Source organism: Nannocystis pusilla, assembly GCF_026626665.1.
GTDB lineage: Bacteria > Myxococcota_A > Polyangia > Nannocystales > Nannocystaceae > Nannocystis > Nannocystis pusilla.
In genome coordinates this window covers 8,905,766-9,136,451 of record NZ_JAPNKE010000002.1, presented here as the reverse complement: position 1 = coordinate 9,136,451, position 230,686 = coordinate 8,905,766, and the positions used below count along the sequence as shown (strand labels likewise).

The following is a 230,686-nucleotide window of genomic DNA, read 5'->3' as shown; positions in this document are numbered from 1 at the left end:
GCCGAGCGGCCGCTCATCGGCCCGCTGATGACGCAGGAGTGGGTCGTCTACTTCTTCAGCTACGGCGGCCTGCTGTTCGACCTGCTGATCATCCCGGCCATGCTGTGGCGGCGCACCCGGCCGTACGCGTTCGTCGCGGCGCTCGGCTTCCACTTCATCAACGGCAACATCTTCACCATCGGCATCTTCCCGTGGGTGATGGCGGCGGCGACCTTGATGTACTTCCCGCCCGACTGGCCGCGGCGCTTCCGCGACTTCCTCGGCCGGCTGCTGCGCCTCCCGCCCGCCGAGCCCACGCCCGTTGCACCGCCGCCGCCGCTGCCGACTCGCCTCGGCCGCGCACAGAAGTGCCTGCTGACGTTCCTCGGCGTCTACACCGCGTGGCAGCTGCTGTTCCCGCTGCGTCACTGGCTCTACCCCGGCGACGTCGCGTGGACCGAGGAGGGCCACAAGTTCTCGTGGCGCATGAAGCTGCGCGACAAGGGCGGCAGCGTCAGCTTCCACGCGACCGACCCGTCGACCGGCGAGTCGTGGAAGATCGACCTGCGCGGCCGGGTCAAAAGTGGCAGCTGTCCGAAATGACAGGCCGGCCAGAGATGATCCTGCAGCTCGCGCATCACCTCGGTGAGCAGCTGCGCGCCGAGGGCATCCCCGATGTCGAGATCCGTGCGCTCGCCCCTGTCTCGCTCAACGGGCGCGAACCCCAGTTCCTGATCGACCCCGACGTCGACCTCATGAAGGTCGAACGAAGCCTGCTTCCGGCAACGTGGATCCGCCCCGAAGCGCCGCTCGAGTCCGCGGCCCAGGCGCGCCTGTCAGAGATGTAATCCGCGGTTAATCGACCGAGAAACACCGTTGCGGCTAATCGCTGGGGTACGCGGACGATCACCCTCGTCCGCGCCTCGCCCAGATGCTCGGTTGGCTCATCCATCAATCGATCCAGCTCCGTCTCCTGATGCTGGGTCTCCTCCTCGCCCTCCTCGTGGGAGGCGGCCTCGCGGCGCGCAGCCTGCCGATCGACGCGCTGCCCGACATCTCGACGATCCAGGTCAGCGTGCTGACCGAGGCCCCCGGCCTGTCGGCGCCCGAGGTCGAGCGCAACGTGACCTTCCCGATGGAGAACGCGCTCAACGGCGTGCCCGGGCTCGAGGAGCTGCGCTCGGTGTCCCGCGCCGACCTCAGCGCGATCACGGTGGTGTTCCGCGACGGCACCGATCCCTGGTTCGCGCGCCAGCTGGTGTTCGAGCGCATGCTGCAGGCGCGGGGTGACCTGCCGGACGGCCTACCGACGCCGCAGCTCGCCCCGCTCAGCACCGGCCTCGGGGAGATCTATCAGTTCGTGGTGCGCTCGCCGGTGCACTCGCGCAAGCAGCTGCGGACGCTGCTCGACTGGGAGATCGTGCCGCGCCTGCGCGGCGTGCCCGGCGTCATCGAGGTCAACACCCAGGGCGGCGAGCTCAAGCAGTACCAGGTCATCGTCCAGCCCGACCGCCTCGCCGCCTACGGCCTCACCCTGCGCCACCTCAGCGAGACGCTGTCGTCGGCCAGCGCGATCATCTCCGGCGGCTACATCGACCGCACCGCCGAGTCCTTCACCCTGCGCGCCGTCGGCACCTACACCGGCGTCGAGGACCTCGAGAGCGTCGTCCTCAAGGTCGCGCCCGACGGCACGCCGATCCTCGTCAAGCACGTCGCCACCGTGCGCGACGGCGCCGCCCTGCGCCACGGCATCGTCACGTACATGGGCGAGGACGAGGCGGTCGCCGGCGTCATCATGATGCTGCTCGGCTCGAACAGCCGCGACGTCATCTACGCCGTCAAGGACCGCGTCGCCGAGGTCCAGGCCGAGCTCCCGGCCGGCGTCGTCATCGAGGCGGTGTACGACCGCGCCGAGTTCGTCGAGCGCACCCTGTCGACGGTGGTGAAGAACATCCTCGAGGGCGCCGCGGTGGTGTTCCTCGTGCTGATCGTCCTGCTCGGCAGCGTCCGCGGCGCGCTCGTGTGCGTGCTCGGCATCCCGGCCTCGATGTCGGTGGCGCTGTTCGGCATGCACTGGGCCGGCGTCGCCGGCGACCTCATGTCGCTGGGCGCGATCGACTTCGGCTTCCTCGTCGACGGCCCGATCGTCCTGCTCGAGGCGCTGATCGCCGCCTTCGCCGGCCAGCAGCTGACCTCGCGCGAGCGCGCCGACGCCTACGCCAGCTCGCTGTCCCGCGTGGTCCGCCCGGTCGCCTTCGCGGTGGCGATCATCATGCTGGTGTACATCCCGCTGCTCAGCCTCGAGGGCGTCGAGGGCCGGCTGTTCAAGCCGATGGCCACCACCATGGCGTTCGCGCTGTTCGGCGCGCTCGTCTACTCGGTCGCGTTCCTGCCGGCCCTGCTGGCGCTGTTCGTCCCGCCGGCCAAGCACGGCACCAGCGGCTGGCTGCGCGTCCTCACCCGCGGCTACGAGCGCGCCCTGCCGTGGGCGCTGAAGCTGCGCTGGCCGCTGCTCGCCGGCGCCGCCGCCATCCTCGTCATCACCGGCGGGATCTTCGCCGGCAAGGGCGCCGACTTCGTCCCGCGCATCGACGAGGGCGACATGGTGGTCAGCCTGCGCCGGCCGCCGTCGATCAACCTCACCGAGGCCAAGCGCCTCGACCTCGAGGTGCAGAAGATCCTGCTCGACTTCCCCGAGGTCGACGGCACGCTCGCGTTCACCGGCCGCGCCGAGGTCGCGATCGACCCCGCCGGCAAGGACAAGACCGACATCGTCGTGCCGCTCAAGCCCAAGGAGGAGTGGGTCACCGCCCACGACCTCGACGCGCTCAGCGTCGTGTTCAAGGACGCGATCGAGTCGCGGGTGCCGAGCACCTTCGTGTCGATCTCGCAGCCGATCGAGGACCGCAACAACGAGATCATCTCGGGCTCGCGCGCCGACATCCAGATCATGGTCCTGGGCCCCGACCTGCTCGAGCTCAAGCGGATCGCCGACTCGATCGCCACCGCCATCCGCCCGATCGACGGCACCGGCGACCTCCGCGTCGAGCAGGTGCTCGGCATGCCCGAGCTGACCGTCAAGCCCGACCGCGCCCGCCTGGCCCGCTACGGCGTCGCCCTCGAGGACGCCCTGCTCGCGGTCGAGGCCGCCCGCGTCGGCCTGCCGATCGGCCTCGTCTACGAGGGTCAGCGCCGCTTCGACGCGCGTCTGCTGGTGCCGCCGCGCGAGCCCCGGCCCGAGGCGCTCGGCGACCTGTTCGTCGAGACCGTCGACGGCCACCGCGTGCCGCTGTCCGAGGTGGCGACGATCGAGGAGACCGAGGGTCCGGCGCAGATCCGCCGTCAGGACCGCGTCCGTGTCGTCCGCGTCGAGGTCAACCTGCGCGGCCGCGACCTCGTCTCGTGGGTCGGCGACGCCATGGCCGCCGTCAAGGAGAGCGTGCCGCTGACCCCGCCGTACAAGGTCACCTGGAGCGGCCAGTTCGAGAACTTCCAGCGCGCCAGCCAGCGCCTCGCGGTGGTCGTGCCGATCTGCCTGATCCTCATCTTCGGCATGCTGCTCTGGAACTTCCGCGACGTGCGCTACGCCGCCGCCGTGTTCGCCCTGGTCCCGTTCGCCCTCATCGGCGGCCTCGCCGGCCTCATCCTCCGCGACATGTCGTTCAGCATCCCCGCGGCCGTCGGCTTCATCGCCCTCGCCGGCGTCGCCGTGCTCAACGGCGTCGTCCTCGCCTCCGAGGTCCGGGGCGCGCTCGACGAGGGCCACCCCTTCGACGAGGCGCTGCTCAAGGGCTCCTCGCACACCATGCGGGCCGTCCTCACCACCGGCGCGGTCGCGGCGCTGGGCTTCCTGCCGATGGCTCTGGCCACCGGCGCCGGCTCCGAAGTGCAGCGGCCGCTTGCGACGACTGTCGTGTTCGGTATCGGCGCCTCGACGATCCTCACCCTCTTCCTGCTGCCCGCGCTGCTGCGGCTGGTGCTACGCCGCGAGCGCCGGGCCAGCGAGAACATGACGCACCTGTAATGTCAGAACAAAAAGCCGCCGTGTATGCTTCCAGGCCCATGAAGGCGCTGATCGTCGAGGATGACGTCAAGGTCGCGCTGTTCATCGCCCGCGTCCTCTCGGAGGAGGGCTGGGTCACCGACCAGTGCACCCACGGCGCCGACGCCGTGCGCCAGGCTCGCTCGGTCGAGTACGACGTCGTCCTGCTCGACTGGATGCTGCCCGACATCGACGGCCTGGCCGTGTGCCGCGAGCTGCGGCGGGCCGGCTCGGTCGCGCCGATCATCATGTTGACCGCGCGCGGCGAGGTCTCGGAGCGCGTGCTCGGGCTCGAGGCCGGCGCCGACGACTACGTGGTCAAGCCGTTCGAGATCGACGAGCTGCTGGCGCGCATCAACGCGCTGCTGCGGCGCACCCAGGGCTTCGGCCGCCTGCAGGTCGGCGTCCTCGAGATCGATCGCCTGCGCCGCGTCGTCTCCCTCGAGGGCAAGCCCGTCGATCTGACCGGCCGCGAGTACGCGCTGCTGCTGTGCCTGGCGAGCCAGGAGGGCCGCGTGGTCGCCCGCTCGGAGCTGCTGACCCAGGTGTGGGCCACGCACTTCGACCCCGGCTCGAACCTCATCGACGTCCAGATCAGTCGCCTGCGCGACAAGCTCGGCGACCACGCGTGGATGATCGACACCGTGCGCGGCAAGGGCTACCGTCTGCGGCGCGATCCTCCATGAGCCTCCGCGTCCGCTACGTCGTCGCGACCTCGGCCATCACCCTGGTCACGCTCGGCGCCGCGTCGATCGCCGTCACCCTCGCCGTCAACGCCAGCCAGGAGCACCAGCTCGACCTCGCCCTCGTCCGTGAGGCCCGCGAGGAGGCGGCCGAGGCCGACAAGCTCGGCGGCGACGAGCTCGCCATCTCCAACCGCCCCGGCCCGTTCGCCAACGACGTCGGCCCCCTCACCAAGTACGCCGTCATCTACGGCCCCGGCGACCGCGTCATCGCCCAGACCCTGTCGTGGCAGCGCGACCCGCCGCCGCTGTCCGAGCTGCCGCCGCCCGACGGCAACTGCTTCGACCTGTGGTCGGCCCACGAGCACCTGCGCGCCGTCCACGTCGACCTGCCCTCGCACGAGGGCTCCTCGCTGCTGCTCGCCGCCCCGCGCGCCGACCTCGACGGCGACGCCCGCTTCCTCGAGCGCGCCATGGGCACCGGCTTCGCGGTCGCGCTGGTGTGGACCGTCCTCGTCGCCCTCGCCGTCGTCCACCGCCTCACCCGCGACCACCGCACGATCGCCGAGGTCGCCCGCCGCGTCGCCGCCGGCGACCTCGCCGCCCGCATCGACCTCCGGCACGGCGACCGCGAGATCGTCCAGCTCGCCCGCGACATCGACGCGATGATCGAGCGCCTCGGCCTGCTGCTCGGCCTGCAGCAGCGCTTCGTCGCCAACGCCGCCCACGAGCTGCGCTCGCCGCTCACCACCCTGTACGGCGAGCTGTCGCACGCGCTCCGCCGCTCGCGCGACGCCAGCGAGTACGAGCGAGCCATCCGCGAGGCGCTCGAGAGCACCTCGCGCCTGCGTCGCCTCACCGAGGACCTGCTGGCCGTCGCGCGCATGGGCGCCGCCGGCGACGAGGTCGGCGAGCCGGTCGACATCGCCGAGCTCGGCCAGGAGGCGATCGCGCTGGTCCGCCACGAGAGCGACGCGAAGGGCGTGAGCATCGAGTGGGACGGCCCCGGCGCGCGCGTCATCGGCCGCGCGCACGACCTGGTGCGGCTGATCCGCAACCTGCTCGAGAACGCGGTCCGCCACACCCCGCCGGGCGGCAAGGTCAGCGTCCGCTGCCGCCCCGGGCCCACCCGCGTCGAGCTGCGCGTGCGCGACGAGGGCCCCGGCGTGCCCGCTGCCGAGCGCGAGCAGATCTTCGAGGCCTTTTACCGGGGCACCCGCGAGCGCGGCGCCAACGACGGCGGCACCGGCCTCGGCCTCACCATCGCCCGCGAGATCGCCCACGCCTACGGCGGCCAGGTCGTCGTCGCCGCCGAGGAAGGCCCCGGCGCGGTGTTTGCGATCACCCTCCAGCGCGCCCCCTGAGACATGTCTTGAAGAACATGCCCCTTCCGGCATGCCCTTAAAACCTGCCCCTTCGAGCATGTCCCGAGTCACCGGCGGCGCGCGGCGAGCAGGCCGCCCCACCAGGTCGTCGGGAACGCGGTGAGCACCACCGCCAGCGGGTACCACTTGGGCCCGAACTCCGGCCCGGCGTCCCAGGTGGCGATCGCCCCCAGCGCGCTGAGCACCACGCCGATGCTCGCCAGCACCGCCACGTGGCGCATCGGTCGGCGCCGCGCCAGCCGGCCGGTCACGAACCCGCCGAGCACCCCGAAGGCCGAGCGATAGACCAGCGCCAGCAGGAACAGCGCCGCGGGCATCGGCTGCCCCAGCGGCGGGAAGACCCCGCTGGCGTGCATGAACGCGTCGGTCGCCACCGACAGCACCACCGTGGTCAAAAGCCCCGCCAGCACCGGACCGACCCGCCGCAGCACCGCCGCGACCGGGCCCGACTCCGTGATTCGTGACATTCCGTGGTCTTCCATGGCCGTTCTCCTGTCCGTCACCTCCACGTCGAAGCCGGACCGGCCAAATCGACATCGGTCCGCAAATTTTTCATGAAGAGGTCCGCACCCTCCGCGCCCTTCCGGACCGGACCGGCGCCGAGCGCGTGACCGGCGGACCGGGGCGCCGCGGGCGAAGGCCAAAACTCCGGATGATGTCTGAACGGACATGCTTTAAAGCATGTCTCATGAGACTCATGGCCGAGCTCCACGCGGCCGCCCGGCGAGCGCGTGGCCGGTGGCCGCCCGGCTCATGCGCGGGTCTCTGGCACGCGGGTCGTCGCGCCGCTCCGCGGCGGCTTCTGCACCCATCGTCGCCGGGCGACCGACGGACATGTCCTTTCAGACATGCCCCATGAGCCTCCTCGGCCCTCACGCACCGCGCGGCCGCAGCACGCGGAGGACCCCGTGGGCCAGCACGATCGCCGTGAACTTCAGATTGCGCAGCAGCAGGGCCGGCCAGGAGATCGGCAGCGGCCCTTCGTCGCTGCGAGCCGGGCGCTGGCCGAAGCAGCGGGCAAGGCGGTCGCCCAGCCGGGTGATCCACGCGACCGAGCGCGGCGCCTCGTGCAGCCCCGTCAGCCACGGCGCCGGGATCGACCGCGGACCCCCGGCCGCGCCCGCCAGCCCACCGACGATCGCCGCCACCGTGTCGGTGTCCCCGCCGAGTCGCACCGCCAGCTCGACCGCCGCGCCCACGTCGCGCGGCGCGCTCGCCCAGCAGTACAGCGCCACCGGCACCGTGTGGTGGATGTAGCCCGACACGCCGTGCACCTGTCCCAAAGCACAGGCGAACGCCTCCGCCGTCTCGCCGCGCTGCAGGTGCGCCGCCGCCAGCGCCAGCGCGGTCGCCAGCTCGCGATCGTCGGTCGCCTCCGCCAGCGCCGTCAGCAGCCCCGCGGGGTCGTCGGCCGCGTCGTCGTACACGATCGCCGCCGCCGCGCGCGCGACCGCCAGCGCTCCGGCGAGCGCCCGCGGGTCGGTGTGGGTCATCCGCGTCGAGCGGGCCACGAACAGCTCGAGCCGCACCGGATCGTCGCCCACACACACGCCGAGGATCGCGGCTCGCATCGCCGGTCCGTTGCCCGCCGAGTCGACCCCGCTGCGCTCCGGCGACCACCCGAGCCACAGCCGCACCAGCGCGCGCAGGGTGCCCCAGCCGACGCTGGCGGGCAGGCCGAGCAACCACCCGCGCAGCCGCCACGCCAGCGAGCGGGCGAACGCGCGGGAGTCGTCGGGCGCGGCCAGCAGCGCCTGCCCGGTCATGCACGCGTGCTCGGTGTCGTCGCTGATCATCCCGCGCGCGCCGATCAGCGCGTGTCGCAGCGGCCCCGCGCCGATCGCCGCGCCGACCCGCGCCCGCGACAATCCCTCCCACGGCAGGCCGATCGCGTCCCCCACCGCGCCCCCGAGCAGGCAGCCGACGATCGCGTCTCTCAAGTCCATGCGCACCTCCGGCTCGCCCCACAGCAATCGCGAGCCACGTCCTCGCGCCACCACTCGCGGACAGGACGTCACGAGCCGACACGCAGCGCCGCGGCCGCGTGCCATCGTGACGCGGACCCGCTCTGCGACCATCGAGGCCTCCGCCGCACTCCCATCACCGCGGCGCACACCTTCCTCGCCGTTGACAGGCTCGCGGCCGCTGACAATTCGTCGCGCGGAGCGCCTGACAATTCGTCGGCATCGACAGCTCCGGCGCGCGCAACTTGTCGCGCGGCCTCACCGCGACAGACCTGCTCACCCGCACCGCCGACATCACGCCGACATCCACTTGCTCGCGCACGCCGACGACCCGCACGGCATCACCTCGCCATCCTCTGCGCGCCAGCCTCTCCCGTGACTCCGGCCCACCGCCCCATGGGGCCGTCGCGCGCATGCGCGCGGTCGTCTCGCCCGGCGAGAGAATTCGCCGACCCGCAATTCGCGGCCCCGCGGCGGCGACTTCAGCGCCGAGCGCCCCATGTCTCCGCGAGCCGAACTCCAGCCTCCCGCAATCGCTCCCTCGTGGTCACGCCGCCTCGTCGGGTGCGCGCTCGCGGCGTCGATCCTGTCGCCCGCCACCGCGGCCGCGAGCGACCCCGCGAGCGAGCTCGAGCTCGAGGGCCCCGCGCTCGCCCCCGCGATCCCCTCGCCGTACGCCATGCAGCTGCCCGCGGACGACTTCGTCGCCGCCCACGACGCCTGGGCCAGAAGCGACGCCGCCTGCAGATCCAGACCGGCATCTCGGGCAGCCTCGTGGCCGCCTTCCTCGTCGGCATCCCGACGGCGCTGTTCCTGCCCTCGACCTGCCGCGACCCCGATCCGGACTTCGGCTGCGGCGAGGGCTACGGGCGCGTCTACGGCTCGATCATGCTCGCGGCCGCCGCCGTCGTCACCGTGATCCCCACGATCGTCTATGGCGTCCGCCTCGATCGCCACTGGCTCGATCGCCCGGTCCCCAGGCGGGTCGCGCTCGCGCCCGGCGGCCTCACGTTGCGCTTCTGAGCCCGCGCCGGCATCATCCTCGGCCGCGAAGAGCGAGGCCCGATGATCGACGTGGTTTGGGACATGGAGACCGGAGACCCGGACGACTTCCTCACGCTGCTGCTGCTGCTCGGCCACCCGCAGGTCAACCTCAAGGCCGTCGCGGTCACGCCCGGCACGCCCGACCAGGTCGGCGTCGTGCGCCGCGCGCTCGAGTGGTTCGGCCGCGACATCCCGGTCGGCGCGCACAACCTCGATCATCAGCCGCGCTCGGTCCGCGAGCAGGGCGACCCCGGCGAGGGCCGACACGGCCCGCGCGGCGTGTGCGTGTCCTCGTGGCACTACAAGGCCTACGGCGACATCCCGTCGTCGCGCGACGCGGCGCCTGGCGGCGAGGTCCTCCACGCGCACTGCGACGAGTCGACCACCCTCGTCACCGGCGCGCCGCTCAAGAACCTCGGCGCCGCCATGCGCCTGCCGAACTTCCGCGTCGGCCGCCTCGTCGTCCAGGGCGGCTTCGCCGGCGAGGGCGTGGTCCCGCCCGAGCGCCAGCTGGACAAGTTCCGCGGCCTCGTCACCTGCCCGACCTACAACCTCAACGGCGACCCGCGCTCGGCCGAGGCCGCGCTGGTCCACCCCGGCATCGGCGTGCGCCGCTTCGTCTCCAAGAACGTGTGCCACGGCGTCTACTACGACGCCGCCATGCACACCGCCGTGGCCGCGGTGAAGCACCGCAGCCCGTCGCTGCAGCGCATCTGGCAGGGCATGGAGGTCTACCTCGACAAGTCGCCCGAGGGTAAGAAGTTCCACGACCCGCTCGCGGCCTGCTGCGCGATCGACGAGGCGATCGGCGAGTGGGCCGAGGTCGAGCTGTTCCGGGCCCGCGGCGGCTGGGGCTCGCGCCCGAGCCCGGGCTCGAACACGTGGATCATCACCGGCTACGACCACGACCGCTTCGTGCGCACGCTGCTGGCCGCGGGCGCCGAGCCATCTGTTTGAAAGGACAGGTGAAGGCGGCGCGCTGCTGTGCTACAAGCTCAGCAGCGTGGAGGTCGCGCGCACCACACACGGGCCCTTCGAGCGGCTGTCGTTCGCCTTCGACACGCCGACCGGTCGCAGCCAGCACTCCGTCTACCGCCTCGGCGACACCTTGATCGACGCCGGAGGCATGGTCGCCACGGCCGAGCTGCTCGCCCTCCTGCGCGAGCGCCCGCCGCGGCGGATCGTCTGCACCCACCAGCACGAGGACCACGTCGGCAACATCGCCGCGATCCGCCGCGTCTTCGGCGACCTGCCGGTGTTCGTCCCGCGCCACCACGTCCCGATCGTCACCACGACCGCGCGGATCCCCGAGTACCGCGCCATCTTCTGGGGTCACCCCGAGCCCAGCGGCCCCGTCGAGCCGTACGACCCCGGGGCTGTCTTCGAGGACAGCTCCGTCGCCCTCGAGGCCGTCCTCACCCCCGGCCACACCCCCCATCACATCACCTTCGTCGCCCGCGACGGCGCCGCCACCTACGCCCTCACCGCCGACCTCTACACCTCGCGTCCGCTCGAGGGCTGGTTCGAGTCGGCCGCCGACGACATGGTCGCCTCCCTGCGCCGCGTCGCCGCTCGCGCCCCCGACCTCGTCGTGCTGCCGACGCACGGCCGGATCAAGCCCGACGGCGCACGTGTCCTTTCGGACATGGCCGAGTGGATCGATCGCGAGGCCGAGCGCGTCCGCGAGGCCGCCGACCGCCTGAGCACCCGCGACCCGCGGGCCCTCGCCGCCGCCCTCTATGCCGACCTCGGACCCGACATCGCCGACCTCGGCTCCGGCGGCGAGATCTCCCGCGCCGGCTTCGTCCGATCGATCCTCGATCCGAACCGCGGCCTGCCCGTCACTCCGCCCTGAGCCTCGCTCACTGCCGCGGGTCGCGGATCGACAGGATCTTGATCCGGTCGTCCTCCTGCATCAGCTCGAGCTTCATCAGCCGCACCGACCGCTCGCAGTTGAGGTGGATGAACGTCCCGCGCACGCTGACGAGGTCGGGCTCGCCGAGCGAACAGTCGCCGTGCTTCGAGCGCACGTCGAGCAGGAACCGGCGGATTTTTTCTTCATCAATTTCTCGCTGAAGCTGCGGCGAAACAGCGCCGGGTCCCACTGGTCGTAGAGCCGCATCACCGTCTCGGCGGCCTCGCGCACCGGCTCGGCGAGCTCGATGCCCCGCGCGGCCATCATGAGGCCCGGGATCTTGCCGGTCTCCGGCGACAGGGAGAACTGCGCCTCGAGCTGCCCGTGCTCGCACGTGTAGCGGTAGCGCACGGAGTCGTCCTTCACCATCATCGGCTCGCCGGCCCCGCACTCGCCCACGCGGGCCCGCAACCACTGCACCCACTCCTCCAGCCCCGCCGACGGTTTTTCAAAGAGACCCGCGGCCGCGTCGAGGTCGAACTCGTTGAACATCGCGATCACCTGCGCCGCCGCCTGCGCCTGGTCGTGGCTCGGCGGTTGCGGCACCTGCGACAGCAGCTCGACGAGCCCCTCGGTGAAGTTCTCCAGACGCCGATTCAATAATGGCGAGACCTCCCCGGCCTCCGTCACCGTGCCGTACGCGGGGTGTGACTCGCTCTCGGCTCGTGGTCCTGCGCCCTCGGTCGTCGAGCCGTCGGCCGTCGACGGCGATCCGCCGGCGAAGAAGATCACCAGCCCGAGGCCGACCAGCGACATCACAATCAAAGTCAGTCGTAAGCGCATATTCTTTAAAATATCCGATGTCGTTGCCGGCCACGAGCCCGGCCCAGCCGAGCTCAGACAGGTCGGGCCATGAACGTCCGCCGACTCTCGTCGAGCCCGCGGGCCACGTGCTCGCGCCGGATCTCCGCGAGACCCTCGGTCAGCGCGTCGTCGGCGATGTCCACGAAGCCCAGGCGCCGGTAGTACGGCGCGTTCCATGGCACCTCGCGGAACGTCGACAGCGTCAGGCGGACCAGGCCCGCCGCTCGCGCCCGTTCCGCGGCCGCATCCAGCAGCGCTGCGCCGATCCGCCGGCGCTCGAACGCCGGCAGGACATCGATCTGCTCGATGTAGAGGCCGTCCTCGACGGGGCGGAACATCACGAACGCCACCGGAGCGCCCTCGCACTCCCCCGCCAGCAGCCCGCCGCTGGCGATCCGCGCCGCCAGCACCGCCGCGGGCGAGGGCTCGTCGTCCACGATCTCGTCGATGATGCCGACGAAGCGCCGGGCCGACGCGCGTTCGATGCCGCGGATCGCCTCGATCTCGGCGAGGCGGGCGGGGCGGATCGCGTAGGTCATATTCACGTCTCTCGTATCAAGGATCGCGGTGCGGGATCCACCGAGTCACGGCCCTGCGAGCGCGGCCAGCTCGGGTCGGGCGCGGACGATGTCTTCGACCAGCAATGGCATGTCCGACGCCGCGCGGGCCGCCGCCACGTGCTCCGCCGCGCGCGTGCGATCGCCCTCCTCAGCCGCCAGCGACGCCAGGTCGAGCAGCAGCATGCTCGCGCGCAGCGACACTGCCAGGTCGGCGCGGCGGTACAGCTCGAGCGCCCGGGTAAAATCCTCGCGCGCCGCCGCCGGTCGGCCCGCGCGGCGCTGCAGGCGGGCCCGCCAGCTCAGCAGGTCGCCCGCGCGGGTCATCGCCGCCGCTCCGCTGCCGACCGGCGCCAGGCGCTCGGACGCCAGGCCCGACAACATGTCCAAAAAGCCAGGTGCCACCCGCGGGTCGCCCTCGTGATTGACCGCCGTGTTGCGCCACGCCTCGGCCAGCAGGTCGAGGTAGCGCGGCTCCGAGATGGCCCGAAGGACAGGTCCGACCTCCGCATGGTACCTGCGCAGCAACGTGTGCAGCGCCGCGCGAGCCGTCGCGTCCTCGCTGTCGAGCAGCGCCTGCCACAGCGGCGCCGCCTCGCCCGCGCGGCCGGTGCGGCCCAGCAGCAACGCCTGCAGCGCCTGCTCGCGCGGCCCCGCCGGCCCGGCCGCGGCCAGCGCCGCCAGCGTCGCCACCGCGTCGCCCTCGATCGCCGCCGCCAGCAACGCCGCGCGCTGCGGATCGCCCGCGGCCGGCTCCACGATCCGCGCCCCGCGGATCGCCACGTGATGCACCTGCGCCACCAACCACGCCGGCACATCGGCCCCCGCGCGCAGGCGCAGCCGATAGCGCCCCGGCGGCCCCAGCCGCGTCGGCAGCGGCTCGCGCAGCGTCCGCGACTCGTCGCGCTCGAGGTCCGTCAGCGCGCAGCCGAACTCGCCCAGCGGCGCCACCGCGAACGCCCGCAGCCGCGCCCGCGAGCGCACCGCCGGGTCCGGACTCAGCAGCGACGGCGTGTGATTGACGTAGTGGACCTGCCCGCCCGCCTGGCACTGGTACTCGCGCAGCGTCGGCTGACCGCCGCGGCTGGTCCCGTGCGTCCTCATCGCCAGCCGCAGCACCGGCCGGTCCGGCTCGGCCTCGGGCGCCAGCTCGAGCACCAGATTCGAGCTCCACTCGCTGTGCTCGACCGTGACATCCATGCTCACGTCGATCGTCTCGCCGTCCCACTCGAGCGGCAGCTCCGCCAGCACCCCCGCGCTGGCCGTGCGGATCTCGAGCGCCTGCTCGAGCGGCCTTCTGCGCAGCGCCAGCGGATCGCCGATCGTCCACGCCGGCGCGAGCGGCCGGTCGAAGTCGATGTCGATCGGCGGGTGCTCGTAGGTCGCCCCCACCAGCCGCTCGCGCTGCCTCAGCAGCTCGGCCGCCTCGCTCGCGGCCAGCCCCGGCCGCGTGCGCAGCGACTCGAGCGCCCGCAGGGCCCGGTCGTACTCGCCGAGCCGCAGGTGCGAGCGGAACGCCCCCTGCAGCGCCGCGGTCGCCTCCGTCCCCTCGCCCGCCTCGCCGTACAGCGACAGCGCGGCCCCGTCGTCGCCCAGGCGCTCGCGCAGGCGCGCCGCGTCGAGCAGCGCCTGCTCGCGCAGCTCGCCCGGCGGGCTGCGCCGCGCCAGCGCCTCGTAGGCCTCGGCCGCCTCGGCCCACAGGCCCAGCCGGCGCAGGTCGTCGGCTCCCACGAACGCCCGCCGTAGCGCCGCGTCGCTCACGGATGACCGATCGGCCATGTCTTCGAAGACAGGCCCACGCACCGCCAGCCGCTCCTCGCCGGCCCCCAGCAGCCACAGCTCGGCCGCCCCGGTCGGCGCCTGCACCCGCGCCAGCAGCTCCTCCGCGGGATCGTCGTCGAGCTGCGCCAGCCGCAGCACCTCGATCCCGTCGAGCACCGCCGGCACGAACCCGCCGCGCTCGTCCTGCAGCTGGATCACCGAGTGGAACGACCCCCGCTCGTAGTACTGATTGACGAAGTCGCCGCGGCCGTCGCCGTCGACGTCGCCGACCAGCGGCTGCTGGTGGACCCCGTCGGCCCGCGCGCCCTCGTGCGCGCGGGCGAACGGCACGTGGGCGCGGCGGACCAGCCCGTCGCCGGCCAGCGCCAGCAGGTACGTCCCCGCCGGCGCGCCGTGCGGCTCGTCGGCAGGGAACACCAGCGGGTTGGGCTCGCGGTGGAACACCTCGGCGACCACCCGCGCCTCGCCCTGGCCCGCGCGCAGCGCCCCCAGCCCGAACACCTGGCCGATCTTGTCGCGCGCCACCGTCACCAGTTCGCCGGTCCCCGGCGCCAGCCGGAGCACGCGCACGTCGTAGGCCCGCCAGCCGCCGAACGCCGCCACCAGCTCGTCGCGCCCGTCGCCGTCGAGGTCGGCGACGAGCATCGAGTTGACGACCGACTCGACGCTGTCGCCGACGTCGTAGACGACGCGATGGGTGAAGCCGCCGCTCCCATCAGGAACGAGGGCGGAGATCTGGCACGAAGTACCTGTCCCGACGTACAGCTCGCGAGCGCCGTCGCCGTCGAGGTCGGCCGCGGCCGCGGCGAACATCTGGTCTTCGGGCCAGGTGAAGACCCGCTCGAGCCCGCCGCCGGCCTTCGCGGCGTACAGCGCCAGCCCGTCCTCCCACGCGATCGCCTGGCCGGCCAGCGGGTCGACCACCTCGACGCGGACGGTCCCGTCCGGGAACGCGTGCTGCCACTTCGGCGCCAGCGCGGCGTCGGCGGTCGCCGCGTGCAACACCGGCGCGCCGGCCCCCTGCGCGAGCAGCCACACCTCGTCGCCGACGCGCCCGAACACCTGCCGCACGTCGGTGAACGGCGCGCGCCGGGCCGTCGCCAGCGCCTCCGCCAGCGCGCGCTTGGGCCCGGTCAGCCGGCTCGCGGCCGCCGCGAAGTCGCGCCGGGCGAGCGCGACGTCGCCGCGCACCGACGCCAGGGTCAGGTCGCCCGCCGCCTCCGGGTGGCGCTCGTCGAGCAGCGCCAGCACCTGCGCCAGCCCGTCCCACGCCAGCTCCGCGCGGAACAGCCCGACCAGCCCGAGCAGCGCCTCGCGGCTGTCCTTTGGGTCATGTGCCAGCGTGAACGCGCGCGCGTGGGCCGAGATCGCCCCGCGCCGATCGCCGTCCTCGCCGCGCCGGCCCGCCTCGGCCAGCCACGCGCGGGCGATCGCTCGTGTGTCCTTGTGGACAGGTTCCTCGAGGAAGCCGGCGAACAGCCGCTCGGCCGCCGCCCGGTCGTGGTCCGCCCGCGCCTCGGCGATGCGCGCCTCGAGCTCGGCCAGCGCCGCGGCCGCGTCCTCCTCACGCTGCTCGCGACGCCAGCGCTGCTGCAGCCCTGCCACAGCAGCGCCCCCGCGATCACCACCGCCGCGGTCACCGCCACGACCCCCGCGACCCGCAGCCGACGTCGCCGCGTCGCCCCCGGGTCGTGGTCGAGCGCGGCCAGCAGCGCCGCCATGTCGGGGAACCGCGCTTCTGGCCGAAAGGACAGGCCGCGCCGCAGCGCCGCCGAGATCGGGGCGGGCACCGCCAGCGTCCGCGGGCCCGACTCGAGCGTCGCGTGCGAGATGGCCGCCAGCACCTCGGTCGCGTGGCCGCCGGAGAACGGCCGCACCCCGTGCAGCGCCTCGTACACCGCCGCGCAAGCTGTACTGATCGGAGCGCGCGTCGGCCTGGCGACCGAGCCACTGCTCGGGCGACATGTACGCCGGCGTGCCGAGGATCGCCCCCGTGCGCGTCAGCAGCTGCTCCGTGCTGCTGAGCGGCGCCCCCGACCGCGGCTGCGGCGACTCGCCGCGCGCCGCCACCAGGCCGAAGTCCAGCACGCGCGCGCGGCCGTCGGCGCCGACCAGCACGTTGTCGGGCTTGAAGTCGCGGTGGACGAGGCCGGCCGAGTGCGCCGCCTGCAGCCCGCGACCGGCGTCGATCAGCGCCGGCAGCAGCTCGTGCCAGCGCGCCCCCGCCTCGCGCCGCGCACAGGTCCACGCGCGCAGCGTCGGCCCGTCGACGTACTCCATGGCGATGAAGACCTGGCCGTCGCTCTCGCCGACGTCGTGGATCTGCACCACGTTCGGGTGCGACAGCTTGGCCAGCGCCTTGGCCTCGCGCAGCACTCGCGCCAGCAGGTGGCTGTCGTCGCGGTCGCTGCGGACCATCTTGATGGCGACGATGCGGTCGAGCAGCTCGTCGTAGGCGGTGTAGACCACGCCCATCCCGCCGCGGCCGAGCACGCGCAGCAGGGTGAAGCGACCGAGGCGGATGTCGGCGGGCAGCTCGTCGTGCGTCGCGTCGCCCGGCTTCGGCGAGCCCTCGCTCGTCAGCGTATCGGCCTGGCTGATACGCGACGGCTCTGCCGAGGCCGGCCGGACCTCGGCGGTGTCACTCACCCGCTCGCTCACCCCGCGAGTATGCCCGTCACCCGCGACGCGCCGAAAGTCGGGGTCGTCGGGCGGGCGCCGGGCGGGCGCCCTCAACATGTCTTTCTCGACATGTCTTTCGGGTCACATGTCCGACGACCGTCCGCACGGCCTCGCCGGGCCGTTCCCCGCGGAGCGCGCGCGGGCAGGCGACCCGTGTTACACTGCCGCGCACAATGCGGGTCTGCATCCTCGGCGCCACCGGCCTCGTCGGCCGCGAGCTGCTCCACCTCATCCCGCGCGCCTGGCCGGGCGCGCAGCTCGCCCTCCATGCCAGCCGCGACCAGGAGCTCGAGGTCGACGGCCGCCGCTTCGAGGTCAAGGCTGCGACTCAGCTCGACGCGGTCGACGCGACCGGCGGCGAGCTGGCGTTCGTCGCGCTCGACGACGAGCACAGCGCCCGCTACGTGCCGCGGCTCTTGGCCCTCGGTTATCGGGTGATCGACAAGTCCAACGCCTACCGCGGCGACCCGGCCGTCCCGCTGGTGGCCGCCGGCGTCAACGACGGCCTCGTCGCCGACGAGGTCCGCCTGGTCGCCAACCCCAACTGCACCACCATCCCGCTGACGCTCGCGCTCGCCCCGCTGCGCCGTCACTTCGGCATCCGCGGGCTCGCGGTCTCCACCTACCAGGCCATCAGCGGGGCCGGCATCGCCGCCCTCGACCAGTTCCTGCTCGACGCCCAGGTCGGCTACGCCGCGCACAACCGCCTCGGCGCAGCCTTTTCGCCCTCGGGGTACGCAGGCAACACGGTCCCGCACAACGGCAAGACCGACGACAGCGGCTTCTCGGCCGAGGAGCGCAAGCTCATGATCGAGAGCAGCAAGATCCTCGCCTTCCCCGACCTGCCGATCTCCGCCCAGGCCTGCCGCGTCCCCGTCGCCGTCGGCCACTACGAGCAGGTCTGGCTGACCTGCGAGCGCCCCGTCAGCCTCGACGCAGTCGCCTCCGCGTGGGCCGGCGGCGCCTTCCTCCGCGTCGTCCCCACCGCCGACGGCGCCGGCCTGTCCGCGCTCGCCACCGTGCACGAGCGCGACCTCGCTCTGGTCGGCCGCGTCCGCGTCGTCCCGCACGACCCGACCACCGTCTGCTTCACCGTCGCCGCCGACAACCTGCGCCTCGGCGCCGCCACCAACGCGGTGCGGATCGCCGCCCGCTGGTTCCCCGCCGTCGACCCCACCCTGCAGGCCCCGGGCAACCTGCCCTGAAGGACAGATGCCGACCCCTCCGCGCAAGCTTGCGATCGCGACCGGCGGCGGCGACTGCCCCGGCCTCAACGCGGTGATCCGCGCCGTCGTCCTGCGGGCCCACGCCGCCGGCCTCGAGGTGCTCGGCGTCGAGGACGGCCTCAACGGCCTGCTCGAAGGGACAGGTGCCACCGTGCGCGCGCTGACCCCCGTCGAGGTCGCGCCGATCCTCGGCCGCGGCGGCACCATCCTCGGCACCACCAACCGCTGCAGCCCGTTCGCCTGGCGCGACCCCGACGGCGCCACGCGCGACCGCGGCGACGAGCTGCTGGCGCGGGCCCGGGCGCTCGGCATCGACGTCCTCATCAACGTCGGCGGCGACGGCTCGCAGGCGATCTCGCTCGAGCTGGCGCGCCGCGGCCTGACGGTCATCGGCGTGCCGAAGACGATCGACAACGACCTCGACGCGACCGTCGAGACGTTCGGCTTCGGCACCGCCGTCCAGGTCGTGACCGACGCGCTCGACCGCCTGCGCACCACCGCCGAGTCGCACGACCGCACCATGATCCTCGAGGTCATGGGCCGCCACGCCGGGTGGATCGCCCTGCACAGCGGGATCGCCGGCGGCGCCGACGTCATCCTCATCCCCGAGCTCCCCTACGCCCCGGCCCACGTCGCCCGCGACCTCCAGCGCACCTTCGCCAGCGGCCGCCACTTCGCCCTCGTCGTCGTCGCCGAGGGCTGCGCCTGCGTCGGCGGCGAGGTCACGCATCGGCCGGTCGCCTCCGGTCGCCTCGGCCCGTCGTCGATCCTCGGCGGCGCCGGCCAGCGCGTGGCCGAGGAGATCGCCGCCATCGTCCCCGAGCTCGAGCTCCGCGTCACCGCGCTGGGTCACATCCAGCGCGGCGGCACGCCCACCGCCTACGATCGCCTGCTCGCCAGCCGCCTCGGCGTCGAGGCCGTCGAGGCCGCCTTGCGCGGCGAGCGGAGCGTGCTCGTCTCGTCACAGCCGCCCGACATCCGCACCGTGCCGCTCGAGCTCGCCGTCAAGAAGATGCGGGCCGTCGACCCACAAGGTCAGCTCGTCGCCCACGCTCGCGGCCTTGGCATCAGTTTCGGCGACGCCTGATCGCCGGTCGGCCGATGCGCGATCTTGGTTGCGGGCCGACGCAAGCCGCGCCATCCTCCCGCCTCCCATGGACGGAATCAGTCAGGCGATCCTCGAGCACGCGGACGGTGCCGGCACCCGCGGCGTGGCGATGGGTCAGCTGGTCGACGCGCTGGTCGGCCGCGGTTACACGCCCGAGGCGGTCGAGCAGGCGATCTGGGCCCTGCTCGGCGCCCGTCGCCTGACGCCGAGCGGCTTCCTCTGCCGGCAGCTGCGCCGCCGCGACCCCTTCGGCGAGATGGTACAGACCCGCTGCTACGAGCTGCTGCTGGCCCCGTGGTCGAGCGAGCTCGACCACCAGCTCGACCTCGACCTCGCCACCGACGGGGCCGAGGTCGACGACGAAGACGACCCCGAGCGATGACCATCGGGGCCTGCGAGCGCTTCGCCGCCGACCCCGGCCGGCGCGTCGCCGAAGCTGTCCTCGAGGACATGCGACGCGACAGCGCCGCCCGCTGGTCCGCGACCTGGGGCGAGCGCCACCGCGTCGCCGCGCGCCCCGGCGAGCCCGGCCTCTACCTCGCCCTCGCGCCGATGGACGGCATCACCGACGCCGTCTACCGCCGCCTGCTCACCGACCAGTTCGGCGGCGCGAGCGGCATCAGCCTGTGCGTGTCCGAGTTCGTGCGGGTCACCCGCGACCCCGTGCCCGCGGCCGTGCTGCTGCGCGACGTCCCCGAGCTCGCCCGCGGCGGTCACACCCGCGCCGGCGTCCCGGTGTACGTGCAACTACTGGGCGGCGACCCCGAGCCGCTGGCCGAGACGGCCCGCCGCGCCGCCGAGCTTGGCGCCCCCGGCATCGACCTCAACTTCGGCTGCCCGGCCAAGACCGTCAACAACCACGACGGCGGCGCCAGCCTGCTGCGCGCGCCGCAGCGGATCCGTGCGATCGTCGGCCGCGTCCGCGACCGCGTCCCCGAGCACATCCCGGTCACCGCCAAGGTCCGCGTCGGCTGGGACTCGAGCGACGGCCTCGAGGAGATCGCCGTCGCCGCGGCCAGCGGCGGCGCCGCCTGGCTCACCGTCCACGCCCGCACCCGCACCCAGCTCTACCAGCCGCCGGTGCGCTGGCCCGACCTCGCCCGCGCGCGCGCCTCGATCCCGATCCCCGTGGTCGCCAACGGCGACCTGCGTGTCCCCGAGGACCTGTCCCATTGCGCAGCCCAGAGCTGCTGCCACGCCTTCATGATCGGCCGGGCGGCGATGGCCCGTCCCGACCTGTTCGCGGTCATCCGCGGCGCGCGCCAGGACCGACCGCTGCCGCTCGCCGAGCTGGCCGAAATCTGCGCGACTACCACGCCGCGATGCGCGACGACGGGCTGGAGCCGGGCCGCGCGGTGGCCCGCGTCAAGCAATGGCTGCGCCTGGCCGCCCAGCTCGACCCGCGCTTCGAGCCGCACTTCCACGCGACCAAGACCGCCGCCGCCTGGCCGCCCATCGCCGCCCACCTGGACGGCATGGCCGACGCGACACCGTAGCCCATACGGGCCGCGCGACGTAAAAAACCCCGCGCAGGCCGTGTGTCGAGTCCTGCCTGCGCGGGGGTGCTGCGTCTGCTTGTACGAACGAATGGAAGTTTACGGTGCGGCGCCGCGAGGGCCGCGACGTCGCGCAGGAGTCAGCGCTGTCACCAGCCCCGGACGAACCCCAGGCCCAGCGTGACGAGGGCGGCGAACAGGAACACCAGGAACAGCATGCGCGCCATCCCGGCGGCCGTGGTCGCCGTGACCTTCGGGGCGGTACTCGTGTATCCCGAGAACCCCAGCGCCCCTGCGAGGAGCGCGAGCGTCAAGAAGCTGACCGTCCAGATGAGCATCCTTCGCCTCGCGTCTTCGCACTTTTCATGAAACGGTCCGCCGGACCTGTCAAGCGCGCTACCGAACTCGAGTCACTCCGTCGCAGCCGGCGCACCACGCGAAGCCCCCTGACGCATTCTTGATGTTCGATGCGTCATGCCCGTTCAGACCTGGCCCTGCGATCCACTCGCGCCCGCCGGCCGCCCGACGCGTCGAACCGCTCGATCATCGCCGCGCTGGTTCGCATCGTCCCACCTGTTCCCCGCGAGAATCGTCGCGTCCTCGCTCGCGCTGCGAAGCTCCTCCCACCTTCAATGCGAGGCGGCGCGGAGAACTTCGCACCCGCGATGTATCACAGCGAAGATCGACGGGTTGCGAGGCCTTCGCGCCACCGATCCTCGTGCTGCGAAGAGCGTCGCGTATTCGATGTGCGCCGCGGAGATCGTCGCGTCGTCACCCGACTTCACCGGGACGATGCGTCAATCCCGAGTTCGCTTCCGGCAGGCTCCGACTCCGCCGCTCCGCACCACGCCGCGCGACGATCGCCATGAGAAGGGCCCCGACACCCGCCGTCGCGCCAAGGACGACGAAGCTGGCCTCCAGCAGCAACAACAAGGCCAGCGCACCGGCGACACCGGCCATCGAGAGCATGAGCGTGGCGCCGGACGGCCCTGGCACGACGGCGCTTCGCGGCGAGTCGGCGCCGGTCGTGGCAGCACGCATTCGCGCTTGCCTTCGCACATATCGCTCGACCAGACCCATCATCAAAAAAGACATCAGGACCCCGGCTGCAAGGAGACCCAGGCCGGAAGGCCCCAATACACCTGCAACAGGCTGACCATCAGCGAGACGGGGAGCAAGAACAAAGTGAACGGTAGAAGCAGGCGCTGAGCGTCCCAGGAGTTCCAGAACCAGAGCGTCGGTAAGACGCCCAGGAGCTGGGGTCGACCCAGCAGCGATCTCCGCGCCGGGACGTTCCGTTCAGCGTCTCGGTCCGCGCTCAAGTACCGTCACCGCCGCAATCGGACAATGTGGGGCAGCGGGACCTTTTGCTCGCCACATTCATCGAGCAGTGGGCCCTCCTGCAAGTCTCGCCGCACCGCCGTGACACCGGCAGCCTTCTCACCCGCTCGCCGCGCAGTCGCCCCGCAGCACCAGGTCTTCGCCGCTCGCCTCGAGCTTCGTCCCCTGCGCCTCGCTGAGCGACAGCATGCGCGCGCGGACCGTCTTGCCCATCCCCTTCGTCGCCGGCACCGGGTGTTTGCTCGGCGTCCTCTTGATATAGGCAGGGTGGAACGTCAGCGTCTCGAGGCACGATTTGCCGGAGAAGCGCGCCCGCAGCACCCCGGTGAGTCTGGGGATCTCGTGGGTGTTTTCAAACAGGAAGTTGCCCAGCGAGTACGCGATCGCTTTTTTCCCGTATTGCTCGATCCCCTGAAGCACGTGCGGATGGTGCCCCACCACCAGATCGGCCCCGCGGTCGAGCAGCGCTCGCGCCTGCCGCTGCTGATGGGCCCCGGGCGCGTCGGCGTACTCCTCGCCCCAGTGGACGAACACGATGAGGAGATCATGGGTCGCTCTGGCCCCGTCGATCAGCGGCCCGAGCGTCATTTCAAAATCGTTGGTGGACAGGAACGGCAGCTCGGGCGTGTTCGGGAACTGCGGCGCGTTGCGACGCGACGTCACCGCGATCAGCCCGATCTTCCACCCGCGGCGCTCGAAGGTCTCGACGCGGAACACCGGCGGCTCGCTGCGCGACGCTCCGAGCGGCACGATCCCCAGCTCATCGAGGATCTTGGGCGACTGCAGCAGCCCCTCGGCCCGCTGATCGAACGAGTGATTGTTGGCCAGGCTGAGCGCCGCGAACCCGCCGTCGACCAGGTGCTGCGCCATCTCCTTCGACGCCCCGAACGCGAACTTCGCCCCGATCGGGCTCTTCACCGGCAGCTCGTACACCAGCGGCGTCTCGAGGTTGCCGATCAGCAGGTCGCTGCGCATCGTATTTAAAATATCGTCGAACGGCCGCTCGCCTTCGCCGACGATCGGGTCGAAGCCCGCCGTCCGGTAGCGGCCGAAGATGATGTCGCCGACGAAGGTGATCTCTAGCGGCTCGCGCGCTGCCGGGGCCGCCGCCACGGGCTCGGGCCGCGCCTCTTCCTGGCTGTCCTCCGGGACAGGTTCTTCCGTGCGCCGCGGCCCTGCCGGGCGACTGTCCTCCGGGACAGGTGCAGGCGCCACCGCCGGCGACGTCGGCTGGGCCACCGTCGCGCTGTCGCGCCCCGCCCCCGAGCACCCCGACAGACCCGGGACGGAGGCGAGAGCGACGAGAGCAGCGACGACGCGAACCAGTCCGGGCACGGCGGGCGGAGTTACGCCCAAACTCCTGGCCGAAGCAAGAGATCGGCGCTTGCGCCGTCCTCGCCGCGAGCCGCCTGCAGGCCGTCTCCAGCCGCTTCGGTCCGTGCGCGATCGCTCCCCCTCGCCTCCCCCCTTCGCTACACTGCGCCCCGTGCCTCTCGACGCCGACCGACGCCGTGCCGCGATCTTGCTCGGCCTCGTCGGCCTCGTCGCCGCCGTCGAGTGGATCGCTGCCGCCCGCGCCTATCGCTCGGTCCTCGATCCCGCCGACTGGGACACCGCCGCCACGGCCCTCGCCGCGCTCCCGTCCGACGAGCCCGTCGTGCTCGCCGACGACTGGCTCGGCCCCGTCGCGCGTCGGCACCTCCTCCCGCTGCAGCGCTCGCTCGGCCGCCCCGACCTCCACGGCGCCCCGCGCTTCCACGTCCTCGCGCTCGGCGAGCCGCTCACCCCCGACCTCCGCGCCGACCTCGGCGACCTCACGCCCGAGTCGCTCGGCGCCGACGACCTCGGCCCTCTCGCCCTCCACCACTTCGCCGCGCCTTCGGGACATGTCCTGTGGGACATCCTCGATCAGCCCGCCCTGCTCGCCGCCGATCGGGCCGGCGCCTGCCGCAAGGCCCCGCGGACCTGGGCCTGCAAGCACGGCCGCGCCACCGTCCGCTACGCCGAGATCGGCTACCGCCCGCGCCGCTGCCTGGCGATCGACATGAGCGACGGCGCCGCCTTCGAGCTGCGCGGCCGCGTCGAGCTCGGCGCGCGCCTGCGCGGTCACCTCGGCTTCTCCGACTTCAACGGCCGCCTGCGCGACGACGCCCCCGCGGTCGTCGAGCTCGAGCTCGACGGCGTCCCGCGGGCGCGCTGGCTCGTCAGCGACAACCAGGGCTGGGCCGCCTTCGAGCTCGCCACCACGCCCGGCCCCGCCGAGCTCACCGTACGCGTCACCAACCTGCTCGCCGGCACCTTCACCCCCGCCGGCTACGACCCCGACACGCGCCGCGTCCCCTGCCTCGACCTGCGCGCCCTCACGGAGCCCGCGTGACCCGTCGCCTCCTCGCCGCACGGGCGCGACGAGCCCGCGCAAACGCTCGCCTTCACCCCGCCCCTGGCGTACGGGCGCGACGAGCCCGCGCAAACGCTCGCCTTCACCCCGCCACGCCCACGGAGCTCGCGTGACCCGTCGCCTCCCCGCGCTCCTCGCCGTCGCGCTCGGCCTCGCCGTCGTCCTCCTGCTCGCCCGCGGCCACCGCGACGTCGGCTACGTGCGCGACGAGGGCATCTACTTCCACGCCAGCCGCGCCTACGCCGACTGGGCCGTGCGCGGCCTGCAGTCGCCCTCCGTCCTGTTCGACCGCGCCGCCCGCGACCGCGCCTTCGCCGTCAACCACGAGCACCCCGCCCTGATGAAGCTCGCCGGCGGCCTGTCCGCGCGCCTGTTCTCCGCGCCAGGTCCCGAAGGACAGCCGCCCGAGGCCCGCGCCCCCGCCGGACTCCTGCCGCTCATGCCCGAGGGCGCCGCCATGCGCCTGCCCGCCCAGCTCCTCGCCGGCCTCGGCGTCGCCCTCCTGTTCTTCGCGGGCGCCGGCCTCGCCCGCTCCAAAGACATGTCCTCGGAGACAGCCACGACCCTGCCGCTCCGAACCCGCCCCCTCCGGCCTCCGCGTCCTCACCCGCTTCCGACCTGTCCTCCGGGCCAGCATCGTCCTCTCCGGCGTCCGACCTGTCCTCCGAGACATTCGCCCTCTCCCCGCTGATCCCCGCCGCCCTGGCCGCCCTGTGGTTCATCGGCCTGCCGCACGTGTGGGTCCACGCCGGCCTGCACTGCTTCGACGTCCCGGTCGCGGTCCTGACCCTCGCCGTCGTCCTGTGCTACCGGCGGGCGCTCGCCTCGTGGCGCTGGTCGTTGTTGCTCGGCCCGCTCCTGGGCGTGGCGATTTCACTAAACACAACGCCCTCTTCATCCCCGTCCTGCTCGGCCTCCACTACCTCGCCTGCCTCGCCCTCGCCGGTCGTCGCCCCAGCCGCGGCCAGCTCCTGCCGCTGCCGTTCCTCAGCATGGCAGTGCTGGCGCCGCCGACCGTCCTCGCCCTGTGGCCGTGGCTGTGGAGCGACCCGCTCGTGCGCCTCGGCGAGTACGTCGAGTTCCACCGCCTCCACGCCTACTACAACACCGAGTACTTCCACATCAATTACAACCAGCCGCCGCTGCCGTGGAGCTACCCGTTCGTCCTCACCTGGGCCACCGTCCCGACCGCCCTGCTCCTGCTCGCCGCGCTCGGCCTCGTCCTGGCTGTCCGCAAGGACCTGTCCGCAAGGCCATCTGACGACATCCCTCCCGCGCGCTTCACCGCCCCCTGCGCGGCCACCCGGCGCGCGACGGCCTGCTGTGGGCGCTGTTCGGCCTGTTCCCGCTGATCCTCATCAGCCTGCCGACGATCCCCATCTTCGGCGGCACCAAGCACTGGCTGACCGCCTATCCCTTCCTCGCCCTCGCCGCGGCCTTCGCCTACGTCACCCTGTGGCGCGCCCTGGCGCCCACCGGCCGCGCCCGCCACCTGCCCGCCGCCCTGCTGCCGTTGCTGCTGGTGCCCGCGCTGTGGAGCACGATCCACGGCCACCCCCACAACCTGTCGCAGTACGCCCCGCTCGCCGGCGGCGCCCGCGGAGCCGCCGACCTCGGCCTGCTCCGCGGCTTCTGGGGCAGCTCGGTCCTCCCGCTGTTCGAAGACATGTCCCAGCGGCCAGGTCCGCTCTACGTCCACGACCTCCACGAGCTCGCCCGCCTGCAGTACGAACGCGAGGGCCGCTGGCCCCCCGGCGTCACCGCGGCCCCGCTGTCGCGCGCCCGCACCGGCCTGCTGTTCCACGAGCGCCACATGCTCTCCAACGAGGTCGACCTCTGGAACCATTTCAATAACAGCGCGCCCCTCGACGTCGTGACCCTCGACGACGTCCCGCTGACCAGCCTCTACGCCGGCAGCAAGTGAGACGCGCCTTCGGACATGTCTTGAAAGACATGTCCATTAAGACATGTCTCGATGGCCTGCCCGCGCGGCGTGCCCCCGGAGCAGACCGTCGCACGGCGCGCTCGCCCGCGCGCCCGCGACCCCGGAGGCGCCCCCTCTCGCGGCCGCCCGCGGGCTTGCCCGCGCCCCGTCGTCGCGCGCACACTGGGGCCGATGGCCCACTTCCACACCGTCGAACCCGGCGAGTGTCTGCTCAGCGTCGCCGACCGATTCGGCTTCTTCCCCGACACCCTGTGGAACGCCCCCGAGAACGCCGAGCTGCGGCGCACGCGAGCCCGCGCGAACCCCTCGTCCCGGGCGACGCGGTCTTCATCCCCGCCCCGCGCGAGAAGCGTGCCGACGCCCCCACCGACGCCCGCAGCGTATTCAAGCGGCGCGGCGTGCCGGCGCAGATCCACGTGCGGCTGCTGCGAGACGGTCAGCCCTGCGCCGGCGTCGCCTACACGCTGGCGATCGGCGGGCTGGAGCTGCACGGGCAGACGTCGCCGTCCGGGCAGATCGAGCACTGGCTCGCCACGACCGTCCGCACCGCCCGCCTGACCCTCGCCACCGGTGAGGTCTACGAGCTCGCGGTCGGCCGCCTCGAGCCCGTCAGCGAGGAGCGAGGCGTGCGCGGCCGCCTGTGCGGCCTCGGCTTCCTCGCGGCCCTCGACGCCCCGACCGCCGACCTCGAGACCGCCCTGCGCCAGTTCCAGGCGGCCGCGCAGCTCCCCGTCACCGGCGCGATCGACGACGCCACGCGCGAGCGCCTCGTCGCCCGCAACGGCTCCTGACCCGCTTCACCGCCGACTCACAGGTCTTCGGTGAAGCGGTCGTCGTAGACGTCGGTCTCGTCGATGAAGTCGAAGTCGGCGACCACGTAGCCGGAGATCCGTTCGCAGCGATGAGCCGCGCGCGCGGCCGCGTAGACCATCGTGACGAGGTTGTCCTGCTCCCGCGACCAGCGAGGCGTGTCCTTGGCGAACGCGTGGACCTGAATGAACTCGCGGAGCGCCTGGTTGTTGACGACCTCCTCCCCGACGTCGCCGGGGATCGGCCGACTCACGGCGGTCAGGTCGACATCGACGAGCCGCAACATGCAGGTCAGGTACACGCAGACCCGCCGCGACAGCAGATACGTGTAGTCCAGCGTCGGGTACGCCTCGAGCTTTACGAGCAACCCCTCGAGGACTTGCAGCGCCTCGAACTTGACGCGCGCGCGGATCTTCTCCAGCTCCATCTTCGAGTCGTCGAGCTCCTCGCAGTACGTCTGCTTGAACTCGAGCTCGTACGCCGTCAGCTTCGGCGAGTAATTCTGGTTGCAGAAGATCGCCCCGATCGGCGCGTGGTCGCTGACCGTGCACCACCAGTTGAGCGCGTTGTGGTTCGGGTCGACGTGGAGGATCCCGCTCACCGGCGACACCAGCCCGCAGAAGCGCTTCACCAGCCCCACCGTGCAGATGAAGAAGTCGGCCCGCTTGTTGAGCACCACCTTGATGCGCTTGCCGCCCTCGCTCGAGAACAGCACGACGCGGTCGGCCAGGAAGTTGTCGGACGCGCCCTTGCTCTTCGGCTTGCGCTTCTGCTGCTGCAGGAACCGCTCGAGCGCCGGCACCGGGGTCGAGCTCTCGAACACCTTGTTCTCCGCCGCCTCCTGCAGCTTGGCGAACAGCAGCTTCTTCTCCACCTTGGCGTCGCCGTCCTGCTCGCTCTCCTCGTCGTCCGGATCGAGCTCGATCCCGTACTCCTCGCGGATCGACGACAGCCCGGTCTGGTTGGTCGCCGACAGCGGGATCACCAGCTCGAGCCCGCGGCCCGTCACCGCCCGCTCGAACCGGCCCGCGCGCCCTTGCTCGTGCCCGCGGTCGATCACCGAGGCCTCCGGGTCGAGGTAATAGTCGCCGACCACGATCCAGTGCTCGCCCACCGCCTGCCGCGCCCGCGCCACGTCGAGGATGAAGCGGATCTGGTCGAACTCGTGCTTGCGACTGAGGCCGCTGCCCTTGGGCGTGGTGTGGACGTTGGCCACGTAGAAGTAGCCGCCGTTGCTGTTGAACAGCCGATAGACGACGATCGGCCGGTACGAGGCGTACTTCCGCAGCTGCTTGTTCTTCCGCTTGTGCTCCGGCTTCGTCCAGAAGATCGTGGTGCCTGTCTCGCAGGCCACCCAGCGCCCGCGGTGCAGCGCCCAGCAGCGGTCGCACGCCAGGCGATCGCCGCGGTAGACGATCGGGTAGTACTCGTGCTGGCCCTTCCCGCCCCTGGGCCCGATCGAGACCATATGCGGGCCGAGCATCAGCTGGAGGTCGTGGCCCGCGATGTCGTCCGGCAGCGACTTCAGCGAGACCTGGTTGATCTCCTGCAACACCAGCACGTCGAGCCAGTCGTTCTTGTTGAACAGCCGCCCGATGCTGCACTTCTTCGAGAAGTACTTGGGCTTGGTCTGGTTCATGTGGTTGATGTTCCACGTGGCGATACCCAGGTCGACGGTGCGCGACAGATCGATGGTGAGCACCGACCGGGTCCACTGCGGGTCGTGGACGCTCCGCCCGCTGTCGAGCCGGGAGACCTCGACCTGCGGCAGCGGCACGAGCCACGGCGCGCCCTCGTCCGAGGGCGTCTCGAACGGGTCGACGAACTCGTCCTCCTCCTCCTGCTTGCCCGAGCCGGGGTCGTCGACGACGACGACATCGTCCTCGAGGTACTCGCCGTCGTCGTCCTCGTAGATGCCGTCGTCCGGAAGCTCGTCGTCGACGATGAATTCGCTGTCGCTTATCTCCATGCCCCTCCCTCCGTCCACCGCCGGTCGTAGCGGTCCACCAGCTCGAGGCGACCGCGCCGCCGCCCCACCGCCGTCCGCACGAACGCGTTGCGCTCGAGCACCAGGCGCGAGGCGACGTTGGACCGCGCGACGTAGCTGTGCACGTACGCGAGCGCCAGGGCGTCGCGGGCGAACGCCAGGGTCGAGCCGGCGGCCGCCGTCGCGTGGCCGCGCCCCCGCGCGAACGGAGCCGTCCAGTAGCTGACCTGCGCCGCCCGTCGATCGGGCGTGAAGCAGCCCAGCCGTGTGGTGCCCACCGGCACGCCCGCCGCGACGACCACGAACACGAACGCCTCGCCCGCCTCACGCCGCCGCAGCTGCTCGCGCACCCATCCCTCGGCCTCCGCGCCCGGCAGCGGGATCGCGTCGCCGAACTCCGGCTCTCCCGCGCCCGCACGAGCCAGCCAGCCCGCGTCGTCGAGCTCGAGCGGTCGCAGCGTCCGCACCCGCCGAGCTTATCACCGCCCGCCGGCGCGGTCGCTCGCCCCGCGCCGCGCGTTTGCGATCGCGCCGCCCGCGACGCTCCCGCGAGCCGAGCACGGACCCGACGCGCTCACTCGCTCCGCCGCACGTACTCGTGCTGCACGCCCGTCCACGGCGTCACCATCCCGGCCGCGGACATGTAGCCCGTCATCGGCAGCACGCGCTCCTCGCCGGCCAGCTGGCGCCCGGCCGCGTAGCGCCGCCGCAGCGGCCCGCGCAGCCACGCCGGCGCGTCGCCTTCGATCCAGATCGCCGCAAAATCCCCGCGACTCACCGCCGCGGCCAGGCTCGCCTCGATCTCCTTCTGCCTGTCCTTCGGGACATCATGGATCCCCATCGACCCCACGTGCCCCGGTCCTCCGGCCAGCACGCTCCACCACGGCCGGTGCAGCGCCAGGATCGCCCGCGGCTCGCCCGCGAGCTCGGCCCGCAGCGCCGCCGCCCGCTCGCGCAGCGCCGCCGGCGGGATCGTCCGCGACAGGTCTTGCTTCACATAGCTGTCCCGAAGACCCGCCAGCCCGCGGTCCTGGATCGGCTGATAGGTCGGCTCGGTCACCAGCGCGAACACCAGCTGCGCCGCCACCAGCCCCAACGCCGCCGCCTCGCCGCGCCCGACCGGCAGCACCACCGCCAGCCACGCCGCCGCGAAGCACACCCCCGGCATGAACGCGTTCGGCTCGGCCCACTGCGTCGAATAGCCCAGCGCCGACACCAGCAGCCCCGCCGCCGCCATCACCCCCCAGTACGCCGGCCCCCGCCACCTGTCTTCACGGACATGCCCTTTACGCCATGCCCGAGCGGCCAGCCAACGCCCGCCGATCAGCCCCACCAGCACCGCCAGGAACGGCGCCGCGTGTAAAAACATCCCCCAGGTCTTGCGCCAGAACCGCACCGCGTTGAACGCGTGCGATTGATGCAACTTAAAAACATACGTCCACAGCCGCCCCTCGGTCAGCCACTGCCCGAGCAGCACGCCGCCGCCGTCGATCGCCGCGATCGTGGCCGCGTAGATCCACACCAGTCGCGGTGCCACGATGAGCCCGGCGACCCCGCTCGCCAGCACGAACACCGCGGCGGTCTGCTTGGCCCAGAACGCCGACGCGACCAGCACGCCCGCCGCCACCACCCGGCGCAGGCTCCCCGCGCTCTCGCGCAGCAAGATCAACCCCCACAGCAACAGCGCCAGGAACAAGCTGTCCGCGCGGGCCACGTCGTACCAGCGGAACGTGAACACGTAGCCCGACAGGAACAGCCCGACCGCCGCCGCCGCGTGCGCGCGCGGCTTGCCCTCGAATCGCACCAGCCGCCACAGCCCCGCGGCCACCGCCCCGATCGCCGCGACGCTCACCGCCCGCCCGAGCACGTAGCCGAGCGGCAGCACCCAGCCGAGCACCGCCAGCACCGCCGGATACAGCGGCGTGTACAAGAACGGCACGAACTCGGCCGAAGGCTCGGGATAGATGCTCTGCCCCTGCTGCAGCCGCAGCGCCGTGTGCAGGCTGCCGCCCTCCATCCATTCGAGCTCGAGCGGGAAGCCGATCCGGCACGCGAACACGACCGCCATCGCGACCGCCCACGCGATCGTCAGCGCGACCACCAGCGCCCGCAGGCGCGCCACCCACACGCTCACTGCGCCACCCCGTCGACGAAGGGCCCGACCGCGTGCCCGCGCCGGCGCAAGCAACAGTAATAGCCGACCTCGAGCACACCATCGGCCTCATGCGGGTCGGCCACCGAGCCCGGCTCGGCGCACGCCCACACCATGTCGCGCCCGAAGCCCCGGTTCTGCGCCGCGGACGGCGGCGGCCGCTTCGGCCCGACGTACCCGACGTGACACAGCAGATCGGGGTCGCGCGCGACGATCACCGCCTGCGGCGCCATCAGCTGATGCCCGGGTCGCGCCTTCGCCTGCGGCCGCACCTCGACCTCGCGCGGCCAGCGGTCGACCAGCCCGTACACGTCGACCGCCCGCAACTTCGACGCGTACGGCAACGCCCCCGCCGCCCCGACCGAGATCGTGATGTCCCCCGGGACATTATTTTTAAACCATGTCCCTGCGGCCACCCGCTCGCGCGCGAACCGATCCATCGCGGTCACGCCCTCCCAGCGCCCGTCGATCCACCCCGTCGGCGTCGCCCGATCCCCAATCAAACGATCGCGCGACATGACCCCGAGGACAGCCGCCAGCGCCAGGCCCACGCCGGTCGCCGCCGCCGGTCCGCGCGGCCCGAGCACGCGCTCGCCTGCTTCGACCAGCAGCCAGCCGACCAGCCCGGCAGTCAGCGCGGTGGCCACTAGAAAGCGCCCGTAGGCCATGAAGTCGCCGCCGACCGACCACGCGTAACCGAGCACCGCCGCGATGGGGAGCACCAGCGGCGCGTGCCGGGCCCGCAGCAGCAGCCCCAGCGGTGCCAGCCACACCAGCCGCAGCGCGCTCGCCCACGTCGTCACGTAGGCGACCCCGAACGTGTCGCGCAGCAGCCGGCCGTGCTGCTTGATCGCCCACGTGTTCGGCAGCCACTCCCCGTAGTACGTCCACCGCCACAGCAGGTGCGCGAGCAACGGCCCGCCCGCCAGCGCCGCCGCGACCGCGGCCTCGCGCACCGACGGTAACCTCTCTCGCCTGCCCCCGAGGACATGCCCCATCGACCATGTCGCAAAAAACACCCCGATCGGCAGCACCGCGTCGGGCCGGGTCAGCCCCGCCAGCGCCGTCGCCACCCCGGCCGCGCGCCAGCGCCCGCTCGCGGTCGCAGCCATCGCCGCGATCGTCAGCGCGGCCGCCCACGACGTCTCGAGCCCGCCGTGGGCCCACACCACGTACTCTGGCGCCGCCGCCAGCAAGAACGCCGGGATGAGGTCGGCCGCCGACCACGCGCTCGCCCCTCGCAGCGCCCGCACCAGCACCACGGTCGCGGCCGCCCCGGCCAGCGCCCCGAGCTGCGTAAGCCACGGCGCCAGCACCTCGGGCAGCGCTCCGAGACATGTCCCGAAGGCCAGCACGACCACCCACGAGAAATTCGTATAGCCCTCGACCCGCTCGCCGAGGTTGTACTCGAGCGCCCCGTGCTCGGCGAGGTTCCAGGCGTAGCGGAACGAGATGTACGCGTCGTCGCAGACGAACTGCCACGCGCGCGCGTGCAGCAGCAGCGCGACCGCGGTGGCGACCGCCAGCGCGACGACGGCGATCTTCTGCCCGCGCCTGGCCGGCATCACAGCGACCGACGCAGCGCCTCTGGGTCTTGCGCCGCGCCCATCGCCGCCTCGAGCGACACCTTGCGCGCGCGGACCAGCGCCGCCAGCGACTGCTCGAGCGACACCATCCCGTCGGCCCGCCCGGTCTGGATGGCCGTGGCGATCTGGTGCCCGCGGCCCTCGCGGATCTGGGCCGCCACCGCCGCCGTCACCAGCATCTTCTCAAACGCCACCGCGCGCTCGTTCCGCGACACCGGCACCAGCACCTGCGTCACGATCGCCTTCAGCGTGCCCGCCAGCTGGAGGCGCACCTGCGCCTGCTGGTGGCCGGAGAAGCCGTCGATGATGCGGTCGACCGCCATCGCCGCGCCGGCCGCGTGCAGCGTCGAAAGCACCAGGTGGCCCGTCTCCGCGGCCGTCAGCGCCGCCGAGATCGTCTCCGGGTCGCGCATCTCGCCGAGCAGGATGATGTCGGGCGCCTCGCGCAGCGACGCGCGCAGCCCCTCGGCGAAGCTGGCCACGTCGCGCCCCACCTCGCGCTGGTGGATCAGCGCCTTCTTGCTCGTGAACACGTGCTCGATCGGGTCCTCGAGCGTCACCACGTGCTTCGCCGCCGAGCGGTTGACGTGCTCCACCAGCGCCGCCAGCGTCGTCGACTTGCCCGAGCCCGTCGGCCCCGTGAACAGCACCAGCCCCGCCGGGTAGCCGACCAGCGCGGTGAAGTCGTCGGGCAGACCGAGCTCGGACAGCGTCGGCGCCTTGTCGCGCACCGGCCGGAGCGCGGCCGACAGCCCGCGCTGCTGGCGGAACACGTTGGCGCGGAAGCGCAGCCCGCCGAGGTCGAGCGCCGTGTCGACGCTGCCCGCCGAGCGCAGTCGGGCCCGCTGCTCCGGCCCCAGCACTTTTGAAAACAGCGCCGCGATCGCCGCCTCCGAGGCCGGCGTCCCGATCTCGCGCAGATCGCCGGCGGTGCGCACCCGCGGCGCCAGCCCGGCCGAGAAGATCACGTCGGCCGCCCCCTCCCAGTGAGCCCGCTGCAGCACCCCGCGCAGCTCGTCGGCCGCCCGCTGCGCCTCCTCGTCGGGCTCTTCGGACATGTCCTCGACGACAGGTTCCGGCGCCACCGGCTGCGGCGCGGCCACCGGGGCGGCCGCGCTGCGCACCGGCGCCGGTCGCACGGGAGGCGGCGGCGCGGGGGCGCGGACCGGCGGCAGGTCGGGCACCGGGTGGCTGTCCTGAGGGACAGGTCTTCCGGCACCCGCCCCGGCGGCCACCCGCGCCTTGGCCAGGCTCAGGTGGTAGCGCCCGCCGTCGATCTTGATCTCGCCGGAGAAGCGCTGGCCTTCGAAGGTGTGCTCGACCTTGACCGACTTGCGGGCGTCGAGCTCCTGGCGCTGCTCCGGGGTGACGAGGTCCTCGAAGAACATCGCCACCATCTCGTGGCTGACCTTCGGCATCGACAGCGGCACGTCGGCGCCGGCGCGTTTGAGCGAGGGGACGCGTTCGGAGGCGAGGACCAGGCCGTCGGCCTTCTGGGCGTCGAGGATCTTGAGCAGCGAGTCGATCGCGGCCATGGCGCCGGTATAGCGCGAGGTCTGGTCTCCTCGCCAGTGCTCCCCGTCCGATGCGCGCGCAGCCGGGGCGTGGCATCGTCAGGGCGCATGCACGTGTTTTATTCCGACCAGTTCGTGCTGCCGCTGCCGCCCGGCCACCGCTTCCCGATGGCCAAATACGCCGCCCTGCGCGCGCGTGGCCGCCAGCGGCCTGGTCGACCCCTCCGAGATGCACGTGCCCGAGCGCGCCACCCGGGAGCAGCTCGCGCTGGCGCACGACCCGGGCTACGTCGACCGCGTCTGCCGCGGCGAGCTCAGCGCCCGCGAGCAGCGCGAGATCGGCTTCCCCTGGTCGGAGGCCATGGTCGAGCGCTCCCTGCGGTCGACCGGCGCCACCATCGGCGCCTGCCGGGCCGCGCTGATCCACCAGAGCTTCGCCGTCAACCTGGCCGGCGGCACCCACCACGCCTCCCGCGACCACGGCGACGGCTACTGCGTGTTCAACGACAGCGCCGTGGCGGCCCGCGTCATGCAGGCCGAGCGCCGCGCCGACCGCGTCCTCGTGGTCGACTGCGACGTCCACCAGGGCGACGGCACCGCCAGCATCCTCGCCGGCGACGACACCATCTTCACCTTCTCGATCCACGGCGCCAAGAACTACCCCTTCAAAAAACAGACGAGCGACCTCGACATCGACCTGCCCGATCGCACCGGCGACGCCGACTACCTCGCCGCCCTGGGCCGCGGCCTCACCGAAGCGCTCGCCCGCGCCCGCCCCGACCTCGCCATCTACCTCGCCGGCGCCGACCCCTACGAGGGCGACCGCCTCGGCCGTCTGGCCCTCACGAAGGAGGGCCTGGCGCAGCGCGACTGCCTGGTTTTACGGACATTGCGTGAAGCACATGTCCCCACGGCCATCTCGATGGCCGGCGGCTACGCCAAGGAGCTCGAGGACGTGGTCGAGATTCATCTCAAAACGGTGAGCATCGCGGCGGAGCTCTGCGACGCCTGGACGTGAGCCGTCGTCACGGCGGCGAGCAGGCCGGGCCGTCGCGCGAATCGACGGCCTGGCCGGAAGCGCCGCGACGGCTCACCAGTCTTCGCACGGCACGCACGTCGAGATGTGCGGTTCCCACCCGGTGCATTCTTTCGGGCACCAAGCGCCGGTCCCGAAGCAGGTCCGCTTCATGATGTTGTTGACCCGGCCGTTCGAGCAGGTGCCACAGGCATGAAACGCGTGGCTGTATTCCATGTACTGGTCGCTGCACGGATCCTCGGCCGGTCTGACCGGCGCCGCCAGATCCCGGGGCCCGTCGTCGACGGAGTTCTGCCGCTCTTCCGCCTCGTCTTCCGCGACGGCCAGCTCCTCGGCGTCGATCCGCGCCTCTTCCTCGGCGACGAAGCTCGCCTCGTCGCAGCCGCCGATCGCCAGCGAAAACACCATCACGCCCAGTCCGGCCAACATCTTCTTCGTCATGGATCGTTCTCCTTACGGTTCAGTTCGGTTCGGTCGGTGAGCCCCATTCCCGGGCCTTCCTGGGGGATGACAGGTGCGACGATTCGTTGTCGCATCGCCCCGCGCAAAAAAGGCGCCGCGCATTTATGCGGACCGTGCATTCCGAATCACGAACTGAGCTGCAAGAAGATAGCGGGCTCGACCATTCGACTACATGCACTGCTACGTCACCGTCGGCCCGGAGTGGCTGGCGATCCTCGCCGCCCTGCAGGGCGACAGCGAGTCCGAGGCCGTGGCGCAGGAGCTACAGGACCGCTACGTCACGATCTACCGCAACGCCCTCGCCCCGTTCTCCTCCTTGCCGCCCCGCGAGCTGCAGCGCCGCTGCGTCGCCATCATCGGCGCGGCCGAGGCCCTCGGCCGCGAGCTGTTCCGCGGCCGCCTCGACGAGCCCGCCGCCGCCACCACCCTCGCCTCGCTGATCGTCGCCTGGCTGTCGTGAGCGCTACGCGCGAGCATCGGCCGCGTCCATCGAAGCGTGCGCAACGTTACGCAGAAAATCGAAAAACGGGGTGACCGGAAACGGCGTAACGATACACGCATCCACTCGATATACTGTGGACATTGACGACTCCACGAGCAGCGGTGCAGCCTGGGGCGTATGGCTGAAGAAGTATTGTTCGAGCTCGGCGCCGTCAAAATCACTCCGGCCCGCGTGGTGAGCGGCGGCACCACCTATGCGGTCGCCAACATCACCTCCGTAAAGGCGGCGACGGACACAGCTTGCCGCATTCATGGCACGGTCATCGCCCTCGTCGGCCTGACATTGGCGCTGACCCGTTCGACCGAGGCCATCGTCATCGGCGCCGTCGTGATCGTCGCCGGCGTCCTCTACGCCATCTTCGGCAAATACACCGAGGTCGTCCTCACTACGGGCGCCGCCGAGCAGAAGGCGTTCCGCGCCCGCGACGAGAAGGTCGCGCTCGAAGTGGCCTCGGCGATCAACCTCGCGATCATGAAGCGCAGCGCCCTGCTCGGCCGCTGACCGGCTCACCGCAGGCGATCGAGCTCGCCGGTGCAGTCGAGCTTCGCGCCGCCCTTGAGCGGCACCGACGTCACCCCGACCGCCTCGCGCTCGACCCCCATCGCCCGGGCGATCGACACCAGCAGGCGGTTGTGCGGCGGGCCTTGCGGCTCGTCGCCGAGCAGGCCGGGCACCACGTTCGTCTGCCGCCAGTAGATGTAGCGCCCCGGCTTGTCGAAGTAGCCGGTGCCCCCGGCCAGCACCACGGGCAGGTGGTGCAGCTGGTGCTCCGGCGTCCCGAGCTCGCTCGACCACACCACCAGCGTGTCGTCGAGCAGCGTCCCCCGGCGCTCGGGATGTCCTCGAGGACATCCAGCAACTTCGCCACGTCCTCCGCGTGGTAGCGGCCGAAGTTCGTCATCACCTGGGCGGCCACCGGGTCCGACGACACCGCGTGGGCGAAGTCGTTGTGGATGTCTCCCGGCGGCGCACCGACCTGCTCGTTGCGGAGTCCCCACAGCGCCAGCACCCCGACGCGGGTGAGATCGCACGACAGCGCCAGCGCGATCAGCGTCGTGAACAGCTCAGTCCGCTGATCGTACCACTCGGGTTCTTCCCAGGGCGCCACCTCTCCGGGCGGGGCCGGCACGTCACATGTCTTTTGGGACAGCGCCTCCAGCTGCAGCTCGAGCGCGCGCAGCAGGTCGCGGTGCTGCTCGACCTTGACGCGGTCGGCCGCGCCGAGGCGGGGCGCGACCGCCGAGAATTGCGCGCGCGCCAGCTCGACCACCTGGCGCTGGCGGACGCGGATCGCCGCCACGTCGGTCGGCAGCGGCGCGCCGCCGGGCCCGTCGGGGAACAGCCGCGTGTACAGCTCGGCCGGCTCGTAGATGTAGGGCAGCGTCTTGCCGCTCGCGTCGTAGGAGTACGGCCAGCTGCCGTGCGACACCTGCAGCGACGCGATCTGGCCCGCCTCGGCTATCGCCGACGCCACGATCTGATCGATCGACGGCCCCTGCGCGTGCGCCGGGCCGTCCTCGAGCTCCACCGCCTGCGTCCCCGTCAGCGCCGTCGCGTGCCCTTCCTTGTGCTCGTTGAGCGCGGTCGTCAGGCCCACCGCGTTGCCGAGCCCGTCGAGGATCGACAGGCGCGCGCGGTGGCGGTGGAGCGGTTGCAAGACCTCGCTGAACTCGGGCGCAGCGAGCGGCGACAGCGGCACCTCCCAGTCCTCGTCTTCGGGCATCTCGCCGGGGCGCATGCGCCAGCGCGGGTACACCGCGCCGTGCTCCGTCATCACCACCAGCAGGCGTCGCACCGGCGCTTCCGCTTGTGCTCGCGCGCCGCGCGGCAGCAGCGACGGCAGACACAGCGCCCCGAGCCCGAGCCCGAGCCCGCCGCGCAGCCACGTGCGACGCGACGTCGACGTCACCTCGCCTCCGTCGCGCCGAGCAAGTCCGCGCGTGCCCGCGCGCGCACGATCGCGCTCGCGTGTGGGCCCGCGGCGGGTCGCGTGTCGGTCCTGCGGACATGCACATGCATCACTCGCGCGACCATCGCTCGTCACCGTACGAGCACCGCCGCGGTGGGTCAAGGCGCGCGGCGCTCACCGCGAGAGAGCGTTGACACGTTCGCGCGGGCTTCTCAATTGCCTGGCAGTGTCGGTCACGATCGAGGGCGAGCGCGTCGATCAACTCCTTCGCATCATCGTGGCGGCGGCGACGGGCGACTACGAGTTGCGGGTCCCGCTCGTCGAGGAGGACGACGACGAGTTCCTCGAGGTCGAGCTCGGGGTCAACTACTTGTTGGAGGAGCTCGCGCTCGGCAAGGCCAAGAGCGACAGCCAGCGCCAGCAGCTCGAGGCCCGCGCCGAGGAGCTGGCGCACCAGCAGAGCGAGCTCGTGGAGGCGCTGTCGACCCCGGTCATCGCGGTGTGGCCGGGCGTCCTCGCGCTGCCGCTGGTCGGCCGCATCGACGACGAGCGCGCCGCGCGGATCACCGCCGTCTTGCTCGAGCGCGTCGCCGCCGAGCGGGCCACCCACGTCATCCTCGATCTGACCGGCGTCGGCACGATCGCCGGCAACACCATGCCGGGGCTGCTCCGCATGGTCCGCGCGATCGGCCTGCTCGGCGCGAGCTGCCTGCTCACCGGCATCAGCCCCGCCGTCGCCCAGCAGATCGTCGCGCTCGGCGAGGTCGAGGGCCGCGCCCCGGTGCGCGCGCTGGCCCAGCTGAGCGACGCGCTCGCGCACGTCCTGGCCCAGAAAGGCGCCCTGCGGGGCTGAGCATGCCGTTCCGCTACGAGGAGCTCGTGACCCCGGGGTCGGCCGTACGTGCGGGTCCACGTGTCGGGCGACATCAGCCTCGGCGACGCCGAGGAGTACGTGGCCAAGTTCCTCGGGCAGTACCGCGGCCGGCACGTCCTGTCGGTGGTGGCCAGCGGCACCGAGTACTCGGCCAAGGCGCGCAAGCACCTGCTGGCGATGGAGGAGGCCGGCCCGCACGCGACGGTGACGACCAGCGCGCTGGTGCGGTCGGCGATCAACCTGATGACGCGGTCCACCGACCCGAGCAGGTACCGCGTGTTCGGCAACGAGTTCGAGGCGATGGCCTGGCTCGAAGACCAGGAGGGGTGACGTGTCGCTGACGATCTCGCAGGCGCGGCTCCACGGGCTCCTCGACGTGCTCGTCAACGCCGGCAGCGGCGACTACGACGTGCGGGTCCGGCTCGAGGAGAACGAGGACGCTCTGCTCGACGTCGAGCTCGGCATCAACTACTTGCTCGACGACCTGATCGACCGCCGCGACCAGAACGAGGCCCAGGAGGAGGAGCTGCTGACGCGCACGCGGCTGCTCGCGCGCCAGCAGGACGAGCTCGTGCAGGCGCTGTCGACCCCGGTGATCGTCGCCTGGCCGGGCGTGCTGGCGCTGCCGCTGGTCGGCCGCATCGACGACGCGCGGGCCGCCACCATCACCAGCGTGCTGCTGGGCCGCGTCGCCGCCGAGCGGGCCACCCACGTCATCCTCGACCTCACCGGCGTCGCCGCGATCGCCGGGCCCACCATGCCGGCGCTGCTCCGCATGGTCCGCGCGATCGGCCTGCTCGGCGCGCAGTGCCTGCTCACCGGCATCCGCCCCGACGTCGCCCCGCAGATCGTCGCGTGCGGCGGCGCCGACGGCCACGTCCGCGCGCTCGCGCAGCTGTCCGACGCGCTGGCCCTCGTGCTCGCCGAGAAGGGCGCGCTCGCCCAGCCGCACAAGTAGGAGTCACCGCGCATGCCGTTCTTTTACGAAGAGGCCACGACCCCGCAGGGCAAGCCGCTGCTGCGGCTCACCGCCCAGGGCGAGGTCACGCTCGCCGACGCCGAGTCGCTCGGCGCCCGCATCGAAGAGGGCGCGCCGAATCATCGCTGGCGGATCCTCTCGATCGTCGAGAAGGGCACCGAGTACTCCGCGGGGGCCCGCAAGTACTTCCCGAGCCTGCAGCCCAAGTACGGCGCGATCGCCGTCGTCGTCACCAGCCCGATCGTCCGCGCCGCGATCAACATGATGATGCGGCTGACGGGCCAGGCGCCGAACCTGCACCTCTTCACGACCGAGGCCGAGGGGCTGGCCTGGCTGGACGGCCTCGAGATCTGAGGCGATCTCGGCCCTGGCGGGGGTCTGCGGGGCGAACGCGCGGATCCGTCGCGCCGTGGTATAAGGTGCGCCGCCCGGCCCTGTGAAGCTCATCATCCAGATCCCCTGCCTCAACGAGCGGGAGCACTTGCCGGCGACCTTCGCCGACCTCCCGCGCGCGCTGCCGGGGATCGACAGCATCGAGGTGCTCGTCATCGACGACGGCAGCACCGACGACACCGCGGCCGTGGCCGAGCAGATCGGCGTGCACCACGTGCTGCGCTTCCCGGGCCACCGCGGGCTCGCGGTCGCGTTCCAGGCCGGCGTCGACGCCTGCCTCGCGCTCGGCGCCGACATCATCGTCAACACCGACGCCGACAATCAGTACCCCGGCGCCGACATCGCTCGCCTGTGCGCGCCGATCCTCGCCGGCCGCGCCGACCTCGTCGTGGGCGACCGCCAGACCGACACCATCCCGCACTTCGGCCCGCTCAAGCGGCTGCTGCAGCGCTGGGGCTCGCGCGTGGTGCGGCGCGCCTCGGGCACCGCCGTGCGCGACTCGACGAGCGGCTTTCGGGCCATGAACCGGCGGGCCGCCGCCGCGCTGTTCGTCCACAACCGCTTCACCTACACCCTCGAGTCGATCATCCAGGCCGGCGCGGCCGGTCTGACGATCGTCGACGTGGCGATCACCACCAACCCGGAGCTCCGGCGCTCGCGCCTGTTCCGCTCGATGGGCAGCTACGTCCGCCGCAACGGCGCGGTCATCGTCCGCTCGTACGGCATGTACTGGCCGGTCCAGACCTTCGGCGTGATCGCCCTGCTGCTGCTCGCGTTCGGCCTCGCCCTCGGCGGCCGCTTCACCTACTTCTACCTGTCCCGTTGGCCAGAAGAGAGCGGCCACACCGAGTCGCTGCTGGTCGGCGTCGGCGCGGTCGTGCTGGCCTTCCTGGTCGCGCTGATGGCGTTCCTCGGCGACCTCAGCGCCGCCAACCGCCGCCTGACCGAGCAGGTGCTGACGCAGGTGCGCGGCCTGTCGGCGGCGCTCGCGGCCCAGCAGATCGCCCCGGCCATCGCCGGCCACCGCCGCACCGCCGCCGCGCCCTGGCGGTCGGAGGAGCGGACGTGAAGGTCGACGTCGGCAACGTCGTCGGCAACGCCGAGGCGAAGTACGACCACCCGAACCCGATCGCCCGCCGCCTGGTCGCCGGCTTCAAGCGGGCCGTCGGCGACCTGTACCTTCGGACATGTCCCGAGAGCGTGCTCGAGGTCGGCTGCGGCGAGGGCCTGCTGGCCGACAGCCTGATCCGCCTGCGCCGCCCGGCCAGCTTCGAGGCCTGCGACGTCGACCTGTCGCGCCTTTCGCCCGGCCTCGACCCGGGCCTGTCCTTTCAGACAGCCTCGATCTACCAGCTCCCGCACGCCGACCGCAGCGTCGACCTCGTGCTCGCCTGCGAGGTGCTGGAGCACCTCGAGGACCCGGCCGCCGGCCTGCGCGAGCTGGCCCGCGTCGCCCGCCGCGCCGTGCTGATCAGCACCCCGTGGGAGCCCGTGTGGCGCGCCCTCAACCTCGCCCGCGGCCGCTACGTGCGCGCGCTCGGCAACACCCCCGGGCACATCCAGCACTTCTCGCGCCGCGCCCTGCTGCGCCTGGCCGAGACGCGCCTGCGCGTGGTCGAGGTGCGCCGGCCCTTGCCCTGGACGGTGATCCTCGGTGAGCCGCGCTGAGCCCGAGCCGCGCGAGGGTCTCGACCTCCCAGCTTCGAGGTGGTCGTGAGCCGTCCGCCCCCGCGCGGCCGGCTGCTCCGCCTGGCTGTTCGGACATGGCCCTTCGCGCTGGTCACCGCGCTCGGCCTGTGGTTGCTGTGGCCGGTGCCCGCCGGCGTCATGCCGCTGTCGGCCGACCACACCGTCCACCTCACGCGCGCCTGGCTGTACGGCCAGCAGCTGGCCGGCGGCCACCTGGTCGGCTGGAGCCCGTTCTGGTTCTTCGGCTTCCCGCTCGGCGAGCTCTATCCGCCCCTCGGCGATTTGCTGGTGATCGCGGTCCGGCTCGTCACTCTCGGCCTGCTCGACTGGGCCCAGGCCTACGCGCTCGCGTTCACCCTCGTGTTCCTGCTGCAGGGCTGGGCCCTGCTGCGCTGCGGCCGGGCTTTGGGCCTCGGCCCGCTGGCCGGCGTCGTCGCGGCCGCGCTGGCCCTGCTCGACGCCGGGGCCTACCGCGAGGGCGGGTGGATCTACACCGTCACCTACGGCGTGTGGCCGCAGGCGCTGGCCACCAGCCTGGCCTACTGGGCCCTGGCCGAGCTGGCCCTGGCCGCACGTGTCCGCGAGGGCATGTCCCCGGGGACACATCACCGCCACCTCGCGCTCGCCGCCCTGGCCGCCGCCGCCGCGCTGCTGGCCCACCCGATGAGCCTGCCGATGCTGGCGATGGCCGCGCCGCTGTGGCTGATCACCGTGGGCCTGCGTGGCGCCGGGCCGGTCGCCGGACCGGTCACGAGCCCGCTCGAGCCGGCGCCCGACGCCGCGGTCCAGCGCAACGCCGAGCCGCCGCCTCCCCCCGAAAACCCGACGGCCGCGGCTCCTCTCCGACATGTCCCTGAGGACATCACGGGCGCGACCACCCCGGTCGGCCTGCCCGTCGCCGCGGCCGCCGCGGCGTTCGCCTCCGCTGCCGCCGGCGCGTCGCAACCTGTCCCTGCGGACATCTACCCGCCGACCCTCGGCCCCGTCGAGCTCACCGCGCCCGCCGCCTCGTCTGTCCCTACGGACACCTCGTCCGCGCAGGGCCCGGCCCCGGGCCCCCGGCCCTCCGTCCCTCTCACCCGCCGCGAGCGGCTCGCCGGCGCCGCCCTCGACCTCGCCCTCGCCCTCGGCCTCGCCCTCGCTCTCGCCGCCTGGTGGCTGTGGCCGATGGCCGCCCATCGCGGCTACATGGCCAGCTACGGCTGGCTGTACGCGCCGCTCGACGCCATGCTGCGCATGCTGCAGGCGGGCCAGTGGACCCAGCTCATGGCGCCCGCGGCCGGCTTCACCGCCCTGCTCGGGCTCCTCGTCGCCGCGGTCCGCGGCGCGGGCTTCCTCCGCTTCCTCGCCCTGCTCGCGCTGGTCCACTGGCTGCTGGCCAGCACCGACGTGTTCTGGACCCTCCGCCTCGACCGCCTCAGCGGCGGCTTCTCGCACATCCAGTACCAGCGGTTCCTGACGGCCGCCAAGCCGGGCCTGTTCCTGCTGACCGGCGCAGTCGTCGGCGGTCTCTCCGTCCTGTCCGTTCGGACATGGTCGAAGAGCAATGTCAAAAAGGCCATGTCGTTCGGGACAGCCGCGGCGGCCGCAGCCCTGGTCGCCTGGCTCGCGCGCGACGCGAGCAACCTGGCCCGGCGTCACGGGGTCGGCGTGGTCCAGGTCGAGCGCATGCCGGGCGACCCGGCCTTCGAGGCCGCCTACGAGCAGTTCCTGCAGTGGGCCGCGAGCGCCCGCCACGGCCAGCCCGCGGACGGGCGGATCGCGGTCCGCACCGACCGCAACGCCCACTGGTTCATGGACAGCCCGGTCTACACCGGCACCCCCGTCTACAAGATCGGCTTCACCCCCGGCGACAACTTCGTCCACAAGCCCGAGTCTGGGTCGGCCCGCGTCCTCGACCTCGCCCAGGCCCGCTACCTGCTCGCCCAGGGCGGCAGCGGCGGCTCGCAGGTGGCCAGCTTCGGCCCGCTCCGCGTGTTCGAGCGGCCGAACGCCGCCGGCATCGCCCGCATCGACGGCCCGGGCGAGCTCCTCGTCGAGGCCGCCGATCTGCAGGCCGGCCGCGTCCGCGTGCGCCTCGCCGGCACCGCCCCCGACTCGCGCCTGGTGTTCCACGTCGCCGGCTACCCGCGCTGGGACCTGTCCTTCCGGGCAGGTGACGGCGCGCCCGCCGAGCTGGTGCCGTGGATCGAGGTCCCGGTGGTCGGCGACGGTCCGACCGCCACGCCGGAGCAGCGCCTGCGCGGCGAGCTGCGCGGCGGCAAGGCCCTCGGCGACGACGGCAGCGAGCCGACCCTGATCGCCGCGCCCGCGCGCGACGGCGTGTTCGAGCTCCGCTACGCCCGCTGGCGCTGGTTCGACGCCGCCGGCCTGCTGGCCAGCCTCGCCGCCCTGCTCGCCTGCGCCTCGCTGCTCCGCTCGCCGCGCCTGGTCGACCGCCTGCGCCCGCTCGCCCGCCGCCTGGCCCACCCGGCCGTGCTCGCCGTCGTCGCCGCCGCCGCGATCGTCGGCGCCGGCCTGCGCTGGCGCACCGCCGCCGAGCGCGAGCGCCCGCTCGCCAGCGCCCGCGTCGCCGACGGCCGCGCCGCCGCCACGCACGCGCGCAGCGGCCCGCTCAAGACCGACATGCTGATCTTCCCGGCCGTCGTCGCCGACCCCCGCCGCCCCTCCGAGGTCGTGTTCTCCGGGGTCGCCCCCGGCCCCGCGCTCGACGCCTGGTTCGCGCTCGACGACGACGACGCCAAACAGCGCCGCCGCGGCTCCTACCGCGTCCAGATCGACGCCCGCTCGCCCGGCAGCGCCACCTGGACGCCGCTCGCCGACTTCACCGCCGCCCACCGCCCCGACCGCCAGCGCCCGCGCATTCCTGTCCCCGAGGACATGCAGCGCGCGGCCGACCTCGCCGTCCGCATCACCCCGACCGGCGAAGCCCCTCCCAGATTCGGCTTCGATGTCGCGCTCGCCGATCGGTGATCATGTCCTTGAGGACATGGGCGATCGAACAGCGTTGAGCACGGCATTCGTCAGTGGCGTGGGTCGGCTCCGCGATCCGCCGCGGTCGCAGAGTGAGCCGCGGTCGCGAGCGACCCAGCAGTGACTTTGGCGCAGCCGAGCGGCTGCGCCGATGCGGCGGAGGCCGCAGCGACCAGGCATTTCCAGCAACGAAGTAGACCGAAGCGACGACGCCGCGACGCGACTTCTCCGGGTTGTGAGATCTACAGAGGACCAATCCAGCAAGGGCGTAGGAGCCGGCCAGCGACCCCGCCGATGCCAAGAGACCTGCTGACGAAGGCCGTGGTCGCCGCGCCTGATCTCGGAACTCGCTCGGATAGGCGCGAGCCGCAGATCGTGGTCGCCGACCCGCGGGCCGAGAACGAGCAAGCAGGTAGACTCCCGCGGCAACAGAGGCCTCTGCAGCCGCCGTCCTGCTCGGCCTCGCGCACCCTGCCGACTTCCGCTAAGCTGCGATCATGCAGCCCGCTGCCCACGGCGCCACGCTCGCCGACCTGCTGACCGTCGCCGACGAGAAGCCCTACTACGAGCTCCTCGACGGCGAGCTGAGCCAAAAGTCCGCGCCGCTCTTCAGCCACGGCCGGGTGCAACCTCGCCTCGCCGGCCGGATCATCGCCCACTTCGGCGACGACGCCGCCGATGACGAGCCCGGCGGCTGGTGGATCGGCACCGAGGTCCACGTCGAGCTCGCGCCCGACATCGTCGTCCCCGACGTGGTCGGCTGGCGCATCGATCGCGTCCCGGAGCCGCCCACGGGCTTCCCGGTAAAAATCCGCCCCGACTGGATCTGCGAGGTCGTCTCGCCGTCGAGCCCGTCGCGCGACACGGTCCGCAAGCTCCGGATCTACCACCGCGCCGGCGTCCCGCACTACTGGATCGCCGACCCCGACCAGCAGACCCTCACCGTGTTCCGCTGGCAGCCCGAGGGCTACCTCGTGGTGCTCTCCGCCGAGCCGCCCGAACAAGTCCGCCCCGAGCCGTTCGACGCCGTCGAGTACAGCGTCGGCGCGCTGCTCGGCGTCGGCAAGTGACCCATCCAGTCCGCACCGCCGATTCAGCCCTCAGCCCGGCGGCGACGGACGTATTCGTTGGGCATGCGCTTCAACAATGTTGCATGGGACATGTTCTAAAGGACATGCTATGACCTGGCCTGACCGGTCCGCCATCGATCGGCGCCTTCGTCAGTAAGACGAGCCGGCGTCATCGTCGTTGCACTCGTTTCGCGCGGTGCGCCGATCACCGCTCCGCCGCAGCCACCGACCCACGCGGTGGAGGGCCCATGCCGTCCGGCGCTTCGAGTCCCCCGCGCGACGCCTCAGCGCGCGAGCCTCTCGGGCAGGTCCGTGAACGACCCCGCCCGCGGGTCGAAGCGCGGATGGAGGCGCAGCCAGAGCGCGACATCTTCAACATGCCTCAAAGGACATGTCACCAGCATCCGGTTCCGCGAGCCCCACAACCTCGGTCGTCGCCGCCGGGCATCGCCGCGGCCTGCCCGACCCCTCGGTGCGCGAGCCCCGGGTGCTCGCCTGGCCGCCCTCTCCCCCCACCGCGAGCGATCCGTCCGCGGGCCTCGCGTGAGGCGGGCGAGCGCGATCTTGCCGGGCTCGGCCGCGGGCCGGCGGCCGCGTGTGCGCCAGCGGGCTGGCTTCGCGTGTCGCGGGTGATAGCCTTCTCGGACCGCGATGTCGGCCTTTGCGCCGCGCCGCGCTTTGCGCGACCATCTCCAAGCGTCCTCGCCGGAGGTTCCGTGCGCCGAACCGTCGTCCTCACTGCTCTCGTCGCTCTCGCCCTGCCGGTCCGGGCCGCCCAGGCCGACGACGACTATCGCCCCTTCCGCCGCGGCACCATCTTGCCCAGCTTCTCGCTCGGCGGCTCCTTCTCGCGCAACTACGGCGGCTCCTTGCTCGTCGGCGCCGGCGCCAGCTACTTCGTCGCCGGTGGTTTCGCCGTCGGCTTGCACCTGCGCAACGTCACCACCTTTTACTCGCAGTACTTCAAAGAGCAGGTCGGCCCCGACATCTTCGCCAAGATCCCCACCAACGAGTTCAGCCTCACGCCCAGCCTCTTGTGGGTCATCTATCGCGGCGAGCGGGTCGCCCCGTACCTCTCCTTCGGCGTCGGCCCCGTGTTCCTCAACAAGCAGCGCGGCGTGATGGGCCAGTGGACCATCGGCCCCGGCGTCATGTTCCGCGCCGGCGGCTCCTTGTGGCTCGACCTCGGCATCGGCCTCGGCATGCGGTTCACGAAAGATCGCTGCCAGGAGGCCTACAATTACCTCGACCCGATCACCGACTACGCCTGCGGCTTCACCTGGGGCTTCCGCGCCGGCCTCGTGTTCGGCCTCGGCGGTCGCCGCCAGGCCTCGCCGCCCTCGCAGCCCTCGCCCCCGGCCCAATACACCCCGCCGCCCGCCTCGTCCTACCCGGCGCCGGCCCAACCTGTCCCGAACGCCAGCCCGCCGCCGACCCCCGCTGCCCCGGTCGAAGCTCCGCCCGAGGGTCCGCCGCAGCCCACGCCCCCGCCGACGCCGGTCGAGACGCCCTCGCCCGCAAATCCGCCCGCGGCCACGCCCCCGCCCGCGGCCACGCCGACCGAGACCTCCCCCGTCCCGCCGCCCGGCGAGAACCTGCCGGTCCCGCCGCCCGCCTGAGCCGGCCGCTCGCGACTCACGAGCCCGCCTTCACCGGGACTGCAGCCGCGCCGCGCGCCTGCGCTCCCCCATGGCGAGAACCTGCGGGCCTCGCCGCCCGTCGCCCGCTCGCGCCCCGCCTGTGCTTCCCCCGGGCTTGCGAGCCTCGCCGCCCATCGCCCTCTCGCGTGCTACCTCGGGGCCTGCGAGCCTCGCCACCCATCGCCCTCTCGCGTGCTCCCCTGGGCCTGCGAGCCTCGCCACCCATCGCCCTCTCGCGTGCTCTCCCGGGCCTGCGAGCTTCCGCGCCCATTGCCCTCTCGCGCTCCGCCTGTGCTTCGCCCGGGCCCGCGAGCTTCGCCGCTCGCGCCGCCTCCGTGACGCTCCGCGCCCTCTCGCGCCGCGCCCGTGATTCGCCGATCCTGGCGGCCTTGATCCGCCCCCTCGCGCCCCGCGTAACCTCGCCCGTGCCCGCCCGCCTCGCCGTCGCGCTCGCAGCCTCGCTCCTGTCCTTCGGGACATCTTGTCAAAAGAAGCAGCCCGCCGCCCCGCCGACCGCTCCGGCCGCGCACGCCGAGACCGCCTGGCGCGGCTGGGAGCCGGCCGTGTTCGCCGCCGCGAAGTCGGAGCGCAAGATCATCCTCGTCGACGTCATCGCCAGCTGGTGTCACTGGTGTCACGTCATGGACGAGGAGACCTACGCCGACCCCGAGGTCGCCGCCCTGCTCGCCGAGCACTTCGTCGCCATCCGCGTCGACAGCGACGCTCGACCCGACGTCGCCGAGCGCTACGCCGACTGGGGCTGGCCTGCGACCGCCATCCTCACCAGCGACGCCCGCCCCGTGCTCGAGCTGCGCGGCTACCAGGACCCGCGCGAGTTCGCCGCCCTGCTGCGCCGGCTCGTCGCCGATCAGAAGGCCGGCAAGCTCACCGGTCGCGTCGCCCTGCCTGCCCCCCGCCGCGCGGCGGCGACCTCCTCGACCTGCGGAAGATCGCCAGCGACCAGCTCGACCGCACCTGGGACGACGACCAAGCCGGCTGGGGTCGCAAACAGAAGTACCCGCTGGCCGCCAACAACGAGTACAGCCTGCTGCGCGCCTACCTGTACCAAGAGACAGCCTGGCAGGAGCGCGGCCTCCTCGTCCTCGATCGCCAGCGCAACCTCATCGACCCCGTGTGGGGCGGCATGTACCAGTACAGCGTCCACGGCGTGTGGACCGACCCGCACTTCGAGAAGATCGCCCCCATCCAAGCCGGCGCGCTCGAGAGCTACGCCCTCGCCTACCGGCGCACCCGCGACCCCAAGTGGCGCGCCGCCGCCGGCGACATCGCCCGCTACCTCCTGCAGTTCTGGCGCGACCCCGACGGCGGCTTCTACACCAGCCAGGACGCCGACCTGCGTCTTCCGACAGGTCGCAAAGAACCTGTCCTCGGGGACGAGTACTACGCCAAGGACGACGCCGCCCGCCGCGCCCTCGGCATCCCCGTCATCGACACCCACGTCTACGCCGACCGCAACGGCGCCATCCTGCGCGGCCTCCTCCTGCTCGACGCGGTCGCCCCCGACGAGGCTGCGCGGACCGCCGCGCTGCAGGCCGGCGAGCGATTGGTCCGGACCTGTCGCGACGACCGCGGCGGCTTCCGCCACGCCGAAGGCGACCGCGGCCTGCTCCACCTCAGCGACCAGGTCGAGGTCGGCCGCGGCCTGCTCGCGCTGTGGCGCAACACCGGCGACGCCAAGTGGCAGCAGCTCGCGCGCGACGTCGCCGACTTCTCGCTGCGCGAGCTCGCCGACCCTGCCGGAGGTTTCTACGCCCACACCGTCGACCCCGAGGCGACCGGCGCCTTCGCCGAGCGGCGCAAGCCGTTCGACGACAACGCGCGGATGGCCCGCTTCCTCCTCGAGCTCCACCGCGGCCTCGACCACGACGCCGACGACCTCCCCTACGCCAAGGCGGCCGAGCTGGCGATCCGATCGATCTCCCAGCCCGAGGCCGTGAAGGCCCAGATGCGCCAGGTCGGCGACTACCTGCTCGCCCTCGCCGAGCTCACCGCCACCCCGATCGACATCACCGTGGTCGGCCGCCCCGACGACCCGACCGCCCAGGCGCTCCTGCGAGCCGCCCTCGCCTACGACGAGCCGCGCGGCAACATCAGCCTCAGCGCCCCCGGCACCCGCTACCCCGATTTAAAAAAGGCGGCCGCCTACCTCTGCACCGACTCCGCCTGCTCGACCCCCATCACCGATCCCGGCCGCTTCGACAAGTCCGCCGAGGCCTTCCTGCGCGGCATCGCCCGCCCCTGAGCCGCGCCGACTTGCCGATCGCGGCAACTCGGGAGCATCGGCCTCGTCGACGGTGCTGCTCCTCGGCCCCCGCTGGCCTCGTCGACAGCGCTGTATCGCCGCGATCTGCGCCCGCCTGCCGAGCGCGGCAACACGGAACACCGGCCTCGCGGCTCGGCCCCCACCTGCGCCGCTTGCCGCTTTCGGCAACACGCAACACCGTCCCTGCCGAGGTGCGGCCTCTGCCCCGACCCCGTTCGCCTGCCGAGTGCGGCAGCGCGGAGACGACAGCCGCGGCGGTTGCCTGCTGCTGAAGTCCCCGTCACTGGGGTGCCCGTCCAGCACTTGAGCATGTTCAGAGCGGCGATGAGCCGCGGCCATGCGCTGCTGTTTCCGGCGAGGCCGAGGTCCGACCTTTGCCGATTGCGGCAACCCACCTGTCCGCTCCTCCTCCGCGCCCTGATGCGGACGCCCGCAGATCTAGGTCACGAGCCCCGGCATCCCTCACTAACTGTGGCTCCAGTTACAGTCGTGGGCGATGTTGCGCACTCGACCGCCCTTGATCGTCATCCTTCTGCTGAGCTCGGCCTGCGGAGATCCCGGGATTCCGTCGCCTCCGCGAGCGAAGCCAGCAGCACCGCCGACACCGGCACGGGCACCACCCCCGAAGCGCCTCCGACCGGCAGCACTGGGTCCACTTCCACCACCACCGACTCGGCCACCGGCGACGCGACCTCCGGCCTTCCCGACACCTCGACCTCCGGTCTTCCCGACTCCACGGGCGCAGACACCACGGACGGCACCACCGGCGACGAGCCCTCGCCGTGGGACGGCGAGCCCTTGCCGTCAGGGCCGCCCGGCAGTTGGTCGTGGGTCCCCTTCCCCGACTCCATGTGCCGCGATGGTTCGACCACCGGCATCGGCGTGCGCTACGGCGCCGGCGACGACCTCGTCATCTACTTCGAGGGCGGCGGCGCCTGCTTCAACTCGGACACCTGCGCCCTCAACGAGCTCTGGAAAAACTTCGGCGAGTTCAAGTTCGACGCCTGGGCTCTCGGCATCGGCCAGGGCGGCATCTTCGACGACGACCCGCAGAACCCGGTGCGCGACTGGAGCTTCATCTACGTCCCGTACTGCACCGGTGACGTCCACGCCGGCGACCGCGAGAACGTCGGCATCGACGGCGTCCTCGGGGCCCAGCAGTTCGTCGGCTACCGCAACGTCGCCGCCTACCTCGAGCGGCTCGTCCCGACCTTCCAAGATGCGGGCCACGTCCTCGTCACCGGCAGCAGCGCCGGCGGCTTCGGGGCCGCGCTCAACTACGACCGGATCGCCGAGGCCTTCCCGGGCAGCGCCGTCACCCTGCTCGACGACTCCGGCCCGCCGATGTCCGACCAGTACATGCCCGTGTGCATGCAGCTGTGGCGCGACCTCTTCAACTTCGACGCCACCCTGCCGGCCGACTGCGCCGACTGCTTCGGCGAAGACGGCGGGGGATCTCCAACCTCGCCACCTACCTCGGCGAGAAGTGGAGCGACCAGCGCCTGGCCCTGTTCTCGAGCGAACGGGACGGCGTGATCCGGACCTTCTTCGGCTACGGCCTCGAGGACTGCAGCGGCGGCAGCTACACCGGCGAGGCCTTCGAGGCCGGCCTGTACGAGCTGCGCGACGAGATCCTCGGCGAGGGCCCCGTGGGGCAGTTACTTCGTCCCCGGCACCGGCCACACGATCCTCTCCAGCCCCGACTTTTATTCGACCGAGGTCGGCGGCGTGCCGCTGACCGCGTGGATCGAGGCGCTCCTGGCCGGCGAAGCCAGCCACGTCAGCCCCTGACAATTATCAATCGGGGGCGCGGATCTCTCCGCGCCCTCGCGAATGCACACACTGGCGATCGCGCGATCGCAATGTGCATTCTTTCGCACGAAGGCGAATGCCCAGAGTTGGACTCGAACCAACCCCTCTCCGGCTTCAGCGGAGTGCTTCCACCCGGTTAGCTTTCTGGGCGCTGATACGCACCGCTGCGACGGCCTGCTCGCGCGGACTCGCAATCACGCGTAATCGCGTGGACGAGCCGGGGACAGGCCGGAGCGCACGCCAGGGCGGCTCCGGGGCTCGGAGCCGACCTGGCTACATAAACAGCGCCAGCGGCAGGGACTGCGCAATCGCGACCTGGCGCGCGGCGCGGAGCCGCGGGCGAGGGTCGAGCTGTCGGGTCGCCTGCATGGTGAAGAGAGGTATAGAACGACCAGCCGCGAATGTCAACAGTACGCCCGGCACAATCGTGCTTTCGCCACCCGCCTCGCGCGGGAGCGCCCGCCCGTCACGGCTCCTCGGCCGCGTCCTCCATCGCATGGCGGTACAGCCCGAGGCGCTTGAGCGCCTTGACGAACCCGCTGCGGTCCATCCCGGCGAGCTCGGCGGCGCGACCGATCCACCCGCGCCGGGCCCCGACCCGCTGCATCAGCGCCTTGAAGTACTCGCGCTGGAACCCGACCTGCGCCTCGTCCCAGCGCAGCGACAGCAGCGGGCTGGCGTCGAGCTGGTCGCGGCGCGTGATCCCGCCGGGGCCGAGGTGGAGGTCGCGCGCGTCGATCGTCGGCCCGCGCGTCAGCTGGGCCGCGCACTCGATCACCTGCTTGAGCTGACGGACGTTGCCCGGCCACGGCGCCGCGCGCAGGGCCTGGTGCGCCGCCGCGGTGAGCTGCTTCGGCGGCGTCCCGAGCGACTCGCCCATCGCCCGCAAGAACCGCTCGGCCAGCAGGATCACGTCGTCGCCGCGCTCGCTCAGGCTCGGCAGCTCGACGTGCTTGCCGTAGATGCGGAAGTACAGGTCGCTGCGGAACCGGCCCTCGCTGACCATCTTCTGCAGGTCGCGGTTGGTCGCGCAGATCACCCGCACGTCGACCTTGCGCAGCTTGTTGCGCTCGTTGAAGCGCGCCACCTCGCCGCGCTCGAGCACCCGCAAGAGCTTCGGCTGGAGGTCGAGCGGCAGCTCGCCGAGCTCGTCGAGGAACAGCGTGCCGCGGTGCGCCTGCTCGAACACCCCCGGCTGCTCCGGCGCCGCGTGGGTGAACGCCCCGCGGCCGTAGCCGAGCACGATCGCCTCCGCCAGCTCGCGCGGCAGCGTGCTGCAGTCGAGCACCACGAACGGGTGCTGCGCCCGCTCCGACAGGTCGTGCAGCCCGCGCGCCACCAGCTCCTTGCCGGTGCCCGTCTCGCCGGTGATGAGCACCCGCAGCGCGCTCGACGGCATCGCCGCCACGCGCTCCAGCTCGTCGAACAGCTCGCGCATCTCGGGGCACCAGCCGTACAGCTCGCCGAAGTGGTCCTTGGCCGACAGCGGCACCACCACGCGCTCGGCGGCGGTCAGCTGCAGCGCCGTCGCGCCGACGCGGAACACCGTGTCGAGCTCGATGATCGCCTCGCGCACCCGCACCTCGTGGACGTACACCCCGTTGGTGCTGTCGAGGTCGCGCAGCACCGCCCCGACCGGTTCGAAATGCAGCGAGAAGTGGACCCCGCTGACCTGGTCGTCGTCGCGGAGGACGACGTGGCAGGTCTCGCTGCGGCCGCCGCGGATCTGCTGCCCCCGGCCGATCGGGACCTGCACCACCCGGCCGGCGTCGGGCCCGCTCAGCACCTTGAGGCTGACGCGGCCCAGGCGTTCGTAGCCGACGGTGCCGCGGGCGACCGCGCGCGTCGGGGTGTCGTCCTCCGGCTCCATCTTCGATCGATCGCACGGCCCGCCGCGGACTGTCAAACACCGCAATGCGCCCCCAGTCCGCAAAGCGGCCTGAAGTCCGCGGAACCGCGGTCACACGTCGCCGGCAACCCGTTGATTTTCATCGGCGCGAGGCCGCGGCGCATCGATTGCTCCCTGGGATGGGAGCGAGGACCCGATGCTGCACTTCTACGCCGACGACGCCGCCGACGACGTCTCTCCGACCCTCTTCTTCTCCCCCGTCTCCGCCCCGGTGGCCGACCCCGATTCGCGGGTCGACGCGCGCGACGCCGACGCCCTCGCGCTCGCCGAGCGCCTGGGCCAGGTCGCCCTGAGCAACCGCGACCTCGTCGCCGCCGAGCAGCACTTCCGCGGCGCCCTGCAGCTGCGCCAGCGCTGCGGCGGCGTGGCCCGGCTCGGCCTGCCGCAGGCGTTTGGGCGGCTCGGCGTGGTCGCCGTCCACCGCGGCGACCTCTCGCAGGCCGAGGCGCTGTTCGAGCTCGGCCTCGAGCTCGCGCGGGCGCTGCGGCCCACCCTCGGCCTCGAGGACGCGGTCCTCCTGCACAACCTCGGCTTCGTCGCCCGCCGCCGCGGCCAGCTGCAGGAGGCCGAGACCCACTTCCTCGGCGCCCTGGCGATCAAGGTGCGCGTCCTCGGCTGGGCCCACGCCACGGTCGCCACCACCCTGACCAGCCTCGGCTCCGTCCTGCTGCGGCTGCGGCGGGCCGCCGAGGCGCTGACCCACCTCGAGCGGGCGCTGCAGATCTTCGACGGCTGCAGCGGCGAGGCCGGGCCCGCGCTCGCGCTGGTGCGGATGACCCGCGGCCAGGCCCAGCTCCAGCTCGGCCAGCGCGACGCCGCCGAGCGCAGCTTCGTCGACGCCCTCGCGGTCGTCGCCTCGACCCCCGCCCCGGCCGCCCTGCTCGCCCGCGGCCACTTCCTCCTCGCCCGCGCCCTCTGGCCGCGCGATCCCGCGGCCGCCCGCGCCAGCGCCCTCGCGGCCCGCCGGTGCGTCCTCGGCGACCGCCGCAGCCGCCCGGACCGCGTCCACGTCATCGACGAGTGGCTGGCCGCCCACCCCGAGCCGACAGCCTGACCTGTCCTTTCATTCATGTCCCCAAATATGCGGCCCCCGACCGGCGCCACCGCGTGACCTGTCCTTTCGTTCCTATCCCCCGGCACCTCGACCGCCGGCCCGACCGGCGCCACCGCACGACCTGTCCCTTCGATCATGTCTCAAAAGTAACCTCGGCCACCGGCGACTCACTCCCCCTGGCCCGAGACCTGTCCTTTCTTACCTGTCTCGAAGATTTTCCGGCCGATGCTCGCCCGACCGCCGGCCTGTCCCTTCATTCCTGTCCCGAAGGAGTTCCCATGATCCGCCCGCTCGCCCGCGTCTCGTCCTTGCTGCTCCTCGCCGCCGCCTGCAACCTGCCGACGCCGCCCGCCGGCGAGGGCGGCGACACCTCCGGCGCCGCCGACGACCCCGGCCTCGTCACCCCCGAGTGCATCGAGACCCGCGCCGCCACCGAGGGCATCTTGCGGGCCCGCTGCGGCGCCTGCCACGACGGCGGCCAGACCCAGGGCAAGTTCGGCGGCGTCAGCGACCTCGACGGCCTCATCGCCGACGGCTACGTCGTGCGGGGCGCCGCCGCCGACTCCCTGCTGTTCCAGCGGATCGCCCGCGGCGAGATGCCCGTCGGCGCCGACGACCTGCCGGCCGACGAGCAGGCCACGATCGAGCGCTGGATCGACGTGTGCACCCCCGCCGAGGAGGCGGCCGAGGACGTCGAGCTCACGCAGAAGCCCGGCTGCCTCGACAACGAGTTCGTCGTCCACGACGACGTGCTCGCCGAGATCCTCGCCGACCTCACCCTGCTCGACTCGGCGCGCCAGCGGACCACCCGCTACGTCACCTTCGCCCACCTCCACAGCGCCGGCTTCTGCGAGGAGCAGCTCGAGGGCTACCGCCACGCCTTCGCCAAGCTGATAAACCACCTCTCGCTCGCGCCGACCATCCGCGTGCCCGAGGCGATCGACGAGGCCCGCACGATCTACCGCATCGACCTCGTCGACTACGGCTGGACCGCCGACACCTGGGCCCAGATCACCGCCGCCGACCCGTACGCGATCGCCTTCCGCTCCGACGACGCGCGGAAGATCCAGCAAGCCGCCGAGGTCGAGCTGTTCTCGGTCAAGGGCGACTGGTTCATCGAGGCCGCCTCGCAGCCGCCGCTCTACCACACCGTCCTCGGCATCCCGGGCACCCGCGCCGAGCTCGAGGGCGAGCTCGGCGTCGACGTCGACGCCAACATCCTCGCGGAGCTCGAGCTCGACCACGACGAGGTGCTGCGCGCCGGCTTCCGCGACTCGAAGGTCTCGCGGTCCAACCGGGTGATCGAGCGTCACCAGGTCCCGAGCGCCGATTACCGCGCCTACTGGCTCAGCTACGACTTCGCCGACAACGAGGACGAGAAGGACATCATCGTCCGACCGCTCGACTTCGTCGAGGACGGCGGCGAGATCATCTTCACCCTGCCCAACGGTCTCCAGGGCTACATGATCGTCGACGGCGCCGGCGCTCGCATCGATCGCGCCCCGATCGCCATCGTCCACGACGGCGAGGTCTCCGAGGAGCCCGAGGTCATCAACGGCCTCAGCTGCATGAGCTGTCACAGCGAGGGCATGCGACGCGCCACCGACGAGATCCGCGCCTACGCCGAGAGCAACACCGTCTTCGACGCCGCCCAGCAGGAGCAGATCGCCAAGCTCTACGCGCCGCAGGACGTGTTCGACCGGGCACAGCAGCGCGACATCGAGACCTTCGCCGCCAGCCTGGCGAAGACCGGCTCGGCCGGGCGAGTCGGCGGCTACGAACCCGTCATGGCCGCCCACATCGCCTTCGAGCTCGACGTCGACCTGCGCCGCGCCGCCGCCGAGTTCGGCATCTCCCGCGACGAGCTGCTCAAGAACCTGAGCCGCCTCGAGGGCCTGGTCGGCCTCGACCGCAGCACCCTCCGCCGCGACGCCTTCGAGAACGGCTTCGCCGCCGCCGCCTGCGTCCTCAAGCTCGGCAGCACCCGCGAGTGCCCCGAAGGCATCGATCCCGGGTGATGCGTCGCACCGATCTTTCCTCCCGCTCCGGAGAACCAATCATGTCCATCCTGCTCTCGCTGCTCCTCTGCCTCGCCCCCGCCGACGACTGGCCGCGTCCCCCGGCGAAGACGGCCCCACCGGCCGCCGCCCCGGCCGATGCCGCGACCCCGGACCCGGCGCCCCGGCCCCGCGCCAGGCGCTCGTGTGCAAAAAGAAGGGCCGCTGCGGCCCGCGTCACTCGCAAGACCCGCGCGCGCCGCAGATCGACCCGCGCCTCGTCGAGGCCGCGGCCCGGCGTGATCGACTGCTCACCGTCAGCGCCGAGATGGTCGCGGCCGGGCGCACCGTCGACGCCGCCGAGCTGGTGCGCGGCGCCGCCGAAGCGCTCGGCGATCCCGTCCTCTTCCTCGCCGCCGCCGACCTCCAGCTCGTCGACGACCGCGCCGGAGCGCGCCAGCTCGACACCGCCGGGGCCCTCGCGGACAGGGCGCGAAAGGCCGCCCAGGCCCCCGAGCAGGCCCTGGTGCCCGCCGCGGTCGTGCCCCGCGTCCTCGACCTCGCCGGCCAGCTCGATCGCCGCGTGGAACAGCGTCGCGAACGGTTGCAGCTGCAACGTCGCGGCCGCGCCGAGCTCGCGGCCGGCGGCGTGTTCCTCGGCCTGGGCGTCGCCGGGGCCGCGCTGCTCGTCTCGGGGGCCACGCTCGCCGCGCGGGTCGACGCCGCGCAGACCGCCGATCCCGCCACCGACCCCGCCTATACCGCCGCCCTCGCGGAACGGCGTGACGGCGCCGAATCGATGCTCGCGGTCGGCCTCGTCGGCGGTCTCGCCGGCCTGGCGATCGGCGTCCCGCTGACCGTCGTCGGCGCCCGCGATCACAGGCGGTCGCGCAGCGGCGCCCGCCCGGAGCAGCCGCACCTGCGCATCGCCCCGGGCTTCGCCGGCCTCACCGTGTCCGGCCGCTTCTGACGCCGCGGGCGGCCCATGGACGGCCGTTGTGCCGCGACGCGATTTGACACCGTTGCGAACGGTGCAAAGGTTTCTCGAAGGGGCCATAAGCCGCGTATCGTGCGATCATGGCGGATGCATACCCAGCGCAGTATTTCGGCCGCTACCAGCTTTCGGGCCTGCTCGGCCAGGGCGGCATGGGCTCGGTCTATCTCGCCCAGCAGACCGGCCCGGGCGGGTTCCGCCGCGAGGTCGCGCTCAAGGTGATCCGCGTCGAGGAGCCGATGGGCGAGGACCTCCGGCTCATGCTGCTCGACGAGGCGCAGCTGACGGCGCTCGTCAATCACCCCAATGTCGTCACCGTCTACGAGGTCGGCGAACACGACGGGCGCCTGTTCGTCGCGCTCGAGCGGATCCACGGCATCAACCTCGTCAACCTGCTCCGGCGCGCCGGCACGCGGAAGTTGCCGCTGGCGGTCGCCGCCGCCCTGGTGGCCCAGGCCTGCGACGGCCTGCACGCGGCCCACGAGCTGCAGCAGGGCGGCCGCCCGCTCCACCTGATCCACCGCGACGTCTCGCTGTCCAACTTGATGCTCGACGAGCGCGGCCGGGTCCGCGTCATCGACTTCGGGATCGCCCGCGCCAACGTGCGCCGCGTCGCCACCGACCCCGCGATCGTCCGCGGCAACATCGCGTACATGGCCCCCGAGCAGCTCGCGGGCCAGGAGCTCGACCGCACCGTCGACGTCTACGCCGCCGCGCTGATCCTGTTCGAGCTGGCGACCGGCGTTCACCCGTTCAAGCGCGAGCAGTGGCGCGCCGCGGTGCCGCCGCTGCGCGGCCTGTGCCCCGAGGCTCCGCCCGCCCTCGGCGACCTCGTCGGCGCCTGCCTGGCGCTCGACCCCAAGCTGCGTCCGCGCTCGATCGACGCCCTCGGCGAGGCGCTGTGGACCTACGCGCGCAGCCGCGGCTGCGGCGGCCCCGAGGCCGTCGCCCGCCACTTCCACGAGCGCGGCGTCTCGCTCGCTCCGCCGCCGGTGCGCACGAGCGACGACCTGGGCCCGCGGGTCGGTCCCCGCCTCCGGCCGCCGGCGCCGAGCCCACGCGCATCGACCTCGCGCACACCCTCGAGCTCGAGCAGGAGCTGGCGACGGGGGAGCGGCTGACCCTGCGCACCACCAGCATGCCCATCACCGGCCGCGGCCCGCGTCGACTCGCGCTCTCCACCATCGAGGGCCTGTTGCCGGCGCCGCTGCTGGCGACTTGCGCAGGCGGCGCTCTATGCATTCATTGTGAGGGGGCCGTCGATCCGTCGACGCGGGCCTCGCTCTACGGCGACGCGCGTCAACCGAGCTCGCGCCGCGAGCGATTGCTGATCGGCGACGGGTCGGTGCCGCACGCCTTCGACGTCGGCCACCGGCGCCATCAGGTCCAGCGCATCGAGCCCCTCGTCGGCCTGCGCCAGGACGATCGATGGGTCGTCCGGATCGCACATCCTGCGCTCACCGTGATCGCCCCGCGCGACGCGCACCTGCTCGTCGTCCTGGTCGCGCATCACGAGCTGACGCGCTCGTACCACCTCGAATGCATCTGCATCGAACGCGGTCCCCGCTAGCGATTGCCCGTTCGGCACCTCGATCCATCCTCCGTCTCCCGCCTCGGAGCGCCGAGGTCCTCATGAACCAGCCAGCCCTCAGCCCCGTCGTCACGCTCCAGCGGTCTCGCCTCACCCTGCCGTCGCAGGTCGCGTACGATCTGGTGCGCGTCCCCCCGGGCAGCGGCGCGGGGCATCGGCCCAGCCTGCTCGGCTCCGGCCGGTTCGCCAAGGTCTTCGCCGCCCAGCAGACGATCGTCGGTCGCGAGTCGCGCAGCGTCGCCATCAAGGTGCTTCACGACCACGCCGACCGCCGGGCCGAATTGCTGTTCAGCCAGGAGGTCGCGCTCAACCGCGAGTTCGCCAGCGGCCCGCTGCAGGGCGTCGCGCCGATCCTCGACGTCATTCATCTAGGTCCGCTGGTGATGTGCGGCTGCGGCACGCTCTACCACCCGCGCTGCCCGCGGGGCTGCAACCTGCCGCTGCAGCGCTTCGACCCGCCCACGCGCGAGTTCCCGGCGCTCCGCTGCAGCAAGTGCGAGTACGAGCTCAGCGCCGAGTTCGTCCACCAGCGCGGGCACGAGCTCCACGGCCCGCGGGCCAAGCCGTGCTGCACCAACGACGACGACACCTTCGCCGGCGTCGGCACGATCGTCAACTTCGTCCTGCGCGAGGCGATGGTGATGGAGTCGCTCGACATGAGCCTCGGCGACTACGCGGCCTACCGCGAGAAGCAGCACGGGATCCCGCTGGGCGCCGGCGAGCGGGCGCTGCACTACTTCGGCATGCTGCCCCCGCGGTCGCGCCAGCGGATGATCGAGCAGAAGGTGCGGCTGCTCGAGAAGATCCACCTGATGGTGCAGATCGCCGAGGCCGTCGCCTGGCTGCACGGCGAGAAGAAGGTCGTGCACAAGGACCTCGCGCCCGACAACATCATGATCCGCCACGCCCCGGGCGACCTGCGCGGCGCCGCCTTCGCCGACGAGCCGCTGACGCGTCAGCTCGACCAGGCCGCCAACCTCTGCACCGAGATCTGCGTCATCGACTTCGGCCTGTCCGACAAGGAGACCCTGACGCGCTCGTGGTACGAGGACGCCGACACCAGCATGGCGACCACCAAGCTGCCGTATCTGTCGCCCGAGGCGCGGCATCGCCGGCAGGCGATCGGCTGCCAGCTCGACTTCGACGCCCCGCAGAGCCGCTTCCGCGTGCCCGACAGCCTCGAGCAGTCGGCCGCCTCGATCTACGAGCACGACCTGATCGCCGACCCGCACGATTACCTGCACGAGCGCGACATCGTCATCCAGAAGATCGACGGCCAGCCGGGCCACCGCCACGCCTATTTCAGCGGCACCCAGCCGAACACCAACGGCCGCCACCTCGAGATCGTGCGCCCCCTCGGCGAGGCCCACGACGTCTACGCCCTCGGCGCGATTTTTTATTACATCCTCACCGGCCGCCACGACCAGGTCGACGCGCTCAGCCACCTGGTCGGTTCGTTGCAGGATCAACCATGCCGCCTCGATCGCGTCAGCCTGTCGCGGCGCGACAACTACGGCAACCGCTGCAAGAGCATCCGCGAGCCGTTCTGGCGCGACGAGCTGATGCTGGTCATCCTCCGCGCGATGGTCCGCGGCCGCCCCGAGAGCTTCGTCCGCGACCGCACGGTCCGCGGCCCGCGGCCGGCCCAGCGCTTCCTCACCGAGCTGAAGCGGATCCAGCACGGCCTCATCGCCGAGGTGTTCGCCGAGCGCGGCCACGTCCGCGCGGCGTACGTCCGCTGCGCCGTCGCGGCGACGGTGATCGGCGCGCTGCTCGGCGGCGCGTGCAAGCTCAGTCGCTCGCAAGACCCGCCGCAGCCGCAGCCCAGCGTCAACGCCCCCGCCGAGACGGTCAAGGTCAACCCGGGCCGCTGAACGACAACGGCACCGCGGCGCTCTCTGGCGTCACCATGGAGCGACGCGGGTCTTTCCCATCGTCGACCTCGGCACGTGAGAGTCCTGTGGCGTCACGGCCGACTCAGTCGCCACGGCCGCGAAGTTAGCTCGACCACGCCGATCTGCCTGCGACCGACGAACCTCGCAGCCGACGCCCGCGGCCGACGTGCGTCCCCGCCGACTCAGTCGCGTGGCCTCGAGGTGGCTCGACCACGCCGATCTGCCTGCGACCGACGGACCTCACGACCGACGCCCGCGGCATCCGTCGCGCCTCTCACGAGCGCCCGCCCCGCGCCCCTGGCGGCGCCGCGGCTTGCTATGCTCCGCGCGCCCGTGACCCGGCTCCGCGCCATCGCCGTCTTCGCCGTCGCCTTCGCGGTGCTCGCGGTGCTCGCCGGCAAGGACCTGCTGCAGCCGAGCGCCAACAATCACTTCGCGCACATGGCCCAGGGCTGGCTCGAGGGCCGGCTCGCGCTGCCGGGCGAGCCGCCGGGCTACCCGAAGGCCTACGACGACTGGGGCCGCGTTCACAGCCTCACCCTCAAGGACGGCACCGTCCTGCGCGGCTTCCCGTGCCGCACCCAGGCCTGCGTCGCCAAGCGCCGGCGCGAGCGCGTCGAGACCTTCCGCGCCACCGACGGCAGCGTCCACGACGTCCCGCTGGCGCAGGTGGCCGCGCGCGGCGGCACCTGGTACGTGACCTTTCCGCCAGGTCCAGCGCTCGTCATGCTCCCGGGCGTCGCGCTGTGGGGCCTCGGCTTCCCCGACATCCTGCTCACGGTGATCGTCGGCGCGCTGATCCCCGCCCTGCTGCTGCGCCTGTTCGAGCGCGTCCGCCCCGGCCGCCCGCGCGAGCACCTGCTCGCCTGCGTCGCCTGGGCCTTCGCCAGCCCGGCCTGCTTCGTCGCCGCCCACGGCAGCGTGTGGTTCACCGCGCAGATCCTCGCCGACCTGTTCCTCGTGCTGCACCTCGGCGCCGCCTGGAACGCCGCCCGACCCGCGGGCGCCGGTCTGTGGCTCGGCCTGGCCGCCGCCTGTCGCCCGCAGGTCGCGTTCGCGGCCCCGTTCTATCTGCTCGAGTGGTGGCGGGTCGATCGCCGCCCGGCCGCGCTGCTGCGATTCTTCGTTCCGCTGATGCTGATCGGCGGCGCGCTGGCATGGTTCAACTGGGCCCGCTTCGACGACATCTTCGAGTTCGGCCATCGCTACCTCGAGATCCGCTGGCAAGAGCGGATCCAGACCCACGGCATGTTCGGCCTGCACTACTTGTGGCGCAACCTCGAGTGCATGCTGTGGTTGTGGCCGCAGGTCCAGCTGTCGCCGCTGCACGTGCGCTGGTCGATCCACGGCATGGGCCTGCTGCTGGCCTCGCCGTGGCTGCTGTGCCTGCTGAACGCCCGCGACCCGCTGCCGCAGCGCCGCGGCCTCGTGCTCGCGGCGCTCGCGGTCGCAGTGCCGGCGCTCCTCTATCAAAACAGCGGCCAGGTCCAGTTCTCCTACCGCTTCGCCCTCGACTTCCTACCGTTCGTGCTGGTCCTGCTGGTCGCCGGCGGCGGCGCGCAGCCGGTGGTTCTTGCCCCTCGTGCTCGTCTCCGCCGCCCTCCAGCTGTACGGCGCCTGGCTGTTCCAGCGCGCCCCGGGCAAGCTGTTCGTCGCCGACCCGTGGTGGCCCTTCCCAGCCGAGTAACTCCTATCATCATAGGAGGAGCGGCCTCGCTCGGTATACATCGCTGAATGCATTGCCCTCGCACGAGCCAGGTCGCCGCGAACGAAGGCTGCGAACATCCGAATCACATGGGAGACCGTTCTTCGCTCACACGAGGCTTCGCCGGAGTCCTGCCTCGCCTCGGCCATGACGGGCCTGCAGAAGTCGCCCTCGCACCGACCTCGCGGCACGCATCTCGACAGCCCCGGTGAGCCGACGCTCGGCTTCGCGGCAACCTCGTCGTTCTCCTTCCTTCTCTCTTTTAAAAGTCTCGACGCTCGCGGCGGCGGCCACGCGCGCGTGAGTCCTCGCGCCTGCGCTGGCGGATCGCCGCCGCGTGCCGCAGACTGGCGCGAGAGCGCTCCACGATGGACCCGCGAACGCGACTGACCGTGCTGCACCGGCGCCTGGAGGCCTGCAAGGCGTGCCCCGCGATGATCGGCCCCGTCGTCCACGGCCCGCCGATCGTCACGCCCGTGCTGCTCGTCGGTCAGGCGCCCGGACCGCGCGAGGGCGGGTTCGGCAGGCCGTTCGCGTGGACGGCCGGCAAGACCCTGTTCCGCTGGTTCGAGGCCGCGGCCGGCGTCAGCGAGCAGGAGTTCCGCGACAGCGTGTACATGTCGGCGGTGGCCCGCTGCTTCCCGGGCAAGGCCAACGGGGGCGGCGACCGCAAGCCCGACCGCGACGAGATGGCGCGCTGTCAGCAGTTCCTGGCCGGCGAGGTCGACATTTTGCAGCCGCGCCTGGTGATCCCGGTCGGCGGCGTGGCGATCGAGCAAGTCCTCGGGCACAAGGGCCCGCTCGTGGAGGTGATCGGCGCGGCCCGGCGGGTCCACTGGCACGGCGTCGAGGCCGACGCGATCTGCCTGCCGCACCCGAGCGGCGCGTCGACCTGGCACCGCGTCGAACCCGGCCGCACCCTCCTCACCCGCGCGCTCGACCTCATCGCCCGTCACCCCGCCTTCGTCACCGCGTTCGCCCCCAACCGCCGCCAGCGCGCCGGCGCCGCGTGAAACCACATGTCCCACGGGACATGTTTGTTCAATTCGACGACCCGCCGCTCCTGACGCGCCGCCAGCCCGCCCGTGCGCCCCGTCATCGGCGGACGTCGATTCATGTCCCGAAGGACATGTCGCTACCCATCCCCCCGCGCCTGCCCCAGCACGTCCGACAGCTCCGGCCCGCGCCATTGCGGCTGCAATTCACCCCTGAGCGAGCGCCGCCTCGATCGCCGACAGGCCCGCGAGCGCCCCGCTCTCGAGACAAATCTGGCCGGTCGGCACCCACGTGTCGCGCGGGTTGATGCGGATCAGCGCCCCGCCGAGGCGACGCGCGGTGCGCTCGGCGTGGAAGCGCACCGACGGGATCGCAGTGCCTGCGCCGAGGCACAGCACCACCACCCGAGCGCGGCGCTGGCCCAGCTCTTCCAGCCATTCTGCCAGGCGCTCGCGCTGCTCGTTCGCGCGGCTGGAGTCCCAGCCGAGGTCGCCGAACATCAGGATGTTCGGGCGGGCCAGGCCGCCGCAGCGCGGGCACGCGGGCAGCGGCTCCGCGGCGCGGAGCGTCTCGACATCGACCGACACCGCCGTCTGCGCGGCCGACCACGGCGGCAGGTCGCAGCCTTTCAGACATTGCAGGTGCAAGATCGATCCGTGGCACTCCTCCACGCGCTCCTCGTGGAAGCCCGCGCGCTGGAACTGAGCGTCCACGTTCGACGTGAACACGAACGCCCCCGCGGGCGCGCGCGGCCCAGCGCTGGAGCAGCGCGAATCCGGCGTGCGGCGTGGTCGCGCGATAGAGGTTGAGGCGGTGCCCGTAGAAGCCCCACGCGAGCGCCGGGTCGCCGTGAAACCACCGCGGGTCGGCGAGGTCGTGGAACTGGAGCCCGAGCCGGCGGGCCGCCGGATACGCGCGCCAGAAGCCTTCGGGCCCGCGGAAGTCGGGCAGTCCGGAATCGACGCCCATGCCGGCGCCCGCGCAGATCATGAGGGCGTCCGCCGAGCGCACGGCGGCGGCGGCGCGAGTCGCAGCTTCGACGAGGTCGTGCATGTATACGGAGGGTAAACGCTGCGAAAAAATTATCGAGCGACACAATCGTCGGAGCTGATGATTGCTATGCCTCGTTCGAGGGATCGATGAGCTTGTTCAGCGCCTGGAATCGCCACACGAGCCGCGTCATGGAGCTGGGCTTCGGGGCGTGGCCGCCGTTCTCCGCCGCCGTCCGCCTCGGCGACGTCGGCAGCTTCGACCACGAGCGCTTCGTGGCCCACCATTCGCTCGACCGCTGGGGCGCGGATCTGCGCGAATGGCCGACCATCGTCACCCCCGTGGGTCCTTCCGACTTCTCGGCCGGCGCCGAGCTGCGGCGCGAATCGCCGCGCGGCGACGACTTCGTGGTCGGCCCCGACGGCGTGCGTGTCCCCGTCGAGGACGAGGCCGAAGTGCTGTTCGCCGGCGACGACACCTTCGTGTGCCGCGTGGCCGCCTACACGGTCGTCCGCTACGACCGGCTCGACGAGCTCGCGGCGCTCCTGGGGTCGCGCGCCCGCCGGCGCGGCGACGCCCCGTCGCACCTGGTCCACACCGTCCTCCAGGCCCAGGAGGGCTACTTCGCCGGCGTCAGCCGCGGCGACGCGCGCCTGCGGCTCCACGGCGCCGCCACCGAGGCGCTGACGATCGGCAGGGTCTCGCTCGGCTTCGGCTGGGGTCCGTCGCGGCACGTCGACGTGCGCGCCGTCCAGCCCGACGGCGACCGCGCCGGCAACGGCGTGTTCGCCTATCGCACGCTCCGCTGGGAGCCGGACGGCCGGGTGCAGCACGATCGCTGAGCCGGCGACGGCCCCGCTCCCTCAGGCTGTCCCTAAAGACATGTCTCGCCTCGACCCCGCCCGGTCCGCGCCAACCCGGCGATGCGCCACGACATGTCCCAAAAGCCATATCTCCCCGGCTCGCCCGGCACCAGCCCGGCGGTGCACCACGACATGTCCCAAAGGCCATGTATAACATGGCCCGCCCGGCACCAGCCCGGCGGTGCGCCATGACCTGTCCCCAAGCCAGGCCTCGCGCGGCCTCGGCGGTCGGCGCGTCAGCGCCCGGCTTCGGGCCGCGACTCGTGGACCCGCGCCAGCACCATGATGCACACCAGCACCACCAGGGTGGCCGACGAGCCCATCGGCGCGCGCGGACCTATCACCTCGAACAGCACCCCGGCGATCATCGGGCCGGCGATGCGCCCGAGCGCGCCGGCCGACTGGGCGAAGCCGGCGTTGATGCCCTGATTCTCGCTGGTGCTGTTGCGCGACACCAGCGCCGACATGCTCGGCATGATGAGGCCGTTGCCGCCGGCGATGAAGAACCCGCCGAGCACCACGAACAGCCACGACGGCGACGCGCACAGCACCAGGAAGCCGGTGAAGCTCAGCGTCAGGCCGAGGGCCAGCGAGCGGCGCTCGCCGATCGTCGACACCGCGCGGCCGACGATGAAGCCCTGGAACAGGACGATGACCGTGCCGATGAACGCGAAGTAGCGGCCGTTCTCCTGCTCGCCCCAGCCGAAGCAGGCCTCGGCGAACAGGGCGAAGGTCGCCTCCATCGCCGCGAACGCGCAGAAGAAGCTGAAGTACACCGCGACCATCACGCCGATCTGGCTGCGCCAGAACGCCGGGTCGCGCGCCACCGCCAGCAGCGACGGGCGCGGCGGCGGCGGCCCGGCGACGGCCGCGCGCGGGCGGTGGCTCTCGGGCAGCCACATCACCGCCATGAGGAAGTTGAGCAGGCTCAGCGCCGCGCCGACGAAGAACGGGAACTGCGGCCAGTCGGCGCGCGCCAGCAGGCCGCCGAGCGACGGGCCGACGATGAAGCCGAGGCCGACCGCGGTGCCCATCATGCCCATGTAGCGGGCGCGCTGGTGCGGCGGCACGCGGTCGGCCACGTACGCGTGCGCCGTCGACACGTTGGCGTTGCACACCCCGCTGATCGTGCGCGACAGGAACAGCATCCACAGCGCCTGCGCGAACCCGAGGGTCAGCATCGCCATCGTGCTGCCGAAGATCGAGATCAGCATCACCGGGCGGCGGCCGTGGCGGTCGCTGAGGCGGCCGAGCACCGGCGACATCACGAACTGCGCCGCCGAGTAGGCCGTCGCCAACAGCGCGATCAGGCCCTCCGACGCGCCGGTGCTCTTGGCGTAGAAGGGCAGCACCGGGATGACGATCCCGAACGACACCAGGTCGAGGAAGAGCGTGAACCACACCGTCGCCAGCGCCCGCGTGTGGCCCGACGGCGGCGGCTCTGCGGGCGGTGACGCGAGTTCGGCGGCGGTCGTCATCGAGGGCCGCGAGAGCCTACCGCGTCGGCGCGCGCTTGTCCCTCACGCACGCGGCTGCGACGCGATCGATCGCAGCCCGCGGAGCGCGCCCGGGCTGCCGAGCGCGGCGAAGAATTCGTCGGCGTCTTCACGCGGCCCGCCCCAGCGCGTGTGCGCGTGTAGGTCGAGCGCGCCGAGCGGGACCGCGTCGTGCAGCCGCACCAGCGCGCGCGCGAGGAAGGCCGCCTCGCGCCCGGCCTCGAGCTTGGCCGCGAGCCCCTTGGCCCCGCGCAGCGGCAGCGCGGCGACCCGCTCGAGCGAATCGTAGAGCGCGTCGAGGTCGCCGAACGCGGCGATGAGGGCCTGCGCCGCCTTCGGCCCGACCCCTGGGACCCCGGGCACGTTGTCGCTGGTGTCGCCCACCAGCGCCAGGTAGTCGACCACCTGCGACGGCCGCACGCCCATCCGCTGCAGCACCCCGGCCGCGTCGCACGTCGCCTGCGTGCGCGGGTCCTCGAGCACCACCCCCGGCGCCTCGTCGCGCACCAGCTGGCACAGGTCCTTGTCGACGCTGAACAGCCGCGTGCGCAGACCGGCGGCCGCCGCGCTGCGGGCGAGCGTGGCCATCAGGTCGTCGGCCTCGAAGTCGGGCACGCTCAGCGCCACGAACCCGGCCGCCGCGCCGAACTGCCGCGCGAGCTCGAACTGCGGCGCCAGGTCGGGCGGCGGCTCGCCGCGGTTGGCCTTGTAGCGCGGGTCGATGCGGTTGCGGAACGTGAACCGCCCCGCGTCGTACACCAGCACCACCCGCTCCGGCGCCCGCCGCAAGAGCCCGCGCAGCAGGTGCCCGAGCCCCAGCACCGCCCCCACGTGCTCGCCCGCCGGCGACAGCCGGGCCGGCATCCCGTAGTAGGCGCGGAACAGCAGCGCCGTCGCGTCGATCACCCACACCTCGGGACATGCCCCCGGGGACATGCCCCCGAGAACATGTCTCTCAGGAAATGTATCGACCAGCGCGCTCACTCGCCGACGATCTCCCGCGCCGCGGCCGCGGCCGCGCGGGCGGTCGCGGCCCGTCCGGCGTTGAGCTGCTGGACCATCGCCTCGACCTCGCGCTCGAACCGGTCCTTGGCCTCGCGCTCCTCGGCCTCGCGGTGGAAGCTGACGTAGTCGGCGATCTCCCGCCGCACCCCGGCGATGTCGACGCGGCGCGACAGCTCGTGGATCAGCTGCTTGCGGCGCTCGTAGTCGGCGCGGAAGTACTCGTCGGGGTACTCGAAGTCCTGCACGTAGGCGCGGATGTTGTTGGCCACGCTCTCGACCGAGCGGCCGCTGAGGTCGGCCTTGACCAGGTCGGCGCCGACCTCGGCCCAGCCGGCCTCCTCGCCGTGGGCGACGAACGGGCGCAGGTCGCCGAGCAGCACGTCGCGCAGCAGGTGCACGTAGTCGTCGGCCGTGGTCGGCCCGCGCACCGTGAACGGGTTCTGGGCGATCCGCGAGCGCGTCGCCTCGTCCATCTGCATGTAGTTGGCGTCGCAGATCATGAACCACTTGCCGTCCTTCGGGATAAGCGTTCCGTCGAAGATCCCGAACACCGCGCCGAGGTTGTTCTTCTCCTCCGAGCGCAGGTCGCCCGACCCGCGCGAGGCGAACGCGGTGTCGATGTCGGGCCAGTAGACCCCGCACGCCCTCGAACCCGTACACCTCCTCCTTGAAGATCTTCACCAGCGTCGCCGCGCTGGCGTTCTGGTACGACGAGGCCCAGTCGGTGCGGCGGATGACCTTGAAGCGGGCCGGGACGTCGCGCTGCTTGCAGAAGTCGAGGAAGTAGTTGCCGATCGCGTGGGCGGTGATCGTCTTGCCGCAGCCGGGCCGGCCGAGGCCGAACAGCACCGGATTGAGCTGCTTCGGCCCGCGCCTGGCCTTGAGGTCATACGCGGCGACGTCGCGGGCCAGCTTGAGGCCGGCCTGCAGGTACTCCTGGTTGCCGACGATGTCCTGCAGCTTGACCGGCTTGAGGTCGCTGGCCGGGCCCTCGGCGCCGCGGGCCACGAAGCCCTCGTAGCGCAGCTCGCCGACCACCACCTTGCGCTGGGCCAGGGCCACGCCGAACGGCCGCAGGCGCCCGGCGTGGGTCAGGCGCCGCAGCGCGCCTGCCGCTGCAGCACGAACGCGTGCAGGGTCGTCACCGCCCACACCTCGCGCTCGTCGAGCCGCGGCGCGCTGGCCCCCGGCTGCCGCTGGGCCTGGAGCTCGAGGTACTTGCCGGCCATCGCCAGCGCGCTCTTGACCGCCTCCGGGCTGGCCGAACGAGCAGGTCCTCGAGGCCATCCGACTCGAGCTCGCCGTGGACCTCCGGCGTCGGCGCGACCAGGGCCAGCCGCGGCGCCGCCGCGTCGCCCAGGACCGTCAGCGTGAACGCGCCGACGAACATCCGCTGGTCGCGGGTCGGCTCCGGCAGCGCCAGCGAGCCGGCGCGGGCGATGTCCTCGAGCAGCGCGGCGTGCAGCGCCTCGCCGGCCTGCAGCGCCAGGTCGGCCGCCTCGATCGCCGCGTCGAGGGCCCGCAGGCTCAGCACGGTGTGCCCGAACGGCGCGCGCACCAGCTTGTGCAGGGCGGCCGCCAGACCTGACTCTTTGACCAGGTCACGCGCGGCGGCGCGATCGAAGCCGCCGGCCGGCGGCGTGACGAGCAGCGGAGGGAAGGTCGAGGCGCTCGCGGTCATGCGCCGGGAGCCTACCAGGCCCGCGCGGCCGGGGCGCGCGCGCGACTGCGCCGCCGCAGGGGCGCTCGCGGTCGGGCGCCCACGCGCGTCCGCGCACGGCCCAGCGAACCTTCCTCGCCGGCGCCCTGGCGCAGGCCGAGCTCGTCGCCCTCGGCCGCCCTCGTGTCGCAGGCCGCGTGAACCGCCGCGAGCGGGCTCATTCCCCCTCGAGGTGTGTCCCCGCCTCGCCGCCGACCCGTCGAGAGCCTCGCCGCGCGATCGTTCCGCGAGGCCCTCCGAGTCCGACGGCGGCGCCTCGTCACATGTCCCCCAGGACATGTCCTCCGGTGCATCCCACGAGCGGTCCCTCGCGCGGGTGCTCCGCCGGTCACCGGCGCCTGCGAGATCGCGTCGCCGCGGCGCGCGTGCGCTTCACCGCATCACGCCGTCCGCGGCGACCTCGGGCGTGGAGGCGCGTGCGTCGGCTCCGTGAGCTCGGCCGACACCTACGCGAGCGTAGCGCCTTGGAATTTTCTGCGGCGGCGCGCGGTCCCTCAGGACGCGGCTGCGGCGCCGGCCTCGGCATCGACGACGTTGCCTTCGGGCACGTCGATGCGCCAGCGGGCCCGCACGCGCGCGACGACCTCGCCGATGCTGTTGCGGAGCTCGCCGGTGACCGCGAATTCGTGCGTCCCGGGCCCGCGGGGACCTGCACCTGGGCGTCGCCGGTGATCGTCCCGCGCGCCTTCTTCACGTACTCCATCGCCAGCTCGCGGACGATCCCCCGCGCCCCGGGCGGCAGCAGGCTCATCACGGCCAAACCGGTCACAGCCTCGCCGAGGTTCATCAGCGCCACGGCGTGGACGCAGCGAAGATGGTTGCGCACGCCCCAGCGGTCGCGCATCTGCACCTTCGCGCGGCCGGCCTCGAGCTCGAGCACCAGCGGCGAGATGCTGCCGGTGTACGGCACCGCCAGCGAGATGGCGCGCGCGAACAGCTGCTTGCCGAATGTCTTTGCAGACAGGCTCTTCCACATGTCGAGGACGCGGGTCGGGTCGCGCAGCGTGTCGAGGCCGAGCTTCATGGGCGCGCAGTGTGTTGCCGAAGCCCCGGGCGAGTCAACGCGCGCCCTCGCGCCCTCGCCGCTCGGCGCGCATGGGAGTCCGGTCACCGTGCGCAAAGGCGGGCCCGGACGATCGGCGGTTGCCGGGCACCACGGCATTGTGGATTATGCCCCCCAACCGAGACAGAACGATGAACATGGCCGTAATCCTCCGGTCTCTCACGACCAGCACCTCGCGCTACGAGGAGCGCGCCGACGGCGTCATCGTCCAGCGGCTGCTGACCACGCGCACGCAGACCCTCACCGACGCACGGGAGAACACCTCCGCGCTCGTGCGGATCGCCGGGGTCACCCGCGTCGGGTCCTGATGGACATCCGCATCATCCGCGCGCTGCAGCCCGGCGTCCGCGAGCACTACACCGACCCCGAGCTCGCCCGGCATTGCGCCGCCCTCGCCCTCCTGGTCGCCACGCCCGGCGGCCACCAGCTCGGCCGCTACTACATCGCGCAGAACCCCGGCTCGCTGCCGATGCTGATGTTCACCGACGAGGCCCAGGCGATCGAATGGCTGCACCGCGAGACCAGCGACCAGCCGACCTTCGCCGGCAGCGCCGCCCTGTGATCCATCGTCCGGGCTCTCGGGACATGTCCTGAGAGACATCCATCCTCCGCTTCGCTCGTACGACTGCGACACCCTGACCGGCGCGGCCTGCCTCGCGCAATGCGCCGACGAGCTCGAGGACCGGGCGGCGACCTGCAGCAGCCAGTGTGAGGACGGCGGGGCGCTGTTCCTGCGCCCAGCGACCTCGCTCCTCGAGCTCGCGGCGCGGGCGAGCGAGCGAGGCCGTCCCACGCCAGGCGCTCGGGACATGTCTTGAGAGACATCACGCGCCGCACTCACCGGCGCGGGGCTCGAGCTCGAGCTGACGGCCGGCGTCGCCGACCTCGACGGGCTCTGTCGGCCGGCCGTCGACCGCGACATCGCCCTCGTCGAAGTCGAGCGAGAGCAGGCGTTCGGGCCGTCATCGCAGGGGCCGTCCGCGAGGCGACTCGGCCGCGCGGGCCGGTTCGCGGGGCTCTCGACCGCTCTGCCAGCGGGCTCGACCGCAATGCGGCGCCGCACCCCGCCGAATCCCCGCGGCCCGCGGCGATCCATCCATGTGTCCCGAAGGCCATGTGGCCCGCCGAGAACAGCCCCAGCGCGGCCGTGGAGGCGGCCCCGCGCCCTCGCGCCAATCGGCCGCGCGCGTCGCACGAGCCGTGATTGCGCGGCGACGAATCGAACATGGGCCATTCGCGCCATACCGGTCCGCGAACGAAAAACAGAGAAATGCGTCATAGGACTCTGTCGACTCGAATGCATTGGCGTGCTCGAAAATTCCGGCTAAGAATGTCTGCAACGCGTAGCAGCGGCTCAATGCACGTTTTAGCCGCCTTTAGACTTTCTACCGACCGCGGTGATCGAGGCGGACGCATGACGTTACTCGGACCGCGGGTGGTGCCGCTCGTGAGGCGGCCTGCTCGCTCGGGGCGCCACGGAGGGCGCGACGTTCCCCGGCGCGAGGCCACCCGTCCATTTCCCTCACGAACGCATTCGACCATGTCCCAGCGTACGTACTCCATCATCCCGCTCGCCGCCGCCGCGCTCACCCTCTTCACCGCTGGCGCCTGTAAGACGGTCGTCCTGCCCGGCAACGACAGCGGCGACGAGACCGAGGGCACCGAAGGCACCGACTCCGCCACCGGCCCCGGCGCCGGGACCACGGACGGCGGCACCGACGGCATGGCCGGCTCCGCCAACTGCGGCGAGCTGTCGGCCAAGACGCTCGACATCCTCGACGTCAACTGCGCCAAGTGTCACGGCCCCGACAGCGCCGCGCTCGGCAGCATCAACTACATCACCAACCTCGACGCGCTGATCAAGAACGGCAAGGTCGAGCCCGGCGATCCCAACAACTCGGCGCTGTACCGCCGCATGGCCGCGACCATGGCCCCGATGCCGCCGGCGAGCGAGACGCAGCGGCCCACCGAGGACGACGTCCGCGTCGTCGAGCAGTGGATCGGCGAGTGCGCCGGCGTCACCGGCTGCGGCGACAACCCGTGGATCACCCGCTCGGCGGTGATCGACATGATCCGCGCCGACCTGCTCAATACGCAGGAGATCTCGGCCGACGCGCGCCCCTTCATCCGCTACTTCAGCCTGGTCCACCTCTACAACTACGGCTGGTGCTCGGAGCAGATCGACATCTACCGCCACGCGCTGTCGAAGCTGGTCAACAGCCTGTCGAACGAGATCAAGGTCGTCGCGCCGACGCCGATCGACCAGGACAACCTGATCTTCCGCATCGACATCCGCGACTACGACTGGGACGCCCCGGGCAACGTGCTCGACCCGACCGTCGGCGGCGTCACCGAGACGTTCAAGGACACCTGGGAGCTCATCGCCGCCAAGGACCCCTACGCGATCGAGTTCATCGGCGACAGCGCCGAGGACGTGAAGGAGGCCACCGGCACCAAGTTCTTCCTGCTGCAGGCCGACGCGTTCGTCGAGGTAGCGGCCCAGCCGCCGCTCTACCACGATGTCCTGCGGATCCCGCTGACCCGCCAGGAGCTGGAGGCGAGCTTCGGCATCAACGTCGACGCCAACATCCAGGAGGAGGTCGAGACCAACCCGAACCGGGTCGCGCGCTCGGCCTTCCACGACTCGGGCGTGTCCGAGAACCACCGCGTGATCGAGCGCCACGACTTCCCCAACGCCAGCAACCGCTCGTACTGGATCAGCTACGACTTCGGCAGCAACGCCGGCGACGCCAACGTGTTCGTCGACCCGTTCGACTTCAAGGAGGACGGCAGCGAGATCATCTACAACCTGCCGAACGGCCTGCAGGGCTACATGATCGTCGACGAGTTCGGCGGCCGCATCGACGACGCGCCGATCCAGATCGTCCAGGACAAGAACGCCCCCGACGGCGTGGTCCGCAACGGCAAGTCGTGCATGGGCTGCCACAACGTCGGCATGATCAACAAGGACGACGACCTGCGCTGGGAGGTCGACCAGAACCTCGGCGAGGGCGACTTCGACGACAACGAGCTCGACGCCATCCGCGCCCTCTACCCCTCGCGCGACGACTTCAACGTCCTGTTCTCGCTCGACGCCGACCGCTTCAACCTCGCCGTCAAGGCCGCCGGCGTGCCCCTCGGCGGCGACAAGGAGCCGATCGTCACGGTGTTCAACGCGTTCGACGAGGACGTGGAGATCCGCCGCGCCGCGGCCGAGCTGTGGACCACCGAGTCGACCCTCCGCGAGAAGCTCGGCCAGCTCAGCCCCGACCTCGACAACCTCGGCAAGAACACCGGCGTCCGCCGCGACGTGTTCTCCGCCGCCTTCTCCGACGCGATCTGCCAGCTCAAGGTCGGCCGCACCAAGGCCTGCCCGTAAGCACCGACATCCAGCGACCCGACACCGAGCCGACCTCCGCGCCCCCCAGAGCGCAGGAGGTCGGCTCTCCTCGTCGGGCTGGCGACTAACTACCGCTCGGCACGTCGACCGGCGGCAGCGGCGGGTGAGCGCAATCGTGGGGGGCGAGGTCGAAGGACTTGCCGGCCCCGAACCCGAGCGCGTCGAAGTCGACGAAGTCGGCGTCGCCGTTGTTGCGGATGCACAGGTTCAGGTGCCCGTCGCCGTTGTCCTTGGCTCCGTCGACGACGCCGTCCCACGCCAGCTGGGTCATCGGATCGAGCATGAACACGTCCCGGAACAGCTCGGCAGGCGCGAGGCCGTTGTTCATGAACAGATTGTCGTGAATGTCGACCGTCTCGGAGTAGCCGTCGAATTCGAGCCCGTGATCGCCCCCCAGCAAGCCCAACGCGACCAGCGCCTCGACGCTGACGACCGCGACCCCCGTGGTCGGATTGTCTTCGATCGTGTTGCCGTGGATCTCGACCGCATCGCTGGCGAGCACCATCACCCCGACGTGCGGAGGCACCGCCGCCGCGAGCGTGCCGGCGGGGGCGGAGTCGTCGCCATCGTTGCCGATCACGTCGCTGTCGAACAGCGCGACGTCGGCGGAGCCGACCACGAGGATCCCGAGCGCGTTGTACCGGGCATAATGATTGTCGATCTCGACCCGCTCGCTGCCGCGGACCTGCAGGCCCACGCCGCTCGCCGCCGGTTGGTTGCCCCGCAGCGCGACGTCGTGCGAGTCGCTCACCAGGATCCCCGTGTCCGCGGCATAGGCGACCTGGCACCCCGTGATCGCCACCCGCCCGGACCGCTCCACGTGCAGGCCGACCGGACCGTGGTCCGGCGAGGGACTGGTGCCCTGCAGCAGCGTCAGGCGAAACAGCGTCACGTCCTCGCTCTCGGCCACCTTCAGGGCGGTGCCCTGGACGTTGCGGATCTCCAGCAACGAGAGCGTCAGCCCCGGCGTGCGCTCGAAGCCGAGCCCGACGGCCGCGGTCGCGCCCTCGAAGTCGAGGATCGCAGACGGATGACCGACGTCTGCGCCGCTGCGAGCGACCGCGTAGGCGTCGATCAACGTCAGCCCGGCCTTGTCGGCCACGTGGATCGGGCCGAGCTTGAAAATCCCTCGAAGCAGACCGTGGCGCCGTCGCTCGCGCCGTCGAGGGCGGCCTGCACGGCAGCGGTGTCGTCGACGTCGCCGCGCAGCAAGACATCACAGCCGACGAAGGTCTCGCCGCCCGTCGTCGTGGGCGCGCTCGCGGCCTCGCCGATCTCGCCGAAGCTGGTGACGGCGCTCGTGCTGCCCGCGGACTCGTCGGAGGGCTCGGGCCCGCAGGCCAGGGCCATCAGGAAGGGGCCGGCGACTCGGCGCATGTCGAACAACATACGCCGGATCGCCGCGGCTCACGAGCGGCTCACCAGCCGCACTTTTTGCCCGCGTTCTGCTCGTCGAGCCACTTCTCGAGCGGCGCGAAGTACTCGATGAGCGCTCCGCCGTCCATCTGCTTGGTGCCGGTGATGGCGGCCATCGCCTCGGGCCACGGCTTGCTCGAGCCGAGCGCGAGCATCGCCTTGAGCTTGTCGCCCGCGGCGGTCTTGCCGTAGATCGAGCACTCGTGCAGCGGCCCGGTGTGGCCGGCCGCCTCGCACAGCGCCTTGTGGAACTGGAACTGGAGGATCCGCGCCAGGAAGTAGCGGGTGTACGGCACGTTGGCCGGGATGTGGTACTTCGCGCCGGCGTCGAAGAAGTCCGGGTCGGGCCGGCCCTCGGGCGGCGCCAGGCCCTGGTACTTGGCGCGCAGGGCCCACCACGCCTCGTTGTACTTCTCGGGCGCGGTCTTGCCGGAGAACACGTCCCAGCGCCATTGGTCGATCAGCTTGCCGAACGGCAGGAACGCGATCTTCTCGAGCGCGTCCTGCATCTGCAGGTTGATGAGGCCCTTCTCGTCGGCCGGCACGTCGCCGATGAGTCCGATCTGCTTGAGGTAGGCCGGCGTGATCGACAGCGCGATCGCGTCGCCGATCGCCTCGTGGAAGCCGTCGTGGGCGCCGTTCTGGAACAGCACCGGGAGCTTGTAATAGTAGTGATAATAATAGTTGTGCCCGAGCTCGTGGTGGACGGTGACCATGTCCTCCTGGTTGATCTTGATGCACATCTTGATCCGCAGGTCGTCGTTGAGGTCGACGTCCCAGGCGCTCGCGTGGCACACGACCTCGCGGTCCTTCGGCTTCTGCAGCATCGAGCGCTCCCAGAAGGTCGCCGGCAGCGGGTCGAGGCCCAGCGAGGTGAAGAACGACTCGCCCAGCTTGACCAGCTTGACCTCGTCGTACTTGGCCTTCTTCAGCGCGCCGGTGACGTCGAGGCTGGCAGCCCCGGGGAACGGCTCGACCAGCGGGTAGATGTTGGCCCACTCCTGCGCCCACATGTTGCCGAGCAGGTGCGCCGGGATGAGCCCGTCCTCCGGCACCTTGTCCTTGCCGTACTTGTCGGCCAGCTTGCCGCGCACGTAGCAGTGCAGCTTGTCGTAGAGCGGCCGCACCTGCGTCCACAGCCGCTCGGTCTCCTGCTCGAACTCGGCCGGGCTCATGTCGTAGCCGGCGCGCCACAGCTCGCCGAGGTCGGCGTAGCCGATCTCCTTGGCGCCCTCGTTGGCCAGGCCGACGAACTCCTGGTAGAGCGGCCGCAGCTCCACGGCGACCTTGTGCCAGCCGGTCCACGCCTTGAGCAGCTCGTCGTACTTGCGGCTCGACGCCATGATGTCCTCGAGCGCGCCGAGGTCCTTGCACTTCGCCCCCTCGCACGCCTTGCCCTTGCCGTAGATGCCCTCCATCTTGGCGCCGAGCTCGGCCAGCCGCTTGCGCTTCTCCGCGTCGCCGGGGGCCGGCGGCGGGCTGGCCGCGACCTTGAGCAGGTGCAGCTTGCGCTGCGTCTCGGGGTCGATGTCGCTGCCGGTGAAGGTCGTGGCCTCCTTGATGGTCTTGGCCATGAACTCCATCAGCTTCTCGTTGGCCTCGGCCGCGGCCTTCTCGGTGGCGTCGGTGATGTTGGTGTTCTTGTCCCACTCGGCCTTGCCGGCCGCGACGGCGAGCGTGCGCAGCTCGCCGTCGACGCGGTCGACGAACGCCTTGGCCTCGGCCGCCTGGCTCGGCCCGGCCTTCTCGACCTCCTTGCTGTCGAGCTTCGTCTCGGCCTTGGCCTCGGTCTTGGCCCGCGCCGGCTTGCCCTTCTGCGCCGCCGGCGGCTGTTGTTCGCCGCTGCCTTGACAGGCGAGCACGGGGAGCGACGAGAGGACGAGGACTGCGGCGACGCGTGTGCGGAGCATGGCGGGCACCATACTTCGCGTCGCCGCGCTTGTCAGCGGAAATCCCGCGACGCCGAGGTCGCTGGATCCGCAGGCGAACCCGCGTGCAGGCGGCGGCGAAACCACCGCGGGCGCGCGCGGGTCCATGCGAGCACGAGGCCTCGCCGCAGCGCCGGGCCTGAAGACCCCAGCCGTTCAGCGCACGATGTCCGGATCGACCGTGACGCTGACGGGGCAATGATCCGAGCCGAGCACGCTCGGGTGAATCGCCGCGGCCTTGACGAACGGCAGCGCCTCGGCGCACGCCAGCACGTAGTCGATGCGCCAGCCGACGTTACGCTGGCGGCAGCCGCCGCGCTGGCACCACCACGAATAGTGGCCCGGCCCGGCCTCGAACTTGCGGAAGGTGTCGTGATAGCCGCGCTTCATCCACCGGTCGAGCTCGGCCCGCTCCTCCGGCAGGAAGCCGCTGGTGCCGAGGTTGTCGCGCGGGCGGGCCAGATCGATCTCCTGGTGGGCCGTGTTGAAGTCGCCCATCACCAGCACGCGCAGGCCCTCGGCCCGCAGCGCGTCGAGCCGCTTGCGCAGCGCGCGGTAGAACGACAGCTTGTACGGCACGCGGTCGTTGCTGCGGTCCTGCCCGTTGCCGTTGGGGAAGTACACGTTGGCGACCACCAGCTTGCCGAAGCGCGCCAGCTGCAGCCGGCCCTCGACGTCGAACTTGGGCCCGAGCGTGGTGTCGACGCTGTCGGGCGCGAGCTTGCTGAACAGCGCGACCCCGCTGTAGCCCAGCCTCCTGGCTGATGAGACATGTGCGAAGGGCCAGCCTTCGGGCCGGGCCAGCTCGCCGAGCTGCTCGGCGCTGGCGCGGACCTCTTGCAGGCCGACGATGGTGGGCCCGCTGGCGAGCCAGGGCGTGAGGGCTTGCTTGCGCGCCAGGGCGCGCAGGCCGTTGACGTTCCAGGAGGCGATCGTCAGCAAGGCGGTTCTCAGTGAGCGGGGCCGTCGCTGCGGGTGGTGACCAGCGGGGCGACGAGGAACACCAGGCCCATCAGGAAGTAGCCCTGTACGAAAGGCCAGGCGGGCGACAAGGATAGTACGGTGTCGGCCGGCGTCCACACGTACGAGTGCATGAACCCGAGCGCCGACAGCGCGGCGCCGGCGAAGCACCACGCCGCGGCGTGACGCAGCTTGCGTTCGATGACCGCGACCGTGGCCGCCGCGAGGAACATCGACGTGAAGATGAAGCCCTGCTCGAGCGCGAAGGCCCCGTCGATCCACACGTCGGCGCGCTGGAAGACGGGCACCAGCGCGGGTGACATAGCGCTCGTCATGCCGTCGACCCCGCCGGCGCGCAGGCCCGCCTTCGCCATCATCGCGCCCCAGGCGCCGACCCCGGGCAGGATGCCGATCACCACCGCCGGCGCGTGCTCTCGCGGCGTGGCCTCGAACGCCTGCGCGGTGATGACGATGCCGATCCACAGGATGATCGCCATGCCGGCCTCGATCGGCACCGCCCAGGCGATGTACGCCAGCGTGCCGGTGAGGCACACGAGCGTGGCGAACACGCCGTTGAGGATCGAGTAGCCGGCGCGCGCCCCCATGGCCTTCCAGCCGGGGTGGCCGATGTAGATCGTGGTCGGGAAGCACGAGCCGAACAGCGCCGCGGCGAGCGTGCCCAAACCATTCATCGCCAGCGACGGGGTGGTCGGGAACGGGTCGCCGGCGGCCTCGGCGGCCTCGATGTTCTGCAGCGAGCCGACCACGTTGAACACGCCCATCGGCACGATGACCGCGAGGTAGGCCCACAGCATGTCGCCGGTCAGCGCGTCGATCAGCGGCCCGAGCACCGGCAGCGGCACCTGCAAGCCGTGGCCGTGCGCCGGCGCCTCGCCCACCGGAGCGATGCCCGTCAGCCACGCGATCAGCGTCCCCAGCGCGACGGCGACGAGCCCGCCCGGGATACCGCCCTTGAACTTGAGACGCCCGAAGTACACCAGCAGCAGCACCCCGAGCGTGACGAGCCCGACCACCGGGCGCGCGAAGCTGCGGTACAAGAACCCGAGGCTGATAAACCCGAGCGCCACGCCCGACAGCGTCGACAGCAGCGCCGCCCGCGGCGTGGCCTTGCGCAGCCGCTCGGCGACGAAGGCGCCGCTCAGCTCGATCAGCCCCGAGCCGAAGCACGCCACCAGCCCCGCCTGCCACGCGATCGTCGTCGGGTCGGCCGCGCCCGCGGCGGTCGCCGCCAGCTTCGCCGGCAACATGACCAAAAAGACATGTGCGAACGCCGACACCGTATTGATGCCGTAGGGCAGCGCGCAGATGTCGTTGCGGCCGAGCGCCTGGCCGAGGCGGCGCGCCTGCCACGCGTAGTAGAGGTTGCCGACCAGCAGCGACACGGCCGCGCCGGGCAGCACCTGCCCGTAGAGCAACGCGTCGGAGAAGCCGAGCACGTGGCGACACAGCGCGTCGATGAGCAGGAGCTGCACGAGGTTGTCGACCGCGAGGCCGAAGAACCCGTCGATGTCGCCGCGTTGAAACCAGCGCATGAGGCCCGATGTACCAAACCGCGCGCCGCTGGACCAGGACCCGGGGCCCGTGCTACGAGGACGGGGACATGCTGATCCGCGAGCGCCTGGCCCACAAACGGCCTGTGTTCAGCTTCGAGTTCTTCCCGCCGAAGACCGAAAAAGGCGAGGCCGTGCTGTGGCGCAGCCTCGAACAGCTCGCCCCGCTGTCCCCCGACTTCGTGTCCGTCACCTACGGCGCCGGCGGCAGCACCCGCACCCGCACCCTCGACATCGTCGCCCGCATCAAGCGCGAGCTCGGCATCGAGCCGATGGCCCACCTGACCTGCGTCGGCGCCACCCGCGACGAGCTGGCCCGCACCATCGACCAGCTCGGCGACCGCGAGATCTGCAACATCCTCGCCCTGCGCGGCGACCCGCCCAAGGGCGAGGATCAGTTCGTCGCCCCCGAGGGCGGCCTCCGCCACGCCAGCGAGCTCGTCGCCTTCATCCGCGAGCGCGGCCCGTTCTGCATCGGCGCCGCCTGCTACCCCGAGGTCCACCCCGAGGCCGAGAGCGGCGCCTCCGACCTCCAGTGGCTCAAGCACAAGGTCGACGCCGGCGTCGACTTCCTCATCAGCCAGCTGTTCTTCGACAACGCGACCTATCACGACTTCGTCCGCCGCGCGACCGAGGCCGGCATCACCGTGCCGATCCTCGCCGGCGTGATGCCGGTGACCAACTACGAGCAGATCCAGCGCTTCACCCAGATGTGCGGCGCGACCATCCCCGCGCCGCTGCGCCAGCGCCTGCAGAGCACCGAGGGCGACCCGCAGGAGGTGTTCTGGACCGGCGTCTCGTACGCCGCCCACCAGTGCCGCGCGCTGCTCACCCCGCCGGTCGGCGATCCGTTCTCGACCCCGCGCCCCGGCGTGCCAGGCATTCACTTCTACACGCTGAACAAGTCGCCGGCGACCCGCGCGATCTTCGAGATCTTGCGGCTCGCCCACGTGGCGGTGTGACGACGATGATGCTGCTCGCAGCCACGTTCGCGGCGTCTCTGGCGGCCTCGCCGACGAGCCCCGATCTGGCCGCCTACGTGCAGCAGACGCCGCGCTGCAGCGCCGAGGTCAAGCGCTGCTTCGGCGTCCACCTCCACCTCGTCGTCACCGACGGCGCGGCGAGCCAGACGGTCGAGTGGGTCTCCTCTCAAATTGCCGAGGCCAACACCCGCTTTTCCACCATCGACGTCAGTTCGAAGTCGTCGCCGCCGACCCGCTGCCGGCCACCGACGCGGAGATCGATGACCGCAGCGAGCGCGACGCCCTCGGCGACCCGCACTTCAGCCGCGGCGTCGCCCACGTGTTCGTGGTCGGCCGCCTCGCCGACGTCGACGTCGCGGGCAGCGAGATCCGCGGCGTCCACTGGCGCTTCCGCGACGACCGCTCGCGCCGCTGGGTGATCTTGTCGAAGATCGCCGGCGCGCTGACCCTCGCCCACGAGCTCGGCCACTTCTTCGGCCTGCCTCACTCGACCTACGACGAGAGCCTGATGAACAAGGCCCCGCGCGTCGCCTGGCTCACCGGCGAGCTCAGCTTCGCCGAGCCGGAGTTCGCCCGCATGCGCCGCCATCGCGACCGCATGCTGCGCGAGGGCATGCTGGTCGATCGGGCAGGTCCCAAGGGACAGGCCAAAAAGCCCGGCTGACGCGAGGCGCCGCCTGCCGTGCCTCCCGACTTCCACGGGCCCACGGAAGCCTGCCGGCGTCGCACTCGGATCGCCGCAACCCAGGCGTTGCTCCGCGTCGGCCGCGGCCCGGCAGCTCGAACCAGCGGCCCTCGTGAGCGGCTTGCGGTCGAGGCGAGATCGCTGAACACCATATTGTGAATGTCGTCACTATTGGACGTGACCTGGGACGATCTGCTCCCGCCCCGTTCGTCGACGTGATCACCGACCCGTCGACATCGCCGGAGTGCATCGTGTCACAGGAGTGGAAGCCCGGCGTCGCCCCGCGAGGCTCCGCCACCGAGCTCTACCGGCGCCGCGGGCGAATCGAGCTGGAACCCCGGAGAACGCCCTGAAACATCGCCATCCTGATCGAGGGGCGTCGGCGCCCCCTGCGCTATCTGCTCGCAATAGCCCGCTTGCCCCGATCAGGTGCGACTGTAGACAAAATCTCAGGCATGTCTGTCGCGCATGTTCGCACTGCCGATATTCTCGAGCCGCAATCCCGGCTGTCGCCATCGGCACACCTCCGATTCCGCCGCACGGAACAGGCGCTCCATCGGAGACCAATCCTATAGACCGGTTGTTCGCGACGTCGGGAGGCATCCCCAACAAGAAGGAAACCGCGATGTCTCACATTCCCCTCATTTTGGTAGTGCCTCTCCTCTCCGCCGTCCTCTCGCTCGACGGGAACGCCAAGAGCGCCGCGACAGGCGTGGTCCGCGGGCACGGTGAGGTGCCGTCCACCGAAGAAGGAGCTTTGTTACCCAGCCAGATCAGCATCAACGCGTGGCTGGACAGCGAGGGCGCCCACGGGAGGATCATCTGGATCGGCGACTTCGCGTTTGTGCCTGGCGATCCACAGGACAAGGGCGGCCCTGCCGACCCTTGGTTCATCGATGTGACGAGTCTTACTTTTCTCTCCGACAACAGCGCGGAGGTCTGCGGCGTGGTCGTTCACGCGCCGCGCGAGCAGGCAATCGGAGAAGAAGGCTGCCTGGTCTTCACGGATAACCGAGAGACCGGCGAGGCCGACACGATCGATGGCGTGGCCATCATCGCCGGCAACATCCTCGTGAAGTAAGTCTGAGCGCGCGATGGGCACTCCGGGCCCAACCGGGGGCTCCCGACTCGGTCCGCCCCACGATGACCCGGCCGCCCGCTTATTTTTTCGGCGAGCGTAAGAAACTTCGCCAGCGCCGCTACTAACCACGCGGGCCAGGCGGCGCGCGAGCGCGGCTTCGGCAACACGCTGCAGGAGGAGGTCCGCCGCAACCTTTCGCTGGTCGACTACCAGCTCGCGCAGACCAGGCGGTGGAGCATCCTGATGCTGTGGTCGGCGCCGATATGGGTGGGTGCATCCGTGGTCCTCTGGCTCATCGCGGAGATCAACGACAACACGACCGTCTGGTTCGACGCCGGGATGATCGTCTTCACCGTGGTTTCCATCGACTGGACCAACCATGAGACGAGCCGCAGAAAGCAGCAGGAGCTGCTGCCCCGCAGACAACAATTGACCGATCTGCTGGAGATGCTGAGCACGCCGTGGCGCCGACCCGCGGCCCTCCCCGCGAGGAGCCGGGATTACCACGCGACTCGCTGCAACGCAGTGAACAATCGCGAACCCCAGGTCCCTATCGCCCCCGCGCCGCCGAGACACCCCGGTAAGGACGCGAGAAGCGTCTGTTCGGCGGCCAGCCCTGGCCGTCGAACAGGCGCCCCACCACCTGACCCGAAGGACAGCCCACATCGAAGCCCGCGACGGGGTGTCGGCCTCTCACGGCTGCAGCCGTGCCAGGGGTCCGGGGAAGGGCCGGCCGCGATTAGAGGCAGGATGGACGCGAGGAACGAGCGCCCATCCGGCCGGTTAACTCGCGGCCGGTCCTTCCCCGGACCCCCGCGAGGCGCAGTCGGCAATCGCGAACCCCAGGTCCCGATCGCCGCGCCCCGACTTCAGATCGACAATCGCATCTCCTGCGCCCGGGTCAGCGGCATCGTCTCGACCGTGCAGAAGCCGACGTCCTCGAGGCATTGCGCCGGCTCGAGCCCGAAGCCGCCGAAGTACTCGAGGCACTTCGAGTCCTCCGGGCACTGCGGATTCTCGAGGTCGCACAACGGCGTGCAGCAGGCGATCGCCCCTTCGGGGCAGCCGCCGGGCACGTACTCCGGCGCCTCGCACGAGTAGCCCGGATCGCAGCCGTTGGCCGCCTCGCACGCTTCGCCGAGCTTCCCGGTCGCGCCCGACACGTCCATCTTGCAGAAGAAGTCGTTGACCCACGAGCCCTTGATGCACACCTCGCCTTCCTTGCAGGTCGAGGTATCGAGCGGGTCGCAAAGGCGCTCGCACATCGGCAGCGCCCCGCCGTTGTAGATCACGCAGCGCTCGTTCTCGCTGCACGTCGGGCTCGTCGCGCTGCAGCCGCACAGCGGCTGGCAGATCTGGCTGCTGACCAGCGGGTCCCAGCGGCACAGCAGCCCGGTGTCGCAGGTGTCGCCGTCGCCTTCCTGGCCGCAGTACTCGCCGAGCTGGCGCGGGAACTGCGTCAGCGGCACGCACGCGACCTCGTCCCACTGCTGGCCGATGACCGTGCACTTCTGGCCTTCGGGGCAGTCCTGGGCGTAGATGTCGCACGCCTCCAGCGCCGTCGGCTCGTCCGCCGCCTTGAGCTCGCTCGCGTGCGGATGGAGGTGCTCCGGCGAGAACGCGACCTCCGCGCTGCGATCGACCAGCGGGTTGCACTCGACGTCGTCGTCGGCCAGGTGGCACGCCTCGCCCGGCGGCTCCGTCGTCGTCTCCGTCGTCGGCCCCACCGTCGGATCGCCCTCCGTCGGGTCGCCCTCGGTCGGATCGCCCTCGGTCGGATCGCCCTCCGTGATCACCTCACCCGGCGCCGTCGTGTCGGTGCCGCCCGGATCGCTGGAGCTGTCCGTCGACGGTTTCGACGTGTCGCTCGTGTCACTCGACGAGCCCGGCTCGTCGCCCGTGCTCGGCGCGGCCTCGGTCCCGCCGCCGCCGCCGCCGGAACAACCCAGGAGCGCCAGGCTCACGGCCACCGCCGCGGCGCCGCCACAATGCACATAGCCGCTCTTGCGATTACCCTTATGATTAAACAGTCCGAACATCGTCCGCTCGCCTCGCTGGAGATACGTCGACATCCCCTCGCGCCGCGCGCCGGTCGCGGGCGTCCCATACCCGCGCCTGCGCGCCCGCCGAGGACGCCTCTCATCGGGTCAGTGGTCCCCGGCGGCCGATCAATTGGCGACCGCGCGGATTTCTCGCGCCGCGCCTGCTCTGGTGGCCTCACCGAGCTCGCGCGCCGGGCGCCCGTTGCGAATCGTTCAACCGACCAGGGCGACCGACTCGGGGTGTGGCTCCGGGTGGCCGTCGACGAAGCGGTCGCGGATCGCCAGGACCTCGTCGATGTGGCTCAAGAACACCTCGATGAGGTTCGGGTCGAAGTGCGAGCCCGCGTTCTTGCGCATCAGGTCGAGCGCGGCCTCGAGCGGCCAGGCCGGCTTGTACGGGCGGGCGCTGGTCAGCGCGTCGAACACGTCGGCGATCGCCGCGATCCGGCCCGGCAGCGGGATTTCCTCGCCGCGCAGCCCGCGGGGGTAGCCGTTGCCGTCCCACTTCTCGTGGTGCGTGTGGGCGATCGTCGCCGCCACCTCCAGCGGCTCCGCCGTCGAGCCGTGGAGGATCCGGTACCCGATCTCCGCGTGCGTCTTCATGATCGTGAATTCCTCCGGCGTCAGCCGCCCGGGCTTGAGGAGGATCCGATCGGGGATGCCCAGCTTGCCGACGTCGTGCATCGGGCTGGCGATCCGCAGCAGCTCGCAGGTGCTCGGGGACAGGCCGATCTTGCTGCCGATCAAATGGCAGTACCAGCTCATGCGCTGCAGGTGCTGCCCGGTCTCGTCGTCGCGGAACTCGGCCGCGCGCGACAGGCGATAGATCGTCTCCTCGTGCGAGGCCCGCAGCTCGCTCTGCATGCGCGTCAGCTCGGCCACCGCCGCCGCCAGCTCGGTGGTGCGGTCGTCGATCGCCCGGGCCAGCGCGCCCTTCTGCAGCTCGAGGTTGTCGTAGTAGCGCTTGACCCGCACGCTGTTGCGGATCCGTGCCAGCAGCTCGACCTCGTCGAACGGCTTGCTGAGGAAGTCGTCGGCGCCGGCCTCCATGCCCTTGCGGCGCAGCTCGCGGTCGTTCACCGCGGTGATGAACACGATCGGCGTGTGAACCCCCGCGCGTGCGAGCGGATGTTTCGACATACATCGAGGCCGCTCATGCCGGGCAGTCGCATGTCGAGCAGCACGGTGTCGGCGCCGCGGGCGAACACCTCTTGCAGCGCTTGCTCCCCGGAGCTTGCGAGGGCGACGTCGTAGCCTTCCAGGCGCAGCAACTTCTCGAGCAGGCGGCGCATCGTCGCCTCGTCGTCGACGACGAGGATCCGGCCGCCGTTGAGCTGCGGAGCGCCGCTGTCCATCACTCGGACGTTACCGCGGATCGCCGCGCCCGCGGGGCCCGCGGATCCGCGCGCCGTGTTACGCTCCCGGTCCATGCGTGAGGACCCGCGGCGAGCGACGCGTACTGCCCTGTGCGGGGCGATCCTGGCACTCGGAACATGTTCCTTCGCGGCCTGTGACTCGGCGCGGCGGCCTCCGAGCGCGCAGCAGGTCGCACGCCCGGCGGCGGTCGCGGAGCAAAACCCGGCCTCGCCGTCGGCTGCGACTGCGGCGCCGGCGGCCGCGCCCACCACCACGCGTCTGCCAGCGCCGGCGCGCCTGGTCGCTCTCGGCGACCTCCACGGCGACTTCGAGGCCACGCGCGCGGCCCTGCGGCTCGCCGGGGCGATCGACCCCCAGGACAAGTGGATCGGCAAGGAGCTGGTGGTCGTGCAGACCGGCGACCAGCTCGACCGGGGCGACGGCGAGCGCAAGATCCTCGAGCTGCTCGAGCGCCTGCAGACCGAGGCCCGGGCCGCGGGCGGGGCTTTGCACGTGCTGAACGGCAATCACGAGCTGATGAACGCCGCCGGCGACTTGCGCTACGTGACCGCCGGCGGCTTCCTCGACTTCGAGCAAGAGCCCGGCGTCGACCTCGCCGACCCGCGCGCCGCCCGCGTGCCCGAGCCGATGCGCGGTCGCTGGCTCGCGTTCGCGCCGGGTGGCCCGTGGGCGCGCAAGCTCGCGACCCGCCCGGTCGTCCTCGTCGTCGGCGAAACCGTGTTCACGCACGGCGGCTTGCTGCCGCAACACGTGCGTCGCGGCCTCGACACGATCAACGACGAGGTCCAGCGCTGGCTCCGCGGCGACGGAGAGATCTCCCCCGAGCTGCTGCAGGACGACGAGAGCCCGGTCTGGGTGCGCCGCTACTGCCTCGAGCCCAAGCCGGCCGAATGCGAGGTGCTGCGCGAGACGCTCGCCGCGGTGCCGGCCAAGCGACTGGTCGTCGGTCACACCGTCCACAAGGAGGGCGTGTTCTCGGCCTGCGACGGCGCGGTGTGGTGCATCGACGTCGGCATGGCCGCTTATTATGGCGGTCACCCCGAGGCGCTCGAGATCGTCGGCGACAAGATCACGGTGCTGCGCGAACCGTGATGTGAGTGCCGGACGCAGTGAGGGCTCGCACTGCGAGCGCCCGCATGCGTGCCTCGGTGCCACACTCTGGGGCGAAAGCTTCGATCCGGGGCGCCACGACGCGCTCCATCGAGCCCCTGGAAGGTGTCCCGATGTTCCTGTTCCGCGAGGCAGCAATGAGCGACGAAGATGCGATCTTCGAGCTCGCGCGCCACCTCAACAGCCTCAACCTGCCGCCCGAGCGGCCCTACATCCACGAGCTGCTGCAGCGCTCGTTGGCCTCGTTCCGCGGCAGCCCCGACTTCGACCCGACGCGCCGCTTCCTGTTCGTGCTCGAGGGCGACGACGGCCAGGTCGTCGGCACGTCGATGATCCACGCCCAGCACGGCGACACCGACGAGCCGCACGTGTTCTTCCGCGTCATGCAGGAGGAGCGCTACGCCGACCTCCGCGTCACCCCGAACTCCGAGGTGCACGACGTCCACATGACGCACACGATGCTGTACCTCGGCCAGACCTACGACGGTCCGACCGAGCTCGGCGGCCTCGTGCTGCGCCCCGAGCTGCGGCATCACCCCGACAAGCTCGGCCGCCTCTTGTCGCTCGCGCGCTTCGTCTTCATCTCGAGCCACCGCGGGTGGTTCCGCGACCGCCTGCTCGCCGAGCTGTTGCCGCCGCTGGTCCAGGGGCCCGGCGGGACCACGCGCTCGCCGCTGTGGGACGCGCTCGGCCACAAGTTCACCGGCCTCACCTACCACGAGGCCGACCGCCTCAGCCGCTTCAACAAGGAGTTCATCTGGCGGCTGTTCCCGACCATGCCGATCCACGCGTGCCTGCTGCCCGAGGGCGTGCAGGACATCATCGGTCAGGTCGGGCCCAACACCGTCGGCGCCAAGCGGCTGCTCGAGAGCATCGGCTTCCAGTACAGCGGCCGCGTCGACCCGTTCGACGGCGGCCCGCACTACGAGGCCGACACCGACCAGGTCACCATCGTCCGCGACACTCAGGGCTACGCGCCCGTCGTCGGCGAGCCCGACCCCACGGCTCAGCCCGGCATCGTCGCGGTCGTGCAGGACCGCGCGCCCCACTTCCGCGCGGTCTGGACCCCCGCGCAGGCCCTGTTCGGCGCCGACACGCCGCCCGGCGCCTCGCCCACGCAGGTGCTGGTCCGCCGCGAGGCGCTGCAGCAGCTCGGCGTGCTCGCGCCCGGGCAAGACACGCCCTCACCCGAGGCCCGCGTCCTGGTCGCCTTGCGCCCGCAACGACGCTACTCCGACCGCGTCGCCAGCGTGCCCCCGGGCGCGCGCTCGCCGACCGGCTCGCTCCGCCTCAGCTGACCTTAGAGCCAGGTGAGCCGCGAGCTCACCGGCGCTTCTGGACACCGCTTCCTGGGTCCATGCAGGGAGCGGCGACTCGAGCGAAGTCGGCGAAGTCACTCGCCCGGGTCGCCATCACGGAGATACCCTCACCGCGATCTCACTCCATCGGGAGATTGCGCGGACGACAGATGGATCGCTTCAAAGCAGGCTAAGGTGACGTGACGATCTCGCCGGCCGCTCATGACGAGCGGCCTCCACGCGAGACGGCAGCGACACCGACATGCGTCAACCACGAACCCTTACCTTCTCTGCTTGCTTGACCCTCACTCTGACCGCCTGTGGTGATGACGGCGGCCCATCGATCTCCGACACCGCGAACATCACCACGCTCAACCCGACCCTCCCCGGGACGTCGACGTCCGGCGTGGAAGACCCGACCACCGGCACCACCGACCCTTCGGGGACGATGAGCGACTCGGAGTCGGCGACCGAGCCGACCGGCACCACCGCGGACGCGACCGCGACCGGCACCACGACCGAGGCCGCGACGACGACCGACGACACCTCGACGACGACCGACGACGCGACGACGACCGACGGCACCTCGTCGACGACCGACGACACGACCACCGGCAACGGGACCACCGGCGACATCGACGAGTGTCAGGCGCCGGCGACGCAGCCGCCGTGCGACGAGGCCGGCGACGACATCTTCAAGGCGATCGGCCTCAACTGCTCGGACAACAAGGCGATGGCGATCCCGATCAAGAACCCGGTGATCATGGCGCCGGACACCAGCAGCTACCGCGTCGCCACCCACTTCGGCACCGCGAAAGATCCGATGGACCCGAACCAGTGGGCCTGGGCGCCGAAGGAGGGCTCGCGGTTCCTCGTGATCGGCTCGGGCACCTTCCCGAACCTCGAGGGCGACGGCGGCCTCGTCGAGCAGAACGGCCAGGACACCCAGCCGAACGGCAACCCTGGCGAATTGATGCAGTTGCCGGGCGTCATGCACCACGAGGTGGGCAGCAACAACGGCGCCGGCGGCACGCCCTTCATGAACTGCGACGGCGTCCACGACTGCTCCGACACGATCGCAAACCAGTGGAACGGCATCGGCGCCGGCGTCGCCTACGACGTGTTCTACATGTCGTTCGACCTCGAGGTCCCGCAGGGCACCCACGGCTACCTGCTCGACTTCGCGTACTTCACCGAGGAGTGGCCGAACTACGTCAACGCGACGGTCAACGACATGTTGATCGTGTGGTCGACCAGCGAGACCTTCACCGGCAACGTCACCTTCATCGACGAGCAGCCGCTGACGGTCACCGCGCTCGACCCGTACATGACGATCCTCCCCGGCGACCCGCTGCTCGCGGGCACCGGCTTCCCCGGCGACGGCGAGGGCGCCGCGACCGGCTGGTACACCGCCAAGGGCTCCGCCGCGCCCGGCGAGACCTTCACGATCGCCATCTCCGTGTTCGACCTCGGCGACAACGTGTGGGACACGGTCGGCATCATCGACAAGTTCCGCTGGGACTGCATGGGCTGCGTCCCGAACGAGGTCGACAGCTGCGGCATCATCCCGCAGTGAGCCGGCCCGCGAAGGGGCCGCCGGATTGACCGACCACGGCGCAGACGAACGACGGCATCGCTCGTCGTCGTCTCAACAGCCGTGGTCGTGCTTTCCGCCGCCATGATCGTCGTCGTCGTCGTCGTCCCAGCCGCCGCCACCGTCGTCATCGTCGTCGTCGTCGTCCCAGCCGCCGCCGTCTTCGTCATTCGGATCGCCGTCGTCGCCATTGCCGCCGTCGTCATCCGGATCGCCGTCGTCGCCATTGCCGCCGTCGTCATTCGGATCGCCGTCGCCGCTATCGTCATTCGGATCGCCGTCGCCGCTATCGTCATTCGGATCGCCGTCGTCGCCATTGCCGCCGTCGTCGTCATCCGGACCGCCGCCGTCGTCGCCACCGCCGTCGTCTTCGCCCACGCCGTCCTCGCCCCCGTCGCCACCGCCGTCGTCTTCGCCCACGCCATCGTCTTCGCCGCCGCCGTCATCCGGACCGCCGCCGTCGCCTCCGCCGTCCTCGCCTCCGCCGTCGTCATTCGGACCGCCCTCGTCGCCTTCCTCGTCCCTGCCGCCTGGGTCGCCCTCGTCGCTCCCTCCGTCCGGCCCCTCGCCGCTCGGGTCGAAGTCGCTCGGATCGCCGGGCAGGCCGCTGGTCGCAGCGTCGTCGCCGGCCGTCGTGGTCGGCATCGACGTCGACGCCGATTCGCTGACCGACTCTCCGCTGTCACTGTCGGTGACGCCGGCGCTGTCGCTCGCGGTGCCGCCATTGTCGCCGGAGCTCGTCGTCTCGCCTCCCGACGCCGTCTCCGTGAATCCTTCGGAGGGATCGGGGTTGCCGCAAGAGATCGTCGACGCGAGCGCGAATACGAGGATGTGTCGCATGGTGCTTTCAAAGATCGGTGCAGCCGATCTGCGGACAAGGATGCTCGACATGTGCTGCGCGTCACCCTCAATTTTCATTGATGGCGATCGAACGAAGTTCGACCGCGTCGCCGCGCCGCGCTCCGATTCGGGCCTCGCGTCCGGACGTCCGCGCGACGAACTCGGCCGCTCGGACGGGCGAAGTGACCGTCGGATCGTCGACGCGATCGCTAGCGCTCGCTCGTCGGCGCGCCCGTCAGCTCCCTGTCCCGAAGGACAGCCCGCTGGCTCGCCTCGACATCGCCGGTGGCCGTCCACACCTCCGCCGCCCGCGCGTAGAACGACGCCGCGCGGGCGCCCTCGCCGTGCTGCGCCGCCAGCTCGCCCAGGCCCTCGAGCGCCTGCGCCAGCAGCGGGTGGCTGAGCTTCAGGGCCTCGGCGATGGCCACCGCGCGCGCGAACGCCTGCTCGGCCTCCGCGGCCCGCCCGAGCCGCGCGTGGACCCGCCCGAGCCCCGTCAGCGGCTGCAGCAGATAGAGGTGCCGGGGCCCGTAGGCCGCCTCCATGCGCGTCAGCGATCGCTCGTAGTTGGCCTGCGCCCGCTCCAGCGCCCCATCGCCCGCGTCGGCGTCGGCGAGCCCGGCCAGCGCGTGCGCCACGAACGGATGGCCGTCGCCGAGGATCGCCGTGAACAATTGCATCGACAACTCATAGTGGCCCCGCGCGCGCACGAAGTCGCCGCGCTCGTGGTACATGCTGCCGAGGTTGTTGTGGGTGATCGCAATCAGCGGATCGGGCGGCCCCGGTCGCCGCCCCAGCCCGGCGATCGAGCGCTCATAGTAGTCGCGCGCGGTGTCGATGTCGCCCTGCAGGTCGTGCACCGCGCCGAGGTTGTTGCTCAGCAGCGCCTGCAGCCGCCCGTCGTCGTGGGCCCGCTCGACCAGCGCCTCCGCGAACACCTCCGCCGCCAGCGCCTCCGCCCGCCGGTTCAGCCCCTCGCCGAGCACGAAGATCCGCAGCGCCGCCGCCTCGGCCGCCACCGCGTGCATGTCGTGGGCGATCCCGAGGCGAATCGCCCGCACCAGCGCCGCCTCGGCCGCTGCCGGATCGGCCGCGCCCACCTGCAGCCGACCCTCGACCAGCGCCGCCTCGGCGATCGCCGGCCCGTAGCCGACCGCGTCGGCCTCGCTCCGCACCCCGGCCACCAGCGCCAGCCCGGGCTCGAATTGCCCGGTCGCCTCGAGCACGGCCGCCCGCGCAGTCTTGGTGCGCAGCTCCTCGACGCGGGCCGCCGCGCGCGGATCGTCGGGCGGCGCGGTGCCGCCGAGCAGCCCCTCCGCGTCGGAGCACGCGCCGATGCTCGGCAACGCCGCGGCCGCCTGGACCGCGTGCTCCACCACGTCGCGGTCGGCGGCGGCGAGCACGTCGACGAGGGCGGCGAGGTGCGCCTTGCGCCGGCCGAGGCAGGCGCTCCGCAGGTCGATCATCCTCCCGGTCTGGCTGCCGACAGCGTGCGCCTCGCACACTTCGCGGCTGGCGTCGGTCCACGACCGCGCGTAGTCGTCGAGCCGGCCCGTCACCCGCTCCAGCGCCTCGCCGGCGAATTGCGCCTGCGTGGCCGCGAACGCGGCCGCCACCGCGTCGGCGCGCCCGCGGTCCCACACGCCCGCCAGCTCGTGCAAGGCCGCCTGACAGCGCGGCGCCTCCTGGCTACGGCTCGCGGCCGTGTAGCTGATCGCCGACGCCAACCCGAGCAGCCCGACCACCGCGGTCACCGCCAGCGGCCGGCGCCACGGGTCGTGCTCCAACGCCGCGATCATCGCCGCCAGGCTCGGCCAGCGGTCCTCCGGCCGGTACGCCAGCCCGCGCTGGATCACCTTGAACAGCCGCCACGGCACCGGCGAGCCCGGCGACGGCGGCGGCACCGTGCCGACGCGGATCTGCTTGCGGATGCCCTCCCACGAATCGGCGCAGAACGGGTGCTCGCCGTACAGCGCCTCGTACAGCGTCAACGCGAAGCTGTATTGATCGGACCACGGCCCGACCGGCTGGCCGAAGTGCTGCTCCGGCGACATGTACAGCGGGGTGCCGAGCGCGTTGCCGCGGCGGGTCAGCCGCGCCGACCAGCGCACCCCGCCCGAGCGCTCGCCGCTCACCTGTCCCATGGGCAAGGTCGACTGCTCGACCGGCTCCTCGGTCTGCTCGTCCTCGAGCTCGCGCTCCTCGCCCGCGCCGGCCTGCACCAGCCCGAAGTCGACCACGCGCGCCCGCCCGTCGGCGTCGACCAGCACGTTGTCGGGCTTGAAGTCGCGGTGGACCAGCCCCGCCGCGTGCGCCGCCGCCAGCCCGCGCCCCGCGTCGCAGACGGTGCGCAGCGCCGCCGGCCACGTCCGCGGGTGCGCCCGCTGCCAGCTGCCGAGCGTCTCGCCCTCGATGTACTCCATCGCCATGTAGAGGCTGCGCTCGTGCGGCCCCACTTGATAGACCTGGACCACGTGCGGGTGCGACAGGCGGGCCATCGCCTGGGCCTCGCGGATCATCCGCTCACGCACCGACTCGTTGTCGAGCAAGGACGGGCGCACCAGCTTGAGCGCCACCTTGCGGTCGAGCGCCAGGTCGTAGCCGGCGTACACCACCCCCATCGCCCCCTCGCCCAGCTTGCGCAGGACGACGAAGGGCCCGATCGCCGTGGGCTGTGCCTGTGACTCCGACATCTCCGCGAATCAGGGCACCGTGACGCCCGACTGGATCAGCCCGCCCGAGGCGAACGACTCGCCGCAGGCGGCCGGCTCGCAGGCCAAAGTCGAGGCGGCGAGCCGGGTGTGCGCGAGGTCGAGGCAGGTCGCCCCGTCGGGGCCCCACTCTGCCTCCACGGCGTAGCTCGTGCCGGGCTCGGGGTTCTCGACCCCGATCTCGTCGAGCACGTGGATCACCATGCCGTCGATCGTGTGCGACTCGCCGTCGCCGCAGTAATCGGCGCGGACCATCCGCGTGCACGCCTGATGGTGGTCCGGCCACACCCACGGGTGATAGCCCCAATCCGCGCACTTGCCGATCGCCGCGTCGCGACAGGCGAGCGTCACCAGGCCGCTGTCCATCGGCACCCGGTCGCCCGTCACCGGGTCCCAGACCTCGCCGACCAGGATCGCCTGCGTCGCGCCGCCGAAAGCGTTCATGCACAGCGGCTCCCAGGCGCCGACGTCGTCCTTGATCTGCAGGTCGTACAGCCATAGCCCGGAGGGCTGCGCCGTCGCCCCGGCGATCTTCACCTTGCGCTTCTTCGGCGCCCCGTCGACCAGGCCGAAATGCAAGATCGCGCCGACGAGCTGGGTCCCGACGAGCGTCGCCCCGCTCGAGGTCTGGACCCGCAGCTCGCTGCCCTCGAGCCACGCGTTCGTCACGGTCCAGCCCTGGTGGAGCTGGAACATCTCGAGGTCGATGTAATCGCCGGTGCCGCTATCGCCGTTGAGGCGAAATCCGTTGAGCCGAAATCCGTTGAGCCGAAACCCGTTGAGGCGGAATCCGTTGAGCCGAAACCCGTTGATCTCGAGCTCGCGGACGCTCACCTCGTCGGACAGATCCGCCCGGGGGATGTCGTCCACATCACACGCCATGGTCGCCATGATCAACCCCGACACAGTCGCTCGTCGCACGCGCATCTATTCAGCCCCCGCCCGTATCAAGATGCGACCGGGCCGAGGCCCTCAAACACCTCCGCAGCAGGACGATGTCGCGACGAAGCATGGCCACGCGCCTGCAGGCCAGCACGTCACGTCCGCCCCGAGTGCGCCACCCTCGCAGTCCGACCTGCAGGCCGGTGTGGGTTCTCTCCGGCAAAAACTCGCCGCAGCGCCTGCCCCGACCGCTCGAATTCAAGCCCCGGCGCGCGGCCCATGCCGCATCGGGCACCCGGTACGGCTTCACGCTGGGATACGCGGCAGAACCGCGGGGCCGTCACTCGGGCGGCAAGCAGGCGCCGATGTAATTACTGAAGCCGACGCTCTGGCACACGCGACCTTTCGGGCAGGTGTCGGGCTCCTGAACGTTGCACACGAGCGTGCAACAGCCCTCGCCGGGGCACCCCACGATAGGGACGCAGTAGAGGCCCTCCCCGCACAAAAAACTGCCTTCGAAGTCGCACACCTGACCATCGCCCGGGCCCGACGCCGGCTCCGGGGAGCAGGTCGTGAAGACGCCCGGGATACAGAAGTCTCCTGGCGCGCACCCGGCGTTGCTGAACGGGTTGCACTCCTGATCGTACGAGTAGCAATTGTCGCAGTTGGGATCCGACGGATCGTCGCAGATCTCGTCGTCCTCGACCAATCCGTCGCCGCAGTAGCTCGTGTAGCACCCGCCGAGCACGCAGCGCTCGCCCGCCACGCAGTCGGCATTGTCGGTGCACTGCATGCATTTCGGCTCGTCGGGGAACGCCTCGTGCGAGTCGCCGAGCGCCGTGTAACAGGCGGTGATGCATTGCTCGACCTGGTCCGGCGGACCGTCCCAGCACGTCCCGTCGGCGCCGAAGCCCGTCTGCGCGGCCGGCAACGCCTCGGGCTGGGTCACTGCCAGACACGCGAGGTACAGCTCGCACAGCTCGCGCGACGGCACGAGCCCGCCGGTCGTGTCGGCGCCGGTCGTCGGTCCTTCGGTCGTACCGCCCGTGGTGCCGGTCGACTCGCCGCTGGTCCCCGGTGGCTCGCCGCTGGTCCCCGGCGGCTCGCTCGAGGGGCCCGGCCCGCCGCTCGAGGGATTAACCGCTCCGGTGTGCGTCGCCAGCGGGTCGCTGTCCGAACCACACGCGACCGAGAGCATCACGACCAGCGCCATCTTCTTCATCAGCGCTCTTTATCAGGGAGCGGACCCCGTCGCAATACGCCGGGCATCGGACGCGCCGCTTCAGGCGGGCCTCGAGCCACGTACACGCCCAGGCCGATCCGAGCCGGACCGGAAGTTGTCCGCCCCTGCGGGCGCGGTGAGGCGTGACATCGCGCCCGGTGCGAGCTACCATGATGCGCGAGCCGCCGCCTTGGGCTTGCTGCCCCAAGTGGGTCGAAGCTGGATTCGAAGCTCTCGAATGTCCGCTCGTGCTCGCAGTCGGCGCGGCGGATCCGGAGCGAGAGCTGCCTGGTCTCGCGGCGCTCGGTCTCGTCGTGGAAGATCCAGAACAGGAATTCGGCGCAGTCGAGGTTGTCGTCGCTGGCCTGCTGCAGACGCAGCTCGCGGTGTCGAGGATGCCTGGCCCCGGGCGCTCGAATTCAAGCCCCGACGCGTCCGGCACGACGTGCCCTTTCAGTCGCTTTCATCGCGACATGTTCTTTCAGACACTTTCATTCGCTCGCATCCTCGATCGCTCGCGAGCGTCGGACCTCGCCTCGTCGCCGTGAGCACGATCGCTACGCGATTCGCTTCGGTCCTGCTTCAGACCTGACCTGCGCGTCGCGGTGACCGGGTCCGCCCGACCCCGAAGCGCGCCGCGAGCGTCGCCGAAAAAATCCGATTGGATGTGTCAGGAATCGTCGCGGCCGAGCAACCCCCTCGTGAAGCCGGACGCTCCGCCGGGCCGGCACGAACGAGCCCCGACGACTGTGGGCATTCCCACGTCGATCCTCGCTCGACCATGGCGGTCGGACGTCGGGACTCCTTTTTGGAACATCAGCGATCGCCCCGAAGGTCACCATGCACAAGCACATCCGTAACGTCTTCGCCCTCTCGTTCCTCTGCGCCGCCGCCTCGGCGCTCACTCTGTCCGCCTGTGACGCCCCCGAAGGCGGCGCCACCCCCGAGTCGCAATCGACGCTGCGCACGCCCGCGGAGCTCGGCCTCGGCGACGGCTGGGTCGAGCAAGATCAGGGCCTGTGGAGCCGCATCGGCGCCGACGGGGTGGAGGAGTTCGTCGGCGTCGGCGCGCCGGGCAAGCTGCACGGCCTCGCCAGCCTGTACGCGGCCGAGGAGCACCTGGCGATCGCGGCGGAGGCCGAGGGCAGCGAGACGTCGCAGGCCCAGCTGGCGGAGATCCGCGCCATCATCGTGGACATGGAGAACGCGGAGATCGTGGCCCCGAGCGACGAGACGTCGTTCCGCTGCCAGGCCCAGCTGACGCACACCGCCTTGGCCGGCCCGAGCTCGTGCAACGCGGTCCAGGCCAACGCGGGGGTCACCTACAACAACGCCTGCAACGCGACCACCGAGACGATCCAGACCTATACCTACGCGACCTGCGGCGTGATCACCACGACGCACAGCTGCGGCCCGAAGACCGGCCTCTCGGTCGGCTGCGGCTCGTACTCGACCCTGTCCAGCGCGACGTCCTCCTGCCAGTCGTACGCGTACGCGGCCAGCAACTACTACTCGACCTGGAAGATCAACGACATCAAGGGCTACTGCGAGCCGGAGCCGACCTGCGGCCCGTGCCCGGGCAACTACGACTGCCACTGCGGCGAATGGGAGGGCTGCGTGCCGCGCACTCAGCAGTGCAAGTAAAGGGTCCACGGCGGAGGGCGCCCTCGCAGCGCCCTCCGTTCGGTCTCGTCACGATCGTCACACCCACCATTCGCCGGGCCTGCTCGGGGACGCCGACAGGCCCGGGGCTCTCCGCGCTCACCAGGCCCAGATGCGCAGGCCGATGATGCCGTGGAACATCAACCACAGCGTCATGCCGAAGCTGGCGATCGCCGCGGTGCTGGGGACCAGGCGCAGCACCAGCGGCACGGTCCCCGCCACGCCGGCGCGCACGACCTCGGCCACCGCGGCCGCCGAGCAGGCGGCGAACACCAGGCTGCCCACGCACACGCCGACGCTCAGCAGATTGGCGGTGCCGTACGCCTCGGCGCGCGCCATGTGTTCGAACACCAGGAGCAGCACGAGCCACGCCAGCCCGGCGGCGGCCGGCCAGGCGTGCAGGGCGAATTCACCGCTGGCGATCGCGCGGCCCCGCAGGCGGCGGATCGGCGCCAGCACGGCCCACCCGAGCGCCCACAGCGGGGCGGCCTGCAGCAACAGCATCGCCGCGCCGAGCAGCAGCAGGCGCGCGCGGGCCCACGTGTACGAGCCCTCCTCGAAGTAGGCCAAGCCGCCGACGAGGATCCGCCGACCTTCGTCGCCGCGGGTGAGGCGAATGGGGGTACCACCCTCGCGCCAGTGGCGGAAGCCGCCGTCCCCGGTCGCGACCAGCTGCGCGCGGCCACCGGTGAGCGTCTCGACCTCGATGCCGGCGGGGTCGGGGCGGACGGAGATCCCCAGGGTCGCCTGCTCGGCGAACCCGAACAATTGCACGCGCGGGCTGGCGTACCCGTAATAGCCGGTGAGCGCCGCGATCGCCTCGGGGTCCGGCTCGACGGGGGGCGGCGGCACCACCGTGCGCCCGCCGGTGAGGTAGCCGAACAGGAGCGCGCGGATCTCGAGGTACGCCTGCAGCGAATGCGTGCTGTTCAGCAGCATCACGTACCCGACCCCGAGCTCCGGGAAATAGCGGTAGCACGACAGGAAGCCCGGCAGCCCGCCGTCGTGGCCGCGACCGCGGGCCGGGTGGATCACGTCGCCGTAATTGCCGAGGCCGTAGTTGGTGTCGGTGGTGCGGTACGCCACCGTCTCGGTCCGCTCGATGCGGGCCAGCGACTCGGGCCCGACGATCGCCGGGCCGCCGGTCTCGCCGCGCCGCAGCCAGAAGTGGACCAGCTGGCCGAGCTCGCGCGGCGAGGCCAGCAAGGCGCCGGCCGGGGCGTGGTAGATCGGGCGGAACACCGCCGGACGGCCGGGCTCGTGATAGCCGGTGGCCAGGCGGTCCGCGTATTCGGCGGTGCGACGAAAGCGGGCCGTCGGCATGCCGAGCGGGCGCAGCACCTCGCGCTCGAGGTAGGCCTCGTACGATTCGCCGGTGGCGAGCTCGATCGCGTGGCCGGCCACCGTGTAGCCGGGTTCGCGTACGACGGCCGGCTGCCGGGCCGCCAGCGAGCCACCCGCGAGCGCGGGTTGATCGCCAGAGCGTCGCGCGGCGCCGTCGCGTCGTCCGCGGCGAAGTACTCGTTGAAGCGCATCTCGTCGAAGCCGGCGGTGTGCTCGAGCGCGTGCGCGAGGGTGATCGGCGAGCTCGCCTCCCAGTCGTTGGCGAGCGCGATGTCCGGCATGAACTCGCGCAGCGGGCGGCCCAGGTCGAGGCGGCCCTGCTCGACGAGGCGCATGACCCCGAGGCCGACGAAGCTCTTGGTGATCGAGGCGACGCGGAACTGAGTGTCGGGGCCGACGGGCGCGCCGGTGGCGAGGTCGGCGACGCCGACGCCGCCGGCCCAGCGGACGCCGTTGCGATCGACGACGGCCAGGCCGACGCCGGGGACGCCCTCTCGCGCGAGCACGGCGGCCACCCGAGCCTGCAATTGCTCGAGCGTCGGCGGGGCCTCGACCTCGATCGGCGGCGCCTCGGCGGTCGCCTGGAGCAGCGCCGACTCGGCGAGCACGCCGCCAGCGGGCTCGACCGGACGGCCCAGCGCGGCGCTGAAGGCGAGGAGGACGAACAGGAGGACGGCGAGCGAACGCCGCCTCACCCGGCGCGCGCGGAGGTCCGCCGACAGCAGCGAAGCATGGGTCACGGCGCCAGTGTAACAGGGCTCCGGCGGGTCGCCGCGCGGCGTAGACGACGTCGACGTCCGTCCTCGCCTCGCGGACAAACCCTCGTCGCCGCGTCACCCCGGGCGCAGCAACCGACGCACACGCGCTCGGAGACCTTGTCGCGCCTGCGGGCCGCGGCGACACTGTCGAGGCTTTGCTCGCGCCGTCGCGGATCGGCCGCTTCGTCGTCCTGCGGGAGCTCGGCGCAGGCGCGATGGGGGTCGTCTACGCCGCGTACGACGCCAAGCTCGACCGCCGCCTGGCGATCAAGGTCCTCAGCGACAAGTACCCCGGCGAGCACGAGCTCGGCACCTCCCGCCTCGAGCGCGAGGCCCAGGCGCTCGCCCGGCTGTCGCACCCGAACGTGGTTCAGATCTACGAGGTCGGTCCGGTCGAGGGCGGGATCTACATCGCCATGGAGCTGGTCCACGGCCGCACCCTGCGCGAGTGGCTGGCCGACGCGCCGCGCGACTGGCGGGCGGTGCTGGCGGTGTTCATGCAAGTCGGCGCGGGCCTGCAGGCGGCCCACGCGAGCGGCGTGGTCCACCGCGACATCAAGCCCGACAACATCGTCGTCGGCGAGGACGGCCGCGCGCGCGTGCTCGACTTCAGCCTGGCGGCGCCGATCGATCGCCAGGCCGAGCTCGACGCGCTCGGCGACATGCGCGTGTCCAGCCTGCTGCTCACCCAGGACGGCGGCTTCGTCGGCACGCCCGCGTACATGTCGCCCGAGCAATTCCTCGGCACGCCGACCGACGCGCGCAGCGATCAGTTCAGCTACTGCGTGACCCTGTGGGAGGCGCTCTACGGCGAGCGGCCGTTCCCCGGCGCCACGGTCGAGCAGATCCGCGGCGCGCTGCTGCGCGGTCGCCCGGCCGCGCCGGCGCACGACCGCGTGCCGACGACGATCCGCCGCGCCGTCGAGAAGGGCCTTCACATCGATCCGGGCGCGCGTCACCCCGACTTCACCGCCTTGCTCGCCGCCCTCGCGCGCGACCCGTACCGCACGCACAAGGCAGTCGCCGGGCTGGCGGCGCTGCTGGTGGCCGTGGCGGCCGGCACTGCGCTGGTCCAGCCGGCGCAGATCGACTGTCGCGCCGCGGCGGCCGGGGTCGGCGAGGTCTATGGCCCGGGCCGACGCGACGCGCTGCTGACGAGCTTCGCCCGCAGTCCGCTGCCCTACGCCCGCGCGTCGGCCCCGGCGCTGGTCGCCGAGCTCGACGCCTACGCCGCTCGCTGGGCCCGCACCGCCGAACAGGCCTGCGTGGCCACGCACATCCGTCACGAGGCCTCGAGCGAGCTGCTCGACCGCCGCGGCGCGTGCCTGCGCGATCGCCTGCGCGAGCTCGAGGCGCTGCTCACGGTGCTGGCAGATCCTGCCGCGGCCGAGCGGGCCCTGCCGGCCGTGCGCGAGCTGCCGCGGCCCGACCGCTGCCTGCAGCCGCGCGCCGCCGAGGTGCGCGTCGCCGGTCGCGAGACCGCGGCGCTGCAGGCCCGTCTGGCCGACGTCAGCGCCCATGGCGGCCGGCGACGACGCGCGGGCGCTCGCGTCGGCACAATCGGTCATGTCCGAAGGGTCAGGTCTTTCGGAACCTGTCCTGAAGGACGAGGCCCGCTACTGGCGCGGGCGCGCGGCGCTGGCCGGCCTGCAGCTCGACCTCGCGGCCGACGATCTGCACCCCGCGTTCCACGGCGCGATCCGCCGCGGCGACGACGAGCTGGGCTTCCGCGCCGCGATCGCCCTGGCCGAGGTGGCGTCGCGGCGGGCCCAGTTCGCGTCCGCCGAGGAGTGGCTCGACCACGCCGAGGACGCGCTGCAGCGCGGCCAGCTCGGCGAGGTCCCGCTGGCCCAGCTCGAGCTGCGCCGCGGCGAGGCGCTGAGCGACGCCGGCCGCCCGGCGGAGGCGCTGATCGCCCTCGAGCGGGCCCTGACGACGCTGCAGCGAGCGCTCGGCCCCGACGCGTTCGAGCTGGCGCGGGTCCACCTGCTCCGCGGGATCGCCCTGCGCGACCTCGGCCGCGTCGACGAGGCGATGCAGGCGTTCGCGCGCGACGAGGAGATCTTGCGCGCGGCGTTCGGCGAGTCGCACCCGAGCGTGGTGGTGCCGCTGAACAACCGCGGGGCGGCGCTGCTCGACCTCGGGCGCGCCGACGAGGCGCTGGCGCTGTTCCAGCGCGGGCTTGCGATCCGCCTGCGCGCGTACGGCCGCGACCACCCGCGCACCGCGTTCTCGCTGTCGCAGATCGGCGAGGCGCTGGCCGACCTGCGGCGCCACGCCGAGGCCGAGGCGGCGCTGCGCGAGGCGCTGGCGATCCGCCTGCGGATCCTCGGGCCCGATCACCCCGACGTCGCCGAGACGCTGACGGGCCTCGGCAATCTGGCGCTCGAACAGCGCCACCACGAGGAGGCCCGCCGCCTGCTGATCGAGGCGCTGCGGATCCGCCAGGCCGCCTACGGCGCCGACCACGAAATCGTCGCCAGCGCCCACCGCAACCTCGCCGACGCCGCGCGCGAGGCCGGCGACCTCGACACGGCGGAGCTCGAGCTGGGCCGCGCGGAGGCGATCTGGAACGCGCACCTGCCCGCAGGCCACCCGAAGTTCGAAACGCTGCAGTTCGATCGCGGCCGCCTGGCCGAGGCCCGGGAGCAGCTCGAGCTCGCGGCGGATCACTACACCCACGCGCTCGAGCTGACCGAGCAACGCCTCGGCGCCGAAGATCCGAAGCTGGCGGCGATCTTGCGCGCCCTCGGCCACGTGCAGCTGCTCCGCGGCGAACGAACCGCGGCCGTCGCAGCGCTGGGTCGCGCCGCGACGCTGCCGCCGGCCCCGCGCCCGCTGACGCCGGAGCGGATCGCCAGCGCCCACTTCGACATGGCCCGCGCGCTGTGGCCGGAGAGCCCGATCCGCGCCCGCGGCGAGGCCGCCGTGGCCGCGGAGGCTTTGAAGAATTCGAGTTCACCGGCCGACACTGCGCTGCTGCGCGAGATCGAGGCCTGGCGCGCTGCTCACTGAGCGAGTCGCCTGTCCTTCGACAATACATGTCTTTTCCTACATTGTTCAAAGGACATGCTTATAAAGACATGTCCTGTTCGGCACCTCACGCGAGATCACCGCTGCGCCGGGCGTGGACACCTCCGTGTCTCCACGCCCGGTGCGCCGGCGGGTCCTCGTCCCGCCGGGCCGCGCCCCTTCCTTGGGCACGGTGAAGCAGAACGGGACCGACGATCCGGGCCCGCGGTGATCAGCCCGCGGCGAGGTGGCGTGCGAGCTCGGCGAAGCTGCTGGAGTAGCCGCCGTCCATCGACTCGTGGCCGGCGAGGAAGGTCGCGCGCTGGGCCGGGGTGGCGTTGTGGGGCACGCCGCGCAGCATCACGGTGGTCTTGCCGTCCTGCTCGGTGAGCGTGATGGTGTGCAAGATCTCGTGCGGCCAGTCGTCCTCGAACGGCGGGCGCACGGTGTTGCCCTCGGCGTCGGCGAACGCATTGGTAAAGACCAGGCGGGTCGGCGGATCGATCTCCACGTAGGTGAACTTGCCGAACAGCTCGCCGCCGTCGGGCGCGCGCATGCAATAGTGGTAGTGGCCGCCGGGGCGCAGGTCGAGCCGCCGCGACTGCATCTCGAAATGCTTCGGCCCCCACCACTGCGCCAGCCGCTCGGCCTCGGTGAGGGCGCGGTAGACCAGCTCGCGCGGGGCGGCGAACGTCCGCGTGAGCACGAACTCGACCTCGAGGTCGCCCAGCAGCTCGCCCAGGCGGTCGAAGGTCGAGCTCGCGCCGTCGCCCGCGTACTTGACCGCCTCGTCGCGCGCCGCGACCGAGGCGAACCGCATGCGCATGACGACCTCGGTCTGCTCGCCGCGGGCGCGGAACTCGGTGACCACGTGGAACCCCCGCGGGTCGTCGTCGATGTCGCTGTCGTGGTCGTAGACGAGGCGCTCGTTCGCGGCGACCTCGCGGTAGCGGATCCGGTTGTCGTAGTCGACGCCATTCGGCCCGTGCATGACGTAGCGCCACACGCCGCCGGGGCGCACGTCCATCTCGCGGATGGTGGTGGTAAAGCCGCGCGGGCCCCACCAGCGCACCACGTGCTGCGGCTCGGTCCACATCTTGAACACCAGCTCGCGCGGAGCGGCGAAGACGCGGGTGATCACCAGCTCGCGGTCGCTGGCAGGTTCGGGGGTCGGGACATATTCGCGGGCATGCGTTCTCCTTGTCGTCGGTGCAATCCGTGCAGTCGGACAAATACTCGGGGGCCCGGGCGAGCGCCCGGGGTGACTCATGATGGGTAGGGCGCGCCGTCAGTGCTTGCGCCGCGGCTTCTTGTCGTCGGCCTGCAGCTCGTGCAGGTACTCGCCCAGGCGGTCGAAGCTCTCTTCCCAGAACTTGCGGTAATGTGCGGTGAACTCGGCGACCTCGCGCAGCGGCGCCGCCTCGAGCCGACACGGCCGCTGCTGGGCGTTGCGCCCGCGGCTGATGAGACCGGCGCGCTGCAGCACCCGCAGGTGCTTGGAGATCGCCGGCAAGCTCATGGCGAACGGCGCCGCCAGCTCGGAGACGGACGCCTCCCCCTGCGCGAGGCGGGCGAGGATCGCCCGCCGCGTGGGGTCGGCGAGGGCGGCGAAGGTGGCGTCGAGGTCGCTGGCCGGCATCTTCTTCATTAAACCGTTCGGTTATGAAACCTGTTGGTTAACTACGACCCGGAGAAGCACCTGTCAAGGGCTCGGCGAGGGGCTCGACGGAAATTGTCCGAGGGTTCGGTGCTGCGGGTCCTCGGCCGAGGTTGACGCGGCCCTCGGCGAGCTGCGACCTTCGCGGGCGAACCGATGCGCCCGAAGGAGCTCGCGCGGCTGATCGAGGCCACCCCACGCGATCGCGACGGCGTCGTCCGGGTCGAGGGGGTCGTGCTCGACCCGCGCTCGGCCTGGCCGTTGCGCGACAATCATCGGCTGCGGTTCGAGCGGGTCGACTTCGGCGCCCCGCTGTTCGGGTCGTTCTGGACCCGGCCCACGTTCCGCGGCTGCGTGTTCGTGGATTGCGACCTCGACGGCGTCAACGCCACGCGCACGAGCTTCGTCGATTGCGCCTTCGAGCGGCTCTCCGTCGGCCGGCGGCTGTTCAGCGCGTTCTCTCGCTGCGCGTTCCGGGCCTGCACCTTCGTCGATTGCACCCTCGCCAGCGCCGAGCTCTCGGAGTGTTCGTTCCACGACGTGGCGTTCACCCGCTGCGAGATCGCCAGGACCAACTTCAGCCGGTGCGCCCTGGTCGACACCACCTTCACCGGCGCGCTCCGGACGGTGAACCTCACCGCCTCCGCGGCGACCCGCGTCGACCTGCGCGGCTGCGCGATCGTCGATTCGTCGCTGCTCGACGGGCCCGAGCTCGACCTCCGCTTGCCCGACGGCCCGAACAACTTCGTCGCCTATCCGCGCGCGTTCGTGGCGGCCGTCGAGGCGCTCGAGCCGGTCCTGTCGCCCGGCAACCACGACGAGCTGCGGGCAGTGGCCGCCTTCGTGGCCGGCTCGACGTACGGCGAGATCGTCGATGAGAGCCTCTTCGCGCGGATCTCCGCGGACCAGCGCGGGCTGGTGCTGGAGCGGCTGTTCGCGCTCCGCGACCTCCGCGCCTGAGCGCCGCGGCCCGGTGGAAGAATCGGCGCGATCCGACGAGTCCCATCGGACATGTTTTATAGGACATGTCTACCGCGGGGCCGCGATCGCCCCGTGCAGCTCGAGGTAGCGCCGCAGCAGGCCCACGCGGGCGTCGCAGCCGGCGGGGTCGGTGTCGCACACGTTGAACGCCTCGCGCGGGTCGGCCTTCAGGTCGTAGACCTCGAGGGTCCGCTTGCGCCGGTTGTCGAGAATTTGATCCCCTCGGGCAGGAGCAGCGCGAACACGTCCCAGGTGGTGCTGAGGACGGGGCGGCCGCACGCGGGTGATTCGCCGCGGAGCGCGGGCACGAGCGACCGGCCGACGAACCAGCCGGGGCCCTCGAGGCCGAACAGGTCGAGGAAGGTCGGCGAGAGGTCGAGCAGCGGCAGGTCGCACGGGCTCGTGCGCGCGGGCACGGCGGGGCCGATGACGATCAGCGGGACACGACACTGCTCCTCGTAGGGCGGGCCGCCGTGGTGCTGCACGCCGTGCTGGCCGAACGCCTGGCCGTGGTCGGCGCTGACCACGATCAGCGTGCGCGGCCACAGCCCGGCCTCGTCGAGCCAGGCGTCGAGGCGCGCCAGCTCGCGGTCGATGTTGGCCAGCTCGGACACGTGGCGCTCGTAGGCGCGGCCCTTGCGGTCGCCCGAGTCGAACGGGTGGTGGGCGTCCATGAAGTGGCTGAACAGGAACAGCGGCCCGTCGCCGTGCTGCCGCAATCGCGTGAGGATCGCGTCCATCACCGCCGGTGCGTAGGCCAGGCGATCGCCGCGCGCGATCGGGACCTCGATCTCCTCGGAGAAGCCGCGGCCGATCTTGTTGACGTGATTGACCAGCTCGAACTGACTGATGACGTGCACGGTGGTGACGCCGCGCGCGGTCAGCAGGTCAGCGACCCGCGGCCGCTCCTCCTTGACGAGCGAGCCCTGGGTCGCGCTGTCGCGGGCCCACTTCAGCTGCGGGACCTCGAGGCCGGTGAACAGACTGGCGAGGGTGAAGCGGGTGACCGTCGAGGGGCTGATCGCCCGCGGGACGTAAAAGCCGGCGTCGCGCCAGCGGTGCAGCGTCGGCAGCAGCGCGCGGTTGGCCGGGTTCTGCAGCACTTCGGCGCGCATCGAGTCGAGGGTGAAGAACAGGACGATCGCGTCGGGCGGCAAGAGCGGCGGCTCGCTGGCGGCGATCGGCGGGGCGTCGGCGCTCCACTCGAACCACGGGGCCAGCTCGGGCGGGATCGGGATGTGACCGTATTGCAGATTGTCGACCTCGGCGCGCCAGGGCGGGACGTGAGCGGCGAGGAGGGCCGAGTCGAGGCGGGTGAGCTCGACGCGGACGGTGTTGCCCGGATCGATCACGACCGCGCCGACCGCGAAGATCACGGCGACGCCCACGACGACGCGCTCCGCCGCCGACGAGAGCCGCCGGCGCCACTGCATGCCGGCGAGCGCGGCGGCGGCGGCGGTGGCCGCGGTCCAGGCGAGGAACGCGTGCACCCCCGGGTAGTCGAGCGGCAAGATCCGGGTGTTGACGATCGCGGCGAACGTGGCGACCGCGACGGCGAGCCAGCGCACGCGCGGTCGGGCCATGCGCCGGCCGAGGAGGTACGCCAGCGGGACGGCCTGGGCGAGCGCGACGGTCAAGAGGACGTCGACGAGCCCGGCGCGCTCGCGGCCGGCAAGGCGGAGGGCGAAGTTGTCGAGGTCGGGCGCGACGATCGCCAGAGCGAGGATCACGGCGACGAGGCTCAGCGCCAGCGGTGCCAGCCACGCGCGCCGCGGGGCCAGCCGCAGCCACAGAGCCACCGCGAGGCCGCAGACGAGGCCGAGGAACAGCAGCTGGCCGGCGTCGAACAAGTGATTGAGCGCGCGCACCCGCAGGCCCGCATTGGGCAGCGCGCGGGCGGCGATGCAGCCGGCGTTGACGAGCGCGAGCCCGGCCCAGGCGAGGACGATCGCCGCGGCAGGGGTCAAGGGGCGGTCGCCGGCCACGAGGCGGGCGACTATACACGCGGCGACGGCGGGCGGTCGGAGCGAGCAGCGCACGGGCTCGCGGGGCCGGGAGCGTCGCGATGCCGCGCGACCCCAGGCGAAACAATTCGTCCCGGCGCGCGTGGATGAGGATGCGCCGCGTGACGCGAGATCTCGAAACCACACGCGCGAGGCCGCCTCATCCGCGAGGTCGCCTCGTCTTCGAGGAGAGCTCGCGCGCGAGGTGCCGCGTGTTCGCGCCGATCAATCGGCGAGGGCGCGGACGTTGAACAGGGCGATGTACATCGGGCCGAGCGCGTCGGGGTAGAGCACGTCGGCGCCGGCGCGTTCGGCCAGCTTTTCGGCGACTGCGAGGCCGTCCTTCAGGTTGCCGGGTTGGTCGACCGGGTCGTCGCCTTCGAGCTGGCCCAGCACCTGGTCGGGGATGTAGCGGTCGAACACGTGGGCGCGGCGGAGCACCCCGCCGGGCATGGCGACGAGGACGATCTTGTACTCGGCGGAGATCACGATCTTGCGCTCCGCGTCGAGCAGTGAGAAGCGCGAGCCCTGGTAGTCCATGTCCATGCCGGCGACCCCGAGGCGCTGGCACAGGGCGACGAACGCGTCGCTGTCGATCTGTCCGGTGGCCGCCAGCGGGCCGGCGGGCTCGGGCGGCGGCAGGTCGTCGTCGTCCTCGTCGTTCTCGCCGTCGCCGAGCTCGCCGTGCTCGATGGCGAGGAGCCGCCAGTAGTTGTCGCCCTCGACCCGCTCGACCACCAGCGGCCACGCCTCGTCGTCGATCACCGTCACCTCGACGCCGTCGCCCGCGGCCACCAGCGCCGTGAACTCCTGCGGCTCGTCGTCGACCTCGACCTCCACCACGATCCGCTCCTTCAACGTCACCGTCTCCGGCTCGCTGCCCGGCGGCGACCACTCCGGCCGCAGGCGCGTCGCCCCGGCCCGCAGCTCCATCAGCTGGGTCCGGCTGAGCAAGAACGGCGGCAGGTCGGCGTCGAGGCGCTCGCACTCGTCGTCGCGGGTCGGCTGCTCGAGCGCGTGCGACAGCCACGCCCCCTGCGACAGCACCGCGATCGTGCGGCTGTCGGCCAGGCTGTCGTTCGAGAAGGCGATCACCGCCTCCGGCTCGCCGTCCTCGAACGCGCTCGACAGCACGAGCTGATCGTCGGTCTCGAGGATCTGGAATTCATAATTGTCGGCGGCGTCGAAGTCGGCCATCTCGTAGCGGAGCACGGCGCCCGGGGTCAGCAGGGACATTGGGGGGACCTTCCTGTCGGGGAGCGCGAGGCATAGCCGAGGCCCGTCGCGCGTCGCAAGCGCGCGCTCCGCACAACAGCGCCGGCGGGCCGCGCGGCGCGAATCAGATGACCGAAAGGACAGGTGATCCCAACCCCGGCCCACCCACGTGCGCGTGCGGACCTCGCGGTCGAGCCCGGCGTGGCAGTGATTCGCAGCGACTGCTGCGCTCCCGTGCCGCGACCCGCAGACGTCGGCTAGCGACGTGAGACGGAGGGATCGGCGCTCCCTGGTCACCGCTAACGACGAGCCCGCATCGTCGATGAGGGCCGTTCGCGCAGCTGCGATCGGCGCGTCAGGGCCGTCGCCGCCGCGATGGCCTCCGGCACGGCGAGATCGCCGACCTGGCTTGCGACCCCAGCGCCGTGTGAGTCAGGCCTCGGCGACGGGGCGAGGGCGACGTCCTCCGCGTTTGTCGGGGCCGCGGAGGCCGGTGCGAGCGCGACGGGGTCGCAGCGCTAAGCTCGCCCCGCGTGACGACGACCGCGATCGACTGGCGCTGGGACGACCTCGCCGACGCGCTGGCGGCGGGCCTGCGGGCCGCCGCCGCCGCCGTCGAGCTCGAGCAGGCGGTCCGCGGCCTCGACGGGCGCAGCGAGCTCGAGCTGCACCCGGTGCTGCGCGGGGGCCTGCAGGCCGCGGGCTACGGCGTCGCGGCCGAGGTCCGATTCCCGCGCGACCGGGTCTTGCGGCGGCGCAGCGAGGGTGTCCGTTGCGACATGGTCGTCACGCCAGGTGGGCGGCCGCTGGCGGACGCCGCCGAGCAGATCGGTCTATTCGCCCCGGAGGACGCGGTCGCGCTGGTCGACGCCGCCTGGCTCGAGGTCAAGGTCGTGGCCCAGCACAACGAGCGCGGGCCCAACCGCGCCTACGCCAGCGCGCTGCAGCGACCTGTCTGGAAGGACATCGACAAGCTGGCCGCCGACCCGCACATCTTGCACGGGGCCGCGGTGCTGGTGCTGTTCACCACCGACGCCGAAGTCGCCGACCACGACCTCGGCGTGTGGTCGTCCGGCGCCAGCCTGCGCGGGCTGCGGCTCATGCCCCGCGAGCAGCGGTCGCTCGCGATCGGCGACCGTCTCGGCAACCGACTGTGCACCGTCGCCGTGTTCCCGCTGGCGCGCGGCCCCGCGTGAAGCGCCCGCGTGGCGGCGTCCGGGGCGTGTGCGCAAGCGAACGCTGGCGGCGCAAACGCCCGTCACCGGGGCGAGACGGGCGTGCTCGGGCGGACCGGCGCCGGCAGCGGCGAGATGGGGGGCGCCGCGGCGGTTTTTGCCGTAAGCTGAACGGACCTGGCGATCCGTTCGCCGCCAACCTTCGAGACGCATGAAAAAATATCACACTTCCCGCTGTCACGCGCTCGACCTTCACCAGGGAGACCAGACGTGAGCAACTACTACTCTTCCGGGAAGCGATCCCGCGAGGCCAACAAGGCCAAGAAGCAGCAAGAGAAGGCGCAGGCCCGCGAGGCCCGCCGGGAGCGCGGTCCGCGGGAGATCCCGATCGCCACCGCCGAGGACGTCACGGGCAACCTCCCCTCGATCGAGGACGCGATGCGGGCGATCGAGAATCCGGGTCAGGAGCGCTCCGCCGCGACGATCCCGGTCCGCCTGTTCGTCGGCAGTCTGAGCAGCAGCACCACGGCCAGCGACCTCCGCAACGCCTTCAGCGCGTACGGCCCGGTCGCCGACGCGGTCGTCATGACCGAACGCGAGACCGGCGCTTCGCGCGGGTTCGGCTTCGTCACGATGTCCAATCGCAAGGACGCCCCCCGGGTGATCGAGGCGCTCAACGGCGCCGACCTCAAGGGCTCCTCGATCGTCGTCAACGTCGCCACCGAGCGCCGCTGAGCCGCGACGCGGCCGTCCGTGCCGCGTCGTTGCGTCGGCCGCCGAGGCGTGGTACCCGTCCGCGCGTCCTTCGTCCGCGGAGCGAGGTCGCCTTGTGCCTCGGTTTCGGCCGACCCCCACGTGTCCGGCGAGCCGACCGAATCGGCCTCCGGGCCCGGACTCGTGGGCCGCATCGCGCCGCCCGGGCGAAGACCTGGCCCTCGAGGGCCCCTGAGAACGTTTCCGTGCAAGACAACCTTCCTGTCGTTACCCCTGCCCACGCGTCGGACTTCGCCGCGCTGGGCCTGTCCGAGACCCTGCTCCGCGCGCTGCGCCAGGAGGGTCACACCACGCCGACGCCGATCCAGGCGGCGGCCATCCCCCTGCCCTCCTCGGCCGCGACCTGTTCGGCTGCGCCCAGACGGGCACCGGCAAGACGGCGGCGTTCGTGCTGCCGATCGTCCACCAGATGCTGCAGCGCCCGGCGCCGCGTGACGCGGGTGTCCGCGCGCTGATCCTGACGCCGACGCGCGAGTTGGCGGCCCAGATCGGCGAGCGGATCGGCGTCTACGCGCGCTTCAGCGGCCTGCGCCACACGGTGATCTACGGCGGCGTCGGCATGCAGAACCAGGTCCAGGCGCTGCGCGCCGGCGTCGACCTGCTGGTCGCCACGCCCGGCCGGCTGGTCGACCTGATGGCCCAGGGCCTGGTCCGCCTGCAGCGGGTCGAGTTCTTCGTCCTCGACGAAGCCGACCGCATGCTCGACGAGGGCTTCTTGCCGTCGATCCGCCGCGTCGTCGGCGTGCTGCCGAAGCAGCGCCAGACGCTGCTGTTCTCGGCGACCATGCCGCCCGAGATCGCCCCGCTCGCCGCCCAGGTGCTGCGCGACCCGCTGCACATCGAGGCGACGCGGGTCGCGTCGGCGCCCGACGCCATCGCCCAGTCGGTCTACCTGGTCGCGCAGGAGCACAAGCGCGAGCTGCTGCGCCACGTCCTCGGCGACCGCGCGGTCACGCGGGCGATCGTCTTCACCCGCACCAAGCACGGGGCCGACCGCGTGGCTCGCCAGCTCGCGCAGGGCCAGATCCACGCCGAGGCGATCCACGGCGACAAGGCCCAGAGCACCCGCCTGCGCGCCCTGTCCCGCTTCCGCGACGGCGAGGTCCGCGTCCTCGTCGCCACCGACCTCGCCGCCCGCGGCATCGATGTCAGCGGGATCTCCCACGTCATCAACTACGACCTGCCGATGGACCCCGAGGCCTACGTCCACCGGATCGGCCGCACCGCCCGCGCCGGCTCGCAGGGCGTCGCGCTGTCGTTCTGCAGCGGCGACGAGCAGACGCGCCTCAAGGGCATCGAGCGGCTGATCCAGCGCCGCGTGCCGGTCGTGCAGAACCACCCGTTCGCGGGCATGGTCGCGGAGGCCGCGCCCGCCCGTCCGCAGCAGCCGCGCCAGCAGCAATCGCGCCAGCCGCAGCAGCCGCGCCAGCAGCAGCGGGCTCAGCAGGCGCGCCCGCAGCAGCAGCGCTCCGCCGCGGCGCCGAGCCGCGGCGCGCAGGGCGGCCGGCGAGCCACGGTCCGCTGAGCGAGGGAATATGTCCCCACGGACATGTCCTCGTGGGCATGGCCTGATGGTCATGTCTTCTAGAGCATGTCCGTCGGGACCGACGCGAGACGCGACAGGTCCTCCGCGTCGGGGCGCCCCGCCGGTGACGCAGGACCCGCGCGCGTGATGCCGCGGAGCTGGGCCTCCTCGCGCGCCAGACTGCGGCGAGCTTGGGCCTCCCGCGCGCGCGAGCCTGCGCGCGAGCCTGGGCCTCCCCGCGCGCGAGCCTGAGGTGAGCTTGGGCCTCCCGCGCGCACGAGCCTGCGCGCGAGCCTGGGCCTCCCCGCGCGCGTGGCCGGGCCGCGGCGCGGAAAGACATGTCTTTTCGAGCAGGTGAATGTCAGCGCCGGGCGGGTTCGGCGGCGTCGGCCTCTGCCCGCCCGAGTCCCTCCTTTCCAAGCCAGGCGGCGCACGAGACAGCCCGCCTCGGGCGGACCGTCGACGCCGCAGCGATCCGCTACGGGGTCAGCAAATGGTCATGCTCAGGCAGTGCTGCGGCTTCGCCGGGCCGTCGACGCTGGGCGCCTTGAACGTGCACTGGATGCACCGCAGCATCTTCAGCGGGGGCAGCATGGGGTCCGTCTGGACCGGGCGGATCTTGAGCGACGCCTTCGTGAAGCTCACGTCGTGCTGCGGGGCGAGCCCCTCGCCCTCGGCCAGCGCGCAGGCCGGCGCGGGCGGGAGCGACGACACCAGGTCGGCGAACGCGACGGGCGTGTTGGCCGTCGCCGTCACCACCTTCGAGCCGATCAGGACGACCTCCGTCGGCGCCGGCGGATCCACGCCCACGGGGTCGGCGCAGACCACGGTCTCCGTGCCCGTCGCCTCGATCGTGATCTCGAGGTCGCCGCCGCCGAGGCCGTTGAGGCTGCCCGCGGCGGTCAAGGTCGTGCCATTGTCGGTGAAGGTCGGGAGGCTGTTGAACGGCGGCGGGGCCGCGACGGCGAGCGAGCCGAACAGCGAGAACACAGAAACGGTGACGATCGATGCTTTGCGCATTGTCGAATTCTCCGCGGATAACCATGTCGCTCGCCGACGGCGCAGCGAGGATTCTGAGCACCGACCGGGATGCTCGTCACGGGGTGGGCCGAGACGGAGAATTCATCACCCGGGGCCCGTCCGGCTCGCGCGGCGCCCGCGACGACGATGATTCGCGGTCCGTCGAATACACGCGCCGCCGGGGCGGGCGGCGCGAGGGCGCGGAGACTGCGATGAATGTCCCTTCGGACATGTTTTATATATGGGCGGACGCACCGTCCTCCGCGCCGAGGCGGGCGCGCCGCGAGGCGGACCGGCCCGGGGCGCAGCGCTCGTCCGGCGAGGACGCCGGGGGCGCCCGATCGCGGGGCTCATCCGGGTCACGCTCGCGTCGGCCGTTCAGCGGGACCGCGGCAGCAGGAACGCGGTCTGCATGCACAGCTCCGCCTGCGGGGTGTCGAGGCGGCTCGGGAACCGCCAGGTCTCGACCGCCGCGAGTACCTCGCCGTCGACCTCCTCGCTGCCCGAGCTGTCGAGGACGACCGGCTTGTCGGTGGTGCCGTCGGGCGCGACGCAGAAGCCGACCATGCCGCCGTCCTTCACCGGCCCGCGGCTCCGCGCCACGGCGGCGGCGATCGCCTTGTGCGGGTACGGCGTCGCGGCCCCGGCGATGAACGGCGCGACCAGCAGCAGGTGCATGTAGCCGCGCTCGGCGTGACACGACGATTGCAGGCCGCCGGCGCACAGGCGGGCGAAGGTCGCCCGCGCCGCCTCGGGGTCGGCGACGACGCCGAGCCCGAGCCACTGCTGCATCGCCACGGCCTCGCAGCCGAACTCCCCGCCGGACTCGCACATATGGACGAACAGGCCGGCGATCTCCGCCGGATCGACCTCCGGGCCGCGCATCGCCGCGTCGACCGCGACCTCGCAGCCGACCCGGTCGCCGCCCTCGCAGGCCACCTCGGCCTGCTCGACGTGCCGCCGCTCGAGCGGCTCGTTCCGCGCGCTGCGGCACTTGCTCGCCGCGACGCACTCGTAGGCGAGCTGCTCTTTGTTGCAGGTGCGCTCCGCCAGGCCGCAGCCGTAATTCCACAGCGCGTCGGCCTGCCCGCTCCGCCGCTCGACGCCCTCGCCGCTGCGATAGGAGCCGGCCAGGTTCGTACACCCGCGGCCGGAGCCGAGGTCGCAGGCCTGGCGCTCGAAGGCGACCATCCCCAGCGGGTCGCGCCCGAGCTGCTCGCCCCGCTCGTACGCGCGTGCGACCGCGAGGCAGGCCCCCGCGCTGCCCCCCGCGCAGGCCGAGCAATAGGCCGACAGCCCGGACGGGAGGTCGCACTGCGCCAGATAATCGGCCTCTTCGGGTTGGGCCGGGGGCAGCGGAGACCCGCAGGCGCCGATCAGCGCGAGCGTGACGATACCAGGAATAGCGCGAATGGCACTTCGCTTCATCAACATCGATACGAGACGGGATAGCACGCGCACCGTTCGACCGCGAATCACGAGTCATGGTGGCTGCCGAGAAGAGTCACGCCATTTTTTCAGCCGACGACCCATCGAATCGCCGTGGTCGCGCATACCGGCGAATTCAGGGCCCTAAGGCCGGTCTCACCTTTCCCCTGGTCGCAGGCGCCGTCGGAGCGTCGGAGACAGGGCCTCTCCCGAGCCCCGGCTCCGCGAGGACGCCGGGCCGCGATCAGGCCACGCGCTTTTTGAACAGGTCGCGCAGGGCGAACGTGGGGTCGCTGCACACCCCGCCGTGGACCGGCGAGGTCTGAATGATCGTACTGCGCGGGGCGACCAGCCAGTGGAAGCGCTCGGAGATCGGCAGCGCGGCGATCGAGCCGGCGCCCTGGTCGCCGTAGCAGACCGCGCGGAAGGCGTCGAGGTGGCGGGTGAGCGCCTCGAGGTCGACCTTCTCCGCGAGGGCGAGCACGCGGTGGCGGTCGAGGGCCAGCGCGCAGCCGAGGAAGCCGAGCGTCGGCGCGTGGACGATCACGCCGGCGTTGACGAACTCCTCGCGCTCGACTCGCGGCACCACGCGGACGATCGCGTAATCAAACGGCGCGCGCACGGTCGGCCTCCTCGAGGTAGACGGACGCCGCGTCGCGGCGGGCTCGCAGGCGGGCCGCGAAGGCGGCGCGGTACTCGTCGGGCGGCAGCGCGGGCGGGGCCGTCCACCACGCGTCGGGCACCTCCGCGGTCGCGGCGTCGATCGCCGCGTCGGTCAGGCCCGCGGTCAGCCACTCCGCCTCGGCGGCGACCGGGCCCGCCCACGGCAGCAGCACGTGGCGGGCGATCAGCGGGAACTTCGAGTCGGCGCCATCCATGCCGCCGTCCCAGTCGTGCTGCCAATAGAGCGCCGCGCCGTGGTCGATCAGCCACAGCTGGCCGGTGCACCACAACAGGTTGGTGTTCTTGGCCGTGCGGTCCATGTTCTGCGCGAACGCGTCGAACGCGACGATCCGGGCCGCGAGCATGGGGTCGAGCTTCGGCTTGGCCGCCGGGTCGAAGCCGATCGCGCTGGCCAGGAACGCCATGCCGACGTTGTCGCCGGCGCTCGCCACCACGAGGTCGCGGATCTCCGGGTCGCCCTCGTTGCGGCCGACCGCCGCGTCGAGCTCGATGATCACCAGCTCCGGCACCGGCAAGCCGAGCGTGCGCCCGAGCTCGCCGACCACCACCTCGGCGATCAGGGCGCGCGCCTTGACCGGCGGCGCGAAACTTGACGACGTAAGAGCGGCCGTCCTCGGCCTCGACGACCGCGGGTAACGAGCCGCCCTCGCGCAGCGGGACCACATAACGAGCAGCGACGACGCGGCGGAGCACGCCGAGAGTGTACAAAGCCCCGCGCCGCCCCGTCACGCGTCGAGCGGACGGCCCGCGCCCGCGGCGTCGGCGCGGTTCATCGCCCGCGCCGGCCGAAGAAGCGCGCGTTGGCCTCGATGTCGTCCCGCAGCTCGAGCGGCACGTCGCAGTCCATGTGGATCGCCGATACCGGGCACACCGCCACACAGCAGCCGCAGTCGATGCATTCGTCCGGATCGATGTAGAGCTGGACCCCGGGGAAGCGCACGCCGCGTTCGGCCGCGGGCACCGAGCGCAGGGTGGCGTCGGCGATCGGCCCGTGGATGCAATCGATCGGGCAGGCCTGGGCGCAGGCCGTGTCGCAGGTGCCGGCGCAGTGACGGGTGATGACGTGGGGCATCGTTTGAAATTTCTCCTCTGCGGGCTGCCCCCAGCACGCCTCGCGCCGGCCGGCGACGAGGAAGAACCACGGCAAATACAAGCACTTGGGAACGGAGCTCGAGGCTCGAGGCGAGGGCACTGAAGTTTCAGTGACATCGCACTGATATTTCAGTGCCGGTGCGCTACACTGCCCTGCGCGATGCCTGAGGCGGGTTTGGAGCCGGTCGAGCTGCTGGCGGCGCTGGTGGCGGCGGCCAGCGAGGCGCACACGCGGCGGACGTGGGTGCGGCGGGTGATCGAGGCGCTGGCGCGGGCGCTGCCCCTGGCGCGGCTCGAGCTCGGCGAGCGCGTCGAGGGCACCGACGAAGTCGAGGTCGTGAGCGGCGCGCCGGGCGACGGCGCGGTGGCCACGACCCGCCGTCGGCTGCAGGAGCGGGAGATCGCCGCCCTGCGCGCGGGCCGAATCGACGAGACGGAGCGGCGCGGCCCGGGCGGGCGCTCGCGGCTCGTGCTCCCCCTCGGAGGCGCCGGCGCGGCGATGTTCGTCGCCCTGACGCTCGGCCCCGGCGAGCGGCCGACGCCCGCCCTCGCGGCGACGCTCGGCGACGTGCTGTTCCACCTGCTGCGCGGCCAGGAGGTCACGCAGCGGGTCGCGGAGCTGTCGCGCCGGGCCCACGTGGAGAACCGCGAGCTGCGCGAGCAGGCCCGCCACGGCGAGCGCGAGCGGCCGCTGGTGGCCCGCAGCGCGGCGATGCAGGAGGTCCTGCGCCGCCTCGAGGCGGTGGCGCCGTTCGACACCACGGTGCTCCTGGCCGGCGAGTCGGGCACGGGCAAGGAGCTGCTGGCCCAGCGGCTGCACCGGCTGTCGGCGCGCGGGCACCGGCCGATGGTGGCGATCAACTGCGGGGCGCTGCCGGCCAACCTGGTGGAGAGCGCGCTGTTCGGCCACGAGGCGGGGGCCTTCACCGGCGCGACGAAGCGCCACCTCGGGGTGTTCGAGCGGGCCGACCGCGGCACCCTGTTCCTCGACGAGGTCGGCGAGCTGCCGCTCGAGGTGCAGGTCAAGCTGCTGCGCGCGCTGCAGTCGCAGGAGTTCGAGCGCGTCGGCGGCGAGGAGCGGGTGCGCGTCGACGTGCGGGTGATCGCCGCCACCCACCGCGAGCTCGAGCCGATGGTCGCCGCCGGCGGCTTCCGCCGCGACCTGTTCTTTCGGCTATGTGTGTTCAAGATCCGCGTGCCCCCGCTGCGCGAGCGACTCGAGGAGCTGCCGGCCCTCACCGCCGCGCTGGTCGCCGACATCGCCGCCCGCCTCAAGCTGCCCACGCCCGCGGTGCCGCCCGCCGCGCTGGTCCGGCTGGCCCGCCACGACTGGCCCGGCAACGTGCGCGAGCTCGCCAACGTGCTCGAGGCGGCGATCATCCTCGGTCGCGGCACGGCCCTCGCCCTCGACGCCGCCCTCGCCGTCGAGCCCGCGCCGGCCCCGACCCCGGCCGCGGTCGAGCGCCTCGACGCGGCGATCCGCCGCTGCATCACCGCCGCCCTGCGAGCCTGCGACGGGCGGATCTACGGCCCCGGCGGCGCCGCCCAGGCCCTCGGCCTCAAGCCCGGCACGCTGCAGAGCAAGATGCGCAAGCTCGGCATCGACCGCGAGCCGTTCGTCCGCGAATGAGTCGGATGTCCCCGAGGACATGTCGCTAGCGACTCGCCGGCGGACAGATCGCCCGGCACGACCGGGTTACCCACCGAACGCGCGAGCTCGGCCTCGACCGCACGCCGCCGTGATGCGGATGCCCGCGAGGACAGGTCGCTCGCTGGCGGCGGCAGATCGCCCCGCACGACCGGGCACTCGCCGGACGCGCGAGCTCGGCCTCGACCGCACGCCGCCCGGGATGCGGATGCCCGCGAGGACAGGTCGATCGCCCTACAGGTACCCCGAGAGCACCGCGGGCCCCGAATGGTGCGCTCGCGCTCGCTGCCGGTCGGCGCGCCGGTCCGGCGGCGATTCGGGTATCGTCGCCCGTGGAGGGCGAGCGATGACGGTCGGAGGCCAGTCGGGCGAAGTGATCCCGCAGGACGTGATCCTGCGCCACGCCGGGTCGAACCCGGCGGCGGTCACCGAGGTGGTGCGAGCGATGACGGGCCTCGAGCCGGCGGCGGCCGCCAAGCTGGTGGCACGCACGCCGAGCACGGTCCGCACGCGGATCGCCCCCGCCCTGGCCGAGGCGCTGCGCGTCAAGCTGAGCGCCGCCGGCGCGACCGTCGAGCTGCGGACCCATGGCGCCTCTCCGGCCCCCGAGTTTTTTGACGTGTATCTGCAAGACAAGGGCACGAGCAAGATCAACGTCGTGCGCGCCCTGAAGATGATGATGGGCCTCGGGCTGCGCGAGGCGGTCGAGCTGGTCGACGACGCGCCGTGCCTGGTGCGCCGGCGGATCGGTCAGGACGAGGCCGAGGCGCTGCGCCACGAGTTGGTCGAGGCCGGAGCGACCGTCGACGTCCGCGCCCACGAGCAGCGCGCCGCCGGAGCGGGCGGTGAGCGGCGAGTCGGCGGTGACGTGGGGCGCGGCGAGCAGCGAGCCGGCGCGCCCGGGGGCGGCGACGAGCCCGTCCGGCGGGGGCTTGGCGGTGATCCTTCACCAGTGCGGCCCGCGCAAGCTCGACGTGATCAAGGTGATCCGCGACCACACGGGGCTCACGCTCAAGGACGCCAAGGACGTGTCCGAGTCGACCGACGCGGTGGTCAAGCAGGGCCTGAGCGAGCCGGAGGCGCGGTCGCTCGCGCAGGCGCTCACCGCCGTCGACGCGCGCGCCTCGGTCCGCAGCGCGGCCCCGGCGGCGCCCCTGCCCGTCAGCGCGACCGGCGGCTTCGAGGTGGTGCTGCACCACTTCGGCACGCGCAAGATCGACGTGATCAAGCTGATCCGCGAGGCCACGGGGCTCGGGCTCAAGGAGGCCAAGGACCTGTCGGAGTCGACCGACGTGACGATCAAGGCTGGCTTGCGCGAGGCCGAGGCGCGGACGCTCGCGCAGGCGCTGACGGCCGTCGACGCGCGCGTGTCGATCCGCGGCGAGGCGGCGCCGGAGCCGGCGCGCTTGCCCGAGCCGACGGTCGGCTACGGCGTGGTGCTGCGGTCCTGCGGCGAGCACAAGATCAGCGTCATCAAGCTCATCCGCGAGGCCACCGCGCTCGGGCTCAAGGAGGCCAAGGACCTGGCCGAGTCGACCGACGTCCTGATCAAGGACGGCCTCGACAGCGGCGAGGCGCGGGCGCTCGCGCAGGCGCTGACGACCGTGGGCGCGCGCGTCGAGGTCCGCAGCCCGGCGTGGGGCGCGGGCCAGGAGGACGACGAGGACGACGTCCCCGACGCGACGACGCCGTGCGACGTGATCCTCAGCGCCTGCGGGCCGCAGAAGATCATGGTGATCAAGACGATCCGCGAGGAGCTCGGCTGCGGCCTCAAGGAGGCCAAGGACCTGTCCGAAACGCCAGGCGCGCTGCTGCGCGACGGCATCGGTCGCCCGGAGGCCGAGGCGCTGGCGCACAAGCTGATCGCGCTCGGGGCCACGGTCGAGGTGCGGGAGATGTGGCGCCGCAGCGAGCCCGCCGAGGTCGACGTGTTCCTGCAGAGCGTCGGGCCCAACAAGATCTCGGTGATCAAAGAGGTGCGCGCAGTGACCGGCCTCGGGCTCAAGGAGACCAAGGACCTGGTCGAGTCCGCGCCGACGCTGATCAAGGCGAAGCTCGAGCTGGCGGCCGCTCGCCGGCTGCAGGCCGCGCTCGTCGAGGTCGGGGCGGCGGTCGAGCTGCGCTGAGCGGGTGCCTGTCCCGCGGGACAGGCGTCGGCGAGGTCGGCGAGTGTCTGTCTCTCGGGACAGGTGATTCGGCCGTGCAGGTTCGGCGCGAGGGGCCGCGCCGGAATGCCGACCTGTCCTAGCGGGCAGGTGCCTCGGCGGCCAGGGCCGAGGCGTGGTTCTCGACCAGCGCGACCAGCCGCGACAGGCCGAGCTTGCGCACCAGCACCGCCGGCCGCGAGCGCTCGCGGAGCAGCTTGCGGGTGGTCTGCACCGCGCCGTGGCTGTTCACCTCAGTGACGATGACGACGAGGTCGCTGCGGTCGACGAGCCGCTCGAGCTCGGAGAAGCGTGGCCCCGCATATAGCCGGTGTGGTGCTCGAGCTCGTGGCCCATCGCGCGCACAGCGCGCTGGTAGCTCTGTTCGCTCCGATCGAGGCCGCCGACGATGCCCACGCGCATGCCATCACAGTATTTCATTAAAATGGAATTTTCAAGTCGATGAACAAGAGCGGCGTCCCATGCGAGGCTTGCGCCAGGGCGGCAGGCGCGGCCGCACGGGGCTGTTCGAGGGTCTGCAGGCAGAGGGAGGAAATTGCGAGCGAGCTCAGCCGGCTCCATGGCACGAGAGGAATTTCCGCTATTCTGAAATCGTGCGATCTCCCGCGTCCCCGCCATGCTGACCCTGCTGCTCGTGAGCCTCTGGCGCGCCCACCTGCGCCGACGCCGCGCAGCGGCGCTGCCGGCCGCTTGAAGCGACGGCCGAGGCAAGGAACCGCGGGCGCGTCGGCAGCAGGTGCAGGCCGCGAGCGACGCCCACCCGCCTCGCCCGAGAGGTGCGCGCCACGGGGTCGCCTCGGCGCACCGCTTCGTCGTCTACGGAGGACCTGCGCTCGGCCGGCAGCGCATCGCGGTGCGGACGAGGCCAGCACGGGACCGGGGCCGACTTCTCAAGGCGCGCAGGCGGCTTCGAGCGCGGCGAGGTCGGGCTCGTGCGCTTCGCCCACCGAGGCGACGCGAGCGTCGGACAACAGGGAGCAGGCCCGCTGGCGCTCGCCGGCGGCGAGGAGCAGGCGCGCGAGCTCGAGGGCGGCGAGCGAGCGCGTTTGGCCCTGTCCTTTGGCACCTGTCGTATCGGCCAGCACACGCTCCAGCCACCGGCGTGCTTCGACGAGGTCTTCGGCGGCGACCGCGAGCCGGCCCGCGCGCACGGCCAAGGGCGGGATCGCCGGGTTCTTCGGGCCGCCGTCGGCCTCGTAGACGGTGATCGCGCGGGCGAGCAAGCTGCGGGCCTCGGCGATGTCGGAAGCGGCGAGGCACTCGGCGAGGCCGGCCAGCGCCTCGGCGTACATCGAGTGGGTCGTGCCGAGTTGCTCGCCGATCGCCACGGCGCGGCGAAACTCGGCGGTGGCGGTATCGATCGCTCCGTCGGCGAGACCGACCTTGCCGAGGCCCACCAGCGGATGCAGCAGATAGAGGTGATGCTGGCCGTAGATGGCTTCCATCAAGGCGAGCTGACGGCGAAACCCTGCGGCGGCCTCGTCACGTCGACCCTGCAGCAGGTCCACGTCGGCGACGCCGCCGAGCGGGTGCGTGATCATCGGGTGGTGCTCGCCGAGGAGTTCTGCGACCACCGCGACGGCCTGTGAGTAGTGCTCGCGTGCGTCGTCCAGTCGGCCCTGGCTGCGGTAAAGACCACCGAGGTTGTGGTGTGCGGCTGCGATCATCGGATCGGGCCCCTCGCTGCGGCGGCCGAACACCTCGATCGAGCGCAAGTAACGGAGGCGCCCGCGTTCGTCGGTGATGTCGCGTGAATAGACCGCGCCCAGGTTGTTGTGCAGGAGGCCCTCGAGCCGACCGTCGTCGCGGGCGCGCTCGGTGAGCGCCTCGGCCAGGGCCTCGGCGTCAAGCGCGACCTCGCGGCGACCCTGCAGCTCGCCGACGACGAAGATCCGCTTGACCACGGCCTCGGCCGCGATGGCATCGAGGCCGTGCACCAGCCCGAAACGCATCGCCCGGGTCAGCGCAGCCTCCGCTTCGGCATCGCGCGCCATCACCAATAACAAGCTGCCCTCGCGCAGCCCGGCCTCGGCGGTGAGCGGCGGGAAGCGCAACTCCTCGGCGGCGGCTCCGACCTCGCGCGCGAGCTGCAGAGCCTCGGTGTACTGCCCGGTACCTTCGAGGGCGGCTGCGCGGGCGAGCTGGCCGCGTCGGGTCTCGACCTGAGCAGCCGTGTGCGGATCGTCGGGCGGAGGGACGGCGGCCAGCAACGCGTCGGCATCGGCGCACGATTGGAGGCTCGGCAGCGCGGCAGTCGCCTGGACGGCATTCTCGACCACGGAGCGGTCGGCCGCGATGAACACGTCGACCAGCGCAGTTAGATGGGCCCGGCGGCGAGTGAGGCAGGCGACGCGGCGGTCGAACTGCGAGGTCGATTGCGAGCCGCTGGCGTGGGCCTCGCACGCCTGCGTCCGTCCCTCCGTCCACGCCAGCGCGTATGCGTCGAGGCGAGCGTGGACGCGTCGCCAAGTATCCGCGGCATACGGCGAACCCGTGGCGACGAAGGCCTTCTCGGCCGCGACGGCACGGGTCTCGTCCCACACCCCGGCCAGCTCCGCCGCCAGGTCGTCACACTGCATCGACGCTTCGCGCTGCGACAGCGCGAACCCGTAGCTGCCCCCTGCCGCCGCGCCCGCCACCGCCAGGATGCCGGCCGCCCGCAGCATCGTCTTCCGTGGGTCGCGCTCGAGCGCGTCCAACATGTGCTCGAGGCTCGGCCAGCGCAGCTCCGGCGCCGGCGCGAGGCTGCGGACGAGGATGCGGAAGATCCGCTTCGGCACCGGCGAGTCGCGCCGCGGCGGCGGCACGAACCCACGACGAACCTTCTGCCGCAGCTCCTCCCAGCTCGCGGCGAGAAACGGGCGAGTCCCGTACAGCGCCTCGTAGAGCGTGACGCCGAAGCTGGATTGGTCCGACGCCGGCCCGATGGCGCCGCCGAAGTGCTGCTCGGGCGACATGTACGTCGGCGTCCCGACGATCGTCCCGGTGCGCGTGAGCCGATCGCCCAGCGGCTCCTCCTGCGGTTCGGCGGCCGGCTGCACCTGCGTCGACGCGTGCGACAGCGACATCGCGCCGGCCGCTTGCGGCAGAGGGTCCTCCAGGCTCGCAGCCAGCACCGAACCGTCGGCGTGGACCAGACCGAAGTCGACCACGCGCGCGCGTGTCCTCGCCGACGAGCACGTTGTCGGGCTTGAAGTCGCGGTGAACCAGCCCGGCCGCGTGCGCCGCCGCGAGGCCTCGCCCGGCCCCGAGCATCGTGCGCAACACCTGCTGCCACGGGCGTCGCTCGGCGCGGAGCCACGACCGCAGCGTGTGGCCGTGGACGTACTCCATGGCGACGTAGATCCCTTCGTCGTGCTCGCCGACCTGGTACACCTGCACGACGTTCGGATGAGACAGCCGCGCCAGCGCCTGCGCCTCGCGGACCATGCGGGCCCGGATCTGGCGATTGTCGAAGTGCCGCCGCGACAGGACCTTGATCGCCACCTCTCGCGCCAGCGCGGCGTCGTGAGCGGCATAGACGATCCCCATGCTGCCCTCGCCCAACTTGCGCGATACGGCGAAGGGGCCGATCCTGAAGAGTGGCGCGCGCTCGGTCATGGGCGAGGCGCGCGATCATAGCCGAACATGCGGCTCACGCTCCGCGCGCGCAGGCAGCCTCGAGCTCCGCGAGCTCGGCCTTGTGCGCTTCGCCCGTGAGGCCGACGCGCGCGTCGATCAACAGGAGCAAGCGCGCTGACGCTCGCCGGCGTCGAGGAGCAGGCGAGCGAGCTCCAGGGCCGCGAGCGAGCGAGACTCGAGCTGGTCTTTTGCACCTGTCGCATCAGCCAGCACTCGCTCGAACCACTGACGCGCCGCCAGGAGGTCGTTCGCCTGGAACGCGAGCTGGCCGGCGCGTACGGCCACCGGCGCGATCGCGGGGTTCTTGGGCCCGCCGTCGGCCTCGTACGCCGCGATGGCGCGAGCCAGCAAGCTGCGCGCCTCGGCGATCGGGACGAGCTCGGCCATCCCTACCAGGGCCCGGCTGTAATACGGGTGCGTCGTGCCCGCTCGCTCGCCGATGGCGACGGCGCGAGTGTATGCGGCCACCGCCGCCGCCTTGTCACCCCGCGTGGCGTGGAGCTCCGCCACGCCGCCGAGCGGCTGCAGGAGGTACAGGTGCTCGGCCCCGTAGAACTCCTCCATGAGCGCGAGGGCGCGGGCGTAGTTGTCGGCGGCCGCGTCGAGTTGCCCTCCAGCTGGTCGACCTCGGCCAGGCTGGCGATCGGGTGAGCGACGATCGGGTGGCGCTCGCCGAGCAGCTCCGAGAACAGCGAGCGGGCGCGGACGAAATGCTCGCGAGCCTCCGCGAGGCGGCCGTAACGTTGGTGCAGCCCGCCGAGGTTGTGATGCACGATCGCCATCAGCGGGTCGGGCGGACCGACGTTACGGCCGAGCAGTTCCAGCGTGCGCATATAGTGCTCACGCGCCTGAAGGTCGGCGTTCTCGCGCTCGTAGACGGCGCCGAGGTTGTTGTGGAGGAGCGCAGCGATCCGGACGTCGTCGGCCCGCTCCGCCAGCGCTTCGGCCACGGGTCGGTCGTCGAGGGCGAACTGGCGTCGGCCTTGACCATCGCCGACGACGAAGATCCGCTTGGCTGCGGCCTCCGCCGCGATCGCGTCGAGGCCGTGGACGATCCCCAGCTTGAGCGCCGCGGTCAACGCCGCCTCCGCCTCGTCGACCCGCGCGACCGCCATGAGCAGGGTGCCCTCGCCGAGCGCGGCCTCGGCGGTGAGCGGCGGGTAATGCAACTCCTCCGCGGCCGCGCGGACCTCACGGGCGAGCTGCAGTCCCTCGGTGTATTGCCCGGTGCCCTCGAGCGCGGCCGCTCGCGCGAGCTGGCTGCGCCGCGTCTCGACCTGGGCTGCTGCATGCGGATCGTCGGGCGGGGCGACGGCGGCCAGCAGCGCGTCGGCGTCGGCGCACGACTCGAGGCTCGGCAACGCCGCGGTCGCCTGCACCGCGTTCTCGATCACCGAGCGATCGGCGGCGATGAACACGTCGACCAGCGCCGACAGATAGGCGCGGCGGCGCGACAGGCAGGCGGTGCGGCGGTCGAACAGCGGGGTCGACTGCGAGCCGCTGGCGTGAGCCTCGCACGCCTGCGTGCGGCCCTCGGTCCATGATGTCGCGTAGGCGTCGAGGCGCCCGTCGACGCGGCGCCAGGTGTCGGCCGCGAACGGCGAGCCGGTGGCGACGAAGGCCCGCTCCGCCGCCCGCGAGCGCGCGTCGTCCCACACCCCTGCCAGCTCCGCGGCCAGGCCGTTGCACTGCATCGACGCCTCGCGCTGCGACAGCGCGAACGCGTAGCTGCCGATCGCTGCCGCGCCCGCGACCGCGACGATGCCCGCCGCTCGCAGCATCGACTTTCGCGGGTCGCGCCCCAGCGCGTCGAGCATGTGCTCGAGGCTCTGCCAGCGCATGTCCGGCGTCGGCGCGAGGCTGCGGACGATGATGCGGAAGATCCGCCCCGGCACCGCCGATTCACGCGGCGGCGGCGGCACGATCCCGCGCCGGACCTCGCGCTTGATCTCCTCCCACGTCGCCCCTGGGAACGGGCGCGTGCCGTACAGCGCCTCGTAGAGCGTCGTGCCGAAGCTGAACTGGTCCGACGCCGGGCCGACCGCCTCGTCGCCGAAGTGCTGCTCGGGCGACATGTACGCCGGCGTGCCGAGGGCCTTGCCGGCGCGGGTGAGGCGGATGTCGAGCACGTCGCCGCGGTCGGTCTGGCCGCTGCCGGTGGAGCTGAACGGCGGGCCCGACGGCTGGGTCGACATGCGGGAGATCGTCGGCAGGCCGGTGACCGAGGTGCGCACGTCGATGCCGCCGAGCGGCAGCGCGGGGCTGCTCTCCGCGTGGACCAGGCCGAAGTCGAGGACGCACGGGCGGCCGTCCTTGCTGACGAGCACGTTGTCGGGCTTGAAGTCGCGGTGCACGAGCCCGGCCGCGTGGGCCGCCGCCAGTCCGCGCCCGGCCCCGATCATCGTGCGCAGCACCTGCTGCCACGGGCGCTTCTCGGCGCGCAGCCACGCCGTCAGCGTCTGGCCCTCGACGTACTCCATGGCGAGGTAGATGCCGTCGCCGTGCTCGCCGACCTGATAGACCTGCACCACGTTGGGGTGCGACAGGCGGGCCATCGCCTGCGCCTCGCGGACCATGCGGGCGCGCACCTCGCTGCGGTCGATCAGCGAGCGGCGGATCAGCTTGAGGGCGACCTTGCGGTCGAGCGCGACGTCGTAGCCCGCATAGACGACCCCCATGCCGCCCTCGCCCAGCTTGCGGAGGACGACGAACGGGCCGATCGCGGCGGGCTCTGCGCCTTCGGTCACGCCCTTCAGGGTACGATCTTGCCGCTCTGAATCAAACCGCCCGACGCGAACGAGGCGCCGCAGGTCGGGATGTTGCAGCCGATGGTCTGGTTCGCATGACGCGTGTTGCTCGGATTCAGACACACCGCGCCGTTCGGGCCCCACTCGGCCTCGACGACGTACGACGTGTTCGCGGCAGGGGTCTGGATCCCGAGCTGGTCGAGGACGTGGATCGGGGTGCCGAGCGTCGTGTGAGCCTGCCCGTCGCCGCAGTAATCCGCGCGCACCATTCGCGTACACGCCTGATGATGGTCCGCCAGCGAGACGCCGTTGACGGTGGCCCACGGGCGATAACCGAACAGCACGCACTTGGCGAGCGCGCCGTCCTTGCAAGCGAACGTGAGCGCCTTGTCGGGCCGCGGGGAGACCTTCGCGCCGGTGGCCGGATCCCAGATGTCGTTCAGGAGCAGCGCACGCGTGCGCTTGCCCGTCCCGTCGACGCACAGCGGATCGTTGGTGAGAGCGACCTGGAGATCCATGTCGTACTCCCACACGTCGGAGAAGCCCGCGACCGGATAGGCGTACTTGAGCCAGACGTACTTCCAGTACGTCGTCGCGCCCTCCTTCACCTTGAAGTCGAAGGTCGTGTCCTCGACGTCCCAGCCGGTCAGTCCGCCGACCTTGAGCATGCCGCCGACGAGCGAGCCGGTGGTGACATAGTCGCCGTCGGGCAGCCAGATGTCGAAGAGCTGGATGTAGTCCGTCTGGCCCGCGTCCCGGTAGAGCTTCGTGTCGTTGAGCCTCGTCCCGTTGAGCTTCCAGTTGTTGAGGTTCCAGCCGTTGAGGTTCCAGCCGTTCTCTTGGGTGCTGCGCGTCTGCACCGCCTCGCCCTCGCCGAAGCCGACCGCCTCACCTTCCACTTCCACCTCGTCGCAGCCGATACATCCGAGCGCGAGCACCACCGCACCACTCACCACGCCGGTCTTGAGCGCCATCGTTCCATCCTCCACAAAAGAAAGCCCTGCTGATCTTCGATCCTATCCCTGGGTTTCGGCGGCGTGAAGGCTCGGGCGCCGGGCGAGAACGCGCGTGCGTCTTTCACGGGCGTCAGAGGCTTCCTGGTGGGCATCGGGTCGGCTCACGTCGGGACGTGGCGCGGCACGGGTCGCACCTTCTATGATGGAGGAGTCCTCTGCTCCGATGACGACCGGCGAAGACCACGCGCGACGAGAGGGACGATCCGCAAGTGCGGTGTCGTCGCGTGACACCGGCTCGCGCCTGGTGTTGGTGATCGCAAGCCTCGCCTTGCTCCTCGGCGTGGCTGTGGCCGCTGCGAGCGAACATCGTTTGACCGCGGCCGTCGGCGGCGCGCTCCTCCTCGGAGGACACCTCGCGGCGACCGTGTTCCTGGGGCGCGGGGAGAGTTCGCGGGCTCGCATCGGTGCGCTCCTCTGGTCAGTGATCGTCGCCGCGGTGGCGATCGCGGGGCCGCTGGTCGCGGGGGCGACGACGCCGCTCTGGTTATTGTTGTTGCCGATCGCGGCGGTCTCCGTGCATGCCACCAGCGCGGCTACGGGGATCACCGCGGTCGTGCTCGGGGTGGCCGCCGGTGCGGGCCTCTTCATCGCGGGGGCCGGATCGATCGCGCTGTCGGCGGCCGTCGCGATCGCCGCGGTCGGCCTGTTCGCTGCGGCGGAGCAGCGGCGCGGCGAGGCGCGGGACGACGCCCTCCGGCGCCGCGAGAGCGAGCTCGCCGGCGTGCGGAGCGAGCTGCGAGATCTCCGGGCCCAGCACGTCGCCGGGGCCGAGGGCCGGCTCGTCGCCCTCACGCGGGCCAATCAGGCGCTGCAGTCCGAGGTGGAGCGCGGGCGGCGGGTCCTCGAGCAGGCGCTCGACGCCAGTCGGACCAAGACCTCCTTCCTCCTCAAGATCAGCCACGAGCTGCGCACGCCGCTCAACGCGATCGTCGGCTACACCGAGCTGCTGCTCGAGCACCCGGACGAGGCCGAGCCGGGCGAGCTGCAGGCCGACCTGACGCGGATCCTCGGGGCCGCGCACGAGCTCCTGGCGCTGATCGACAGCGTGCTCGACCTGGCGCGGCTCGAGGCCGGCAAGTTCGAGCTGCAGATCGAGGAGTTCGCGCTGCACGACCTGGTCCACGAGTGCGTGGCCGCCGTGACGCCGCTGGCCGAGCGCGGGCACAACAAGCTCAAGCTCAAGCTGTCGCGCGAGCTCGGCACGATCCGCAGCGACCGCACGCGCCTGCGTCAGGTGGTCGTGCAGCTGCTCGGCAACGCCTGCAAGTTCACCCACGGCGGCCTCGTCGAGCTGCGCGTCGAGCCCATGGTCACCCCCACCGGCCCGGTGTACCTGCTCAGCGTCCGCGACAACGGCGTCGGCATCGACCCGGCCTACATGCCGCGGCTGTTCACCCCGTTCTCGCAGGCCGACGACTCGCCGACGCGCCGCTTCGGCGGCCTCGGCGTCGGCCTGGCGCTGTGCCGCCACTACTGCAACCTGCTCGGCGGGGACATCAGCGCCGAGAGCGAGCTCGGCAAGGGCTCGGTGTTCCGCGTCCAGGTGCCCGCGACCCCCCGCGACCCACGCGAGGCCGGCATCATGGTCTCCGCCTTCTGATTTCTTTGGAAGCATGTGCCCTTCGAGACATGCCCCCATGAACATGTCCTCACGGACATCTTGATTCTACGGCTCACCCCGCGAACGCGAGCGACAGGGCCAGCGCCGCGGCGACGACCATCGCGGCCGCGCCGAGGCCGAGCAGGGCCACGCCGAGGCCGAGGTTGAGTCGGCGGCGCCGCAGCACGTCGGCGGCCTCGGCCAGCGTGCGGACCGCGTGGTCGCGGACGCGGGTGCTCGCGGGCAGGTCGCGGACCAGGCTGTCGGTCCCGCAGTACAGGCAGGTCGTGGCCAGGGCGTCGGGCTCGGGCGCCAGCGGGGCGCCGCAGCTGCGGCAGGCGAGCGCGCCGGCGGCCTCGCGGGCGCTGACGTCCCGGCGCACGCGCAGCACCGCCGCGTCGACCGTCGTCGCCCACAACCACAGCAGCGCTCCGGGCAGCAGCGCCGGGAACGCCACGTAGCCGAAATTCTCGACCGGCGTCGGCGGCGGCACCATCCGCGACTGGACCAGCCAGGTCGCGAGCGGCGGGAGCACCAGCAGCAGCGCCTTCGCTACCGCCAGCGCCGGCGCGCCGACGCCGACCGCCAATTGCTGCCAGCGCGGCTCGACCTCGCGGCGCACCCGCGCGGCCGCGGCATGGCCCTCCGCGGCCGCGCGCCAGGCCGCGGGGACCGCGATCGATCGGCCGCAGTGGTGACAATCGATCGCGGCCGCAGCGACCAGCGGCGCCGCGGCCCCGCAGCCCTCGCAGTGCAGGGTCGCGAGGCTCACCGTGTTCCTCCCGCGACCGGCCGCGCCCGCAGATCGTACCAGCACGACTCGTGGGACAGCCCCGCGACCGTCACCAGAACCTCGCGGCCCGGCCCGACCTCGACCTGGTGCGACGATGACTCCGCGAAGGTCGCGGAGGCCTCGGCCGTTGCGATCGTCACGGTGCAATCGCGGGGGAATCGCCACTCGATCTGCATCGATTCGCCGCCGCGGGCGCGCAGCGAGTAGCGGCGCTGCTCGGGGCAGATGTCCTGGACCCCCGGCAGCGTCGACGTGCAGCCGTGCTCCCAGTGGCCGCGGCGCAGCGCGATCGTGCCGTCGAATTGGAGCGCGGTCGGCAGCGTCTCGGCCAGCCCCGACGCGAGCGACAGCGCGGCCAGGGCCAGCCATAGCAGCCACTGCAGGTCGCGGGCGACCGCGTCGTCGGCCGGCTCGACCTCGCCGCCGCGCCAGGCCCACCACAGCCGCGGCGCCGCCCCGCCGAGGCCGAGGCCGAGGCCGACCAGCGCGGTGACGAGGCCGAAGAACGACCAGCTGTCGGAGGCCGCCTCGACTGCGATCGCGACCAGACGCAGGCCGGCGAGCAAGAGCAGGCCGCCGGCCGCCAGGTGGGCCAGAGCGAGGCCGATCCAGCGCGAGCGCGGGGCCGCCAGGGCCGCGGGCACGAACCCGCCGAGCAGGCCCACCCACGCGATCCACAGCGGGCTCACCGCGCCCCGCACGATCCACGTCGTGATCGCGGCGCCCAGCAGCGCCACCGCGGCCGCCTTGACCACCGCGACCGCGCCGAGCGGCGCCCCGCTGAGCGACGAAGCGACCGCGAAGGCCGGGAAGCCGAGCGCGAGCGCCAGGAAGCAGCCGGTCAGCAGCACGCGCACGAAAGTGCCGGCGGGCGTGGGCGCGGCTGCGGGCGGCGGCATCGCGGGGATTGTCGCCCGCGCGGCGATCGATCACCAGAGGCCCGCAGGCCCCGCGCTACGGTCCATCGCGCGCGCTCATGCGCGACTCTGATGATTCGCCGGGCTCACGGCGCGAACACGGCGACGAAGCCGTCGAACAGGCCCTTGCTCGTCGCCGGTCCGCCGCCGAAGTCGGCCGCGCCGTAGAAGGCGCCCGAGACGACCGTCGTGCCGTCGGGGCGGACGTCGACGCCGTCGCTCTCCTGCTCGGTCGCGTCGCCGAAGTGCTTGCTCCACACGTGGCTGCCGGCCGAGGTGTACTTGACCGCGAACGCGTCGCGCATGCCGGCCCACGGCAGCGGGCCGCCGCCGAAGTCGTTCTCGCTGTAGTAGTGGCCGGCGATCACCAGCGTCCCGCTTTCGTCGACCGCCAGGTGAGCCGGCCAGACGATGCCGTCGCCGAGCAGCTTCGACCACGCGTGGGCGCCGTCCTCGGCCGCGAACTGGGCCGCGAAGCCGCGGTACATCGGCGCCTCGAGCGGGCCGCCGCCGAAGTCGAGCGCGCCGACGAAGTGGCCGGAGGTGGTCACGCGACCCTGCGGGTCGACCGCGATCGCCGACAGCTTCTGCTCCTTCGCGTCGCCCCAGCTCGCGGCCCACAGCGCGGCGCCGTCGGGGTCGAGCTTGGCGAGGAACACGTCGCTGCTGCCGGCGCTGACCAGCGGCCCGTTGCCGGGGTCGATCGTGCCCTGGAAGGAGCCGCCGACGTAGACGTTGCCGTCGCCGTCGACCGCCACCGCGCGCGCGTCTTGCTCGGTGTCGTCGCCGAAGTGGAAGCTCCACGCGTGCTCGCCGGTCGGCGCGAACTTGGCGACGAACGCGTCGAGCGAGTCGCCCTGCCCCAGCAGCGGCCCGCCGCCGAGGTCGAGCGAGGCCGTGAAGTAGCCGACCACCACGATCGCCCCCGACGCGTCGATCGCCAGGTCGCGCGGGATCGCCGAGCCCGTCGACGGGTGCGCCGCGCTCCACACGTGCTCGCCGGCCGACGACAGCTTGGCCACGAACACGTCGCGGTCGCCCGCCGCGACCAGGGGGCCGCCGCCGAAATCGATGGACCCGGCGAAGTCGCCGGTGAGCACGATGTCGCCGCCCGGATCGGTCGCGAGGCCCCAGCCGTCGCCGAGCTGGATCGCCGGGTCGCCGAAGCGCTTGCTCCACTCGTGCGCGCCGTCGGCCGCGAACTTCGCCACGTAGACGTCGTAGTTGCCCGCGCTGGCCAGGTCGCCGCCGCCGAAGTTCGACGTGCCCGCGCCCTGGGCCAGCACCACCACCGCCCCGTCCGGGTCGAACGCGACCGCCAGCGCCCGCTGGTCGCCCGCGTCGCCCCACGTCTTGTGCCACGCGGCCGCCCCGTCGCCGGTGCACGGGTCGACGCCGTCGCAGTCGTCGTCGCCCTCCGACTCGCAGGTCTCCGGCGCCGGCATCACGTCGCCGACGCACGCGCCCCACTCGCCGTCCTCGCAGGCCGCGACGCCCGACTTGCAGTTGCCGACGTCGGCGTGGGCCGGGTCGCCGGTGTAGCACGGGTTCTCCTCGCCCGGCTGGCAGGTCACGGTCTCGGTCGTGGATGTCCCTTCGGACAGGCCCTCGGTGGTCGTCGGCGCCGTGGACGTCGTCGGCGACGATTCGGTGGTCGTGGCGATCGTGCCACCATCGCCGGTGCCGGCGCTGTCGCTCGTGGTGTCCGTCTCGGCGGTGCTCGCAGTCGTGTCGGTGGTCGTGTCCGCGGTGGCGGTCGCGGCCTGATCGGTGGTGGCGTCGTCGGTGCCGCAAGCGAGGGCCAGGGCGCAGAGGAGCGGGGCGGAGCGTCGCATCGCCGGCTCATACCACAGGCGGCGGATCGCGGGGCAATTCTGCGCAGGGCCGTCGGGGCCTCTTCACATTCCGCGCGTTTTCGCCCAGTGCCACGATCGAGGCCGCGGCGACGTGACAGCGCCGCAAGACGACTGCTAGCCGCGGCGGCGATTCATCGCATAGGCGATACCCGCCTTGAGCGTGCCGAGCGTGACGACCGAGCCGAGGTCGGCCCCGAGGTCGACCAGCGTCGCCGCCAGGCCCGGGCGGATCCCGGTGAGCACCGATTCGGCGCCCAGCAGCGCCGCGCTACGGGCGGCCCGGAGCAGCGCATCGGCGGTCGGCGCGTCGATCTCCGGCACCCCGGTGACGTCGAGGATCACCATCCGGGCGCGCGTGGCGGCCACCCCGTCGAGCAGCGTCTGCAGCACTCGTTCGACGCGGCGCGGGTCGAGCGTGCCGATCAGCGGCATCACCACGGTCGCGTCGTCGATCGGGATCAGCGGGGTCGACAGCGCCAGCAGGGCCTCGTCCTGGGCGCGGATCACCTCCTCCCGCATGCGCATCTCGAGGCGCTGGGCCTCGGCCTGCTTGATGTCGGTCTCGTCCATCGTCACGCCGCGCAGGCCGATCGGCGCCCCGTCGTCGCCGCGGATCAGCGACATCCGGCTCGTGACCCACAGGGTGCGGCCGTCGCGGGTGATCCAGCGGTACGACGATTCGCCGCGGCCGCCCTGGAACACCTCGCCGGCGTCGGCCATCGCCCGCGGGCGATCGTCGGGGTGGACCAGCTCGAGCCAGAAGTTGGGCTGCTTCCATTCCTCGACCGTGTAGCCGGACATCGGCTCGATGCGGTCGCTGACGTAATCGACGGTCATCTTCTCCGCCGATTGTTCGAAGTAGCTCTCCCACAGGATGCCGGGGATGTGGGCGGCCAGCCCGTCGAGCCGCTCGCGCAGCAGTCGCTCGCGCAGCGCCAGCTCGTCTCGCTCGCGCGCCAGCTCGGCCACCCGGGCCTCGGCCGCGCTCACGGCGGCACGCAACGCTTCCAACTCCTCGTCTCGGTCCGTCACAGGCCCCGCAGTCTATCAAAGCGAGGGGGCGCCATCGCTGTGATCGCGGCTCACCGGGGGCCGCGATACCTCGCACCACGAAGTGCCATCAATTGCTGCCTGGGGGCGAAAGTCCGAGATAAGTCTCACGCCTTTTCGAGCCTGCCCGGCCGGTGGCGCGCGACCGGCCGGCGATAATGCCAAGGTCGTGTGCCGGCGCGGTCCGGTCGCGAAAGGACGCTCCTCGTGCCGCCGATCGCCGCTCTCGCCCTCGCCACGATCTTGCTGGCGCCGACGCCGACCCCCGACCCGCCGACGTGGGTGTTCTTCGCCGACAAGCGCCTGACCGCGGACGAACTGGAGGCAGCGCTGGCGCGACGCACGGACGAATGGCGCCGCGGACGCTGCGCCGGCGCATGCGGGTGCGAGGCGATCGCGGGGTCGACGTCCGCGATCTTTCACCGGCATCGCAGTACGTGCAGGCGGTCGCGGCGACGGGGGCGCGGATCCGTGCCGCCTCGCGCTGGCTCAATGCGGTGAGCGTCGAGGCCGACGCGGCCCAGCGAGCCGCGATCGCCGACCTGCCGTTCGTCGCCGGCACCCGGCCGGTCGCCCGCACGCGACGGGCCGCCCACGATCCGCCGTGGACCGCCGAATCGCCGACGTCCGCGGCCTTCGGCGTGGCCGAGACCCAGCTCGCGCTGCTCGGCGTGCCGGCGCTGCGCGAGTGCGGGCTGACCGGCGCGGGCGTGGTGATCGGCGTGCAGGACAGCGGCTTCTCGCTGCAGCACGCCGCGTTCGCCGGCCTGCACGTGCTGGCGGCCCGCGACTTCGTGCAGGGGGACGACGTGGTCGCCGACGAGCCGGGCGACGGCGAGGGCCAGGACCGTCACGGCACGATGGTGCTGTCGCTGCTCGCCGGCGACGACGGCGACCTCTACTCCGGCGCGGCCCCGGGCGTGTCGGTGATCCTGGCCAAGACCGAGCGCATCGACGAGGAGGAGCCGTACGAGGAGGACCTGTACGTCGAGGGCCTCGAGTGGATCGAGGGCATGGGCGCCGATCTTTTCACGGCCTCGCTCGGCTACTTCAGTGGTACGAGCACCCGCAATACGACGGCAAGACCGCGGTCGTGTCGCAGGCGGCGGTGGTGGCGATCGCCAACGGCCTCGTCATGTTCACCGCCAACGGCAACGAGGGGCCCGAGCCGGGCACGCTGATCGCCCCGGCGGACGTCGACGGCATCATCGCGCTCGGGGCGACCAACCTCGACGGCGAGGTGGCCGACTTCTCGTCGCGCGGGCCGACCAGCGACGGGCGGGTCAAGCCCGACCTGCTGGCGCCCGGCCAGGACGTGTGGGTGGCGCGCCCGGGTACCACGAATGAATATTTGGCGGGCAACGGCACCAGCTTCGCCACCCCGCTGGCCGCGGGGGTCGGCGCGCTGCTGCTCGAGGCCTGGCCCGAGCTCACGCCCGCCGAGATGCTGGCGCTGTTGCGGGCGACCGCGTCACATCCCGACGCGCCCGACAACGACGGCGGCTGGGGCATGATCGACGGCTACGCGGCCGCGGGCCTCTATTGCACGTGCACCGACGGCGACCGCGACGGGCACTTCGCCGGCGCCTGCGGCGGCGACGACTGCGACGACGCCGACCCTGCGCGCCACCCCGGGGCCAGCGAATCGTGCGACGGACGCGACAACGATTGCGACGGCGCGGTGCCGGACGACGAGGTCGACGGCGACGGCGACGGCGTCCTGCTGTGCGCCGGCGACTGCGACGACGCCGACCCCGCGCGCACGCCGGGCGCGCTCGAGGACCCCGACGATTGCATCGACAACGACTGCGACGGCGAGGGCGACCTCGCGTGCGCGCCGACGACCGGCGCGCAGACCACCGGGGGAGACAGCGGCACCGGCGAGGGCGAAGCGTCGACCACGGACTCGAGCCCGGGTACGACGGACGGGCCGGGCACGAGCAGCGGAGCGAGCGACAGCGGCGGCGCCGCGGTCGGCGACCAGGGCTGCGGCTGCGCGGCGAACGGCCGCGGAGCGCCCCTGGGCCTCCTGCTCGCGTCCCTGGCCTGGCGCCGCCGACGGGCTCGTTCTCGGGTATCCTCGCGCCCGCAGTGAGGCGCACAGCAGCACCCTGGCCCTCGTCACCGCCACGGCGCTCACCCTCGCCTGCGGCGCCGTCGGCCCGCGCTCGCTCCGCTACGGCCGCGGGACCTACAATAGCGCGATTCAGCAGACCAACAGCGAGCAATTGCTGCTCAACCTGGTCCGCCTGCGCTACCGCGACTCGCCGCTGTTCCTCGAGGTCACCAGCATCTCGAGCAGCCTCTCGCTCGAGCTCGGCGCCGGCCTCGGCGGCTCCGTCAGCCAGGCCAACAGCTCGGTCGCCCCCGGCACCGCCGTCACCTACATCGATCGCCCGACGATCACCTATGCCCCGCTGCAGGGCTCGCGCTTCGGCACGCAATTCCTCAGCCCGGTCGAGCTGAACGACATCCTGCTCCTCTACCACGCCGGCTGGGCGATGGACCGCATCTTCCGCGTGTTCGTGCAGAAGCTCGGGCCGCTGCAGAACGCCCCGCGCGCGTCGGGGCCGACCCCTTACAATGCGCCCGAGTTCGAGTCGTTCTTCGCCGCGACCGAATTGATGCGCTCGCTGTGGGCCGACGGCCTCGTCGACATGAGCTTCCTGCCGAGCGTCGCCGGCAACAGCCTCTCTCAGGCTCACGGCCCGCCCCGACTCCGAGGCGCGCATCGCCCGGCTGTGCGCGCTGCTCGGCTTGCCCGGCCCGACCTACAAGATCACGCTGACCGAGGCGCCGCGCCCGGACGAGGTCGGGGCGGTGCAATTGGTGACACGCTCGCTGCTCGGCGGCATGTACTACGTATCGCACGGGGTCGAGGTCCCGCCCGAGGATTACGCGATCGGCCGCGTGCCCACCACCCGCGACGGCGACGGCAACGTGTTCGACTGGGCCCGCATGACCGGCGCGTTGATGCGCGTGCACCACGCCGCGCGCGAGCCCAAGAACGCCTACGTCTCGGTGTTCTACCGCGGCCTGTGGTTCTGGATCGCCGACAACGACCTCGACTCCAAGTCGACGTTCTCGTTCATCACCCAGGTGCTCGAGCTGCAGTCGGGCGAGATCAAGAACAACGCGCCGGTGCTGACCTTGCCGATCGCCGCCGAGTGACTCACGGCCGCCGCGGCCGCAGCCACGGGGCCCGCCGGCGCACCCAGTCGATCACGGGCTGCGGCGTCAGCACGGCGGCGGTCGCCATCGCCCGCGTCACCAGGCCCGGCACGCACACCGCGTCGCCGCGCAGCAGCGCCTGCACCCCGGCCTCGGCGACGCGCTCGGCGTCCATCATGACCCCGAGCCGCCTGGCCTTTGCGACAGGTACGACGTCCGGGTCGTAGAGCGCGGTGGCGGTCGCGCCGGGCGCGAGGCAGGTGACGCCGACGCCGTAGACCGCGAGCTCGGAGCGCAGCGCGGCGGCGAAGCTGCGCAGGTAGGCCTTGCTGCTGGCGTAGTAGCCGATGCCGGGGAACGGCCGCCAGGCCGAGATGCTCGAGACGAGGAGGATCCGCCCGCGCCGGCGCGCGCATGCGGGCCCCTAGCAGCGTGCACAGCAGCGACGGGGTGGTGACGTGCAATTGCAGCATCGCCCGCGCGCGCGCCGGGTCGGCGTCGACGGCCTCGCCGAAGAAGAACACGCCGGCGTTGTTGACGAGGACGTCGACCCGCAGCCCGCGGGCGTCGACGGCGGCGACCAGCCCCTCGGCGGCGCCCTCCATGGCGAGGTCCTGGACGATCGTGTGGACCTGGACCGCGTGCGCGGCGGCCAGCTCGGCGGCCGCGCGCGCGAGCGGCTCCTCGCGGTTGCTGACGAGGATCAGGGCATGACCGCGAGCCGCCAGGCGGTGCGCGATCGCCAGGCCGATGCCGGAGCAGGCGCCGGTCACCAGCGCGGTATCGACGTTCATGCGCGCAGCCTCGCCGGCGGTGGTTCGCGGTGGTGACAGGCCATGTGGGTGGTGTAGATCCGGGCCGCGCAGTAGTTGCAATGATCGCACAGCGCTGCGGCCCCGTCGGTCGCCGCGCTGCCGTCGGCGGCGGCGAGGTTGCGAATGAAGGCAGGATCGCGGATCAGCGCGCGGGCCATCGCCACCGCGACGAAGCCGTGGCCGAGGGCCTCGTCGATCGCGGCGCGCGAGGCGGCGCCGCCGATGTATACCAGCGGCATTCGCACCGCCTGGCGAATCGCCCGAGCGTCCTGCAAGAAATAATTGTCGCTGTACGGGAACGGGGCGATGAGCGTCTGGCCGAACAGCGCCAGCCCGAGGCGCAGCGTCCAGTCGGTCATGAGGCGGCCCATCACCCGCGTCGGCATCGCCCCGCGCATGATGTACATCGGCGCCCGGCTGACGAAGCCGCCGGACAGCACCAGCGCGTCGGCGCCGTCCTGCTCGAGCGTGCGCGCGACCTCGATCGCCTCGTCGAGCTCGACGCCGCCGCGGAAGCCGTCGCGCATGTTGACCTTGACCAGCACCGCGACCTCGCCGCGCGCCGCCTCCACCACCCGCGCCATCACCTCGCGCATGAATCGCATGCGCCGCGCCAGCGGGCCGCCGTAGCCGTCGCGGCGGCGGTTGGTGGCCGGCGACAGGAACTGGCTGATGAGATAGCCGTGGCCGGCGTGGACCTCGACCGCGTCGAAGCCGGCCTCGCGCGCGAGCTCGACGGCGCGGCCGAAGCTGGCGACCACGCGGTCGATGTCGTGCGGGTCCATGGCGCGCGGCCACACCGGCCCGTAGAGGTTGAAGCGGGCCGACGGGGCGAGCGCCCGGCCGCCGGCGACCGCGGCCTTGGCCATGTTGCCGCAGTGACCGATCTGGATCGACGCGCGCCCCCGCGGCGTGGACGACGTCGGTCAGCGCGCGCAGGCCCGGGACCGCCTCGGGCCGCAGCCACAGCTGATGCGGGAACGACAGGCCGCTCTGCTCGACCGCGGCGTAGGCGACCGTGGTCATGCCGACCCCGCCCTCGGCGACCTCGCGGTGGTAGGCCAGCAGCTCGGGCGACGGCAGGTGGCCCGGGCACATGCCCTCGAAGGCGGCGGCGCGGATGCTGCGATTGCGCAATCGGACAGGTCCGATCGAACATGGCTCGAAGAGCTGGTAGGTCACGACGTCGGCGCCAGCCTATCACGCGCGCCGCCGGCTCGCGCGCCCCGCCGCCAGCAGCTCACGGACCTCGGCCAGCGGCCGGGAATTGATGACCGCCTCGGCCGCGAACCACGCCCGGCGCGCCTGGCTGACCGCCAGCTCGAGGCGCGACACCTGACCGCCGCCCGGCTCGCCGCCGGAGCCGAGCACCACCGGCACGCCGGCCGCGCGCGCCGCCTGCAGCTCGGGCTCGATCGCCGTCAGGCGCGAGGGGTCGCCGACGACCGCGAGCGCCCCGCCGACGGCCAGGCGCACCAGCGCGGTCGGGTCGCGCGCCGCCTCGACCTCGCGCGCCCCGCCGACGATCCGCAGCAGCGCAGGGTGCGAGCCGGCCCGCGGGGCGTGCGACAGGCGGGCGGCCACGAAATCGACATGCGCTTCGGGACATGTCCTTTGAGAAACGTCCAGCTCGAGCCCCTGCAGCGGCGCGAGCTCGTGCTCGGCGCAGGCGGCCGCGGCGGCCCGCAGGCGCGCGTCCCAGCCGACGCGGGCGCGCGCGCGGCCGGCACCTCGTGGACGATCAGCAGGTACTGCTGCCCGCGGGCTCGCGCCGCCGCGGCCGCGGCCGCGACCACTGCGCTCGGTTCGTCGCCGGCCTCGACCAGCACCAGGTCGCCGCGCAGCTGCTCGGTCTCGATCAGCCGCGGCAGCGCGCCGGCGCGGGCGGCCGCGATCTCGCCGCGGTTCTCTCGCAGCTCGGGCGGAATGAACGGCAGGTCGACGGCGGCGAACACCGACGCCTCGGTCCGCCCGGCGACCCGCCGCTCGGCGCGGAACACCCCGTACTCGTTGATCTTCAGCCCGCGAGCGACGCCGAGGCGGCGGACGGCGATGTTGTGGGCCTTGCTGCCGGTGAAGTAGTGCAGCGCGGCGCCGAAGCTGTCGCGGCCGACCACGCGCAGGTCGACCTGCAGACCCGAGCGCAGCACCACCGTCGCGCGCGTCGGGCCCTCGGCGAGCACGTGGGCGACGTCGGGCGCGCCCACCAGCGCCGCGATCGCCCCGTTGTGGCTGCGCGCGGTGACGAGGAAGTCGAGATCGCCGACGGTGGCCAGGGCGCGGCGATAACTGCCCGCGATCACGGCCTCGATGACCCCGGGCGCGGCGCGCAGGCGGGCCAGCAGGCGCTCGCCGTGGACGCGCGCGTCTGACAGAGGCAAGCGTCGACCGGTGCCGAGCAGGCCGGCCAGCGCGTCGAGGATGTTGCGCTCGCTGGTGGCCCCGAACCCGGGGAGCTCGCGGATCTTCCGCTGCTCGGCGGCGGCCCGCAGGTCGGCGAGGGTGCGCACGGCCAGCCGCTCGAACAGGGTGCGGGCGCGCCTGGGGCCGACGCCGGGGACGCGCAGGACGTCGTGGATCGTCGGCGGCCACGCCCGATGCAGCTCGTCGAGCGCGGCACAGCGGCCGGTGTCGACGATCTCGGCGATCTTGCCGGCGAGGTCGTCGCCGACGCCGGGCAGCTCGGTGAGGTCGTCGCCGGCCGCGACCATCGCCGCGAGGTCGCGACCGAGTCCGCCGAGCTCGTGCGCCGCGTTGCGGTAGGCGCGGATCCGGAACGGATTTTGCCCCTCCACCTCGAGCAGGTCGGCGATCTCCCCGAACACCGCGGCGACGCGCAGGTTGGCGGCGCGGTCGGAGCTGTCCGCAGGGACATGTGACTTCGCGGCCGCCCGGGCCATGCTCCGGGATGGGAGCGAACGCCGGCCCGCGCACGCGTAAACCTTGCGGCGGTCGGGCGCCGCTCCGCCGCTCGCGCGAGCGGCCGCGACCGGGGAACGATCGGTCGTGCGTCGCCTCAACGACGCCGTCGCGCGAGCGGCCACTGGCACAAACAGGTGCGCGAGGGTGCCGGCATTTACTACATGCTGATCGGCGCGTATGACAGGACCGAAAGTCGGCCGCAGAAACCGGCTTGCACGGGCGGGGCACATCGATCACGGCCGCGTCCGCTGGCCTCCGGGGTTTTCCTCGCAGACCGCGCGCCCCCGGGCCGCTCTGTTTCTCGCGGGTTGTCGGGCGCGGCGGCGCATTGTTTCGGGGCCCTGAACGGTTCGGCGAATTCCCGAGGCGCACGCACTGAGCGACTTGCGCCCGTCGATAAGCGCATTCGAGTTCACCTTTCGCGACGACTCCATTCGCGTGCGCCGGCGTCTTGGCGCCCGTGAGCGACGAGTGTGCAGTGCGATGCGCATGCTCTCGGTCGTGCGGGGGCCTCGCCGTTGACGCCTCCAGCCCCTTGCCGCAACATCGAAGACCCTCTGGATGCTTCCGATGATGAGCGAACTCATGCCCGACAACCCAGACAGCTGGACCTTCCTTACCAATCACGCGCACGTTTTGCTGTGCCTGGCGCAAGACCCAGAGATTCGTTTGTGCGATGTCGCGGCCGAAGTCGGCCTCACCGAACGCGGCGTCCAGCGGATCGTCAAGGAACTGGCGACCTCGGGTTACATCACGCGCGAACGGAACGGCCGTCGGAATCGCTATTTGGTGCATCAGCGCCAGCCGCTGCGCCGCTCGATCGCCCGCCACCGCCAGGTCGGGGACCTGCTGCAGCTCATCGTTCAGCGGTGAGTCTCTTGAAGATCGTCACCGCCGTTTCATGACTCCGAGGTCGCGTCGCTGCCTATGACCCATCGAGCCGGTGACGTCGGCGCTGGGCGCCTGTCCCCAGTTCGCGCTGACGCAGCACCCGACGGGCCTCGAAGCCCTCGCCTCCGGGTTCGGAGCAGGCGGCCAGCGCAGCGGCGTCGGTGAGCACGGGTGGGGGGTTCGCTTCGACGGCCGCGGCTTCGGCGAACCAGTGGTCGTAGTTGCCGGCCCGGTCGGCGAGATCGCGGCACAGCGCCTCGGGCTCGAGCGCCTCGGTGAAGCCGGCGAGCTCGCCGTCGTCGACCCAGCCGGAGCGGAACGCCAATTCGTACGCGAATGCGGGCAGTCCGGCGGCCGCCGATGCGTGAACGACGGCGACCGTGCGCGCCTTGCTGGCGGCGATCGCCGACCATTCGCCGTAGTGTGTCCAGTAGCCGACGATTCGCTGGACCGCCTTGGCGGCGGTGCGGCGGACGTCGGCGTGGGGATCGGCGACCGCCAGTTCGCGGAGGCGGTGGACGAAGGTCGGGTCGGCGCACCAGCCGAGCGAGCGGACCGCCTGGGCGCGGGCGAACGGGTGCGGGTCGTCGGTGCCCTCGCGCAGCGCCGCGATCGCGGCCGGGTGCGGGCGCTGGCCGAGCGAGCGGTAGATGCGGGCGCGGACCGAGAAGTTGGGGTCGCTCTCCCACCGCAGCAGCGACGGGATGTAGAGGCGACCGGCCGTCTTCATGCTCCACGCCTGCGAGTGACGCCCGCGAAAGTTCATCCGCGGGAAGTCGGCGAGCGGCTGACTCGTGACCAGCTCCGGCAGGCCGGCCGGCCGGGCCGCGGCGACCGCCGCGATCTCGCGGGCGCAGCCCGGTTCGAGCCAGCGAGCGGCGGCGAAGCAGGCGTTCGCCTCGATCGTCCAGCCCTCGGCCTCGCGCGCGCGACCGGCCGCGAGCCAGCGCTCGGGTGATTCGAGGGCCGCGAGGTACTCGCGCCAGCGGGCCGACGACAACCAGGACCCACCGTCGCCGCCGTACATCTGCAGGCGGAGGTAGACCGCGCCGGCCATGCCGCGCAGCCGCTCGTCGCCGTCGTAAGGACGGTCCCACGATTCGAGGGTCGCGCGCTCGGGCGGCGGGACGTCCTTCCAGTTCTTGGCCAGCTTGCGCGCGGTCTCGGCGGCGACACGGGACCGATATGTCTCATAGGACAGGAACGGTTCGCCCAGCGGATGGCCCTGCGCGAACCACAGGGCGTCGCCCGGGTACGCGCCCAGCCTGGCCTCGACGAGCGCGCGCAGGTCCATCGCTCAGCCCGGGGGTTGGGGTTGATCTTGCCGGTGCCGGTGCCGCCCAGATAGGCGTAGGAGTCGTGCTGGTCGTAGCCGACGATGATGACCTGGAACGGCGAGTCGCCGCCGTCGAACACGTGCACCCCGTCGGGGCAGGTGATGCGGGCGACCTCGTAGCCGCTGGCGCCGACGGGGTTGAACTCGGCGTCGGAGATCGCGACGCCGTCCATGGTGATGGGGGCGCCGACCGGGCGCGTGACGACCGCGACGTCGGTGATCCAGGTGCCGGGCACGAGGACGACGTAGCGCGGCAGGTACTGCTCGACCGGGGCCATCTGCACCATCGCCGGGTCGCCGATCGAGCTGCCGAACGCCTCGGCGCCGACCATGTAGCCGTAGACCGCGATCGGCTTGTCGGCGATGACCTCGAAGTCACCGGGCTCGCTCGCGGGGCCGGTGGCGTAGAACTCGCTCATCTGGTTGGCGTTGAGCACGAAGTTGGTGGCGGGGATGCCGGTCACGCCGGCGTCGGCGTGGATGGTGACGTTGGTGTTGGCCTCGGAGGCGTAGATCTGCCACAGCGTGTTCTCGGGCGCGCCGCCGTTGCGGATCGGCATGCGCGAGGCGATGAAGTGCTTGCCCCACTGGCGCACGCCGGCCAGCTGCTCCTCCATGTGGTCGCAGCAGCAGGTCGACTCGGGGATGAGCGCGCACTCCTGACCGGCGAACACGGCGACGGGGTGGTTCTCGTTGCTGTTGATCTTGGTGCCGGTCATGCTGTCGGGGATCGACTGCACCGCGACCGAGAGCACGTCGCCCTCGTTGAGCGGGACCGTGAACGGGGCCCCGGGGCGCCCTGCGGCACGCTCGGGCCCGCCGCCGTCACCACGCTCGGCTCGACCTGCACCATCGTGCCGTCGACCGTGGCGATCACGGTGACGTAGCTGTGCTGGAAGCCGTTGGTGTTGTCGTACATCGACTTCCACGCGGTGACGCGGTTGATCGTGTCGAGCGCGGCCGCGGGGTAGAGCATGGCGGCGTCGGACAGGAACGACGAGGCGCCGTCGACCGGGTTGAACTGGTAGGCGACGACCGGGACGTCGGAGGTGACGCGGTACGAGCCGCCCGGGTTGACGCCGGAGTCGTCGATGTGGCGGTCGGGCAGGTTGAAGGTGAAGAGCGACAGCGGCGCGACCGCCTGCGGCCCGCCGACCGGGCTCCACACCCCGCCGTTCTTGACCTCGACGACCACGTTGGCGGAGGCCGCGAGCTGCACGTTGGCGACGGCGATCGCGTACTGCGAGGTCTCGACCGAGTCGTGCGAGTCCATGTCGACGGCGTAGAAGCGGCAGCCCACGGTGCTCTTGCCGGCCGACGCCTGGTCGCACGTCTCGGGGATGATCGGCCCCTCGTCCGGTCCGCCGAAGTCGGGCTGCATCTCGTTGCCGAAGTCGAACTTCGGGGTCGAGTCGCTGCTCACGGAGGTCGCCTCGGTCGGCCCCGCCGGCGTGGTGGTGCTGCCGCCCGTGCTGGTGGGCCCGCTCGCGGACTCGGTGCCGGGCTCTTCGGTGGTCGGGCTGCCGGTCGGGCCGAGGCTGGCGATCGAGGACACGCCGGTGACCGGAGCGGAGGTCTCGTTGCGGCCGTCGTCGCTGCAGGCAGCGAGCAGGAGCAGGAACGAGCCGAGAGGAGCGAGCCGCGGAGAAACGATGTGCATGCGTAGAACCTCGAGCGGAGCTTCACGATAGGACCCGCACCCACCCGCGCGGGCGAGGTGCGGGCGCGAGTTCTCACACGGCCGCGCGGGCGCCACGCTCGCGTACGATGACGGGGCATGACCCCCGCCGTCAGGTATCGACCCCCGCATGCGTGCGGGCTCCTCCTGATCGCCTCGGCCTGCGCGGGGGGCCGCCCCACCGGCGATACGACCGCGAATTCGTCGACCTCGACGACCTCCGCGACCACGACCACGACGACCGCGAGCGCGACCACGAGCGCGGCACCGACGACGTCGAGTTCGACCTCGACGACGCGCGACGCGAGCACGAGCGACGCGACTTCGACCACGGAGGTCGCGACCACGGCGATCACCACCGGCCCGGGCGAATGCGCCCCGGTCACCAGCGAGGTCTTCACGCTCGCGCAGGACGTGCTGCTCGCGTGCGGGGCGATGGCGGCGGTCGACGTGTTCGACGTGCCGCTGCCCCACCGCGGCCCGGCGGTCGCCCGCGCGACGCTGACGATCGAGCACACGCAGGCGGTGCCGGTGATCCACTTCTGGAACGCGACCGTGCGGGTCGGCGAGTCGCAGTACGGCTTCGGGATCGGCGACGACCTGTGCAGCGGCTATCAGCCGGTCACCAAGCAGAACCTCGGCTACGGCGTGCTCACCGATACGAGCGACCGCGTGAAGGTGCCGATGTACCAGGGCTCCGCGCCGTGCACCGACGGCGCGCTGGCGGTCCGCGCCGGCTCGACGCTGACGCTGTGGTACGCCGACCCGACGCCCGGCTGCGAGCGCGTGGCCTACACCAGCTGGTACGCGACGCAGGGCTTCGAGGCGACCTACGTGTGGCAGACGATGATGAGCCCGATCCTCGCGCTGGCGATCGACACGCCGCCGGGGACGCAGGCGCTGCTGATGTCGGTGGTCGAGGGCAGCCCCGACAAGAACCCCAACGCGGTGTGCGGGGCCGAGACCCAGACCCTCGTCAGTCAGCTGCGCGACGGCGGCGCGGTGCTCCACCAGGCCGAGATGCTGCTGCCGGCCTCGGGCGGCCAGGGCCACCTGGTGCTCGCCAACGAGGCGCTGCTGCCCGGCGCCGGCCCCCACGCGGTCGACCTCGCCGTCGGCGCCAACGTGTTCGACAGCGCCGTCCGCACCGGCGGCTGCTGCGGCGACGCGGCCCTGTTCGCGGTGTTCGTCCCGGAGTGACCTATCTTTCAGTTTATGTCCGTTCCGACATGACCTGAAAGCCAGTCTCGAGGCTCGACCTGCAGTTCGCCGACATCGTCACCCTCGCGACGAGCCAGGGCCGAGCTCGCTGCGACGAATCGATCGCCGCAGCGCCCTGAGCAGTTTATGCGGACGTTCGCGACAGGCTGTAATAGCGGTGCGGCAGGTCGGCGCGCTCGAAGTCGAATCGATAGACCAGCCCGGCGCGCTCGAGCACGCGGCGGGAGCCGAGGTTCTCGGTCCAGGTGTATCCACACACCTCGGGCAGCCTCAGCGCCGCGAGCGCCAGCTGGACCAGGGCGACCGCGGCCTCGGTGGCCAGGCCGCGGCGCCACACCTGCGGGGTGAATCCGTAGAGGATCTCCACGCTCCCGCGGCCGCCGGCGTCGGTCGGAGCCAGGCCGGCGTAGCCGCAGGCGACGTCGCCTTCGCGGAGGGTGTAGACGCCGTGGCCGCGGTCCGGCCACATCGCCAGCAGGCGATCGATCTTCGCGTCGATCTGCGCCGGCGTGCGCGGGCCGCCGAGCGTCGCCGCGACGGCCGGGTCCTGCCACAGCGCGCGGTAGAACGGGCGGTCGTCGGCGGTGATGCGAGCGCCCCGGAGGCGCGCGGTGGCCAGCGTCTCGGGGGCGCGCGCCGCGGTCACGCCAGCAGCTCCGCGTCGCCGTCGGCCAGCCGCGCGAGCATCTCGGTCGCCGGCCCGCGCAGGTGGACGTCGTAGAGGTGCGAGGCGGGGGTCTCGTCGGGGTTGATCTCGACGCGCACGGCCCCGGCCTTGCGCGCGTACTCGGGCAGATAGGCGGCGGGGTAGACCACGGCCGAGGTGCCGATCGAGACGAACAGGTCGCAGCCCTCGATCGCGGCCTGGGCGGCGTCGAGGATCGGCGCGTGCAGATGGTCGCCGAACCACACGATGTCGGGCCGCCACCAGCCGCCGCAGCCGTCGCAGCGCAGCTCCTCGCGGACCACGTGGCCGTCCTGCTGCTTGACGTGGCACCGGTCGCAGCGGACGCGCCACAGGTTGCCGTGGAGCTCGCAGATCTCGCGGCTGCCGGCTTGCGCGTGCAGACCGTCGATGTTCTGGGTGACCACGGTGACGCGAGCCGAGCGCTCACCGGCGCGGGCGACGATGTGGTACCCGCGGTTCGGCGAGCAGGCGGCCACCAGGCCGCGGCGGTAGTTGTGAAACTCCCACACTGCCGCGGGATCGCGGACGAACGCCTCCTGGCAGGCGTAACGGCGATAGTCGTATTCCTTCCAGATCCCCCCGGCCCCGCGATACGTGGGCACGCCGCTCTCGGCCGACATACCGGCGCCGGTGAAGAACACGATGCGCTTGAAATCGCGCAAATGTGGGCCTGACATGATGGAGATGGTATCGATACCCACGCCGCGGGGCGAGCCGCGTGAGGATGACAGGGGGACGCTCGCTCCGCCGCGCGAGCGTGCTCGGAGGCCGCGAGGCGCCCGCGACGCCGCCGCTGAGCCCGCCGGACGCGAGCGTGACCGCGCGGTGTTGGAACGGGGAGGCGGTGCGAGCGACGCCCACGGCGACGAACGGCGGAGATCGACACATCCGGTGATTCGCCGGAGAACCGGGTTCTGTCCTGGCATTTTCCCGGAGCCCGGACCGTACGGAGGCGAGCTCACGGGTTTGCCTGGTCTGCGCTCTCGAGCGCGACGACGATCCGGACGAGCCGGATGCCGCCGTATGATCAGTGCGATTTGGTCGTTCGCGTCGCTGCCACCATATCACACAGGGGATGAGACAGCGTTCGCTCAACTTTCGCGGCTCGGCGCCCGCTGCGGGCGGGAGCGGCGGCCTCGCCGCCGAGCGCCCGAGAGCGGCGATTCTGCGGCGTTGCGGCATCCTTGGCGGCGAGCGCAACGCCTGCAGTCCCATTCGCAGGCTCGTTGAAACCTGTTCAATGTCTGTTCAAACATGTGCGAACAGACATGCATTGTACTGCGCAGAACAATGTATTGATCATAACACCGTATGTACGATGATACCGCCGCGACACCGACCTCGCGCGGAAGCGACCCGCGTAGGCGCCTGCGCGACCGCAAGGAGCGCTGTTCACCAATCGCGGGGGGCTGGTCAGCGCGAAGCCGGCTATATAACCTGGATTGTGGCCCGCACGCCGGGTCGGAGCGGCTCCGATGAACGACAAAAGCGCCTCCAACCACCCGGAATCCGACACCGAGATCCAGGCCCTGCGGCGGCGCGTGGCGGAGTTGGAGCAGACCGTCGCGGCGCTCGAGCAGGAGCGCGACGTGTTCAAACACGTCGTGCATCACGCGCCCGCCTTCATCTCGCGGATGACCCCGGACGGGCGGATGATCTACGCCAACGCCACCTGCGAGCGGCTGATCGGCAAGACGACCGAGCAGATCGCGGGCACCAACATCATGCCGCTGCTGTACCCGGGCGACCTGTACCCCGCGGTCCAGGAGTACTTCAAGATCGCGGCCGAGGGCGGGGACGTCAGCGACTACGAGCTGACGATCGAGTCGCACACCGGCGAGCGCCGGGTCCTGGCGTGGAACTCGTATCACCGCTTCGGGGCCGACGGCTCGCTGCAGGAGGTGGTGTCGTTCGGGGTCGACGTCACCGACCGCAAGCGGGAGGAGGACGAGCGCCGCCGGCTGCAGGAGGAGGTGATCGCGGTGCAGGCGGCGACGCTGGCCGAGCTGTCGACGCCGCTGATCCCGATCAGCGCCAAGATCGTCGCCATGCCGCTGATCGGCTCGGTCGACGCGGCGCGGGCCCAGCGGATCATCGACACCCTGCTTTCGGGTATCAGCGAGGCCCGGGCCAGCACGGCGATCCTCGACATCACCGGCGTGGCCGTGGTCGACACGCAGGTGGCCGACGCGCTGCTGAAGGCCGCTCGCGCGGTGCGGCTGCTCGGGGCCGAGGTGATCCTCACGGGGATCCGCCCCGACGTCGCGCAGACTTTGGTCAACCTCGGGACGAATCTCGAGGGCATCGTCACTCGCGCGACCCTGCAGAGCGGCATCGCCTTCGCCATGCAGCAAGGCTGACGCCGCTGTCAGTACATTCTTGGGGTGGCTCCACCCCCGGTACGCCGCGGGGTCGAATCGACCCGGGACGTCGTGCGTACATTCGTCGGACGGCCGACGGCGGGGGCTTGCGGCCGCTTTCGGCGCTGCGCGAGGCGCGGGCCGATGTGTGGCGCTCGCCGCTGGTGTGGTGATTGCCACAGACGCATGAGTGGAATCAGGCGCGTGCAATAGTAACAAAGTGGCAAAAGTGCTCACCCACACGTCGGTCACCCGCGGACGACATGGGTCCGCCCGCGGGCACGAAAATTGTGCATGATTAAATCATAGTAGTCTATATAATCAAGACAGGATCAAGACGCTGGGACGGCCGTGTCTAGCGCGCGCCGTCGTGACCTCGATTCGCCGGAGGACCGAGAATGAACGAGTTTGACGCCCGCCCCATCGACGCAGCGTGGACCGGCGGCTTTTCCCCATATCCGAACGCGGAGGGGCTCGCGGAGCTGCTGGCCCGCCACGTTCGCAGCCGCCCGGACGCGCTGGCCGTCGATGCCGGCGAGGAGCGGCTGTCCTACGCGGAGCTCGACCGTCGCGCCAGCCAGATGGCGCACGCGCTGAAGGTCGCCGGCGTCGGCCTGGAGACGCCTGTCGGGGTCTTCATGAGTCCTCGCATCGAGCAGATCGTCGCCCAGGTGGCGATCTGCCTGGTCGGGGGCACCTACGTCCCGCTCGACCCCGATTATCCGCGGGAGCGGCTGGAGTTCATGATCGCCGACGCCGGGGTCGAATTGGTCCTCACCGACCGCCGACATTTCGGGCTGGCATTGGGCGGCCGGCGCGAGCTGTGCGTCGACCGCGAGCGCCTGCGATTCGAACGCAACCCGCCGACCTTCCTGCGGGTCCAAGGCGGCCCCGAGCAGCGCACGCACATCCTCTACACCTCCGGCTCGACCGGCAGGCCCAAGGGCATCGAGATCGTCGCCCGCGGGGTCAGCCGCCTCGTGCTCTGCACCAACTACGTGCAGTTCGAACCGACCGACCGGGTCGCGCAGATCGCCAACTTCTCGTTCGACGCCGCCATCTTCGAGGTCTGGGGCGCGCTCCTCAACGGCGCCGCGATTGTCCTCATCCCCCGCCGCCGCGCCCTCGACCCCCACGATTGCGGTCCGAGCTGGCGGCCCGCGGCGTCACGGTGATGTTCCTGACCACCGCCCTGTTCAACCTGGTCGCCGGCGTCTGCCCCGACGCGTTCGCGTCCCTGCGCTACCTCCTGGTCGGCGGCGAGAAGCTCAACGCCGAGGCGATCCGCGCGGTCCTGGAGGCCGCCCCGCCGCAGCACCTGCTGAACGGCTACGGCCCGACCGAGAGCACCACCTTCGCGGTCACCTGCGAGCTCGACCGGGAGCGCGCGGCCGGCCTGAACGTGCCGATCGGGCGCCCGATCAGCAACACCCTGACCTTCATCCTCGACGAGCAGCAGCGGCCGGTCGGCGTCGGCGAGCTCGGCGAGCTCTACATCGGCGGCGACGGCCTGGCCCGCGGCTATCTGAACCGCCCCGAGCTCACCGCCGAGCGCTTCGTCTCACTGGCAGGATTGACAGGTGACGCGCCGATTCGCCTGTACCGCACCGGCGACCAGGTCCGCTGGCGCCCCGACGGCCTCGTCGAATTCGTCGGACGCACCGATTTTCAGGTCAAGATCCGCGGTCATCGCATCGAGCTCGAGGAGATCGAGGCAGCCCTGCTCGCCAGCGGGATGGTCACGACGACGGCCGTCACGGTGCAGGAGAGCCCGAGCGGCGACAAATCGCTGGTGGCCCACGTGGTCCCGAAGGATCGCGCCGACTTCCGGGCCTCGCTGCTGCAGGAGCACCTGCAACAGCGGCTGCCGCGATTCATGGTACCGTCGCGGTTCGTCGAGCTGGACGCCCTGCCCCTCAACGCCAACGGCAAGGTCGACCGCAAGGCGCTCGTCGCCGGTCAGGCGCATTCGGGGGTCTTCAGCCTCAATGCGATGCTCGCGGTCACGCACGATCCGCTGACCGGCGAGCTGGCGACCATGTGGGCCGACCTCCTCGGCGTGCCGGTGGTCCTGCCCGAGGACGACTTCTTCCGCCTCGGCGGCAACTCGCTGCTGGCCGCCCGCCTGGTCCTGCGCGTGCGCGACGTGTACCGGGTCCGCTTCCCGGTCTACGCGCTGTACGAGGCCGGCACGCTGCGCGAGTTCGCGGCCCAGCGCGGCGAGCGCTGCGCGGCGACGCGATCCACGGCGCCGCGGAGGTCGGGCCGGAGACGTGGCAGGCAGACGCCCGCATCCCCGACGACGTCCGCGAGCTCATCGTCCGCGCGGCCCGGCAGCCGCGCCCGGCGGCCGACGCCTGGCGCACCGGCGAGGTGCTCCTGACCGGCGCGACCGGCTTCCTCGGCGCCTTCCTGCTGCGCGACCTGCTGACGCACACGCAGGCCCGCGCGCACTGCCTGGTGCGCGCGGCGGACCCGGCGGCGGGGCTGGCCCGCGTGAAGCAGGCGCTGGCCAAGTACGGCCTGTGGCAGCCGCAGTTCGCCGCGCGCATCGACGCCGTCCCCGGCGACCTCGCCGCGCCGCGCCTGGGCCTCGACGAGGCGACCTTCGCCGCGCTCGCCGGGCGCGTCGACGCGGTCCTCCACGCCGGCGCGCAGGTCAACTACGTCCAGCCCTACGCGGCCCACCGCGCGGCCAACGTCGGCGGCACGCTCGAGGTGCTGCGATTCGCCGCCACCGGCCGGCTCAAGCCGGTGCACCACGTGTCGTCGATCGCGGTGTTCGGCCCGAGCGGGTTCTTCGGCGGCAAGCGGGTGGTCCGCGAGGACGACTCGATCGACGACCACCTGCAGTACCTTCAGCTCGACATCGGCTACACCGCCAGCAAGTGGGTCGCCGAGAAGGCGGTGTGGTCGGCGGGCGCGCTCGGCCTGCCGGTCACGGTCTACCGCCCGGGCTTCATCATGGGCGACAGCCGCAGCGGGGCCGGCAACGCCGACGACTTCGTCGGCCGCTCGGTGCGCGGGGCGGTGCAGATCGGCGGGTACCCGGACCTGCCGCGGCAGCGCAAGGAGTTCGTGCCGGTCGACTTCGTCAGCCGGGCGATCCTCCACATCGCCGGCGCCGCGGGCACGCAGGGTCGCGCCTATCACCTGGTCCCGCCCGAGCTGCGCCAGTCGCCGGACCTGGGCCAGTTCTTCGCCATGATCTGCGAGTTCGGCTACCCGCTGGCGCAGTGGACCTACGCGCAATGGGTCGACCGCGCCGTCCAGGACAGCCGCGAGCGCGACAACCCGCTGTGCTCGCTGCTGCCGATGCTGTTCGAGCGGGTCTACCGCGACGAGCTGACCCGCTGGGAGCTCTACGAGGACATGCCGCAGTACGACACCAGCAACACCACCGAGGCGCTCGCCGGCAGCGGCGTCCGCTTCGTCGCCCTCGACCGGGCCCTGATCGCCAAGTACCTCCGCTACTGGATCGCCACCGGCCAGCTCCCGCCCGTCCGCGCCCACGAGGGCGGCCGCGGCGGCGAGCACCTGCTCGCCGGCCGGTGACATGTCCATCAGTGCATGTCCATCGGAACATGCCCCGATGGACATGCCCTTGAACATGTTCAATCGACCATGCGCCAGGCGAGCCGCTCGCCGGCGCGCAGCGGCACCAGCTCGTCGTGGCCGAAGGGATAGGCGGCCGGGACCTCCCAGGTCGCCCGCTCGAGCCGCACCTTGTCGCGGTTCACCGGCAGGTCGTAGAAGCGCGGGCCGAACTCGCTGGCGAAGCCCTGCAGCCGGTCGAGCGCCCCGGCGCGCTCGAACGCCTCGGCGTACAGCTCGAGCGCCGCGTGGGCGGTGAAGATGCCGGCGCAGCCGCAGGCGCTCTCCTTGGCCCGGCGCGGGTGCGGGGCGCTGTCGGTGCCGAGGAAGAACTTCGGCTCGCCGCTGGTCGCGGCCTCGACCAGCGCCTCGCGGTGGCGCTCGCGCTTCAGCACCGGCAGGCAGTAGTAGTGCGGGCACACCCCGCCGGTGAACATGGCGTTGCGGCTGTAGAGCAGGTGGTGCGCGGTGATCGTCGCGGCCACGCGCGGGCCGGCGGCGCGGACGAAGGCGACCGCCTCGGCGGTGGTGATGTGCTCGACGACCACGCGCAGGTCGGGCAGGCGCCCCAGCAGCGGCGCGAGCTGGCGCTCCAGGAACACCGCCTCGCGGTCGAACACGTCGACGCCCGGGTCGGTGACCTCGCCGTGGACCAGCAGCGGCAGGCCGACCTGCTGCATGGCCTCGAGGACAGGGAACACCCGCGAAAGGTCGGTCACGCCCGACTGCGAGTTGGTGGTCGCGCCGGCCGGGTACAGCTTGACGCCGTGGACGAAGCCGCAGTCGCGGGCGCGGGCGACCTCCTCCGCCGGCGTCGCGTCGGTGAGGTACAGCGTCATCAGCGGCGTGAACCGCCCGGCCAGCGCCGGCGGCACCGCGGCCGTGATGCGCTCGCGGTAGGCCGCCGCGTCCTCGACCCGCGTGACCGGCGGCTTCAGGTTGGGCATCACGATCGCCCGCGCGAACTGCCGCGCGGTGTGGGCCACCGCGTCGGCGAGCACGACGCCGTCGCGCAGGTGGAGGTGCCAATCGTCGGGGCGGACAAGCTCGAGCGCGTCGATCACGGCGCCAAGAGGTATCACGCGCCCGGGCCCCGGCGCAGCCCCGGCTGAATCGCCGCCCGGGGCCGTCGCACGGGCGAGCGCGGGCGCCGCGCGGCGGCCCGGGCGACACGTCCGCCCGGACATGTCGAGACATGTCTTTTTCGACATGTCTCTCGAGACACTCCTGCCGGCCGCGGCGTCAGCTCCAGCAGTCTGCCGGCCGCTCGAGCCGCAGCGCGCCGACCTGCGATCCTGCTGCCTACGCCGGCGGCTGCAGCAACGCCCCGAGCTCGCGCTCGCCGGCCGACAGCAGGATCGCCACCTCTTGCAGGCCTGCCGCGTGCTCCGTCCGCGGCGCCAGCCGCTCCGCCAGCTCGGTGAACGCGCGGCGGTTCCGCTGCAGCCCGAGCGGCGAGCCCTTGTCGCGGTTGAACACCACCGAGTCGCGCAGCAGCGTCACCGCCTCGGCGTCGCGCCCGAGCAGCGCCAGCACCTGCGACAGCCCCTCCGTCGTCTGCGCCAGGCCGGTCAGGTCGCCGAGCTGGGTCTGCACCTCCGCCGCCGCGTCGAAGCGCTGCTTGGCCGCCTCGGTCCGCCCCGCCCGCAGCTCGAGGCAGCCCATCGTCTCCCACACGCGCCCGAGCTCGCGGACCTCGCCGAGGTCGCGATAGGCGCGCTCGGCCGCCCGCGCGTGGTCGAGCCCCATCTCGAAGCCCTCCGCCTCGCGCCCGGCCCGCAGCTGGGCGTGCAGCGGCAGGCGGGCGAACAGGTGCTCGGTCTCCGCGAGCTCGCGCAGGGCCACTGGGTCGCTGTTGACGTGCGGGTCGAACACCTTGCGCGACTGCCGGAGCAGCTGCAGCGCGCGCCCCGGATCGCCCATGCGCACGAGCACCGCCGCCTGGTCGTTGAGCAGGCACGCCGCGCCGATCGCGTCGCCCGCGGCCTGCAGCATGCTCCCGGCCGCGACCAGCTCGGCGTGCGCGCGCTCCAGCGAGCGCGGGTCGCCGAGGTCGAAGCACACCCCGGCGATCGCCTGCGCCAGGTCGGCCGCCAGCACCACCGGGGCGTCGGCGCCGAGCTCGGCGCGCGCGCTGTCGAGGGTCGCCTGCGCCTGCGTCAGCGTGAACCCGAACTCGTAGCCCGCCGACTGCCACTGCAGCCGCCCGAGCTCGATCAGCGCCTGCACCCGGAGCAGCCGCCGCGTCGCGCTGGCCGGCAGCGTCGCCAGCAGCGACAGGGCGTTCTGGGCGTGCTGCGCCGCGGCCTGCGGCGCCCCCATCTCCGCGGCCTTGCGCGCCGCCTCGCACAGGTGCTGCGCCGCCGCGTCGAACTCGCCCGCCAGGCGCATGTGCTCGGCCGCCCGCGCCTCGTCGACCAGCGGGTCCTCCAGCCGCGTCGGCACCACCCGCGACGGCGCCCCCCAGCCGGCTGGATCGGCCTCGTCTGGCCCCGGCTCGGCGGCCGGCGCCGCGAAGATCGTCTTGCGCCGCGCCGGCGACCAGCCCGCCGGGCGCTCCTCGACCTGCTCTTTCGCACCTGTCTCCGCGGACACATTGGCGCTCGTCGCCCGCAGCCCCTTCAACGAGCTCGCCCCCAGCGACACGTCGATCGGCCCCGACCGCTCGCCCTTGCGCGGCACGGTCCACTTCGGAGCGTCGGTCGCGGCGCCGCCTGTCCCTGCGGACACCTCCGTCGATTCGGCAGCACCTGTCCCCGCGGACACGTCACCGCTCGCCGCCACACCTGACTCTTCGGACATCTGCGAGGTATCCGCGCCCGCCGGCGGAGCGGCGCCGATGTCGTGAGTGACGCCACCGCCGGCCATCTCGCTGGCGACCTGCGCGGCGAGGCCGGTGTCGTCGACGAGGTCGACGACCTCGGCCGAGAGGTCGATGATCTCGGCGACGTGGGCGGCGCTGGGGATCTTCCCGCGCGGCTTGGGCACGGGCGGCCGCGGGGGCCTTGCGCCCGCGACTTCTTCGCCGGCGCGCGCGCCAAGCAAGCGCCCGAGCTTGCGGTGCCACGCCTGCGCCAGCGACGGCATCAGCGACGTCGACAGGGCCGTCAGCGCCGACGTCGGCAGCGAGAACCGCCCCTCGCCGCGATCTTCGACCGGCAGGCCGAGGTCGGTCGCCTGCTGCAGCAGCTCCAGCACCACCAGGGGCTCGAGCGACAGCAGGTCGGCGACGATCCGCGTCTCGAAGCCCGGCCCGACAAGCGCGCCCGCCCGCAGCACCCGCAGCACCTCGGGCGGCAGCGTGCGCCACTGGATCGCCTGCGCCTCGCCGGAGGGCGGCTCCTCCCCGCGCAGCACCCCCGCCGCGTCGCGCGTCCGCACCGCCAGCAGCAGCTCGGCCGCCGCCTCCTTCGGCTCGCCGTGGAACACCAGCACCAGCGGCATTGCAGCCACCCCTGCCGCCGCACGATCTGGGTCAGCGCCGCCAGCGTCGCCTCGTCGGCCTGCTCGACCGCGTCGAACACCACGACCCACCGCGAACCTGGCTGCCCGGCCAGGTGATTCCACAGCTCGACCAGCACCGCCTCGGTGGCGCGCTCGGGCGCCTCGCCGAACAGCGTGCGCCGGCGCAGCGACTTCGACCGGTCCGGCGGCTTCGGCCGCGCCTCGCCGAGGATCGCCTCGGTCAGTCGGCGCGCCTCGAGCAGCGGCCGGAGGGCGGCCGGCGCCACCTCGCAGCTGACCCGCAGCAGCTGCAGGTCGGGCGGCGGATCGGGCAAGCGCCCGCGCACCGCCGTCGCCAGTCGATCCCGCACACGCTGCCAGAGTCGCCCGGAGTCGCGCTCGTCGTGAGTCATGCCGCCCGAGCTTACCGGAGCCGCGCGCCCGCGTCGCGTGGCCTGCCGACCTCGCTCGTCGTCGCACCTGTCCTTCGAGACATCCTCACCAGCCGTCGGCGACCCCGCCGACGCCGGCCCCGAGCGAGGTCAGGGCCAGATCGGCCGCCACCACCGGCCCTCCCGGGGTCGCCGTCGGCGCCACGAACAGCAGCGGCAGCGAGCCCGCCCCGTGCGACGCCGCCGCCAGTCCCACATGTGTCAGCGGCTGCGCGAAGCAGTGCTCGGCGATCGCCGTCCACGCCGCCCCGTCGCTCGACCCGAGCCCGCGCACGCAGGTGCCGTCGGCCCTCCGCTCGAGCCGCACGAACGCCGGCGACTCGCCCGTCAACCCCGGCACGCCGGCGAACTCGAACGCCTCGGTGCCCGCGCCGGTCGCCTCGCGCAGCTGCACCCGCAGCGGGTGATCGTCGGCGGGCCGACAGATCGCCAGGTACGCCGCGTCGGCCTGAAGCCCCGCGCGGGCCGCCAGACACGCCTTGGCCCACGGCTCGACGTGGCTGTTCGGCGCGGCGATCCCCGCCGTCCACGCGACCTCGCCCGCGCCGATCTCCATCGCCGCGAACAGCCCCTCGTCGCTGCTGTCCCACAGGTCGCCCGAGTCGACCGTCAATGTCACGATCGCCGCCGACTCGCTCGCCGGCGCCTCGCAGACGTCGATGCATTCGAACGGCCACCCCTGCGGCCCCGCCGTGTTCGCCCACGGATCTTCGCCGCGGTTGATCTGGTTGGTGGCGATGTGATGCACCCCTGTGCCCGCCGCCGCCGCCCACGCGTCCTCGTCGTCCACCACCCACACGCGGCTGACCATCCCGGCCGCCCGCACCGCGCCGGCCACTGCCACGTCGCCGAGCTCGAGGTTGTGCACGATCGCCTCCGGATGCGTGAACAGGTCCCGCGCGTCGCTCAGGCCCGGGGCGACGAAGGCCGCGCGCGCCCCGGCGTCGGCGCCGACGTAGGTCGCCAGCGGTCCGGACGGGTCGACGAGGTCGCCGCCGGTGAGCATCACGATCACGCGCCCGCGCCAGCTCTCGAGGTGCGGCCACGTGCACCCGCGGGTCGTCACCGCCTCCTGCAGCGTCGTCGCCCCCGGGCAGGCCGCGAGCAGCTCCGCCGGTCGCACCAGCGCCTCGGCGAACGCGGCCTCGAGCAGCGCGTCGAGGTCCTCCGGCTGGTGCCCGGCGCCGAAGTATTCTTTAGATCGATCCACAGCGTGACGACCTCGTGCTCGGGCACCGCGCGGGCGAACGCCGCCACCTGATCGAGGCACTGCGACAGGGTGCGACAGTGCGTGTCGTCGTCGATCACGTCGATGTGATAGACGAACCAATCGCCGGTCAGCGCCGACTCGAACGCCTTGCTCGTGAAGATGTCGAACTCGAGCGAGCGGATCCGGTGGTACACGAGTTGATCGAAGAGCGCCTCGTGCCGCTGGAACGCGTTGTGCGACGATTTCTGCCGCACCTCGTGATAACGCGGGCCGCTCGCCTCGGCCCCCGTGGTCGCGTCCTCCGTCGTCGCGTCCCCCGTCGTCGCGTCCTCCGTCGTCTCCGAGGTCGTCACGGTCGAGCTCGTCGAAGAGCTCGTCGCGGTCGAGCTCGTCGGCTCGGCCGTCCCCGAGCTCGTGGTCCCCGGCGCCTGGCTCGTCGTCGGCGCCGCGCTCGCGGTCGTCGTGCTCGCGCCGGTGCCCGACTCGCTCCCGCCGGCGGTCGCTCCCGGGGCGCCGCCGCAGGCCGACAGGACGACGGGGAAAAACCATGCGGGGCGGAGCATGCAGCGAGCTGACCGCCACCGGGTCGCCCGTGTCAAGCCGACCTGTCCCCGGGGACATCTCATTCGCATCGCGAGGCCGTGGCCTCGCCGCCGCCTCCGCGACCGCCGCAGCGCCTGCAGGGCCCGCGGGCGTGATCACCGCCCTGGGCCTCGGGGCCCTGCCGCCGCGCTGAGCCTGCTCGCGTCGGCATCTCTCGAACTCGCCGCGGACGCGAGCATTGGTCAAGCCTCGGCCGCCTCCGACAGGCCGGGCGGCTTGACAGCGCGGCCTCGCGCGCTAACAAGCCCGGCATGGCGGCCAGAGCAATTTGGGAAGGAACCATCGGCTTCGGTCTCGTGCAGATCCCCGTCGGGCTGTACTCCGCCGAATCGCGGGACGAGCTCAATTTCGACCTGCTCGACAAGCGCGACATGTCGCCCGTCGGCTATCAGCGGTACAACCGCGAGACCGGCGAGCCGGTCGATTGGGACGACATCGTCAAGGGCTACGCCGTCAAGAAGGGCGAGTACGTGATCCTCGAGAACGAGGACTTCAAGCGCGCCAACGTCAAGGCGACCCAGACCGTCGACATCGTCCAGTTCACCGACGCCGAGGCGATCGACCCGACCTACTTCGAGAAGCCGTACTACCTGGTGCCCGGCAAGCGCGGCGCCAAGCCGTACGTGCTGCTGCGCGAGGCGCTGCGCAAGTCGGGCAAGGTCGGCATCGCCCGGGTCGTCATCCGCACCCGCGAGAGTTTGGCGGCGGTGATGGTCAAGGACGACGCCCTCGTGCTCGAGCTGCTGCGCTACGCGCACGAGCTGCACTCGCTCGAGGATTACGACCTCCCGACCGGCAAGGACGCCCCGAAGATCTCCGCGCCCGAGCTCAAGATGGCCGAGCGGCTCATCGACGAGATGACCGCCGAGTTCAAGCCGGAGGAGTTCAAGGACACCTACCGCGACGAGCTCCTGGCCTTCATCAAGCGCAAGTGGAAGGGCGAGGAGGTCGAGGAGGTCGACGTCGAGGCCGAGGCGCCGGCGACCAACGTGGTCGACATGATGGCGCTGCTCAAGAAGAGCCTCCAGGGCGGCGGCAAGGCCTCCGCCGAGGCGACCGACAAGCAGAAGAACAAGCCCAAGCGCACCGCGGCTCGTAACCCGCGCCCGGCGAAGGCCAAGAAGGCCGCCGCCACCAACCGCAAGAAGACGGCCAAGCGGGCCAAGACCTCCCGCCGAAAGGCGGCCTGATGTCGCTCGCGCGCTACCATCGGAAGCGCGACTTCACCGTCACGTCGGAGCCGCGCGGGAAGTCGCCGAAGCGCCGCTCGCAGGGCGAGTTCATCATCCACAAGCACGCCGCGCGGCGCCTGCACTACGACATCCGGCTCGAGCTCGACGGCGTGCTCAAGAGCTGGGCCTGTCCCAAGGGGCCGAGCCTCGACCCGCACGACAAGCGGCTCGCGGTCCACGTCGAGGACCACCCGCTCGAGTACGGCGAGTTCGAGGGCACCATCCCGCAGGGCGAGTACGGCGGCGGCTCCGTGGTCCTGTGGGATCGCGGCCGCTGGTACCCCGAAGGCGACGCCCGCGCCGACTACCGCGCCGGCAAGCTCAAGTTCCGCTTCGACGGCCACAAGCTGCAGGGCGCCTACACCCTCGTGCGCATGCACGGCCGCCGCGACGACGACCACGACAACTGGCTGCTGATCAAGGAGGACGACGAGGAGGCCAGCGACGACGGCGAGGCCCTCGTGCGCGACCGACCCGAGAGCGTCGTCAGCGGCCGCACGGTCGAGGAGATCGCCGCCGGCGAGCCGGCCAAGAAAAGCCGCGCAAGACCACCAACAAGAAGGCCGCGGACAAGCCGAGCAACAAGTCGACGCGAGGCGTCGGCGGCAACAAGCCGGCCAAGCGCGACGCCGCCAACGCTGCGGTCAAGGCGGTCGCCAGGAAGCCCGCGACCAAGAAGAAGTCGGCCGCGAAAAATCCGACGAACTTGCGCGCCTGCCGACCGCGAAGAAGACCACCAAGAAGAAGTCGGCCAAGAAGAAGTCCGACGAACCCGCGCGCCTGACCACGGCCAAAAAGGCGACCAAGAAGAAGTCGGCCAAGAAGAAGACCGACGAACCCGCGCGCCTGTCGACGACGAAGAAGACCAGCAAGAAAACGGCGAGCAAGAAGACCGCGGCCAAGAAGACCACCAAGCGCCCGCGCGCGGCCAAGAAGAAGTCCGCCAAGAAGCGCCCCACCTCCGGCAAGAAATCACCCGAGCGCCCGCTCCCCGCGCGCGTCGCCCCGCAGCTGGCCACCCTCGTCGAAAAGGTCCCGGCCGGCGACGAATGGTGCCACGAGATCAAGTTCGACGGTTACCGCCTGCTCGCGCGCCTCGAAGGTGACGACATTCGCCTGATCACCCGCGGCGAGCAGGACTGGACCGAGCGGCTCGGCCCGCTCGCCAAATCATTGCAGCAGCGCTTCGGCGACCACCAGGCCCTCGTCGACGGCGAGCTGGTCCACGTCGACGAGGACGGCCTGACCCACTTCGGCCCGCTGCAGGCCGCGCTGGCGGCCGAGCGCCCCGACGAGCTCGTGTTCTACGCGTTCGACCTGCTGTGGCTCGACGGCCACGACCTGCGCGCCCTGCCGCTGCTGGGGCGCAAAGAGCTGCTCGCCGAGCTGCTCCTCCGAGGACGCCCCCGGGCGCGTGCGCCTGTCCGAGCACATCGTCGGCGGCGGCGAAGAGCTGCTCGCGCGCCTGCTCCCTCGGCCTCGAGGGCATCATCGCCAAGCGCGCCGACGCCCCCTACAAGAGCGGCCGCACCCGCGACTGGTTGAAGATCAAGTGCGGCCGCCGCCAGGAGGTCGTCGTCGGCGGCTACGCGACCGCGCGCAGCGGCCCGCGGGCCCTCGGCGCCCTGCTGGTCGGCGTGTTCGACGACGACGGCAAGCTGCAATACGCCGGCAAGGTCGGCACCGGCTTCGACTTCGCCGAGGCGGAGCGCCTCAAGAAATTGCTCGCAACCAGGGAGACCTCGCACTCGCCGTTCGCGGCCCGTCTGCCCACCGGCCTCGGCGACGTTCACTTCGTCCGCCCCGAGGTCGTGGTCGAGGTCCGCTTCGGCGAGTGGACCCGCGACGACCGCATCCGCCACGCCGTCTACGAGGGCGTGCGCGAGGACAAGCGGCCGAAGCAGGTCCTCCGCGAGGCCCCCGCACGGGCCCCCGACAGCACCGGCGGCCTCGAGGTCCTCGGCGTCCCGCTGTCGAACCCGAAGCGCCTGCTGTGGCCGGACGACGGCATCACCAAGCGCGACCTCGCCGAGTATTATGAAAAGATCGCCGAGTGGATCCTCCCGCAGGTCGCCGATCGTCCGCTCAGCCTGGTGCGCTGCCCCGACGGCATCGGCAAGCCGTGCTTCTTCCAGCGCCACATGAAGCACGACCTGCCCGCCGGCATCCAGGCGATCGACCTCGACGACGACGACGAGCCGGCCTACGTCTACGTCCGCGACGCTCGCGGCCTGATCGGCCTGGCGCAGATCGGCGCGCTCGAGCTGCACGCCTGGGGCGCCAAGGTCGCCGACCCCGACGCCCCCGACCGCATGGTCCTCGACCTCGACCCGGCCGAGGATGTCCCGTGGGACATGGTCAAGGAGCAGCCGTGGCCATGCGCGAGCGCCTGGCCCAGCTCGACCTCGACAGCTTTAAAGACTACCGGCGGCAAGGGGCTGCACGTGGTCGTCCCGATGACCGCGGGTCGCCAGAGCTGGGCCGAGGTCAAGGCGTTCGCCCGCGGGATCGCCCGCGAGTTCAGCGCGGCCGACCCCGAGCACTTCGTCGACGTCGCGGCCAAGCACAAGCGCCGCGGCAAGATCTACGTCGATTACCTCCGCAACGACCGCAAGGCCACCAGCGTGGCCGCCTACTCGCCGCGCGCTCGCCCCGGCGCCTCGGTGTCCGTCCCGCTGCGCTGGGACGAGCTGGCCGGCCTGACCACGCCCCAGGCCTACGACCTCGAGAGCACCGTCGCCCGCCTCGCCAAGCTGCGCAGCGATCCCTGGCGCGAGCGGCGCGCGTGCGCCAGGCCCTCACCGCCGCCCGTCTGAAGGCGGTCGCCGCCGAGCTTTGAGCGCAAAAAACTCCGGGACCTGTCCCGAAGAACATTGTCTATTGTCCACCGCGCTATCGCAGCAGGCGGTCGAGCTCGTCCTGGATCTTGCCCTCGACCGCGCCCCGGAACCCGCGCAGCACCAGCGGCAGGTCGATCTCCACGCGCACGCTGGTGTCGTCGACGCTGACCGTCCCCGAGGTCCCGCGCGCCGCGCCGCGCGGCGTGTCGAAGTTCAATTGATCGCCCCTCCAGTGCCAGCGGATCCCCAGCTTCGCCTCCATGCTGAGGGCCAGGGACTCCGTCTTCTGCCGCGCCATCGCCTTCCCCAGGGCGTTCGAGCGGCGGATGCTGATGTTGGCCATGACCTGCAGCATGACTCGAGACCTCCGCTCGACCACCGCGGATCCCCGTCACGCTCCGCCCTCCTCCGACGCGTCTCACACTGCTCCGCGGCCCGCCTGAACCTGCGCCGATCGGCCGCTTTGCGCCGTCCGCGCCCGCAGCACGGCCGTCCGCACGCGCGTGCGAACGCCGGCGCGCCCGCGCAGGCCCGGTCGCGCCTGCGGATGCGCGCCGTCGCCCGGCGCTCCCCGGCGGCGGCGCGGGCGTGGTAGAAGGCGCCCCGTCATGCGCCTCGCTGTCCCGAAGTTCCAGTTCCGCTTCGTGCCCTCGCTCGGCCACGTCATCCACCCCGGCAACTTCCACCCGGTCGGCGTCCAGCGCTCGGCCGAGGCGCTGGTCGACCGCGCCGCCGCCAGCGGCCTGTCGCGCGCGGGCGGCGAGCCGGGCGCCTGGTTGGTGGTCGGCGGCTCGGGCGGCTTCGGCAGCGCCGCGCGTGTGGTCTTGGGGACATGTCTCGGAGCACATACGCTGAACGTCTCCTACGACCCGGCGCCGCAGCCCGAGAGCTCCAACAAGCTGCGCAAGATCGGCTCGCCCGGGTTCCACCGCACTCTGGCGATTGAGCGGCGCCTGCGGGCGCGCGGCACGACGCACCGCACGGTGCTCGGCGACGCGTTCGACCCGGCCGTGCTGGCGGCCGCGATCCAGGAGATCCGCGCGCACTTCGGCGGCAAGCTGCACGGCCTGGTGTGGGCGCTCGCGGCCCCGCGGGCGACCGACCCGCGCACCGGCAAGCCGGTCCAGAGCGCCCTCAAGCCGCTCGGCAAGCCGGCCACCGTGCGCACCTTCAGCGGCCGCGGCGAGACGCCCGAGGACGCGCCGAAGCTGGTCGAGCTCGAGCTGCCGCCGGGCAGCCCCGAGGAGGCGGTGAACACCCAGTTCGTCATGGGCGGGCGGATCGTCGAGCAGTGGATCGAGGCGCTGCTGCAGCAGGACCTGCTGGCGCCCGGCTTCACGCTGGCGACCATCTCGTACCGCGGCAACCCGCTCAACGCCGCCGTCTACCGCAACGGCCTGATCGGCCTCGCCAAGGCCGACCTCGAGTTCTACACCCGGGCGATCGACGCGGTCCTGCGCGCGCGCGTGAACGGCCGCGCCGTGGCCGTCGAGGGCCCCGCGGTCGTCACCGAGGCGTCCGGCGGGATCCCCGGCGTCCCCTATTACATGGCCCTCGTCCGCGACGTCCTCGGCGACCGCTTCGAGGACCCGCTCGCCTCCATGCTCCGCCTGTTCCGCGACAAGCTGCCCGCCGGCGGCGAGCCCGTGGTCGACGCCGAGGGCCTGGTCCGCCTCGACGACGTCGAGCTCGACGAGTCCGTCCAGGCCGAGCTCTCGCGGCGCTTCTTCGCCGGCAAGCCCGGCGACCCGTTCGACCCCGAGCTCTACCAGAGCTTCATGGACGAGTACGCCCGCACCCGCGGCTTCTCGATCCCCGGCGTCGACTACGGCGCCGAGTTCGACACCGACGAGGTCTGCCGCGCCGAGCCGGCTGCCTGATCGGGCATGTTCTGAAAGACATGCCCGCAAGGGCATGTTCGTCGGGCCATGCCCTAACGACCCGCGCGGCCGCAGTCGACCTGCGGCCAGCCACGAAATGCCCGCCCTTCGGTGCATGTCTCCCCTGCGTTGAGCAGCAGGTCCCGGCGCGAGCCGCCCCGGAGCGCTCCGCGCCGGCCCCCGACCCCAGCGCCGCTCTGCTCACGTCGCAGTCGCTCGCGCCTCCGCGAGTCCGAATCCCCTGCGCGCGAGATCGCGTAGACTCCGCCTCGCGTGCCCGCCGTCCTCGTCCCTGACCGCCTCACCCGCCACGTCGCAGCCGGCCACCCGTGGCTGTACGTCGACGCCGTCCCCGAGGTCGTCGGCGCCCGCACCGGGGACTTCGTCACCTTGCTCGGTCAGGGTCGGCGACCGATCGGTCACGCCCTGTTCGACGCCGACTCGCCGATCGCCCTGCGCGTCGTCGGCACCCGCAAGGACGAGCAGCCCGGGCCCGCGTTGTGGCGCCGGCGCATCGAGGCCGCCTGGCGCCTGCGCCAGACCACCCTCGACCTCGCCGCCACCGACGCCTTCCGCGTCCTGCACGGCGAGGGCGACCGCCTGCCGGGCGTCGTCGTCGACCTCTACGCCGGCTGCGCCGTGCTCAAGCTCGACACCCCGGCCTGGCTGCCGCACCTCGGCGACCTCACCGAGGCGATCGTCGACGTCGTCCGCCCGCGCTCGCTGTGGTTCAAGGGCCTGAGCGGCCAGCGCGGCGGCGACGACGTGCCCGGGGCCCAGCGCCCGCGCGTGCTCGCCGGCGAAGCCCCGCCGGAGCGCGTCGAGATCTGCGAGCACGGCATGCGCATGCACGTCGACGTCCGGCGCGGCCAGAAGACCGGCATGTTCCTCGACCAGCGCGAGAACCGGCGCCTCATCCGCCAGGTCGCGCGCGGCCGCCAGACGCTCAACCTGTTCTCGTACACCGGCGGCTTCTCGCTGGCCGCCGCGCTCGGCGGGGCCCCGCGGGTCACCAGCGTCGACCTCGCGCGCAACGCCGTCGACGCCGCGCGCGACAACTTCGCCCTCAACGACCTCGACCCGGCCGCGCACGGCTTCGTCGCCGCCGACGCCTTCGCCTTTCTCGAGGACACCGCCGGCACGACCTACGACCTCGTCGTCGTCGACCCGCCCTCGTTCGCGCCGAACCACAAGTCCGTGCGCGCCGCCGAGGCCGCATACGCGAGGCTCAACGCCAGCGCCCTGCGCCAGGTCCGTCCCGGCGGCCTGCTCGCCGCCGCCAAGCTGTTCGAGCCATGTCCCGATGGACATGTTTTTAAAATTCTCAGCGAGTCGGCGCGGCAGGCCCGGCGCCCGCTGCGGCTGCTCGAGGTGCGCCACGAGCCGCCCGACCACCCGTCCCCGCTGCACTTCCCCGAGGGTCGCTACCTCAAGTTCGTGCTCGCCCTCGCCGAGTAGCGTCAGCCCTCGCCGCCTCGCGAGCGCGACCTCAAGGTCGCGCGAGCGCTCGCCGAGCTGCGTCAGCCTCGTCGCTCCGCGAGCGCAACCTCAAAGTCGCGCGAGCGCTCGCCTCGCCGCCTCCTCGCTCGCAACCTCGGTCGCGCGGCTCACCGCGCTTCGAGTCACTTCACAGCCAGCAGCTCGACCTCGAACAGCAGATCCGCGCGCGGCGGGATCACGTCGGAGAACCCGCGGCGGCCGTAGCCGAGGTGCTGCGGGATCGTCAGGCGGCGTTTGCCGCCGACCTTCATGCCGACCACGCCCTGGTCCCAGCCCTTGATCACGTCGCCGGCGCCGAGCTGGAAGTTGAACGGGCGCCCGCGGTCCAGCGAGCTGTCGAACTTCTTGCCGCCCTCGACCAGCCAGCCGGTGTAATGCACGCTGACCTGCTTGCCCGGCTCCGCCGTCTCGCCGGTGCCCACCACGATGTCTTCGATCTGCAGCTCTTCGGCCATGACCGAGCCTAGCGCACCTGCCCCGGCCTGTCGCCCGCCCGCGCCGGGGCTCCCGGGCCCCTTCCGAGCTCGCCATCCGCACGGAAACCGTGGGCGACCGCGAGCTCTCGCAGGCGCGCGCGGCGAGGAGTCCGCGGGCGGATCGTCGTCCGCGCCACAGATCTCGAGATCATGGGACGCCTGCCAGCGAGTCCACGGGCCAGCCAGCATGCGCGCCCGAGACCTCGAGTTCATGACCCGCGCTCCTGCCAGCGAGCCCCCCGGCGAACCGTCGTCCGCGCTTGCGACCGCGAGCTCGAGCAACCTCCCTGCCAGTGAGTCCGCAGCGGAACGGCCTCTCGCGTGTGCGACCGCGAGATCACGAAAACCATCCCTACCCGCGCGTCCACGGGCGGATTCTCGTAGCGCGTGCCACCGCGAGATCGACGAGTCGCCGGCAAGTGAGTCTGCGGCCGATCGTCGTCCGCGAGCCGAGGACCGCCCTGCCGGTGAATCCGCGGCGGATCGTCGCAGCCGGCAGAGCGGTGGTCGCGCTGGCGCGGACGCGCTAGCTTCACGCTCGATGCTCAACACCGAGATCGGTCGGTTCCGCCTGGTCAGCCTCCTCGAAGGCGTCTCGTTCCTCGTGCTGCTCGGGATCGCCATGCCGCTCAAGTACGCCGCCGGCATCCCCGAGGCGGTGCGCTACGTCGGCTGGGCGCACGGCCTCTTGTTCGTGCTCTTCATCCTCGCCCTGCTGTCGGCCTCGACCGCCGCGCGCTGGCCGCTGGCGAAGATCGCCGGCGCCTTCATCGCCAGCGTCATCCCCTTCGGCGCCTTCGTGCTCGAGCGTCGCCTCCGCGAAGAGGAGCGGGCCGCCGCGCGCTGAGCCCCATGTCCCCGCCGCGCGCCCTGCTCGAGCGAGTCGCCGCCGCCCTCGACGCCGCCCTCGTCGCGCCGAGCCCCGAGCTCGTCCGCGCCGCCGCCCACGACGGCGCCGCCGCCCACGCCGAGCTCCTGGCCCGCGCCCTGCTCGCAGCCCCGCCCGAGCTCTTCTCGGAGGCTGTCCCTGACGACCTGTCCTTCAAGGCGGCTATCGAGCCGCGCCAGGAACCGCCCCGCACGCGCAAGTCACCTGTCCCTTCAGACCTGCTCCTTCGGCCATCTTATAGCGCTCCAGAGTCAGATGTCACTGCCTTCGGGCCCGACCCGCCCTCCGGTCCGGACCCGCCCGCGCCCCCGCCGCACGACCTGTCTCTTCAGCCACCTGATTTTCTCACCCGCGCCGGCCCGGACCCTCCCGCGCCCGCAGCGCGCGACCTGTCCCTTCCGCCATCCTCCTCCCTCGCCCCCGCCGGCCCCGATCCGCCCGCTTCGCGCGACCTGTCCCTTCCGCCATCCTCCGCGCTCGCCCGCGCCGGCCCCGATCCGCCCGCAACGCGCGACCTGCCCCTTCCGCCATCTCCCTCGCTCGCCCCCGCCGGCTTCGAGCCGCCCGCAGCGCGCGACCTGTCCCTTCGGCCATCTTCATCCCTCGCCCGCGCCGGCCCTGAGCCGCCCGCAGCGCGCGACGTGCCCCTTCCGCCATCTTCCTCCCTCGCCCGCGCCGGCCCCGATCCGCCCGCGACGCGCGACCTGCCCCTTCGACCATCTTCCGCGCTCGCCCGCGCAGGCCCCGAGCCGCCCCCCGTCGCTGCGCCAGCCTCTCGTCTCCGCGCCGCTTGCCCTCCCCGGCCCCGACCCTCCCGCGCCGGCGATCGAGTCGCCTGTCCCTTCCGACCTGTCCCTCGGGACCGCCCAGATCGCCGTTCGCGACCACTCGCCGCCGCTCCCCGTCGAGGCGCTCGGCGAGGTCTACGCCGCCCTCGCCGGTCGCCGGATCGTCCGCCTCGACGCCGGCGCCTTCCCCCTGCGCGACCACCATGGTCGCACCACCTGGATCTCCCTGCCCGAGCTCCTGGCGGCGCCTCACGCCTCGCGTGCCCACCACCTGCGCGGCCTCGGCCTCTCGCGCGAGGCCGCCCGGCGGTGTGTGAGCGAGCTCGCCGGCGTGAATGACGAGGCCGTCGCGCGCGACGTCCTCGCTCGTGCTCGCGGCGATCCGCCTGCCGGCGGCCCCGGCGACCTGGTCTTTCAGCCATCTTCCGATCGCCGCCGGGCCGGCGCTCACTACACCCCGCGTCCCCTCGCCGACGCCGTCGTCCGCGCCGCGCTGCGGCCCCTGCTCGCCGCGCTGGGCCCCGCGCCCGCGGCCGACCAACTGCTGCGGCTGAAGATCTGCGACCCGGCCATGGGCTGCGGCGCCTTCCTCCTCGCGGTCGCCCGCCGCCTCGCCCTCCACCTCGTCGCCGCCTGGGAGCGCGCCGGCGACCTCCCGCCCGACCCGCACCGGCTCGCGCGCCGGCTCGTCGTCGACCGCTGCGTCTTCGGCGTCGACGCCGACCCCTTCGCGGTCGCCCTCGCCCGGCGCTCGCTCTGGCTGCTCTTCGGGACAGGTCAGCCGCCCGCCGGCTTTCTCCTTAAAATCTTCGCCACGGTGATGCTCTTTTCGGCCTCGATCTCGCCGGCCTGCGCGCCTTCCACTGGCGGCCCGCTCCCGTGCGGCCGGCGATCGCCGCGGCGGTCGACCGCGACCCCGAGCTCGCCGCTCGTCTGGGCGATCTCGTCGTCGGCGCCTTCCTGTCCCAGCGGACAGCTCGGGACCGCGAAGGCGAGCGCCGCCGCCGGCTCCTCGCCGTCGAGGCCGCGCTCGCGGACGGCCATGATTTGCCGGCCTTCCCCGCGCCTGCCCCGCTCGCCCCGCCGCTGCACTGGCCGCTCGCCTTCCCGCACTCCTTCGACGCCTTCGTCGGCAATCCTCCCTTCCTCGGCGGCAGCCAGATCTCCGGCGCCTTCGGCGACGCCTACCTCGCCTGGCTGCTCGCCCTCCACCCGGGCGCTCATGGCAACGCCGACCTGTGCGCGCACTTCCTCCGCCGCGTCGACGGCCTCCTCGCCGACAGCGGCACCATCGGCTTCATCGCCACCAATACGATCGGCCAGGGCGACACGCGGTCCACCGGCCTGCAGCCCCTGCTCGCTCGCGGCCACGTCCTCTACGACGTCACCCGCGACCTCCCCTGGCCCGAGGCGGCGGTCGTCACGGTGGCGGTCGTCCACCTCGCCCGCGGGGCCGCGGCGTCCGCGGCCGCGCCCTACCTGCTGCGCGAACCAGCGTCGGCCTCGAACCTGTCTCAAGAGCCATCCTCACTCGATGCCCCCACGCCGTACTCTCACGACCTGTCCCGAGAGACACCCGCATTCAACCTGTCCCATCGACCATTCGCCGACGAATCGACCGCCTCCACCCACCGCACGCGCGTCGTCGCCGGCCTCACCTCGCACCTGCACGCCGGGAGCGAGCGGCCCGACCCGCGTCCGCTCGCGGCGAACCGCCGGATCGCCTTCGCCGGCAGCAAGATCTACGGCCAGGGCTTCTTGCTCACCGCCGCCGAGCGGGCCGAGCTGGTCGCCCGCGACCCGCGCAACGGCCTGCGGATCTTCCCGTACCTCGGGGGCGACGACATCGCCCACGCCGGCGGGCCGCGGCGCTTCGTCATCAACTTCGGCGCCTGCAGCCTGGCCGAGGCCGAGGCCTGGCCCGACCTTTTGGCGCTCGTGCGCGAGCGCGTCAAGCCGGAGCGCGACCGCAACCCCCGCGAGTTCCGCCGGCGGCACTGGTGGCGCTTCGGCGAGCCCGCGCCCGGCCTCTACGCCGCCCTCCGCGGCCTCGACCGCTGCGTCGTCAATTCACAGGTCGGCAAGCACCTCGTATTCGACCTCGTGGCCACCGACTATGTCTATAGCCATACCACCTACGTCTACGCCAGCCCGGCCCCGCTCAGCCTGTTCGCAGTATTGCAGTCGCGGGTCCACGAGGTGTGGGCCCGCCACCTCGCCTCGTCGATGAAGACCGACCTGCGCTACTCGATCTCCGACTGTTTTAATAATTTTCCCTTCCCCGCCGCCGGCCCACGCGTCGACAGCCCCGCCCTGGCGACCTCGGCCGCGCGACTTCTCGCCGCTCGCGCTGCCGCCCTCCTCGGCCCCGTGCGCTCGTTGACCGGCCTGTACAACGCCCTCCTCGCACCGCGGCGCGAGCCGCTGCTCGACGCCCTGCGGACCGCCCACGACCTCCTCGACCGCGCCGTCCTCGACGCCTACGCGTGGAGCGACCTGCGCCTGCCCCCCTGGCCGCGGCCGCTCGCGGGCGAGCCCGTCGCCGCCGAGCTGTACGACCGGCTCCTCGCCGCCAACGCCCTCGCGGCGCAGTGACGGCGCGCGACCGCACGCCGTCATAACCTGTCCCTCAGAACATGTCCACCATCGGCGCTTCATTCTACCCGTGACATGTCCCTCAAGACATGTCCATCTCGCGGCTCACGCCTCCGCGCCGGGCAGCTCGATCAGGCGGAAGTGCGGCCCGTCGGGGTGGAGCCGGCGCATCAGCGGCAGCGCCACGTTGTACACCGGCACCCCGTTGCTCATCGTCCCTTCGGGGTAGCCCTTGTGCGCGTGCCCGTGGATCACCGCCGACACCGGGTAGCGCATCAGCGGCTCCTCGAGGCGGCTGGAGCCGAGGAACGGGAAGATCTCGAGCGGCTCGCCCTCCACGGTCGCGCGGATCGGCGAGTAGTGCAGCAGCGCCAGGCGCTGCGGCGTGCGCAGGCGGGCCAGCGCCGACTCGAGCTTGAGCGCCTCGTCGAGGGTCTCGCGGACGAACGCCTTGGTCCCGGCCTCGCCCCACGGGCCCAGCGAGTAGCGGCCGAAGCCGCCGCAAAAGCCCTTGATCCCGGCGATCCCGACCCCGCGCACCTCGACCGACTCGCCGTCGAGCACCGTCACCCCGGCGGTGGTGAGGATCTCCGTCACCTCCGCCTGGTGGCCGGATTCGAAGTCGTGGTTGCCGAGCACCGCCACGATCGGCGCGCGCAGCCCGTGGAGCTCGCGGGCCAGCACGTGGGCCTCCTCGGGCAGGCCGTAGTCGGTCAGGTCGCCGCACATCACCAGCACGTCGGCGGCCTGGGCGGCCTGCTGCAGCAGCGGGGCCAGGACCCCGTGCGACTGCTTGGTGCAGTGCAGATCGCTCACCGCCGCGATTCGGATGGTCGTACCCGTCGCTGCGTCCATCCGTCACCTCCCGTGCTTGTCGATCGCGGCCGTCCAGTGGGCGATGTCTTCGCGCGACATCCAGCGCTCCTCGAGCCGCGCGTCGGCCAGCTTCCAGCAGTCGATGTCGGTCAGGTATTGCTGTCTCGAGAGCAATGTCCCTTGCACACGCTCTTCTGCGCGTAGGTGTCGCGGCGCAGGCGGTCGAGCAGGTGGAGCATCACCGGGCCGGGGATCTTGCTCTGCTCACCGGGGTAGATGAAGCCGAACAGGATCAGGTGCGACAGCAGCACGCGGAAGTGGTCGCCGAAGCGACGGACCAGGCGCGACCAGTCGAGCTCGTCGGCGCAGGCGCGCAGCACGTGGGCCACGTCGGCGCCGTCGAAGCGCTCGCGCTCCATGATAAACGCCTTGCTCCACACCATCTCCTCCGGCGGCACCAGCAGCACGTCCTGGTCGAGCACCAGGTCGCGGCGGGCGTGGTCGAACCACCGCGCGTCGACGCGGGCGACCGCGTTGCCGGAGCTGAAGATGACGTCGACGAAGTCCTCGCCGCAGTGGGCCTTGCCGAGCCAGTGCGGGAACGTCATGTCGCAGGTGTAGCCCTCGGCGGCCAGCACCGCGAGCGTGCGCTCCGCGTCCTCGGGGACGACGAAGATGTCGAGGTCCTTGGTGTGGCGCTCGATGCCGGTGTAGCGGGCGAAGGCGTAGGCGCCTCCGACCATGAACGGCACCTCGGCGGCCGTCAGCGCTTGCATCGTGCGGACGTAGAAATTCCGGGCTCGCGGGTCCACGAGATCGTTCAAGGGCCCTCCTCCGTCATGGGTTCTGGGATTCTGAGCACCCCTGCGCGACGCGTCGAAGCGGCGTCCGCGGCGCTGCCGCAAAGTGTGCTTTGCGTCAACTTCCGGGGCCGGCGGCCCGTTCGGCGGTGATCCCGCAGCCTCTTTGGCGCAGCGTGCGGCGGCCGAAGAGGCCTCAGAACACCGAGATCGACAGGAGCGCCTCTTCGCGGGTGGAGCGGGCCTGCTGGCGCAGCCGCCAGACCGCCACCGCCGCGCCGAGCGCCAGCACCCACGGCGGGATGCGGCCCCACCCGCCCGGACCGTCACCTGACCCGAGGGACAGGTCGAGCAGGCGCAGGCACAGGAATGAGGCCGCGTAGACCATCCCCGCCGCGCTGACCATCGCCGCCAGCGAGCGCGCCCACGCCACCGCGCGCGGGCTGTTGCTCCACACCTCGCGCTGCAGGTAGCGGACGTAGAGGTAGCCCGGCGTGGCCAGCACCCCGAACGCCGCCGCCACCGCGAGCCCGCCCGCCAGCGACGACGCCGAGAAGATCAGCGCCAGCACGTCGGCCAGGCCGCCGATCAGGAGCGCCGCGCCGATGCCCGAGTAAGCCGCGATCTCCGGCCGGGCGCGCCGCGCCACCGCCGACAGCTCGTCGATGTCGGTGGCCGTGCGGGCCGCCAGCGACGTCGAGGCGCGCAGCGCGACCGCCTCGGTCGGGTTCGTCGGCGCCACGAAGCCGGCCAGCGCCGCGTCGAACTCCTCGAGGTCGGCGTAGCGCTGCGCCGGCTCGCGCGCCATCGCCCGCTGCAGCACCATCTCGAACGCCTCCGGCAGCTCGCGGAGGATCGCCCGCGGCCGCGGCGGCTCCGACGTCAGCACCGCGTGCAGCGCCGCCGCGGCGTCGTCGATGTCGAACGGCGGCCGCCCCGTCACGCAGCGATAGGCGATCGCGCCGAGGGCGTAGAGGTCGGCGCGCCCGTCGACCTTCGACCCGCGCGCCTGCTCCGGCGCCATGTAGGCCGGCGTGCCCATGATCATCCCGGTCTGGGTCTGGCTGGCCTTTGGGTCATGTAGCTTGGCGATGCCGAAGTCGATCAACTTGACCGTCGGGCTCGCCGGGTCGCCGACGAGGAACAGGTTGGTCGGCTTGAGGTCGCGGTGGATGACCCCGCGCGAGTGCGCCACCATCAGCACCGCCGCCGCCTGGCGCAGGATGTGGACCGTCTCGCGCACGCCGATGCGGCCGACCCGGTCGAGGTGCTGCCCGAGGTCCTCGCCGACCAGCCGCTCGCACACGATGAACGGCGTCCCGTCGATGGTCTGGTCGACGTCGTGGATCTGCACGACGTTGGGGTGGACGATGGTCCCGGCGATCTCGGCCTCGCGGCGGAAGCGGGACACCACCTCGGCGTCGCTCGCCAGCACGCGGTGGAGGATCTTCACCGCCACGGTGCGGCCGGGCATGCGGATGTGCTTGGCCTCGTAGACCCGCCCCATCCCGCCGTCGCCGATCACCGCCTCGATGCGGTACTTCTCGGCCAGCGTCGAGCCGATGTACGGGTCGTCGGTCTGCGAATCGACCCCCACCAGCTCGACCGCGTGGCGCGGGCAGACCTTGTAATCGAGCGGAAAGTGCTCCCCGCACGTCGGGCACCGTCGAGGCAATACGGTGCGGTCCTGCTCGCCCGGGCTCATGGCCGGCAGCATAAGAGATTCGGGCCCGCGGCGCCATCGCGCGTCCGCTCACGCGGTTCGGCCGGCCCTCGCGTCCCCGGGGCCCCGAGGGCCGGCGAGGGCCCGCGCCCGCGCGCCGACTCGGGGCCACGCCCGCCGGCCGTCACCGCGCCGTCACCTGCCCCGGGACGCGCCCGGCGGCGCGACTCGCACCAGGGAGATCGCCGCCGCCGCCCCCGCCGGCAGACTCTTGCCTGCGGCCAGGCCGGATGTCGCGCCGCGTCCCCGGCCCGCGTGTCCTCGCGCCTCGCGCGTGCGTAAGGCGCCCCGCGGGTCGGCTGAGCTCGGTCCGCGCCGCGCACGGCTTGCAGCGCTCGCGGCTCGACCTGTCCCTTCGGACATTGTCGCATCACACCCCTGTATACACTCTACATTCGACGCATCATTCGTGCAGCGGGTGCGGAGGATCGAATCTACAGAGTTTGTGCTCAGCACATTTCGCCGCGTCCGCGATCGCCCCCGCACCGTCGCCCGCAGGCCCCAGCAGACGGAGCGCCCGCGCTTCGACGGTTCGAATACATCGTTCCTCGCGATCGCCCATTGACGCGCCCCTTGTACGGGGCAAAGCGCGGGCCTATCCTCGCCCGCGACCGGCATGGACGAATCGATGATGACGCTGCGCCGGCTGCTGGCGGTCCACGACGAGGCCATCATCGAGGCCGGCACCGCGTGGGTGCGGGACGCGGCCGCGGTCGACCTCGCGGATCGACCCGTGGCCGAGACGCGGGCGCTGGTGGCCGAGAGCGTGCGGGCCTACGCCGCGCTGCTGCTGGACGGCGACCCGCAGCCGCGCGACGCCTTCATCGAGCGGGTCACCACCTTGCGCTCGACCCAGCGGTTCCGGATCTCCACGCTCCTGCGCGGCCTCTTCTCGTTCCACCGCGCCGTGGGGCCGGTCCTCGCCCGCCACAGCGTCCCGCACCACCTCGCCTTCGCCATCCTGCGCCGGGTCGACGCCGCCTGCTCCGAGGCCGCCTTCCTCGCCGCCGACACCTACGCGCGCAAGCTCCACGCGGTCGTCGACGAGGCCCAGCGCGAGCTGGTGCGGCGCGAGAAGCTGGCCGCGCTCGGCGGCCTCGTCGCCGGCGTCGCGCACGAGGTAGGCACCCCGCTCGGCGTCGCCATCACCGCCGTCTCGCTCGTGCAGGACTGCCTGCAGGAGCTGAGCGACGCCTTCACGGCCGGGGCCCTGCGCCAGCGCGACCTCGCGGGCGGCCTCGGGCGCGCGCGAGGCCGCCCGCATCGGCCTCGGCAACCTCCAGCGGGCCGCCGGCCTCGTCGCCGGATTCAAGCAGCTCGCGGTCGACCAGAGCGGCGAATCGCGACGCGCGGTCGCCCTCGGCGCCCACGTCCACGAGCTCCTCGCCAGCCTCGCGCCGCTGTACCGCCGCGGCCCGCACCGGGTCGAGGTCGACGTGCGCGCCGACCTCGTCGTCACCACCTACCCCGGCGCGATCGCCCAGATCGTCACCAACCTGCTGCACAACGCGCTGGTGCACGCATTTCCTTCGGGACATGTCGGAACGGTCATCTTGTGGATCGACCGCTCCACCGACGGCCAGGTCGAGCTCGGCTGCGGCGACGACGGCGTCGGCATCGCGCCCGAGCTGCTGCGCCGCGTCTACGAGCCCTTCTTCACCACCGCGCGCGGCAGCGGCGGCAGCGGCCTCGGGCTCCACATCGTCCACAACCTCGTCACCGACCTCCTGTGCGGCACGATCCGCGCCGAGTCCGCCCCCGGGCGCGGCGCTCGCTTCACGGTCCGCTTCCCCGCCCACGCCGAGGCATGACCCCACCCGACACTCACTCTCGCGCGCCGCGGGCCTCTTCCGCGCCGGTCGTCCCGCACCTCGGCCGGCTCGAGCTCGACCCGCGATTCGTCGTCCGCAGCTTCGACGCCGGCTTCGCCGCGATCGCGGGCGAGCGCGCCGACGACGTCCTCGGGCGCCCGCTCGACGCCCTCTTCAGCGTCCGCGACCGCCGGGGGATCCTCCGCTTCGACGAGCTCGTCAGCCACAGCAACGCCGACCACATCGACCTCGACATCCACCTCCGCCTCGGCGCCCGCGAGGTCCTCACCCGCCTGCTCCTCTCGCGCACCGACGTCGGCTGGCTCGCCTTCGTCGAGGACCTCGGCGGCGCCGGCAACCTCGTGTGCGAGCTGGCCCAGAGCCGCGAGCTGTGGCGCGAGGTCGTGAATCAATCGGCCGAGGGCGTCGGCGTGCTCGGCAGCCACGGCAAGCTGCTCGAGTACAACCCCGCCTTCTTCCGCCTGCTCGACCTCCGCTCGACCCGCAACATCCCGCTGAGCGAGGAGGCGGTGCGCGGCGCGGCGCTGAGCGACCTGCTGCAGGGCGACTCGCTGGCCCCGCTGCGCGACCACCTGGCCGGCCGCGCCGCGCTCGGCCGCGATGCAGCACCGCGGCCGCTGGCTCGAGTTCGCCGCGCGCCCGCTGGCCTTGCCGCGGCAGCGGTTCGCCGGCGTGTGGCTGACGCTGCGCGACGTCACCGAGCGGCGCCGGGCCGAGCGCCTGCGGACCGCCCTCGACGCCGCCCGCGAGGAGCTCCTGCGCAAGGAGAAGCGGGCCGCGCTCGGCGGGCTCGTCGACGGCATCGCCCACGAGATCGGCAACCCGCTCGGCGTCGCGGTCACCGCCGCCAGCCTCGCCCAGGATCAGCTGCACGAGCTGCGCGCCTCGTTCGAGGCCGGCATCCTGCGCCAGCGCGACATGCGGCACCACCTGCAGCAGGCGCTCGCCGCCGCCGACATGGCGCTCGCCAACCTGCGCCGCGCCGCTGCCCTCGTCGCCGGGGTCAAGCAGATCGCCCTCGACAGCTCCGAAAAAGTCCGCGAGGACATGTCCATCGGGACATATGTGAGCACCGTCGTCGCCAGCCTGAGCTCGCTCTCGTCCGGCACCCCGCACCGCGTCGGCGTCGACGTGCGCGCCGACCCGGTCGTCTCGGTGTGCCCGGCCGCGCTGGCGCAGGTCGTCACCAACCTCGTCCACAACGCCCTGACCCACGCCTTCCCCGCGGGCAGGCCCGGCCGCGTGGTCGTATGGGTCGACCTGGTCGCGGGCGGCCTGGTCGAGATCGGCTGCCGCGACGACGGCGTCGGCATGTCCGCGGCCACGCTCCTGCGGATCTACGAGCCCTTCTTCACCACCGCCCGCGACCAGGGCAGCGGCCTCGGGCTCTACATCGTCCACAACCTCGTCACCGACCTGCTCCGCGGCACGATCGTCGCCCGCGCCACGCCCGAGCGCGGCACCACCGTCGTCGTCCGCTTCCCCGCGCGCCCCGGAGATTCATGAGCCGCCCGCACGACGACGACCTGCTCCGCGGCAATCATGACCCGCCTGACGATCACGACCTGCTCCGCGGCAATCATCGACGTCGTCCGCCTCCCCGCGCGCCCCGGAGACTCATGACTCACCCGCACGACGACGACCTGGTCCGCTTCGCCGCCGACGACGAGCCCGCCCCCGCGCCCCCGTCCGCGCCTCCCTGGAAGATCCTGATCGTCGACGACGACCCGGAGGTCCACGACGTCACCCGCCTGGCCCTCGCCGGCCTCGCCGTCGACGGCCGGCCGATCGCCCTGCGCTCGCGCCACAGCGCCGCCGCGGCCCGCGACGCGTTGACGGCCGAGCGCGACATCGGCGTGGTCATGCTCGACGTGGTCATGGAGTCCGACCACGCCGGCCTCGAGCTGGCGCGGTGGATCCGCGAGGCGCTGGGCGACCCGCACGTCCGCATCGTCCTGCGCACCGGCCAGCCCGGGCTTGCACCTGAACAAAAGGTCATGTCCGACTACGACATCCACGACTACCGCGACAAGACCGAGCTGACCGCCCGGCGACTCGCCACCACCGTCGTCGGCGCCGTCCGCTCGTACCGCGACCTCACTGCGATCGCCGCCCTCCACCGCCGCGAGCGCGCCCTGAGCAGCGCCTGCGCCCGCTTCGTCCCCGCGCGCCTCTTGACCCTGCTCGGGCGCGACGACGTCGCCGCGGCCGCGCTCGGCGATCGGGTCGAGCGCGAGATGACCGTCGTCTGCGTCGGTCCGCGCGGTCCCGCCGACGCCCCCTTCGCCGCGCTCAACCGCCTGTTCGCCGCCATCGTCCCGCCGATCCACGCCCACGGCGGCGTCGTCGACAAGTACCTCGGCGCCGGCCTCGTCGCCGTCTTCCCCGACTCGCCGGCCCAGGCCGTGCGCGCCGCCCTCGCCCTCCTCGCCTGTGCGCGCGACCTCGGCGTCGACCTCGGCGTCGGCGTCCAATTCGGTTCCGTCACTCTCGGCCTCGTCGGCGTCGATGGCCGCATGCAGGGCACCGTCGTCGCCGGCGCGCTCCACCTCGCCGCCCACCTCGAAGGGCTCACGCGGCGCTTCGACGTCGACCTCCTCGTCACCGACGCCGTGCACGCTCGCCTCCCGTCCGACCTCGCCCGCGACAGCCGCCCGCTCGGCAGCAGTCGCGCGCCTGGAGAGCAGCGCCCGCCGGCGATCTTCGAGCTCTTCGCCGCCGACCCGCCGGGCCCGCGCGCCGACAAGCGAATCACCCGGGGCGCGGTCGTCACCGCCGTGCGCGCCATCGACGAGCGGCGCATGGCCGAGGCCGAGCAGGTGCTCGCCGGTCTGGCGGGCGAATACCCGCACGACCGCGCCCTCGCCGTGCTACGCGAGGATTGCCGCCGCCACCGCGCCGCAGTCTCATGATCTTCGACGCCCACCTCCACGTCATCGACCCGCGCTTCCCGCTGGTCCCCAACCGGGGCTGGTTGCCCGCGCCCTTCGATGTCCCCGAGTACATGTCCCATGCGACAGCTCTCGGCATCACCGGCGGCGCCGTCGTCTCGGGCTCGTTCCAGGCCTTCGATCAGTCCTACCTCGAGGACGCTCTGGCACGCCTCGGCCCGACCTACGTCGGCGTCACCCAGCTTTCGGCCGACGTCGCCGACGCCGAAGTCTTGCGCCTGAACGACCGCGGTGTTCGGGCAGTGCGCTTCAACCTGCGCCGCGGCGGCTCCGCCGACCTCGCCGACCTCGAACCGCTGGCCCGCCGCGTCTACGACCTCGCCGGCTGGCACGTCGAGCTCTACGTCGATTCTGCCGACCTGCCCGGCCTCGCCGCGCGACTGTGTGCATTACCGCGGGTCAGCATCGACCACCTCGGCCTGTCCGCCGCCGGCTTGCCCACCTTGCTCGCCCTGGTCGAGCGGGGCGTCCGCGTCAAGGCCACGGGCTTCGGCCGGGTCGACTTCGACGTCGCCGGCGTCCTGCGCCAGATCGCCGCGGTCGATCCGGGCGCCCTGATGTTCGGCACCGACCTCCCTTCCACCCGCGCCCCCGCCCCTTCACCCGCGACGACCTCGACCTTTTGCGAGAGGCCCTCGGCCCGGAGCTCGCCCGCCGCGCTTTGTGGGACAACGCGATCGCCTGGTACCGCCCCGCGGCTCTCTGAGACCGCTCGTCGCGGGCATGCAAGCGGCATCCTTCGCGAATCTCCTGCCATCCGCGCACGAGTCCTCGCGCAGCGCCCCACCGATCCATCCCACCACGGCCTCGCACTCGCCCTTCTTACGCTCGCCGCACCTCGCGCAGCGCCCCACCGATCCATCCCACCACGGCCTCGCACTCGCCCTTTTTACGCTCGCCGCACCTCGTGCAGCGCCCCACCGATCCATCCCACCACGGCCTCGCGCTCGTCTTTACAGGATACGCTCGCAGCACTTCGCACGCCTCCCGGCGTCCTCACCCCTCCGCGCCCGGCTCCTCGCGCAGCGTCCCATCGATCAGTCGCACCACTCGCCCGGGGCACAGCGACACGAAGCGGGCGTCGTTCGTGGCCACCAGCGCCGCTCCGCCTGCGGCCGCGTGCTCGTGCAGCAGCGTCGCCACCAGCGCGCCGCCCTCCGGGTCGAGCCCGTTGCTCGGTTCGTCGAGGATCCACAGCGGCGGCGCGCCGATCGTCGCCGCCGCCAGGTACGTCCGCTTGACCTGTCCGAAAGACAAGGTTCGCATCCGCTGATCCATCACCCGCGTCAGGCCCAGGCGCTCGCACAGCTGCGGGCTCGGCAGCGGCGCGCGCTTGATCGCCGCCACCAGCGCCAGCAGCTCGCGCACTCCCAGGTCCGGAAATGCATCGGCAGTGTCGGGCGCGTAGCCCAGCGCGCGTCGAGCGGCCGTCCCGTCGCTCAGCGCCGCTCCTGCCACCGTGACCGAGCCGCGGTCCGGCTCGACCAGCCCTGCCGCGATCCGCAGCAGCGTCGACTTGCCCGCCCCGTTCTCGCCCAGGAGCAGCCGCACCTCGCCCGCCGCGCAGCGCAGGTCGACCTTCTCGAGCACGATCCGCGTCCCCAGCCGCTTGCGCACCCCGAGCATCTCCAGCACCACCGTCTCACCCGCCTTCGCCGTCGCCGTGCTGCTCGATCGAACATGTCCGATCAGCCATATCATGAAAGTCGCCAGCGCCCACCCGAGCACCGCCGTCGTCGGCCACCACGCCAGTGACGCGACCGCCAGCGTCGCCGTCAGCAGCAGCACCAGCACCAACCGTCCCGGGCCGCGGCTGCCGAATCGCTCGGTCCAGCGCGCCGCCAGTCCGGCGAACACCAGCAGGCTCGCGCCCGCCAGCGCGCCCGCCAGCAGCAGTCGCGGCGCTGCCGAAGGCGCGCGCCCCAGAGCGAGCCCCGCCCCACAGACGGCCCCGAGCCCGGCTCCCAGTCCCCCAGCGTCAGCGCTGCCGCCCCTCGCCGCACCTGCGCCGAAGCTCCGGCCGTCCGCAGCAGCCACGATGCTGCTTGCTCGATCCGGAGGAGCGGCCCGCTCACCGCCGATCCTGCCACCAATCCCGCCGGCACCATGAACCCGCACAGATACACCTGCAGCCCCGCCGGATCGCTCACCTGATTCGTGCCTGCCGCCAGCCACGCCGCCGCCGCCGCCAATGCCATCACCAGCGCTGCGCGGGCCAGCACGGTCGCCTGCCCGCGGGCCACGCTGAGCCCGAGCGCCAATGCCAGCAGCCACGGCCCGGGCAGCCCGCGCGCCAGCCCGCGCCCTGTCGCCGAGCGCGTCGGAGCCGCCAGCCACGCCGACCGCAGCGTCAACAGGGCGATCGGCCAGCTCACCACTGCCAGCACCGAGGACGGAGCCAGGAGCAGGCCCGTCATCGTCGCCGCCACGATCACCCACCCGCGGATCCCCGCAGGTCGTGCCAGCAGCACCCCGTGTCCGGCCAGCGCCCCGCCGAGCGCCCCTGCGGCCGCCGGCGCTCCGCCGCCGACTCCCCACAGGATCGTCCACATCGACTCGGCCACGATCGACAACCCGACGAGGATCGCCAGGTGCCACGTGCGTGGCGCCGGCAGCGAGCGCAACCACAAGCTCGACTTCGTCTGCCACAGGGCCGCCATGGTCGGCGTCAGCGCGACGAGCCAAGCGCCCCAAAGCAGCGCGCGCGCCATCGGTGACGCCTCGGCCCCCTCGACCACCGTCTTGGCCGACAGTCCGTTGCCGCCGAACAGCATCCCCCCGACGGCCAGCAGGCCGACGTACACGGGCACTCCGCGGCGCAGCGCCTCCGCGCCGGCCGTCAGCGTGAGCGCTCGTGCCAGCGCCCACGCGGCTGGCAGTTCGGCGAGAGCGCGACCGGCCGTCACGCGCCTTGCCATCGCAGGGTCAACGTCGCCTGTCAATGCCGCGCAGTGCTTCCCCGCTGCGCGGCTCTTCCCCGCCGCGCAGCGTGCTTCACGCGTAACACCACTCCCTGAGAGCCGTCGCCTCGGCCTTCTTCCCTCAATACAAGTACACCGCCCCCGTACGCGGGCCCGAGTTGTTGCTCTGGTCCCCGCCCACGCCCGTCGCCAGGCTCGCTTCGTCGGAGGTGCCCACCGCCAGGGTCGTCCCGTCTCCGGACAGCGCCAGCGCCAGCCCGAAGCGATCCTTCTCGTCCGAGTTGGGCGACTTGACGTAGCTCTGCAGCTGCCACGAGCCCGGCGTGCGGCGGTACACGAACACTGCCCCGGAGTCCTTGCGCGAATTGTTGGATGGATCGCCGCCGACGCCCACGTCCGCCCCGTCTTCGCTCGGCGCACCGATTGCCAGCGTCGAGCCATCGGCAGACAGCGCCATGCTCGTGCCGAAGCGGTCCGGCTCGGTGTCGGGCGCCTTGACGTACGCCTCGCGCACCCAGGACCCACCGGCGCGCGCGAACAGGTACACCGCCCCCGCCTCGGGCACGCTGTTGTCGGTCTCGTCGCCGTCGATGCCGGTCGCCGCGCTGCCTTCCCTGTCGGCGCTGACCGCGATCGTCTGTCCGTCCCGCGAGATCGACACGACCCCGCCGAAGAAGTCGCTGGCGTCCGCGTTCCACGCCTTGAGGTACGCGCGCTGCGACCACTCCCCGTCGTCCGCCGTGAACACGTACGCCGCGCCGCTCCACGGCGCCGCGTTGTCGTGCGGGGAGTCGTCCTCGCCTGCGACGCCGCTGTCCTCGCCCGGCGCGCCGACCACCAGAGTGCGGCCATCGCCCGCGAGGGCCACCGATGTTCCGAACCCGTCCTCCGCCTCGGCGTTCGACGCCTTCACGAACTCGCGCTGCGACCAGCCGTCCTCGCCGCGGGCGAACACGTACACCGCGCCCGACACCGGCGCGGCCGAGTCCGTCTGGATGCCGTCGACCCCGCTCCCGCTGCTGCTCTCGCCCGGAGCGCCCACCGCCAGGACGTCGCCATCGGTCGACAACGCCAGGCTCGCGCCGAACCACGCATCCGGCTTGGTGTTCGACGGCTTGAGGTACGCCTGTTGCGACCAGCCGCTGCCGTTGCGCGCGAACAAGTAGACGGCCCCGGAGGTGGGCGCGCTCGTCGCCGGCGTCGCCGTCGATGCCGAACGCCCCGCTGTCCTCGTCCCAGGCGCCGATCGCCACCACCTCGCCGTCGCCCGAGATCGCGACCACGCCGCCGAACTGGTCCTGCGAGCCCGGGTTGAACGGCTTGAGGTATGCCTGCTGCGTCCACGTCTGCCCGGTCCGCACGAACACGTAGGCCGCGCCCGCCTCCGTGCAGCCGTTGTCGGACGCGTCGCCGTTGACCGCAGACGCGCAGCTCGACTCGAGCGGCGCCCCGACCACCAGCGTCTCGCCGTCGGCCGAGAGCGCCACGCTCGCCGCGAAGTAATCGTTCTTGTCGGGGTTGCCCGCCTTGAGGTAGCCGACCGCCGCGACCATCGCCGACGTCACGCGGACCACCTCCGAGTCGCTGCAGCCGACCTGGTTGCAGGCCCGCACCACGTAGCTCGCCCCCGCCTGGAGGTGCAGCGGCATCGCCAGCGACAGCGAAGTGCCCAGGATCTCGTCGGCCAGCACGACCTCGCCCGCCTCGCCGCCCTGCTCGAGCAACTGATAATGGCGAGCCCCGGCGCTCGGCGACCACGTGAAGTCGAACTGCTTGATCGCCGAGAAGCCCAGCGAGAGGCTCGGCGCCTCCGGCAAGTCCTCGTCCGTCGCGCCGGTGACGGTCATCACCGGATCCGGCAGCTCCCCGGAGGTGCTGACGGCGTCGTCCTCGACCGGCGCGCCCGTCGACTCGTCATCGCCGCTGGTGTCGGTGTCGCTGTCGATCTCGGCAGCGTCGCCCTGCACCTGGCCGGACGGGAGACAGCCGAGGATGCAGGCAGAGAACAGAGAAAAGCGCAGATAGATGGACACGATCGACCTCCCGGACGCGATACAAGCATTCGTAGAGCCTGGCTCGACAGCCGGGCCCGAACATTCGACGCACCGCCGCGAGCACGGGCGGTCCGTCGATTCGCCAGCAGATCTAGCACGCGCTCGATCGCCGTCACAAGCCGCCTCGCATGAATCCAGCCCCACTTTGATGTGAGTCGCCGACGCAACTCCGCTTGGTGCCTCCGTCGATTCCCAACTGCAGTTGGCAACTCCAGCGCCGATCACCAACCGCAGTTGGCTGGCGCGCCGAACCAGCCTGGCCTACGCTGCGCGCATTCGTCGGCATCGCAACTACGACGAATGTCGATTCCATGCATCGCCCCATCACCCCCGCCGCACCCCGCCGACCCGTCGCGCTCGCACGCCGCGGTCCGCCAGGACGTCGCCTCGCTGCCCAGGCCTCCCGGCCGCCGCACCTCGCCCCTCGCAGCCCACAGCGACGAACTCGCGACCCCCACGTCCCCCCCGCCGAGCACGCCCTCGCAGCAATCACCGGCGCGGCGCTCACCGCGCGCGAAACCGCTCGGCCAAACGTCGCGTCTTGCGCAGTCTGTGAACGGCGCTTTTTGCGCAGCCACCGCAGCCGCCGCCAACCTGGCTACGACCCGTTTGTGGCGCCTTTTTCAAATTATGCGCGGCGCACGCAGCGCGATTGCTTCTCGCCGTGGGCATACCATGCAGGGGGTCACGGTGCCTCACCCGTTCCGACAGAGGAAGCCATGCGTGACCACAACGAGACCCATCAATCCCCCGACCATCGGGAGCACCCGAACCTCCCGCTGGGGATGACCGCCGCGGATGACGCCCCGTTTACGGTCGCGCCCAGCTTCTCTCCGTGGGGCGGCGACAACTTGGAGGAGTACGAAGAGCAGCCGTGCTGCTGGTCATAGCTGGCCTTGGGGGCAGGTCCTGCGGACCAGGCTCGCCTCGCGAGCCCGGCGCATGAATTCAAGGCGCGCCCGGCGGCGGCGCGAATTGCCACAAAAGCGCCGTAAGTCGGCGCGGGGGGGTCCGGGCGATTGACAAGCGGGGGCCCGTCGGACGAATTGGGGCCGTGCCGCCCGTCACGCCCCTCACCATGCGCATTCGCCGCGCCTTCTCCCGACTTTTCGATTCGCGGCGGATCGGTCGCAGCATCGCTCTTTGCGCTGCGCTGTCCGTGCCGTTCGTCGCCTGCACCTCGCTGACCCTCACTCGCCTGAACTCGGCGCAGAAGAAGCCCAACAACGTGTGGGTGTTCTTCACCGTCGAGCAGAACGAGGAGCCGGTCGCCGGCCTCCAGGCCGAGGACTTCCAGATCTACGAAGACGGCGACCTGGTCTCGACCTACGAGAGCAAGCAGGTCATCCAGAACCCCGAGGTCGCCGCGGTCATGTACACCATGCTGCTGCTCGACGTGTCCGGCTCGGTGTCGGAGTCGGGCTCGGCCGACCAGCTTCGTCGACGCCGCCCAGCTGTTCACCGACCGCGTCGGCAAGACCCAGAAGGTCGGCGTCTACGCGTTCGACGGTGAGAAGGAGCTGCACTCGGTGACGCCCTTCACCGAGTCCGAGGGCGCCGTGTCCGGCGGCCTCGACGGCCTCCGCACCTACAAGCCCAAGGACCCCTCGACCAACCTGCACGGCGCGGTCATGGAGGGCCTCAAGGAGCTCAAGAAGTCGCTCGACAAGGAGAAGAAGCCGCTCAAGTTCGGCACTCTCGTCGTGTTCACCGACGGCACCGACCGCGCCGCCCGCTTCAGCCGCGAGGACATGAAGCAGGAGCTGCTCAAGGAGCAGTACAAGGACTACGAGATCTACGCGATCGGCGTCGGCGCCGAGATCAAGAAGGCCGGCCTCGGCGACATCGGCCGCGACGGCACCGAGCTCGCCACCGAGCAGGCCGGCGTCAAGCAAGCCTTCGAGAAGGTCGCCGACCGCATCGAGCGCCACACCAAGCGCTTCTACCTGCTGTCGTACTGCACCCCGGCGCGCAAGGGCACCCACACCGTCCGCATCGTCGCCAACAGCAAGAACCCCAAGGGCTCCGGCGACCTCGAGTGGGACTTCAACGCCGACGGCTTCGGCCCCCCGCCGGACTGCGACCCCAACACCCCGCCCGTGTTCCCGCTCAAGACCGGCGAGGTCGTCGACACCGGCAAGATCCAGGGCGACAGCGGCAGCGGCGGCAAGGTCAAGGTCAAGGCCTCCGCCTCCGCCTCGGTCAACTGAGCCGCCCGCGGCCCTGAGGCCGCACCTTCCCGAACGGGCATGTCTTTAAAGCATGCCCGTTCGCGCATGTGCGAACAGGCATGTCTTTTCAGACACAAACCCTGCACACGCCGCCATCGTCGAGATGTCCTTTCGGACATCTCATGGTCTTTGAAAGCTTTCAGCCGCCGAGACGGCGCGCCGCTGGTCCTCGTACAGCGACGGCGGGTCGAGCACGCCGACCTGGCCGGGGCCCTCGACCCAGTCCTCGGGCGCGGTCCCGGCGGCGTCGGGCGACTCGAGGCTGGTCTCGACCGTCAGCTGCGGCCCGACCCCGATCACGTAGCCGTGGCCGAACTGGCGCGAGCGCACCACGCCCTTGCCGCTCGCGTTCCACACGGCCGACTGCGTCGCGCTGTGCCCGGCCCCGCTCGACCACGCCAGACGGTTGACCGCGCCCCAGCCGTCGTCGACCACGCTCTGGTCGAGCAGGTTGGCGGTCGCCAGCGAGTGGTGGAACTCCGACAGCCCCACCGTCCCGAACTCGCTGCCCATCAGCGCCACCGCCTTGCCCTCCGACGAGTGGACCCGCAGCCACACGATCCCCGTCGCGCCGAAGCCCCAGTTCTGCACGAAGTTGTGCCGGCCCGCCCGCGCCACGCAGTCGCGCACCAGCACCTCGCCGCTCTGCATCACCTCGAACAGGTAGCCGTTGCCGCCGTCGCCGCGGTGCTGCGCCAGCTCGAGCGTGCTGTCGGCGACGGTCACCCGCGCGCTGCGCTGGATCGTCAGCCCGCCCGACTGCAGGTGGCGCCCGGAGCCCTTGCCCTCGGCCGGCGCACCCGGCGACACGAACGACTTCACGCCCATCACCCACGCGTCGCGCACCCCGAGCATCGCCACCGCGTACACCTGGTCCTGCGACCACGCGTCCTCCCAGCCGACCGCGTTGGCGACCCCGACGTCCATCAACGCCACCTCGCGCAGCAGCCCCGTCACCGGTCGCACGCTGGCCTGGTCGCGCACCAGCGCCGGGTAGCGCAGCGGCACGTCGATCTCGACCGCGCCGCTGTCCGGGTCGACCGCGGTGACGGTGCGCCAGAAGAACGGCTGCCAGGTGTCGTTGAAGACCATCCAGGTGCCGTTCATCGCGTGCTCGGCGACGAAGGCCGGGGAGATCTGCCAGCCGATGGCGATCTCGTCGCCGACCTTCAAACCGCTCGCGTCGGCGACGGTGATCGTCCGCGCGCGCACCTGGCCGTCCTCGGCCAGCGCGACGTCGGCCCCGATGCAGGCGCGCCGGCGAAGGTCAGATGTGCCTCATAGGACATGTCTGAAAAGGCAGTGAACCACAGCCGGCTCTGCTCGGCCCCGACGCCGGCGATCACGGTGTTCGAGGCGTTCACGGTGAGCCGCCCGTCGACCCGGTAGAGCCCCGCCGGCAGGCGCACGACCGCCCCGCCGGCCTCGGCCGCGGCGTCGAGCGCGGCCTGCAGCGCCGCGGTGGCGTCGCTTTGGCCCGTCGCGTCGGCCCCGTGGTCGCGCACCGCGTCGATCGTGAGCGCCGGCAGCTCGCTGCCCGGAACCGCCGCGGCCAGGCGATAGCCCGCGTACGAGAAGTCGTGGAGGAAGCGCCCGTCCGGCCCGATGAACTCGGGCGTCCAGTCCTCGGGATAGAGCTCGCTGCGCCAGCCCACCACCGGATCGCCGGTCGTGCTGCTCGCGTCGGTCGTGCTCGTGGTCGTCGATGTCGGCGACGCCGTGGTGCTCGTCGCCTCGCCCGTGTCGGTCGGCGACTCGCTCGTCGCCCCGCCGGTCGTGGTGCTCGTCGCCTCGGTGCCCGCGCCCGTGCTCGGCCCCTCGGCGGTCGACGTCGTCGCGCCCGTGCTGCCGTCCCCGCCGCCACACGCCACGAGCCACACCAGCGACGCACCCACGAACCTGCGCATGATCGCCAGCTTGCCCGAGCAGCGGCCTCAGCAATACGCGGGGCGATCGACGCTGCCTCACGACCTCTCCCTCCGCGGATGCCCGATCGGACATGCTCTTACGGACATCTCCCACCGACTCGGCCGACCGCGGCCGCGCGACCCCAGCGAACAGCGGCCGGTTTCACGCGCCCACCCATTGTCGTCGATCTCACAGGCGCGGGAACTTTCCCCGTCCTCGAACGTGACACCCTCCTGCGTGAGCGCTCCCAGCGTGACCCCTGTCGTCCCAGCCGTCGCCGAGGTGGTCGCCCGTTATCGCGGCCGGGTCGTCGACGTGCAGCACGTCCGCTGGAGCGAGCCGCCGGCAGTGTCCCCGGCCGCCCTCCTCGGCGGCGGCGCGGCCCTCCTCCTGCTCGGCTTCGCCCTCGCCCTGCGCGGGCTGGCTCAGGTCGAGGCCGCGGCGCAGTGCGAGCTGCCCCCCTGTCCGAGCGTGGGCGCCGGCGCCGGCCTCGGCGCCTTCCTGATCGCCGCCGGCCTGCTCCCGCTGGTCGTCGGCCTGGTCCGCTGGCGTGACCGCGCCCGCGCCCGCTACACCCTCGGCGAGGGCCCCGAGGCCGACTTCACGGTCGCGGTCCCGGGCGCCCCGGCCGAGGGCATCCCGCTGATCATCGCCCTCGAGCAGGGCTTCGTGCTCGGCCTCCCGCCCGGCGTGCGCGGCACGATCGACGGCGACGCTTCGATCGATCTCGCCGAGGCAGCCGCGCAGGGCCGGCGCTCGCTCGCCCTGCCCGCGGGCGCGAAGGCCGTCGTGGAGCTCGGGGAGCTGGCCTTCGAGATCTCCCAGGTCCCGCCCGCCGACGCGCCGCACAACCCGCTCGAGTTCGACCGCCTCACCTGGCTCAGTCACATCGGCGCGGCGCTGCTGGTGGGCGGCTGGGTGTGGTGGATCGATCACTCCCCGATCGCCACGATCGAGCTCGACCACGCGGCGCAGATCGAGCTGGCCGCCCGCTACATCACGCCGGCGCCGAAGAAGAACGAGCAGACCCCGCAACCTCCACCCATCACGACCCCGCGAGTCGCCGCCGCCCGCCCTGTCGAAAAACCCGCGCGCCCGCCGGAGCCCGCGCCCGAGCCCGAATCGCCGCCGGTCGGCTTCGCGGTCGACGAGGCCAGCGGCCTGGTCGCGCCGTCGTCACCGGCAGCGTTCGCCCGCCGCCCGACCAAGCCCGGGGTCGGCTCACGCTTCGATCGCCGCTTCGACTACGACCGCGTCGCCGGAGCCCTCGGCGACCCCGGCTTCGTCAACGCGATCGAAGAGTACACCGTCAACATGAAGAACGGCCAGCGGGCCTACAAGAACGCCCAGGACGACGCCTGGTGGGCCCAGGCCACCGGCGGTCCGCCGCGCACGAGCAAGCACTTCGGCGGCCTCGATCTCGCCGAGACCGAGCGCGGCGGCGGCGTGCACACCGACAAGCCCGAGCCGAAGAAGGCACCTGTCTCTCAGGTCACCTTGACCGCCTCGCTCGACCTGCCGCCGCCGACCAAGGAGGAGCTGGCAGAGAGCCGCCTCATCGCCCGGATCCACATCGACGGCCCGACGATCACCGGCGACGCCGGCCTCGACAAGAACGAGCTGAAGCAGTACGCGCGCAAGCGGTCGGGCCCGTGGCGCGCCTGCTACGAACAGGCGCTGGCTAAGGACCCCGAGCTCGCCGGCATCATGCAGTTCCAGGTCCACTTCGACGCGACCGGCAAGGCCACCCTCGCCCGCGTCAACTGGTCGACCCTCTCGATCGGCAAGATCGAGGCTTGCCTGGCCAAGGCCTCGGTCGGCTGGAAGCTCCACACCTCGCTGCCCAAGGAGACCAAGGCGGTGTTCGAGCTGCAGTTCGAGGCCCACACCCACTGATCGTTCAGCGGGCGATCATCCCCTCGTCGACGAAGAAGCGGTACCACGCGCGCACCGCCGCCGGCAGGTCGCCCGGCTGAAAGCCGAGCTCCTGCTGCGCGCGCGAGGTGTCGGCGCGGCGCTGCATCGTCAGCACGAACACCGCGCCGGGCGTGAGGTGCTGCGGCACGTTGGGGAACAGCTTGGCCATCGGCTTGGAGATCGTCCGCGCCACCGCCGACATCAACCGCGGCGACAGGGCGATCGGCCGCCGGTCGGTGCCGATCTGCTCGGCGAACAGCGCCAGCATCTCGTCCATCGTCACGTAGCGGGTGCTGAAGATGTAGCGCTGACCGGTGCGCCCGCGCTCCATCGCCAGCACGTGCCCGCGCGCCAGGTCCTCGGTCGTCACCGCCTCGTAGCCGCCGGGGATGATCGCCCGCAGCTTGCCGCGCGAGAAGTCGATCATCGCCTTGCCCGTGCGCGACGGCAAATAGTCGTACGGCCCGACCACCCCCGTCGACACCGCGATCACCACGTCGAGCCCGTCGGCGCACGCCTGCAGCGCCTCGTGCTCGGCCAGCACCTTGGTGCGCGAGTAGGGCATCCACTCGACGAACGGGTAGAACGGCATGTCCTCGTTGCACGGCCGCTGCGGGTCGTCGGGGTCGAAGCCGATCGTCGAGAACGAGCTGGTGTGGACCACTCGCGCCACCCCGGCCCGCTGCGCCGCTCGCAGCACGTTGCGCGTGCCGATCACGTTGATCTTCCACAGGTCGCGCATCTGCGGCTCGGTCGGGCTCAGCACCGAGACCTTGGCCGCGGTGTGATACACGCGGGTGCAACCCTTGACCGCGCGAGCCACCGCGTCGGCGTCGAGCAGGTCGCCCTCGATGCGCTCCACCTGCAGACCCTCCACGCCCCGATTGTTGTGCCGAGGATGCACGAGCACTCGCACATCCTCGCCCGCGGCCAGCAGATGTCGCACAAGGCTCGCACCGACGTGGCCGCTGGCGCCTGTCACCAGGGTCTTGCCGTTGGGAGGCGTCGGAACACTGCTCTGAGGGGTCGTCATGGCGCGCAACGAGACCACGGCGACCGCGCCCTGTAAAGCGCACCGGCCTCGCGACGTGGCCCACGTCGCACCGCGACAACCGCTGCGTTATGCTCTCGGCCCCGGATGGCAAAGCGCCAGCCAACTTGGTCGCGCCGGCTGATCGCCCTGCTCGAGCGCGGTTTGCCGCCCGCGCTGCTGGAAGACCACGAGATGCGCCGCAGGGCCCTCCTCATCGAGGGCACCGCCTGGCTGGTCGTCCTCGCCTGCGCGCTCACCGTGCCGGTCATCGCCGCCACCACCACGGGCATCGGCCGCATCACCTCGCTGGCCGCCGATGTCGGCACCCTCGCGCTCACGCTCGTGGGCCCGTGGCTGCTGCGCCGGCGCGGCACGCCCGTGGCGGCCGGCCACTGGATCACCGGCTGCGTGTTCGCCGGCACCGTCTACGCCGTCTCGACCACCGGCGCCTTCGCCTCGCCCTACTGGATCTTGCTCGCCATCGTGCCCTTCCTCGCGGCGCAGATGGCGGGCCGCCGCGCGGGTCACCTGTGGGGCGCGATCTGCCTGGTCGGCGTGTGCGCGCTGTTCTTCGCCGACCACTTCACCGACGTCCTGCCGCAGTTCCACGACCCCGACCGCTACGCCACCACCACCGCGATCTACGGGGCGATGACGATCCTCGCGGTGCACGGCCTCAGCCACCTGGCCGACCTCGCCAAGGACGAGGCGATCGCCCGCGCCGAGGCGGCGGCGGCCCAGCTCGAGCACGCCGACCTCGAGATCGAGCGCGCGCGGATCCTCGCCCAGCAGGCGGTCGCGGCCAACAGCGCCAAGTCGGCCTTCATGGCGACGATGAGCCACGAGCTGCGCACCCCGCTCAACGCGGTGATCGGCTACGCCGAGATGCTGGTCGAGGACGCCGACGCCCAGGGCCTGCCGGACATGCGCGACGACCTCGTCAAGATCGTCGGCGCCAGCCAGCACTTGCTCGGGCTCATCGACGACGTCCTCGACCTCTCGCGCGTCGAGGCGACCAAGCTCGACCTCCGGCGCGAGCAGCTCGCCCCCGAGGACGTCGCGCGCGAGGTCACCGAGGCGCTGCAGCCGCTCGCGCGCACTCGCGGCAACGTGCTCGAGGTCTATGGCCCGCCGGCCCCGCTGCACGCCACGCTCGACCGCAGCCGGCTGCGCCAGGTCCTCATCAACCTGATCGGCAACGCCCTCAAGTTCACCGCGCGCGGCCGCGTCACCGTCCACGTGCGCAGCGAGGAGGTCGGCCCGGCCCGCTTCGTCGTGTTCGCGGTGGAGGACACCGGCATCGGCATCCGCGAGGGCGACCACCGGCGGATCTTCGAGCCCTTCACGCAGGTCGACTCGTCGCCGCGGCGCCGCTACGAGGGCACCGGCCTCGGCCTCGCCCTGTGCAAGCACCTCGTCGAGATGATGGGCGGCAGCATCGGCGTCCGCTCCGAGTTCGGCCACGGCAGCGTCTTCACGGTGCGGTTGCCCGCCGAGCCGCCAGCGCGAGCCGAACCGGCCGCGCCGGCCGCAGCGTGCTGACCCCGACGCTCGGCACCTCCGGCGTCACGAGCCGCCAGCTGTAGCGCCGGGCCACCGCCGCCAGCGCGATCACCAGCTCGAGCAGCGCGAAGTGGATGCCGATGCAAATGCGATGACCTGCCCCAAAGGGCATGTACGCCGTCTTCTGGCGGGCCTGCGCCGCCCCGGGCGCGAACCGGTCGGGGTCGAAGCGGTTGGGGTCGGGCCACACGTCGGGCTGGCGGTGCAGCTCGTGGACCATCACGGTGATGATCGAGCCCTTGGCGATCGGGTAGCCGCCGAGCACGTCGTCGCGCGCCGCGGTGCGGGGGATCGCCCACACCGCCGGGTAGAGCCGCAGCGTCTCGTCGATCACCTGGCGCGTGTAGGGCAGCTTCGGGATGTCCTCGAGGCCAGGTAGGTCGTGATCGAGCGCGTCGACCTCGGCCTGCAGGCGGGCCATCACCTCGGGGTGGCGGGCCAGCAGCGTCAGCGCCCACGTCAGCGACACCGCGGTCGTCTCGTGGCCGGCGATGAACACCGTCATCACCTCGTCGCGCAGCTGCTCGTCGCTCATGCGGCGGCCCGACTCGTCGTCGCTGGCGGCGATCAGCACGTCGAGCAGGTCGCGCTGCTCCGAGCCCGACGCGCCCTTGCGGCGCTTGCCGATGAGGTCGTAGATGAACGCGTCGACCTCTCTTGGCCGCGACGAACCGGCGGTTCTGCGGCGTGGGGATCCACAGCGGCGGCGTGAACAGCTCGAACAGGCGCCGGCTGGCCAGCTCGAGCGCCGTCCCGATCGCGCGCCCGATCGGCCCGGCGTCGCCGATCTCCGGCACCCCGAACATGGTCCGGCCGATCACGTCCATCGCCATCCGCATCGACTCGAACAGCGCCTCGATCTCCGTCTCGTGCGACCAGCGCTGCAGCATCTGCTCGACCGCGCCGCGCATGTCGTCGACGTAGCGCTGCACCGCCTTCGGCGTGAAGTGCGGCTGCATCAGGCGCCGCTGGCTGGTCCACGTCTCGCCCTCGGACGAGAACAAACCCTGCCCTACCAACAATCGCAGCCCGTCGATCTCCGCCAGCTTTTGATACGCCCCGCGGCTCTCCACCAGGATGTGCTGCGCGTGCTCCGGCCGGACCGTCGGCACCACCACGATCTTGCCGAAGTGGACCGACAGCGGCGCCCCGTAGCGGCGCACCAGGTCGGTCATGCCGACGAAGTTGGTCTTCCTGGCGATGTCGACCATGCTGCCCAGCCACGGCAGGCCGGGCGCCCGGGGCATGGTCCTGAACGGCGTTCCACTGACATCGACGGGCGCGTTCATCGCAGCCGCCAGCGTCGCACAATCGCTGCCCGTCTGGTACTGTCGGCGCGTGAAAGCCCTCGGCGTCGGCATCCTCGGCCTCGGCAACGTCGGCGCGGGAACGGTGCGACTGCTCGCGGAACACCGCGCGCGCATCGAGGCCCGCCTCGGGGTGCCCCTTACGATCCGTCGCGTCCTCGTGCGCGACCGTGCGCGCGAGCGGGCCGTCGACGTCGCGCCGGAGCTGCTGACCACCGACATCGAGGATGTCCTCGGCGACCCGAACATCGCCATCGTCGTCGAGCTCATGGGCGGCGTCGAACCGGCGCGCAGCTACATCCTGGCCGCGCTGCGGGCCGGCAAGCACGTCGTCACCGCCAACAAGGCGGTGCTCGCCGAGCGCGGCGCCGAGATCTTCGCCGAGGCCGCGCGGGTCGGCCGGGCGGTCGTCTTCGAGGGCAGCGTGGCCGGCGGGATCCCCCTGCTCCGCAGCCTGCGGGAGGGCCTCGCCAGCGACCGGATCACCGGTCTGTGCGGCATCGTCAACGGCACCTCCAACTACATCCTCGACGCCATGACCCGCACCGGCGCGGGCTTCGCCGACGCGCTCGCGGGGGCCCAGGCGGCTGGCTACGCCGAAGCCGACCCCACGCTCGACGTCGGCGGTGGCGACGCCGCCCACAAGCTGGCGCTGCTGGCCCTCGTCGCCTTCGGCGTGCAGGTCGACCCGGCGACGATCCCCACCGAGGGGATCTCCCACATCACCGCGTTCGACATCCGCGCCGCCGCCGAGCTCGGGTTCATTATCAAAAGCCTCGCGATCGGTGAGCGCGACGAGCACGGCGTCGGCCTCCGCGTCCACCCCACGCTCGTCCCCCGCGGCCACGTCCTCGCCGGCGTGCAGGGGGCCTTCAACGCCGTGCTCGTGCAGTCCGACGCGCTCGGCCCCAGCCTCTACTACGGCCGCGGGGCCGGCATGATGCCGACCGCCGTCGCCGTCGTGTCCGACATCCTCGAGGTCGCCCGCGACCTGCTCGCCGGCCTGTACTCCCGGCCAGGTCCCACGGGACAGGTCCCTTCGGCCATCCCCGCTCCGATCGCCCTGCGCCCGCTGGCCGACGTCGTCTGCGCCCACTACCTGCGCTTCCGCGCCCCGCACGTCCCCGGCGTGCTCGGCCGGGTCGCCGCCTGCCTCGGCCGCCACGGCGTCAGCATCCGCCGCATGTCGCAGGAGACCCCCTCCGACGACGGCTCGGCCGCGATGGTGATGCTGACCGAGCCCGTCGCCGACGGCCCGCTCGCCGCCGCCCTCGTCGAGGCCGCCCTCCCGGTCACCCGCCTGCGCCTGCTCGCCGACTGAGACCTGTCCGCGAGGACATGTCGCAACATCGGCCGGTCGGCACCCGCCGCACGTCGCGGAGAGCGCTCCGCCGACGGCTCGGCGGCGATGGTGTCGCTGACCGAACCCGCCGCCGACAGGGCACATCGTATCACCCGCGGCAGCCCTCCTCCTCCTGCCCAGGGTCGAGCCCCTCCGCGCTCCCGACCTCCGAGCCGGGACCTCGCGGACGCGCGAAGCAGGCCCGGCACCTCCGTCGCGTGAAGACGCCGAGATCGCCTGCGCAGTCACATGGCGCAAGAGCCAGGTTTTCGTCCCGCCGCGGCGGCAGCCTCATCGGCATTGTCCGCCGCATGGACACCCAGCCCCGGTTTCTCCGCGTTCGCGCGGCAGACCGCCGGTCGCTGCCGAATCGTTGCCCCGATCTGACCAGTCGACTATTTTTTTGACCGATCGGCCAACCCAAGCGCGTCCACGCGCGCTGCCGGCAATAGGAGACTTCCCTTGTCTAGACCGACCCCCTCATCCTCGCCCTCGCCGCCCTCACCGCCTGCGGTGATTCATCCGGCTCGACCCCCGTGGAGCCCGTCGACGCCCGGTTCCTCGCCAGCGACGGCATCGACCTGCACTACGTCGAATACCCCGGCGACGGCAGCCCCGTCGTCCTGCTCCACGGCTACACCAGCACCGCGGACGCGACCTGGCAGGCGCCCGGCATCGCTCAGGCGCTGGCCGAGAATCACCGCGTCATCCTCCTCGACCAGCGCGGCCACGGCGACAGCGACAAGCCGCACGACCCTGCCGCCTACGGCGGGCGCATGCTCACCGACATCGTCGAATTGATGGACCACCTCGACATCGACCGGGCCCACATCGCCGGCTACTCGATGGGCGGCAACATCACCGCGGTGCTGCTGAACGCCGCCCCCGAGCGGTTCATCACCGCCAGCCTGTGCGGCACCGGCGTGGCCGAGGCCGACGAGGCGCTGAAGGCCGCCGCCGAGGCCCTCGACCCCGTCGGCGTCGACCCCGAGGAGACCGAACTTTTAAAGATGATCGAGGAAGGTACGCTCGAGGCGCCGGAGCTCGACGACGCCGCGATGGAGGCGCTCGCGGTCGGCTGGGGCCAGTGGGGCCCGCCGCCCGTCGACCTCACGGACATCGAATTCCCGGTGCTCGCGGTCAACGGCGAGTTCGACCGGCCCTACTCGAAGACCGTGCGCATGGTCCGGGAGCTGCCGCAATTCGTGAGCGCAGTGATCCCCGGCCGCGGCCACATCACCACCCTCATCGACCCCGGCTTCCGCGACGCGCTGGTCGAATTCATCGAAGCCCACGACGACGAGTGACCCTCGTCGGCGAGCTGGGCCTACGCTCGTCGGCCCGCGCCTCGACCGATCCATCGCTCGATCGCGAGGAACCATCGTCACCACGCGCGTGGGACCAGGCCACGGCCCGGCGATCGAGCGAATCGCATCGCTGTCAGCGCCGCGCGCGGCGGGTCGGGCCCTTCGAGCGAATCGTGTCGTCGGGCGTCGCGCGCGTCGCCGCTCTGAACAGCGCCACCGCCTCGCGCGACGCCTCGGCGAGATCGACCTTCTCCCCGTACGTCGCGCGCTGGATCAGCACCCCGTCGATCACCGAGCGCACCGCCACCGCCATCGGCCGCGGCGCGAAACGGCGAAACTCTCCGGCCGCCTGCCCCTCCAGGAAGATCGCCTTTACAATTCGAGGCCCGGCTCGTACGTGCGCGCGTCGAGCACTTGCTGCCCGGTGCTCGTGCGGAGGCCGTTCCAGATCTCCAGCAGCGCCACCGCCTCCTGCCCGTGGCCGGCGATGAACGCGATGCTGCCCTCGATGTACGCGCGCAGCTTGCCCGCCGCGCGTGCCTGGGCCGCGACCGTCGGCAGCACCAGCTGCGTCACCTTCGTCATCACCGACGTATAGACCTGCGCGATCAGCTCGTCCTTGCCCGCGAAGTGATACGAGATCACGCCCTTGCTGATCCCCGCCCGCTCCGCGATCGTCGCCAGCGACGCCTGCGCGTAGCCCATGCTGGCGATGATCTCGATCGTGCATTGCACGATCTGGGCGCGCCGCGCCTCCTCCACGAAGGAGCGCGGCGCCTCGCTCGAACCACCTCGCGGGGGCATGGTCGGCGCCAAAATGACACGCCGGCGCGACGCGGCGCAAGCGCGCACCGCTCGCCGGCGGCCCTGCACGCGACCCGTCTGCCCTCGCGCTGACCTCGGGCCGCGAGGAAGGACCGTGCGCCACGCCTTCGGGCCCGGCTTGTCCGAGACCACGACCTTTTCGCCGCAAGGCGCGACCTCCCGGACCTCGAGGATGTCCCGAACGCTCTACCCGGCCGTGAGACGAGCCCACCACGTGCGGCCCGACGCCTCACACCTCTGCGACCGCGCGGGCGGGTCTCGCATCACCGAAGTCCCGTCCGATCTCGCCGCGAGGATCGCCGAGGTTACGGTCCCATCGCGCGCGCGACCTTGCTGCCCCGCGTGCGGCGGCAGCGAGCGCTCGTCGCTGCCGCGCGCGCGGCGGCAGCGAGCGCCCGTCGATCAGCTGCGCCCTGCTTCGATGCGCTCGACCAGCCGCGCGCAGATCGTCTCCACGTACTCGCGCGACGCCAGCGCCCGCAGCCACGCCTCGGGGATCGCCGCCAGCCCGTGCATCGCCCCCGCCAGCGCTCCCGTCACCGACGCCGTCGTGTCGGTGTCCTCGCCGAGGTTGATCGCCGCCAGCACCGCCTCTTCATAACTCCGGTGATTCGCCGCGCACCACAGGCTCGCCTCGAGGCAATGCACCACGTAGCCGCTGCCGCGGATCGCCGACGCCGGCGCCTCGACGATCGACCCGTCGAGAATTCTTTCAACACGTCGCGCTCCTCGTCGGGCACGAACGGCGCCAGGTGCCGCGACGCCTGCGCCATCGCCTTTTGCAGTGACCAGCCCTGCACCACCAGCGCCAGCAGCAGCGAGAAGTACGCGCAGCACAGCTGCGAGCGCGGGTGCGCGTGCGTCAGCCCGCTGACCTCCATGCTGCAGCGGACGATCTCCGCCGGCGTCAGCGCGCGGGTGAACAGCGCCAGCGGGGCGATCCGCATCAGCGAGCCGTTGCCGTTGTCGCGCTCGCTGCGGCCCCCACGCCTCGGGCGGGGCCCCATTGGCGTAGCGGGCGATCGCGCTGCGGGTGGCGATGCCGACGTCGAACACCTCGCCGTGCGGCGTATAAGCCTGTCCCTTGAGCCAGGCCAGGAACCGCCCCATCATGTCCGGCGGGTCGTACCCGTGATTAATCAAACTGTCGGCGGTGGCCAGCAGCAGCGAGCTGTCGTCCGACCACGTGCCCGGCGGCTGATTGTAGGTCCCGTGGCCTCGCACCCCCGTGACCGGGTCGGCGGACAGTTGCTCGCGGCTGCGGAATTCGACGGGGACACCGAGCGCGTCGCCGACCACGGCCCCGAGCAGGCACCCGAGCATGCGCGCGTGCGCGTCGACGCTTGCCGAGGTGCCAGGGTCGGCCAGAATCGCCGCATACGCGTCATGCACCGCCTCGTCGAAGCACACCAGCACGACCCGCTCGATCGCGGCGTCCTCGGCCAGGAACGCCGAGATCGTGCGCACCGCGACGGCGCAGGCGGCCTCGATCGGGTAGCCGTAGATGCCGCACGAGATCGCCGGGAAGGCGATCGTGCGCAGCCCGTGGGCGCGCGCCAGCTCGAGGCTGTTGCGATAGCACGACGCCAGCAGCGCCTCCTCGCCGCGGTGGCCGCCGTTCCACACCGGACCCACCGTGTGGATCACGTGCCTGGCCGGCAGCCGGTAGCCGCGGGTCATCTTCGCCTGTCCCGTGGGGCAGCCGTGCAGCATGCGGCACTCCGCGACAAGCTCCGGCCCGGCGGCGCGGTGGATCGCCCCGTCGACCCCCCCGCCGCCCAGCAGCGACGTGTTCGCCGCGTTGACGATCGCGTCCACAGCGAGGCGGGTGATGTCCCCGCGAACCAGCTCGATCCGCCGCTCCGACATCCCGGCAGTGTAGGCCCAGATCGCCATTTGAGCCACCCGCCCCGCGCCGCTTGCACATTTTTCAACCCTCGGTCAGATTCTCGACACCTTTGAAGGAGGCCCGCTTGCTGCAGACGATCGACACCAACTTGTGGACCGCCACACAGCCGCTGAGCATGCTCGGCCTGCAGATCGGCGCCCGCATGACCATCGTCCGGCTCGGCTCTGGCGGCCTCCTGGTCCACGCCCCGATCGCGCTGACCCCCGAGCTGAGGGCCGCGATCGACAGCCTGGGGCCGGTGCAGGCCGTCATCGCCCCCAACGCGATGCACCACCTGTTCCTCGGGCCCTTCCTCGCCGCCTACCCCTCGGCCCGCGGCTACGCGGCCCCGGGCGCGATCGCCAAGCACCCCGAGTTGCAGCTCGAGAGCATCCCCAAGAACCCCGACCTGCTCTGGGCCGGCGACCTCGACCACTTCGAGCTCGAGGGCGCCCCCAAGCTCGGCGAGGTCGCCTTCTTCCACCGCGCCTCTCGCACTCTGATCCTCACCGACTGGGTGTTCTACTTCAAAGACTCGCCCAACTGGCTCACCGGGCTCTACCTCCGCCTCACGCGCGCCCTCGGCAAGCCGACCCAGACCACGGTGATGAAGTCCTTGATCAAGGACCGCGCCGCCGCCCGCGCCTCGGTCGAGCGCCTGCTGCAGTGGGACTTCGACCGCGTCGTCATGAGCCACCGCGACATCCTCCCCAGCGGCGGCAAGGAGGCCGTGCGCGCGGCCTCCACATGGTTATTGAGCCATGGATCTTGAGCCAGGTCGCATGGGACAGCCTCGAACCTCCGCCGACGCCGAGCCGAGCCCCGAGGCGCGGCGGCTGGCCCGCAAGTCGCGGCGCCAGGACAACCGCCGCCAGCAGATCCTCCGCGCCGCCCGCGAGGTGCTGCTGGCGAGCGGCCCCGAGGCGTTCACGATGGAGCAGGTCGCGCGGGCGGCCGACGCCAGCAAGGCCGCGCTCTACTACTATTTCCAGGCCAAGGAGGAGGTCGTCGCCGCCCTGGCGATCGAGGCCCTGCGCCGCGAGGTCGAGGTCGTGAGCGCGGCGGTGATCGCCGCCGAGCGCGGCATCGACGGCCTGGCCGCGCTGATCCGCGGCCGCGTCGAGCACTACCTCGCCGACCCCGACGCCTTTCGAATCCTCTACACCTGGGCGCCGACGCTCGGCGCGGCCCAGCGCCTGGTGCTGGCGGAGATCTTGCCCCTCACCGCGGTCGTCAGTCAGTCCCTCGAGGCCAAGCTGCAGCGCGACCGCAAGGCCGGCCTGCTCCACCCCGACGCCAACCCGGCCCGCCTGGCCCAGGTCGCCTGGCTGACCAGCCACGGCCTCCTCAGCTACGCGATGAACCAGCCCCATCCGGAGCGCGGCGCCTGGCGCCCGCTGTGCGACGAAGCCTGCGCCGCCCTGGTCCGCGGCGCCACCCGCTGAACCACCGCCCGCAGCGCGCAATCCGCTCCGAGTGCCGCGGAGCTGGGCCCCGAGTATCCCCACCTCGTGCTGCTCCATTGCTATGATACGACAGGCGTCTCGTGGAATTCCGCGAAGGATGGCTGCATCCGAGCCCTCGCGCGCGAGGCTCGCAATCACGATAGCGGGACTTCAGAGGCGATCTCGCTCGAAACCAAAACCACCCGATTGCGCGATCTCGTCGAGCCGCCCGACCCCACCCACGGGGCCGCGGTCCAGATCTGGGCTCACGGCGCCAGCCACACGTCGCCGGACTCGACCCGGCGCGGCGGCCCGCCGTCCGCCGGCGCGACCAGCAGCGCCCCGTCGTCCGCCAGCCCGAGCGCCGTCGCCTGCTCTTTCGGACCTGTCCCGTTCGACATGTCCACGAGCACAGCCCTCCCGACCAGCGCGCAGTGCGGCTCGTAGCGGCCGCGGATCGCCGCGAAGCCGCCGGCGAAGAACGCGTCGAGCGCCCGCTCCAGCGCGGGCAACACCTGCGCCAGCACCTCCTCGCGGCTCGGCACCGCCGCCTCGAGCTCGCGGCGCAGGCTCGTCGCCGACTGCGCCAGCGGGCCCGGGAACAGCGCCCGACCGACGTTGACGCCGAAGCCGACCACCACCTCGGGCGACGTCCCGACCCACCGCGCCTCGCAGAGGATCCCGGCCAGCTTGCGGCCGGCGACCAGCACGTCGTTGGGCCACTTCAGCTGCGCCGCCGGCAGCCACCGCGCCAGCCCCTCGCGCAGCCCCACCCCGACCGCCAGGCCGAGCGCCCCGATCGCCTTGCCCGGGGCGGGCCGCAAGATCGCGCTGACGTACAGGTCCTCGCCCGACTCCGACGCCCACGCGCGCCCGAGGCGGCCGCGGCCCGCCGTCTGCGCGTCGGCGGTGACCAGCGCCCCGTGCGGCGCCCCGGCGCGGGCCCACGCCGTCGCCCGGTCGTTCGTCGACCCGAGCTCCGCCCAGTGCTCGCGCGGCCGCCCGAGCCAGCGCGTCGCGAACGTCAGGTTTTCAAAGGAGTCGCTCACGCGCACCTCTCTGCGAGCGAGCACCACGCCTCGAGGGACATACTCCGCGCCGCGAGCACCACGGTCGCCGACCGTGCGGCGGCCCGGCGGTCGCCGCCCTCATACACAATCCCGACACTTCGCGCATCGAGCCGCACCTCGGCCGATCGCGCCCGCCTTCTGTCCCGACCGTTCGCGCGGCGGAGCGGACCGCGGACGATCGCCTTCGGCCCGTCGCGATGCGTCCGGCAATTCGGCGGTGAGTCCAGTGAGCCTTCACTGTCCCACTACATTCCTCTCGGAACATGTCTCTTCCAACATGTCCTTTCGCTCAGGCCCACGTCCCGTCGGCGCGCTCGAACAGCAGCGAGATGTCGGCCGCCGGCACGCTGTGCGTCAGGCGGCCCACGCTGATCACGTCGATCCCGAGCTGCGCCACCGCGGCGATGCGCTCGAGCCCCACCCCGCCGGAGACCTCGAGGATCGCCTTGCCGGCGGCGATCGCCACCGCCTCGCGCACGGCCGCGTCGTCCATGTTGTCGAGCATGATGATGTCGGCTCCGGCGGCCAGCGCCTCGCGCAGCTCCTCGTGGCTGGTGACCTCGCACTCGATCTTCATCGTGTGCGGCGCCAGCTTGCGGGCGCCCGCGATCGCCGCCGTGATCCCGCCCGCCGCGCGCACGTGGTTCTCCTTGATCAGCACCGCCGCCCCGAGGTCGTTGCGGTGGTTGTGGCCGCCGCCGCAGCGGACCGCGTAGCGGTCGAGCGCGCGCAGGCCGGGCATCGTCTTGCGGGTGTCGGTGATCCGGCAGCGGCCGCCGGCCGCGTCGACGTAGGCGCGGGTCAGGGTGGCCACGCCGGACATCCGCTGCAGCAGGTTGAGGGCCGTGCGTTCGGCCGCCAGCAGCGCCTGGGCCGGTCCCTCGATGCAGGCGATCTCGGTCCCCACGGCCACGCGCGCGCCGTCGCGCACGTACGCCGCGAAGCCGACGCCCGGCTCGACCCGGCGGAACACCGCCTCGGCCACCTGCAGGCCGGCCACCACCAGGTTCGCCTTCGCCACCATGTGCGCGCGAGCGCGCACCTCGGGGCCCACTGTCGCGCGGCCGGTGACATCGCCGCTGGCCAGGTCCTCCGCCAGGGCCGTCTCGATGATCGCCGCGACGGGTCCGAGCTCGCTCCAGGGGTCACGCATGGCCGGGAGGGTGCCACACGGCCCTGCCCGCCGCCACCGCGGTGCCCTGCCTGCCTGCGCGCCCTGCCTGCCCGCCCTGCCTGCCCTGCCTGCCTGCCCGCCCCGCCTGTCTGCGCGCCCCGCCTGCTTGCGCGTCCTGCCTGCTGCGCGCCCCGCCTGTCTGCGCACGGCCTGCGCTCCTCGCTCGCATCGACGCGGCCGAGTCACCCGACCTCCGTCGCGGGCTCGCCCTCTCGGTCACGCCGCTTGCCAGCGCTCGATCGGCCAGCCGAGCGCGCGGGCGCGCCGGAGCAGCCGCGGGTCGGGGCTCACCACTTGCGGCCGGCCGACGCGCTCGAGCATCGGCAGGTCGGAGAAGCTGTCCGAATAAAAGTAACTTCGGGACAGGTCGATGTCGTGCTCCGCGGCGAACCGCTCGGCCAGCACCACCTTGCCCGGGCCGGCGCAGGCGGGCGCCACGTGCTTGCCGGTGAGGACCCCGTCCTGCTCCTCGAGCCGGGTGCAGAGCACGTGTTCGACGCCGAGGCGCTCGGCCAGCGGCTCGACGGAGAAGCGGGTGCCCGACGAGAGCAGGGCGACGACGTGGCCGTCGCGGCGGTGGCGGGCTACGCGGGCCTGTCCTTCGGGGCAGATCCAGCGCACGATCTCGGCCTCGAACCACGCCCGCGTCTCGGCCTCGACCTCGGCCACCGGCACCCCTGCGTAGTCGCGGACGGCCTTGGTGGTCATCGCCTCGAGGTCGAGCAGCGAGAGGCGGTAGCGGACCACCCACGTCAGCGAGCGCAGCGCCTTGGCCGCCGACATCTTGCCGATGCGTCGCTGGTGGCGCACCCACAGCACCGCGGAGTTGACGGCGAGCAGCGTGTGATCGACGTCGAAGAAGGCCCCCACGGGGTTCGGTTCGGGCCTGGTCGTCACGCGCGGAAGGTACTCGCCAGGAGCAGCTCCATCAACAGGTTGGCGCTCATGTGGAACAGGGCGGGGGCCCAGAGGTTGCCGCTGCGGCGCCACAGCCAGGCGAACACCAGCGCCGGGAAGAAGGTCGCAAGCCGCGCCGCCTGGGCCATCCCGACCAGGTGGCCGACGGCGAAGAGGAGGCTCGACAGCACCGCGGCCACGCCGATCTGGGCGCCTAAGATGCGCCGGCGCGGCGGGAACCGCTCCTCCAGCGCGCTCATGAGGTAGCCGCGGTGGAACACCTCCTCGGCCAGGGCCACCGCGAACAGGCCCTCGACCACCTGGAACACGAAGCCGAGGCCGAAGGTGGCGGTCCAGGTCGCCGGCAGGCGCAGCGACTCGGGCCAGAAGCCGCCGGAGTGGCCGCGGCACAGCCGCTCCAGGTAGCTCTCGAGGCCGCCGGCCCACGGCGTCATTTGCTCCGCCCACAGCGCCGGGGCCAGCACTCGCAGGTCGCCCGCGCAGACCTGGTCGTAGAACCACCAGAACCCGAGCACGAACGGCGGGAACACCAGCAGGCAGGCGCCCACGGCCCAGCGGAGCGCGCGCCAGCTCCACGGCGGGATCGGGCCGTCCGGGCCGACCTGGTAGCGGGCCTGGACCTCCGGCTCGTCGCGCAGCAGCCAGCCGGGCAGGAAGTAGAACGCGGCCACCAGCCCGGCCCCGCGGACCATCGACAGGCCGGGGACGAGGCCCAGCAGGCCGTATGCGGCGTACAGGCCGCAGGTCGCGAGCACCGCGGTGCGGGCGCGCCGGCTGGCCTCGGGGGACGTCACGGCGCGCGAGCTTACCTCACTGGCCTCAGCGCAGGCTGGTCGCCAGCTTCGTCAGCCGGCGGCGCAGCGTCTCGAGGTTCTCGACCAGCATGTCCACGTGGTCGAGCACGCGGACGTCGCTGGCCAGCGCGTGGACATCCTCACGCTTTATGCGGGGGCTCTCGAGCATCCGCAAGATCTCGGTCAGATAGCCCTCCACGTGGCCGAGCGCCATCCCCGTCTCGCGGAGGTCGTCGTCGATGAACAGCACCAGGTTCTCGACGCCCCGCACGCCGCGGAGGGCGTCGCTCTCCGGGTAGTCGCGCGAGGCGCGGTCCATCATGCGGTCGCGGGCGCGGGTGCGGTTGCCGCTGCGGCGGCGTTCCCGGCCGTCGAGCTCGCGAGCCTCAGCAATTTCTGGACCATCCAGGGGCAGGGGGGAGCCAGCGACTCGGGCATGGCGGTGGCATGGCAGGCATCGCGGCGCCCGGCAAGTTTTCGGCTAAATCCTCGTGCGTGGTCCTCCACGGCCGATCCGACGCGCGCCACGCCTGCTCATCGGAGCAGATGTTCACGTCTTCGCCGGTCTGTCCGGCCCTGCGTGAAGATCCTAACGAGCGCGCGCAGGGCCTGGCCGGAGGAGTTGTCCTAATCTGTGCCGCTCGAAGCGGCCGGTAGGGCGCAGCGGGCGGTCAAAGCCTCTTGCGCCCGAACTTCGGGGCCCCGGTGGCCTTCACAGCAGAATCAGCGGAAACCAGGCGCGCGCGGCCAGAACCTCTGTGATGATCCCCGATGAGAAACTGCAGGAGCTGCGGGATCGGATCGACATCGTCGATTTGATCGGGCGCTACGTCGGGCTCAAGCGGGCGGGCAAGAACTTCACCGCGTGCTGTCCCTTCCACCAGGAGCGCACGCCGAGCTTCTTCGTCAACCCCGAGCGGCGCAGCTACAAGTGCTTCGGCTGCGGCGTGTGGGGCGACGGCCTCGACTTCGTGATGCGCATGGACGGGCTCGGCTTCCTCGAGGCCGCGCGGCACCTGGCCGGCGTGTTCGGCGTCACCTTGCCCGAGGGCCTGGTCGACCGGAAGTCGAACGAGCAGCAGCTCGAGCTCGAGAAGGCCCGCGAGATCACCCAGGTCGCCGCCGACTTCTACCGTGAGATGCTGGAGAGCCGGCCCGAGGGCAAGCTCGGGCGCTTGTATCAGCAACAGCGCGCGATCAGCCCCGAGCTGGCCGCCACCTTCATGCTGGGTTACGCGCCCGCGCCGGCCGAGTCGGGCAGCTGGGACCGCCTGAAGCTGCACCTGCAGTCGAAGGGCTGCGACCTCGCGCTGGCCGAGAAGCTGGGCCTGCTGGTGCGCAGCGACAAGGGTTCGGTCTACGACCGCTTCCGCGGGCGGCTGATGTTCCCGGTGCTGCAGTCGAACCGCAAGCCGATCGCCTTCTCCGGGCGCATCTTGCCGGAGTACGCCAAGGACGCCGACGGCCGCGAGGCGCCGAAGTACTTGAACAGCCCGGAGTCGCTGCTCTACACCAAGAGCAAGACCCTGTTCGGGCTGCACGTCGCCGGCCAGGCGATGAGCCGGGCGCGCCGGGCGATCCTCGTCGAGGGCAACGTCGACGTCGTCAGCATGCACCAGCGCGGCTACGTCGAGACGGTGGCGCCGCTGGGCACGGCGCTGACGGCCCAGCAGGCGGCCATCCTCAAGCGCTTCACCGACACCGTGGTGCTGTGCTTCGACGGCGACAACGCCGGTCGCAAGGCCATCCGGGCCGCGATCCCGATCTTGCTCGAGGAGGGCCTCGACGCCCGCGTGGTCGCGCTCGACCCCGGCGCCGACCCTGACAGCACCGACCCCAAGCGTTTGGCCGCCCTGCTCGAAGAGCCAGGTTCGGCGCTCGAGTGGCTGGTCAAGCAATGGGTGGCCCAGGGCGCGCTCGACTCGATCGACGCGCAGGAGCGCGCGATCTCCGCTTTGCAGCCGCTCCTCGGCAAGGTGAAGAGCGACGCCGCCCGCGAGCGCTATGCCGAGCGCGCCGCAAAGTTGCTCAGGCTGCCGGTGGGGCGCATATCGTCGCGCCAGAGTCCGCACGGACCGCAAGGTCCTCAAGGAAACCGTGCCGCGCCCAGCCCGCCGTCTCGCCACGCCGCCTCGCCGTCCGCGCCTGCACGGCCCTTGCCCGAGCTTCCGCGCCATCAAGTTGCGCTGCTCGCCCTGCTGGTGGACAACCCACACCTGGCCGAGAAGGCCGAGCAGGCGGGTGTGCAGCACTACGTGACAGATCGCAGACTTTCGCCCATCGCCGAGATGGTGGTGCGGCAGGCCCTCGTCGGCGAGAACCCGACCGAGGGCGAGCTGCTCGAGCTCATCCCGCCCGAGACGCGGCGCCAGGTCCACGACGCGGTGTTCGTCGGCACCTTCCGCGACACGCAGGACGACCCGGTGATGCTGCTCAAGGACTGCATCCTCGATTGCCGACGCGAGCAGCTCAAGGCCGAGTCGCGGCGGCTCGACGTCCAGCTGCGCGAGGCGAAGGAGCGGGGCGATCTCGACCGCGCCCGCGAGCTGTCGCTGAAGAAGATCGAGCACAACCGTCAGCTCGCCAACCTCGACGAGCACGCCTTGATTCCTCCGTCGCAACCACCATCGGGCCTGCGGGCCTGATCGTCCGTAGTCCTCCGGGGCGCGGAGCTTCCTTCTCGCCTTTGTCGCATACGCAGTCACTCCGAGGCCAGAGCACCCTATGACCCCCAGCAAGACGCGCACCGTGGACCGTGAGAAGCTCAAGAAGCAGCTCATCGCCTTCGGCAAGAAGAAGGGCCACGTCACTTACGACGAGCTCCACGAACTCCTGCCGCCCGACCTGATCGACCCCGAGGAGCTGAGCGAGTGGGAGCGGACGCTGCAGGACGAGGGCGTCCAGGTGATCGCCGGCGAGGCCGCCGCCAAGGAGGCCGCCAAGCCCAAGCTGGCCACGCGCAAGGTCATGCCGAAGCGCGACGAGGACCCGGAGGACGAGCCCTCGCGCACCAACGACCCGGTCCGCATGTACCTGCGCAAGATGGGCAGCGTCTCGCTGCTCACCCGCGAGGGCGAGGTCGAGATCGCCAAGCGCATCGAGCAGGGCGAGATGCGGGTCCTCGAGATCGCGCTCGCGTCGCCGGTCTCGGTCCCCTACATCCTCGAGATGTTCGACCGCATCAAGCGCGGCCAGATCCGGGCCAAGGACGTGCTCAACATCTCCAACCCGGCCGAGGCCGGCCCCGGCGCGCTGCCGATGAGCAACGACCCGACCGCCCTCAATCAAGAGGCGGCCATGGAGAACCTCGGCAAGCAGGTCGAGCGCATCCGCCGGCACCAGAAAGAGCTCGACCGCATCAAGCTCATCCTCGCGGTCGACACCAAGAAGGCCGTCGTCGTCGCCGTCAACGAGCCGCCCACCCCGCCGCTCGACGACAAGACCCGCGAGGTCCACGCCAAGGCCGGCGAGGAGCACAAGCGCCAGATCCTCGAGGCCATCCAGGACATGAAGCTCGGCCGCCGCCCCATCGACGGCATCGTCGGCGAGCTCACCCTCCTCGTCGAGCGCGTCGCCCGGGCCGAGAAGGACCTCATCCAGTGCGAGCGCCGGGCCGGCATGGACCTGAAGGAGCTGCGCAAGCTCTTCAAGGACGTCCGCCTGTCCGAAGAGGAAGAGTTCAAGCTGTGTCGCCGCCTCGGCCTCCACCCCTCGGAGCTGCACGAGATCGAGGCGCGCATGAAGCTGGCGATCAAGCGCATCCGCGCGGTCGAGCAAGAGACCAACATGCGCGCGCCCCAGCTGCGCGAGCTGCACGAGCAGCTGATGACCGCCCGCCGCCAGGCCGAGAAGGCCAAGGCCGAGCTGGTCGAGGCCAACCTCCGCCTCGTGGTCTCGATCGCCAAGAAGTACACGAACCGCGGCCTGCAGTTCCTGGACCTGATCCAGGAGGGCAACATCGGCCTGATGAAGGCCGTCGACAAGTTCGAGTACAAGCGCGGCTACAAGTTCAGCACCTACGCGACGTGGTGGATCCGTCAGGCCATCACCCGCGCGATCGCCGACCAGGCGCGGACGATCCGCATCCCGGTCCACATGATCGAGACGATCAACAAGCTCATCCGCACCAGCCGCTCGCTCGTGCAGGAGCTGGGCCGCGAGCCCACGCCGGAAGAGATCGCCGAGAAGATGGAGCTGCCGCTCGACAAGGTCCGCAAGGTCCTCAAGATCGCCAAGGAGCCCATCTCGCTCGAGACCCCGATCGGCGAGGAAGAGGACTCGCACCTGGGCGACTTCATCGAGGACAAGAACATGATCTCGCCCACGGACGCGGTCATCAACATGAACCTCGCCGACCAGACCCGCCGCGTCCTCGCCACGCTCACCCCGCGCGAGGAGAAGGTCCTCCGCATGCGCTTCGGCATCGGCGAGTCGTCCGACCACACCCTCGAAGAGGTCGGTCAGGACTTCTCCGTCACCCGCGAGCGCATCCGCCAGATCGAGGCCAAGGCGCTCCGCAAGCTGCGTCACCCGTCCCGCAGCAAGCGCCTCAAGGCGTTCGTCGAGAACTGAGGCCGACCCCGGCTCAGGGCCGACCGCGCGGCGAGCGTCGTCACGACGCTCGCCGTCGTCGCGATTGCACATATGTCTCTTCGGTCATGTGGTAAGATTTCGCCATGCGCGTCGTTCGGCTCCTACGCACGCCGTGGTGCCCCTATTCCCTGACGTTCGCGGCCGACGGCGAGCGCATCGCGGTCGGCGGCGGGGCCTGGTACGGCGGCGGCGGGATCCTCCTCGCGCGCCTGGGCAGCGACGAACTCGCGCTGCAGCCCGCGGAGGCGCGCTTCACCGTCTCCGGCGTGTGCTTCTCGGGCGACGATCGCCACCTCGCCGCGTCGACGTGGAGCAGCAGCCACCACCACGGCCCCACGCACCTGTGGGAGGTGAACGATCTGTCGCTGCGCCCCGCCGCGACGCTGGTCCACGCCTACAGCGACCCGATCGGCGATCCCTGCCCGACCGGCGTGCTCCTGACCGGCGAGCGCGTCATCGTCCGCAACGACACCTCGATCGCCGCGGATGTCTTCGCGCTGTGGCCGACTCCGCCGGAGCTGCGGATCGCCGGCCCGCAGGGGCATCCGCGCGCTCACAGCGGGATCGCGGCGGTCGGCGACAGGGTGTTCACCGGCGGCGGCGGTTCGCTCGCGCTCGGCGGCTGGCGCCGCGACCTCGGCAGGTACGAGGCGGGCAAGGCCGCCGACGGCCTGGTGTCGGCGCCGCTCGCCGGCGACGGCCCGCTCGAGTTCATCCCCGCGCCGAGCCGCCGGATCACCGCGATCGCGACCCGCCCGGGCAGCGAAGGATTCGTGACCGGCGACCTCGATGGCGAGGTGCACCGCTGGACCTGGGCCGGCGCGTGGCGGTCCGAGCTGCTGCTGCGACGCGGCGGCGACCCGCACGATCGCGCGAGCGAGCTCGCGTGGGCCACGTACACGCCGCACAGCGTCGTCGCCATCTGCGCCCTCGCCGACGGCGAGCGGTGGGTCAGCGTGACCGCCGGCGGCGAGCTTCGCCTGTGGCGCGGCGATGATTCGCTGGGCGCGTGGTTCTTGCCCGAACGGGGCTCGCCGCGGGCCCTCGCCGCGCATCCCGCGAGGCCGGTGGTGGCGGTGGGGATCAAGCAGCAACACCACGCCGATCGACTGGCCGCGACGGTGCTGCTGGTCGACCTGGCGTGAGCGCCGAGCCGCGAATCGACGCGTTCGCGCGCGGGCGGGCCCGCGCGGCGCCGTGATTCGCTTCCGGCGCGGTGAGCGCGTGAGTGCGCGACGCTGCCGACCTGCGCTATGGTGGAGCTCGAGTGTCGCTCGTCCTCCTCGCCCTCATGCTCGTCTACGGCGCCATGCGGTCGGCCCTGTGGGCGCGGGGGCAGTGGCGGTTCTTTCGCATGCGGGGCGACTTGCCGCGGGCGGGCGCGCCGGCTCAGGCCCCCGCCCACCTCGGCGATTCGCTCACCCGGCTGCTCTCGCACAGCCACGCGGGCCGCGTGCAGCTCGTCGCCAGTGCGCGGCAGGTCACCGAGGTGCTCGTCGTCGACCCGGACGTGGCCTTCGGGTGCGTCCGGGACTTCCGCTTCCGGTTCGCGCTGGCGGGCGCCTGGTCGGCAGCCAACGCCTGGCTGCGGGCTTACGACGGCCTGCCCGAGCACGAACAGCGGCGGCTCGAGGAGTACGGCTACACCGCGCGGCAGTTCGGCGAGCGCCGGGTGGAGCTCGGCCGCGCGGTGCGTCGCTGCGTCCGCGCGCCCGCGCTCGAGCCGTTCCCGGTCGCCGACGTGACGGCGGTCCAGCAGCTCGTCCTGGCCCTGATCCGCGACCTCGAGGCCTGCGAGCGGGCCTTGCTGGCGGGTGCGCCCGAGCACCCGTACCGCGCGGTCGGCTGAGCTCGCCGTCGCTCGTCCCGGGGTCGGCTCGTCGGCCCGTGATTCTTAAATCGGGTTAAGCTTCGGCCCGTGTTCGACCCCGCCTCACTCGCCACTCCCGAGGTCTGGATCAGCCTGCTCACGCTCTCGGCCCTCGAGATCGTGCTCGGGCTCGACAACATCATCTTCATCTCGATCCTCGTGGGGAAGCTGCCCGAGGCGAACCGCGACCGCGCCCGCCGGATCGGCCTCATGGGCGCCTTCGTCACCCGCCTGGGCCTGCTGGCGACGCTCAGCTGGATCATGCACCTCGACAAGCCGTTCTTCGAGCTGCTCGGTCACCCCTTCACCGGCAAGGAAGTGGTGCTGCTCCTCGGCGGTCTGTTCCTGATCTACAAGTCGACGAAGGAGCTGCACGACAAGATCGAGGGCGACGCCGAGGGCCACATGGCGGCCAAGGGCGCGGCCACCGTCGGCGGGGTGATCTTCCAGATCCTGCTGCTCGACCTGGTGTTCTCGATCGACTCCGTCATCACCGCGGTCGGCATGGCCCAGGACCTGTGGATCATGGTCGCGGCCAACGTCATCGCCCTCGGGATCATGTTGCTGGCGAGCAAGTCGATCGCGGTGTTCGTCGACCGCCACCCGACCATCAAGGTGCTCGCGCTCAGCTTCCTGCTGACGATCGGCCTGCTGTTGACCGCCGAGGCGTTCGAGATCCACGTGCCCAAGGGCTACATCTACTTCGCCATGGCCTACTCGGTGGCGATCGAGATGGTCAACATCAGGATCGGCCGCAAGGGCAAGATCAAGCACGCGCCCGAGACCGACCCGCAGTCGGCTCACCCGTTCTGAGCCGGAGAACGGCCCCCGGCGCCGCGGCCTTCGGTCTTTGTCGGCGCCCCGGGCAGGGGCCGGCTCGATTCGATGGACTCGCACCGCACCAGCCGGTCGCTGCTTTCGGAGGGGCGGCCGACGAAGGCGACGAGCGCCTGCGCCAGCTCTCGCACCGAGCCGAATCGCTTCTCGCGGTCCTTCTTGAGGCAGCGAGCGACGACCTGCTCGAGCTCCGTGGAGACCTGGGGATTGAGCACGCTCAGGCGCTTGGGTCGCGAGACGATCACGCTCTCGCAGATCGACTCCACGTTCAGCCCCTCGAACGGGCGCATCCCTGCCAGCATCTCGTAGAGCACGACCCCCAGCGCCCAGATGTCGCTGCGGACATCGGCCTCGCTGGTCTGCAAGATCTGCTCGGGCGACATGTACTGCGGCGAGCCCGTCAGCCCCTCGGGAGCGACCGACGGCTTGGCGATCGGGTCGCTCCCCGGCAAAGCCCGCGCGACGCCGAAGTCCAGCACCTTGACGACGACGCTGTCGTCCTCACCGCGCACCAGGAACAGGTTCGAGGGCTTGATGTCCTGATGCAGGAGGCCGGCCGCGTGGATCTGCTGGACCCCGGCGCAGGCCTGCAGCGCATAGTCGAGCGCCTCCTGCACGGGCAGGACGCGGCGCTTGTCGAGGCACGTGTCGAGGTCTTCGCCGATGAGCCGCTCCATGACGATGTACGGCGCGCCGTTGCCCAGGTTGCCGACGTCGAGGATCTCCGACACGTGCTTGTTGCGGACGCGCATCAGCGCCCGCGCCTCGGTGGCGAAGCGCTCGATCATCGCCTGATCGAAGCGGGCGTTCGGCAGGAGGAACTTGATGGCGACCTTGCGATTCTCCTGCAGGTCGGTCGCCGAGACGACCACGCCCATGCCGCCGACGCCGAGGATGTCGCCCATGCGATAGCGACCGGCCACCGTGTCGATCGGCAGCGGCACGTCGGTGAACACGTCGGAGAACACCGTCGAGCGCGCGGCGAACAGCGCCGGGTCGAGCGCCGGCGGGGCGGAGGTCGTCGCCCGCGCCTCTCGCAATTGCCGGCGGAGCTTCAGCTCGTTCGTGACCTGGCGGGCGAGCATCTGCAGCGAATCGAGCTGCCGCGGCGAGATGCCGTGCGGGACATGATCGAACACGCAGAGCGTCCCGAGCACCACGTCGTCCTCCATCACCAGCGGCACCCCGGCGTAGAAGCGGACCGGTGGGTCGGCCAGCGTGAAGGGATTGTCGCAGAAGCGGGGGTCCTGAAGCGCGTCGGGCACGACCATGACCTCGTCCGGCTCGAGGATGGTGTGGGCGCAGAACGACAGCTCGCGCGGGGCCTCTTTCTCCTGCTGCGGGATCCCGACCTTGGCCTTGAACCATTGCCGATGGGCGTCGGTGAGGGTGATGACCGCTCTGGGGACATTGCACAAATGGGTGGCCAATTGCACAATGTCGTCGAACGCTGGCTCCGGTTCGGTGTCCAATATGCCGCAGCTCTGCAGCACCTGCAGACGCTGCCGTTCATTCGTCGGCTGAGACGGGTAGAGCATGGCCTACGTCGAACCAACCATTGTCCAGAACCATGGGCGCCGCAATGGGGTATACAGACAGACCCTGCTGTAAGATACGGGCGGTGCAGGTCCGCGGCGCGCCCGGCGAGCCGGCGAGCTCAAGCGACGGAGACGGCGGCAAACCCCCGCCGCGCCAGCACGAAGCGCAAAACGTGGAAGCCGTGACGGGCGGCTCCGCCCTTCGCTTTCTCGTCCAACCTTTGTCTCACTGTCGGTCCATCCGGCCACGGCCGAGAAGCACGCATCGGCCTGCGCACATAACATCGTTATCCATCGACCGGCAGATCTCGCCGCATAGGCGGCCTGGACTTCGCCGATGCGCAGCCCGTGCGCGCCGGCCCGCGACGCCGAGTCCGCGGGTTTTTCCTACTGCGCGGCGAAACTCGGCGAAAACACTGTACTACGAGGATTCCTCGCGGCCGGCGTCTTCACCGAGGCTTCTTTGCCGACTTCTTCTTCGCCGACTTCTTCGCGGCCATTTTCGATTGAGCAGACTTCGTCGCAGCTTTCTTCGTCGCACCCTTCTTCGCCGCAGACTGATCGCGCGGCTTGGTCGCGGCCGCCGCCTTCTTCGCAGCCTTCTTCGCGCCCTTGTCGGCGGATTCGGCTACGGCCACCTTCTTCGCCGAGCTCTTCGTCGCCCCTTTATCGGCGGACACGGCCGCCTTCTTCACGGACGACTTCTTCTTCGCCCCGCTATCGGCGGACTTGGCCACGGCCGCCTTCTTCGCAGCTGGGATCTTCTTCGCGGTGCTCTTCTTCGCTTCCAAGCCAGCGCGGATATGCTGCCCATCATCTGTCTCTTCAGGCATCTCTTCTTCATTAAAGTCCTCGTGCTCGCCGAGCCCGTACACCAGGCGGATCGACGCCCCGAATTCCGCCGCGCGTTCGGTCATGCGCATCGCGCAGAGCATCAGGTTCCACTCGCCGCAACCTTGCCAGGGGTAGCAATCGCCGGCGCCGCCGCGGACCACGTGCATCCCGGAGCCGGGCCAGGGCGCCCCGTCGTCGGGGGCACCGCGGTAGTGATCGTGCCAGTGGTCCGCGCACAGCTCCGGGTAGAGGCCGTAGCCGTGCAGGCCGAACGTGTTGTGGGTCGAGCCGTCCTCGTCCGCGAGCATCGCCTCGATCGTCGCGTCGTCGGGCAACGCGTCGCCCCACGGCAGCAGGCGGCGGTGCAGCCCGCCGCGGGCCGCGTACTCGAGCTCCGCCTCCGCCGGCAGTCGCAGCCCCGTGCCGAGCAGCACCGCGGTGATCTGCTCCGGGTTCAGGTGCGCCGGCGCCTTCGATACGTGGCCGTAGAGCGGGTCGCGCAGGTTCGGCAACCAGCGCAGCGCCCGGCCCACGCTCAGCACGCGCTGCGCGATCAAAAACGGCGGCACCACCACGCGGTGCAGCGGACGCATTTGCCCGATTTCGCTGAGCAGCAGATCGAACTCCTGATCGAAGTCCTCCGCCGCGGCCTCGGCCCGATCACGAGCGGCGCGGATCGTCTGCTCTTCTTCAGGCGACAGGCCCATGTCGAAGCCGCCTCCCGGCACCAGGCTCAGCTCGCCGACCGTCGCGTGCACGAACACCGCCACCGACGCGCTCGCCTGCCCGTAGCGGCGCAGGCCCTCGTATTTGCAGTCGGACCCCAGCTCCGCCGCGACCAGCTGCGCCAGCTCCTCGCGGCGCTCGTCGGTGGCGCTCGCCCAGAGGGTGTGGTCGAACAGCTCGGGGCCCGCGGCGACGTGCAGCATCCGCCCGTTTTACCAGGGCCGCGGCGCGCGTTGCATCCAGCATCGTCGCGCGCTCTGCTGCACGCGCGAGCAAGCGCGAGCGAGCGCGACCGTGTCCACGCATCCTGAGCGCGAGCGCTGCGCGCTCTCGAGATGTCTCGTCGCGGTTCGCGACTCGCGTGCGCCCCGTGTGCAGCGCGACCGTCGCGAGCGCGAGCTATCGGGCGCCTCGCAACCGTCGCAATCCTTCGTCGGGAGCCGCGGCCGCCGTCACCAGCGCCCGCCGCGACCCCTCGGGGGCACGAGCCATCGCCCGATCGGCCCGCATCCTCGGCTGCCGCTCGTCGCCCCCGCCGTTCCGTCCGCGTCGACGAATCGGTCACCCGCGAGCGCCCCGATCCGGGCTCGAGACGGCGTTCTCGCCGCGATGCGCGAATTCGGCGGCGCGCGTCGGCGCCCCGGTGTACACCCGTCGAGTGCCCCGCGCCCCCGTCCTCCCCCCATCGCTCGACTCACGGGCCGGCGCCTTTTTTTCCAAAAAATAAACCTGTCTCGAGGAACATGTCATGACAATGACCTTTTGGACATGGATGTCCAGCCCGATCGGCGACCTGCGGCTCGTCGCCGGCGGCGGAGCCTTGCGCCGCGTCCACCTGATCGAGCGGCGGAGCGACCCGACCCCGGCCGCCTACGGCAGCGAGCGGGACGACGAGCCCGTGTTGCAGCAGGCGCGGCGCGAGCTCGAAGAGTACTTCGTCGGTGCGCGTCGCCGCTTCGACGTCCCGCTGGGCGCCGAGGGCAGCGAGTTTCAGCGGGCCGTGTGGGCCGCGCTCATGGCCGTCGAGTTCGGCGCGATCTGCAGCTACGGCGACATCGCCCGGGCCATGGGGCGGCCCACCGCCACGCGGGCCGTCGGCGGCGCCAACAACAAGAACCCGATCCCCATCATCGTCCCCTGTCATCGGGTCGTCGGCAGCGATCGCAGCCTCGTCGGCTTCGGGGGCGGCCTCGAGCGCAAGCGGTGGCTCCTTGCCCACGAGGCCCGGCTGGTGGGCGCCGTGTTCCCCGGCTACGATCCGCCGCGATGTTGAAGCGGAGCTCGCTCGCGCTCGCCCTCCTCGCCGGCGCCTGCGCCACCAACCCCGACGGCGGTCGGCTGCACGAGATCCCCAAGGGCCTCGTGCACGTCGTCTTCACCGGCATCGACAGCGCCCCGCGCGAGGACCTCTCGTGGCGCGAGGCGCTGCGCCTGCAGGAGCGGGCCCGCGACGAGCTGCAGCGGACCGCCCGCGACGAGGGCCACGTCGCCTGGTTCTTCCACGCCTTCGACGAGGACGACCTGATCTTCATCCTCGCCCGCTGGCACCCCGGGCAGCTCGGCGGCACCTACGAGGTCACCGCGCGCTACAGCGTCCCGCGCACCCGCCGGGGCGAGCGGATGCTCGGCGTCGCCGACGAGATCGCCGAGTACGAGCGGGGCGTCGGCAAGCTCCACGCCGGCATGTCCCTCGCCGAGGTCGAGGCGGTGCGCGGCAAGCCCGACAAGCTCGTCGAGCTCGGGCCCTTCGGCGCCTTCGACATCCTCTACCCCGACCTGTGCGTCCGCTTCCTCGAGGGTCGCGCCGCGCACTTGTGGTCGCCCGAGCGCTGCCAGCCGTAGCCGCGACCTCGCGGTCGCGGCTCGTCCTTCGCTCGCCGCGGCGCCGCGCGCCTCAGCAGTTCGGGCACGCGCACGCCAGGTCGACCTCGCCCCCCCTGCGCCGCACAGGCCGAACGGCTCGGCGCATGCCTCGCCCGCGCACTCGCAGCTCGCCTTGCCGTTGCAGTCCGTCGGCAGCGGCAGGCACGTGCGGTTGGTTTCGAACGCCTGGAACTCGACGCACATCTGCGTCTCGGGGCACAGCTTGCAGTCGGGCACCTTGTCGCACGAGAGCACCGGCACGCACGCCCCGCTCCAGCACGCGCCCGCGATCCCCGGCAGCGTGCCCGGCGGGCAGTCGGGCGGCAACGAGTCGCAGGCGACCTCGCTGCTGCAGTCGACCTTCTCGGTGGTGCACTGGCCGAGCACGCACTTGGCCTCGTCGATGCCGATCTGCTCGCACTGCGTCTGGTCGCACTCGGACTTGCAGATCGGGTCGGTCTGATCGTTCGGGATGCCGTAGCACGAGCAGCAGTCGTCGTGCAGCTTGCAGTCGGCGTCGACCTCGCACGGCCCGCCGCCCATCCCGCCGGTCGTCCCCTCGGTGTCCGTCCCGCTCGTGTCGGGCTCGGTCGTCTCGCCGGTCTCGCCGGTGGTCGCTATTGTCGTCTCGCCGGTCGTGCTCATCGCCTCGGTGGTGCTCGGCGCCCCCGTGCCGGTGTCCGAGGTCGTCGGCTCGCCGGTGGCCGAGAGCGCGGTCGTCGAGCTCGCGGTGGTCACGCTGTCGGCGGTCGGGTCGAGGCTCGTGGACTGCGAATCGGTGGAGTTCGACGACCCCGTCGAGCCCGGCCCGCTGGCTTCGGTGGAGCCTTCGGTGTTCGAGGCCGAGGCGGTGCTGTTGCCGAGGGTCTCGCTGCTCTGGGGAGCGGCCGTCGAACACGCCCCGAGGCCGATGCTGGAGATCAAAAAGAGAGATCTAAGTCGCATGGGCCGAAGGATGGCAAAGGGCCCGCGGACGCGCCAGGGGGCGCCGAACCGCCCGCGCCGCCGCGTGTGCATCCGCGCCTCGCACGCGGGGCCCCGCGCCCCCCGGGGTGCGCTATCGTGCCCGGGCCATGCACAACGACAGCTTCCTCCGCGCCTGCCGCGGCGAACGCCCCGAGCGGACCCCGATCTGGCTCATGAGACAGGCCGGGCGCTACCTCCCCGAGTACCGCGCGGTCCGGGCCAAGGTCAGCTTCGAGGAGCTGTGCCGCAGCCCCGACCTGTGCGCCGAGGTCACGCTGCAGCCGATCGATCGCCTCGGCGTCGACGCCGCGATCCTGTTCTCCGACATCCTCGTCGTGTTCGACGCGCTCGGCGTCGACGTCCGCTTCGAGCCCTCGCCGGTGGTCGCCGCCCCCGTGCGCACCCAGGCCGACGTCGACCGCCTGCAGTGGATCGACCCGCGCGAGGCCTGCCACTACGTCTACGCGGCCGTGCGCGCCTGCAAGGCCGCCCTCGCCGACCGCGTGCCGCTGATCGGCTTCTGCGGCGCCCCCTTCACCACCCTCAGCTACCTCGTCGAGGGCAAGACCAGCCGCGAGTTCGAACATGTCAAATCGCTCATGTTCTGCGAGCCAGGTCTCTTCGGACAGCTGATGGCGCGCATCACCGACCTCCTGATCGACTACCTGCGCGGCCAGGTCGAGGCCGGCGTCGACGCGCTGCAGGTGTTCGACAGCTGGGCCGGGGCGCTCGCGCCCGACGACTACCGCGAGCACGTGCAGCCGCACACCGCCCGCCTGTGCGCCGCCGTGCGCCAGTTCGGCGTGCCGCTCATCATGTTCACCCGCGGCAACGCCAACCTGCTCGCCTCCTCGGCCGAGATGCCGGCCGACGTCGTCGGCATCGACTGGTCGATCGACATGGCCCAGGCGATCGACGTCGTCGGCCCCGAGCGGGTCGTGCAGGGCAACCTCGACCCGTTCGCGCTGCTCGGCCCGCCCGCGCTGGTCGAGCGCAAGGCGCGGGCGGTGGTCGCCGCCGGGCGGCGGGCCAAGGCCCACATCTTCAACCTCGGCCATGGGATCTCCCGCCACACCGACCCGGCGATCGCCCGCCTCCTGGTCGACACGGTCCACGACGCATGAGCCTCTCGTCACGCGTGCTCCTGCCCGCCGCGCTCGCGGCGCTGACCGCCGCGTGTACGCGCCCGCAGACCGCCCCGCCGCCCGAACCACCGCCGCCCGACGCCCCCGTCCTGCCCGCGCAGCCGATCCGCCACGGCGCCGGCGAGGTCCTCGACCTCACCGTCCCCCTGCTGGCCGGTCCCGGCCTGCCGCTGCCCAGCCTGCGCGGCCGCGTCGTCGTCCTCGAGCTCACCTCGGCGGCGCTGCCCTCGTGGCCGGCGAGCTTCGCCCTCTACAACGACCTCCTGCGCGAGCACGGCGCCGCCCGCCTCGCCGTCGTCGTCGTCGCCCTCGACAGCGACCGCAGCCGCCTCAGCCCCGAGCCCGACCTGCGCCTCCACGGCTTCGAGCTCGGCTGGGATCCGCAGGGCGCCCTCGCGGCCCGCTTGCAGGTCGCCGCGCTGCCGACGGCGCTGGTCCTCGGCCGCGACGGACGGATCGTCCACGTCGCGAGCGGCCCCGCGCCGGAGGCCCCCGCGCGCTCGTCGACGCCGTACGCGCCGCTCTGGGCCCCTGAGGTCCGAAGACCACACTCGAAGACGCGTATCCCCTCTCATGACTTGAACCGCGGCCCGACAGCACGGCATCCTCGGGCGTCCGCGTATGCCCGAAGCGCTGCTGGAGCTGCTCGAAGTCCCCACGATCCGCGCCGGCGCCGTCCTCCTCGGCTCCTTCGTCGCTGCCTTCCTGATCGAGCTGTTCTTCCGCGGCGTCGTGCTGATCCTGGTGCGGAAGACCAAACCGACCTCGACGATCAAATTGTCGCGATCTTGCGACGCCCGATTTTCATCACCGTGCTGCTGGTCGGGCTGCGCTGGTCGGCCAGCATCGTCGACAGCGCTGGCCGCTTCAAGCACATCGGCGACCCGCTGCTCGAGACGGTGGCCGTGATCGTGTGGACGGGCGCGGCCATCCGGATCGCCACGCTCGTCCTGCGTCACTTCAGCCAGCGCGCCGGCGAGGGCTCGTTCCTGCAGCCGCGCACGCTGCCGCTGTTCGACATGTTCGCCAAGCTGATCCTGTTCGGCGGCGCCACCTACTTCGCCTTGCTGGCGTGGAAGGTCGACGTCACCGGCTGGCTCGCCTCGGCCGGCATCGTCGGCATCGCCGTCGGCTTCGCCGCCAAGGACTCGCTGGCCAACCTGTTCGCCGGCATCTTCATCCTCGCCGACGCCCCCTACAAGATCGGCGACATGATCAAGTTCGACGACGGCTCGCGCGGCCGCGTCACCGACATCGGCCTGCGCTCGACCCGGATCCTCACCCGCGACAACATCGAGATCACCGTCCCCAACTCGATCATCGGCAACTCCAAGGTCGTCAACGAGAGCGCCGGCCCGGCCGAGAAGGAGCGCGTGGCGATCAAGGTGTCGGTCGCCTACGGCTCCGACATCGACCTCGTGCGCGGCGTGCTCCTCGAATGTCCGAAAGGCCAGCCGCACATCTGCAGCGACCCGGCCCCCACCGTCGTGTTTACCAGCTTCGGCGCCTCGGGCCTCGAGTTCTCGCTGATGGTGTGGATCGTCCAGCCGGGCCTTTTGGAGGACGTGCTCGACAACCTCAACTGCCGCGTCTACAAGGCCCTGACGGCCGCGTGCATCGAGATCCCCTACTCGAAGCACGACGTCTACATCAAGGGCCTGCCGGAGCCCGTCGCCCTGCCCGCCCCCGAGCCGCGCCCCGCTCTCGCCCTCGGCGCCCCGCGCCCGCTGCTGGCCCCGCCCGCCCCGTGAGCGCGCGGCGGCCCGGCCGATTCGACGCCGCGGCGGGCCTCGTGAACTCGATCGCCTCGACGCGCCTCGGCCACGCCGCTCGCATCGCTCGACCTCCGCTCTCGGAGCTCGCGGACGTCGCGGACGTCGTCGTCACCCGCGGCGACCGCTGCGTCCGCGCCGGAGCGGCAATTCCGGCCCGCGCGCGGGCTGACGCGCCCGCGGCGCTCGTGTATCCTCCCGCGCAAGAGCGCGCATGACACACACGACCACGGACACCTGGCAGGGCGGCCTCACCGCGGACCTCTCGAAGATCCTCCTGACCGAGGCGCAGATCCACCAGCGCGTCGCCGAGCTCGGGCGCACGCTGGCGAGCGAGTACGCAGACAAGGACCCGCTGATGGTCGGGATCTTGAGCGGCAGCCTGTTGTTCATGGCCGACCTCGTGCGGCACATGAACATCCCGCTGTCGATCGACTTCATGGCCGTCTCGTCGTACGGCGACCGCACCACCTCTTCGGGCGAGGTGCGGATCTTGAAGGACCTGAGCAACGCGGCCACGGGCCGCCACATCGTCCTGGTCGAGGACATCGTCGACAGCGGCCTGACCCTCGATTACCTGTGCGACGTCCTCCGCACGCGCCACCCGGCCTCGCTCGAGATCTGCACGCTGCTCGACAAGCACGAGGCGCGCAAGCGGCCGCTGCAGGTCCGCCACGTCGGCTTCCCGTGCCCCAACGAGTTCGTGGTCGGCTACGGCCTCGACTACGCCGGCCACTACCGCAACCTCCCGTACATCGGCGTGCTCAAGCCGGCGATCTACACCACCTGATCTTTACGACATGTCCCTGAGGCCAGCATGACCGACCCCCTGACGCTGGAGCAGATCCAGCGCCTGCCGAAGACCGACCTGCACGTCCACCTCGACGGGTCGATGCGGCTCGCCACGATCCTCGAGCTCGCGCGCGAGCGCGGCGTCTCGCTGCCCGCCGACACGCCCGAGGGCCTCGCCGCGGCCATGCACCTCGGGCAGAACGCCGGCAGCCTGGTCGCCTACCTCAAGGCCTTCGACGTCACCCTGCAGGTGCTGCAGGACGAGGAGGCCCTCTACCGCGCCGCCTTCGAGCTGGCCGCCGACGCCGCCGCCGAGAACGTGCGCTACATGGAGGTCCGCTACTCGCCGATGCTGCACACCCGGCGCCGGCTCGGCCTCACGCGCGTGGTCGAGACCGTGCTGCGCGGCCTGCACGACGCCCAGCAGGCCCACAACATCGAGAGCAACCTGATCCTGTGCGGGATCAGGAACATCTCGCCCGAGTCCTCGCTGCGCATGGCCGAGCTCGTGGTCGCCTACAAGAACCGCGGCGTGGTCGGCTTCGACCTCGCCGGCGCCGAGTACGACTACCCGCCCAAGGACCACCACGAGGCCTTCAACCTCGTGCGCCAGAACAACATCAACGTCACGATCCACGCCGGCGAGGCCTACGGCCCGGCCTCGATCGCGCAGGCGCTTCACGTGTGCGGGGCCCACCGGATCGGCCACGGCTGCCGCCTGCGCGAGGACGGCGATCTGCTCCGCTACGTGGTGGACCACCGGATCCCGCTCGAGTGCTGCCCGTCGTCGAACGTGCAGACCGGCGCCGTCAGCAGCATCGCCGACCACCCGCTGCGCCTCTACTTCGACCTCGGCGCGCGCATCACCGTCAACACCGACAACCGCCTGATCACCGACACCACGGTGTCGCGCGAGCTCCACTTGCTCCACACCGAGCTCGGCTTCGACTTCGCCGCCCTGCGCCAGGTGATCCTCAACGGCTTCAAGAGCGCGTTCTTGCCGTACCACGAGAAGCGCCGGTTCATGCGCGCCACCGTGACCGAGCTCGACGAGTTCGCCGCCGCGAACGGCCTCGCCGGCGCGAGCTGAGCCGCGCTAGCGCGAAGGCCACACGAGCACGCGGCGGGCCAGCGGCGACGCCAGGAGCGCCGCGACGTCGCAGCGCGCCTCGAGCTCGCCGCCACGGTGCTGCCCGAGCCGCGGGCAACGGGCCAGGAACGCCCGCGAGTCGGCGTCGTCGTGCCCGTGCATGTGCTCGTGGACCAGCGCCAGGTAGGCCCACGTCAGCGTCTCGTGGTAGCGGTCCTCCGCCCCGAGCGCGGCGACGAACCGGCGCAGCGCCGCGCGAAAGGCCACGGCGGCCGCGCCGAAGTCGGCGTGCGTGCGCAGGAACAGGAACGCCACGCGCACATGTTCGCGGTGCCCGAACGCCGGGCCCGGCAGGGTCGCTGCCACGAATCCGGCCAGCAGCGCCGCGTCGTCGAGGGTCGCCTCGCTCATGCGACCGGCATGGTACCGCGGATCACTGCACCTGCACGTACACGAAGTCGTGCCCGGGGTGCGCCGCGTCGCTGCCGGCCGCCTGGTGGCAGCTCACGCACACGCTCATCGCCGGCCCGGCGTCGCCGAGGCCGTCGGCCACGATCCCGTCCTTGTCGTGCGGCGCCGGGTGATCGGCCGGCACCTCCTCGTACCAGTACCAGCTGCCGCCGTCGGTCCCTGCTTTCACGTGGCGGTAGACCGCGTAGCCGATGATGCTCGCCCCCTCGGCGTCGTACAGCTCCTTCACCGCCGAGGCGCCGACCGGGTACTCGCCGTCGCCGTGGGCCGCCAGCGCGTCGTTGCTGCAGATCCGCTGCTTCCCGTGCGGCGACACGCCGATCGTCGCGTCGTGGGCGTCGGCCTCACAGGCCCATTGCTTGTAGTGGCCCGCGGCCAGCCACTCGCGCATCGCCACCTTGCCGGTGGTCGGCGGCACCTGCGTCGCGTCCTCGGGGCCGTCGTCGGTCGTGCTGCTGCCGTCGTCGCCGCAGCCCGCGAGCAGCGCGAGCGCGACAAGACATGTCCAGATCTTCATAAAACTCCTCGCAGTCGTGATGGTCCGCGCGACCTCCTGGTCGCAGCTCGCCAACGAGGCGCCGGCTCCAGTGTTACGCGTATTCGACGTCGCGGCCGACATCCTCCGCCCAGGTCGGCCGGCGCGCCGCCGCGCGCCGCTTGTCAACCTCGCCGCGCCTTGCTACCCACAGAGCCGCTCGCCTTGGCCGCCAAGTTCGCCCGCACGCAGTACTCGCCCGCGCTGTTCGACCTCGCCCAGGACATCGTCGGCGGCCTTCCGCTCCGCTTGCTCGAGCGGTGGTGGGAGAGCGAGCAGACCGAGGCCGACGCCCTGCGCCTGCTCGCGGCCTGCCGCGTCGCCGGCTACAACGTCGTGTCCGACGCGGCCGGCCTCACGCGCATGACCGCCGAGCGCGGCTTGATGGAGATCCTCGCCATCATCGACCAGCCGAAGGCGATCGTCCACGAGCTGGGCCTCTCGATCGGCGGCGAGAGCGTGGGGATCTGGGCGGCCGACAACACGCAGATGTTCTACCCCGAGGCGGTCCCGGCCGAGCGCCTGCTCGCGGCGCTGCTCACGGTGCAGGACCTGGTGGCCCGCCGCTGCGCGATCAAGATCGGCCTCGCCGCCCACTTCGGCGAGTTCTACAGCGCCAGCGGCGGCCTCTACGGCGACGCCTCGGACGCGATCGAGGCGCTCGCCGAGGACCACGTCGCCGGCGGCGAGATCGTCGTCAGCCAGGCCGTGGCCGGTCGCCTGCCGCCCGCGCACGACTTCACGCTCATCGCCATCGGCGAGGCGAACGGGCTCGGTCCGCTGTGGCGTCTCGTCGACGGTCCCCGCCTGTCCCTCGGGACATCCAGCGGAAGGCGCTACCCGATCCCCTACTCCGACGCCTTCCACGCCGACCTCACGCGCCTCGCGGCCAGCCTCGGCGACCGCGAGCTGGCGCGCGAGATGACCGCCAAGTACACGCGGCACGAGGTCGTGGTGCTCGTCGAGCGCCACGCCCAGGACGCCGACAGCCGCGCGGTCGCGCTGTTCGACAACCTGTCGCTGTCGGCCAAGATGAAGGACGCGGGCCTGCGTCACCTCGCCGCCGCGCGCGGGGTCGAGGTCAAGGTCTCGGGGCCGCTCGGCATCTACACCTTCGACGAGCCGGCGCGCGCGCTCGCGTTCGCCCGGACCTTCCGCAGCGAGCTCGCGGAGGGCGGCATCGACTGCCGGATCGGCGTCGACCAGGGCCCCGTGCTGGTGTTCGACCTCGCCGGCGGCGGCAAGGACATCGCCGGCATGCCGGTCAACATCGCCTCGAAGATGGCCCAGGACTGCGGCGAGTGGGGCAAGCTGTACCTCAGCGATCGCGTGCACGCCTGCGTCGACGCCGACGACTTGCGCGAGCGTCGGTTCTTCGTCTCCGGCGTCGAGCTGCGCGCCTTCGAGGGCTGACGCGTGCGCGCCGGTGCGGCGTGCTATCCTGGGGCTTTGTATGCGCTCGGTCGGCCTCGACGTATTCGTATGCCTGTCGCTGACGAGCGGATGTCGCCCCGCGCCGCCCCCACCCGCGCCCACGACCGCGCCCGAGGTCTCGACCTGTGACGGACCGTCGCCCGCCGCCGGCCCCTCCGCCCTCACGGCCAACCTCGACAGCGCATTCGTCTGCGACCCGCGCCCCGGCGCGGCCGGGTGGATCCACGCGGGCTCGTCGTTCTCGTCGCTACCCGACCTCCCGCCGCGCGAGGCGGCGCCGCTCGACGTCCAGCTGCCGCGCTACGCCCTGGTGTTCGACGGCCGCGACGGCCCGCGGCTGGAGCACGCACTGAGCACGCTGCGCGCCGAGGCCGACTATCGCCTGCTCGTCGCCGGCACCCGGGCGCCGCGCGGGGCGGCCCACCACGCCCCGCCGACCCGCGCCGGCGTCGCCGAATTGCTCGCCGCCCTGCGTCGCGAGCTGCAGCCCGGCGCGATGCTGGTGCTCCTCGCCGCCGAGGTCGACGAGCTGGCCGACGACGCGTGGGGCTGCATCCCGCTGCAGGACGCCTGCCTGCCGCTCGGCGAGCTGCAGCAGGAGCTCGCCGAGCTCCGCACCGGCGCGCGCGTCGTCGTGCTGGCGCAGGCGCGCCCGCGGCTGGCCTTCAGCGCGCTGGCCGACGCCGCCGCGGTGGTGGTGACCTTCCCTTCGGGACAGGTCGGAGATCGGGCCGCGCGCGCCTTCTGGTCGCCGCAGGTCCCCGACCGCGACGGCGACGGCGTGATCGCGGTGCGCGAGCGGGCCGCGCAGGCGCACCGCATCGATCGCGGCGGCGTGCGCTTCGTCGACCCGCTCGGCACTTTGTCGTTCGCGCGCCGCCAGGCCCGCGCTCGCGGCAGCGCGCCGCTCGAGGTCGAGGGTCGGCCCGCGCTCGACGCCGCCGTCGCCGACCTCGCGCCGGGGCAGATCGCGGTCGTCAACCTCTCCACCACCTGGTGCGCCGCGTGCGTCCCGTTCCGCGCCACCTTCGCCGACCTCGCGCGGCGCACCGGCGGCCCGCTGCGCTTCATCCACGCCGAGACCGACGAGCAGTGGGAGGGCTTCGGCGCGCGCAGCTACCCCGCGGTCGCCTTCATCGCCCCCGGCGGGCGCCTCCTCGGCGTCGCGCACGACACCGACGATCCGCTCGCCGCCCTCGCGCTCGCCGAGTTCGAGTCCATCGACGATCGCCTCGCCTACCACCGCGCCGAGCTGCACAGCCGCGATCACCGGGTGCGCGGACGGGGCGCGCGGGCGATCCTCGCCCTCGGTCCGCCGGGCGCCGCGCTGGTCGACGACCTCGCGCGCGACCTCCACGACGAGCCGGTCGCCGCGATCATCCTCGACATCTTGCAGGCGCTCGCCAGCCACGGCGAAAAGGCCCGGCACACCGCGCCCGAGATGGTCGCCCTGTTCAATCACCAGGACAGCTTCGTGCGGCGCTCGGCCCTCCTCGCGCTGCGCAGCGTCGGCGCCGATCCCAGGCCGATCGCCTGCCCGCTGGTCGCGCTCGTCGCCGATCCGGACCCGGGCGTGCGCTCGGCGGCGATCGACCTGCTCGCCGCCGATCCGTCGCTTCCGCCCGCGATCCTGCCGGCCTTGCGCGTCATCATGGAAGACGAGTCGCCCGCGGTGCGGCGGGTCGCGCTCGCCGCGTTTCGTCGCCTGCCCTGGGGCGACGCCGCGATCGCGGCCTTGCCGACGCTGCTGCGCCTCGTCACGCCCGGCGAGCCCGACGATCAGCGCGCCGAGGCGATCGCCGCGCTGATCGACCTCGGCCCGCGGGCGACCGCCGCGATCCCCGACCTCACGCGCCTGCTGGCCGACGCCGATCCCACCATTCGCCGCCAGGCCGCGCTCGCGCTCGGCAATTGCGGCGCCGCAGCGAGCTGCGCGGTGCCGTCATTGGCCGCGCTCGCGGCCGACCCGGATCCGCACACCCGCCGCAAGTCCGGCGAGGCGACGGCGAAGATCGGCGCCGACCGGCGAATGCGACAATAGCGACCGAGCCGCCGCCCGAATGCACACACCACGGCCGGCGCCGCTCCGGCCGCCTGCGCCGAATCGGGCCCATTCTCCGGAATTCGGCCGATCCAGCGCCGACGTCCGATCGCGGTCCGATGGACCGAAACGGGTCCGATCGAATCATCGGAGTGCATGCTATTGATTCTCGCATGCACATGACAAACCGTATCCACCTCTTCATCGTCGCCTCGACCGTGCTGGCGTGCACCTTCGAGAGCAAGCTCTACGACGGGGACACCGCGAACACAGCCACCACCGGCGATTCTCACGGCACCTGGGACACCTGGCAGGGCACCACCCTCGAGACCAGCGGCCCGGGGCCGGCGACGACCACCGCGGGGCCCGGCTGGACCTCCGACACCGAGGGCCCGCCGGTCACCTCCACCACCGGCGTCTCCGACACCGAGGGCCCCGGCTGGACCAGCACCACGATCGTCTCCGAGAGCGGCTGGACCACCGCCGACGTGAGCACGGGCGAGTTCCCGGGTCCGCCAGCGACACCACCTCGCAGTACACCACCAGCCAGCCCGAGGAGCCGGTGCCGTGCGACGGCGAGGCGGAGCCGCTCGACGTCGAGGTCCTGGCCTACCTCGAGTCGCAGATCCCGGCGAACCCCGATAGCGACGGCACCACCGGCGAGGACGACGATCCGAACCTGCTGTACGTCCGCTTCTCGAGCGAGACCTTCACCTGCGCCGACCCGCACGAGCGCCTCTCGTGCGATCACCAGTGGGAGCTGTCGCTGCGGATCCCCGCCGCATTCCAGGCCCCCGGCCTCTACACCGTGAAGTGGACCGACATCCTCGGCTTCGGCCAGGAGACCGGCAACGACGCCCCCGCCGATGACTGTGACGGCGGCGGCAGCACGGCCACGGGCACGCTCGAGATCATCGCCATCGACGAGGACAAGGTCGTCGGTCGCCTGTGTCACGTGAAGTGGTCGGGCCTCGACAACCATCCGAGCTCGACGGCAAATTCATCGCCCCGCGCTGCCCGCAGTGATCCCCGGCTCAGGCCGCCGCGACCTGTTCGGCGCGGCCGAGCAGCGCGTCGGCGGCCGGGCCGATCACCCCGACCAGCGCGTCGCGGCACAGCGTCATCTGCACCTCGGGCGACAGGCGGCCGTGCGCGCAGCTGCTCCGGGTCGGCGTCGGTCGGCCACGGGCGCACGGCGATCGGCTCGCGCAGGGCCGCGGCGAACGCCTCGCGCACGGCCTCGCGCACCGCGGGCGAGCGGCCCAGGGCCCACTGCACGAACCGCCAGGCCAGCTGCGAGTGGCGGCCCTCGTCGACCGCGATCTGCTTCAGCGCGCTGCGGACCGCGTAGTCGTCGGCCTGGAACGTCGCCACCTGGGCCAGCAGCGCCGCCAGCGTCTCGCCGACGCAGCCCTCGCGCACCGCCGCGGCCGCCAGCGCCGGCAGGTCGGTGTCGCCTAGCGCAGAGGACATGTCCAATCGGCCAGGTCCCATCGGCGTCCCCGCGTACGCGCCCGCCAGCGCGTAGCAGGCGCGCGCGTGGGCGATCTCGTCGGCCATCGCGCGCTGCGCCCCGTCGACCAGCGAGGCCGGCGCGCCGACGGCCAGCAGCTGGAGGGCGAAGCGGGCGAACGCGGCCACCGACGCGTGCTCGTCGGCCGCCGCGGCGCCCCACAGCTCGGCCAGCGCGGCGCGGGTCGGATCGTCGAGGCCCGCGAGCGACGGCAGCACCTGGCCGCCCCAGTCGCTGCGGCGCAGGTTCGGCGCCACCCGGCCCTCGCCCTCGACCACGAACGGCCGGCCCTCGCAGACCATGCCGTCGCCGTGGGCGACGAAGTAGCAGCACTGGTCGGGCTGCGCCGGCATCGGGTCCGGGCCGCACTGCACGATCAGCTCGGTGTAGCTGCAGAACGGATCGCCGCTGGCCGCCGCGTTGGCCCAGCTCTCGGTGCACGCCGCGTCGCAGGCGGCGCAGTCGGCCAGGCCGTCGGGCACCGGGAAGCACACGTACTTCTGCATCATCCCGGGCGGCGGCGGGTCGCACGTCAGCTCGCTGGTGTCGCCGGTGGTCTGCTCGCCGGTCGTGGAGGTCGTCGTCGACGTCGTGCCCGTCGTCGTCGTCGTGCCGCTGGCCTCGCCGGTCGTCTCGGCGGTGGTGGTCTCCTCGCCGGTGATCGAGTTCACCGTGGTCGTGATCGTGCCGGCGCTCGTGCCCTCGCTCGTCGTCGTCGTCGTCGTCGCGCCCTCCGTGGTGTCCGTCACCGCGCCCGAGTCGTCGGTCGCGCTGGTCGTCACCGCCGTCGTGGCCGCGCCGGTCGATGACGTGGAGCCCGGGTCGGTGGCCGCCGTGGTCTCGCCGCTCGCGCCGCCACAAGCCGCCACCAGACCCAGCCCGGCCATCAGCTCGACGTAGAAGGCGCGGGTCACGTCAAAGTAGGAGCGCATGGGGGAAACCTAGCCAAGCCGTGCCGACCACGCCACCGGGCTCATGCGATTCACGGCACGACACGGATGTCGTGACCGACCGCCCTCGCTCGCACCTCCGGCAATCACACCATGCGACGCGCCGGCCGCGGTCGATCGCCGCGGTCGACAGTCCGCGCAATTACGCGCACATGTCCCTTGGACATCTTGCCGCGCTCGGCCGCGAATGTTCGCATGGGTAAAAGAAACACGTTTCAACCGACCTCTTCGGCCGCCGCCGGGCCCTCGCCGACGATCGCGGGCGTTTCGCTCGTCTCCGCCGCGAGCGTCACCTCGGCCTCGCGCGGCGCCTCGTCCGCGAGCGACTCGCCCGGCGCTGCGTCTTGCCGCGTCGACTCCGGTGACGCCGCGGGCCGATCTTCGACCTCCGGCGAGTCGCCCGGCGCTGCGTCCTGCTCCAGGGACGCCGCCGCTGGCCGATCTTCCCCCGTCGGCGACTCGGCCGCGAGCGGCCCTGTGGCCGGTGCCTCGTCCGGCGCCGCCGCGACGGTCTCGCGCTGCAACAACACCAGCGAGCCGAGCGCCTCGAGCGTCGGCGCCGCGAACTCGAGCCGCCGGCGCATCACCTCGACCGCCTCGGGGTTCTGATCGACCAGCACCACGTCGCGACCGTGGCGCAGCGCCGCCTCGCCGAAGCTGCCGCTGCCGGCGAAGAAGTCGAGCAGCAGGTCGCCGGGGCGCGAGTGGACGACCACGATCCGCTCGAGGATCTTGAGCGGCTTCTGCGTCGGGTAGCCGGTCTTCTCGCGCCCCTGCGGGCTGACGATCGTCTGCCACCACACGTCGGTCGGGGTCTTGCCGCGGGCGGCCTTCTCCGGCCCGACGAGGCCCGGCGCCATGTAGGGGATCCGATCGATCGCCTCGTACTGGAACGTGTAGCGCGCGGGGTCGCGGGCGTACCACAGGATGTTGTCGTGCTTGGCCGACCAGCGGGACTTCGAGCGACCGCCGTAGTCGTACGACCACACGATCTCGTTCATGAAGCACTCGCGGCCGAAGATCTGGTCGCAGGCGATCTTCGCGTAGTGCACCTCGCGGTAATCGAGGTGCAGGAAGAAGCTGCCGTCGGCCGCCAGCAAGCGGTGCGCCTGCTCGAGCCGCGGCCACAGGAACTCGAGGTAGTCGTCGAAGACGTCGGCGTAGCGGC

The 230,686-nt window shown here is 72.0% G+C and carries 192 protein-coding genes, 1 tRNA gene and 18 pseudogenes (2 of these 211 cut by a window edge); 109 read left to right on the top strand and 102 right to left on the bottom strand.

Annotated features, from left to right (window positions below; all coding sequences use genetic code 11):
• The 5 genes from OV079_RS40350 to OV079_RS40330 all read left to right on the top strand — a co-directional run.
• Window positions 1-582, top strand: partial view of an HTTM domain-containing protein gene (locus OV079_RS40350; RefSeq protein ID WP_267775011.1) — the 3' end only. Its footprint begins 597 nt before the window's first position; 582 of the gene's 1,179 nt are visible here — the last part of the coding sequence; its start codon lies beyond the left edge, outside the window; the stop codon is at window positions 580-582.
• A 14-nt stretch (window positions 583-596) separates the two neighbouring features.
• The gene (locus OV079_RS40345) at window positions 597-827 is read left to right on the top strand and encodes an HTTM domain-containing protein (RefSeq protein ID WP_267775010.1); all 231 of its coding nucleotides are present in this window, start codon (window positions 597-599) and stop codon (window positions 825-827) included.
• 83 nt (window positions 828-910) lie between these two features.
• Entirely contained in the window at window positions 911-4,003 is a 3,093-nt protein-coding gene (locus OV079_RS40340) for an efflux RND transporter permease subunit (RefSeq protein WP_267775009.1), read from the top strand.
• Between the two features lie 38 nt (window positions 4,004-4,041).
• The gene (locus OV079_RS40335) at window positions 4,042-4,707 is read left to right on the top strand and encodes a response regulator transcription factor (RefSeq protein WP_267775008.1); all 666 of its coding nucleotides are present in this window, start codon (window positions 4,042-4,044) and stop codon (window positions 4,705-4,707) included.
• Window positions 4,704-6,068 (top strand): sensor histidine kinase, encoded by a 1,365-nt coding sequence (locus OV079_RS40330; protein ID WP_267775007.1) that lies wholly within the window; start codon window positions 4,704-4,706, stop codon window positions 6,066-6,068. Before OV079_RS40335 ends, OV079_RS40330 begins: the two co-directional genes overlap by 4 nt.
• Window positions 6,069-6,136: 68 nt before the next feature.
• On the opposite strand, the gene OV079_RS40325 is transcribed toward OV079_RS40330, so the two are convergent.
• Both OV079_RS40325 and OV079_RS40320 read right to left on the bottom strand, forming a co-directional pair.
• Complete coding sequence (locus OV079_RS40325) at window positions 6,137-6,571, bottom strand: hypothetical protein (protein WP_267775006.1); 435 nt, start codon at window positions 6,569-6,571, stop codon at window positions 6,137-6,139.
• Between the two features lie 390 nt (window positions 6,572-6,961).
• Window positions 6,962-8,035, bottom strand: coding sequence for an ADP-ribosylglycohydrolase family protein (locus OV079_RS40320; protein WP_267775005.1), 1,074 nt, complete (start codon window positions 8,033-8,035; stop codon window positions 6,962-6,964).
• A 792-nt stretch (window positions 8,036-8,827) separates the two neighbouring features.
• On the opposite strand from OV079_RS40320, the gene OV079_RS40315 reads away from it, so the two are divergent.
• Genes OV079_RS40315 through OV079_RS40305 form a run of 3 tightly spaced genes read left to right on the top strand, consistent with a single transcriptional unit; the run spans window position 8,828 to window position 10,952 of the window.
• Window positions 8,828-9,076 (top strand): hypothetical protein, encoded by a 249-nt coding sequence (locus OV079_RS40315; protein ID WP_267775004.1) that lies wholly within the window; start codon window positions 8,828-8,830, stop codon window positions 9,074-9,076.
• 42 nt (window positions 9,077-9,118) lie between these two features.
• The gene (locus OV079_RS40310; RefSeq protein ID WP_267775003.1) at window positions 9,119-10,054 is read left to right on the top strand and encodes a nucleoside hydrolase; all 936 of its coding nucleotides are present in this window, start codon (window positions 9,119-9,121) and stop codon (window positions 10,052-10,054) included.
• 46 nt (window positions 10,055-10,100) lie between these two features.
• A complete protein-coding gene (locus OV079_RS40305) occupies window positions 10,101-10,952 on the top strand; it encodes an MBL fold metallo-hydrolase (RefSeq protein WP_267775001.1) in 852 nt (283 codons plus the stop codon).
• A gap of 75 nt (window positions 10,953-11,027) precedes the next feature.
• Here OV079_RS40305 and OV079_RS40300 read toward each other — a convergent pair whose 3' ends face one another.
• From OV079_RS40300 to OV079_RS40290, 3 genes are all read right to left on the bottom strand, one after another.
• Entirely contained in the window at window positions 11,028-11,768 is a 741-nt protein-coding gene (locus OV079_RS40300) for a hypothetical protein (RefSeq protein WP_267774999.1), read from the bottom strand.
• A gap of 80 nt (window positions 11,769-11,848) precedes the next feature.
• Window positions 11,849-12,355, bottom strand: coding sequence for a GNAT family N-acetyltransferase (locus OV079_RS40295; protein WP_267774998.1), 507 nt, complete (start codon window positions 12,353-12,355; stop codon window positions 11,849-11,851).
• A 45-nt stretch (window positions 12,356-12,400) separates the two neighbouring features.
• The gene (locus tag OV079_RS40290; protein ID WP_267774997.1) at window positions 12,401-16,894 is read right to left on the bottom strand and encodes a serine/threonine-protein kinase; all 4,494 of its coding nucleotides are present in this window, start codon (window positions 16,892-16,894) and stop codon (window positions 12,401-12,403) included.
• Window positions 16,895-17,010: 116 nt separating this feature from the next.
• On the opposite strand from OV079_RS40290, the gene OV079_RS40285 reads away from it, so the two are divergent.
• From OV079_RS40285 to OV079_RS40270, 4 genes are all read left to right on the top strand, one after another.
• Window positions 17,011-18,042 carry an aspartate-semialdehyde dehydrogenase gene (locus tag OV079_RS40285; RefSeq protein ID WP_267774996.1) on the top strand — a complete coding sequence of 344 codons (1,032 nt, stop codon included), beginning with the start codon at window positions 17,011-17,013 and terminating at the stop codon, window positions 18,040-18,042.
• A 7-nt stretch (window positions 18,043-18,049) separates the two neighbouring features.
• On the top strand, window positions 18,050-19,150 hold the full coding sequence (locus OV079_RS40280; RefSeq protein WP_267774995.1) for a 6-phosphofructokinase: 1,101 nt from the start codon (window positions 18,050-18,052) through the stop codon (window positions 19,148-19,150).
• Between the two features lie 67 nt (window positions 19,151-19,217).
• On the top strand, window positions 19,218-19,553 hold the full coding sequence (locus tag OV079_RS40275) for a hypothetical protein (protein WP_267774994.1): 336 nt from the start codon (window positions 19,218-19,220) through the stop codon (window positions 19,551-19,553).
• Entirely contained in the window at window positions 19,550-20,851 is a 1,302-nt protein-coding gene (locus tag OV079_RS40270) for a tRNA dihydrouridine synthase (protein WP_267774993.1), read from the top strand. The genes OV079_RS40275 and OV079_RS40270 overlap by 4 nt, the downstream gene beginning before the upstream one ends.
• Here OV079_RS40270 and OV079_RS40265 read toward each other — a convergent pair.
• The 3 genes from OV079_RS40265 to OV079_RS40255 form a co-directional block, all read right to left on the bottom strand.
• On the bottom strand, window positions 20,817-21,005 hold the full coding sequence (locus tag OV079_RS40265) for a DUF1328 family protein (RefSeq protein ID WP_267774992.1): 189 nt from the start codon (window positions 21,003-21,005) through the stop codon (window positions 20,817-20,819). The two genes, OV079_RS40270 and OV079_RS40265, sit on opposite strands and share 35 nt — an antisense overlap.
• Window positions 21,006-21,438: 433 nt before the next feature.
• Complete coding sequence (locus tag OV079_RS40260; protein WP_267774990.1) at window positions 21,439-21,636, bottom strand: hypothetical protein; 198 nt, start codon at window positions 21,634-21,636, stop codon at window positions 21,439-21,441.
• A 471-nt stretch (window positions 21,637-22,107) separates the two neighbouring features.
• Complete coding sequence (locus OV079_RS40255; RefSeq protein ID WP_267774989.1) at window positions 22,108-23,343, bottom strand: CapA family protein; 1,236 nt, start codon at window positions 23,341-23,343, stop codon at window positions 22,108-22,110.
• A gap of 151 nt (window positions 23,344-23,494) precedes the next feature.
• On the opposite strand from OV079_RS40255, the gene OV079_RS40250 reads away from it, so the two are divergent.
• The 5 genes from OV079_RS40250 (at window position 23,495) to OV079_RS40230 (ending at window position 27,142) form a co-directional block, all read left to right on the top strand.
• Complete coding sequence (locus OV079_RS40250) at window positions 23,495-24,385, top strand: hypothetical protein (RefSeq protein WP_267774987.1); 891 nt, start codon at window positions 23,495-23,497, stop codon at window positions 24,383-24,385.
• Window positions 24,386-24,515: 130 nt separating this feature from the next.
• The gene (locus tag OV079_RS40245) at window positions 24,516-25,097 is read left to right on the top strand and encodes a hypothetical protein (RefSeq protein WP_267774986.1); all 582 of its coding nucleotides are present in this window, start codon (window positions 24,516-24,518) and stop codon (window positions 25,095-25,097) included.
• A 136-nt stretch (window positions 25,098-25,233) separates the two neighbouring features.
• Entirely contained in the window at window positions 25,234-25,758 is a 525-nt protein-coding gene (locus tag OV079_RS40240) for a hypothetical protein (RefSeq protein ID WP_267774984.1), read from the top strand.
• Between the two features lie 161 nt (window positions 25,759-25,919).
• A complete protein-coding gene (locus tag OV079_RS40235) occupies window positions 25,920-26,330 on the top strand; it encodes a hypothetical protein (RefSeq protein WP_267774983.1) in 411 nt (136 codons plus the stop codon).
• 272 nt (window positions 26,331-26,602) lie between these two features.
• Window positions 26,603-27,142: a peptidoglycan-binding domain-containing protein gene (locus OV079_RS40230; protein WP_267774982.1), complete on the top strand. Its 540-nt coding sequence runs from the start codon at window positions 26,603-26,605 to the stop codon at window positions 27,140-27,142.
• 17 nt (window positions 27,143-27,159) lie between these two features.
• Here the strand turns inward: OV079_RS40230 and OV079_RS40225 are convergent, their stop codons facing one another.
• The 5 genes from OV079_RS40225 to OV079_RS40205 form a co-directional block, all read right to left on the bottom strand.
• On the bottom strand, window positions 27,160-29,130 hold the full coding sequence (locus OV079_RS40225; protein ID WP_267774981.1) for an endonuclease/exonuclease/phosphatase family protein: 1,971 nt from the start codon (window positions 29,128-29,130) through the stop codon (window positions 27,160-27,162).
• Window positions 29,121-29,615: a GNAT family N-acetyltransferase gene (locus tag OV079_RS40220; RefSeq protein ID WP_267774980.1), complete on the bottom strand. Its 495-nt coding sequence runs from the start codon at window positions 29,613-29,615 to the stop codon at window positions 29,121-29,123. Before OV079_RS40220 ends, OV079_RS40225 begins: the two co-directional genes overlap by 10 nt.
• A gap of 107 nt (window positions 29,616-29,722) precedes the next feature.
• Window positions 29,723-31,282 carry a hypothetical protein gene (locus tag OV079_RS40215; RefSeq protein WP_267774979.1) on the bottom strand — a complete coding sequence of 520 codons (1,560 nt, stop codon included), beginning with the start codon at window positions 31,280-31,282 and terminating at the stop codon, window positions 29,723-29,725.
• Complete coding sequence (locus OV079_RS40210; RefSeq protein WP_267774978.1) at window positions 31,279-32,865, bottom strand: hypothetical protein; 1,587 nt, start codon at window positions 32,863-32,865, stop codon at window positions 31,279-31,281. Before OV079_RS40210 ends, OV079_RS40215 begins: the two co-directional genes overlap by 4 nt.
• Window positions 32,865-34,421, bottom strand: a complete 1,557-nt coding sequence (locus OV079_RS40205) for a type IV pilus twitching motility protein PilT (RefSeq protein WP_267774977.1) — start codon at window positions 34,419-34,421, stop codon at window positions 32,865-32,867. The genes OV079_RS40210 and OV079_RS40205 overlap by 1 nt, the downstream gene beginning before the upstream one ends.
• Window positions 34,422-34,596: 175 nt before the next feature.
• Here OV079_RS40205 and OV079_RS40200 point away from each other — a divergent pair, with 175 nt between their 5' ends.
• On the top strand, window positions 34,597-35,418 hold the full coding sequence (locus OV079_RS40200; RefSeq protein WP_267774976.1) for a histone deacetylase family protein: 822 nt from the start codon (window positions 34,597-34,599) through the stop codon (window positions 35,416-35,418).
• Window positions 35,419-35,490: 72 nt separating this feature from the next.
• On the opposite strand, the gene OV079_RS40195 is transcribed toward OV079_RS40200, so the two are convergent.
• On the bottom strand, window positions 35,491-35,877 hold the full coding sequence (locus tag OV079_RS40195; RefSeq protein ID WP_267774975.1) for a hypothetical protein: 387 nt from the start codon (window positions 35,875-35,877) through the stop codon (window positions 35,491-35,493).
• Between the two features lie 193 nt (window positions 35,878-36,070).
• On the opposite strand from OV079_RS40195, the gene OV079_RS40190 reads away from it, so the two are divergent.
• Together OV079_RS40190 and OV079_RS40185 are read left to right on the top strand one after the other, a co-directional pair.
• Window positions 36,071-36,358 carry a hypothetical protein gene (locus OV079_RS40190; RefSeq protein WP_267774974.1) on the top strand — a complete coding sequence of 96 codons (288 nt, stop codon included), beginning with the start codon at window positions 36,071-36,073 and terminating at the stop codon, window positions 36,356-36,358.
• 174 nt (window positions 36,359-36,532) lie between these two features.
• Window positions 36,533-36,901 carry a DUF6232 family protein gene (locus OV079_RS40185; RefSeq protein ID WP_267774972.1) on the top strand — a complete coding sequence of 123 codons (369 nt, stop codon included), beginning with the start codon at window positions 36,533-36,535 and terminating at the stop codon, window positions 36,899-36,901.
• A gap of 70 nt (window positions 36,902-36,971) precedes the next feature.
• On the opposite strand, the gene OV079_RS40180 is transcribed toward OV079_RS40185, so the two are convergent.
• Window positions 36,972-38,309 carry a DUF1552 domain-containing protein gene (locus OV079_RS40180; protein WP_267774971.1) on the bottom strand — a complete coding sequence of 446 codons (1,338 nt, stop codon included), beginning with the start codon at window positions 38,307-38,309 and terminating at the stop codon, window positions 36,972-36,974.
• 226 nt (window positions 38,310-38,535) lie between these two features.
• Between OV079_RS40180 and OV079_RS56605 the strand changes: the two genes are divergently transcribed.
• The 12 genes and pseudogenes from OV079_RS56605 (at window position 38,536) to OV079_RS40125 (ending at window position 51,747) form a co-directional block, all read left to right on the top strand.
• Complete coding sequence (locus OV079_RS56605) at window positions 38,536-39,162, top strand: STAS domain-containing protein (protein ID WP_267774970.1); 627 nt, start codon at window positions 38,536-38,538, stop codon at window positions 39,160-39,162.
• Window positions 39,163-39,222: 60 nt separating this feature from the next.
• Window positions 39,223-39,513, top strand: a complete 291-nt coding sequence (locus OV079_RS40170) for a hypothetical protein (protein WP_267774969.1) — start codon at window positions 39,223-39,225, stop codon at window positions 39,511-39,513.
• 1 nt (window position 39,514) lies between these two features.
• A complete protein-coding gene (locus OV079_RS40165) occupies window positions 39,515-40,141 on the top strand; it encodes an STAS domain-containing protein (protein ID WP_267774968.1) in 627 nt (208 codons plus the stop codon).
• A 12-nt stretch (window positions 40,142-40,153) separates the two neighbouring features.
• The gene (locus tag OV079_RS40160) at window positions 40,154-40,516 is read left to right on the top strand and encodes a DUF7793 family protein (protein ID WP_267774967.1); all 363 of its coding nucleotides are present in this window, start codon (window positions 40,154-40,156) and stop codon (window positions 40,514-40,516) included.
• 82 nt (window positions 40,517-40,598) lie between these two features.
• Window positions 40,599-41,624, top strand: a complete 1,026-nt coding sequence (locus OV079_RS40155) for a glycosyltransferase family 2 protein (RefSeq protein ID WP_267774966.1) — start codon at window positions 40,599-40,601, stop codon at window positions 41,622-41,624.
• On the top strand, window positions 41,621-42,223 hold the full coding sequence (locus OV079_RS40150; RefSeq protein WP_267774964.1) for a class I SAM-dependent methyltransferase: 603 nt from the start codon (window positions 41,621-41,623) through the stop codon (window positions 42,221-42,223). The genes OV079_RS40155 and OV079_RS40150 overlap by 4 nt, the downstream gene beginning before the upstream one ends.
• A 45-nt stretch (window positions 42,224-42,268) precedes the next feature.
• The gene (locus OV079_RS40145; protein ID WP_267774963.1) at window positions 42,269-45,217 is read left to right on the top strand and encodes a hypothetical protein; all 2,949 of its coding nucleotides are present in this window, start codon (window positions 42,269-42,271) and stop codon (window positions 45,215-45,217) included.
• Window positions 45,218-45,714: 497 nt separating this feature from the next.
• Window positions 45,715-46,287, top strand: coding sequence for a Uma2 family endonuclease (locus OV079_RS40140; protein WP_267774962.1), 573 nt, complete (start codon window positions 45,715-45,717; stop codon window positions 46,285-46,287).
• 716 nt (window positions 46,288-47,003) lie between these two features.
• Complete coding sequence (locus tag OV079_RS40135; RefSeq protein ID WP_267774961.1) at window positions 47,004-47,906, top strand: hypothetical protein; 903 nt, start codon at window positions 47,004-47,006, stop codon at window positions 47,904-47,906.
• 167 nt (window positions 47,907-48,073) lie between these two features.
• Window positions 48,074-48,766 (top strand): annotated as a pseudogene (locus OV079_RS59425) (DUF255 domain-containing protein); the annotation flags it as partial.
• A 293-nt stretch (window positions 48,767-49,059) separates the two neighbouring features.
• Complete coding sequence (locus tag OV079_RS40130) at window positions 49,060-50,190, top strand: YyaL domain-containing protein (RefSeq protein ID WP_267774960.1); 1,131 nt, start codon at window positions 49,060-49,062, stop codon at window positions 50,188-50,190.
• Window positions 50,191-50,700: 510 nt separating this feature from the next.
• Window positions 50,701-51,747, top strand: a complete 1,047-nt coding sequence (locus tag OV079_RS40125; protein ID WP_267774958.1) for a pectin acetylesterase-family hydrolase — start codon at window positions 50,701-50,703, stop codon at window positions 51,745-51,747.
• Between the two features lie 353 nt (window positions 51,748-52,100).
• On the opposite strand, the gene OV079_RS40120 is transcribed toward OV079_RS40125, so the two are convergent.
• Window positions 52,101-52,173, bottom strand: a tRNA-Phe gene (locus OV079_RS40120).
• A 316-nt stretch (window positions 52,174-52,489) separates the two neighbouring features.
• Complete coding sequence (locus OV079_RS40115; RefSeq protein WP_267774956.1) at window positions 52,490-53,893, bottom strand: sigma 54-interacting transcriptional regulator; 1,404 nt, start codon at window positions 53,891-53,893, stop codon at window positions 52,490-52,492.
• A gap of 175 nt (window positions 53,894-54,068) precedes the next feature.
• On the opposite strand from OV079_RS40115, the gene OV079_RS40110 reads away from it, so the two are divergent.
• The 8 genes from OV079_RS40110 to OV079_RS40075 all read left to right on the top strand — a co-directional run bounded on the left by OV079_RS40110 (window position 54,069) and on the right by OV079_RS40075 (window position 64,181).
• Window positions 54,069-54,986: a tetratricopeptide repeat protein gene (locus OV079_RS40110; RefSeq protein ID WP_267774955.1), complete on the top strand. Its 918-nt coding sequence runs from the start codon at window positions 54,069-54,071 to the stop codon at window positions 54,984-54,986.
• A 278-nt stretch (window positions 54,987-55,264) separates the two neighbouring features.
• Window positions 55,265-57,004, top strand: a complete 1,740-nt coding sequence (locus tag OV079_RS40105) for a hypothetical protein (protein ID WP_267774954.1) — start codon at window positions 55,265-55,267, stop codon at window positions 57,002-57,004.
• A 184-nt stretch (window positions 57,005-57,188) separates the two neighbouring features.
• Window positions 57,189-57,953: a hypothetical protein gene (locus tag OV079_RS40100; RefSeq protein ID WP_267774953.1), complete on the top strand. Its 765-nt coding sequence runs from the start codon at window positions 57,189-57,191 to the stop codon at window positions 57,951-57,953.
• Window positions 57,954-58,060: 107 nt separating this feature from the next.
• Window positions 58,061-59,098, top strand: coding sequence for a serine/threonine-protein kinase (locus OV079_RS40095; protein ID WP_267774952.1), 1,038 nt, complete (start codon window positions 58,061-58,063; stop codon window positions 59,096-59,098).
• A 17-nt stretch (window positions 59,099-59,115) separates the two neighbouring features.
• Window positions 59,116-59,547, top strand: coding sequence for a hypothetical protein (locus tag OV079_RS40090; protein ID WP_267774951.1), 432 nt, complete (start codon window positions 59,116-59,118; stop codon window positions 59,545-59,547).
• Window positions 59,548-59,609: 62 nt separating this feature from the next.
• A complete protein-coding gene (locus OV079_RS40085) occupies window positions 59,610-61,442 on the top strand; it encodes a protein kinase (protein WP_267774950.1) in 1,833 nt (610 codons plus the stop codon).
• 354 nt (window positions 61,443-61,796) lie between these two features.
• Entirely contained in the window at window positions 61,797-63,197 is a 1,401-nt protein-coding gene (locus tag OV079_RS40080; protein ID WP_267774949.1) for a hypothetical protein, read from the top strand.
• A 339-nt stretch (window positions 63,198-63,536) separates the two neighbouring features.
• Window positions 63,537-64,181 (top strand): uracil-DNA glycosylase family protein, encoded by a 645-nt coding sequence (locus tag OV079_RS40075; RefSeq protein WP_267774948.1) that lies wholly within the window; start codon window positions 63,537-63,539, stop codon window positions 64,179-64,181.
• A 189-nt stretch (window positions 64,182-64,370) separates the two neighbouring features.
• On the opposite strand, the pseudogene OV079_RS59420 reads toward OV079_RS40075, so the two are convergent.
• Window positions 64,371-65,217, bottom strand: a pseudogene (locus tag OV079_RS59420) (SIR2 family NAD-dependent protein deacylase).
• Between the two features lie 86 nt (window positions 65,218-65,303).
• On the opposite strand from OV079_RS59420, the gene OV079_RS40065 reads away from it, so the two are divergent.
• The gene (locus OV079_RS40065) at window positions 65,304-65,996 is read left to right on the top strand and encodes a hypothetical protein (RefSeq protein ID WP_267774946.1); all 693 of its coding nucleotides are present in this window, start codon (window positions 65,304-65,306) and stop codon (window positions 65,994-65,996) included.
• 257 nt (window positions 65,997-66,253) lie between these two features.
• Here the strand turns inward: OV079_RS40065 and OV079_RS40060 are convergent, their stop codons facing one another.
• The 5 genes from OV079_RS40060 to OV079_RS40040 form a co-directional block, all read right to left on the bottom strand.
• A complete protein-coding gene (locus OV079_RS40060; RefSeq protein ID WP_267774945.1) occupies window positions 66,254-67,495 on the bottom strand; it encodes an MFS transporter in 1,242 nt (413 codons plus the stop codon).
• Between the two features lie 42 nt (window positions 67,496-67,537).
• Window positions 67,538-68,449, bottom strand: a complete 912-nt coding sequence (locus tag OV079_RS40055; RefSeq protein ID WP_267774944.1) for a 5'-3' exonuclease — start codon at window positions 68,447-68,449, stop codon at window positions 67,538-67,540.
• 44 nt (window positions 68,450-68,493) lie between these two features.
• A complete protein-coding gene (locus tag OV079_RS40050; RefSeq protein WP_267774943.1) occupies window positions 68,494-69,069 on the bottom strand; it encodes a hypothetical protein in 576 nt (191 codons plus the stop codon).
• Between the two features lie 590 nt (window positions 69,070-69,659).
• A complete protein-coding gene (locus OV079_RS40045) occupies window positions 69,660-70,199 on the bottom strand; it encodes a hypothetical protein (RefSeq protein WP_267774942.1) in 540 nt (179 codons plus the stop codon).
• Between the two features lie 367 nt (window positions 70,200-70,566).
• Window positions 70,567-71,262 (bottom strand): DUF4442 domain-containing protein, encoded by a 696-nt coding sequence (locus OV079_RS40040; protein ID WP_267774941.1) that lies wholly within the window; start codon window positions 71,260-71,262, stop codon window positions 70,567-70,569.
• 176 nt (window positions 71,263-71,438) lie between these two features.
• On the opposite strand from OV079_RS40040, the gene OV079_RS40035 reads away from it, so the two are divergent.
• The 3 genes from OV079_RS40035 (at window position 71,439) to OV079_RS40025 (ending at window position 74,680) form a co-directional block, all read left to right on the top strand.
• Window positions 71,439-71,609, top strand: coding sequence for a hypothetical protein (locus OV079_RS40035; RefSeq protein WP_267774940.1), 171 nt, complete (start codon window positions 71,439-71,441; stop codon window positions 71,607-71,609).
• A complete protein-coding gene (locus OV079_RS40030; RefSeq protein WP_267774939.1) occupies window positions 71,609-71,863 on the top strand; it encodes a DUF7793 family protein in 255 nt (84 codons plus the stop codon). Before OV079_RS40035 ends, OV079_RS40030 begins: the two co-directional genes overlap by 1 nt.
• Before the next feature lie 978 nt (window positions 71,864-72,841).
• On the top strand, window positions 72,842-74,680 hold the full coding sequence (locus tag OV079_RS40025) for a c-type cytochrome domain-containing protein (protein WP_267774938.1): 1,839 nt from the start codon (window positions 72,842-72,844) through the stop codon (window positions 74,678-74,680).
• Between the two features lie 85 nt (window positions 74,681-74,765).
• Here the strand turns inward: OV079_RS40025 and OV079_RS40020 are convergent, their stop codons facing one another.
• From OV079_RS40020 to OV079_RS40000, 5 genes are all read right to left on the bottom strand, one after another.
• Window positions 74,766-75,803, bottom strand: a complete 1,038-nt coding sequence (locus OV079_RS40020; protein ID WP_267774937.1) for a right-handed parallel beta-helix repeat-containing protein — start codon at window positions 75,801-75,803, stop codon at window positions 74,766-74,768.
• A complete protein-coding gene (locus OV079_RS40015; protein ID WP_267774936.1) occupies window positions 75,782-76,078 on the bottom strand; it encodes a hypothetical protein in 297 nt (98 codons plus the stop codon). Before OV079_RS40015 ends, OV079_RS40020 begins: the two co-directional genes overlap by 22 nt.
• Window positions 76,079-76,119: 41 nt before the next feature.
• The gene (locus OV079_RS40010; protein WP_267774934.1) at window positions 76,120-78,027 is read right to left on the bottom strand and encodes a M2 family metallopeptidase; all 1,908 of its coding nucleotides are present in this window, start codon (window positions 78,025-78,027) and stop codon (window positions 76,120-76,122) included.
• Window positions 78,028-78,201: 174 nt separating this feature from the next.
• Window positions 78,202-78,984: an exodeoxyribonuclease III gene (locus tag OV079_RS40005; protein WP_267778760.1), complete on the bottom strand. Its 783-nt coding sequence runs from the start codon at window positions 78,982-78,984 to the stop codon at window positions 78,202-78,204.
• Window positions 78,985-78,995: 11 nt separating this feature from the next.
• Window positions 78,996-80,558 carry an NCS2 family permease gene (locus OV079_RS40000; RefSeq protein WP_267774933.1) on the bottom strand — a complete coding sequence of 521 codons (1,563 nt, stop codon included), beginning with the start codon at window positions 80,556-80,558 and terminating at the stop codon, window positions 78,996-78,998.
• 68 nt (window positions 80,559-80,626) lie between these two features.
• On the opposite strand from OV079_RS40000, the gene metF reads away from it, so the two are divergent.
• From metF to OV079_RS39985, 3 genes are all read left to right on the top strand, one after another.
• On the top strand, window positions 80,627-81,538 hold the full coding sequence (gene metF / locus OV079_RS39995) for a methylenetetrahydrofolate reductase [NAD(P)H] (RefSeq protein ID WP_267774931.1): 912 nt from the start codon (window positions 80,627-80,629) through the stop codon (window positions 81,536-81,538).
• A 175-nt stretch (window positions 81,539-81,713) separates the two neighbouring features.
• Window positions 81,714-82,223: a matrixin family metalloprotease gene (locus OV079_RS39990; protein ID WP_267774930.1), complete on the top strand. Its 510-nt coding sequence runs from the start codon at window positions 81,714-81,716 to the stop codon at window positions 82,221-82,223.
• Window positions 82,224-82,824: 601 nt separating this feature from the next.
• Window positions 82,825-83,325, top strand: a complete 501-nt coding sequence (locus OV079_RS39985) for a hypothetical protein (protein WP_267774929.1) — start codon at window positions 82,825-82,827, stop codon at window positions 83,323-83,325.
• Window positions 83,326-83,531: 206 nt separating this feature from the next.
• Here OV079_RS39985 and OV079_RS39980 read toward each other — a convergent pair whose 3' ends face one another.
• From OV079_RS39980 to OV079_RS39965, 4 genes are all read right to left on the bottom strand, one after another.
• A complete protein-coding gene (locus OV079_RS39980; RefSeq protein ID WP_267774928.1) occupies window positions 83,532-83,678 on the bottom strand; it encodes a hypothetical protein in 147 nt (48 codons plus the stop codon).
• Window positions 83,679-84,194: 516 nt separating this feature from the next.
• Window positions 84,195-85,289 carry a hypothetical protein gene (locus OV079_RS39975; RefSeq protein ID WP_267774927.1) on the bottom strand — a complete coding sequence of 365 codons (1,095 nt, stop codon included), beginning with the start codon at window positions 85,287-85,289 and terminating at the stop codon, window positions 84,195-84,197.
• Between the two features lie 291 nt (window positions 85,290-85,580).
• Window positions 85,581-86,462, bottom strand: coding sequence for an HD-GYP domain-containing protein (locus tag OV079_RS39970; protein WP_267774926.1), 882 nt, complete (start codon window positions 86,460-86,462; stop codon window positions 85,581-85,583).
• Window positions 86,444-86,722 carry a response regulator transcription factor gene (locus tag OV079_RS39965; protein WP_267774925.1) on the bottom strand — a complete coding sequence of 93 codons (279 nt, stop codon included), beginning with the start codon at window positions 86,720-86,722 and terminating at the stop codon, window positions 86,444-86,446. Before OV079_RS39965 ends, OV079_RS39970 begins: the two co-directional genes overlap by 19 nt.
• Before the next feature lie 73 nt (window positions 86,723-86,795).
• On the opposite strand from OV079_RS39965, the gene OV079_RS39960 reads away from it, so the two are divergent.
• The 4 genes from OV079_RS39960 (at window position 86,796) to OV079_RS39945 (ending at window position 91,667) form a co-directional block, all read left to right on the top strand.
• Complete coding sequence (locus OV079_RS39960; RefSeq protein WP_267774924.1) at window positions 86,796-87,836, top strand: metallophosphoesterase; 1,041 nt, start codon at window positions 86,796-86,798, stop codon at window positions 87,834-87,836.
• Between the two features lie 44 nt (window positions 87,837-87,880).
• Window positions 87,881-89,152: an arginine N-succinyltransferase gene (locus tag OV079_RS39955; protein ID WP_338088987.1), complete on the top strand. Its 1,272-nt coding sequence runs from the start codon at window positions 87,881-87,883 to the stop codon at window positions 89,150-89,152.
• Between the two features lie 298 nt (window positions 89,153-89,450).
• A complete protein-coding gene (locus OV079_RS39950) occupies window positions 89,451-90,728 on the top strand; it encodes a hypothetical protein (RefSeq protein ID WP_267774921.1) in 1,278 nt (425 codons plus the stop codon).
• Window positions 90,729-90,830: 102 nt separating this feature from the next.
• Window positions 90,831-91,667: a hypothetical protein gene (locus tag OV079_RS39945; RefSeq protein WP_267774920.1), complete on the top strand. Its 837-nt coding sequence runs from the start codon at window positions 90,831-90,833 to the stop codon at window positions 91,665-91,667.
• A 128-nt stretch (window positions 91,668-91,795) separates the two neighbouring features.
• Here OV079_RS39945 and OV079_RS39940 read toward each other — a convergent pair whose 3' ends face one another.
• From OV079_RS39940 to OV079_RS39930, 3 genes are all read right to left on the bottom strand, one after another.
• Window positions 91,796-94,279: a protein kinase domain-containing protein gene (locus tag OV079_RS39940; RefSeq protein ID WP_267774919.1), complete on the bottom strand. Its 2,484-nt coding sequence runs from the start codon at window positions 94,277-94,279 to the stop codon at window positions 91,796-91,798.
• A 9-nt stretch (window positions 94,280-94,288) separates the two neighbouring features.
• Window positions 94,289-95,179: an ADYC domain-containing protein gene (locus tag OV079_RS39935; protein ID WP_267774917.1), complete on the bottom strand. Its 891-nt coding sequence runs from the start codon at window positions 95,177-95,179 to the stop codon at window positions 94,289-94,291.
• A gap of 340 nt (window positions 95,180-95,519) precedes the next feature.
• On the bottom strand, window positions 95,520-96,401 hold the full coding sequence (locus OV079_RS39930; RefSeq protein WP_267774916.1) for a hypothetical protein: 882 nt from the start codon (window positions 96,399-96,401) through the stop codon (window positions 95,520-95,522).
• Between the two features lie 248 nt (window positions 96,402-96,649).
• Here OV079_RS39930 and OV079_RS39925 point away from each other — a divergent pair, with 248 nt between their 5' ends.
• Complete coding sequence (locus tag OV079_RS39925; RefSeq protein WP_267774915.1) at window positions 96,650-96,949, top strand: hypothetical protein; 300 nt, start codon at window positions 96,650-96,652, stop codon at window positions 96,947-96,949.
• Between the two features lie 292 nt (window positions 96,950-97,241).
• Complete coding sequence (locus tag OV079_RS39920; RefSeq protein ID WP_267774914.1) at window positions 97,242-98,045, top strand: hypothetical protein; 804 nt, start codon at window positions 97,242-97,244, stop codon at window positions 98,043-98,045.
• A gap of 117 nt (window positions 98,046-98,162) precedes the next feature.
• Here OV079_RS39920 and OV079_RS39915 read toward each other — a convergent pair.
• A pseudogene (locus OV079_RS39915) lies at window positions 98,163-99,913 on the bottom strand (serine hydrolase domain-containing protein).
• 467 nt (window positions 99,914-100,380) lie between these two features.
• Here OV079_RS39915 and OV079_RS59415 point away from each other — a divergent pair.
• A pseudogene (locus OV079_RS59415) lies at window positions 100,381-101,091 on the top strand (serine/threonine-protein kinase); the annotation flags it as partial.
• A 640-nt stretch (window positions 101,092-101,731) separates the two neighbouring features.
• The gene (locus tag OV079_RS39905) at window positions 101,732-103,180 is read left to right on the top strand and encodes a tetratricopeptide repeat protein (protein WP_267774912.1); all 1,449 of its coding nucleotides are present in this window, start codon (window positions 101,732-101,734) and stop codon (window positions 103,178-103,180) included.
• A 229-nt stretch (window positions 103,181-103,409) separates the two neighbouring features.
• Here OV079_RS39905 and OV079_RS39900 read toward each other — a convergent pair whose 3' ends face one another.
• Both OV079_RS39900 and OV079_RS39895 read right to left on the bottom strand, forming a co-directional pair.
• A complete protein-coding gene (locus OV079_RS39900; RefSeq protein WP_267774911.1) occupies window positions 103,410-104,318 on the bottom strand; it encodes an SRPBCC domain-containing protein in 909 nt (302 codons plus the stop codon).
• Between the two features lie 147 nt (window positions 104,319-104,465).
• Window positions 104,466-104,816: an ArsR/SmtB family transcription factor gene (locus OV079_RS39895; protein ID WP_420829580.1), complete on the bottom strand. Its 351-nt coding sequence runs from the start codon at window positions 104,814-104,816 to the stop codon at window positions 104,466-104,468.
• 174 nt (window positions 104,817-104,990) lie between these two features.
• Between OV079_RS39895 and OV079_RS39890 the strand changes: the two genes are divergently transcribed.
• Window positions 104,991-105,794, top strand: a complete 804-nt coding sequence (locus OV079_RS39890) for a pentapeptide repeat-containing protein (RefSeq protein ID WP_267774908.1) — start codon at window positions 104,991-104,993, stop codon at window positions 105,792-105,794.
• A gap of 188 nt (window positions 105,795-105,982) precedes the next feature.
• Here OV079_RS39890 and OV079_RS39885 read toward each other — a convergent pair whose 3' ends face one another.
• Together OV079_RS39885 and OV079_RS39880 are read right to left on the bottom strand one after the other, a co-directional pair.
• The gene (locus OV079_RS39885) at window positions 105,983-107,800 is read right to left on the bottom strand and encodes a sulfatase-like hydrolase/transferase (protein ID WP_267774907.1); all 1,818 of its coding nucleotides are present in this window, start codon (window positions 107,798-107,800) and stop codon (window positions 105,983-105,985) included.
• Window positions 107,801-108,043: 243 nt separating this feature from the next.
• On the bottom strand, window positions 108,044-109,054 hold the full coding sequence (locus OV079_RS39880) for a hypothetical protein (protein WP_267774905.1): 1,011 nt from the start codon (window positions 109,052-109,054) through the stop codon (window positions 108,044-108,046).
• 512 nt (window positions 109,055-109,566) lie between these two features.
• Here OV079_RS39880 and OV079_RS39875 point away from each other — a divergent pair.
• From OV079_RS39875 to OV079_RS59410, 3 genes are all read left to right on the top strand, one after another.
• Entirely contained in the window at window positions 109,567-110,229 is a 663-nt protein-coding gene (locus OV079_RS39875; protein WP_267774904.1) for a hypothetical protein, read from the top strand.
• A gap of 249 nt (window positions 110,230-110,478) precedes the next feature.
• Complete coding sequence (locus OV079_RS56600) at window positions 110,479-110,943, top strand: RNA recognition motif domain-containing protein (protein ID WP_267774903.1); 465 nt, start codon at window positions 110,479-110,481, stop codon at window positions 110,941-110,943.
• A gap of 382 nt (window positions 110,944-111,325) precedes the next feature.
• Entirely contained in the window at window positions 111,326-112,507 is a 1,182-nt protein-coding gene (locus tag OV079_RS59410; protein WP_267778759.1) for a DEAD/DEAH box helicase, read from the top strand.
• 486 nt (window positions 112,508-112,993) lie between these two features.
• On the opposite strand, the gene OV079_RS39860 is transcribed toward OV079_RS59410, so the two are convergent.
• The 5 genes from OV079_RS39860 to OV079_RS39840 form a co-directional block, all read right to left on the bottom strand.
• Window positions 112,994-113,527: a hypothetical protein gene (locus OV079_RS39860; RefSeq protein ID WP_267774902.1), complete on the bottom strand. Its 534-nt coding sequence runs from the start codon at window positions 113,525-113,527 to the stop codon at window positions 112,994-112,996.
• 378 nt (window positions 113,528-113,905) lie between these two features.
• On the bottom strand, window positions 113,906-114,955 hold the full coding sequence (locus OV079_RS39855) for a hypothetical protein (protein WP_267774901.1): 1,050 nt from the start codon (window positions 114,953-114,955) through the stop codon (window positions 113,906-113,908).
• Between the two features lie 244 nt (window positions 114,956-115,199).
• Window positions 115,200-115,577: a DUF3037 domain-containing protein gene (locus tag OV079_RS39850; RefSeq protein WP_267774900.1), complete on the bottom strand. Its 378-nt coding sequence runs from the start codon at window positions 115,575-115,577 to the stop codon at window positions 115,200-115,202.
• Window positions 115,561-116,187, bottom strand: a complete 627-nt coding sequence (locus OV079_RS39845) for a HipA family kinase (protein ID WP_267774899.1) — start codon at window positions 116,185-116,187, stop codon at window positions 115,561-115,563. Before OV079_RS39845 ends, OV079_RS39850 begins: the two co-directional genes overlap by 17 nt.
• 221 nt (window positions 116,188-116,408) lie before the next feature.
• Entirely contained in the window at window positions 116,409-116,792 is a 384-nt protein-coding gene (locus OV079_RS39840; protein ID WP_267774898.1) for a 4Fe-4S dicluster domain-containing protein, read from the bottom strand.
• A gap of 99 nt (window positions 116,793-116,891) precedes the next feature.
• On the opposite strand from OV079_RS39840, the gene OV079_RS39835 reads away from it, so the two are divergent.
• From OV079_RS39835 to OV079_RS39830, 3 genes and pseudogenes are all read left to right on the top strand, one after another.
• Entirely contained in the window at window positions 116,892-118,361 is a 1,470-nt protein-coding gene (locus tag OV079_RS39835; RefSeq protein ID WP_267774897.1) for a sigma-54 interaction domain-containing protein, read from the top strand.
• Between the two features lie 19 nt (window positions 118,362-118,380).
• Window positions 118,381-119,178: pseudogene (locus OV079_RS59405) on the top strand (ribosomal protein L7/L12); the annotation flags it as partial.
• A 46-nt stretch (window positions 119,179-119,224) separates the two neighbouring features.
• A complete protein-coding gene (locus OV079_RS39830) occupies window positions 119,225-120,505 on the top strand; it encodes a ribosomal protein L7/L12 (RefSeq protein WP_338088985.1) in 1,281 nt (426 codons plus the stop codon).
• Window positions 120,506-120,623: 118 nt separating this feature from the next.
• Here OV079_RS39830 and OV079_RS39820 read toward each other — a convergent pair.
• From OV079_RS39820 to OV079_RS59400, 3 genes and pseudogenes are all read right to left on the bottom strand, one after another.
• A pseudogene (locus tag OV079_RS39820) lies at window positions 120,624-120,824 on the bottom strand (DUF2325 domain-containing protein); the annotation flags it as partial.
• Window positions 120,825-121,434: 610 nt separating this feature from the next.
• Window positions 121,435-122,847, bottom strand: a complete 1,413-nt coding sequence (locus OV079_RS39815; protein WP_267774895.1) for a tetratricopeptide repeat protein — start codon at window positions 122,845-122,847, stop codon at window positions 121,435-121,437.
• 265 nt (window positions 122,848-123,112) lie between these two features.
• Complete coding sequence (locus OV079_RS59400; protein ID WP_420829449.1) at window positions 123,113-124,075, bottom strand: protein kinase domain-containing protein; 963 nt, start codon at window positions 124,073-124,075, stop codon at window positions 123,113-123,115.
• Between OV079_RS59400 and OV079_RS59395 the strand changes: the two genes are divergently transcribed.
• Window positions 124,074-124,283, top strand: a complete 210-nt coding sequence (locus OV079_RS59395) for a hypothetical protein (RefSeq protein WP_420829448.1) — start codon at window positions 124,074-124,076, stop codon at window positions 124,281-124,283. The two genes, OV079_RS59400 and OV079_RS59395, sit on opposite strands and share 2 nt — an antisense overlap.
• Here the strand turns inward: OV079_RS59395 and OV079_RS39805 are convergent.
• The 4 genes and pseudogenes from OV079_RS39805 to OV079_RS39795 form a co-directional block, all read right to left on the bottom strand.
• Window positions 124,262-124,552: a tetratricopeptide repeat protein gene (locus OV079_RS39805; protein WP_267774893.1), complete on the bottom strand. Its 291-nt coding sequence runs from the start codon at window positions 124,550-124,552 to the stop codon at window positions 124,262-124,264. The genes OV079_RS59395 and OV079_RS39805 overlap by 22 nt on opposite strands.
• 108 nt (window positions 124,553-124,660) lie before the next feature.
• Window positions 124,661-124,729, bottom strand: a pseudogene (locus OV079_RS59390) (hypothetical protein); the annotation flags it as partial.
• A gap of 53 nt (window positions 124,730-124,782) precedes the next feature.
• Window positions 124,783-126,912 (bottom strand): annotated as a pseudogene (locus OV079_RS39800) (protein kinase domain-containing protein); the annotation flags it as partial.
• Window positions 126,913-126,917: 5 nt separating this feature from the next.
• A complete protein-coding gene (locus OV079_RS39795) occupies window positions 126,918-127,886 on the bottom strand; it encodes an ADYC domain-containing protein (RefSeq protein ID WP_267774891.1) in 969 nt (322 codons plus the stop codon).
• Between the two features lie 463 nt (window positions 127,887-128,349).
• Between OV079_RS39795 and OV079_RS39790 the strand changes: the two genes are divergently transcribed.
• Window positions 128,350-129,528, top strand: coding sequence for a sensor histidine kinase (locus tag OV079_RS39790; RefSeq protein ID WP_267774890.1), 1,179 nt, complete (start codon window positions 128,350-128,352; stop codon window positions 129,526-129,528).
• Window positions 129,529-129,601: 73 nt separating this feature from the next.
• Here OV079_RS39790 and OV079_RS39785 read toward each other — a convergent pair whose 3' ends face one another.
• The 4 genes from OV079_RS39785 to OV079_RS39770 form a co-directional block, all read right to left on the bottom strand.
• Complete coding sequence (locus tag OV079_RS39785) at window positions 129,602-130,300, bottom strand: hypothetical protein (RefSeq protein ID WP_267774889.1); 699 nt, start codon at window positions 130,298-130,300, stop codon at window positions 129,602-129,604.
• Window positions 130,297-131,220 (bottom strand): hypothetical protein, encoded by a 924-nt coding sequence (locus OV079_RS39780; RefSeq protein WP_267774888.1) that lies wholly within the window; start codon window positions 131,218-131,220, stop codon window positions 130,297-130,299. Before OV079_RS39780 ends, OV079_RS39785 begins: the two co-directional genes overlap by 4 nt.
• Window positions 131,221-131,324: 104 nt before the next feature.
• Entirely contained in the window at window positions 131,325-133,073 is a 1,749-nt protein-coding gene (locus OV079_RS39775) for an NHL repeat-containing protein (RefSeq protein WP_267774887.1), read from the bottom strand.
• 135 nt (window positions 133,074-133,208) lie between these two features.
• A complete protein-coding gene (locus OV079_RS39770) occupies window positions 133,209-134,084 on the bottom strand; it encodes a PAS domain-containing protein (RefSeq protein WP_267774886.1) in 876 nt (291 codons plus the stop codon).
• A gap of 437 nt (window positions 134,085-134,521) precedes the next feature.
• On the opposite strand from OV079_RS39770, the gene OV079_RS39765 reads away from it, so the two are divergent.
• From OV079_RS39765 to OV079_RS39755, 3 genes are all read left to right on the top strand, one after another.
• On the top strand, window positions 134,522-135,325 hold the full coding sequence (locus tag OV079_RS39765) for a S8 family serine peptidase (RefSeq protein ID WP_267774885.1): 804 nt from the start codon (window positions 134,522-134,524) through the stop codon (window positions 135,323-135,325).
• The gene (locus OV079_RS39760) at window positions 135,238-136,239 is read left to right on the top strand and encodes a S8 family serine peptidase (RefSeq protein ID WP_267774884.1); all 1,002 of its coding nucleotides are present in this window, start codon (window positions 135,238-135,240) and stop codon (window positions 136,237-136,239) included. The genes OV079_RS39765 and OV079_RS39760 overlap by 88 nt, the downstream gene beginning before the upstream one ends.
• Before the next feature lie 662 nt (window positions 136,240-136,901).
• A complete protein-coding gene (locus OV079_RS39755) occupies window positions 136,902-137,315 on the top strand; it encodes a hypothetical protein (protein ID WP_267774883.1) in 414 nt (137 codons plus the stop codon).
• A gap of 1 nt (window position 137,316) precedes the next feature.
• Here OV079_RS39755 and OV079_RS39750 read toward each other — a convergent pair whose 3' ends face one another.
• The 6 genes and pseudogenes from OV079_RS39750 to OV079_RS39730 all read right to left on the bottom strand — a co-directional run bounded on the left by OV079_RS39750 (window position 137,317) and on the right by OV079_RS39730 (window position 141,030).
• Window positions 137,317-137,493, bottom strand: a complete 177-nt coding sequence (locus tag OV079_RS39750) for a hypothetical protein (RefSeq protein WP_267774882.1) — start codon at window positions 137,491-137,493, stop codon at window positions 137,317-137,319.
• A gap of 54 nt (window positions 137,494-137,547) precedes the next feature.
• Window positions 137,548-137,718 (bottom strand): annotated as a pseudogene (locus OV079_RS59385) (SDR family NAD(P)-dependent oxidoreductase); the annotation flags it as partial.
• Between the two features lie 70 nt (window positions 137,719-137,788).
• A pseudogene (locus tag OV079_RS59380) lies at window positions 137,789-138,109 on the bottom strand (SDR family NAD(P)-dependent oxidoreductase); the annotation flags it as partial.
• A pseudogene (locus OV079_RS39740) lies at window positions 138,106-139,312 on the bottom strand (NADH:flavin oxidoreductase). The pseudogenes OV079_RS59380 and OV079_RS39740, both read right to left, overlap by 4 nt.
• Before the next feature lie 18 nt (window positions 139,313-139,330).
• Complete coding sequence (locus tag OV079_RS39735) at window positions 139,331-139,606, bottom strand: PHP domain-containing protein (protein ID WP_267774880.1); 276 nt, start codon at window positions 139,604-139,606, stop codon at window positions 139,331-139,333.
• The gene (locus tag OV079_RS39730; RefSeq protein ID WP_267774879.1) at window positions 139,552-141,030 is read right to left on the bottom strand and encodes a type-X family DNA polymerase; all 1,479 of its coding nucleotides are present in this window, start codon (window positions 141,028-141,030) and stop codon (window positions 139,552-139,554) included. The genes OV079_RS39735 and OV079_RS39730 overlap by 55 nt, the downstream gene beginning before the upstream one ends.
• Window positions 141,031-141,622: 592 nt before the next feature.
• On the opposite strand from OV079_RS39730, the gene OV079_RS39725 reads away from it, so the two are divergent.
• Entirely contained in the window at window positions 141,623-141,925 is a 303-nt protein-coding gene (locus OV079_RS39725) for a helix-turn-helix transcriptional regulator (RefSeq protein WP_267774878.1), read from the top strand.
• A gap of 52 nt (window positions 141,926-141,977) precedes the next feature.
• On the opposite strand, the gene OV079_RS39720 is transcribed toward OV079_RS39725, so the two are convergent.
• Together OV079_RS39720 and OV079_RS39715 are read right to left on the bottom strand one after the other, a co-directional pair.
• On the bottom strand, window positions 141,978-142,709 hold the full coding sequence (locus tag OV079_RS39720) for a HEAT repeat domain-containing protein (protein ID WP_267774877.1): 732 nt from the start codon (window positions 142,707-142,709) through the stop codon (window positions 141,978-141,980).
• A pseudogene (locus OV079_RS39715) lies at window positions 142,706-144,255 on the bottom strand (IgGFc-binding protein). Before OV079_RS39715 ends, OV079_RS39720 begins: the two are co-directional and overlap by 4 nt.
• Before the next feature lie 801 nt (window positions 144,256-145,056).
• Here OV079_RS39715 and OV079_RS39705 point away from each other — a divergent pair.
• Entirely contained in the window at window positions 145,057-146,157 is a 1,101-nt protein-coding gene (locus tag OV079_RS39705) for a hypothetical protein (RefSeq protein ID WP_267774873.1), read from the top strand.
• Window positions 146,158-146,302: 145 nt separating this feature from the next.
• On the opposite strand, the gene OV079_RS39700 is transcribed toward OV079_RS39705, so the two are convergent.
• Together OV079_RS39700 and OV079_RS39695 are read right to left on the bottom strand one after the other, a co-directional pair.
• The gene (locus OV079_RS39700) at window positions 146,303-146,824 is read right to left on the bottom strand and encodes a GNAT family N-acetyltransferase (protein ID WP_267774872.1); all 522 of its coding nucleotides are present in this window, start codon (window positions 146,822-146,824) and stop codon (window positions 146,303-146,305) included.
• A complete protein-coding gene (locus OV079_RS39695; RefSeq protein WP_267774871.1) occupies window positions 146,821-147,543 on the bottom strand; it encodes an SIR2 family NAD-dependent protein deacylase in 723 nt (240 codons plus the stop codon). Before OV079_RS39695 ends, OV079_RS39700 begins: the two co-directional genes overlap by 4 nt.
• 798 nt (window positions 147,544-148,341) lie before the next feature.
• Here OV079_RS39695 and OV079_RS39690 point away from each other — a divergent pair.
• The 4 genes and pseudogenes from OV079_RS39690 to OV079_RS39675 all read left to right on the top strand — a co-directional run bounded on the left by OV079_RS39690 (window position 148,342) and on the right by OV079_RS39675 (window position 152,781).
• Window positions 148,342-149,226: an STAS domain-containing protein gene (locus OV079_RS39690; protein WP_267774870.1), complete on the top strand. Its 885-nt coding sequence runs from the start codon at window positions 148,342-148,344 to the stop codon at window positions 149,224-149,226.
• A 398-nt stretch (window positions 149,227-149,624) separates the two neighbouring features.
• Window positions 149,625-151,147, top strand: a pseudogene (locus OV079_RS59375) (amino acid adenylation domain-containing protein); the annotation flags it as partial.
• A 72-nt stretch (window positions 151,148-151,219) separates the two neighbouring features.
• A complete protein-coding gene (locus tag OV079_RS59370; protein WP_420829579.1) occupies window positions 151,220-151,609 on the top strand; it encodes a phosphopantetheine-binding protein in 390 nt (129 codons plus the stop codon).
• On the top strand, window positions 151,600-152,781 hold the full coding sequence (locus OV079_RS39675; RefSeq protein ID WP_267774866.1) for an SDR family oxidoreductase: 1,182 nt from the start codon (window positions 151,600-151,602) through the stop codon (window positions 152,779-152,781). The genes OV079_RS59370 and OV079_RS39675 overlap by 10 nt, the downstream gene beginning before the upstream one ends.
• 59 nt (window positions 152,782-152,840) lie before the next feature.
• On the opposite strand, the gene pyrC is transcribed toward OV079_RS39675, so the two are convergent.
• The 3 genes from pyrC to OV079_RS39660 form a co-directional block, all read right to left on the bottom strand.
• The gene (gene pyrC / locus OV079_RS39670; RefSeq protein WP_420829578.1) at window positions 152,841-153,881 is read right to left on the bottom strand and encodes a dihydroorotase; all 1,041 of its coding nucleotides are present in this window, start codon (window positions 153,879-153,881) and stop codon (window positions 152,841-152,843) included.
• A 241-nt stretch (window positions 153,882-154,122) separates the two neighbouring features.
• Window positions 154,123-156,273, bottom strand: coding sequence for a tetratricopeptide repeat protein (locus tag OV079_RS39665; protein ID WP_267774863.1), 2,151 nt, complete (start codon window positions 156,271-156,273; stop codon window positions 154,123-154,125).
• A 489-nt stretch (window positions 156,274-156,762) separates the two neighbouring features.
• Window positions 156,763-157,926 (bottom strand): PI-PLC domain-containing protein, encoded by a 1,164-nt coding sequence (locus OV079_RS39660; protein ID WP_267774862.1) that lies wholly within the window; start codon window positions 157,924-157,926, stop codon window positions 156,763-156,765.
• 854 nt (window positions 157,927-158,780) lie between these two features.
• Here OV079_RS39660 and ku point away from each other — a divergent pair.
• The 4 genes from ku to ligD are packed head-to-tail and all read left to right on the top strand — an operon-like array spanning window position 158,781 to window position 162,577.
• Window positions 158,781-159,719 (top strand): non-homologous end joining protein Ku, encoded by a 939-nt coding sequence (ku, locus tag OV079_RS39655; RefSeq protein WP_267774861.1) that lies wholly within the window; start codon window positions 158,781-158,783, stop codon window positions 159,717-159,719.
• Window positions 159,719-160,867 carry a DNA polymerase ligase N-terminal domain-containing protein gene (locus OV079_RS39650; protein WP_267774860.1) on the top strand — a complete coding sequence of 383 codons (1,149 nt, stop codon included), beginning with the start codon at window positions 159,719-159,721 and terminating at the stop codon, window positions 160,865-160,867. Before ku ends, OV079_RS39650 begins: the two co-directional genes overlap by 1 nt.
• Window positions 160,773-161,306 carry an ATP-dependent DNA ligase gene (locus OV079_RS39645; RefSeq protein WP_276604049.1) on the top strand — a complete coding sequence of 178 codons (534 nt, stop codon included), beginning with the start codon at window positions 160,773-160,775 and terminating at the stop codon, window positions 161,304-161,306. The genes OV079_RS39650 and OV079_RS39645 overlap by 95 nt, the downstream gene beginning before the upstream one ends.
• Window positions 161,249-162,577 (top strand): DNA ligase D, encoded by a 1,329-nt coding sequence (gene ligD, locus OV079_RS39640; protein WP_267778757.1) that lies wholly within the window; start codon window positions 161,249-161,251, stop codon window positions 162,575-162,577. Before OV079_RS39645 ends, ligD begins: the two co-directional genes overlap by 58 nt.
• 76 nt (window positions 162,578-162,653) lie before the next feature.
• On the opposite strand, the gene OV079_RS39635 is transcribed toward ligD, so the two are convergent.
• Window positions 162,654-162,956 (bottom strand): polyhydroxyalkanoic acid system family protein, encoded by a 303-nt coding sequence (locus OV079_RS39635; RefSeq protein ID WP_267774859.1) that lies wholly within the window; start codon window positions 162,954-162,956, stop codon window positions 162,654-162,656.
• A gap of 253 nt (window positions 162,957-163,209) precedes the next feature.
• Here OV079_RS39635 and OV079_RS39630 point away from each other — a divergent pair, with 253 nt between their 5' ends.
• Both OV079_RS39630 and OV079_RS39625 read left to right on the top strand, forming a co-directional pair.
• Window positions 163,210-164,481 (top strand): hypothetical protein, encoded by a 1,272-nt coding sequence (locus OV079_RS39630; RefSeq protein WP_267774858.1) that lies wholly within the window; start codon window positions 163,210-163,212, stop codon window positions 164,479-164,481.
• A gap of 273 nt (window positions 164,482-164,754) precedes the next feature.
• A complete protein-coding gene (locus tag OV079_RS39625) occupies window positions 164,755-165,939 on the top strand; it encodes a class I SAM-dependent rRNA methyltransferase (RefSeq protein ID WP_267774857.1) in 1,185 nt (394 codons plus the stop codon).
• Window positions 165,940-166,103: 164 nt separating this feature from the next.
• On the opposite strand, the gene OV079_RS39620 is transcribed toward OV079_RS39625, so the two are convergent.
• A complete protein-coding gene (locus OV079_RS39620) occupies window positions 166,104-166,436 on the bottom strand; it encodes an FKBP-type peptidyl-prolyl cis-trans isomerase (protein ID WP_267774856.1) in 333 nt (110 codons plus the stop codon).
• 562 nt (window positions 166,437-166,998) lie between these two features.
• On the opposite strand from OV079_RS39620, the gene OV079_RS39615 reads away from it, so the two are divergent.
• On the top strand, window positions 166,999-167,304 hold the full coding sequence (locus OV079_RS39615; RefSeq protein ID WP_267774855.1) for a DUF3817 domain-containing protein: 306 nt from the start codon (window positions 166,999-167,001) through the stop codon (window positions 167,302-167,304).
• Window positions 167,305-168,911: 1,607 nt separating this feature from the next.
• On the opposite strand, the gene OV079_RS39610 is transcribed toward OV079_RS39615, so the two are convergent.
• Complete coding sequence (locus tag OV079_RS39610) at window positions 168,912-169,178, bottom strand: hypothetical protein (protein ID WP_267774854.1); 267 nt, start codon at window positions 169,176-169,178, stop codon at window positions 168,912-168,914.
• Window positions 169,179-169,181: 3 nt separating this feature from the next.
• Between OV079_RS39610 and OV079_RS39605 the strand changes: the two genes are divergently transcribed.
• A complete protein-coding gene (locus tag OV079_RS39605) occupies window positions 169,182-170,729 on the top strand; it encodes a type IIL restriction-modification enzyme MmeI (RefSeq protein ID WP_267774853.1) in 1,548 nt (515 codons plus the stop codon).
• Window positions 170,730-170,834: 105 nt separating this feature from the next.
• On the opposite strand, the gene OV079_RS39600 is transcribed toward OV079_RS39605, so the two are convergent.
• The 5 genes from OV079_RS39600 to OV079_RS39580 form a co-directional block, all read right to left on the bottom strand.
• Complete coding sequence (locus OV079_RS39600; protein WP_267774852.1) at window positions 170,835-171,584, bottom strand: metallophosphoesterase family protein; 750 nt, start codon at window positions 171,582-171,584, stop codon at window positions 170,835-170,837.
• A 3-nt stretch (window positions 171,585-171,587) separates the two neighbouring features.
• Complete coding sequence (locus OV079_RS39595) at window positions 171,588-171,719, bottom strand: hypothetical protein (RefSeq protein WP_267774851.1); 132 nt, start codon at window positions 171,717-171,719, stop codon at window positions 171,588-171,590.
• A complete protein-coding gene (locus tag OV079_RS39590; protein ID WP_267774850.1) occupies window positions 171,695-172,369 on the bottom strand; it encodes a nucleotidyltransferase family protein in 675 nt (224 codons plus the stop codon). Before OV079_RS39590 ends, OV079_RS39595 begins: the two co-directional genes overlap by 25 nt.
• Window positions 172,370-172,541: 172 nt before the next feature.
• Entirely contained in the window at window positions 172,542-174,050 is a 1,509-nt protein-coding gene (locus tag OV079_RS39585) for a serine/threonine-protein kinase (protein ID WP_267774849.1), read from the bottom strand.
• Window positions 174,051-174,663: 613 nt separating this feature from the next.
• The gene (locus OV079_RS39580) at window positions 174,664-175,332 is read right to left on the bottom strand and encodes a hypothetical protein (RefSeq protein WP_267774848.1); all 669 of its coding nucleotides are present in this window, start codon (window positions 175,330-175,332) and stop codon (window positions 174,664-174,666) included.
• 172 nt (window positions 175,333-175,504) lie between these two features.
• On the opposite strand from OV079_RS39580, the gene OV079_RS39575 reads away from it, so the two are divergent.
• From OV079_RS39575 to OV079_RS59365, 4 genes and pseudogenes are all read left to right on the top strand, one after another.
• Entirely contained in the window at window positions 175,505-175,879 is a 375-nt protein-coding gene (locus OV079_RS39575; protein ID WP_267774847.1) for an ATP-binding protein, read from the top strand.
• Window positions 175,880-176,500: 621 nt separating this feature from the next.
• The gene (locus OV079_RS39570) at window positions 176,501-177,406 is read left to right on the top strand and encodes a sensor histidine kinase (protein ID WP_267774845.1); all 906 of its coding nucleotides are present in this window, start codon (window positions 176,501-176,503) and stop codon (window positions 177,404-177,406) included.
• A 113-nt stretch (window positions 177,407-177,519) separates the two neighbouring features.
• Window positions 177,520-178,812: an adenylate/guanylate cyclase domain-containing protein gene (locus OV079_RS39565; protein ID WP_267774844.1), complete on the top strand. Its 1,293-nt coding sequence runs from the start codon at window positions 177,520-177,522 to the stop codon at window positions 178,810-178,812.
• Window positions 178,809-179,557 (top strand): annotated as a pseudogene (locus OV079_RS59365) (amidohydrolase family protein). Before OV079_RS39565 ends, OV079_RS59365 begins: the two are co-directional and overlap by 4 nt.
• Window positions 179,558-179,847: 290 nt before the next feature.
• Here the strand turns inward: OV079_RS59365 and OV079_RS39560 are convergent.
• The 4 genes and pseudogenes from OV079_RS39560 to OV079_RS59360 form a co-directional block, all read right to left on the bottom strand.
• On the bottom strand, window positions 179,848-180,639 hold the full coding sequence (locus OV079_RS39560; protein ID WP_267774843.1) for an ABC transporter ATP-binding protein: 792 nt from the start codon (window positions 180,637-180,639) through the stop codon (window positions 179,848-179,850).
• Window positions 180,627-181,757 (bottom strand): hypothetical protein, encoded by a 1,131-nt coding sequence (locus OV079_RS39555; protein WP_267774842.1) that lies wholly within the window; start codon window positions 181,755-181,757, stop codon window positions 180,627-180,629. Before OV079_RS39555 ends, OV079_RS39560 begins: the two co-directional genes overlap by 13 nt.
• A 136-nt stretch (window positions 181,758-181,893) precedes the next feature.
• A complete protein-coding gene (locus OV079_RS39550; RefSeq protein ID WP_267774841.1) occupies window positions 181,894-182,934 on the bottom strand; it encodes an FG-GAP repeat protein in 1,041 nt (346 codons plus the stop codon).
• A gap of 73 nt (window positions 182,935-183,007) precedes the next feature.
• A pseudogene (locus tag OV079_RS59360) lies at window positions 183,008-183,325 on the bottom strand (hypothetical protein); the annotation flags it as partial.
• Window positions 183,326-183,530: 205 nt separating this feature from the next.
• On the opposite strand from OV079_RS59360, the gene OV079_RS39545 reads away from it, so the two are divergent.
• The 4 genes from OV079_RS39545 (at window position 183,531) to OV079_RS39530 (ending at window position 186,036) form a co-directional block, all read left to right on the top strand.
• Window positions 183,531-183,797, top strand: a complete 267-nt coding sequence (locus tag OV079_RS39545) for a hypothetical protein (protein ID WP_267774840.1) — start codon at window positions 183,531-183,533, stop codon at window positions 183,795-183,797.
• Window positions 183,798-184,545: 748 nt separating this feature from the next.
• A complete protein-coding gene (locus OV079_RS39540; protein WP_267774839.1) occupies window positions 184,546-184,716 on the top strand; it encodes a hypothetical protein in 171 nt (56 codons plus the stop codon).
• 269 nt (window positions 184,717-184,985) lie between these two features.
• A complete protein-coding gene (locus OV079_RS39535; protein WP_267774838.1) occupies window positions 184,986-185,339 on the top strand; it encodes a hypothetical protein in 354 nt (117 codons plus the stop codon).
• 16 nt (window positions 185,340-185,355) lie between these two features.
• Complete coding sequence (locus OV079_RS39530; RefSeq protein ID WP_267774837.1) at window positions 185,356-186,036, top strand: vWA domain-containing protein; 681 nt, start codon at window positions 185,356-185,358, stop codon at window positions 186,034-186,036.
• 141 nt (window positions 186,037-186,177) lie between these two features.
• On the opposite strand, the gene OV079_RS39525 is transcribed toward OV079_RS39530, so the two are convergent.
• Window positions 186,178-187,269, bottom strand: coding sequence for a hypothetical protein (locus tag OV079_RS39525; protein WP_267774836.1), 1,092 nt, complete (start codon window positions 187,267-187,269; stop codon window positions 186,178-186,180).
• Window positions 187,227-187,964, bottom strand: coding sequence for a glycosyl hydrolase family 28-related protein (locus OV079_RS39520; RefSeq protein WP_267774835.1), 738 nt, complete (start codon window positions 187,962-187,964; stop codon window positions 187,227-187,229). Before OV079_RS39520 ends, OV079_RS39525 begins: the two co-directional genes overlap by 43 nt.
• 253 nt (window positions 187,965-188,217) lie before the next feature.
• On the opposite strand from OV079_RS39520, the gene OV079_RS56595 reads away from it, so the two are divergent.
• Complete coding sequence (locus OV079_RS56595) at window positions 188,218-189,861, top strand: AgmX/PglI C-terminal domain-containing protein (protein ID WP_267774834.1); 1,644 nt, start codon at window positions 188,218-188,220, stop codon at window positions 189,859-189,861.
• 4 nt (window positions 189,862-189,865) lie between these two features.
• On the opposite strand, the gene OV079_RS39510 is transcribed toward OV079_RS56595, so the two are convergent.
• Window positions 189,866-190,915: an NAD-dependent epimerase/dehydratase family protein gene (locus OV079_RS39510; RefSeq protein WP_267774833.1), complete on the bottom strand. Its 1,050-nt coding sequence runs from the start codon at window positions 190,913-190,915 to the stop codon at window positions 189,866-189,868.
• A gap of 105 nt (window positions 190,916-191,020) precedes the next feature.
• Here OV079_RS39510 and OV079_RS39505 point away from each other — a divergent pair, with 105 nt between their 5' ends.
• Complete coding sequence (locus OV079_RS39505; RefSeq protein WP_267774832.1) at window positions 191,021-192,457, top strand: sensor histidine kinase; 1,437 nt, start codon at window positions 191,021-191,023, stop codon at window positions 192,455-192,457.
• Here the strand turns inward: OV079_RS39505 and OV079_RS39500 are convergent.
• A complete protein-coding gene (locus tag OV079_RS39500; protein WP_267778756.1) occupies window positions 192,390-193,118 on the bottom strand; it encodes a cytochrome P450 in 729 nt (242 codons plus the stop codon). The two genes, OV079_RS39505 and OV079_RS39500, sit on opposite strands and share 68 nt — an antisense overlap.
• A gap of 76 nt (window positions 193,119-193,194) precedes the next feature.
• Window positions 193,195-193,689: pseudogene (locus OV079_RS59355) on the bottom strand (cytochrome P450); the annotation flags it as partial.
• 127 nt (window positions 193,690-193,816) lie between these two features.
• On the opposite strand from OV079_RS59355, the gene OV079_RS39490 reads away from it, so the two are divergent.
• Both OV079_RS39490 and OV079_RS39485 read left to right on the top strand, forming a co-directional pair.
• The gene (locus tag OV079_RS39490; RefSeq protein ID WP_267774829.1) at window positions 193,817-195,106 is read left to right on the top strand and encodes a homoserine dehydrogenase; all 1,290 of its coding nucleotides are present in this window, start codon (window positions 193,817-193,819) and stop codon (window positions 195,104-195,106) included.
• Window positions 195,107-195,663: 557 nt separating this feature from the next.
• Complete coding sequence (locus tag OV079_RS39485) at window positions 195,664-196,434, top strand: alpha/beta fold hydrolase (RefSeq protein ID WP_267774828.1); 771 nt, start codon at window positions 195,664-195,666, stop codon at window positions 196,432-196,434.
• 133 nt (window positions 196,435-196,567) lie between these two features.
• On the opposite strand, the gene OV079_RS39480 is transcribed toward OV079_RS39485, so the two are convergent.
• The 4 genes and pseudogenes from OV079_RS39480 to OV079_RS59345 form a co-directional block, all read right to left on the bottom strand.
• Window positions 196,568-196,735, bottom strand: a complete 168-nt coding sequence (locus tag OV079_RS39480) for a hypothetical protein (protein ID WP_267774826.1) — start codon at window positions 196,733-196,735, stop codon at window positions 196,568-196,570.
• A 71-nt stretch (window positions 196,736-196,806) separates the two neighbouring features.
• Window positions 196,807-197,238, bottom strand: a complete 432-nt coding sequence (locus OV079_RS39475) for a TetR/AcrR family transcriptional regulator (RefSeq protein ID WP_267774824.1) — start codon at window positions 197,236-197,238, stop codon at window positions 196,807-196,809.
• 557 nt (window positions 197,239-197,795) lie between these two features.
• Window positions 197,796-198,206 (bottom strand): ADP-ribosylglycohydrolase family protein, encoded by a 411-nt coding sequence (locus OV079_RS59350; RefSeq protein WP_420829577.1) that lies wholly within the window; start codon window positions 198,204-198,206, stop codon window positions 197,796-197,798.
• 415 nt (window positions 198,207-198,621) lie between these two features.
• Window positions 198,622-199,128: pseudogene (locus OV079_RS59345) on the bottom strand (O-acetyl-ADP-ribose deacetylase); the annotation flags it as partial.
• Between the two features lie 104 nt (window positions 199,129-199,232).
• Here OV079_RS59345 and OV079_RS39460 point away from each other — a divergent pair.
• Together OV079_RS39460 and OV079_RS39455 are read left to right on the top strand one after the other, a co-directional pair.
• Complete coding sequence (locus OV079_RS39460) at window positions 199,233-199,919, top strand: DUF4336 domain-containing protein (RefSeq protein WP_267774822.1); 687 nt, start codon at window positions 199,233-199,235, stop codon at window positions 199,917-199,919.
• 10 nt (window positions 199,920-199,929) lie between these two features.
• Window positions 199,930-200,592 (top strand): TetR/AcrR family transcriptional regulator, encoded by a 663-nt coding sequence (locus OV079_RS39455; protein ID WP_267774821.1) that lies wholly within the window; start codon window positions 199,930-199,932, stop codon window positions 200,590-200,592.
• A gap of 266 nt (window positions 200,593-200,858) precedes the next feature.
• On the opposite strand, the gene OV079_RS39450 is transcribed toward OV079_RS39455, so the two are convergent.
• The 5 genes from OV079_RS39450 to OV079_RS39430 all read right to left on the bottom strand — a co-directional run bounded on the left by OV079_RS39450 (window position 200,859) and on the right by OV079_RS39430 (window position 204,870).
• Window positions 200,859-201,668 carry a biotin--[acetyl-CoA-carboxylase] ligase gene (locus OV079_RS39450; RefSeq protein ID WP_267774820.1) on the bottom strand — a complete coding sequence of 270 codons (810 nt, stop codon included), beginning with the start codon at window positions 201,666-201,668 and terminating at the stop codon, window positions 200,859-200,861.
• 283 nt (window positions 201,669-201,951) lie between these two features.
• Window positions 201,952-202,815: a carboxylating nicotinate-nucleotide diphosphorylase gene (gene nadC, locus OV079_RS39445; protein WP_267774819.1), complete on the bottom strand. Its 864-nt coding sequence runs from the start codon at window positions 202,813-202,815 to the stop codon at window positions 201,952-201,954.
• 237 nt (window positions 202,816-203,052) lie between these two features.
• The gene (locus tag OV079_RS39440) at window positions 203,053-203,733 is read right to left on the bottom strand and encodes an HAD family hydrolase (RefSeq protein WP_267774818.1); all 681 of its coding nucleotides are present in this window, start codon (window positions 203,731-203,733) and stop codon (window positions 203,053-203,055) included.
• On the bottom strand, window positions 203,730-204,548 hold the full coding sequence (mrtZ, locus tag OV079_RS39435; RefSeq protein ID WP_267774817.1) for a myxosortase MrtZ: 819 nt from the start codon (window positions 204,546-204,548) through the stop codon (window positions 203,730-203,732). The genes OV079_RS39440 and mrtZ overlap by 4 nt, the downstream gene beginning before the upstream one ends.
• 25 nt (window positions 204,549-204,573) lie before the next feature.
• The gene (locus OV079_RS39430) at window positions 204,574-204,870 is read right to left on the bottom strand and encodes a hypothetical protein (protein ID WP_267774816.1); all 297 of its coding nucleotides are present in this window, start codon (window positions 204,868-204,870) and stop codon (window positions 204,574-204,576) included.
• A 439-nt stretch (window positions 204,871-205,309) separates the two neighbouring features.
• Here OV079_RS39430 and dnaG point away from each other — a divergent pair, with 439 nt between their 5' ends.
• The 5 genes from dnaG (at window position 205,310) to OV079_RS39405 (ending at window position 211,824) form a co-directional block, all read left to right on the top strand.
• Window positions 205,310-207,193, top strand: a complete 1,884-nt coding sequence (gene dnaG, locus OV079_RS39425) for a DNA primase (protein WP_267774815.1) — start codon at window positions 205,310-205,312, stop codon at window positions 207,191-207,193.
• A 79-nt stretch (window positions 207,194-207,272) separates the two neighbouring features.
• Window positions 207,273-209,120, top strand: coding sequence for an RNA polymerase sigma factor RpoD (rpoD, locus tag OV079_RS39420; protein WP_267774814.1), 1,848 nt, complete (start codon window positions 207,273-207,275; stop codon window positions 209,118-209,120).
• Between the two features lie 104 nt (window positions 209,121-209,224).
• Entirely contained in the window at window positions 209,225-210,286 is a 1,062-nt protein-coding gene (locus OV079_RS39415; protein WP_267774813.1) for a hypothetical protein, read from the top strand.
• Window positions 210,287-210,408: 122 nt separating this feature from the next.
• Window positions 210,409-210,990 carry a hypothetical protein gene (locus OV079_RS39410; protein WP_267774812.1) on the top strand — a complete coding sequence of 194 codons (582 nt, stop codon included), beginning with the start codon at window positions 210,409-210,411 and terminating at the stop codon, window positions 210,988-210,990.
• Between the two features lie 69 nt (window positions 210,991-211,059).
• A complete protein-coding gene (locus OV079_RS39405) occupies window positions 211,060-211,824 on the top strand; it encodes a TerC family protein (protein ID WP_267774810.1) in 765 nt (254 codons plus the stop codon).
• Here the strand turns inward: OV079_RS39405 and OV079_RS39400 are convergent.
• Both OV079_RS39400 and OV079_RS39395 read right to left on the bottom strand, forming a co-directional pair.
• Window positions 211,812-213,386, bottom strand: a complete 1,575-nt coding sequence (locus OV079_RS39400; RefSeq protein WP_267774809.1) for a protein kinase domain-containing protein — start codon at window positions 213,384-213,386, stop codon at window positions 211,812-211,814. The genes OV079_RS39405 and OV079_RS39400 overlap by 13 nt on opposite strands.
• Before the next feature lie 449 nt (window positions 213,387-213,835).
• The gene (locus OV079_RS39395) at window positions 213,836-215,149 is read right to left on the bottom strand and encodes a formylglycine-generating enzyme family protein (protein WP_267774808.1); all 1,314 of its coding nucleotides are present in this window, start codon (window positions 215,147-215,149) and stop codon (window positions 213,836-213,838) included.
• A 551-nt stretch (window positions 215,150-215,700) separates the two neighbouring features.
• Between OV079_RS39395 and OV079_RS39390 the strand changes: the two genes are divergently transcribed.
• From OV079_RS39390 to add, 7 genes are all read left to right on the top strand, one after another.
• The gene (locus OV079_RS39390) at window positions 215,701-216,219 is read left to right on the top strand and encodes a methylated-DNA--[protein]-cysteine S-methyltransferase (protein WP_267774807.1); all 519 of its coding nucleotides are present in this window, start codon (window positions 215,701-215,703) and stop codon (window positions 216,217-216,219) included.
• A complete protein-coding gene (locus OV079_RS39385) occupies window positions 216,213-216,788 on the top strand; it encodes a hypothetical protein (protein WP_267774805.1) in 576 nt (191 codons plus the stop codon). Before OV079_RS39390 ends, OV079_RS39385 begins: the two co-directional genes overlap by 7 nt.
• A 187-nt stretch (window positions 216,789-216,975) precedes the next feature.
• A complete protein-coding gene (locus OV079_RS39380) occupies window positions 216,976-217,272 on the top strand; it encodes a hypothetical protein (protein ID WP_267774804.1) in 297 nt (98 codons plus the stop codon).
• A 610-nt stretch (window positions 217,273-217,882) separates the two neighbouring features.
• A complete protein-coding gene (gene hemE, locus OV079_RS39375) occupies window positions 217,883-218,899 on the top strand; it encodes a uroporphyrinogen decarboxylase (protein WP_267774803.1) in 1,017 nt (338 codons plus the stop codon).
• Window positions 218,896-220,671, top strand: a complete 1,776-nt coding sequence (locus OV079_RS39370) for a mechanosensitive ion channel domain-containing protein (protein WP_267774802.1) — start codon at window positions 218,896-218,898, stop codon at window positions 220,669-220,671. Before hemE ends, OV079_RS39370 begins: the two co-directional genes overlap by 4 nt.
• A 235-nt stretch (window positions 220,672-220,906) precedes the next feature.
• Entirely contained in the window at window positions 220,907-221,482 is a 576-nt protein-coding gene (hpt, locus tag OV079_RS39365; protein WP_267774801.1) for a hypoxanthine phosphoribosyltransferase, read from the top strand.
• 27 nt (window positions 221,483-221,509) lie between these two features.
• Window positions 221,510-222,574 carry an adenosine deaminase gene (gene add / locus OV079_RS39360; RefSeq protein WP_267774800.1) on the top strand — a complete coding sequence of 355 codons (1,065 nt, stop codon included), beginning with the start codon at window positions 221,510-221,512 and terminating at the stop codon, window positions 222,572-222,574.
• Window positions 222,575-222,580: 6 nt separating this feature from the next.
• Here add and OV079_RS39355 read toward each other — a convergent pair whose 3' ends face one another.
• Together OV079_RS39355 and OV079_RS39350 are read right to left on the bottom strand one after the other, a co-directional pair.
• Entirely contained in the window at window positions 222,581-222,985 is a 405-nt protein-coding gene (locus tag OV079_RS39355; RefSeq protein ID WP_267774799.1) for a hypothetical protein, read from the bottom strand.
• Between the two features lie 22 nt (window positions 222,986-223,007).
• Window positions 223,008-223,616, bottom strand: coding sequence for a hypothetical protein (locus OV079_RS39350; RefSeq protein ID WP_267774798.1), 609 nt, complete (start codon window positions 223,614-223,616; stop codon window positions 223,008-223,010).
• A 129-nt stretch (window positions 223,617-223,745) separates the two neighbouring features.
• Between OV079_RS39350 and OV079_RS39345 the strand changes: the two genes are divergently transcribed.
• Both OV079_RS39345 and OV079_RS39340 read left to right on the top strand, forming a co-directional pair.
• Window positions 223,746-224,993: a nucleotidyl cyclase domain-containing protein gene (locus tag OV079_RS39345; protein WP_267774797.1), complete on the top strand. Its 1,248-nt coding sequence runs from the start codon at window positions 223,746-223,748 to the stop codon at window positions 224,991-224,993.
• Between the two features lie 40 nt (window positions 224,994-225,033).
• Complete coding sequence (locus tag OV079_RS39340) at window positions 225,034-227,055, top strand: HEAT repeat domain-containing protein (protein WP_267774796.1); 2,022 nt, start codon at window positions 225,034-225,036, stop codon at window positions 227,053-227,055.
• A gap of 289 nt (window positions 227,056-227,344) precedes the next feature.
• On the opposite strand, the gene OV079_RS39335 is transcribed toward OV079_RS39340, so the two are convergent.
• The 3 genes and pseudogenes from OV079_RS39335 to OV079_RS39325 form a co-directional block, all read right to left on the bottom strand.
• A complete protein-coding gene (locus OV079_RS39335) occupies window positions 227,345-227,551 on the bottom strand; it encodes a hypothetical protein (RefSeq protein ID WP_267774795.1) in 207 nt (68 codons plus the stop codon).
• A gap of 455 nt (window positions 227,552-228,006) precedes the next feature.
• Window positions 228,007-229,500 (bottom strand): ferritin-like domain-containing protein, encoded by a 1,494-nt coding sequence (locus OV079_RS39330; RefSeq protein WP_267774794.1) that lies wholly within the window; start codon window positions 229,498-229,500, stop codon window positions 228,007-228,009.
• A 566-nt stretch (window positions 229,501-230,066) separates the two neighbouring features.
• Window positions 230,067-230,686: pseudogene (locus OV079_RS39325) on the bottom strand (DNA-methyltransferase); its annotated part runs 172 nt beyond the window's last position; the annotation flags it as partial.

Coding starts and splice junctions, on each gene's coding strand:
- OV079_RS40325 (WP_267775006.1), bottom strand. CDS start 6,571: ATGGAAGACCACGGAATGTCACGAATCACGGAGTCGGGCCCGGTCGCG.
- OV079_RS39615 (WP_267774855.1), top strand. CDS start 166,999: ATGCTCAACACCGAGATCGGTCGGTTCCGCCTGGTCAGCCTCCTCGAA.
- OV079_RS39475 (WP_267774824.1), bottom strand. CDS start 197,238: ATGCCCCCGCGAGGTGGTTCGAGCGAGGCGCCGCGCTCCTTCGTGGAG.
- OV079_RS39895 (WP_420829580.1), bottom strand. CDS start 104,816: ATGCCGGCCAGCGACCTCGACGCCACCTTCGCCGCCCTCGCCGACCCC.
- OV079_RS40285 (WP_267774996.1), top strand. CDS start 17,011: ATGCGGGTCTGCATCCTCGGCGCCACCGGCCTCGTCGGCCGCGAGCTG.
- OV079_RS40335 (WP_267775008.1), top strand. CDS start 4,042: ATGAAGGCGCTGATCGTCGAGGATGACGTCAAGGTCGCGCTGTTCATC.
- OV079_RS40270 (WP_267774993.1), top strand. CDS start 19,550: ATGACCATCGGGGCCTGCGAGCGCTTCGCCGCCGACCCCGGCCGGCGC.
- OV079_RS40320 (WP_267775005.1), bottom strand. CDS start 8,035: ATGGACTTGAGAGACGCGATCGTCGGCTGCCTGCTCGGGGGCGCGGTG.
- OV079_RS39775 (WP_267774887.1), bottom strand. CDS start 133,073: ATGCGACGCTCCGCCCCGCTCCTCTGCGCCCTGGCCCTCGCTTGCGGC.
- OV079_RS40300 (WP_267774999.1), bottom strand. CDS start 11,768: ATGTCGCTGGTCGGCCTCGGGCTGGTGATCTTCTTCGCCGGCGGATCG.
- OV079_RS40110 (WP_267774955.1), top strand. CDS start 54,069: ATGCTGCACTTCTACGCCGACGACGCCGCCGACGACGTCTCTCCGACC.
- OV079_RS59400 (WP_420829449.1), bottom strand. CDS start 124,075: ATGGGGATCGTCTATGCCGCTCACGACGCCGCGCTGGCGCGAGAGGTG.
- OV079_RS39890 (WP_267774908.1), top strand. CDS start 104,991: ATGCGCCCGAAGGAGCTCGCGCGGCTGATCGAGGCCACCCCACGCGAT.
- OV079_RS39385 (WP_267774805.1), top strand. CDS start 216,213: ATGTTGAAGCGGAGCTCGCTCGCGCTCGCCCTCCTCGCCGGCGCCTGC.
- OV079_RS39805 (WP_267774893.1), bottom strand. CDS start 124,552: ATGGCCGAGCTCGTCCCGATCGCCGAGGCGCGCAGCTTGCTGGCTCGC.
- OV079_RS39565 (WP_267774844.1), top strand. CDS start 177,520: ATGACTCACCCGCACGACGACGACCTGGTCCGCTTCGCCGCCGACGAC.
- OV079_RS40195 (WP_267774975.1), bottom strand. CDS start 35,877: ATGACGAAGAAGATGTTGGCCGGACTGGGCGTGATGGTGTTTTCGCTG.
- OV079_RS39920 (WP_267774914.1), top strand. CDS start 97,242: ATGCACAAGCACATCCGTAACGTCTTCGCCCTCTCGTTCCTCTGCGCC.
- OV079_RS40225 (WP_267774981.1), bottom strand. CDS start 29,130: ATGGAGATAAGCGACAGCGAATTCATCGTCGACGACGAGCTTCCGGAC.
- OV079_RS39610 (WP_267774854.1), bottom strand. CDS start 169,178: ATGGCCGTCCGCGAGCGCGGCCTCGACGGCGAGGAGCCGGCGGCGGCG.
- OV079_RS40055 (WP_267774944.1), bottom strand. CDS start 68,449: ATGTCCCCGGGGGCATGTCCCGAGGTGTGGGTGATCGACGCGACGGCG.
- OV079_RS40000 (WP_267774933.1), bottom strand. CDS start 80,558: ATGCGCTGGTTTCAACGCGGCGACATCGACGGGTTCTTCGGCCTCGCG.
- OV079_RS40310 (WP_267775003.1), top strand. CDS start 9,119: ATGATCGACGTGGTTTGGGACATGGAGACCGGAGACCCGGACGACTTC.
- OV079_RS39340 (WP_267774796.1), top strand. CDS start 225,034: ATGCGCTCGGTCGGCCTCGACGTATTCGTATGCCTGTCGCTGACGAGC.
- OV079_RS39855 (WP_267774901.1), bottom strand. CDS start 114,955: ATGAAGCGAAGTGCCATTCGCGCTATTCCTGGTATCGTCACGCTCGCG.
- OV079_RS39505 (WP_267774832.1), top strand. CDS start 191,021: ATGGCAAAGCGCCAGCCAACTTGGTCGCGCCGGCTGATCGCCCTGCTC.
- OV079_RS39955 (WP_338088987.1), top strand. CDS start 87,881: ATGCGTGCCTCGGTGCCACACTCTGGGGCGAAAGCTTCGATCCGGGGC.
- OV079_RS39580 (WP_267774848.1), bottom strand. CDS start 175,332: ATGCGGGCGGCCTCGCGCGCGCCCGAGGCCGCCCGCGAGGTCGCGCTG.
- nadC (WP_267774819.1), bottom strand. CDS start 202,815: ATGCGTGACCCCTGGAGCGAGCTCGGACCCGTCGCGGCGATCATCGAG.
- OV079_RS40280 (WP_267774995.1), top strand. CDS start 18,050: ATGCCGACCCCTCCGCGCAAGCTTGCGATCGCGACCGGCGGCGGCGAC.
- OV079_RS39400 (WP_267774809.1), bottom strand. CDS start 213,386: ATGCTCTACCCGTCTCAGCCGACGAATGAACGGCAGCGTCTGCAGGTG.
- OV079_RS40330 (WP_267775007.1), top strand. CDS start 4,704: ATGAGCCTCCGCGTCCGCTACGTCGTCGCGACCTCGGCCATCACCCTG.
- OV079_RS39330 (WP_267774794.1), bottom strand. CDS start 229,500: ATGCGCTCCTACTTTGACGTGACCCGCGCCTTCTACGTCGAGCTGATG.
- OV079_RS40010 (WP_267774934.1), bottom strand. CDS start 78,027: ATGCTCCGCACACGCGTCGCCGCAGTCCTCGTCCTCTCGTCGCTCCCC.
- OV079_RS39965 (WP_267774925.1), bottom strand. CDS start 86,722: ATGGACAGCGGCGCTCCGCAGCTCAACGGCGGCCGGATCCTCGTCGTC.
- OV079_RS39650 (WP_267774860.1), top strand. CDS start 159,719: ATGTCGCTCGCGCGCTACCATCGGAAGCGCGACTTCACCGTCACGTCG.
- OV079_RS39600 (WP_267774852.1), bottom strand. CDS start 171,584: ATGGACGCAGCGACGGGTACGACCATCCGAATCGCGGCGGTGAGCGAT.
- OV079_RS40290 (WP_267774997.1), bottom strand. CDS start 16,894: ATGTTGAGGGCGCCCGCCCGGCGCCCGCCCGACGACCCCGACTTTCGG.
- OV079_RS39540 (WP_267774839.1), top strand. CDS start 184,546: ATGCGTGACCACAACGAGACCCATCAATCCCCCGACCATCGGGAGCAC.
- OV079_RS39725 (WP_267774878.1), top strand. CDS start 141,623: ATGATGAGCGAACTCATGCCCGACAACCCAGACAGCTGGACCTTCCTT.
- OV079_RS39370 (WP_267774802.1), top strand. CDS start 218,896: ATGAGCCTCTCGTCACGCGTGCTCCTGCCCGCCGCGCTCGCGGCGCTG.
- OV079_RS39720 (WP_267774877.1), bottom strand. CDS start 142,709: ATGAACTTTCGCGGGCGTCACTCGCAGGCGTGGAGCATGAAGACGGCC.
- OV079_RS39390 (WP_267774807.1), top strand. CDS start 215,701: ATGACCTTTTGGACATGGATGTCCAGCCCGATCGGCGACCTGCGGCTC.
- OV079_RS39905 (WP_267774912.1), top strand. CDS start 101,732: ATGTCCGAAGGGTCAGGTCTTTCGGAACCTGTCCTGAAGGACGAGGCC.
- OV079_RS39780 (WP_267774888.1), bottom strand. CDS start 131,220: ATGCCGCCGCCCGCAGCCGCGCCCACGCCCGCCGGCACTTTCGTGCGC.
- OV079_RS39960 (WP_267774924.1), top strand. CDS start 86,796: ATGCGTGAGGACCCGCGGCGAGCGACGCGTACTGCCCTGTGCGGGGCG.
- OV079_RS40075 (WP_267774948.1), top strand. CDS start 63,537: ATGGACCCGCGAACGCGACTGACCGTGCTGCACCGGCGCCTGGAGGCC.
- OV079_RS39705 (WP_267774873.1), top strand. CDS start 145,057: ATGACCCCCGCCGTCAGGTATCGACCCCCGCATGCGTGCGGGCTCCTC.
- OV079_RS39630 (WP_267774858.1), top strand. CDS start 163,210: ATGCGCCTCGCTGTCCCGAAGTTCCAGTTCCGCTTCGTGCCCTCGCTC.
- OV079_RS39940 (WP_267774919.1), bottom strand. CDS start 94,279: ATGTCGGAGTCACAGGCACAGCCCACGGCGATCGGGCCCTTCGTCGTC.
- OV079_RS40105 (WP_267774954.1), top strand. CDS start 55,265: ATGATCCGCCCGCTCGCCCGCGTCTCGTCCTTGCTGCTCCTCGCCGCC.
- hpt (WP_267774801.1), top strand. CDS start 220,907: ATGACACACACGACCACGGACACCTGGCAGGGCGGCCTCACCGCGGAC.
- OV079_RS39570 (WP_267774845.1), top strand. CDS start 176,501: ATGCAGCACCGCGGCCGCTGGCTCGAGTTCGCCGCGCGCCCGCTGGCC.
- OV079_RS40015 (WP_267774936.1), bottom strand. CDS start 76,078: ATGCGCCGAGTCGCCGGCCCCTTCCTGATGGCCCTGGCCTGCGGGCCC.
- OV079_RS39795 (WP_267774891.1), bottom strand. CDS start 127,886: ATGGCGCTCAAGACCGGCGTGGTGAGTGGTGCGGTGGTGCTCGCGCTC.
- OV079_RS59395 (WP_420829448.1), top strand. CDS start 124,074: ATGCTGCCCTCGCCCAACTTGCGCGATACGGCGAAGGGGCCGATCCTG.
- OV079_RS39945 (WP_267774920.1), top strand. CDS start 90,831: ATGATCGTCGTCGTCGTCGTCGTCCCAGCCGCCGCCACCGTCGTCATC.
- OV079_RS40260 (WP_267774990.1), bottom strand. CDS start 21,636: ATGCTCTCGATGGCCGGTGTCGCCGGTGCGCTGGCCTTGTTGTTGCTG.
- OV079_RS39930 (WP_267774916.1), bottom strand. CDS start 96,401: ATGAAGAAGATGGCGCTGGTCGTGATGCTCTCGGTCGCGTGTGGTTCG.
- OV079_RS39635 (WP_267774859.1), bottom strand. CDS start 162,956: ATGCTGCAGGTCATGGCCAACATCAGCATCCGCCGCTCGAACGCCCTG.
- OV079_RS40060 (WP_267774945.1), bottom strand. CDS start 67,495: ATGACGACCGCCGCCGAACTCGCGTCACCGCCCGCAGAGCCGCCGCCG.
- OV079_RS40045 (WP_267774942.1), bottom strand. CDS start 70,199: ATGACCGCGAGCGCCTCGACCTTCCCTCCGCTGCTCGTCACGCCGCCG.
- OV079_RS40210 (WP_267774978.1), bottom strand. CDS start 32,865: ATGCCGGCCAGGCGCGGGCAGAAGATCGCCGTCGTCGCGCTGGCGGTC.
- OV079_RS40030 (WP_267774939.1), top strand. CDS start 71,609: ATGGACATCCGCATCATCCGCGCGCTGCAGCCCGGCGTCCGCGAGCAC.
- OV079_RS39835 (WP_267774897.1), top strand. CDS start 116,892: ATGCCTGAGGCGGGTTTGGAGCCGGTCGAGCTGCTGGCGGCGCTGGTG.
- OV079_RS39860 (WP_267774902.1), bottom strand. CDS start 113,527: ATGCGCAAAGCATCGATCGTCACCGTTTCTGTGTTCTCGCTGTTCGGC.
- OV079_RS39690 (WP_267774870.1), top strand. CDS start 148,342: ATGAACGACAAAAGCGCCTCCAACCACCCGGAATCCGACACCGAGATC.
- OV079_RS39695 (WP_267774871.1), bottom strand. CDS start 147,543: ATGTCAGGCCCACATTTGCGCGATTTCAAGCGCATCGTGTTCTTCACC.
- OV079_RS39935 (WP_267774917.1), bottom strand. CDS start 95,179: ATGGCGTGTGATGTGGACGACATCCCCCGGGCGGATCTGTCCGACGAG.
- OV079_RS40040 (WP_267774941.1), bottom strand. CDS start 71,262: ATGAAGCTCGGCCTCGACACGCTGCGCGACCCGACCCGCGTCCTCGAC.
- OV079_RS40340 (WP_267775009.1), top strand. CDS start 911: ATGCTCGGTTGGCTCATCCATCAATCGATCCAGCTCCGTCTCCTGATG.
- add (WP_267774800.1), top strand. CDS start 221,510: ATGACCGACCCCCTGACGCTGGAGCAGATCCAGCGCCTGCCGAAGACC.
- OV079_RS40025 (WP_267774938.1), top strand. CDS start 72,842: ATGTCCCAGCGTACGTACTCCATCATCCCGCTCGCCGCCGCCGCGCTC.
- OV079_RS39880 (WP_267774905.1), bottom strand. CDS start 109,054: ATGTCCCTGCTGACCCCGGGCGCCGTGCTCCGCTACGAGATGGCCGAC.
- OV079_RS40205 (WP_267774977.1), bottom strand. CDS start 34,421: ATGGCCGCGATCGACTCGCTGCTCAAGATCCTCGACGCCCAGAAGGCC.
- OV079_RS40085 (WP_267774950.1), top strand. CDS start 59,610: ATGAACCAGCCAGCCCTCAGCCCCGTCGTCACGCTCCAGCGGTCTCGC.
- OV079_RS40090 (WP_267774951.1), top strand. CDS start 59,116: ATGCCCATCACCGGCCGCGGCCCGCGTCGACTCGCGCTCTCCACCATC.
- OV079_RS40275 (WP_267774994.1), top strand. CDS start 19,218: ATGGACGGAATCAGTCAGGCGATCCTCGAGCACGCGGACGGTGCCGGC.
- OV079_RS40295 (WP_267774998.1), bottom strand. CDS start 12,355: ATGACCTACGCGATCCGCCCCGCCCGCCTCGCCGAGATCGAGGCGATC.
- OV079_RS40035 (WP_267774940.1), top strand. CDS start 71,439: ATGGCCGTAATCCTCCGGTCTCTCACGACCAGCACCTCGCGCTACGAG.
- OV079_RS40265 (WP_267774992.1), bottom strand. CDS start 21,005: ATGCTCATCTGGACGGTCAGCTTCTTGACGCTCGCGCTCCTCGCAGGG.
- OV079_RS39430 (WP_267774816.1), bottom strand. CDS start 204,870: ATGATGGACCGCGCCTCGCGCGACTACCCGGAGAGCGACGCCCTCCGC.
- OV079_RS59350 (WP_420829577.1), bottom strand. CDS start 198,206: ATGCGGATCGCCCCGCTGGCGCTGTTCACCCGCGCGCTGACGCCGGCG.
- hemE (WP_267774803.1), top strand. CDS start 217,883: ATGCACAACGACAGCTTCCTCCGCGCCTGCCGCGGCGAACGCCCCGAG.
- OV079_RS40190 (WP_267774974.1), top strand. CDS start 36,071: ATGCACTGCTACGTCACCGTCGGCCCGGAGTGGCTGGCGATCCTCGCC.
- ku (WP_267774861.1), top strand. CDS start 158,781: ATGGCGGCCAGAGCAATTTGGGAAGGAACCATCGGCTTCGGTCTCGTG.
- OV079_RS39730 (WP_267774879.1), bottom strand. CDS start 141,030: ATGGCCCGGGCGGCCGCGAAGTCACATGTCCCTGCGGACAGCTCCGAC.
- OV079_RS59370 (WP_420829579.1), top strand. CDS start 151,220: ATGCTCGCGGTCACGCACGATCCGCTGACCGGCGAGCTGGCGACCATG.
- OV079_RS39520 (WP_267774835.1), bottom strand. CDS start 187,964: ATGCGCAGGTTCGTGGGTGCGTCGCTGGTGTGGCTCGTGGCGTGTGGC.
- OV079_RS39765 (WP_267774885.1), top strand. CDS start 134,522: ATGCGGGTGCGAGGCGATCGCGGGGTCGACGTCCGCGATCTTTCACCG.
- OV079_RS39455 (WP_267774821.1), top strand. CDS start 199,930: ATGGGACAGCCTCGAACCTCCGCCGACGCCGAGCCGAGCCCCGAGGCG.
- OV079_RS39750 (WP_267774882.1), bottom strand. CDS start 137,493: ATGATGGACGCCGAGCGCGTCGCCGAGGCCGGGGTGCAGGCGCTGCTG.
- metF (WP_267774931.1), top strand. CDS start 80,627: ATGCTGATCCGCGAGCGCCTGGCCCACAAACGGCCTGTGTTCAGCTTC.
- OV079_RS39585 (WP_267774849.1), bottom strand. CDS start 174,050: ATGAGCCCGGGCGAGCAGGACCGCACCGTATTGCCTCGACGGTGCCCG.
- OV079_RS40160 (WP_267774967.1), top strand. CDS start 40,154: ATGCCGTTCTTTTACGAAGAGGCCACGACCCCGCAGGGCAAGCCGCTG.
- OV079_RS40065 (WP_267774946.1), top strand. CDS start 65,304: ATGAGCTTGTTCAGCGCCTGGAATCGCCACACGAGCCGCGTCATGGAG.
- OV079_RS39415 (WP_267774813.1), top strand. CDS start 209,225: ATGCGCGTCGTTCGGCTCCTACGCACGCCGTGGTGCCCCTATTCCCTG.
- rpoD (WP_267774814.1), top strand. CDS start 207,273: ATGACCCCCAGCAAGACGCGCACCGTGGACCGTGAGAAGCTCAAGAAG.
- OV079_RS40140 (WP_267774962.1), top strand. CDS start 45,715: ATGCAGCCCGCTGCCCACGGCGCCACGCTCGCCGACCTGCTGACCGTC.
- dnaG (WP_267774815.1), top strand. CDS start 205,310: ATGATCCCCGATGAGAAACTGCAGGAGCTGCGGGATCGGATCGACATC.
- OV079_RS39510 (WP_267774833.1), bottom strand. CDS start 190,915: ATGACGACCCCTCAGAGCAGTGTTCCGACGCCTCCCAACGGCAAGACC.
- OV079_RS40095 (WP_267774952.1), top strand. CDS start 58,061: ATGGCGGATGCATACCCAGCGCAGTATTTCGGCCGCTACCAGCTTTCG.
- OV079_RS40115 (WP_267774956.1), bottom strand. CDS start 53,893: ATGGAGCCGGAGGACGACACCCCGACGCGCGCGGTCGCCCGCGGCACC.
- OV079_RS39395 (WP_267774808.1), bottom strand. CDS start 215,149: ATGCTGCACGTCGCCGCGGGCCCCGAGCTGTTCGACCACACCCTCTGG.
- OV079_RS39620 (WP_267774856.1), bottom strand. CDS start 166,436: ATGGCCGAAGAGCTGCAGATCGAAGACATCGTGGTGGGCACCGGCGAG.
- OV079_RS39355 (WP_267774799.1), bottom strand. CDS start 222,985: ATGAGCGAGGCGACCCTCGACGACGCGGCGCTGCTGGCCGGATTCGTG.
- OV079_RS40345 (WP_267775010.1), top strand. CDS start 597: ATGATCCTGCAGCTCGCGCATCACCTCGGTGAGCAGCTGCGCGCCGAG.